The following is a 230,686-nucleotide window of genomic DNA, read 5'->3' as shown; positions in this document are numbered from 1 at the left end:
AAGGTGCTCACCATCGTTTTAATTGGTGTTGTAACCATACCTCCCTCCATGCAAACGACTCTGTTCACTCTACTTGCCTCGTTAACCGTATAATTAAAAGCCATATAAGCTCCATTCGACACACCAGCGATATGAAATTGATTCAGTCCCATTTGATCAACGATTTCATTGATCCAATCCACCTGATCAAACGTCTTTTTCTGAAAGTTTTCGTTAGGCACACTTTTTCCTGGTCCACCCATCGTATCTACTGCAATGCAATAAAAATGGTTGGATAATTCCTTTATGTTCAGCATCCACATCACCGCCGAATTATCTCCAACGCCATGAAGCAGCAGCAGCGGCGGATTCGATTTATGACCAGAAATTAGACAATGCGTGACGCCGTATTTGGTGTTAATGTCCAGCTCCTCAAATTCCGTTGGCCACAGCTCCAGAAGCGCATTATAGGAACGCAGAACCTGTTCTTTTCCTGATTCACTCTTATATATTTTTATCATGATAGCCTCCTTCTTCTTCAAACGTTTACGGTTCTTATAAGCAATCTCATCTATCGCAGAAATGCTGCTTAAGTCTATATTATCGTCACTATCAATTTTTACATTAAAATACTTAACTGTATATAACGTTTGCAAATGATATTTTATATATATTAACTAATGTGGTCTCCTATCAGGTGTCTAATCGCTTGGCACAGCCTTTTTTTATCCACAGAGCATGATGTTTCCAACAGTCCTTTGAAGAAAATATGATAAACTAGTACGTAATGATAGAAAACGTAAGGAGATAGATCATGATTAAGCTAGTATCTTGGAACGTAAATGGTTTACGGGCATGCGTAACGAAAGGCTTTAACGATTATTTCAAGGAAACGGATGCAGATATTTTTTGCCTGCAAGAAACGAAGCTGCAGGATGGACAAATCAGCATGGAGCTTGGCGAGGAGTACTCGCAATATTGGAATTACGCGATTAAGAAGGGTTACTCAGGTACTGCGGTGTTCACCCGCATAAAACCACTCTCCGTGCACTATGGTATTGAGGAAAACTCGGAGCCAGAGGGACGAGTCATTACGCTGGAGTTTGAAGGATTCTATCTAGTTACGGTATATACGCCTAACGCCAAACGTGACTTATCGCGATTGGATTACCGAATGGAATGGGAAGATCGCTTCCGCAGTTATCTTCAGCAGCTTGATGCCTTAAAGCCTGTCATTATTTGCGGTGATTTGAACGTAGCCCATCAAGAAATTGATCTTAAGCATCCGAAGCCTAATTTAGGCAACTCCGGTTTTACAATTGAAGAGCGCGGCAAGATGACGGAGCTGCTAGCAACTGGCTTCCTCGATACATTCAGACATTTTTACCCGGATCGTACGGATGTGTACAGCTGGTGGTCGTACATGATGAAGGTGCGCGAGCGGAACGTGGGATGGCGGATCGATTATTTCTTAACCTCTTCAAGACTGAGCCCACTGCTCATCGATGCGTCCATTGACACTCATATTTTGGGCAGCGATCATTGTCCTGTTTTGCTTACTTTGGAAGAACCGCCGGCAATCATATAATCGTCATAAATAAAGGCGGGCAGCACTCATGATGAGCGCTGCCCGCCTTTTGCTTCGAATTAGCTTTGAAGTGACTGTGTTAAAACATTTTTTTCACGTAAAATCGAAAGTGCCTTTTGCATCTTGTCCATGTAGGCAGGCTCTTGGCCCGAGCACATAAAGCGTACGTTACCGTTGCCTCCGCCTCCGGGAATGCCATAGCGGCTTAATAATGCGGATAAGCGTTTCACCGTTCCCACATTCCCATCCACAATCTCGATATGAGCAGGAAGCAGCTCCCTCAATATATCCTTGTAGAAAGGATAATGTGTACAGCCGAGTACGATAATTCCGTAATTGTCTAAATCATAGTTTGCGAGCTTTGCCCGGAAATATTCGTTGATAATCTGTTTATCGAATTGCAGCGCCTCACAATAACGCACAAGCTCCGGCAGAGGCAGTGAATCCACGATTCCCATCTCATCCACGCGTGACACGAGTGCGTAATATTTTGGCAATTGTAGCGTTAACTGCGTTGCGAAGACGAGTACCCTTTTGCCTGTTGCTCGATTCATTTCTACTGCTGGCTTAACAGCAGGCTCCATGCCGACAATGGGCAGGGAATAACGCTCTCTTAACTCGTTAATTGCAATACTGGTCGCTGTATTGCAAGCGACGACCAATGCATCTATGCCCTCTTCCATCATTAAACCAACCGTTTCAAAAATGTACGCTTTCACGTCTTCCTCTGACTTCGTCCCATAGGGAACATGGAGCGTGTCCGCCATATAAAGAAAATCCTTATCAGGTAGTCTTTGAAGTGCCTCCGCTAATACGGTAAGCCCGCCAAGCCCTGAATCAAAAAAACCAATTCGCATGTCTCATCGATTCCTTACGTTTATTGGAATAGAGTACCTTCTGTAGCTATATCCATCTTACCTCATTGCCTGCCTCCATAAAAGCTTATAATTGCATTTGCGAAGAAAAAAATGCCTCAAGTCCGGATAGACAAGAGGCATTTCATCTGTTTCTATGGTGCCCGCTTCGGCAGCAGACGTACATAATCATCCGAAAGCTTCATGAGTTCCAGTATATAATCATAATCTCCACGATATTTGCTGAAGTCGGCTACTGGCTTTTTCGTTCTAATATCGACGGCAGTTCCGTCCTCAAAGCCTTTGCCAGGTATAAATAAGATGTCATTATTAAAAAATGATCCTGTCGGCAAATAATACCGCATACCGATTACATTTTGAGAAATATTAAGCAAATCATGACCAAATGCCGTAAATGTTTGATCATCAAGCGATATGCCTAGTAAATTTGCAATGGTAGGCATAATATCAACCTGACCGCCAACCTGATTAACGGTTTTCCCCTCTACGCCAGGTACATGAACAATAAGCGGGATGTTTAAGCGGCTAATTTGCTCATCATAGTGGATGCCCAGCTGCTCACTAACCCATGCAGGATCATTGTCTGTCGTTTGTAGACCAGCGTGATCGCCATAGGCAACCAACACCGTGTTTTCCCACATGCCTTTCGCTTTGAGCCCCTCAATAAAACGGCCTAGTTCATAATCGGTATAATTTAATGCGGTCAAATAATTGCCCAGCTGCGTTCCTTGCAAGGCGTCCGGCATCGTAATATGCTGAAGCTCCGTTGGAACCTTGAATGGATGATGACTGGATGCAGTTACGAATTGAGCATAAAAAGACTTGCCTTGCTCCTTCATATCGTTAAGCTTTTCAAGACCGACCCTGTAAAGCTCCTCATCCGATGCGCCAAAAGAATTAAAATGATCATTTTTAAATGATGCTTTATCATAATATGCCGTAAAACCTAGCGCAGGATACATTCGGTTGCGATCCCAAAAAGTCACATCATTAATATGAAAGGTGCCCGATTCATACCCGCTTTCTCCAAGCAGTCTCGGAAGACTCGGCAGCTCTCGATCACCATAGCCTGTAGACATCGCCATATCCCCGGTTGGATAGATAGAAGTATTTGACATGAATTCAGCGTCCGCAGTATTCCCTTGTCCAATTTGTTGGAATACATAAGGAAAGTAGAAGCTTTCCTTCGCTAGCTGATTAAGAACAGGCGTAACCGCCTGACCACCGACAGACAAATTGATGGCAAAGTTTTGGAACGCCTCCATTTGAACGACGATCACATTTTTACCTTCGGCAGATCTGAAATAATTAGGCATGCCTGCAACGACCATCTCTCCAGCTTGTTCAAAATAGGAGGATTTGAGCGCTACCGCATCAGCCCCTGTTTCTTCTACATTGCCATTTTTCAGCGCGGCCTGCTCTTTGCTCGCCTTAACGGCTGCCGCTACCTGATAATTGATATAGCCTAAATTCTCAGCTTTCACGATTTCATTCGGAATCGTACTCGCGGACCAAATGAATCCACCCGAGATCGCAATACATAGAACAGCTGCAATGGCTGTGTATAGAGGTTTGGCAATTCGCTTGCGTCCATCGCTGCGTATTCCTCTGACACGTTTAACGATATATAGAGCTGCCAAGACGGCAACATCCAGAAAGTAAATATAATAAGCAGGCAAAATAATAGACCCTACGCTTGTCCTAATTTGCAGTACCTGGTCAAGTCCATGCAGTGCGGTATACGTAGGTACTGTTCCGTAATAACTGACATACACCGTTGAAGCAAATAGCAGCAAGGAAAACACGGCATTCACGAGTCCAAATACGGCTCCTCTCCACCTCGCAGAGGTGACTAGCTCCAGCAGCAGAAGCAGTGCAAGTACGGCTGCTGCATCAGGCAGCAAGCTCTCCACCTGTATGCCCGAAAAGACGAAATGGCGAAACAGGAGCATTTTCAACATCATAAAGATGAATATAACGATAAACAGTGATCTGTCATAACGTTTAGGGAAAAACTGCAAGACGCTCACTCCTTAGAAATTTGCACTTCATTAAATATAAAAAAACCGTCATCACCTGACGGCTTTCTTAAACTTTAATGTTAAGGCAATATAAAAACAAATGCAACGGCTAATAATTAGAAGACTTTATTCCGTGGCCACTTCAAAAATAGAATCAACAATGATCGGCAGCTGATATCTTAAGGAGCTCGCCCCCATGACCGAACGTGCATGAATTCCTCTCTCGCCAAATACCTCCACCATCAAATCCGAGAAGCCATCGAGTACCTTATGATGCTCTTCATAGCTCGGATCAGCATTCACAAAACCTTGTACCTTTACGACGCGAGTCACAAGATCCAACCGCTCTAGTGAATGCTTTAATACGGCGAGAACTTCAATTCCTGTCTGCCTAGCGAGTTGATAACCTTCTGCTGTCGTAAACTCGTTGCCAAGCTTCCCTTTTATCGTGGCCGCAGGTCCTTTGCCAGAAACAAACAGAAGTCCATTTGAAAATACGCAGTTAGCGTATTTAGCTGCGGGCTCGCTCGCCTTTGGTACAATAATCCCTAATGTTGCCAATCTACTTTCAACGGTTCCTTCTACTTGCGGCATAGCAACCCCTTCTCTCCATTTATATTTCTTGTTATTGATGGAAGCCTATGCCAAAGTTTATACTGAAATTGACCTCTACCACAGTGTCAGATTTATATGAATTTTAAGGGTCAGATTGTGTGGTGATAAGATGGATATCAACCTTTCAGAAGAAGAGCAAGGCCCTGTCTATTTGGTGTTGTACAGACATTTACGGAAACTCATCCAATCTGGTGCTCTAGCGGATGGAACAAAGCTTCCATCAATTCGATCGCTCCGCGAGCAATCGAAGCTTAGTAAAACGACAATTGAAACGGCTTATCACATGCTGCTGGAAGAAGGTTATGTGGTTAGCAAGCCGCGCGCCGGTCTATTTGTTATACAGTCACAATTAACTCCTGCTGCTGCCATGGTTCATACAGAGATTTTAGAAGAAAAAGCTAGCATACATCGCCATTCCATTCCGATTCCTATCCAAAACGACGCAGTCGTCGATTTCAGCCTGCTCGCCGTGGACGGACAATCATTCCCCATTCGCGCATGGAAGTCCGTACTTCATGATGCCCTATCTCTCCATGCGAATTATGTTCATCAGTATGGCGATCCGCGGGGCGAATACGATTTGCGTTTGCAATTGTCTTACTATTTAAAGCGTTCAAGAGGCGTCAATTGCACGCCTGAACAAATCATTATTGGATCAGGTTTTTCTTACAGCACACAAATTCTCGCTAAATTGCTACACGGTGCATCTACAATTGCAGTGGAAGAAGCCGGTATCGCTCAGGTAAGAGCTGCCTTCCAGCAGCACGGCTACAACGTCGCTCCTGTCCCCATCCATAACATGGAGAACTTCGTTTCTATATTAGAAGACAAACAAATTCGAATCTTATATGTCACTCCTTCACATCGTCCTACTGGGAGCTCATTGCCTTACTCCACTAGGCAGCTGCTGCTCCACTGGGCAAGCACAAACAGCGCCTATATCATTGAGGATGACTACGACGGAGAGTTTCGTTATTCAGGCAAAACCATCCCTTCTCTTCAAGGAATGGATCATCAGGGCAGCGTCATTTATATTGGGACGTTTTCCAAAGCCTTCACACCCGCGCTGCGTATGAACTATATGGTTGTCCCGACTCCGCTGCTCAGCAAGCTGCAAGCTATAGAGCACACACTTACGAGTCCATCACGCATTGATCAGTGGGCCATGCAGCTGTTCATGGAACGAGGGCATTGGTACAGGCATGTAAGGAAGGTTCGCAATCTTTATCGTAAAAAACGTGCTAAGATGCTTCAGCTCATTGACACTTATTTGCCCGAGCATGTGCAGGTTCATGGGGATTGTGCAGGGATGCATGTGGAAATCGCTGTTCAAACAATGTGCAGTGCCGAGGAGCTGATTAAGCTTGCTGCTTCGGAGGACGTTTACGTGTATGCTGCACAGGATACGCCTATCCTGCCCGGTCGTTTTGTAAGATTGTATTTGGGGTTCGGCGGATTAAACGAGAAAGAATTGGAACGAGGGTTGCGCCGGCTCGTGAAAGCATGGGCGGGAGCCCTACTTCCTAATCATGAATAACAGGGGGCTTTATTAATGGCAAACAATCATTTCCTTACAGATCTCGATGGAACGCTGCTTCAATCGGATGCTACCTTGTCCGAGTATACGATAAACGTCATAAACCATGCGATGAAGCAAGGTATCATCATTAGTTATGCAACGGCAAGAAGCTATATCAGCTCTAACAAAATCGTATCTGTTATCCCGTGGAAATATCCGATCGTTTTATATAATGGCGCGGTTATCTTTGATCCCATTTCATCTAAGGTCATAGGCGGATACTGGCTGGATAACGAAACGACAAATCAAATTATTGATCTAGGAAGAAAACAAGGTCTAATTCCCTTCTTGTTCGCCCTTGATGCGGAGGATAAGGAACGTGTATTCCACGAGAAGCTGCTGCGAATTGGCGACATAACCTTCTACGAGAGCCGCCCTAATGATCCTCGTTTTGGAGAAATGCCGCTGCTCGAATGCTCGGATGCCTTTAGGACGCTGATTGTGACTTATATTGGCTTGCTGCATGAGCTTGAGCCGCTTAAGGATGAAGTACAGCGTACATTCGGCGATCGGGTTCATGTTCATCTCATGAAGGATCAATATATAAAAGATCATTATTTTCTAGAATTCAGCCACAGCAAAGCCAATAAAAAAGAAGGCTTGAAGCAATGGGCTGAGCTGATGCAATGTACGCCTGAGGACGTTACGGTGTTCGGTGACAATCTGAATGACTTAGGGATGTTCGAAGCTGCCGGCACCAAGGTCGCTGTTTCCAATGCGCATCCTACTCTCATTGAGCTGTCCACGCTAGTCGTAGAGAGCAACGATGAGGATGGAGTAGCGAAGTATATTGAGCGTGTGATTGAGGAGAAGTTTTAGCCTGCATATCTAAAAGCATCATTGCTGAATAGCTGCCACCAGTTGCGCGAAGTACAATGAAAACCTATCGTGTGAATGAAAGAAGAAGCTGCCACAAGGTCATCGACCTTCTGAGACAGCTTCTGCTTCGTTCTCGTTTTACTTCTTCGCTACATATTTGCGAATATCAAACGCTACAGCAACAACGATAATCAAACCTTTGATAATCAGCTGCCAGTTCGGGTTAATACCGATATAAGTCAAACCATAGTTGATGACAGTGAAAATAAGAACACCTGCGATGATCCCTTTCACTCTGCCTACGCCGCCAGTTGTTGAAACGCCGCCGACCACGCATGCAGCAATGGCATCAAGCTCATACATATTGCCGTAGTTGTTCGACGCGCCGCCCGTACGCGCTGCTTCGAGCACACCCGCTAAGCCGTACAAAGCACCCGCAATTGCATAAATCCACATCAAGTTTTTAGCCACGTTAATGCCGGATACATGAGCCGCTTGAATGTTGCCGCCAATGGCGTACATGTTTTTACCAAGACGCGTTTTATTGAAGACAACCCATACGATGAACGCTACAAAAATAGCGATTAATACGATATAAGGAATAGAGAATTGGCCGCTGCCAACAGCACCTGTACCAATTTCAGTGAAATCACTGCGCAAACCGCCGATTGGCTGCGAGTTGTTTGGCGGCATATCGAAGTAAAGAGAATTCGCACCGTACACCGCGACCATCGTACCAAGTGTAGCAATAAAAGGCGGTACGTTAAATTTCGCTACGATTAAGCCGTTCAATAGTCCGACCAGCAAACCAACCGTGATCGCGATTACAATCGGAATGATCACCCATAGCTCAGGCAGGTTAGGGAAAAACTTGCTCGCATATTCAGGCATTTGCAGCATCGATGCGGATACGACCGCACTGAGTCCGACTACACGCCCTGCTGACAAGTCAGTTCCCGCTGTGATAAGAACAAATGCAGCGCCAAGCGCAATAATGACTCGCGTAGAAGACTGCACCATCATATCTCTAAGCGTTGTTATAGACAAAAAGTTTGCATCAATAATGGCGATTCCTAAAATTAATGCGACAAGTACAATCCAAATGGCATTTTGCGAAAATGCATTTTTTATTTTCAAACCTTTAGCTGCTTCCATTGCCGTAAACCTCCTTTAAATCCTTCATCATTAGCCCGTCTGTGCTGCAAGCCGCATAATACTTTGCTCGGTTGCCATGTTGCCTTCAAGAATACCTGTGGCACGACCCTCCGACATCACCATGATGCGATCGGACATGCCAATGAGCTCTGGCATCTCAGACGAAATCATAATGATGCTTTTCCCTTGCTTGGCAAGCTCAATAATAATATTGTAAATTTCATATTTAGCTCCGATATCAATGCCCCTTGTTGGCTCGTCCAGCAGCAAAATATCAGGATTTGTAAGCAGCCAGCGAGCTAACAGCACCTTCTGCTGATTACCGCCGGATAGGTTGCGAATCAGTTGATCAACAGACGGCGTCTTCGTCTTGAATTTCTCAACACCTTTTGCTGCTTCCGATCTCATCTTTGATTCATTTAAGAAACCAAAGCGATTCTGATATAAATCGAGATTAGCGATCGCTGTGTTCTCGGTTACGGACAACACCGGAAAAATCCCCGTCACCCTGCGCTCCTCAGTTAATAGTGCAATTTTGTGGCGCTTTGCATCGATTGGCGACTTAATCGTGATCGACTTTCCATCCTTGTAGATGACACCTGATTTTACGGATCGAAGCCCGAACAACGCCTCAATCAGTTCAGTACGCTGAGCCCCAACCAGTCCGCCTATTCCGAGAATTTCACCTTTTCTCAGCTCGAACGATACATCCTTGAAGGAATGTGCATGCGGCGAGGTTAATCCCTCTACGCGTAGCATGACTTCTCCTGGGATGTTCGTACGCTCCGGGAATCGATCCGATAAATCTCGGCCAACCATGCGCGTAATAATCGTATCGATGGTCAGCTCAGGAGCTGGCCAAGTACCAATGTATTTACCGTCGCGCATGATCGTCACGTCATCGGAGATTCGTAATATTTCTTCCATTTTGTGCGAAATATAAATAATTGAAACGCCTCGTGCACGCAGCTTATTGATAATGTCGAACAGCTGCTCTACCTCATTGCCTGTAAGCGAGGAAGTAGGCTCATCCATTACAATAATTTTGGAATTGAAGGACACCGCTTTTGCAATTTCGAGCGATTGTATTTTGGAAACTGACAACTCGCCGACCAGCTGATGCGGGTCAATCGTCATATTTAAATCCTCGAACAGCTGAGCTGTGTCGCGGTACATCTTTTTATGATCAATGAACCGGAAAGGCGCTATGCCTCTTACCGGAAATCTGCCAAGCCAAATGTTCTCCATCACGCTGCGCTGCGGCACTGGATGCAGCTCCTGATGAATCATGGAGACGCCGTAATTCAATGCGTCCTTGGAGTTTTTAATATCAACCTTTTGCTCATCAAGAATGATCTCGCCGTTATCCGGCTTATAAATGCCAAACAAACATTTCATCAATGTAGATTTACCTGCACCATTCTCGCCCATGAGCGCATGAACCGTGCCCGGCCGTACTTTTAACGTAACATCATCTAGCGCCTTAACACCTGGAAACGTCTTGGTAATCCCGTTCATTTCAAGCAAATAAGGATGCTGCTTTGCCATCGTATAGCCTCCCTTTGTCCAGCCCGCCAAGAAAGTAGGCGAAAAAAAACAGGGGCAACGCAAGTGACGTTATTCCCCCGCTCTTGATCATCCATCTTACCGCTTATCTTATTTGCTCTCTTGCGTTACCTTTTGGTATGGAATCCAAACGTATTTACCGTCTGTAATTTCAAAGCCTGTGTTCTCTTTCGTTGGTGTTTCGCCTGCAGCAAGAACGCGCATAAGCTCAACCGTTGCTTTACCTTGGTTCGACGCATCGTTTAGAACGGTACCGAGCAAAGTGCCTTCTTTCAACGCTTGCTTAGCTGGATCTGTTGCATCTACGCCAACAACCGGCATAAATTTATTGTCTTTAAAGTAGCCAGCAGCTTTCAATGCTTCAATTGCGCCAAGCGCCATGTCATCATTGTTTGCCAGAACTGCTTCAATTTTATCGCCTTTGGAAGCAAGGAAAGCTGCCATCTTTTCTTGGCCCTTAACACGATCCCACATCGCAGTATCTTCAGCTATATTCTCGACTTTGATGCCAGCATCTTGAATCGCCTGTACAGAGAACTTGGTCCGAAGCTCAGCATCTTGATGCCCCGGCTCGCCTTTCAGCATCGCATATTGCAGCACGCCGTCACCGTTTTTGTCCGCTTCCGGATGTGCTTTCCAATACTCAGCAATGATTTCGCCTTCCATAGTGCCTGACTCTTCAGCTTTTGCGCCTACAAAAAACGCCTTGTCCCATTTTGCCAAATCATCAGCAAGCGGCTCGCGGTTAATGAATACTACCGGAATATTAGCTTTTTGTGCTTTATCAATAACGATGCCAGCAGCTGTACGGTCAACCGGGTTAACTGCCATTGCTTTTACTTTTTTAGTTATAAACAAATCTACTTTATCATTTTGTGTGGGCTGCGAGTTTTGGCTATCTACGATATCTACTGCCAATTTACCTTCTGCCGCTGTATCGATCGCGCTGCGCACACCGCTCATAAATGTGTCGTCAAATTTATAAATGGCTACGCCTGCCTTAGGCAAGCTGCTTGCGCTCCCGTCACCATTTGCGCTTCCGCAACCTGCTGCTGTAACTGCTAATGCTCCAATAACGAGCGCTGCTGTCCACTTTTTCATTATTTATATCCCCCTGGTGGATGAATTAACTACTGCTTCATTATGTCGTAATTTTGGAGGGATTCACATGTAATATCCTCATCACTTTTATTAATATCCTCATCTATTTGCATATAAAATGAGCATTATTGCACAACAGGGAACAATAACTTCTGATTTTTAAGCCAAAACATATTCTCTTCCGTTATAAGCTCCATACTCATTTCAACCTTCTCGGGAACCGATTGTCCATTTGCTGCTGCTAATGCATGCTTGACGCTAAGATAGCCCATGCTGAAGGGATTTTGTACGATTAATGTTTGCAGCTGATTTTCCTGAAGCAGCTCCAGCAGCTCCGGCGAGCTATCGAAGCCTACCAGCTTGATCTTATTGCCCGCTTGCCTGCGTTTCAGTTCATACGCCGCTCCTATCGACGTTTCTGTGTTAAGTGTTAATATGCCGTCTACCTTTTGTTTATCTAAAATACTGCTGACGGTTTGCTCACATTCTTGGTACGCCTCCGAGCACAATTGACTGCCAACAAGGTGAAGTCCCTCATATTCGTTAACTGCATCACGGATACCCCGCTCCCGCTGAATGCCATTAATTCCACCCTTGCTATACGTTACAATCGCAACATCGCCGTTGCCTCCAAGCTGTCTGGCAATTTCCCGCAGCGCTTCTTTGCCAGCCAAGTAATTGTCCATTCCGACATAGGAAGCCGTCTTCCCCGAGGTTAGCAAGCTGTCCATTGCGATAACTGGTATATTCCGCTTTGCAGCTTCCTCCAAAAAAGGCTGAAATGCCGCATCATCATTTGCTCCGAGTACAATTGCATCTGGCCGAGTCTCCAGCGATTGCATAGCTGATTGCAGCTGCCCTTTGATATCCCCCTCATCTGCACCAGCAGAGACATGCAGAGTAATGCCAAATTCTTTGACGGCAGCTTGTGCGCCCATCGTCACATTTTTCCAGTAGTCGCCTTTGCTCGTCCGAAGAATAAGCTGAATCGTCTTCCCAGTCTGCTCCTGCTTCGGCACTTCTGGACCCGGGTAGAGAGCGGAATACAATAAAAGGACAGCTATGATGAAGAGCAGCAAGCTAATGACCCTGCCTTTGAGATTAACCATTATGCTTTTCCCCTCCTTCAGCTTGCTGCAGCGTAAGAGCAGGGAAACGAATCGTGACGGTTGTGCCTACTTCCTGCTCGCTCTCGAAATGCAAACCATAAGTTGGACCAAAAAACAGTCGAATTCTCTCCTGCACATTCATAACCCCAACACCTGATCCCTTCGAGCTTATGACAGCACCTGTAAGAATTTTACCCAGTCTCTCCTCCGACATGCCAAGCCCATTATCAACGATTTTGATCACAATATCACTGCCTTCAAGCCTCATGGAAATAGCAATATGCCCCTTGTCAACGGAGGGCTCAATGCCATGCACGAGCGCGTTCTCAATTAGAGGCTGAACAATAAGCTTTAAGGTAGCAAGCGACAATGCCTCCTGCTGCAAATCAAAGGAATAGTCGAATTTATTTTTGAACCGCATGTGCTGGATAACCAAATAGTTCCGTGCATGCTCCATCTCATCCGCTAGCGTGATTAGGCTTTTCCCTTTGCCTATACTAATGCGAAACAGCTTAGACAGCGACGTAATCGTCGTAATCACTTCTTCATTTTTGTTCATGCCCACCATGCGTACGACCGTATTTAACGTATTGTACAGAAAATGCGGATTGATCTGCGCTTGCAGCGCTTCCAGCTCGTACTTTCGTTTGCTCTCCTGTTCCCTTACAATTCGTTCCATCAGCTGCTTGATCGTACCGATCATAATGTTGTACCGATCTGCAAGACGCTTGATCTCAAGCGGCCCTTCGCCGCTGGCGGCCAGGTTGAAGTCGCCCCGCTCTACGCTTTTCATCGAAAGCTCCAGTCGTTTGATCGGTCTTGAGATTCTCCGTGCGACTAAACTCGATAATAAAAATACGATTAGCGCTAGGCCGATAACAAGCTTGGACATCGATCGGTTTAATTGCCCGCTTGTCGTCATCACCTCATCCAAATAGGATACGCCTACTACCTTCCAGCCGACGTTGCCAATCGTTTGAACGCTTATCATTTTTGCCTCATCCGTAGAATCGTCAATAAAGCTGCCGTACGTATGCTTAAGCGCCAGCTCAACATTCTCTTCTTTCAGCTTCGCATAGATGAGCTCAAGCTGCGGATGATAAACAATGTTGCCCGCAGACTCGTCCAGCATGTACACATAACCCTTTTGCCCCAAGCTCACTCGTTCGGACAGCTCATCAATCGTATTGAAATTGACATCCATCAGCAAAACGCCATGAACCTGCTTGCCTTGATGCTGGACTGTGATGCTTTTGCTCATCGATACGACCCATCGGAACTGCTGCTTATACAAATTTTGAACATGCGGAAGCGATATGGATAAGTGACCTGCTGAATCGAGTGCGCTTCGAAACCAGCCTTCCTCCGTCACTTTCAGCGTTTCCTTCAGCTCAACATTCGGTAAATCGATAAGCAGCTGACCTTTATCATCGAATAAGGCGAGTGATACCGTGTCCGAACGCGTCGACATCATCGATTCCAGCTGGCGGCGCATCCCATCGGACTTCACATCGGCGCTTTGTCCGATTGAATGATGCATCATATTGAACAAGTCAGACGTGACCTCTATATAATTTTCAAGATTGTAGCTTACTTGATCGACAATTTGCTGTGAGTTGCGAAAGGCATTTTCCTGCGCGGTTGCAGAGAAACGACCGTATAATACAACGCTGACAAGCAATATAATAAACACAGAAAATATCGTAATCGAAACGGTTAATATAAACTGTATGCTTTTGCGGTTTATCATTTTTCTTGTCCCAGTAAGCCGCTGCGATATTCTTTGGCAGACAATCCGGCATATTTCTTAAAGCTGAGGCTAAAATAATTTGGATCGGCAAATCCGATTTTCTCCGCTATCTCAAATGCTTTGAGCTCTGTCGTGCGAAGCAGCTCCTTCGCCTGTTCCATTCGAAGCTGCAGCAAATAAGCACCGAACGTCATTTTCAACTCTTTTTTGAACAGGCCGCTAAAATATCCTGCGCTGATATGCAGATGGGCACACACCTTCGCAATAGACAAATCACTATCGTGATAATGCTCTTTCGTATAGTGAATGGCATCCTCTACGATTTGTTTATATGTATGCTGCCTGCGGCTGGCGATACGAACTCTCACCTTAGCACATAAATCTCCAAACCAAGCCTTCGTTTCCTGCATGCTGTTCAGCTTCTGGTATTGATTCAATATGCCCCATCCACCTGCGAAAATGTCATCATTGTCACTCTCGTAAGCTTTGGTCAGCTTGATAATCGCCGTTACCATCTCGAGCAAATAATGCTGGTACTCATGAACGGGAGCCTGGACGCGGGATATTTCATCAAATAGTCCATCAATTACTTCCTCCAGCTCTTTCTCGGTACCAAGCTTCACCGTTCGAACTAGATTTTGCTCCTTCCATTCGTCGAAGAGAAGCTTGTCATTTACACGACTTTCCATATCATCGATACAAATGATGAGGTTGTTGCCAAGAATCCGGCGATAATCTAGAGCAACCGTTGCAGCCTCATAGGCATACTTGAGATTTCCCACATCTTGTGTGAAGATTCCAACGCCAATCATGACGGGAAAACGTAAAAACCTCTCGATACTTTGCAGTATTTCCTTTAACGCATCCTGTGTTTGCTCCATTACCAAGCCCTTATCGAGCTCTGGGCTGACCGTGAACAGTACAACTTGATCTTGATGAATAAAAACTTTGCCAAGTAAATGTCTATTCCATATTTCAGCTGCAATATTGCATACGGAGAATAGCTTCAGATCCAAATCTGTTGACGAAGCGAGTGAATGTGAGGGTACTTGATGCTCAGTATCCTGCTGATGTTCAGAGTGATTAACTGCAATAATGGATACGATGTACCCTTCGCCATCCAGCTCCATGCCGTATTTCGCTGCTTTTATAGAAATGTCCTTATAAGACTGTTTGCGAGTAATTAAAGAGGAAAGAAACTTCTCGCGCACGATAGGCAGACTGGTGCGGTAATGCTCCTCCAGAAGCTCAATATTGGTTCGCTTCTCACGCTCTTCATCCATGCGCTTCGCTACTTCCGCAATCGTGTCCGTCAGCTGCTTCGCCGAGAACGGTTTCAAAACATAAGCCTCTACCTGCAAATGTATGGCCTGCTTCGCGTATTCAAATTCATCATGACCCGATAAGATGACAATTCGTGTAATGGGATATACCTTTCTAGCCCATTCCGACAGCTCCAGACCGTTCATATATGGCATGCTAATATCTGTAATGAGCACATCAGGCTCCATTTTCTCAAAAATCTCCATCGCTTCCTTGCCGTTTCCTGCTGTTCTAACTTCTGAGAAACCGCAGCTCTTCCAATCCATCTCACTCATTAATCCTTCCGTAACTTCCGGCTCGTCATCAACGAGCAGCAGCTTGTACACATGTACCCCTCCAAAATTAATGCTTTTTGACGAAGCACCTGTTCAATCACCTCGTTTCGCCACTCCCCATTTAACCATAGATTTTATGAATGTAAATAAGAAATCAATGGATTAGGTTAGGGTATGTCTTACTCCTATCTTCTTATTCATGCAGGAAAATAACTTTTGAAGCCTATAAGAGCATGCAAAAAAACCGTAATCCTCTTAAAGAGCTTACGGCTTCTTTTTTGCACATATACAACCTATAAACATAACATTCCTCATTGCTTTATTGACGACGTCGTGCTCGCACAACAACAATCCCAATGATCATAAAAAGGGCTAGCGCACCTATGATGATCTGCAGCTTTGTTGCTCCGCTTTCGTTAGCATGCAAAACCTCGCCAGCGCTTAAGGGCAGCGGATTATAACCATTGCCTAGTACCTTCAACTCTTCTCCGGCAGCAGAAACCAGCTTCGTTAAATCACATATCCCTGTTTCAAGCTTTCCTGATCTGTCATTAGCAGACACGATATAGGTATCACCTGCATTAAATTTTTCATATCCGCAGCTTGCAGAACTCATCGCTGTATATACAGCTGTCTGCTGCTTGAGTTTTCCTTTCCATACCGTTGCTACTTCAAAGTCTACTTGAACGAGATCAGCAGATGACATCGTTTTTTTCTTAGGAGGCTGTGTTACCTTGATTACTTTTCCAGTGAAAATGGCAGTCTTGCGTCCAAGCTCATCTTTTACCTGCGTCTCTGCAGACGGCGACATTGCACACGAGCATGCGAAAGCTGCTTTAGGGTTAACAATAAGTGCTGTACTTAACAGAATGACTCCACATAAAAGGTATAGCAGAATTTTTTGGTTCATCATCATCACCTCATAACCTAGACGGGCTGAAAATGATAAATGTTCCCACAATAATGGATCGTTATGAAATAACGTTTACCGAAGCCGCTGGCTATTTACTCATTAAATTGATATATTACCTAAGGTGAGCGAGCTTAATGCAATGGCAACGAGCTCCTAAGACTAAAGAACCGTAGGTGACTAACATGATTGAGGTAAAGACTTCTAAGCTTAGCGATGGAGAATTTAATAGAGGAGTATTTGCGAAGGTTGATATTGCAAAAGGCGTACTGTTTCATGAAGCCCCGGTCATTCCTTTCCCGAATGAGGAGCATGAGCACATAGAGAAAACGATGCTTGCTGATTATGTGTTTGAGTATGGCGCTAATCACACTGCGATCCTGCTTGGATACGGCATGTTGTTCAACCATTCCTATACCCCAAATGCTTATCACGATCTTGATTTTGACAATCATGTCGTTAACTTCTTTACTTACTCAGACGTAAAAGCTGGCGAAGAGCTTCTTATCAACTACAACGTGGATAACGATGATCCGATGTGGTTTGATGAGAAAGTGAATGAGGACGAAAAATAGCAAGTGAGCTTTCCGCCCTTATTCTAAGCTTCACGGCGTAAATAAAGACGAGCCCGTTCCGCAGAAACTGCGATCGGACTCGTCTTTTTTGTTCACAACAAAATTATACAAAACCGCCATTCACACGAATCGTCTGACCTGTCATCCACTGTGACTCGTCACTTGACAAAAACATCACCACACTCGAAATATCCTCAGGTTCACCCAATCTTCCGAATGCATTCATATTGGCAATACCCGTTATTTGCTCCTCTGATTTCCCTACCTTAAAGAGCTCCGTGTTAACAGGACCAGGTGCAATGGCATTAATAGTGATCCCCTTTGGACCAAGCTCCTTCGCCAGCTGGCGAGTGATCTGTTCAACTGCGCCTTTCGTGGCTGCATATACGCTATACGTTGGGAACATCGCGCCAACAACCGAAGTCGAGAAATTGATAATTCGTCCGTTAGCGTTCATATGCAATGCCGCTTGCTGGCAAGCAAAAAATGTGCCCTTCACATTAATAGCGAACTGCTTATCGAAGTCTTCCTCCGTCATATTAGCAATCGGCTTCGTAATCATAATACCCGCGTTATTCACAAGAATATCTATTTGTCCAAAAGCTTCTAACGTTTTGCTGAACATAGCCTCTACTTCCGCCACGATACTAATATCAGCTTGTATCGCTATAGCTTCACCACCTAAACGCTTAATGCCATTTACTACTTCTTCTGCTTTGCCTGGGCTACTCGTAAAGTTCACAACAACCTTTGCACCGTTACCCGCTAATTGCTCAGCAATCTCCCGACCTATTCCCCTTGACGCTCCCGTTACCATTGCTACTTTCCCAGCTAAACGCTTCTCCAAAACTATTCCCTCCCTGGCATTTACATCATTATGCTCTGATTATATTCTCGCCACAGACAAATATCAAGTGACATTTTTTATTATTTGTCATTTTGATTAAAGAAGATTTATCTATAAATAAAAAAGCCCCTCTGATTAAAATCATCATGGGGCTTCACATTATACGATTCCACTAAGCAGTAAATTCCATACGAATTTGAACTGTTCATCAATGTCTTCTGCCAACCATTCATTGGCATGTGCAGGATGATGAAATTTCGACGTTGCAAAAAACACGGCCTTCGCTAAGTTCTCGGCTTGTCCAGACTTGAATTCGTTTGAACGTATACCTTCATCTATAATTTGCGTGATCTGCCCTATCAAGCGGTTCACATGATCGGTGATCATTTCAACCGCATTTACAGTGACAACCGCGTACATAGCAAACATTTCTGAATCATTGGCTGCATAATTCCGTTTGCTGCGGATGAGCGTCTCCATCCATAAACGCAAGCGCTCTGAAGAGCTGCCGCCGGTTTGATTGGCTATCGCTTCTAAAGGCGATGCGATGCATCTCTCCAGCCAGCGCCCCGTTACCGCTTCTCGCAACGCAGCTTTACTTGCAAAGTGGCGATACAACGTACCATGGCTTACTTGCAGCACCTTAGCTACATCCACAACCGAGCTTTTATCGGGCCCATAACGTCTAAGCACCTGTTCAGCTGCATCTAAAATCGTTTCCTTATTCAACGGAAGATCATTTGTCATATTGGGCAGTGAGCGATTCATCCACTTCAGACAGCTGGATGATCCATTAGCTCAGCACCGTCCCCCCTCTCGGTGATTTTAGCCTACTATATCAAATCAAGAGTGTAATGACAATATCGTTATTTTGTTATTCGTTTTTATGCTGTTAAAATAAAAGCCAAATTAATTCGCAAGCAAACATGATATATAATATTTAAGATCTTAACGTATGCTTGCATCATAATGACTTTGTAATAATAAAGCCGAATGTCCTCCAGTAAGAGGCATTCGGCTTTATATGCGCTTATGACTTAAAGGTAAAGCCCGCCTTTTTATGAAAAAAAGAGAGCTATTGACCAATAAAGGTTGCAGAGCCGTTATCACCTGTAAAAGGAGGTGCGCCAGGCGTTGTTACATAACAAATAATCATTTTGTAGGACTTACCATTGGATATGTTCTGGTTAAAGGTAAGCACAAAGCTTTGGTTTTGACTGTCTGCCGCAGCTATCGATACTTTACTCGCTGTTAATGAATTGCTTGGATTCACTTGATCATTTTTGCCAAGGGTTGCGATGCCTGTTGGCGTAACATCCGTTGTACTCTGAATCCAATAATTTGTTGGCGTTATGCCTTTTGTTTTATCAACTGGCTGGTCGTAATTGATGAGCAGTTGATTAGGAGATGTTTGTTTCACCTCGCGCAGCATTGGTATGGTCTGCTCCCTAGCACTTGCTGCCTGAGGAGCAACAATCGTCAGAGCAAAAATACTGATCAACACGAGCCTTGTCATAAACTTACTCATTTTGTTCCTCCCTATTCAATAAGTGAAGTATTTGTTACCTTTAAGGATAATGCCCTTACGAGTTATCATTTATCCGTTAAATAGGAAATTAATGTATTTCCAAAAAAAAAGACCAGGTTCCCCTCATAAAGGGGAAACCTAGCCTGCTTTGTCTTTATGTATGAACATTTAATGATAGCGAACAGCTTAAAATTAATGATCAATAACGATGCTTTCTAGTTTCACGTTAACCGGATGTGCGATGGTGTCGCCAACTGGACATTTGCTCTCTAGAAACTTCACGAATTCCTCAACCTTTTCTTTTGGTGAATCGGTTTTGATATGGAAGGTATAGCGAATATCCGAGTAACCAGGACGCACATCCGATTTATTGAAAAATCCATCAAGATCGATGTCGCCTTCTACCTCTACTCTGAAGTCATCCAGTTTAACATCAAACTTTGGAGCGTAAACTCTAGCAACAATCGATTGGCAAGCTCCTAATGAAGCGAGCAGCGCTTCAACAGGATTCATCCCCGTATCTGTCCCGCCCAAGCTTTTGGGCTCATCGATCGTGAGCTCGAAATGTCTAGACTTCGTTAAAACCTTTACGCCCTCTTGTAATTGAGCAGTTGCTTTAAACGTTTGAACAGCCATTTTGTAGTCTCCTCTAGTTCATTGGTTTTTTGTAGATCATTTGCAAATAAACCAAGTTATTTACTAGGTATTATATGTTCATTCTAAATTTATGTCAATCCTTGGAATCGCAGCCATGAAGCTTATCTACTCTTTATTATTCCTCGAATGAAAGATTAGACGGCCCATCCAGCAGCTCGCTTTCCATCTCAAGATTAGTTGTTGGCACGCTGAGATCAACCTCTTCGAACTTGAAGCTATCCACCCATACATGCCCTTTGCCCATAAGCAGTACACCAATGGATATGGTCGCGCTGTTATCAGGAACATCCAATACGATAGCGTAATGATTCCAGCCCGTATCTCCAATAATTTTTCTATTATTCATATTATCAAACTGCAAAATATCCTGTGCGTTGTTGTCCACCCTCATCCACAAGCCGCAATATTCCTGTACCCCGCTTGTCCTTACAAAACCTGTGAATCTCATTCTGCGACCGACAAACTTCTCAGCTTTAAATTGCTGCATCATCGTCCCAAATTGACCCGGGTCCTCTGCAATAAGCGCCTTCAAATACCCCGATGCATTTCCTTGATGAACAATGCTGCGGTCAACCCCCATTTCATAGTTTTGAGGCTGGCTTCCCGTCAGGAACCAGTCTTTCACAGGTGAAGCATGATCCATATAATCTCCTCCTAAAGTAGAATACGTATGTGGTGCAAACATTTTACGGTAACGGCCCGGCGGCATGCTGTACATCTTCTTGAATGCTCTTGTAAATGCTTCCTGGCTTTCAAAATAGCAGTTCAACGAAATCGTAATGATCGTTTCATCCGTGTTTAGTAGCAGTCTAGATGCATAACAAAGTCGGCGGCTTCTCAAATAATCCGCTATGTTTATGCCTACTTCCTTTCGGAATAAACGGTGAAAATGGTATGGAGAAAAACCAGCGTGTGCAGCTATTTGTTCAAGTGTCAGTTCATCCTGAAGGTTATCCTCCATGTACTGGATACTTTTTTGAATGATGTTGTGAGTAATCAAAGGTGCGCCTCCTTTGACTCTAGAATAGCAGAAGGAAGAGGGCTGTTTTTGATATTTTTTGCTAAGTTGTCATTGCTGCAAGCTTAATTCTCTATTTTAGTAAAAATCATTTTTGGTTAAATTACACTTGTGTGAAATCAGTAAAGTTTAAGTATAAATAAACAGCACCTTGCCGTGCCTATTTCCACTAAGCATAATGAATTTAGACATGGTATCAACAGCACCTAGAGTATGACCTCTACTACGTTAAAAGGAGTGATGATGTTTGAATAAGAACAATCAAATCAAAAAGCATGTGAGAGGTTTACATTTATAATTAAATAAACCTCTCACATACTTCTGGGAGGAAATAAGTTAATGTATATTTCGAAAGCGATAGGAACGGAACTTGCCAGCGAAAACTTCTCTAAAGCAGCAGCACTTTTTGGAGCTTTGAAGCACCATTTATCGATTCAAGGTGTCATTGAAGGTGTTTTGCACGGCAGAGTTTTCTTGTCCATTGACAGCGCGTCAGCAGTATTAACAAGTCCTCAAGGTATATTTTTAGGCGGGAGCCCGGAAAATCATTTATTTTTTGAAGAAGTTAACAAGCTGTTTAAAGAAGAGCTTTTGCCGAAGCTTGCAGCGATCGGACGGCTGGATTATGTGCTCTTCTATCCCTCGGATGAGAAATGGGAAAACATGCTCAGTCTCGTGATGAAGGATCTGCTGCCTCTGCGAAGCGGCCGTATGACGTTTACTCACGATCTGGACGGAATAGAGACTAAGCTTGCTGATCATATTTTTCCGGTAGATAGCAGCTTTCTTAAAAGAGAAGATTTAATAGGGCTCGATGGCGTCATCAGTGAAATTCAAGGTGGCTGGGCCTCCATTGAAGCTTATGAGGATAGAGGTTTTGGATGCGCTGCAATTCAAGACACGGATGAAGGACCCGCCATCATCAGCTGGTGCCTGGCCGATTGGGTAGTCGGGGATGAATGTGAGCTTGGCATTCAAACAGATGAACAATATCGAGGCAACGGATGGGCTCGAAAAACAGCGTTAGGTGCACTGTCACTTGCGAAGCAACGAGGCATGACAAGAGTAGGCTGGCAATGCTGGTCAAGCAATATAGGCTCGCAACAAACCGCTATAGCTGCTGGGTTTAAGCTGCTTATTGATTTCCCCGTTTTGTTCGGATGGAATCTGCCTTTAAACAATCTCCTCGTTAACGGGAACCATTATCTGCGTGGAGATACGAGATATGGCGTGGAACGAGACTATGCACGTGCAGCATGGAGCTACGCACAAGCTCTTGATCAAGGCTGGGATTGGAACGGAGATGCCGCGCTGTATTGGAATGCCGCTTGCTTGTTTTATTTGACCGGAGAGCAGGATCGTGCCCTACATTATTACAAAAGCGCGGTGGAAAAAGGTTGGCAGGGCATTCATAAGCCCCATTATCATGATTATGTCTATAGAGAAGCGGACAGTGAGCAGATGGCTCTTATTTTCGCTGAAGCATGTAAGTAATAGAGGTTGACCTCTGTTGACCTCTGTTACCCTCCGCCAATGTCTAACATACAATGTTTGGTGGAGGTGATTCTTTTATGCTTCAAATGTCATGGTATTCGAAGGCTTTAGGATTAGTCGGCCAGCCAGTCGGCGTCTCTTTAATGAACGGACAAGGTGTAACAGGCGTTTTATGCAGCATTACCGGCGGTAATTTAGTGCTGCAGGAATACTTGTATCAGAGTCAATTTGCGACGAAGCAATATCCCCTTAATACGATTCAAGATGTTAATTCTTTTCCAGGCTGCAGCATGCCCGGTCCTTTATTCTAATACCAATTCACAGATCACCAAGAGCACGGGGCGTTTTAAAAGTCATATTGCGATTTTTTGAGCACTACTTATAACTTATTTTCTTCGAGAAAAAGGACCTCAAGCTCCACTATACAGTGGAATTAGGGGTCCTTTCATTTGAAAACGAGGATGTTCCCCTGTCATGCGAAGACTTTTGCGGCAGCGCCTGCAGCAGCTTCATCTAAGCACAGAAATGCACTTATTTATCCAAATCTTTTTCAATTCTGCTCAATTAGAGGTATTTGTACACCTATTTGTATCATTTCAATCTTGTTTATTAAAAACAGGTGCACTTTTGCACTTGTTTACTCTCCACTATCGGTTCACGCACATTACAATCATACAACATGCATCGCAGATGCTGGATATGGTGGAAAAGAGAATTACGCTAAAAATAGCAGTACAGGAATAGCTCTCCTGTACTGCTATTTTTCATATATTTACCAATACTTCCGTTCAACGCGAGCTATTCCTCCGCGAACTTGATCCTTATGGGACAGCCCCTTTTCTGTATGATGAGCGCTATCCATTGTAATTGAGAACAATTATCATTTATAATGATAGAAGTCGATGGATTTATCATCATCCAGAAAGAGTGAACTGCCTATGTCCCCTGCTTGTGAAGAAATGTCCCTTGCCTCCCATTTATTTTATATGCCTGTCCAAGTAACTAGAGTAGATAATGAAACGGTGGCAGACCGCTTCTTTGAAGAATCGGCACCATTTTCCCGAATTTTCATCGTATCGAGCGGTACAGCTGAGCTTTCTATTAACGATCAGCTGTATGAGATAGCGCGTGGAAGCGTCGTGTTATGCGATGCCCTTCAGCGTATAAGATGGAAGGCTTCCCCCTCGCTGCGCGGTATCCAGATTGCTTATCGCTGCTTGACTTCGGAGGGCTCCGAGCATCGTGGGCTCAATCACCCTGAACCGCTGCATCGCTGTCCGGTCGGAATCCTTAGATTAGCCGGCGAGCTGGAAACGGTGTGGAGAGAGCCCCAATTAAGTGAACCGCTTCAGTCTCAACAGTTGTTTATTCAGCTGCTTGTGGAGCTGTACAAAGAACGTAATGCTTTGAAACAGCCATCCAACTACTGGCTTGAACATGCCATTCAATATATGGAGACGCATTATAATAAGGATCTAACGCGAGAGCAAATGGCTGAACAAGCTAATGTCAGCCAAGAGCATTTCTCACGTACATTCCGCAAAAATACAGGACGCACCTTCAATGCCTATCTAACCTTGCTGCGAATTCGCAGCGCGCAGCGGCGTATCCTTGTCGGAGCTCCTGATCTGAATACTCTCGCTCAAGAAGTCGGCTATAAGGAAGGCTTTTATTTAAGCCGTAAATTCAAAGAAGCTGTCGGGCTTTCCCCCACCGCCTATCAGCGCAAGCACAAACGGATTGCCGCATTGAATCTAAATCATACCGCTAGCCTAATGGCGCTCGGCGTTATCCCAGAGCTTGGCGTCTATACAACCTGGTTGGAGCATTCCAATAACAAGTTGATTGTAAACACCAGTCAGAAGTTAAATACATACGGCCAAACTCCCTCCACCTATTATGAAGCGATCGCTGCTGCAAGGCCTGATGTCATTATTAGCTACAATACGGCGGAAGAGAATAAGGACCTGCTTCCGCTCGCGCCAGTGGTGGAACTCCCTTTTATGACGATGAACTGGCGCGAACAGTTCCTTATGATTGCTGACATTGTAGATAAACGTCAGACAGCTGAAGCGTGGCTCGCCTATTATGATCAGTTGATCATTAGAAGCAATCATAGGCTGGATCGCCAGCTTGGCTATCGCGGTACCGCCGTTGTATGGGAGATTGATTCGAACAAAGCTTATTGCTGCAGCAGCAGTCATGGCAGAGGCAGTCAAATTCTTTATGATGATCTCGGATTTCAGCCTCCCTCCGAATTGCTGGAACAAGGCTTTTTCGCTCGTGGATATGTGGAAGCAGATATCGAAACCATTGCATCTTATCCGGCCGACCATATTTTCATTACTTCATTGCCTTCTTGCCAGCGTGATCTGATTCAAATGGATCGTTTATTTCACTCCCCTCGCTGGCTTGCGCTGAAAGCTGTCCAGAATAAGCAGGTATACCTGCTTAATGAGCCAGATATGTTTTGCGGATACGACCCGATCTCTACGCAAGCGCAGCTTCGAGAGCTGCTTCGTGCGATGACCTCACGTCACAAATCTGCATGACTACACATCATTTTAGTCCATAGTCATTTTCAAGATTACACGGTAAAGTGTTACTGAGAATGATTATCGTTTTAAATAAGGGGGATATGACATTGTTTTCTTTTCAACAGAAGTTTTACAGCAGCCGTCGTTTCATTTTTGCCGTTTCATTACTATTGTTAGCGGTTCTCGTTTCCGCTTGTGGAACAGAAAAAGCTCCAACCAACGCTGGAGCACCATCAAGCGGCACCGAAGAGACCACACCCGAAACGGCCGTGCCGGAAGCTGCGAAATTCAAGACGGTCTCCACGGTTAAAGGCGACATCGAAATTCCGGTTCATCCGAAGCGGATTGTAGCCGAAGAATACTTGGGCAGCCTGATTGCTCTTGATGTTATTCCGGCAGGATCTCCGGGTGTTACGATAGAAAACTACTATTTCAAAGAAGCGCTGGCAGGCGTTGCAGATACAGGAATTTATGGAGAGCCATCCGCTGAAAACATAATCAGCCTCTCCCCCGATCTCATCATTACAGCCAACGGAGACAGCTACGAGCAGCTCCGTAAAATTGCGCCAACGATTGTTATCCCATACGGAGAATTAAAAAATGTTCACGCTGAGTTGACCTATTTCGGAGATTTATTCGGAAAAGAAGATGTAGCTAAGTCATGGCTGGCCGAATATGACCGACGCATTGCAGAAGCCAAAGCTAAGGTAGATAAAGCTATTCCTGAGGGTGCAACCTTCTCCATCATGGAGTACAGCGATAAAACGACTTGGGTTTATGGAGACAACTTCGGTCGCGGCGGCCAACCCATCTATCAATCATTAGGCCGTAAACCTCCTGTCGATGTTGCCGATGAAATCATGAAGAAGCAGTGGGCTGAAATTTCATCGGAAATGCTGTCCAAGTATGCAGGCGATTATATTATTTTGACATCCAATGACCGTACAATAGAATATTTTCAAAACGACCCGATCTGGGGCAATCTTCCGGCTGTAAAAAATGGCCACATCTACATATGGCCTGAAGAGAGATCATGGTATTATGACCCCATCGCTGTTCTAGCTCAATCTGAAGAGCTGACAGAGTGGCTCGTTAATCAAGGGAAATAATAAAAAGCCTTCAAAACCACTAGCAGCGTGGCTTTGAAGGCTCTTTTAACTATAATAAGTTCTACTTATTCTAAAATAATAACCACCGCTTTACTTCGCTACAACCGGTTTATCTTGAGATACTGCAAGCTGATGCAAATAAATGCCCGTTCCATCTCCAATGGCGAAATTGAGTACCCGTTTATTAACTGGAACGATAACGGCGCGATACAGCGTCGGGAATACAGGAATGTCTTTCACCATCAGCTCCTGCCATTCCTTGTAGATGCCTTGACGTACCTTCACATCAAATGCCGCTTCTGAAACCCCTTCTTTAAGCAAGCGATCCTGTTCGTCACTAGCATAACGCGGGAAGTTGTAAATCGCATCTCGCCCGTATAAGCCAGCTGGATCTACGTCAATTCCTACGCCCCAAGCTCCTTGATACACATCTACTGTTGGATCATCTTTTCCTGTGCTGCCTACACGATCATAGAAAGTGTTGAACTCCACCATTTCCAGCTTTACGTTCAAGCCAATCGCTTGCCATGACTGTACATAATATTGAGCAAGCGGCTGTGCAATATCTCCGCCTGTCATGGAAATAAAGTTAATAGCTAATTCGCTGCCATCTGGATTTGTACGGAATTTGCCATTCATTTTGTAGCCGGCATCATCCAAAATCTTGTTAGCCAAATCTTTGTCAAAGGCAAGGCCTTTATTAGTAGCATCATGGTATTCAGGGTGAGAAGGCGGAATAAGTGTCGTCGCATTCCAGCGCAGGCCGTGATAGAATTGCTTGCCGACCTGATCGTTATCGACCGCATGCCACATCGCTTTTCGCAAGTTCACATCGCCCATTTTCGATTTTGGATCAGGAACGACTTTGCCAGCCTCGGCATCCCACTTGCCTAGTTTAAAGCCAATATAAGTATATGCACGGTCAATTGCACCTAAATATTCAAGATTTGATAGACTCGCATTATCTGGATATTGATCCGCTGGGAAGGCATCAACGAGATCAACACCGCCGGTTTTCAATTGTTGTACAACGGTTGTTTGGTTAATTACTTTCAATACAACCTCATCTAGTGCAGGCTCACCGCGCCAGTAATCTGTATTTTTCTCAAAAACAACAGATTCACCAGGAACGATGCTTTTTACTTTAAATGGCCCGAAGCCGATTGGTTTCTCACGAACCTCTGGAGAAGCCGAAATTTTAGCTACATCCATATTGCCGAAGATGTGTTTCGCTAATGGATAGTTCCATACACCACCGGTCAAAAGGGAAGGAGATGATTGAATATACGTAATTTTAAGCTTTTTCTCGCTTAAAACTTCAATTCCTGAGATCGTTTTTGCTTTTCCTTCATGGAATTCCGTCATCCCTACGATATTAGTGAAATTCGAATCATACCGTGGACCGTCATATTTGGGGTTGCCGATGACTTCATGAGCGAATAACCAATCCTCTGCAGTTACTGGCTTGCCGTCATGCCAGTTTACATTATCGCGAATCGTAAGCGTAAATGTTTTGCCATCCTCAGACACTTCATACGTTGCTGCCCCATCATTCGTATATACATAGCTTTTGTCCCAAGTAAGCAGCCCTTCATCAAACCAGTTTAGTACTTGTGAATCCGGATCACCGGAATAAAAGTTCCAGTTCAGCGTTCCTTCAAATGGTGTATCTGATACAAGGCCAAATGTAATGGAACCGCCCTTTATGGCTTCGCCCTCATTTTTCTTCACATTGCTGAAATCCTCAATGGAATAAAGGCCATCGTCTGGAGCATGCTTCTCGGTTTCCGCAGGAGCGGCACTCTCCGTGGGCTTCGCCGCACCATCAGTTGGGCTCGGCTTGTCTACACTCCCGTTATTAGATGAACAAGCTGCAAGAAAGACTAGTAATGCCAACATAAGCGGTAAAAATAAAGACCTTGAAAACATCGTGTTCTTCTTCACCATCATTCTCCTCCTTTATTATCCTTTTCTTTGTCTTGCATCCGTCGCACGCTTTAGCGCTTGACCGACATTGTTTATACTCAACATCAGTACCAAAATCAGTATCGATGCAGGTAACCATATCCACCATCTAAGCTCGAGCGTTTGCGGGTCTCTAGCATAGCTGACTAACGTGCCTAAGCTGGGCATGCTCTCAGGAAACCCGAAGCCAAGAAACGATAGTCCAGACTCCAAACCGATATTTGCCGCCAAGTTCAAAGTCATCGTTACAATGATGATGGAGCTTAAATTCGGCAATACCTGGACCATCATGATTTTAAAATTGGAGGAGCCTAATGTTTTGGATGCCTGAACATAATCGAGCTCCTTCTCCTGCAGCGCTTTCGAACGAATTAATCTAGCAATCCCCATCCACAAAAAAGCAGTCATAATAAGCGAGAAAGACCAAATATTATATTTGGGCACGGCTGTAACAAACGCAATCACGATCATCAAGGTCGGCAAGATCATAAAGAAGTCAACAAATCTCATAAAGATATTGTCAACCGTACCACCGAAATAGCCGGAAATAAGTCCAACACATACGCCAATGACTCCTGTAAACGCAGTAACAATAATAGCAATCGTTAATGAATTTCGAGTCCCAATAATTAATTGCCCAAAAACATCGCGGCCTCCATAGTCCGTACCTAGCAAATGCTCGGATGACGGCGGCTTTTTCAGTGCGAATAAATCAACCGATACAATTTGCTCCTGATTCAGAACAAGAGAGATCCCATACACAGAAAGAATAACTACGCTCAAAAAAATTAATGATACGAATGCGACTTTGTCTCGTACGATTTCCCGCCAAATAATATTCAAGCTTGACGGGCTTTTATCCGGCACCTGGAGCGCGGTTATGGGAATGTTCGTCTTTCTCATTTCTTTCACCTCAACATCTCGAGTTCTTATTTAATTCGAATACGAGGATCAACGATACTCAAAACAATGTCAGAGATTAATGCCCCGACAATAGAAGCCACTCCATACAATAAAACAAGCGCAGTAACGACGCTGAAATCCCGCAGAGCGATAGAGCTTAAGAATAGTTGACCCATTCCTGGATAACTGAAGATACCCTCTATGAACACCGTGCCTCCGATGAGTCCAGTAATTTCATAACCAAAAAAAGCTGCGATCGGCAATAACGAATTTCTTAAAATATGGCGATTATAAACGCGGGATTCTGAGGCGCCTTTCGCTCTTGCTGTGATAATGAAATCCTTTTGCTTCGTATCAATGATTTCGCTTCGAAGATATTGAACCGTCGACACGGTTGCGATAAGAGCCATCGAAATGGCTGGGAGCAGCAAATGATAAAATTTGCTCATAACATATTGAAGAGTACTTGGTTCCAGTCCTGGAGCGACGCTTCCTCCCGTTGGAAACCAACCAAAATGAAAGCCGAACACCCATAACATCAATAAAGCGAAAATAAATAGTGGGGCTGCAAATCCAATATAGGTATAGCCTGTAATCAATCGATCTCCCCACGTGTCGTTATAGCGGCCGCTTGTAATCCCAAGCGGTATTGCTATCAAGTAAGTAAGGATTAGCGTGACGATGGATAACCAAACGGTATTCATCATGCGCTGGCCAATCAAATCAGACACTGGCATTTTGAAACGAAACGACTGTCCGAAGTCACCTTGCACAGCTTTCGTAATCCAGTCCCAATACTGCACATACCACGGATTGTTAAGGCCCAGCCTCTCACGCTGTGCATCCATTGCAGCTGGATCTATACTCGGATCGATCATTCCAGTCAATGCGTCCCCCGGCATAGCCTTCGCTATTAGAAAGACGAGGATGCTTAACAATATAATTTGAGGGATCATAATGACTATTCTTCGTGAAACTGTGCGCCACATCGTCCTCACCCTCTCCCAGGCAAAGCCACGAAATGTGTTTCTGAAACGGGTTTTAACGGATAGGCCAAACCATCCTCGTCAAAATAGTTTTCATAGGCTTGTTCATATTCCGCCTTTACCGCTTTGCGAAACGAGTGTTTTTCCTCTCGTTTCGTTGGATCAATGTCAGGAATAGCCGAGATAAGACGCTTCGTGTAAATATGCTGAGGCTGATTGAATATATCAGCTGTCGTTCCTCGTTCAACGTAACGGCCTTTGTACATAATGCCAATATGATCGCACATATGCCTTATAATGCCGAGATCATGACTAATGAGCAGATAAGTAAGATTTAGCTCTTTCTGAATATCCTGCATGAAGTTTAGTACCTGCGCTTGAACGGATACGTCCAGCGCTGACACGGGTTCATCGGCTATAATCAGCTTTGGTTTTAAAGCGATGGCTCTCGCAATCCCGATTCGCTGCCGCTGGCCTCCTGAAAATTCATGAGGATATTTATAAATCGATTCTGGGCTCAAGCCCACTTGCTCCAGTAATTGTTGTACACTGCGCTTCTCTTCGCCAGCAGACTGCTTCTCAAAATTTCGCAGCGGCTCAGCGATAATATCAAGCACGCGTTTCTTAGGATTCAAGGAGGAATAGGGATCTTGGAATATCATTTGAATATCTCTGCGGAAGCCTGCATGGCTTCGAAGTCCGCCAGCAGCAAGCTGCTGGCCTTGGAAGAGAACACTTCCTGATGTAATTGCATTTAAGCCTATGATGGCCCTGCCTGTCGTGGTCTTGCCAGAGCCAGACTCGCCTACTAGTCCATAGGTCTGACCCTGCTCCAAGGAGAATTGTATACCGTCTACCGCTTTGATCGGTGGACCCTTTCTACTGAAAAGGCTCCCGCGATTCGGAAAATGTACCTTTAGATCGCTAATCTCAAGAAATGACATGTTGATGATCCTCCTTCTCGTCAGGGAAGTGAAAATGCTTGTAGCAGCTGCATCTGACGAAATGGCCCGGAGAAATCTCATGCATTTCCGGGTTCGCTTCATGTGCAGCCTCAGCAATCCAAGGCGTCCTCGATCGAAAACGGCAGCCCTGCCTCGGGAGGTTCTGAAGAGATGGCACAATTCCCTGAATAACATGGAGCTTAGACTTTGCTTCATTCACAGTTGGTATCGATTGCAATAATGATCTGGTATAGGGATGCTGTGCTTTAGCAATGATTGTGTAGATATCGGCAATTTCAACAATTTGCCCGGCATACATAACAGCAACTCGGTCAGCCATCTCGGCCACAACGCCCAAGTCATGCGTGATTAATACGATGCCAGCCTTGCTTTCATCCTTCAGACGCCGCAGCAATTCAAGAATTTGCAATTGTATCGTTACATCCAGTGCTGTAGTTGGTTCATCTGCAATTAATAGCTTAGGATCATTGGCAATCGCGATGGCAATAATGACACGCTGCCTCATCCCGCCGGACAATTCATGGGGGTAACGCCCGTATGTATGCTCTGGGCGAGGAATACCCACTTTAGTTAAAAGCTCGATCGCCCTGTCCGCTCTTTCTTTACTAGAGAGTTTGGGCTGGTGCAGGAGAATAACTTCTTCAATCTGAGAACCGATAATCATAAGGGGATTTAATGCGGATAATGGGTCTTGGAAGATCATGCCTATTTCTTTCCCTCTCAGCTTATTTAGCGTGGAGGGTGACATCTGGACAATGTCCTGTCCTTGGTAATAAATATTTCCTTCTATCTTTGCTCTCGTATGGAGGCCCATGATGGAATAGGCCAGCGCACTCTTGCCGGAGCCCGATTCCCCCACTATGGCAAGAACCTCATTCTCTTTTACCGTTAGCGTCACATCATCCACTGCTGCATAATAATGATCTGCAATTCGAAAAGAAGTCGTCAAATTCTCAATTTTCAGCAGCTCTTTTTTCAATAGAATCCTCCTAACGTAGTGATTCTAAACTTGCAATATTCATAATTTTCCGAATTTTCAAATCATAGATTTATCATATCTAATATAAGCATAAAACAATTTAACTGCAACTATAATTTATAGCATATTCAATATATATATTCTTGTTTTTGGATTTCATTACTCTAATGGATCATATACTAATGTCTATAGTAAACGCTGTCAAGCTTTAATGTGATGTATTACATTTTAGTGGTAGTTATTTGTTAGGTTTGTACTGTTATATAATTACATTTAATAAAATATGTATTTTCTTTTTGTAAATATAATCTCCGTTTTACTCATTACTACAATCATTACTTTAAAAATATTTATGAAATTTTCAGCAAACGAAACTCTGATAAACTATTTTTCAATATTAGTTTACGAGTTAGATTCCTCACTGTTTTTATGCAATAATATGTACATAATCTTTTAAAATGAAACAGAAACAGAAAAGATTTCCCTTAGTCTAAACGAATTTATTAATGGCGATAATAATATTCGATACTAAAAACAATTCATAGCAGATGGAGTGAGCGCCCTGATTTCTTTAAACCGATTTATTAAAATTTGTTTCGCTGTAATTTTAGTTCTTGCCATTATTTATTTAGCATCACTTGTCGATTTTATTTTCAAGCCCTTCGTTTCTTTGTTCAGTATTGTTATGATTCCGTTGATGCTCGCCTCTTTTTTCTATTATCTACTACGCCCGCTTGTAAACTGGATGGAGCGACCTAAATTAAAGAGACCTTGGGTCATTCTCATTATTTATTTAGCAGCTGCTGTGCTGTTTAGTTTATTTATCGTTGGCGTATTTCCTTCGCTTCGCACTCAGTTTTTCAATTTAGTAAATAATGCTCCTAATCTTTTCAATACATTAGGAAAGCAGCTGCAAGATCTGGAACAGAACGGGTTTTTAGCAGACATTTTACCTGAAGATGTTAGTCCTTTTTCAAAAATAACCGAATACCTGAATAAAGGATTTTCATTGTTGACTAACTATTTAACGGGGATGTTTTCTTTTATCTCTAATTTCGCACTCATTTTGTTCACCTTCCCTATTCTTCTTTTTTACATGTTGAAGGAAGGCGATAAATTCGGCCAGAAAATCGTCAGCTTCATGCCTAAGAGATACCATGCTGAAGGTGAAAAAACGATGCAGGAGATTGATACGGCTCTAAGCGGATTCATTGTGGGGAGAGTTGTTGTAAATCTGGCGCTTGGTGTTCTGATGTATATCGGCTTCCTTATCATCGGTTTGCCCTATGCTCTTTTACTGACTGTCGTTGCTGTTATTATGAACTTTATTCCTTTTATAGGTGCCATACTGTCTGCTGTACCGATCGTTATTATTGGTTTAATTGAATCGCCAACTGTTGCGATTTGGTCATTAGTGGTCATTCTACTCTCACAACAAATACAGGATAATATTATTTCACCTTATATTTTCGGAAAACAGCTCGATATTCACCCTATTACAACTATTCTATTGGTGCTGGTGGGCAGTGACGCTTTTGGAATCATAGGCGTAATCATTATTATACCGGTATATATGATGCTGAAAATCGTTGTTACCAAGGTATATCAGCTGTTCTTCAAACAGAAATGGGAAGACGCATAAGTATTAAGCTTTACAAGCAAAAGGGGATCACATCGATGTGGTCCCCTTTTGCTTACCCGTAGCCATTGTTGATTTCTATTTTGCCAAAATCGTATTGCCGTCATCCACCACCAATCTCGATTCTAGTTTATTCACCCTCAAATATTCTATGATAATTAATAGATTTTGGTGTTACAAAACATCCCTATTCTCGATATGCCGAACCGTTGACCAGGCGATCGCTACGCCAAATACTGCTAAAGCAAGCGGAATGTAAATGATGGTTGCCAGTGAGAAGACAGGATTGCTCGAACTCGTCAGCATGACGATTAGGAGTGAAGAGAGAATAGTTGCAGGCACCGAATGCTTGCGCATGCCGAAATAAAGCGGCACTAAACTTGCTCCTGCTGCTGCAAAAGCAAAACTTACGATGCTTGCTAGCTGCGCAGCATAATCCATCGGTACAGGCGCTTCCTCTATAATATGAAAAAAATGATTTATGCCAATAAGCATGGACAATGTGAAAATATGCGAGATGACGATTGCAACAAAAGTAAGGATAGCTACAATCGCCAGCTTGGAAGCAAACAGCTTTTTGCGACTAACCGGGTACATAAACATAACTAGAATTGTTTTTTTCTTATACTCATCAATGATTAACTTGCTAATTAGAACGGCAGCCATGACGATAAACGTCGATCTAACCATAGCGCCAGCTATAATATACAGCTCTCCAATATTTGCGATCTCATTTTTTACTTCTACACCCTCAAAGTAACCGATCATGAACATTAGCGTAACAATCAAGACATTCGCTATGATCGCTGCCTTCACATACCAGCCTAATCCCATTTTCGCTATTTCCAGCTTCATAAGTTTAATCACGAATGCTTCACCTCGTCCCCTTGAATCAAATCGAGGAAATACTGCTCCAAAGAAGTGTACTTCTTGTTCAGCGACTCGATATTCACATCATTTAGTGCAAGCGACTTTGAAATCGTCGTCTGCATCGCTCCCGATTCAAAGATACGAATCATATTGTCATTTATAATTTTAAAATTAGTGAGCTGGAGCTCGTTGGCTAGCACAGCGCATGCCTTTGTCCGATCCGGCGTTATGAGCTCGATATATTCCGAGTTCTGGCCCCTAACATCTGCCATCGACACCTGTTTAATGAGCCTGCCGCCGCTGATCACGCCAATCGTATTGGCCATTTGCTCTATTTCACTGAGCAAATGGCTCGATATGAGAATAGTAACTCCATAATCTGTACTTAGCATTTGAAGCAGGTTACGAATTTCTTTAATGCCGGCAGGATCAAGCCCATTAATCGGCTCATCCAATATGAGCAATTCAGGTCTGTTCATAATCGCTCTAGCGATCGCCAGTCTTTGCTTCATCCCGAGCGAGAAGTTTTTGACCGCTTTATCATCCACGTTACGCAGGGCAACCATGCCGAGCACCTCTCCGATAACCTTGTCATCATGGCAGCCCATGTACTCGTTATGCAGCTGCAGGTTTTGTTTGGCAGTCAGCTTGTCATAAAAAACCGGCATTTCAATGATGCTTCCCATTCTTTTAAATACATCATACGTGTTAGGCCTAAGCGGCTCATTAAACAATTCGATTTGCCCCGCAGTCGGCTTAATCAAATTCGTGAGCATTTTCATAACGGTCGTTTTCCCTGCGCCATTTGGGCCAAGGAAGCCGTATATTTCGCCCTTCCGCACGCTCATGCTTACATTGCTTACGACTTCTTTGCCCTCAAATGCTTTCGTCAGGCCGCTCGTTCTCAAAATATAATCCACTCGTTCTCTCCTTCTTTCCATGTTGTAACTAGTTCTCAGTTTATCGAACACCCTTATCTTATTTGTTGCTTATTTCTAACAAAAATCTTAAGTTGCTAATAGGTCATGTGTTTGAGCTTAACCGTGAACGTCGTTTTCTCAAACGGGATGCTATGCAATGTAATCTCGCCATTCATTTCCTCCACGAGTCTTTTCGTAATCGTTAAGCCCAATCCACTTCCCTGGAAAGCCTTGTTTCTAGACTCCTCCAGCGTAAACATCCTTTCAAAAACAAGCTCTTGATTTCGAGCGCTAATCCCTTTGCCGCAATCCGAAACGTCAATCCTAACATACGAATCGTCAACGCTCATAGCAAGCCCAATTCTCTTCCCATCGCTGCCGTAACGAATGGCATTGGACAATAAATTGCTGAGCACCCGCTCCAGCGCTTCCTCGTTTCCTAAAGCATAGATCGCTTCTTCTGGAATTTGAATATCTGCTTCATAGCCGCTTGCCTGCACCAAATCGTAAAAGGACAAAATGCTTTTTTTGCATAGCTCGTTCATATGTATTCGCGATAGCGTGATGTCGTTGTCACCCGCTTCTAATCTAGCTAGATCGAAAAAACCGTTCATCAGCTTAATGATCTCCAGCGTTTTTCCATGAATCAGCCGCAGAAGACGTTCTCTTTCTTCAGATGCCATCTCGCGGCTGCCTTGTATCATCTCGGCATAGCCGAGCACGACGGTTAGCGGTGTTTTTAGATCATGCGAGAAGTTAGCAAGCATTTTCCTCATGGAATGATTCGTTTTAGTAAACTGCGCCAGCTTATTTTGATTATCTGTGAAGAGGCGGTTTAACTCGACCAGCAGAAGTTTCAATTCGCGATCATCTGTCATGAGAAGCAGCGTTTCCGAAGATTGCTGCTCTAGCTGTCTGCTGATTTGGTTTGCAATATACCGTAAGTCGGAGCTTCTAGCGCGCTTCATTTGATACTGAATGACATTTAAAATGGCGAGTATGACAATGATACCTACTAAACTATAAACCATATTAAAATTCTCCCAGCTTATATCCAATGCCCCATAACGTCTTTATATATTGCGGCGATGATGGATCGTCTTCGATCTTCTCTCTCAAACGGCTGATATGAACGTTTATAACGTTCTCGTCTCCAAAGTAATCATCATTCCATACCGATCTGTAAATTTGCTCCTTCGTAAACACTTTGGTTGGGTTCATCGTTAGAAGCTTTATGATCTGCCATTCCTTTGAAGTAAGCTTAATCGACTTGCCCCGTTTACTTACATCAATATTATCCGTATCGATTGTAAGTTCATGAACACGAAGTACGTTCGAGGCTTCCTGATTCCGAACACCTGAGTATAGCGTTGCTCTGCGAATCGCAGCTTTTACTCTTGCGAGCAGTTCGATCATAGAGAACGGTTTGGCCAGATAGTCATCCGCTCCGAATCCTAATCCTAAAGCTTTGTCCACATCGCCATCCTTAGCAGATAAAATGAGGACTGGAAGCAGACTATGCTCCCTAATCTTCTTCAAAAAATCAATGCCATTCAGCTTAGGCAGCATGACATCCAGCAATATTAAATCATACGTTTCCTGAGAAAATAACCGTAGTGCTTCTTCACCATCTGCCGCATGTACGATATGGAAGCCTTCCAACGTCAAATAAGCCTCTACCATTTCGCTAATCGATCGATCGTCTTCTACGAGCAATATGCGTTGTTTCAAGCCGTCCCACCTATCCTATCTATGTAAAGTCATTTTATATTTTCAATCTATTTCCTTACTATACCATAGCCTATTTGTGTCAGATGACAGGAACATTGTCCAATAACTAAAAAAAAGCCCGCGATTTTACGCGGACTTAAGATTCGTTTATTTCACTTCAACTACAAAAGGGCTGATAAACGTTTTACCGTTTCGTTGAAATTGCCCCCAAATCTTATATACACCAGCACTCGGGAAAATCGTCATGAATTTCGCCTCCGGGCCTTTCGCTTTTTCCTCCATCGGGTGTACATGCAAATACTGCTCTGTATCTTCGCTTAGAATCACAACGTGCCCAACTGCGCCTAGGTAAGGCTCTAAATCCGTTATCGGATCTTTGGACTTCGCATCCGAAAGTTTGAAGTTCAACTCCATTTCTTTGCCGGCTTCCGGATGATTGTTTTCGAGTGTGATTTCTACCCCGTCCACAATCACGAAATGTTCATCCGATGGTTTAATCGGAACTTGTTCAGCGGCTAGCCCTTCTACCTTGATCCATTCGGACTTCGTTGTGGCTGATCCGCCGGTAGGAATATAGTCGGCGAATAACTTGTAATCTCCACCGGAAGGGAACGATGTCGTGATTTCGAATTGCCCATTCCCTTTGTACTCCGGATGGATGTGGTCAAAGTAAGATAAATCTTTGCTGACTGCGATGAGATGAAGCTTCTTCTCGTGATTAATATCAAATGCCTCGATGGCCTTTCCGTCCGTATCTTGAATTTGTACGGTTATTACGGTGTTCTCTCCAGATTTCGGCGTTTCTTCAGACCATTTCCATTCAGCATTCGTCTCAAGCTTCTTCGTCTCACCAGAATGTTCTTCTCCGTGAGCTCCGTGCTCTCCGGCACTGGATGCAGCGGGTGATGCCACTTGAGAATTCCCGCCATGAGCACCATGATTATCTGTTTCTTGTTTATTTTGTTTTCCGCAAGCAGCAACAAGAACGAGTACAGCTAGCAATCCGATCAAATAAATTCGTTTCATTTTAGCCTCCATGATCTGAATAACTTTAAACTTTTGCCCTTTGTAGACGCAGCGCATTCAGTACAACGGAGACGGAGCTTAAAGCCATAGCTGCTCCGGCGAGCCATGGTGCAAGGAATCCAAGCGCTGCAATCGGGATGCCGATGACATTATAAGCAAGCGCCCAGAACAAGTTTTGCTTAATGTTTACCATCGTTTTCTTACTCATCGAGATCGCGTCCGGAATACTGTTCAAGTCACCGCGCATTAAAGTAACATCCGCAGCCTCCATGGCCACATCGGTTCCCGTTCCGATAGCCATCCCGATATCCGCAATTGCCAATGCCGGCGCATCGTTAATTCCATCTCCAACCATTGCGACCTTCTTACCGCTTTCTTGCAATCGCTTGACCTCGTTGGCTTTGCCACCCGGCAGCACTTCCGCCAGCACATGGTCGATTCCAACTTGGCTCGCAATGGCTTTCGCCGTACGTTCATTGTCGCCTGTCATCATCACGACTTCCAAACCAAGCTGCTTTAATCTGGCAACTGCCTGCTTCGAAGTTTCTTTAATCGTGTCCGCTACGGCTACCATACCAGCGTACTTCCCGTTAACCGCAACCAGCATCGCTGTTTTTCCAACCGACTCCAGTCGGCTCATTTCCTCAAAAGCGGACTCCGCGTTCACGTTAGCTTTCGCCAATAACTTTCGGGTTCCTATTAGCAATTCGTTCCCTTGAACTGTAGCTTCAATGCCAAACCCAGGTATCGCTTGAAAGGATTCGGTCGATGGGAGAGAAATACCTTGCTCTTGAATGCCAGCCACGATCGCTTCCGCAAGCGGATGCTCCGAATTCTTCTCCGCTGCAGCAATCCAGGACAAGAGCTGTTCCCGATTATAGCCTTGCTCAATCCGTACATCCGTCAATTCCGGCTTGCCTTTCGTTACCGTTCCCGTTTTATCCAATATAATGGTGTTAATGCGATGCGTGGATTCTAAATGCTCGCCGCCTTTGAACAAAATACCGAGTTCAGCGGATCGACCCGAACCAGCCATGATCGATGTTGGCGTAGCAAGACCTAGCGCACACGGGCATGCTATAACCAGAACGGCAATTGCCTTCTCCAACGCCTCTGCGAAATTGCCTGCATCAACAGCGAAGTACCAGATCAAGAAAGTGACGATCGCGATCCCTACAACGATCGGGACGAATATTCCAGAGATCACGTCAGCCACCCTTTGAATCGGCGCTTTCGAGCCTTGCGCTTCCTCTACGACTTTGATGATTTGGGAAAGCGCCGTTTCTTTTCCGACTTTAGTCGCTCTAACTTTAAGCACGCCATTTTTGTTCAGCGTTGCTCCAATGACTTGATCTCCTGTCTGCTTATCTACCGGGATACTTTCACCGGTTAACATCGATTCATCAACTGCCGATAACCCTTCAAGCACTACACCATCGACTGGCACTTTCTCGCCGGGTTTAACTAGGAATACATCTCCAGTTACTACCTCTTCTATTGGAATACTAACTTCCTGACCATCCCGTATGACGATAGCCGACTTGGCTTGTAAACCCATCAATGCTTTAATCGCTTCGGAAGATCGGCCTTTCGCCAGCGTTTCAAATAATTTACCCAGCAAGATTAACGTAATCAGCACGGCACTCGTCTCATAATACATCTCAACCTGATGATGTGCGGATGCATTTATTGATTCGATGGTTAAGTAAACACTATAGAAGTAGGCGGCAGATGTGCCGAGCGCTACCAATACATCCATATTCGCACTGCCATTGCGCAGCGCCTTATAGGCTCCGACATAGAAACGGCTGCCAATAATGAATTGTACCGGGGTAGCCAATATCAATTGGAACCATGGATTCATGAAAATCTCAGGCACCCATATCCATGACGTAAAGGAGAAATGCCCAACCATTGCCCAGAGAAGCGGCAAAGAGAGAATAGCTGATACAATCAACCGGATCTGCAGGCTGCGGACTTCTTTTTTCTTATGATCGCTTTCATTCGTCTGCTCGCTCTTTGGTTTAGCTTTATAGCCGATCTGTTCAACTTTCTTGATCATATCTGCAGCACTTGTCATGGATGGAATAAATTCCACATGCGCCGTCTCCAAAGCTAAGTTTACCGTCGCTTTTACGCCGCTCATTTTGTTAAGGCCCTTCTCGATGCGCGTGGCGCATGCTGCGCAGGTCATGCCTACAATATCGAAGTCAATGGACTCCTTCACCGTACCGTATCCCAGGGCTTGAATTTTCTGCTCCAATTGGGACATGTTCACTTGAGTAGGGTCAAAGTTGACGGATGCTTGCTCCATGGCGAAGTTCACGTTTGCATGTGCAACGCCTTCCAGCTTATTCAGGCCTTTCTCTATACGGCTCGCACATGCTGCGCAAGTCATGCCAGTGATCTGTAGTGTGGCTTGTTGATTAGATACTGCTTGATTAGAACTGCTCATGATCATCACCTATTCTTCTGTCGTATTACCATCTTAACTATGTGACTTTTTTATTTCACGACATCGTAACCCTGTTTCTCAATCGTTTCGACAATGGCATCCAATGAGACTTCACTGTCGTCATACACCAATTCAACCAGGCCTGCGGCTCGATCAACAGTCGCTTTGGCACCGAGAGTTTCGACTGCACCTTCAATCCTACGAACACAACTGCCACAAGTCATTCCTTCTACATTTAACATAACGTTTTTCATTATTAATTCCTCCGTCTCACTTGTTTTGTTAATATACAATACTCCCCTATAGTATATTAACGACAAAATAATAAATTATTGATGACTTCCTTGAAGTTGATTCAACCGACAAGCTTAGTCACACTTTCCTTTCGCAAACGGGTCACTTGCTCCAAGGGTGCAGCCTGCATATCCGATTTTATTAGAATCGACACTTCCAAGCCGGTGAACGCTTCATCCAGCCAAAGTTCGAATGGCAAACCCACTTCTTCCGCACCTTATGAGAGTGGAGATGCTAAGGCTAATATACGAAGAGTCAAGCTCCAACACAACCTTTGTAATTAATGGTAACGATAAGTATAGAATACCCCCGTACCCTATATTTGTCAAGCGAAGTTGATGAATAAAATTTAAAAGCAAATGTACACAAGCACATTTGCTCCGATTATCATTTCATTAGTTTATTTATTGTCGTCAACAACTCATCAATGACTCCATGTTCACCCGATTGAATTTTTTCAACGACACAGCTTTTCATATGGTTCTCGAGAAGTAATTTTCCGACGCCGTTTAGAGCCGATTGAACCGACGCGATCTGATTGAGTACGTCATCGCAGTACGTATCTTTTTCGATTAACCCTTTGATCCCTCGAATTTGCCCTTCAATTCGGTTCAGGCGACTGGTCAGGTTTATCTTGGTCTTCTCGGAGTGATGGCTATGTTGATGGTGGTGATGATTTTCATGTCCAGCGGATGCAACCGTTAATTCATTTTCCATGGCTTATCCCCTCCCCTTATGCCCTATTATACCCCCTAACCCTATCCGTTGCAAAGTTCTGATAAAGCAGCAAATCAGCCGTGAATAACACGACTGATTATTATGCTATCTCATATTCAATTCTCTGACGTTTTCCCTTTACGAATAAAAATCAACGCGATAAGTGCACCCACGATAGCAATGATAGCTGCTCCAACGAATGCGGAGTGAAAACCCGTATTTAATGCTGCGATTTGATCGATCCCTTTATCCAGCTCCCCTTTTGTCCAGGAAGAAGATACAGCAACCATGACAGCTAATCCAATGGCTGAACCAATCTGATAGCTCATATTGGATAAGCCCGACGCCAAACCGGACTCTTCCGGCCTTGCCCCTGACAAGGAGGAAATCGTTGCCGGGATATAAGCCATTGACATGCCAAGTGCCCCGAGTAGAGAAGCCCATAGTACGTTGGTAACGAAGTTTCCATCCTCTGGCGTATTCCCAGCGAACAGCAACAGTGATCCTGCTAATATAAGCATGCCAATGACGAGATTTCCTTTGATGCCGAACTTGCCGACAAGCCTTCCCATGACTGCGACCATCAAGATCATGATGAGGATCGTCATCGGCACCAGAGCAACCCCGCCCATGAATGCCGAATAGTTCAAAACCTGTTGAAGATACAGATTTAAGAAAAACCAAAGCGGAATCCAAGCACCTGAAAGAGTTGCCAAAATGATATTGCTCGCAAGTAGATTTGGAGCTCTAAATATCCGTAGAGGTACGAGCGGGTCTTTTTTCTTCGCTTGCACGATCAGAAACAGAATGAACAGTACAGCAGCAATGGCCAATAGACCAAATGTTTGCGCCCCCCATCCGTTATGCTCCGAAGTGACGATCGCATATACCGCCAGCACCAACGCAGCTGTGACCGTCAGTGATCCTAAGATATCGATGCTGCCTTTGCTTTTTGTTCCTTTTGGAAGGACATACAGACTGTACAAAATAGCGAACAAGCCAACGGGGATGTTGATCAGGAATGTCCAATTCCAACTGAGCCATTCCGTGATGACTCCTCCAAGGAAAACCCCGGCGGTTCCGCCTGCTGCTGCGGATGCTCCCCAGAAGCCGAAAGCTTTGTTTAACTCCTTAGGGTTAGCGACAAAAAGTTGCATGATGATGGTCAATGCAGCTGGAGCGATTAGCGCAGATCCAAATCCCTGAATGGCGCGGCCAATATTCATCGACTCCTGGGACCAAGCTAATCCGGCTAACAGCGAAGCAAGTGACAAGATTATAAACCCAAGCATAAACATCTTGCGTTGACCGAATAGATCGGAAAGTCGGCCTCCTAGCAGCAATAATCCCCCAAAGAAAATGACATACGCATTAAATACCCATTGCAGGTTGTTTTGCGAGTAACCAAGTGCTTCTTTAACAGCTGGAAGAGCAACCCCGATGATAGATGTATCCATGATAACGATGAACTGAGCCAAGCATAGCAAGAACAATGCCTTCCATCTTAGCGGATTCACATTAGCCATAGCATTTGAATTTCCTGACATATCGTATTCCTCCTTGATTTGATTTACATTCGTATAGTATACCCCCCTACCCTATATTGTCAACAACTATTTCCATAAAAAAACTGCTGACTTTAGATCAGCAGTAACTTGATTTGATTTAAATCCACTATGGGATGAGTTGATTGATAGCGCCCGTTAACGTTTCTTTCGGTACAAATCCTGTTACTTTCCCGACTAGCTCACCCTTTTTGTAAATAAACAAAGCTGGTAAACTCATGACTCCCATTTGCTCTGTCACTTTCGTTTCCGTCGCTGCATCCACCATGGCCACCGTTACTTTTCCTGCATAAGCTAGGTCGATTTCCTCTAGAATCGGCTTCATTTGTTTACAGAGCGTACACCATTCCGCCCAAAATTCCACCAAGACGGCATCCTGTTCAGAAACCAACTTATCGTAGGTGTTGTCCGTTAAATTTAAGATAGTCATTGCTATATTCCTCCTCTTGTCTAATTCACCCTTATAGGTACATAACCACCACACGCAACACACAGTTTTTGTTGATGGAGAATCTTAATATACTTTAACTTCATAAAATCAGACAAACACTATAATAACTCAAATACCGCCAAATTAAAATTTAAGATAAAAATCTAAAAATCTATTTATAAGTTAACATGATCTCCGTCGGAATTGAGGCAATTGGGTCTTTATCTGCGGATCGACCTATTAGACTTAAGACGTAGTCGTAGCTCCGTCGCCAGCCGCTTGAGGCGGAATAAGCTTAAATGATACATTTTCATTAACAGTAAATAACGATGAAATTCGGAGGTAAACTGATGCGTGTACGAGGAAGTGCCGGTCGTTCGTGGTCACTTGGAATATTGGCTTTTTTGGCGTTAGCGGTTGGGGCCTACGCCTTGCTTTTGTACGGATCACTTGACGGCATTAAGGAGCAGGGCTTTGTCACAGAAAAAGGAAGCATGCCTGACCTATGGTACAGCGTTTTATGGGGCCATGCCGTTTCTGCTGGAATAGCGATTGCAATCGGCTGGTTTCAATTCATCAGGCGGTTTCGGCATCGCTCGCCAAAAGCACACCGCACGATCGGCTATATTTATGCTGCAATGATTGGAATTGGCGGCATCACTGGCCTGTATCTCGCTTTTTACGCAAACGGCGGGCTGATCGCAAAGGTTGGCTTCGGCACCTTATCTATTTTATGGCTGTATTCCCTTTATCGCGCGTTAAAAAGCATTATCGTCCACCGGAATAAGGCTGAGCATGGACGCTGGATGGCAAGAAACTATGCTCTTACCTGCGCTGCAATTACACTCCGCTTGTATACTGCACTCGCAGCCGGTATATGGAAAATAACGGATACGAATGAATCGTTCTTCGTTATTGCTTGGATTTGCTGGGTACCAAATCTACTGTTTATTGAAATGCTAATGAGTAGAAAAAAGCGTATTGGCATGACGCATGAGAACGGTATATATCCAAAGATATAAACAGAAAAAGAGCAAGGACGGCTGCAACCCATCCTTGCTCTTTCCTTTTTATCATCCTGCTTTTAAACGCGGTTATAATCCGCTCTCCACTTCGTAATCGATTTCTTGATCGTCCCGGAATTCATTCCCGCTTCAACAGCCTTCACGCATAATGCAGGAAAAGCATCATCCTCCGCAAAACGCAGAGCAATGATTTGCTGCACGCTAAGTCTTGTATCCAATGGTTTGCCTGTAAGCCTGAAATGCCGAAAATTCTCCTCGTGAACAATGCTGCGATCCTGCAGCTTCGTTGCGAACTGACGGACAACCGCCCCTAATAGAACTACACATACAGAAAGACCAAAAATTAATAGCGAAGAGAAGCTGAATTGCTCTTTAAATATATGAACAATCGACGCGATAAATAAGATAAGCGCAATGGGCGCCAGTATAAAATGATACAAAGGTGCATATTGCCCATGGTTCTCATAGCTTTGCGTTTTCACATTGCTCACAACGATTCCCCCAATGTAATGTCTAGTTCATTCTTTCTTGAAAAACTGAATCACACCAAAAGCAAGACCTTCAGAGTCTTCACAATAAGCAAAATCGCCAATTTCAGGGATTTCCATCTTGGCGGAGGTAACTTTGCCGCCTGCCCGCTCGACCTTGCCCAAATATTCATCCAGATCCGCCACGGTAATTGAATTAACGGTTCGCAGTGCCTCTTCTGTAGAGCTGCGCATTAGTCCACCGTCTATTCCTTCCTCACCATCTTCGCCCGTAATGATTATCCAGTACCCCTCCATCATCTCTTGGAACTTCCAACCAAAAACCTCTTCGTAAAATGACATTTTTTTCTCTGGATTTCTAGTCTCTATTTCAAAATGAATAACGCGTGACATGACGTTCACTCCTCTTTTTGCAGTAGTCTGATAAGACTCTACAAAAAGAATAGCCATAAACCGTGAATTTTGCTTCTTCTAGTTTGCTCTCTTTTATCCCTCCAGCCTATTAAGATAAGCTTGAACGAGAACGGGAAAGGAAATCAATATAGGCGGATCATAAAACTTTGGAGGTCGAAGGGTAACATTGGATTCGCCTTTAGCAACGCCATCTGTTACAGTGATTTTCCCATTTGCCTTGCCACGCCAAGAGTGCTGCGGATGCAGATACTCATCGAGAGAAGCATCCCATGAAAATGCGATAGACATGATATAGTACGTTCCATCGGGAACATTCGGTATCACGTATGCTCCTGACTCAAAAACCATGGTGCATCCCATAGGCTTGCCCATAGGAATTGGCCTAGGAAACAAGCCAATACAAATCACGCCATGAAGCGATTCTGACGCCTTAACATTCCCCTCTATGGCTGAAAGCGCCTTAATGCCCTCTGGCAAACGAATGGATCGAAGTTCATTGAGCCCAAGCAACCTGCTCTCTATAAAATGTCTAAACTGCTGCGGCGAAAGCCCGATAAAACTTGAGAATTTGGAAGAAAAGGTGCTAAAACTGCTGTATCCCACCGTTTGACCTACCTCTGTAACTGATAAAGTAGATTTCAATAGCAGCTTTTTACTCCATTGAAAGCGAAGAGCAGATAAATACAGCCGAGGCGGAATGCCTGTGGTGGAGCGAAAGATACGATCAAAATGAAAAGGACTGTACGAAATAAGCTTTGCCAGCATTCCCGTCGAAAGAGTCGAATCTTCCATACGTTCTACCATCTGAACAATTGCTGCTTTTACAGCGACTTCATGATCAGATTCCGTCGTTTGCTTCAAGCCTGCCGTCTTTTTTTCGTAAACTTCTTGAACGGAGTGACTCACACCATTACTACCCCACCTCTGCCATGTAGTCTACCTATTAGAATCATTAAACATGGTGACGTTGAATACTTACAACATATGTAAATCATTATACATGATAACTTTCTATTGTCAGAAAAAAATAAAGTATTTTTAATAACGCTATCTGCATTTCCCTTACTGTCCATCCTGTATTATGATTCTATAAAAAAGGGAAGGGACTCTTCTGCCTATGGAATTATCGAGGTCTCAGCAATTAGCTCAAGAGTATATAACAAATTACGCAAGAAGCCGCAAAAATGAGGTGGAGCAAACAATGAGGGAAATCCTTCAAATGTCCAGCATCGAGCTGAAGACATTTGAAGATGCTATCACTAAACTAAAATCTCATGCAAGTATTGCGCTGCACTTTCATCCCGATCGATTAGATCCGAACATGAAAAGCGTTGCTGAAGCACTGCTTGAGCAGGGGATTTATAAAAGCCAGTTCGAGACTTTCCTATCGAATGGAAGTGTATCAGCATTTCCAGGTGGTGAACGAGACGTTTGGGAAAATAAAATGTTTGGCGGAGCGTACCAAATAAATGGCTCAACCAATAGCGAACGGCCGAAGTATGGGGCACTCAATGTCATGTTACATCCCGATGGACCTGCTCCACGGTTTGGATCATGTTATTTTCTTTTATCCGCTGAGGTCTCTCATCGTTGCACTTATACTTATTTGGATTCTCACCAAGACCCTAAGGAAAAGGGGACGTATAAGGAATTTGACCTTATTTTGGCTGCTCTCATGAGGGATGCGTTCTATAATAATTTTGCCATTGGTGAAAGCAATCTGACGGTTCGAAAGTTAATCGACCATATGCTCGTCAATCTTGAGAAACCATTCCAAAATCCATCAAACAAAGAGCCAAATCGAAATCTTGACCACTATATCGAAGCTCAGGTTCATGGTGACATTTCTCTTAAAGAAGACGTAAAGACGCTTGTTGCCGATCCATCATTTAAGGGCACCCATACAGGACAAATCTTAGAACAGCTATGTTTAAAGTATGCAATTGATCTTTACTGGCATAGGGGCTTTACCCTTTTAGTTGATGAGGTGCCTATCAATTTCAGAGGTCCTTCGATGCCTTCACTAGCCAAAAGAATTGCGCAAAGTGATTTTATTGATGTTAATATGATTGGCGCAGCAGCTATGGACTTGAAACGAAATCCAAGTCATTGGAGCGATAGAGGAACCTACAAAGAAGTTCTGCAAGAATTAAAATTACTCTGGCATGTTTTAGTGAGATATGGAAAGCCAATGGAAAAGTGAAAGTTAGCGTAATCGGAGGTTAACAAAGGAAAATTAAAAAAGAGGAGCCCGTAGCTCCTCCCCTCTAAACCCTATGTTCTACCGATTCTTTGCTCTGATCAGCATCTGATCTCACCTTGATTCGATATTCCTGCGGCGATATTCCCTCAAGCTCCTTAAACACACGAGAAAACTGCTTGCTGTTCTCAAAGCCAACGACGCTGCCGATTTCCTGCATCTTCTGATTGCCTTCGAGCAGCAGTTCTTTGCTTTTGCGAATACGAATTTTTTTTAGAAACAATACAAAATTCTCGCCCGTATGAACCTTGAACGCTTCACTGAAATAGGAGTAATTAAGGCCAACATAATTGCTCACGACAGCCATATTAAGCGGACGATAATAGTTATCCTCCATATAATTAACCGCTGCTTTAATCTCTGAATGCTCGCTATACGCTGAGCGTATGCCTCTGACATAGTCGTTCACGCTTGAGAGCAGCAGCTCCAAGCTCCGATAATAGTCGTGAAAGCTGCGGAAATTATCCATACTGCCCACTTTACGATACAGCTTCAATACCTCGATCGACTCTTCACCGTAAATACGAAATACTTCGTCCAGAACCTGCTCATTGATCATTTTGCCTACCAGCTTTAAGTAGCCAATATCTACATTTGGTATATCCTCGGTATGGAAAATTTGCTTCAGCAGCTCCTGAACCTCCCGTTCTCGATCGGTTCCGAGCATGTTGCCAAGCTTGCGAATTTCTTCTTCTGGCACCGGATAATACTGCCGCTTAGCTCGAATGTCTTCATGATGCAGCAGACGGCAATTCGAATAAATGAATGAATATTGCAGCGCCTCAGAAGCTTGCTTATAACAATGAAACAGATCTTCGATTTCATTCCCCTCGGCGCTTATCCCCATCCGCAGTCCATCCAGTTCCTTCCCGCCAGCCTGCCTAAACAATTCTTCGAACTGCAATGCTGGGCTGCCGATCAGAACGAGCTTGCCTTCACTATCTAGAAACGAGACCTCCAGTACGCCTTTAATCGGCTGCATCATTTTCTCCACTAGCAGCTTGAACTCTTCTTTGTTCATGGAGTCGCCGCTCTCCGATTTATATTTCAGGACGGCAACAGTAAACGGTCTAGTAAACTGCTCAAATCCGATTTTAGCTTCCAGATCATTTGCAAAATCGTAAGCAGGGTCATCCTGCCTGAACCATTCCTTCAGCCTGTTTATCCGCAGCTGTTCACGGTACGTATCGCTTACCGCTACCCGCTCAGCTAATTCAGCTTGCGCTTGCAGCGTGTTTTCGCTCTTTGTGAGTGATTCAAACAGCTCGTCCCGCCGAATCGGCTTAAGCAAATAATCTTTAACCTGGTATTCTATTGCAGCCTTTGCATAGGAGAAATCGTCATAGCCGCTTAAAATAATGAAGATCGGTTTCTGCTCCGGCTCCGACTCCTGAGTTAGCTGTTTAATGAGTTCAATTCCATCCATCACAGGCATGCGAATATCTGTAATTACGATATCTGCTCGTTCATTGCGATATTGTGTTAACGCATCTTCTCCATGAATCGCCATTCGAATGTGATACAATTCGGGAAATTCTCTCTCTATCATCGTCTTGAGCCCTAATCGGATATTTTTCTCGTCATCTACGATCAGCATTGTTCTCATATCCGGAACTTCCTCCCATCAACAGTACCTTAGGAAGGGTAATGACTACTTCGGTGAATTGCCCTTCTCTGCTATATACCTGTAATCCATATGACTTGCCATAATAAAGCCGAATACGCTGATGAACATTGCGCAGGCCGATTCCAAACGCTTGTTTTCCTTTTCCCGCTTCTTTCTCTGAAGAAATCCCGTTACTATTATCGGTGTGAATCATTTCATTTAACCGCTCCAAGCGGGCCGCTTTAATACCCATGCCGTTATCTCTCAGCCTGATGATAATGCCTGCATCCTCATCCTCAATAACATCAATTAATATTTTGCTCGTACTCTCTTCCACACCCGTCCACGCATGTTTTACAGCATTTTCTACGATTGGCTGCAGGGACATCTTAAGCACTTCAATCTCTAGCAGCTTCGGTGGTATATTTAGTTCCAGCTGAATCGGTTCGTCGAACCGAATATTCATGACGGCAATATAATTCTGAATATGGCGAAGCTCATCCTGTAAGCTTACATACTCGCCAGACCACTTGAAATTATAACGCATCATCCCGCCAAGCGAGGTAAGCGAATCGGATATCGTCCGCTGGTTTTCCATCTCTGCGAGCATCTTAATATTCTCGAGCGTATTGTACAAAAAATGCGAGTCGATCTGACTGTGCAGGGTGCGCAGCTCCGCCTCTTTCGTTAGCGCCTGCTTCTTAACTCCCTGGGCAATTAGCTCATTAATTGTATGAATTAATTTGTTAAAATGATGCGCTAGCTCGCCTATTTCTCCGCCTCCGCCCAAAGGAAGCCCCGTTGGCATTTCTCCTCTTCTTACTTTCTTCATTGCCTCTGTGAGACGACTCAGATTTTTGAGAATAAAGGAGTTCATTAAATACGTTATGAAGGACAATAGACCGATCAAAATAATATTAGCAGCGATGATTTGTCTCTCGGCTCTGGATACGCGTTCATCAACATTTTTTAACGACACCACATTAAGAATATGCGCGCTGACTTGTTCCACAGGCGTGGAGACCAGCAAATAAGGATGCTTATTTACAGAAAATCGCTTTTCCTTAGCCCCTTGCTCATTCATTTCCCGGAACTCTTGCAAAATGGCTTGATGAAGCTCTGGATCACTGCCGACAAACGGTTGATTGTCATCCATAAAAATAGTTCCGTTGCCATCAGCAAGCATCATCTGTGACCCGTCATCCTTAATATTGGCAAACGCTTTAGGCGAGAACTGCTTCAGCAGCATTTCGACTTGGATAATCCCAATACGCTTGCTTCCGGAATTCATGACGCGCAGGAGTGAAACCTTCGGCATTTGCTCGTTAACATCCGTCACGTAACGATGCAAAATGTCGAGATCCTGCTCTTTGAATATCCACATCTCCTTGCCATCCAATTGATCCAGCTTGGCGTACCACGGCTCTTTTTGAATCCGGCGTTCATGGAAAATAATCGGCCAAACTTCGGACATATGATCATTGTTTGCAAACAATCGAAGATGGACAATATTTGGATTATTGATTTGAATGTTGATCATGTCGGTAAGGGCGCCGCGATATAAGTCGAGGAGCTCTTCAATAGGAAGCTCTTCATCCTTTGAAATATAATCCAAAATTTCAGATTTCGATAGCGTGAGCTGGGCAGCCCGTTCCATAGCTTCAATCTGATTTAGAACATTCACTTTCTCCATTTCAAGCAAGTATTGGCTTTGCTTAAAGGTATCGTTAATATAACTATCCCTAATCTGATTAAAGAGATAGTTCGATACGCCGATGCTAGGGATTAATAATATGACGATATAAGCCGCCACAAGGCGGCTTTGCATCGATCGATGTCCTAGCCAATTCGTAGCAGACTGAAGATGTAACCGAAATTTTCTGCCCATAATGCTCTCACTTCCGCTCTGTATTTCATTCACTCGATTAACTTCCCCATCAAGCAAAAACAGCTATTCTTATATTGCACAAAAAGCACCCCAGACCGTTTCCGGTTCTGGAGTACCTTTCGCTGGGGTCTTCCCCCTAAGTGGTAGAAATGATTATATTATTTTGCTGCGTCCAACTTCGCAACATTTTCTTCGTATTTCTTTTGTTTGTAGGCTTGTACTTTGCTGAATCCAAGAGTCTCACGTTTCTTTAGGAAATCGCCCCAAATTTTATCGAACTCTGCATCCGATTTAGCAAGCACTAGTTTTGGCAATACTTTACCAAACTCTTGATCTATCTTTGTGTTCATAATACCTTCGGCTGAAGTGCCAGTTGGGTTCAACTGGTCGAATTCCGACAAGCTCTTCGCCTTGCCGCGAGTCCAATCTTCCAATTGCTTGAATGGCTCAACAGCTGGCGGAGACCAGATTGGCGTTAGGTTCGTATCCATCATCATCCAGAACGTGTGGGATGCGCCAAGCTGCTTGTCGAAAGCGCCACGATCTGTATTCAATAGATTCAATGCGTCTGGCAAGAACTGATCTTTGCCATCAATATTATCCCAAGTTACGCCTTGTTTACCGAAGAACGTATCATGCTGTCCTTCTTCCGAGATCAAATAGTCTAGGAAACGAATCGCGCGCGCTTTGTCTTTCACATCTTTGGAGATCAGTGTAACTGTCCAACCTGAGATCGATGGACCAGCAAGCGTCGGCTGATCAAGGTTAGTATTAGCAGGACCGTCTACAGCAATGTAGATGGAGTTCGGATCATTTGCAAATAGTGCATTTTGTTGGTTTGCAAGGTCAGATCTAGCGTAAAGCATTGCGAAATAACGGCCTTGTGCAATTTTTTCTTCCATTTGCGGGCGCTTGTCAATGAAGATATCTTTCGACAGCAAGCCGTCTTCGTTCGCTTGACGCATTGTTTTCAGCCATTTTACGTATTCAGGATCTGTATTGCGATCATACAGCTGACCATCTTTATCGTAAGGAATAGCAAGGAAGTTCTGAATATAATGTTGAAGCGACGCGTTGCCTGTGTCGCTGAAATCATACATGCCTAGTGGAATAAGCGGTTGGCCATTCACATCAGGATACATTTTTTTCGCAGCCTCAAGTGCATTCAAGAAGCCTTCCGGCGTACGCATATCCGGCTTGCCTAGTGCTTCGTACATATCTTTGCGCACAAGGAAGGTTTGCGTGGATGTAATGTTGTCTCCGAATTTCTCATAGTCCTTAGGTGATGAGGAAGAGTTCGGATAACCGTATACATTGCCGTTTTCTTGTTTGTACCAAGAAAGCTTAGCAGGGTCTGTTACTTTGTAGAAGTAAGGGTCATATTGATCAGCAAGCTCGTTCAGCGGAAGGACTAGATCGCCTTCGATCATTTTCTTAACCGCATCTTCGTACCAGCCTAGTGTAATAAAGTCAGGCAAAGAGCCCGAAGCGATCATTGTATTCATCTTCTCAGCTTCGTTGCCGGCTGGAACGATGAAGTTAATGTTAACGCCAGTTTTTTCAGTAATATATTTCGAAGTCGCATCTACGCCCCATTTGTTAGGGAACCAAGAGAAGTTGATGTACCAGTCGAACGTAATCGGGCTTTTATCCACTTCCCAGCCCTTATCGTCCTGAGTAAGCTTCACTTGCTCAGCAGGAGCGCCATTGCCCTCTTCCTTGCCATTGTTTTTGTTGCCGCCTGAAGAGCAAGCGGTCGTAAAGACTAGAACCGTTGCGACCATCAGCATCAATACATTTTTGAGCTTAAGCTTCTTGTTCATGTTTGTCTTCCCCTTCTCTGTATGAATGATTATATATGCAATCCTCTGCTCAATAAAGGGCGGAAGGTACTGCCATAAGTTAACCTTTAATCGAACCGATCATCATTCCTTTTACGAAATACTTCTGCAGGAACGGATAAGCGATAACGATTGGAAGGGTCGTGACAACCATCGTAGCCAGCTTAATGGATTGTGTAGTAACGGATTTCCCTATACCTCCAGGGATAGCGGCCAACATTTGGCTAGAGCTGGACTGAGCAACAATACGGTACAAATAAGTTTGTATCGGCTGCATGTCCATGTTGTTCATGTAGATTACGCCGGCAAAATAATCATTCCATTGGTATACCCCGTGGAACAAAGCAATTGTAGCGATAACCGGCATCGATACTGGCAAAATCACTCGCACAAAGATCGACCAGTCATTTGCTCCGTCAATTTTGGCTGCTTCCTCAAGGCCATCCGGAATATCCCGGAAGAAGGTCATGAAGATAATAAGATCGAAGAAGCTGAACATGGCAGGAATGATATAGACCATGAAGTTATCCAGCAAATGCAGGTCTCTCATAAGCAGGTAGGTCGGGATTAGACCGCCGCCAAAGAACAAGGTAACCGTTCCGAAGAGAATATATATTTTTCCGCCGATGAGGCCTTTGCGTGAGAATGCATAAGCAACCATCGCCGTAAAAAACACGTGAAGCACCGTGCCAAGCAGTGTTTTGGCTACGGTAATTCCCATCGCAGTCATGATGCCGCTGCTTTGGAAAACCGCGTCGAAGCTCTCGATGCTGAATACCCGCGGCCACCAGTAGATCCCGCCGCGCATGCCGTCCTGCCCTTCATTGAAGGCATTGACCAGCACATACCAAATCGGATATAGGGTCGCGAAGCAAATGAGCAGCATACCGAAATTGTTGAAGATATCGAAAAATGCTTCTCCTTTTGTTTTACGTTTAATATTAAACACGGTTAGTCGCCTCCGTTTCTAGAACAGTGAAGTATCGTTCATTTTTTTCGTTACTCGATTTGCAATAAGCAATAGAATTAATGCGATTAAAGACTTAAACAATCCAACAGCAGTGGAGTAGGAATAACGTCCTTGCTGCATGCCCGTCTGATAAACATAAATATCGATAACGTTGCTCGCGCTCTCGTTCAATGAGTTGCGCAGCACTAGAATCTGGTCAAAGTTCGAGTTAAGCACGCCGCTCACTGCTAGAATGAACAGAATGGAGATCGTCGCCTTAATGCTAGGCAAAGTGACGTACCACATTTTTTGAAAACGTCCTGCGCCATCAATTGTTGCTGCTTCATACAACTCTGGCGATACGCTGGCAATAGCCGCAAGATAGATAATGGCGGACCAGCCAAGCTCTTTCCATATATCTGATGTAATGATGATGCTCCAGAAGTAGCTAGGCTCTGCCAAATAGGAAATCGGCTCATCGATGAAATTAAGAGCAAGAAGAACGTTGTTAATAATCCCAACATCCGAAAGCCAAGTGGCAAGAATACCGCCGAGAATAACCCATGACAAAAAGTGAGGCAAATACGAAATGGTCTGAATCGCTTTTTTGAAGCCGACCGAACGAACCTCGTTTAGAAATAATGCAAAAATAATAGGTAGTGGAAATCCGATTGCAAGTTTGATAAGACTGATGCCGAGTGTATTTTTCATGACATCAACAAAGCTCTCATCCTGGAAAAACTCCTTAAAGTGCATAAAGCCAACCCAAGGCGCCTCGCTTATGGATTTGACAATGTTGAATTCTTTAAAGGCGATAATAACGCCATACATAGGAACGTAGTTGAATATAATCATCCATAGCACGCCTAGTAACGCCATAATTTGAATGTGCCGTTGGCTGTACAACTTTTTGAACCATTTGCTTCTTGCTGCCTTTGCGTCCGCAGCAGGCAAGGAAGCAGGCGCTGAACCTAGCTGTGTTTTCAAAATAATTACCCCCATGCTGTTGAAAATCTGATGTAAGCCTTTGCATCTCTTATACTTTAATTGTAGATTGTTGGTCCCTGTCTCGTAAGGCTTTAGATTTCGTATTCAGGTGACCATTTTTCGGTTTTGGGTGCATCTACCGTTTTTTGCGCACAAAAAAATGTGATGCTGGCAGAACCTGCCTCGCATCACATTTTAGTTTTTCATTCTATTTAGCAAACGAAAATTCAATCCAATCCAAATCCACACTGCCGCTTAAAATACGGATGATGACACGAACTGCTCCAGCTGGTAGATGGATGTCCTTTAGAAGCAGGCTCTCCGTCCAATCCTCACCGTTTACCTCACAGCTCACCGGCTCTTGGCCTTCTAGTTCAATGGATAATGTCGCTTGACCCGCAGCGGCTAGCAGCCCTGCATGCAGATCAAATGACTTTGCTTCGACGCACAAAGCATCATACGCGAGCCAATCTCCTTGATGCAGCTCAACACAAAGCGTATTATCCTCTGCCCAAACCTTGCCGCCCTCTGAATGATAGCTTGGCATCTCGGTCTTGCCCGTAATCATCCTCATTGGCACGCCGTCACTTGCACGCAGTCCTGTCTTGTTCGTTTTCTTGTTCACGATGCCAAAGCCGGCACCCTCACCTTGTCCATAAAATTCAGCAGGAATCTGGAGCGGAAGGTGACGCAGCAGCGCACGGGATATGCCTGGGAACGCATCACAGTTGTCCACTTTCAGATTATCGAGATATTCATTTAAGATCGCTTCCGCCGTTGCTTCATCCGGTTTAGCGCCGCCCTCCAAATAAGCCGTCAGCAGATTCCAGCCTTCCGGCATCCGAATAGAGTATGGAGAATTTGATGTGTTCATCTTTTTCCACGTCCAGAAATTCCACGAAATCTGATGATCCTCGAACATTTGGAATGCTCCGCTGTACCACTGTGCGTTATTTTCACCGCCTTCACCCATGAAGATCGGCACATTCCACTCCTCACGCTTATCTATATATTTCTGAATACTTTCCGTATCGGGGTTGTTCCAATACTTATGGAATTGCAGCATTAAATTATCATCAAATTTCTCTGTGAATACACTCCAGTCCGTTGACCAATGCACCCCTTCAATAATGATCATATGACGCTTGTCCACTTCACGGATCGCTGCTGTAATTTCCTTGTGCAGCGGCTCTACAAGGTCGTTATATTGGTTAAACCAATCCGGAAGAGGTTCATTAAAGAGGTCATATCCGGCAATAATCCAATCGTCTTTATAGCGCTCTGCGAACATTCGCCAAATCGCGATCGTCAGCTCTTGGTTGCGGCGATCCGTAAACAGCTCCGGCAAATCATTTTCCGAATCATCAATGTTGGCTCCCGTCTGCCCGCCTGGCGCCCCGTGCAAATCCAAAATGACATACAGCTTATACTTTCTGCACCATTCAATCACTTCATGAATTCGTGCAAGCCTTTTTTCATTAAAAATGATCTCTTCGCCTTGTTCTAGAATTCCGCGAGCATTGATTGGAAACCTCACGGAATTAAAGCCCTGCTTCGCTACTTCGCGGACATCAATCTCATCCACATAACGCTCCACATAACTATCCCAGAACTGTGCTGCTTTCTCTTCGCCGATTAATTCCTTGACCATCGCCTCGATTTTGCGCGGACGGTCTCCGCCTTGCGGAAACTTCCACATATAGCCTTCCGGCAGCAGCCAGCTTCCGAACCCAACGCCTCTCAGCACAATTTCTTTGCCGTCTCCATTAAGCAACTTTTTACCTTCCGCTCTAACGAAACCGCTTACATCATTGTTGTTGCTATGCACGCTCATCATCGGATTGCCTCCTTATATGTATGGTTTGGAACTATCATCGTTACTCTCTCAAAATATAGCACAAGACCGCAGTTTACGGTGAGCATTCCGAAATACGGAGAGCATATCCGAAAGGCGCAGCCTTCTAGCAGCCGATTTGCGTTTTAGTTTGTGTATAGCGATGCATCTGCATTTGTATGCGAATAGGTAGAGTACATGATGAACTATCCACCAGAAGTATCATGAGTACCAGGGATACCAAAGGTACCAGTAGTTCCAAAGTTACCTGAGGTACCTGAGGTGCCAGGGATACCAGCGGTACCAGAGGTGCCAGGGATACCAGCAGTACCAGCAGTACCAACACTTCCAGCAGTTCCAGAGGTACCTGAAGTGCCAAAGATACCAGCGGTACCAGCGAAACCAGCAGTATCAGCAGTACTAGAGGTACTAGAGGTATCAAAAATACCAGCAGTTCCAAAGGTACCTGAGGTAACAGAGATACAAGCGGTACCATAGGTACCATAGGTACCATCACTACCTGTAACGAATCTGATACACGTTATCCGCCTACATTTCCGCTTTTAAAAAATGTAACGAACACCAGCAACCTTATTTCCTTCAAAACATCCCTTTTCGTGTACAAAAGTACCTATTAGCGTTGCTGTAATTCGTTAGCACCTTTAAACATCACTTTTCCGCAAAATAAGCTCCTTACGATTCGTTAGATTTTAACTCTTTCCAAATGGTTAATCCATCCAAATAATGCAACCTTATCTATCATTAAGGTGTCTATATGATTACAAGTAAATGTCGCGAGGCAGCATTATTATTATGTTGGGGGTGTACTATCGGTTATGTCGAAAATAAAACCAGTATTTTTCATTTTATTATGCATCATCATCTTAGGCGGATGCTCCAAAGATACAAATAGCAAGGAAAATAAGTTTATTTTAGAGGATGTAACTAAAGCGATTGAAGCACAGAAGTTAGAGCTAATATCCTATGGGATAACAGGTTACCCTCCGAAATTAAACGATGTTATTCCCGAGGTCTATTCCGTAGGAATACCACTAAATAAGAAAGAAAATGAACCTGAGTTTATGCATTTTTATATCTTTCAATCTGAAAAAGATCGTATTAATGGGGCTGAAGAACTCAATAAACAAACAGAGAATGCCGATTCCAAATCGTTTACGAGATTATATCAGGAAGGAAACGTTCTGATCGTTTATTGGAGTGACATCAAGGAGAATACACGACTAGACAACCCTATTGAAGCGGCGTTAGAGCAGCTCAAGAATGCCTAATAATCTCATCCGCTACCGCTTGAGGTGGGGATGACAACATCGTGTAACCCTTTGTTTTGATCGTTACTCTTTCGCCGATCCTCAGGTCATTATAAAGCTCTCTATCATTAACGCGAATAATCATCACATCGTTATGATTTTCGTTATTCAAAAAATCAGAAAGCGATTTGGATTTAGCCTCTTTTTTGGAAATGTTATAGACAACAAATAGGGTTGGAGCGTCATTGCTGTTAAGTTGCTTCTCTAGAATATAATCGCCTTTTTCAAATGGTTTATTAATGCCAATGATTAACCCGCAGACTGCAATTGCGACTACCAAATACGCTATCCATTTTCTCATCTTGTTCCTCCCTATTTGATTGGTGGCTATTTTATTTCCAAGCTAAGCCACTCACAATATTTCAAGAAAAACTTGTCCAATAGCTCAGCATTGACCATCGATAATTGTTTGACCAATGCGTATTTAAAGAAATCCAATAGATCATCTTCAATACTCTCCAGTTGTTCAATCAATTCAATATCGTTATATTCAATAAAAAACATTTTCTGCTTCTCTTGTTCTGTTGGTGGTTTAACATTCATCACTCCATAGTAATCATCCGACCAAATCCTTACTGATTGATCCAAGTATTCGATAGATGGAAAGGGATCATGTCCTAGCCAGGCACTTTTCTTATTTATGACCGCGTCAAGGACCTCCTTCCATTGCTCCAATCCACAGCAACAACTGGGAAGTATCACATGGCTATGACTCTCAAAAGCAATCCCGCCGCTCAGTACAATTTCATCTGTATTAATGAGTTCTTTTACCACTTTATTAGGTTCTTTATTTATATCAATATCATTCATGCCACATAGCACTGTCAGAAAAATAACAACATCCTCTGCGCTTGAATTTTTTGATAAATATGCATTTTCTAGGCTCTCTGCTTTTGGAAGCCATAAAGGCTTATCGAAAAAGGGATTAGTAATTACGGCTTGAACACGTGTCATGGCCATTCTCCTCTTACAAGATACTTAAGCTTGCAATAATTCCCTGCATAACTATTCTAATACAGTAGAGCAGGCAATGGCTATATCCATCAAAATGTGTTTGATAATGAAATGCCCTCATGATATATTTAGCAATATTTAGGAGAGATTGAAAACAACGCGAATGACATAACTATTTCATATGACTAAGGAAGCGAGTGTTGTTTGGTGGAAAATAAAGCTGTCATACTTGGCTCAAACTTTTACACAGGTTTAAGCATCATAAGAGGCCTCGGCTCCAAGGGGATCTATACAGTAGCAATGGATTATTCCAAGCAAAATACATATGGCGCCAAATCCAAATACTTAAGCGAGCAAATTATTGTTCCTCATTATAAACAGCAGAAGGAACAGCTTCTGCACTATTTAATCGACTACGCCAAAAAGCAGGACAAGAAGCCTGTCCTTTTTCCGAGCGTCGACCCTTATGTGGAGTTCGTTGATTCTTATTTGGACGAACTCAAAAAGTACTACCATATAAATATGAACGTTCAAGGCTTTTGGAGCAATATTATGGATAAGGAGTATCTCCATACCCTTACAACAAAACACGGTGTATTAGTGCCAGAATCGATCAGCCCAGCTGAGGAACGATTTGAAGAAAGAGTCGTTGCTGAGATCGGCTTTCCATGTATCGTGAAACCCACGGACTCTCCAGCTTTCGTGGACTTTTTCCGAGCCAAAATATTCACATGCCATAACTTGGAGGAAATGAGAGCTGCAATCGAGAAATCGAGGCAAGCTAAACTTCAGGTTATCGTGCAAAGAATTATTCCCGGCTTCGATGACCATGTCTATACACTTGATGCCTACTTGGATCAGAGTTCAAAGGTAACTCACTGGATGACCTGTCAAAAACTACGGCAATTCCCGATTAACTTTGGCGCTTCTTCCTTTACAAAGCAAAAGTACATAGAGGAGCTTTACCACATCGGTGCCCCTTTTCTAGAAGCGATTGGCTATAAGGGCTTCGCCGAAATTGAATTCAAGAAAGATGCGGTAACCGGCAAGTATTATTTGCTGGAGATTAATGCAAGAACGACTACACTGGACCCTCTCCTACAAAAATGTGGCGTTAACTTCCCACTGCTCGCTTACAACGAGCTTGTAGGCAAGCCGATTGGAAGCTATGCGATTACAAGCGATACAGGGATCGCCTTCTGCTTTTTGTTTGAAGATCTTATTTCATCGCGCGATTATGTCCGAACCAAACAGTTAAGCGTCCTGCCAATCGTTAAATCCCATTTTGTCAAAAGAGCGCCTGCCATCTGGAGCCTAAGCGACCCAGCGCCTGCCGTATCATTCTGCTATATGGTATTCAAAAAAATAGTGAGGAAAGTTTCACAACGGAGGGTAATACGGCAGCCGTAACTATAAGACGAAAAGATAGCACAATAGGAAAACCTCCCGTTAAAGCAGCTGAATCAGCTCAATTAACAGGAGGTTTTTATTAAATTTCTATAAGTAAGGTGTTCCCTCCATCAAGCTTCATTCCCTTTTGAATCTACAAAAAACCAATAAACGATAAATTGTAAAACGCTCATCCATAGGATGAAGAGCAATGAATTTCCGTTTAACGAATCAAGCACTTGTTGCAATACAGACAAAGGCTCCGTAAACAAATGAATAGAATGAAAGCGTAAAAATCTTCCTATATATATCCCTAGACCGCCGAGCAGCATAAATACTAATAAAATCAGTTTATTCCATTTCGTATTTATAAGAAGCAGTTGAATCTCTTTGATCATTAAAATGTAAAAAAATAGAGCTATGAAAACCCCGCTGATTAACACAAAGAAGTTCCACCACTCATTAACGTGAAGTCCCTCCATATAATCAAACGAAAAGAAATTGAGATGAATCAGATCGGTTACAACGTAGAACACATTTGGCGAGAGCAGTATGAAAACGATAAAGAAAACAAAACTAACCAGCATATTTCTTTTCTTATGCGACTTAAATAAAGGCAGCAAAAAAGACAGCTCCAGTGCTGCAAAAGCAAGAAATAAATTAAAGATCATAAATGAATAATAGTTATCTAAAGTAAACAGAAGCGCTATATACGTAAAAAAAGATATTCTCGCCTTAAAACGATTATTCATCCAAACACTCCTATTTTTATCCATTTTACGCATTTTCGGGTGAAAAGGTATCAAAAGCCTTGCGAGATTGCCTCGCAAGGCTTTTTCGTTCTACTTTTGAAGCCGATTGGCTAATATTTTCCCTAATGCCTCTTCCGCTGCAAAAACTTCAATCGGGCTATCAGGATTTTCTCGGGTATGCTTTAACCGTTCAATTGATTCATCATTAATGTGAGCGGGATCAATGAAAGACAATGCCCATGCTGCCCAAAAACAAGCTTTATCATTTGTGGAAGCGAGTATTTGCAGTAAATAAGGGACGCTATGGCTGCCTATTCTCGTTAAAGTTAATGCAGAGGCCATTCTGAGCTGTTCATTGTCCTCCTTCAACAAGGCAGCAACCTGAGCAGTAGATTCTGATGCTGCTTCGCCAAACTCACCTAGTACAACAACGATCATAGTACGTACAGATACATCCCTTACATGCAGTTGTTCGATTAAAGCTGGAATTACACTTGTCCCTTGTTTTTTCAAATTATGTATCGCATGAAACGCTTCTTGTGTATTTGTGCTGCCTAGTTTCATGATATTAGCATCAAATGGTTTTAAGTCAGACATTGTTTTATCTCCTTTTTATAAGATGAAAAAAACAAATCCTTTAATGTATACAAATCTTAAAAAGATGACACACTACATTTTTCCATTCCAAATGTAAAACGTTTTTTTCTGAAAGAATGTTGCGGAACATACACCTCTAAGCTCAGGTATCAGCTCATTGTAAGTACAACTCATGAATTTTTCCTTATAATCTACATTATCCAACATTAGGATTGAACATTTGTTCATTTATGATTTTACATATGTTCAAAGTCGTGTTATTATAAGCGTGAAATTAAGCATTCGTATAAGGGGAAGGTGAACTGGCTATGTTAAATTTGTCTGGAATGATTGATCATACGCTTTTGCGTGCAGATGCCACAAAGTCTGAGATTACAAAATTAACGGCAGAAGCGAGAAAATATAGTTTTGCTTCCGTTTGCGTCAATCCAACTTGGGTAGCTTACGCTGCTGAGCAATTGGCAGGCAGCACCGTTAAGGTTTGTACAGTAATCGGATTTCCATTAGGGGCTTCTACTACGGAGACAAAGGCCTTTGAAGCTAAGAACGCTATTGCAAATGGAGCGACTGAGGTTGATATGGTCATTAACATTGGTGCACTCAAAGATGGCGACGACGACTTTGTACAAAAAGATATTCAAGCTGTTGTTGAAGCCGCTGCTGGTAAAGCTATTGTGAAAGTAATTATCGAAGCATCACTGCTTACAGACGATGAAAAAGTACGCGCTAGTCAGTTGTCTGTTCGTGCGGGTGCGGATTTCGTGAAAACATCGACAGGTTTTTCAACTGGCGGAGCAACTGCTGAAGACGTAGCGCTTATGCGCAAAACCGTTGGGGACAAGCTCGGCGTTAAAGCTTCCGGCGGCATTCGCAGTCTTGAAGATATGGAAAAAATGATTGCAGCAGGCGCATCAAGAATCGGTGCCAGCTCAGGCGTGAAGATTATGGAAGGCGAGCAATCGACCTCTTCTTACTAAATAGATATGATGGTGCTGCTCCAATTTGGAGCAGCCTTTACAGGAGGATTTTAGGATGAAGGAACAGTTAATTAAAGAAGCGATTGAAGCCCGTCAGCATGCTCATATCCCCTACTCGCATTTTGCAGTTGGTGCCGCTCTACTAACAGGCAGCAAACGCATTTACCGAGGCTGTAATATTGAGAATGCATCGTTTGGATTAACGAATTGCGCTGAGCGAACGGCTATTTTCAAAGCGGTATCCGAAGGTGAACGCATCATTGAAGCTATTGCAGTAGTGGCAGATACCGAAGGTCCTGTATCTCCATGCGGCGCTTGTCGACAGGTATTGGCCGAATTTTGTGATGAGAATACAAAAATCTATTTAACAAATCTCCATGGGCATACAGAAGAATGGACCATGGCACAGCTGCTGCCAGGTGCTTTTCAAGCCTCCGATATGAAATAGTAATCTGTGAATCTATTGTAAGCGCTTCATAGTAATTCTAAACTCGCACAATATTAACTAACTAGGAGAATGAACCATGAAATTTTTAATCGCTATATTAGGTTTGCTTGTTGTTCTTGGGCTTTCTTACATCGCGAGCAATAACAAAAAGAACATTCGCTATAAACCGCTAATTATCATGGTCGTCCTGCAGGTGATCTTAGCCTTCGTTCTATTAAATACCGTTGCTGGTGCTGTCTTAATTAAAGGCTTCTCCAGTATGTTTGAGAAATTGCTTGGATTTGCCCATACCGGGATTGAATTCGTATTTGGCGGCTTGCTGAATGAAGGACAGTTCTCTTTCTTCTTAAGTGTGCTGCTACCAATCGTGTTTATTTCCGCGCTCATTGGTATATTGCAATACATCAAGGTTCTGCCGTTTATCGTCAAATATATCGGTCTTGTCTTGAGCAAAATAAATGGCATGGGCAAATTGGAGTCCTATAATGCGGTAGCTTCTGCAATTTTGGGACAATCAGAGGTTTTCATCTCCGTTAAAAAACAAATCGGGTTGCTGCCTAAACATCGGTTGTATACATTGTGTGCCTCGGCGATGTCTACGGTGTCGATGTCGATCGTCGGCTCATACATGCAAATACTCGATCCAAAATATGTAGTAACAGCGCTTGTCTTGAATCTGTTTGGCGGATTCATCATCGCTTCCATTCTTAACCCTTATAAGGTTGAGCCGGAAGACGATATTTTGCAGGTGCAAGAAGAAGAAAAACAATCCTTCTTTGAAGTGTTGGGCGAATATATATTAGATGGCTTCAAGGTTGCTATCATCGTCGCAGCTATGCTTATCGGTTTTATCGCCATGATCGCGCTCGTAAATGGACTTTTCAGCGGTATCATTGGCATCTCGTTCCAAGAACTGTTAGGCTATATTTTTGCTCCCTTCGCTTTTATCATGGGTGTTCCATGGAAAGACGCAGTCGACGCAGGAAGCATTATGGCTACAAAAATGGTATCCAACGAGTTTGTCGCTATGCTTGAGCTAGAAAAATATCCTAATTTGTCCGCTCGCGCTGTCGGCATTGTCTCTGTATTTTTAGTTTCATTCGCCAACTTCTCATCGATCGGCATCATTGCCGGCGCTGTGAAAGGCCTGCATGAAAAACAAGGTAACGTCGTGGCTCGATTTGGGTTAAAATTGTTGTACGGGGCTACTTTAGTTAGCGTCTTGTCTGCCATTATTGCCGGACTGTTTATTAAATAACAAGGAGCCTAAAACCAATGAACAAGTTTCAAAGAATTCACCTTGTTGTCATGGACTCTGTAGGTATCGGCGAGTCGCCGGATGCAGCCAGCTTCGGGGACGTTGATGTCGATACACTCGGTCATATCGCACGGGAATGCGGAGGTCTGGAGATGCCTAATATGGCTAAGCTCGGACTATCCAACATTAAGGAAATTGCTGGAGTGAAGGTCGCAGACCAGCCGCTTGCTTATTATACAAAAATGCAAGAAGCATCCAATGGCAAAGATACAATGACGGGCCACTGGGAGATCATGGGACTTCATATTGCAGTACCATTTCGCGTCTTCGCAGATGGATTCCCGCAGGAATTGATTGCTCGCATTGAAGCTCATACCGGTCGCAAGGTCATTGGAAACAAACCTGCAAGCGGCACTGAAATTATCGACGAGCTTGGTGAAGAGCATATGCAGACGGGCGCACTGATTGTATACACTTCTGCTGATTCCGTGCTGCAAATTGCTGCTCATGAAGAGGTTGTTCCACTGTCTGAGCTTTATGAAATTTGTGAATTTTGCCGAGAAATCACACTGGAAGATCCCTACATGCTGGGGAGAATTATCGCACGTCCTTTTGTTGGTGAGCCAGGCCATTTCAAAAGAACATCTAATCGCCATGACTATGCATTGAAGCCATTTAATAGAACAGTAATGAATGAGCTAAAAGATGGTGGATTTGATGTCATCGCTCTTGGTAAAATATCCGATATATACGATGGTGAAGGTGTTACGAAAACGGTGCGTACAGTGTCCAATGCAGATGGCATGGATCAATTTATCGCGACCCTTGACGAATCGTTTACGGGAATCAGCTTCTTGAACCTCGTTGATTTTGATGCGCTATTCGGGCATCGCCGCGATCCAAAGGGCTATGGACAAGCATTGGAAGAATATGATGCTCGTTTGCCAGAGGTTTTTGCCAAATTAACGGATCAGGATTTGCTGATCATTACAGCCGATCACGGCAATGACCCGACTTATCATGGTACGGATCATACTCGTGAATATGTGCCTCTACTCGCATACTCGCCGCGTTTTCAACAAGCTGGTCAAGCTCTGCCGATAAGCGAAACCTTTGCAGATATTGGGGCTACCATTGCTGAAAACTTCGGAGTTAAGATGCCAGAGCATGGCAAAAGCTTTTTGGGACAATTAAAATAACGATTTTAGAGGAGAATGTTGATGAGCGTTCATATTGCAGCCGAACAAGGCCAAATTGCAGAAACTATTTTATTGCCGGGTGATCCGCTAAGAGCCAAATATATTGCGGATACTTATTTGGAGGATGTCATCTGCTATAACGAAGTTAGGGGCATGCTAGGTTTTACAGGTACTTATAAAGGAAATCGCATATCCGTGCAGGGAACTGGTATGGGCGTCCCTTCAATCAGTATTTATGTGAATGAATTGATTAAGGACTATGGCGTTAAAAATCTAGTTCGTGTAGGCACTTGCGGCGCTATGCAGGAAAGCGTACATGTTCGTGAAGTTATTTTGGCGCAAGCCGCTTGTACAGATTCCAGCGTTAATCGCCATGTTTTTGGCGGATATGATTTCTCGCCAATCGGCAGCTTCTCCTTGTTGAAGGCAGCCTATGAGCGCGGTAGTGAAAAAGGGCTTAAATTGCATGTCGGCAATATTTTCTGCTCGGATACTTTCTACCGCGATGATAAGACAATCGTTCAAAGACTGATGGATCACGGCGTTCTAGGTGTAGAAATGGAAACAACAGCACTTTATACTCTTGCAGCTAAATACGGCGTCAACGCACTAACGATTCTAACGGTAAGCGACCATCTTCTAACTGGCGAAGAAACGACTTCGGCAGAGCGTCAAAGCACCTTTAACGATATGATGGAAGTTGCTCTTGAAACCGTAATTTCACTATAATTTGATATTAAATAATCAATGAACAGCGAGGAGACAACAACATGAGAATGGTTGACCTAATTGAGAAAAAACGTGATGGCGGAGAGCTTACAACAGAGGAAATCAACTTTATTATTGAAGGCTATACGAAGGATGAAATTCCTGACTATCAGGTTAGTGCCTTGGCTATGGCTATCTTCTTCAAGGATATGACAGAGCGCGAACGCGCTGACTTAACGATGGCGATCGTGAATTCCGGCGATACGATTGATCTGTCGGCAATTGAAGGCGTGAAGGTAGATAAGCACTCCACTGGCGGTGTTGGCGATACAACTACGCTTGTACTTGCTCCACTTGTTGCTGCACTGGATATCCCGGTTGCCAAAATGTCAGGCCGCGGTCTTGGACATACTGGCGGTACAATTGACAAGCTGGAAGCCATTGCAGGATTCCATGTGGAAATCGGCAAGGATGAATTTGTGAACCTCGTGAACAAGGATAAAATTGCGGTTATCGGACAATCCGGCAATTTGACGCCAGCTGATAAGAAGCTATACGCTTTGCGCGATGTTACAGCAACGGTAGATTCTATTCCGCTCATTGCCAGTTCGATTATGAGCAAGAAGATTGCTGCCGGTTCAGATGCTATCGTGCTTGATGTGAAGACAGGCGCTGGCGCATTTATGAAAACCGTTGAAGATGCCAAGGAACTTGCACATGCTATGGTAAGCATAGGCAATAACGTTGGCCGTAAGACGATGGCCGTCATCTCGGATATGAGCCAGCCGCTTGGACTCGCAATCGGCAACGCGCTTGAAGTGAAAGAAGCAATCGATACACTTCAAGGAAAAGGACCTAAAGATTTGGAAGAGCTTTGCCTTGCACTAGGCAGCCAAATGGTGTTTCTTGCGAATAAAGCTAGCTCTCTAGAAGAAGCCGAGGAAATGCTGAAGGAAGTTATTCGCAACGGCAAAGCACTCGAAAAATTCAAATCATTTATCGCTAATCAAGGCGGCGATCCTTCGGTTGTGGATCATCCTGAGAAATTGCCGCAAGCGCCTTATCTGATTGAAGTGCCTGCCAAAGCAGACGGCGTGGTCACTGAAATAATTGCCGATGAGATCGGAACTGCAGCGATGCTGCTTGGAGCTGGACGTGCGACGAAGGAATCGGAAATTGATTTGGCTGTTGGCCTCATGCTGAATAAAAAAATCGGCGATGCGGTTAAAACAGGTGAATCCCTCGTTACGATTCATTCCAACCGTGAGAATGTTGATGATGTGCTTAATATCATTTACGAAAACATCCGCATCGGCAGCAGCGTAACACCACCCGTACTCATCTACGGAATTGTGACAGAATAATATAATTAAAGAAGAGGACCGTTGGAGCTTGCCGTTTAGGCAGCTACAACAGTCCTCTTCTTTAATTACAGCAGACCATATGCACCGATTTAATTACCTTCAGCCAGCAACAGCTGCTCTGCTTTGAAATGTAGCTCCCATACGTTGCAGGTTTGATTTGCCAGTATAATACTGGTAGAATCCATCTCCGGGTAATAGGCAAACATAGCAGCTACACCTGCATTTGAACCCTCTTTATACATTCGAATTAGTTTGCCATCATTATTGTAGAGAAAATGAAAGCCATATCCGTTTACGATTTTGCCCCATTCATACTTTTGTTCGATGGCAGAATGAGGCTTCATGATCTCGGTCGTCATCTCCTCGGATAACAACCTTCCATTAATGAGTGCACGCATGAACAAGTCAAGGTCGCTGACAGTAGTAAATGCACCTCCATCAGAAGTACCCATTGGCGGATAGGAATATATGTTTTTACGCCACGCGACTATATTTTGTTCGTCATAAATGGCGGCGTAGCCTTCAGCAATAGGAGCATCTCCCTCATCTTTTGAGCTAAATGCTGTATTCTGCATCCCGCAAGCACGAAATATATGTTCATCTACATAGCTTCGATAGTTTCCATTGGTTGCTTTCTCAATCGCGAGGCCTAGCAGCACAAATGCACAGTTATTATAGCTGACGTTAGTTCCCGCCTTGAATTTGGGTTCCTTATACGCAAACTGAGGAATAAAATCAGCACAATCTCTTATCGAGTAATTGGGCTTGTTTATGAACAAATCCTCGTAGCTCTCTCCCATTTCTTCATCTGCATCATCAGCAATACCTGACGTATGCGTAAGTAAATGAGTGATCGTAACGTCGCTTGGTATTTTGGTGCCAGTGAGGTCGATGATCGCTGTAATTCGGTCTTCCAGCTTTATTTTGCCTTGCTCAACAAGCTGAAGTATCGCAACTGCAGTAAACAATTTGGTAATCGAAGCTGTATCGAACATCGTATTCATCTGGTTTGCCACTTTAAATCCTCTATGTGCAAAGCCGTATGCTCGGGCGAATATGACCTTGCCGCCTTTGTTCACTAATCCTGCACCTGAAAAATGATGCTGCTCATGATACTGATCAAATAAGGAAGTTAGTTCTTTTTCCATCTCTAAAACCCTCTCATTATTAACATAGCTTCATTTTACCATTTGCATATTTCCATATCCGATAAAGTTTAACTATAATGATTTGTTATCAGGTTTTAGTACTCCTGAGAGCCGCGGCTTGTTCATTACCCGATTAAAGGGGCAGACCCATCTAACAAGCCATTTACCTCATTTCCTTCCTTACGCCAATATTCCATGCCGCCAAGCATCTCCTTTACCTTAAAGCCAAGCCCAGATAAACGAGCGGCACCTTTGGCAGCTCCATTGCATGCCGGCCCCCAGCAGTATACAACAATGACTTGTTCCTTTGAGAAGGATGAAGTCCTCTCCTCATTAATCATATTGGACGGCAGGTTAATCGCACCAGGAACATGGCACTCTTCATAAGCTTTTGCGCTGCGAACATCGATGAGCAGAAAGTCATGAACGCCCCGCTTCATATCATGACATACGTCAGAAACATCTGTTTCTACAGCCAGTTTGTTCATATAATGACGATGGGTATCCTCCGGTGAAGCTGCTGGTGTTTCAAGAACAAGCGATACATAAGATTCGTTTTCCATTTCCGCTGCCTCCATTTGGGCTGTTATATTTAAGCCGTTCGATTTCTTAAATACAATGTAGCACAGCCTTAAACAATGGAGTTATCGATAGAAATCTATAGTACACTTCATTAATTTTGATGATTAACCCCGCCAACAAGCTCTAAGAACCCCGTAAACGCTTTGGATTTCCATTTCTTCTTGGCATAGATGAGCTGTGTATAGAACTTACAATCGGGGTGCGCAAAAGGAACAGCAATCAACTCGCCTTTCTGAACCGCATCAGCAACGACAATACGCGGCAATAAAGCAATTCCAAGACCGTACATCACACACTGCTTAATCGCTTCTAAATTGCCAAACTCATACGATAATGTATAATTCACATGGTTATGTTTGAGTACCTTGAGCAGCATAGCCCGGTAGGTGCAGCCATTCTCTGTTAAAATCATCGATTCGTTCTCCAAATCTTCAACCTGCACCTTATCAAAGCTTACGAAGCGATGATCGGGACTTGCAATGATGACAAGCTCCTCTTCCCTCAAAATACAGCTGTGAAGCTCAGGATCAGCAAACGGCGGATCTAAGATGATCCCGACATCTAAAGCTCCCTCTTTTACACTCTCGATAATTACCGGTTCATTCCCCGGCTGAATGACAATGTTAACCTGCGGGTAGCTTAAACGATACGCCTGAAGATGCGGGGGGAGGAAAAAAGCAGCCAATGTCTCAATCGTACCAATGGTCAGCGTGCCCTTCGACTGTGTGGAGAGAACTTCTTTTGACTCCTCATGCAGCCTAACGATATCGTCGGCATATTGCAATAGCGTTTCCCCGGCCATCGTTAGCCTCATTTTCCTCCCAAATCGCTCCACTAGAACTGCCCCATACGATTCTTCAAGCTTCTGAATTTGAGTCGTAATACTCGACTGCGCATAACCCAGAGTTTCAGCAGCTCGTGTGAAGCTCCCCCACTTTGCTACTTCGCGAAATGTTTTTAAGTACGTTAATTCCAAGGCGCTATTCCCCTTTCTATAGGGAGAATCGTTCCCCCTATTGTAACTAGGATTTAGCTGTTGTTCATTCGTATTTCACAACATTAAATACGTCCTAACATGATGCGCAAGCCGACTACGATCATGGACGGCACTAATAACTTATCGCTTTTTCCCCAAATAGGAGATGTGCTATGTGGCGACTGTATCTCGTAATTCTTTGAATCTGCAAATTCCTTCAACCGATCTTGCGAGGAGTCTGTTTCACCATTAGGATATCCAACTTCGACCTGCCCATTTTCTACTTTAGATGCCGTTATCCAGCTTGGGGATAGCAATTTAAGATTAGGAGGGATGTCAGATAAGAAAAAGACGTATTCTTCACCGGATTTGAACTTCATAGAAAAATCAGGACATGCATTTCCAGCTGGATATTTGCTTCTATTGTCTATCGTTTCTGGCAAATAAATCGTCTGCGGCGCTTTGCCCGGTCCAGCATATGAAGTAACAGCCAGTGTAACTTTTCTTCCGTCCTCACTTATATCAGCCACCTTGCCATAAACCATAGCTTTCGACTCATAAGCCTCTTCAAAGTTCCATGGGATAGGTGAGCAAGCATGGACAAAATTAGCGTTCACTACGATAAACAAACAGATGAAGCTAAGTGTTAGTAATAGTACTTTATTTCTCATGTTCATCACTCCCATTCATTCTTATATCCTATAACGATGGGATGGAAATAATTGTTGCTGCTCTGCTGCCGACTTCAAAGCAATAACCGCAGTCGCATCTAATTTAAGTCAACGGACTAATATCTTTTCGAAAATAATAATGTTTGCTGCCTAAGGGCGCGTCTTCAAAAACCGCCACTTCTCTATAACCGTTTTTCTTATAAAATTCCGGCGCCTGAAAACTAAACGTGTTTAGCTTAATGAAGGTGCATTTCTTCTCTTTAGCTATTTTCTCTATTTGGGATAGCAGCTGGCTGCCGAGACCTGTGCCTCTAAGAGCTTGATCTACCCACAAAATATCGACCTCTATCCAATTCCAGCAAAAGACGCTTAATAGTCCGCCAAGGATTTTGCCTTCATCATCCTTTATCGTCAGGTTTATTTCCTCATAATTGTTTTTCAACTCGTCGGGGACATGCCCATGATTATACTCGATCAGTTTTCTTTTCACGTATTCGCTTTCTTCTTTGCTTCCATAAGTAATTTCAGCTGACACTAGTTTCCACCGCCAAATAAGATAATATAATGATCACTTTCCAATTATAGTATATTGCACATTCAAGATGAAGCGTTTTGCTTATTCATGGAAACGGCTGCGGAAGCTGCTTGGCGACTCTCCCGTCCAACGTTTGAACTGCCTGCTGAAGTGCGCAATATTATGGTAGCCAAGCCTCGCCGATATCGACTCTACCGTTGCTTCGGGATTCATCAACAGCAGCTTCGCTTTTTTCAGCATCAAAGTGGACAAATATTGACGGGGAGACACGCCATACACCTGGGTAAACATGCGATTGACCGACGACATGCTGTAACCCACCGAATCCGCAATTAATTTTATCGTCTCCATCTCGTCCTCCTGCTCTCTTCTGCTTGCCGCACCCTCAACCGTACGCTCCAGCATAGTCGCAATCTGTGCTGCTGCAGCCGATTTTCGTGCACCAGCCTCATCACCGCGGTTAAGCTCAGACAGCGTACCGCTTAATCCGGCAAACAGTTCAAATAAAGCAGACAAAATATTCATGCGAGATTCTACTCGTACCACTGCTTCTTCAGAGGTTAATGCCATTAATTTATCCAAAGCTGGCTTGATTGCTACTGCCAGCTCACTGCCAGCTTCGTGAAAACAATGGCTATTGCGAATAAGAAGCTCACGGAAAGACCTCTCATCCACGTCAAAATGCAAGCAGTAATAGGTCATTTCATCATTACAAACGACAGAGCTTTCATGATTGTCCCCTGGATTGAGCAATATAAGATCACCTGGACCTTGCTTATAGGCATGTCCGTTAACCTTCATCTCCTGCGTTCCCGATAATACGAGATTCACTTCAAATAGAGGATGCTTATGCAGCGGGTATTTCCATTCCGGATCAACCGTACGCCAGTGTGCTGCAAAAACACGGAAGGTGGAATCCATATCAGGCAGCATAAATTCCTTTCTAGCTGACTCTATTTTTATTTGCATAAGCGCGCTTCTCCTTCCTTATTTGCATGCCCAAAAATATGATTGATTTGGGTAAATATCAACATGGTATGGATATGGGAACGGGTTAAAATCATTGCTATGATATAGATAGTATAGATTACAATTCATTTCCTAAAAAGGAGAAAAGATATGACTGCCATCCAAAATCCGCTTTTACCTGGCTTTAATCCAGACCCCTGTATTTGCCGTGTAGGAGAAGACTACTATATTGCGGTTTCAACCTTCGAATGGTTTCCCGGCGTTGGCATTTACCACTCTAAGGATTTAAAAAACTGGAGGCTTGCCGCAAGACCTTTAAGCAGGCTCAGCCAGCTAAACATGATGGGCAATCCTGATTCTGGCGGTATTTGGGCTCCTGCACTATCCTATAGCGACAATAAATTTTGGCTGATCTATACCGATGTGAAAGTGACCGAAGGGCAATGGAAAGACTGCCACAACTATTTGGTTACCTGCGACACGATTGATGGTGAATGGTCCGAGCCCATTCATGTGAATAGCTCCGGCTTCGATCCATCGTTGTTCCATGACGAGGACGGCAAAAAGTATTTTGTAAACATGATGTGGGATCAACGGGTCGGCCATCACAACTTCTATGGTATTTTGCTACAGGAATACAGCGCGAGCGAGCAAAAGCTAATCGGCAAACCTGAAATTATTTTCAAAGGAACCGATATTAAGCTGACCGAAGCTCCTCACCTTTATAAAATGAATGGCTACTATTACTTGCTTACGGCTGAGGGCGGCACCAAATATGAGCATCAGGCGACCATCGCTCGCTCCAAACAGCTTGCCGGACCATATGAGGTGCATCCGGAAAATCCGTTAATCTCATCGTTCCATGCACCGCGTATTCCATTGCAAAAGGCTGGCCATGCTTCTATCGTTCAAACGCATACCGGCGAATGGTTCTTAGTGCATCTTGTTGGACGACCTCTCTCTAGAGAAGGCCAGCCGCTGCTTGATCCGCGTGGTTACTGCCCGCTTGGCAGAGAAACAGCTATTCAGCGGCTCGAATGGCGCAATGATTGGCCTTATGTCGTTGGCGGCAACCAGCCTTCCCTTGTCATTGAAGGACCTAACATTCCCGAAGTGAAATGGGAACGCGATTATCCAGTTAAGGATGATTTCGATAGCAGCACGCTAAATCTGCATTTCCAAAGCCTGCGCATCCCTTTAGGAGATCAAATTGTTTCTTTGACCGATAACCCTGGACATCTTCGTCTATACGGCAAAGAATCATTGACTTCTAAATTTACGCAGTCATTTATCGCAAGGAGATGGCAGCATTTCAACTTTACAGCTGAAACAAAAATCGCATTTCAACCGACGTCCTTCCAACAATCAGCTGGGCTTGTGAACTACTACAATACGCAAAACTGGACATCCTGCCAAATTTCATGGAATGAGGAAAAGGGAAGAATTTTGCAGCTTGTTGCATGCGATAATTTTTCGTTCTCTGAGCCGCTTCAAGGAAACGAAATAGCAATTCCAGAAGACGTTGCCTATGTGCATGTCCGTGTTGACGTAGAGAATACACTGTACTACTACTCTTATTCGTTTGATGGCAAGAGCTGGACTCGTCTGCCTGTAAACTTCGAATGCTACAAGCTATCGGATGACTACATTCAAGGCGGCGGCTTCTTCACAGGCGCATTCGTCGGCATGCAGTGTCAGGATACATCGGGACGCAGCCTGCACGCAGACTTTGATTATTTTATATACGACAATCATTAATGAAGCAAGAAAGCTTTTGGGAGCTGAGCATCGTTCCTAAGAGCTTTCTTTTTTTATACTTTGCATAAACGAAAGAACCTCCATAATCACTGCTGTGATTGGAGGTTCTTGTACGGTTCAGATACTGCCAAGTGGACGACGTCCCATCATCAGCTTTAGCCTTTGACCGAGCCTGCTGCTATGCCTTCAACGATACGATCGCTTAAGAATAAGAATGCAATCAATATTGGCAATATACTAATCATTAATGTAGCGCCGATTGCGCCCCAGTCCGTCGTATATTGGCCGATGAAGTTTTGCACGCCGACCGTCAGCGTTTTATAGGCATCTGAGCTTATAAATGTATTAACGAAAATAAATTCATTCCAATTATAAATCATGTTAATAATGCCTGTCGTTGCGATAACAGAGCCTGTCATCGGCAGTACGATTCGGAAAAATATTTTGTTCACGGAGCAGCCGTCGATAACCGCCGCTTCCTCTACCTCACGCGGCAAAGCATAATAGAAGCCAAGCAGGATCATAATCGTGATCGGCATATTGAACGCTACATAAGACAAAATAAGCGACAACGGATGATCAATAAGATGTATTTTGTTGAAAATGCTGAACAACGGAATGAGCGTCGAATGCACCGGAATCATCATCGCAACCATGAATAGACCGAGTACAAAAGAGCTGCCTTTCCACTTCAACCTTGTTATCGCGTAGGTAACTAGGCTGCCTAACACAATCGTAAGCACCGTCGCAACAACTGTAATCCATACGCTGTTGAAAAAATAAACATCAATATTTCCAGCGCTCCATACCTTCTCGTAATTTTCCCACCTAGGATTCATAGGCAGTGACAGCGGAGGAAGATTGAATACTTCCTGATTGTTTTTAAGCGAGAAAAACAGCAGCCATACGAGCGGGAAAATTTGCAATATGGCAACGACCGATAACACGATATATAGTACGGAATAACCCAGTTTGCTTGCTATCCAAGCGCCGGAGCTTTTGTTTCCGTTCCTCAGCTGTCCTGCAGTTCCGGGCATCATGAAGCTTCCCTCCTTACGAATATTGAATCGTATCTTTTGTAGCAGTCAATTTTCGGATTATCCAAGTTACGATGAGACAAATGATAAGCAGGAAGAAACCAATTGCACTGCCATAACCAAAGTCATATGCCCGGAAAGCCTGGTGATACATGTACGATGCCATCACTTCACTGGAACCGTTTGGTCCACCATCTGTCATGACATAAATCAGATCAAAGTATTTAAGCGATCCAACAATTGCCAGCACGATCGTTACTTTAATGACCTCCATCGCCAGCGGAAGCTTGATCTTGTAAGCGATTTGAAAGGCATTCGCGCCGTCAATCTTCGCCGCTTCCTCAAGTGAAGCTGGGATGTTCTTAAGCGCAGCGTAATAAATTAAAATATAAAAGCCCGCATACTGCCATAGGATTGGAATGAATAGAGCAAACAATACCAGTGAAGACTCAGCCAGCCATGCGGGAGGATTTGCAAACCCAATGGATTCGAGAAAGCTGTTCAGAATCCCATTCGTTGGATGATAAATTTTCAGCCAAAGCTGTGCAATCGCTACGGACGACAGCAGCATCGGAATCAAATATATTTTGCGAAAAAAATTGACGCCTTTTAGTTTGGCGGACAACACCATAGCAATAACTAAATAGAGAATGAGACTAAGTGTTGAAAAAACAGCTAACATAAGCGAATGACCAGCGCTGTTCCAAAACATTTTATCCTTAATTAGAGCTTGATAATTATCCAAACCAATAAATTTCATCGCTCCAATACCATTCCACTGGTTTAATCCATAATAGCCAGTCAGAACGATTGGAATATATACAATAGCTAATATCAGAAGCAGGGAAGGCAGCACATACAGCGCAATGATTCTTTTGTTCGACATGACCTTATCCAAATTAGCCGACTCCTTTCTCATTCTCAAGCAGTAAGCGTTTACCCGGCATCCTCTGCCGGGCAAACGGCTTCCCTGCTCCCTATTCTAGAAGCTGTCAGTTTCCTTTGGAAATGGCCGCATCATGCTCTTCAGAGAATTTCTCTGGCGTCACTGCTTTGCCGAATAACGCTTGAATTTGGTTGAGGTGCATTTCTGCGGCATTTGCTTGCATTTGTACATCTGCAAACAAGGTGATGCTGCTAGCTTTGTTCATTTCATTGAATAGATCTACATATAGCTGAGGCAGCTCAAGCTTGGAAGTATCCACCTTCGTTGCTGGAATAACACCTGCTCCAGTAACGGATTGCTCGCCCCATTTTTCCACAAAATATTCTACGAAAGCTTTCGCTTCTGCTTTGACGTTTGAGCTTTCTGAAACGAACAATCCAACGCCTGGTCCGCCTACCCAGCTGTTGATATCGCCTTTGCCGCCTTCAACCGTTGGGAACTTGAAGAAACCAACGCTGTCGCGGAACTCTTTAGGAATATCTTCATTCGTTGTGAAGTTAGGAAGCTCCCACGTACCCATCATGTACATAGCCGCTTTGCTGTTCAGAAACTCTGATTTTGCTTCTTCGTTGGACAAGCCGTTAAAGCCTTTTACGAATGCGTTGCTGTCTACTAGCGATTGAACCTCACTAGCCGCTTTTACCAGGTTTTCATCCTTGAAAGATCCTGAGCCGCTAATCGCTTTGGACAATGCTTCTTGTCCTGCAAAACGATCTGCAAGGTACATGTACCACAATGATCCAGTCCAACGATCCTTGTTGCCAAGGGCGATTGGCGCGACACCGTTTTCAGAGAGCGTTTTCACAACTTGCTTAAATTGCTCGTAGGTTTGCGGCACTTCCAGCTTGTATTTCTCAAAAAGCGCTTTATTGTAATATACCGGGGAAATATTGAATTCAAGCGGCAAACCATACGTTTTACCGTCTACAGCATAAGCCTCTGTTGTGCCGCTGACGAATTTGCCATTAAGATTTCCGCTAAGCAGATCATCCAGCGGTGTGAACAGCTTGCCCTCTACATACGGCTGAAGGAAGCCCGCTGCCCAAGTCACACCTACATCCGGCAGTTGATTTGATGCTGAAAGCACTTTCAATTTATTTTTATATTGTTCGTTATCCAGCACTTCTTGTTTGATCGTAACGTTAGGGTTCTCTTTTTGATATTCAGAAATAATTTGATTCACAATTTTGTTTTGTCCAGCCGATACGCCCTCAGGCCATAAGTGCATAAAATTAACCGTTACTTTCTCGGAACCGCTTCCATTTGCACCATTCTTTGAACCCTCTTTACCGCCATTGTTCGAATTTTGACCGCAGCCTGCTGCAACAACTGCAAGACATAGAGTCAATAGGAGAATCGTCCATTTCTTTTTGAACACGTTTACAACCCCTTTTCTGCTGGTGATAGATTTGAATCTTACAAATCCATTTTATCAACACGATGTCAGCATCGTAAGGGTACATGAATTGGGGAAAATACTACTTTTATTGGATTGTCTCCTCGGAATGAGCGATCGTTCTTCGGTATTGACCCGGGCTAGTTCCTTCAAGCGAACGAAACACTTTCACAAAATATTTCGCCGTTTGATAACCGACTTGTTCAGCAATATCAGCAATCGCAAGTCTTGTTGTAGACAGTAATTCCTTAGCTCTTTGCACCCTTTTTCTCGTCAAATAATCGCTAAACGTAAGCCCCGTCTGCTCCTTAAAGAGCACGCTGAGATAGCTTGCATTCATATGCAAATGGTCTGCTGTATCGCGCATAGTGAGTGGCTTCTGCAAATTGTCTTTTAAATACTGAATCGCTTCTTGCACCTGCGGGCTGTAGCTGTCTTCTTCCTGCGCAATATCCAGCAGCTTCGGGTCCATTAGCTTCTCCATGCGCTCAATCCGGTGTTTGCTTTCTTCTCTTTTCATAGCAAGCTCTACCGCTTTAATAAGTTTAGTCTTATCCAAAGGCTTGAGCAGATATTCGACCACACCAAACTGCAGCGCCTTCTGCGCGTAATCAAATTCAGGGTGACCCGAAATAATGATGACGACAGGAGGTTGCGGCAGCTGCTCGTTTATTCGCTCCACTAAATCGAGCCCTCCGATTTCAGGCATGCGTATATCGGTGATTAGCAAATTCGCCTCGTTAAGCGTAAGCCACTCCAACGCTTCTATTCCATTGGACGCGATCTCTATCCGATATTGTCCAGCCGACCATGCTTCAAGCACTTTGCGTACGCCTTCCCTCGTTCTCGGTTCATCATCCACGATCAGTATGGTTTTCAATTGGAATTCCCCTTCCATGTTCATTCGGTATCTCAAAGGCGACGGTTGTTCCACTGCCGATCTCACTCTTTATTTCCAAGCCTTTGGTTTCCAAATGATAATAAAGCAGCAATCTTCGCTCCACATTGCTTATGCCAACTCCAGTTCCTTTGGAGGAAGCTTGATGCTGACCTTTGTCCATTGCTGCGTATAACGCCCGAATTTTCTCCTCATCCATGCCTGGTCCATTATCCGTTACAGCGATGCGAGTATAACCCGTCCGCTCAGACGGCTCGACCCGAACAACAACGGTGCCTGCCCCAATTCGCTGCTCAACGCCGTGCAGAATCGCATTTTCCACGAGCGGTTGAATAAGAAGCTTAGGAATCGGCACGCTGCGGCAATTTTCATCTGATTCAACCTTCCATGTCAGCCTATCGATCATGCGCATATCCATTATTTTCAAATACCGCTGCGCATGCTCAAGCTCATCACCGATCGTTACCCATTCATCCTCATCCGCGTGTGAAATGACATATCGGAACAAACCAGACATCGCAATAACAACATCCGCCAGCTCCTCTTCGCCTTTCTCATCCAGGGCCCAATAAAAGGCTTCCAGCGTATTAAACAAGAAGTGCGGATTAATTTGCGCTTGCAGCGCCTTCAGCTCCGTCCGGCTTTGAACAATTTCCTTCTGATAAACAACATCAATGAGCTCATTCAAAGAGCCAACCATCTGATTGTACGTATTATTAAGCTCGTTAATTTCCATCGTTTTGGACGTAACCGGTATCGGCTTCAAGGTCCCGAACTTCGCATTGCGCATCACTTTAATCAAATTCAATATCGGGCGAGTAATCATCGTTGATAAAATAAAAGTTAAAATAAGAAATAACATGCCGCCTACTAAAATCGAAACAATAATAACGGTACGCAAAATTGAAATGCCTTCGGCAGCATACTTTATCGGCGTTAAAATAATAATTTTCCAGCCGGTCATTTCCGATTTTTTCTCAATGGCCATGAAACGTTCTCCGTCCAGCGCTACCGTCTCATCCCCTTGATTAAGCATCTTCTCAACGTCTACTTCCTTCGAAAAATCGGAGGTAATCGTCTGATTCTCGGCATCGAATAAACCCATCATTTCGCTGGAATTATTGTCAGCGTTTCCATTCGATTCCGTGAGCTCAAAATATTTTTTATCAATTTGCACCATCAAATACCCTGCATGCGAGAAGGAATGGTCAATAAGCCGAACATGGCGAATCGCAATGATGGAATCGGGGTACCTCGGGTCCATCCCGAACCAGACCAACCTGCCTCTTCCCTTGTCCACAAGGCTGAGCCAGCCCGTAGATACCCGGTTGTCCAAGCTTATATCCGTAAGCGGGAACAGCATCCGATAGTCGGTTGTATACAGCTCCAATGAGCGAATCCCCGTTGCATAAGCTTCTTGCTTTCGTATCTCCTGCTGAAGGGATTGACGTTCTTCAAAGCTGATCTTTCGTCCTTGCACCTCTTGTGCCATCAACCGCTGGATCGTTGCGCTTGTTGCTACCTGCATCGTAAACGTATCGATCTGCCGCAGCAGCACATCCAGCTTGCCTGTCGCTTGAACAGCCGTTTGTTGAATATGTTTTTCCGCATTGTTGCGCAGCAGAACCGAAACTTGATCATACGTAAAAAAGCCGACCGCCCCCAGCACGATAACCATAACGAGCATGAAGCCAAGGAAAATTTGATTACGCAATGTATTCATTTGTCCGAAACGATTCATGCCTACACTCCTTGTCCCATTCATTTCGTTTTTACTATACACAATTAAGATAATAAAAAGAAAGCCCTATCATTTCCACTGCTAATATATTAATTAATTAGATTAATAATCCATTGTTCACTGTAATCAGATATAATGATCATAAGCTTATGGCATATCAGAGTATCTACTTGCTAATCATCTTAGAGAGGGGAATTCCGATGACCGTTGATTTCCTAGTACGCAATAACGTAAATCTTTTAGGCAAAGGTGAACAAACGATTGTATTTGCTCATGGATTCGGCTGCGATCAAGATATGTGGCGCTACATCGTCCCGAGCTTTAAAGATGATTACCGCATCATCTTGTTTGATTATGTAGGTTCTGGAGAATCACAAATCGATTATTATGAACCCGAAAAATATAGTAGTTTACATGGTTATGCGCAAGATGTCATTGAAATTATGGATACGCTGCATGTAAAGGATGCTATATTTGTTGGCCACTCCGTTAGCAGTATGATTGGGATGCTTGCATCCATTCACAATACGGAATATTTTAAACACATCATTATGCTTGGTCCTTCTCCGCGTTATGTAAACGACCTTCCTGATTATTATGGAGGTTTCCATAGGCATGAAATCGATGAATTGCTTCATATGATGCAAATGAATTTTATTGGCTGGGCGAGCTACCTTGCGCCAATCGTCATGCAAAACCCAGATCGCAAAGAATTAACTAGCGAATTGGAAAAATGCTTTTGCTCTAGAGATCCCCATATTGCAAGGCAATTTGCTGAGGTAACTTTTTTATCCGATTGTCGCGCTGATCTCATTCATGCAACCGTCCCTACCCTCATTCTTCAATGTTCTGACGACAGCATTGCTCCTATTGAGGTTGGCGACTATTTGCATGCTCATCTTAAAAACAGTACTCTTCAGCATATGCTAGCAAAAGGCCATTACCCGCACTTAAGTCATCCCGAAGAGACGACGCAATTGATCAAACAATATCTATCCAACAACTAGAACTTGAAGAGAGGCAGTCGTTACATGGATACCCAGTTAAATTATGCCCCCTGTGGATTTTTCACTATTTCAAGTACAGGGGTAATTCTAGAGGTCAATCAAACGCTGTTAAACATGCTTGGTTTTGACCGACAGGAACTGCTGAACCAACATCTTGAAACCACTATGTCTCTTACGAACAAACTGTTTTTTCATACCTATTTTTATCCGTATATCCAGCTGTATGGGCATGTGAATGAAATGTACTTCTCGTTTAAAACGAGAGACCAGCTTGATGTGCCTGTACTGCTAAACGGTATTCGTCACGAACGAGATGGCGAAATTGTCATTGATTGTGTCGTTGTGGAAATGCGCAAACGCATTGAACATGAGAACGATATCCTGCAAACCAAAACAAAGCTGGAGGAGCTTTATCGGGCAACCAATGAAGCGAACAAAAAGCTTGAACTTCTACATGAAGAATATGAAAGCAAACAATCGCAATTGCTAATTTTGAACCACCAGTTGGAAAAGCTAGCCTCAACCGATCCTTTAACAGGGCTCAAAAACCGAAGGTTTTTTCAAGAGAGCTTGCTCGCGTATATCGCATTATTTCAACAAACTGAGCTGCCATTTTCCCTTTTAATTATCGATATTGATCGTTTTAAAAGCATTAACGATACCTATGGGCATCCGGTCGGTGATTTGGTTCTTACAGAGCTGGCACAATTACTCGTATCCGCGTCAAGAGAAGACGACATTGTGGCTCGATTTGGAGGAGAGGAATTCGTCATTATTATTCCTAATACCAACCAGGAGAATGCCATATTAGCGGCCGAAAGGTATCGCAGCAAGACTGAAACAGCTCATTGGGGAGAATATCATGTGACGGTTAGTATTGGCGCAGCAACGATTACGCAGGAGGATACCGATCAATCCTTGCTTCAAAAAGCTGATCAAGCGCTCTACAACTCCAAAAAAAGCGGGAGAAACCGGGTCACACACTACTCCAATTTGGAGGAGGGCTAATCGCTTGTTCCCCATTTTGAAAACAAGAAATAGACCGAGAACCACATTTTCGAATGGTTTCGGTCTATTTTGATATCTAATTATCATATATTTCGATTCAGATAATAATAAATAAGTTCATCTCTTAATTCTGCTTCCTTCTCAAAATGCAGCCTATTCAGCAGTTGAATGGATTTTTCATTTTGCTGTTCCACGGTGGCTTCGATTATCGATAAACCCATCTGCTCAAATCCAAATGCTATTACAGGGAGCAGCGCTTCTTGCATTAGCCCCATTCCCCAGTATTCCTTAGCTAAATCAAATCCTATCTCTGCTTTAGGCTGCTCTCCTTGAATCCAGCAATGGAAACCGCAAGTTCCAACGAGTCTATGATCCTTTTTACTGAAAATCCCCCATCGGCAGCCCTTATCATCGATGTGATATTGAATAATCTCTTTGGCCTCGTTTAAATCTTTACATGGGTTTATATCCATAAATCTGGTCACATTTTCATCCGAAAAATGTTTAAAAACTGCATAAGAATCATCTAAAGTCAAAATAGAAAGCCTCAAACGTTCTGTCTCTAGTTCAGGAAATACAAAATCATAAGCAGTCAATTCACAACACCTCCACTCAGCTAACCCTTTTACAAAAAGTGATCATACTCAATTCGCATTCTATATAAATTCAAAATTCGAACTTGTTCCTCACTTAATTGTTCATGATTCCAATACATATGCATCAAGTTGTATTCAAACAGCTGTTTCAATTTCAAAAAAAGAGGCAATGTGTCAACCATCTCCGGAGATAGCTCGTGCTCTTCTCTATACCCATCAAGGAGAGCTGCCGTAATGGACTGTCGATAGTCCTTTATGTTCCCTCCGCCTGAGAATGAGAATTCCATAGCAGAATAGATGGGCACAGCTAAATCAAAAATATTAAAATGTTTTTCACAATCTTGGAAATCAATCATCGTAATTTCAGAGCCGTCCACTAAGATGTTTTCTAGCCATAAATCACCGTGGATCAGTCCGTAGTTTGAATTATTTTTAGGTAAACCCTTAATCTTTGTTAAAAGATGATCCGCCATTTCTCGTATCGCTGTTTCTTCCTTCGGGATATATGTGAGAAAATCATATTCCTTATTTTCATACCAATCCTTAAGATGTGCCGTAGACTCACGATAGGATTGGGTTACACGATGCATCTTACCTATTTGTTTTCCAACCTTTTTAAGTACGGATGTGTTCCACTCCGCCCGTGGCAAATGAATGCCCGCCGCAGCTTTATATACAACGGCCAGCTTTTCTTCATCCAGCATGATCTTTTCAATATATTGATGATTAGAGGAGCGGACAGCTTCAGAAGCGCCAACGCCTTGATGGCATAAAAAATTCGTCCAGCTCACTTCTTCTGACTGCTCTTGATAGGTTTTATAGTTCGTTATTCGAACAAAAAAGGTGCCCTGCTCTGCAAGACAACGATAGATTTCATTGGTTACCGTCTCCACCTTATAACAACCAATAGAATAAGCTTCCTTAAGAAATTTCAATATTTGTTCTTCCATATTTGTATCCGCCTCGTTATAGATAGTTATCTAAACCACTTCTTTAGTTTACCATTTATAAACTTCGGGCTCCGATAAAATACAATTATACTTGTTCTTGGCATGGCCGAAATACTCTTATTGCAGCTATTTTCTATAATCTATAGTGCGTGAGCGGCTAGAAGCAGGCGATACGCAGGTGACCGCGCTTGTACGCCAAGCAGGTCAATATTTTGGCTACGCTTTAACTAACCTGCTTCATCTGTATAATCCAGATGTCATCGTGGTTGGCGGCAATACTCCGACATATAAGGGCTATATGGAAGCTGCCAAGGCTGCTCTTGAAGAACATGCGCTGCCTGAATTGTTGAAGTGCTGCAACCTAACAGAACCTAAGATTCATAACCGGGTCATCGCATTTGGCGCTAGAGAGTGGATAAGGAAGCTTACACAATAACCATATTTGCATAGCTTTATTTATTCATAAAGAACAGAAAAGCCGGACACCATTCGATTGAATGGTATCAGGATTTCTTGTAACTGCTCCTTATGTTGCTTCCCGCAAAAAAGAGCACCAGCAAGGTGCTCTTCTTATTCAATACACTTTTATAATGTCGAGGCGGCCTGGCCAACTAACGACGTCAGTTGATCATAATCAACTGTATTCCCCTGTTTAAGCTTAATGGTTTTCCGTTCAGGAGGACCGTCAAACAATGGCTCTGGAAACGATAGCTCACTTGCATTGAAGATCGTAAAGCTCACCGCATCCTTCGAAGTGGAAATAACGGCAGCGTATTTTCCATTTTTCAAAAAATGAGGTTTCTTATACTGTATGCGCTCCTGAACGTCTGGGATAGCTCCATGAACAAGCTTGCGCAGCTCAGAACTCAGCTCCACTTGCCAAGGCTCTTTTATCGCTGCGATAAAATCCGTTACTTCTTGATTCATATGATATTTCTCCTTTGTAATTGAAATTCTACCTGACTCTATCATTACGTCGAACGAGGATTAACAAAATCGACAGCATCATTAAAAAAAACTCAACTATTATTTAGCATGCCAATTTGGTCTCTCAAATCCGCTTCCAGTGCCATCATTCTTGAGCCTTGCAGCAAATTCGTATCATCAAGAAGCAAGCGGAGCTCAATTTCACCCTCACCGCCGTAGGCTGGATTTGGCATACGCATCGCAAATGCAATGGCTTCTTCCTCCGATTTCACATCAATCAGCGTATATCCCGCAATTATTCCTTTTACCTCCGCAAAAGGACCGACTACAACATTCGGCTTCTCTCCGTATTCGGAATACGTGATCCGCAGTCCGCTCGAGCTGGGCTGCAAGCCTTCAGCAGCTAAGAGCACACCAGCCTCAGCAAGAGATTCATTGAATGAAGCCATCTCATCCATAAGCTGTCGATCGGGCTTCACACCAGCTTCAGATTGTTTGGTTGCTTTAACAATCAACATATATCGCATATATATTTCCTCCCTATCGGTTGAGAACGGGGTGATTTCAAACCATCCTCTACTTCAGCAACGAATGGGGAGCTTCATAATCGACATGATCGTTATGTTTCATGACATTCATTTTCTTTATCCGCTTCTAAAGACAAGCACTCGGTAGCACGATTCAGCAGAAGCTCGCGCTCGCGAGCGTTACGTGTCAACGAAGCAGCACGCTCAAACTCTGTGCGCGCCTCATCCATACGGCCCAATTTAACCAGAAGATCACCACGGACGCTCGGCAGCAAATGATAGTCTTTTAACGATGCTGCGGACGTGAGCTCATCAACAATTTGAAGGCCGAACGCAGGACCGAAAGCCATTGCAATCGCTACCGCCCGATTTAATTCTACGATAGGAGACGGCATGACGCGCGACAAAGCTTCATATAAAGCGGCAATACGCGCCCAATCGGTCTCCGATGCCATCCGAGCTTTAGCATGGCACGCCGTAATCGCAGCTTGAAGCGCGTAAGGACCAAGCGGACGGCCGAGCTTTTGCGCTCGCTCAAGAGCGGTTAAGCCTCGGCGGATGAGCAGCTGATCCCATAAACCGCGGTTTTGGTCCATCAGAAGAATCGGTTCGCCCGCAGCGTTTACCCGTGTTTTGAAGCGTGACGATTGGATTTCCATTAAAGCAACCAAACCATGTACTTCAGGCTCGGCGGGTGCAATTTCCGCAAGGATACGCCCTAGCCTTAGCGCTTCCTGACAGAGCAGCGGTCGAAACCAGCTGCCGCCGGAAGTCGCCGTATACCCCTCATTAAACATTAAATAGATTACTTCGAGTACAGTAGAGAGTCGTTCCTTGAGCTCATCGCCTACAGGAACCTCGAAACCAACTCGCAAGCTGCTTAATGTACGTTTCGCTCGAACAATCCGCTGTGCAATAGTCGACTCTGCTACAAGATAAGCATGTGCGATTTCATCCGTGGTCAGTCCTCCGAGCAAGCGCAGCGTCAAAGCTACTCTCGCCTCCTGAGATAGAGCAGGATGACATGTTGTGAAAATCAAGCGCAGGAGATCATCTCCGACCTCTCCGTCCATCGCAATATGAATATCTTCCTCGGTATATAAGACAGTTCCCCGTCCAAACTCTTCATATTTCTGGTCGCGCAGCTTGCTCCTCCTAATCATATCAATCGCACGGCGTTTCGCTGCAGTCATAAGCCATGCTCCTGGATTATCCGGAATTCCGCTTTCCGGCCACTTCTCTAGTGCAATAATAAGCGCATCCTGTGCAAGGTCTTCCGCAAGGCCGACGTCGCGAACCATCCGTGCCAACCCGGCTATAAGTTTGGCTGATTCAATACGCCAGATGGCATCAATTGTACGATGGACTGCAGACTGGCTCACGATTTTTTAGGCCTCTCCATCTGTTCACGAAGCGCGGCTTCCATAGCCAGCGTTTCCGGGTTTTGTGTCAAATCCATCGCATCAAGCACCTGCCGCAGCTCAATTTCACCCTCGCCATTACCATGGGGATCTGGCATCCTCATCGCCCATTCAATGGCTTCTTCCCTAGAATTAACTTCAATAAGCGTATACCCCGCTATGATTTCTTTGGCCTCAGTGAATGGACCGTCTATTACTTTCGGTTTTTCACCGGGATTTGGATAAGAAATGCGTATGCCGTTCGAGCTTGCTTGGAGCCCGTCCGCTGCGAGCAGCACGCCAGCCTTAGCCAATTCTTCATTGTAACGAAGCATCGCTTCGAGAAGCTCCTGACTTGGCATAACTCCTGCCTCGGAATCTTTAGTTCCTTTGACGATCATCATAAATCGCATATGTATTCCCTCCTGGTTTTATAATAGAGTCTCTATTATTGTTTTTACTCAGCTAATTATTTCGTCCTTATTTAAACGACGAATACCATTGTTCAAATTCGACTTAGCGAGTTAAAATGATGTCTATTAATTGCTCATGTTGTCCCGCTCCAGTTCATATCCGTTATTTATTCTTCATCTTTAAATAAAACTCCTTTATGGAGCAAGCACAGTGTATACATCATGAAGCAAAATAAAAACCTCTATGTCCGCCGCCTTCTGCAAAAGAGAAGAAGCGAGGCAAATAGAGGTTCTCGTATTCGTAAGTAATTTTATGCTTTTAACAATTAATCACATCAACAGTTTAAGTGGAAGCTTTGCTTTCCATCTCCCTTATATTAATGCCTTTATTTCACGCAGCATCTCACCTGCAAATGCCGCTAAAAGCTCACGATCAAACGTTTGTTTCCCTTTAACTCCGGCGTACTCGTCTAGGCACTTTCCAATCAAGTCCCGATACTCTTTTGGAAGAGCTTTGATGCCCCATTCTCCTCCTTCTTTTTTGGACGATATATTTCCTTCTCTCAGGTAGAACAGCACTCTACACAGGTTCAAGGTAATATACATCGGTTGATCCATAATGTCTTCCGAAGCCCCTTTAATATCATGATAAATGGACGCTAGAAAATACGTTTTATCGATAGGCTCATATAGCTCCTTAAGCGGCTTGCCATATAAGGTAATTCCGCGATAATAAGCGACAACCAGCTGCGATGCAAAATCATGATCCTCGTACCCGCCGCAAACATAGTTTTCGTCTGAGCGATATCTCTCCTTGTGGAAGTCAGAATAATGCATTTCACAGGGCGTAGGATAGACGAAGGAACTCAGGTGCGATTCCAAAACCATACTAAACTCCATACCTTTAGCATTTGGCATTTCATCATCCAGCGCCAACACTAACCTAGCCATCCTCTTTTTGCTTTCCTCGGTCAGACTCTCTTTGATCGCAACGATAAAATCGATATCGCTTCTATGGGGATGAAAGCATCCCATAGCCAATGAACCGTGTAAATAAATGCCCGACAAATTGTCGCCGAGCTCCCCTTTAAACAAAGAAACGATTTTATCCAAGTACAGCTGCATGCTTTTGCCTCCCCCAACTCATCTGTCCGCATTATTAAATCTAAACACCATTTTATGACCGTCAAATGTCATGCCAACTGCTTCTTCAAAATGGTTCTTTGTGTAGCTTGATACTGTTTTTCTCCAAAATTTTTGCCCTGTTATATTTTGCTCCATCGGGTTTGTAAAGAGCTCCCACTGGCCTTTGAACATCTCAAATACTTGTGTCGCGGCCTTTTGTGCAACACCTTTCCCTCTGAATGGCTGCAATAGAAAGAAATCGTTCACAAAATAATCGACCCCTTTTGCACAATGAGGAGGTGCAGCAATAAGCATAAAGCCCGCAGGAATGTCATCGACCCTTATTAGGAAAGGGTACAAACAGTCAGGCTTTTCCCACCAAATATTCTGAACATCATATTGTTCCGTTAATGTTCTACAATCGTTACTATCCTCGAAAATTCCATGACTGTTCGGCATATGCCCGTAATGTCCAGATAGATCGTGCAAATAAAGAGGATATACATTTTTTATGATATAAGATTCGTCTTGAGCAGCCAGTTTCACTTCTATTTTCATCATCTATCCCACTCTCAATCTTTAATTTCAAAAGAAGCTATATTTCAAACTTATACCAGTATGCGGCTGCAAGCAAGGTACAGTTTGATTGTAACTAATCTACACGTTTTTTCGGTGCAGCCTCCTCTAAAAACAAAAAACGGTTCAGCAAAGACTAAAATCGTCCTCACTGAACCGGAACAAATTAAATTTAGAGCTGTACGGTTGCTTTCGTTTCACTTGCTTTAATAATAGCATCTAAAATCTCTTGATTGCGGTAGCCATCCATAAATCCGGCAATGCCATCCGGAACGCTTCCCTCAAGCAATGCCGTAAAATCAGCATACTGCGTCACTTTACAACTTGCAGGAACTTCGACAACCACTCTCGCAAGTTGACCAGGAGCCTCCTCACGAATCCAAATCAACTCATTCGGATTTAGCGTTGACGCATGAAGCGTGCCTAAATCTCCATATATGGATACTTCGTGCTGATTGCCCGATCCAATCGCATTGCGAGTCGTTTGGAAGACGCCCATAATACCACCCTCCATACGAGCCTGGAAGCTTGCAAAGTCATCCACCTCGATGGTAACCATGTTGCCGCTCGCTGGATCTTGCCGCTGCGGAATAATGGTATGCAGCTGTGCCGACAGCTCTTCGAATTCCCCAATGAGAAACCGTGCCATATCGATCATATGCGAGCCCAAATCGCCAAGCGTCCCCGTGCCGGTAATGTCTTTGTTAAAACGCCAGATATAAGGGACATTATTGGGCGCTGCGCCCCATCCCTGCAAATATTGGACACTAAAGCTGCGAACCGTTCCGATTTCACCCTCGCGCACAAGCTGCCGTACGTAACGGAATGCAGGTGTATAGCGGTAGGTGAACGCCATCATTGCTGGAATCGGCTGCTGTTCATACAACTCAAGCAGTGACTCGGCTTCCTCAAACATGCGGGTAAAAGGCTTCTCCGCCATAAATGGCTTTCGTGCTTGCAGGCAAGCCCGGATAATGTCCGCATGGACGTTGTTCGGCGTAACGGACACTACGGCATCCACATCCGTATCCTCAATTAGATGGTTATAGTCCAAGTAACGCTTGCCCTCAGCAACATCAAGCTGGTCACCCACCTTGGCTAACGCTTCTTCATACACATCGCTTACCGCAATAATGTCAAAGCGGCCTTCCGCTTTCATCCACCGAATATGCTCCTGAGCCATTCCGCCCAAACCAATCAAGCCGATACGGAATTTTCTCATATTTCGGTTACCTCTCTCGAGTAAGGCTTGGATTTAATAGGCTCCAGCGGAGCTGCATTGCCATAGACAGGCTCAGCCGTTTGACTTGGCACTGCCCATCGCACGCCGTTCTCGATTACCTTCTGGATTTCTTTATTGTAATAGGTCGGATAGGTCTCATGCCCCGGACGGAAGTAAAAGACTTTCCCTTGTCCGCGGTGGTAAGTAACGCCGCTGCGGAACACTTCGCCGCCTTCAAACCAAGAAACAAACACCAGCTGGTCTGGAGTCGGAATATTAAAATGCTCACCGTACATCTCTTCCTGCTGCAGCTCGATGTATTCGCCAAGCCCAGAAGCAATTGGATGAGCCGGGTCAATGACCCAAATCCGTTCCTTTTCATCCGCCTCGCGCCATTTCAGTTGTCCTGTCGGTGTGCCAAGCAGCTTGCTGAAAATTTTCGAAGCGTGCCCTGAATGCAGAACGATAAGCCCCATTCCTTTCAGCACCCGCTGGTACACCTTGTCGACGATACTGTCCTCGACCTCATGATGCGCCAAATGCCCCCACCAAATTAATACATCCGTCTGATTTAATACCTGCTCCGTTAGTCCATGCTCCGGCTCATCGAGCGTAGCTGTTCCGACTTCAAAGCCTGCTTTCGTCAGGAAGTCTGCAATTGCGCCATGAATGCCGTTCGGATAAATGCCACCTACAACCGGATTGTTTTTCTCATGACGATTTTCATTCCATACCGTTACTCTCACCATTACGTACGAGCTCCTTTACAACAGTTACTTAACACTTGTGTAGCGTTTGTAGGCATCACTGCGAATCTCAACCAAACGTTCTAGTCCCATGCCGTTCAGCTGTTTAATATACGCGTCCCACTCTTGATCGATGTTTCCTTTTATAATCCATTTTGCACGGTTCGTTTTGACGTAGCTGTCAATATCCGTAGTAAGCGTTGGAAGCTCTTTGAATTCTTCTACGTTGTACATAACATTCGGGAATGGCGTCGTTACATATTCACTTACGAGCTTGTCGATTGCCAGCTTCAGCCCGTCGCCTGTCGTTTCATCCAAAACGATATTTTTCTCAAAGCTTGGGCTTACATATTTTGGACCAAAATCACGGACCGATTGATCCCAGTACCAAGCATCCGCGCTTGTGCCTTCTGGAGGATTCATCAGCGCATAGCTGCCATCGCCTTTTTTATCAATAACGGTACCGATTGCGCCCCAGAAATTTTGAATGCTTGCTTCATTTGTGTAGAACTGATCCGCCCAGCGCGCAGCGACTTCCGGATTTTCACTGAATGTCGTAATCAGCATTTCATTGCGTCTTAAGCTTAATCCAACAGGATCGCCGGTTTGATAACGTTTGCCATCTGGACCAGCAATGGACGGAATAGCTGCATATTCATCCTTCCACTTTCCGAAGACAGCATCCGGTATCCATTGATTCGAGAAGCCGATCATAGCTGCATCTGGATTTTGCTGTTTAGCAGAAGACATGGTATTGTCCTGGGTGAACAGCTCCTGATCGATCAACCCTTCTGAATACAATTTATGCGTCCATTTCAGCGCTTCTTTATATTCGTTCGAAGTCGGATAGAAAACGGGCTCGCCGTCCTTGAGCATCATGCTGTTACCGTTCAAATCTGTTATGCCAAATGGGTTTAGAAAATCCATGCTAATATCTACCGAGCCGCTAAAAGGAATTTCATCCGCTTTCCCGTTTTGGTTCGGGTCTTTTTCTTTGAATGCTTTGAACACATTGTACAGATCTTCAATGTTATTAGGAACTTCAAGGCCGAGACGATCGAGCCACGCTTTATTGATTACAGGCTGCATCGTCGAGAGAGGACGTGATGGCAGCCTAGCAGGCAAAGAATAAATTTTGCCGTCTGGGAATGTGCTGATTTGCTTCAGCTCTGGCGTTTCGTCCATTGCCGCTTTCAAGTTCGGCATATATTTGTCGATATAGTCATCGAGCGGGCGGAAATAGCTTAAGTTGTTGACGATATCGGAATCCGAGAAGGCGTTGTCTCCAAAAATAATATCAGGAAGCTTGCCGCTCGCCAGCATGATCGATTTTTGCTCGGCCCAATCATTGGAGGACATGACCTGCCAGTTTATTTTAACGTTCGTTGCTTTTTCAAGGTCCTGCAGCCATTTATTATTTTTGAATGTATCCCCCATATTGCCCCAGCGCACAGTCAACACATCCAGTGTGATTGGCGCCGTTACGATCGGCAGCCCTTCTGAGCTAAATTCGGAGCCTGCTTGGGCAGGTTCCTTCTCCGTTTTGCCAGAAGCGCAGCCTATAAGACTGATTAACATGCTTAAGCTTAGAACTAGTGCAATGAACAATTTTTTCTTCATTTGAAGTTCCCCCCTAGTACTTATTGTGAATGGCAAATGGCTAAATTACTTCACAGCTCCAATCATCACCCCCTGATTGAAATACTTTTGAACGAATGGATACATACACATGATTGGAAGCGTCGAGACGATAATAACGGAATAGCGCATTAGGTTCGCTAGTCGCAGGGCAATAAGCGCCGCTTCGCCTGTTCCCATGCTTGACTGCATTTGGTTCGTAATTAATATGTTCCTAAGCACAAGCTGCAAGGGATACAAATCCTGATCCTTTAAGTAAATGAGTGCATTAAAATAGGAATTCCAGTAGCCAACCGCCGTCCATAAAGCCAAAACAGACAAAATGGCTTTTGACAGCGGCAGCACGATTTGCACATAATACTTCAGGTTGCCGCAGCCATCAAGCTGCGCGGCTTCCCACAAATCGCCAGGTATGCTCGACTGGAAAAACGTACGCGCCACAATGATATTAAACACGGCAACAGAGAATGGCAGTACCATAACTAGAAAAGTGTCATACAAATGAAAGTCGCGGATCGTCAAAAATGTAGGAATGAGACCGCCATTAAAAAACATCGTGAATATAAAAAATATATTGATGCTCTTGCGGCCTACAAGATCTTTTCTGGAAAGTGCATAAGCTGCCGAAACATTGATCGCCAAGCTAATGATCGTCCCTATTACGGTATACAGGAGCGTATTTCGGTAGCCGATCCATATGTTTGAATGATTCAATAATTCCTTATAGCCATCGAGCGTAAAGCCTTTTGGCAAAACCCACATTTGACCGTTAGCGACGGCGGCAGGATCACTGAATGATGCGATGACGATAAAATAAATCGGATAAACGATTAGGATCAGCATCACAATCGCAAACAAATATAACAACCATTCCATGGCGTCGAAGGAACGCCTTTTTTGTTTATGCAAAGCCGGTTGTGCTGCGGTTTCCATTGTGCTCATCCGTATCCTTCCTTTCTGTTACCACAGGCTGTTTTCGCTGTATTTTTTGGCTGCCTGATTAACTAGAATCAGTAATATAAAGCTAATGATCGTATTAAACAGATTGATCGCCGAGGAGAAGCTGTACTGGCTGCTCAGCATCCCGATTTTATATACATAGGTAGCAATAACCTCGCTGGAGGAAATGTTCAAATTATTTTGCATCAAATAAACCTTTTCAAATCCGACACCTAGCAGTCCGCCAATTCGAAGGATCAGCAATGTGATGGCCGTTGGGAGCAGCATCGGAATATCAATGAAACGTATTCTTTGCCAGCGGCTTGCCCCATCCACCTTCGCTGCTTCATAAAGGCTTGGATCAACAGCGGATAACGCCGCAATGAAGATAATGCTGTCCCAGCCAGCGTGCTGCCAAACATCCGTCCATACATAAACGCTGGTAAACCATTCCGCTGAGCCCATCAAGTTAGGAGCCTCAGCACCAAACAAGCGAAAGATATTGCCCATTAGCCCGGTGCTCGGTGAGGATAAAATGAGGATCAGACCCACCATTACAACGGTAGAAATAAAATGCGGCATATAGGTTACCGTCTGAAATACTTGCTTAAACCGGTTCACTCGCATTTGATTGATCATCAGCGCGAGCATAATCGGTATTGGAAAAGTAGCTATGCTATAGAAGCTAATAATCAACGTGTTTTTAATTGTGCTGGAAAATTGATAGGAATTGAAAAACTTCTCAAAGTACTTGAACCCTGCCCAAGGACTGTCCATAATTCCGAGAGCGGGACTGTAATCTTTAAAAGCAATCAGCACCCCATACATCGGCTTATAAGAAAAAAGCAGAAGCAGCACAACTGCTGGCAGCAGCAAAACATACAAGCCCCAATTCTTTCTTATCCGGCCAATCGTTTGCTGCATATTCATGTTTAATTGGCTGGTCTTCAATGAAATTCCCCCATCCTTCATTCGTCTGCGTCCATGTTGTTTCGTCACACTCTCTCTTGCCTCTTTATTATAGAGGCTGCTTTGAGAACAATTCGGACTATTCTAAATGGCTATTCGGACTTTTCATCCCATTCATCTAATGGTTTGGCAGCAGAATGCTAAAAATAAAAAAAAGACTGACACTATCCAGACTTTCTTGCGTTTTTTTCGGACTTTCATGTGAAAACGGGCTAGACCCGCCTCTCATTCTACTGCGTTTGCATTATAATTGGTTTTACTAGCAGACAGAAAGCCCGAAAAGAGAGGAAGCTAATGAGACCTATGACAAAACGCAAACCCGGCAAATCCTATCCGATTAGGCACTACGTAAAAGTGATGCTCTTGATTTTAGTCTCTGTATTAGTACTGGATTGCATTATTAGTATCGTCGCTATTTCCATGGTCAAGCAGCAAACGACACGGTATTTGCAAAACACCGCGAATATGTACATTAATCAAATCAATCTTGATTTCTCCAATATTAATCAATACATGGGCTGGACGCTCGCAAACGATGAAAACGTAAAAAAGATGAAGCAATTTCGCTCCACCGATAACGAATTTATTAAAGCAAATACAGAACTGTACAGGCGTTTCTCCGAGCTCCAAAAAAATTACGAGAAAAAGTATAATTTCTTCATCTATTTAGAAGATCAAAAATACTTTTTAAATTCCTCACCAACCAATGTGTTGTACCCCGATTATTTATCGTTAAAAAAACAAATCGCATCCTATGTACAAGATAAAAATTCGCTTGAAACCTATTATTCCAACTGGTCGCTTATCCAGCTGAATGCGAAATATTTTATCATTAATATCGTGCCATTTCATGAAAGCTACCTGATTTGTCTCATTTCGGCTGATGAACTGATTGGTCCGCTTCAGCAAATGGATCTTGGCGGCAACGGGTTTGTATCCTTAATAGATCATACCGGCAATGTCATCAATAATCTGTCGAGGGATAAGGGCACTGAGGTCCGTAACAACGAGCAAAAGAAAACGCTGCTAGGCATGATCCAGACCACAACAACCGTCAGCAAACCATTTGCAAACGCAACCTTTGGCGTGAAAATGTTCATCAAGTTTGGCGCGTTTGAGAAAATTATGATTGCCCAGCTGCTCATTATGCTCCTTGCTGCTATTGTTGCTTGTGCCCTATGCGGCATCATGGTATATTTCAATATCCTGATTTTAAGACCGCTCAAAAACTTTTCATTCAGCCTGACGCAGTTTAATGAAGACAGCAAACCGCTCGATCTCAAGATGAACAAAATCGTTGAGCTGGAATATGCCAATAAACTGTTCAAAAACCTGCTGGAGCAAATTCGAATTTTCAAAATCGATATTTATGAGCATGAAATTGAAAAACAAAAGATTCAGCTCGATTATATGAAATTACAGATCAAGCCTCACTTTTTTTTGAACTGCTTAACCAACATTCACAGCATGGCTCAAATGCAAATGTTCGAGGAAATTCAAAGCATGGCCATTTCAACGTCCAACTATTTTCGTTATATTTTTCAAAATGGGGAAGATTTCGTGAAGCTGGACGATGAGATTGATCATGTTCGCATTTATTTGGAAATTCAAAAACATCGTTACAGAGATGCCTTCTCCTATCATATTCATCAAGGCCAAGACACGGGCAAGATGAGAATTCCGCCGCTTGTGCTTCAGACCTTCATCGAAAATTCAGTGAAATATGCTGTTTCGCGTGTACAGGAGGTTCAAATTAGGCTGGATGTTGATGTGGAAAGGGAATCCGAGGAAGAGGTTGCTGTTATTCGTATATCCGATACCGGCCCTGGTTTTGACACGGATATATTGGAAAGGCTTGAAAGTGGACAGCCGCTTGATCAAGCAGACGGGAATCACATCGGCATCATGAACACAGTACAACGTTTGGAGTACTTATATCACCGCAAGGCTAAAATTCATTTTTCCAATATTGATGCTGGAGGGGCTTGCGTGACGATATACCTTCCTCATCCTACGCAGGATACACCGTGAAAGGAGTAACAACAAATGAATGTACTGCTTGTAGATGACGACTATTTTGTTGTGACCGCACTAGAGAAAAAGGTCGATTGGCAGGCATTATCGATTGATCATGTCTATACTGCTTTTAATATCGCCCACGCGCAGGAGCTGCTCAAGCAGCATCCGATTCACATTTTACTTTGCGACATCGAAATGCCGCAGGGCAGCGGGCTTGAGCTGCTTGCTTGGATTCGTGAAGAGAAATACAATATTCAGACCATATTTCTGACCAATTATGCTGATTTCAACTACGCGCAAAAAGCGATTGAGCTGCAGAGCTTTGATTATTTTCTAAAACCAATTGAATTTGACAAGCTGACGCTAATTATTCAGAAAGCCATCTTCAAAGCTAACGAACAGCAGGGCGTCGCCAAGGCGGTTCAAGAAGGCTACTACTGGCAAAAAAATCAAAAAAACGTACAGGAGCATTTTTGGCGTAAGCTTGTGACGGGGAAAACAACCTATTCTACCCCCTCCAACATTTCCTATTTGATTGCAGAGCAGAATCTCCCTTACGCTTTATCAGACTTGGTACTGCCTGTCCTTATTCATGTATTTCCTCACGAGGAAAGCCTAGAAAAAAAAGACAAGGATCTATTTGATTTTGCGCTTATGAATGTGCTGCATGAGCTGTTCCAGAATAAACGTTTTACAGTCGAATCGATATTGGAGTTCAAGGAGTCCAATTGGATGGCGATACTGAAATGGAAGGACATTCCCGACAGCGGAATCATTGAAAACATTTGCGCTACCTTCATTCAAAGAGCAAGTACATTTCTCAAATGTGATGCAAGCTGCAATATAGCAAGCACCGGAAAACTGGAGGCCATCCATCACGTCATGAAGGATTTGCTTAGCATGAATGAGAAGATCATTAAATATCGAAATCAAACCTTTTTGCTGGAGCATTTCAATCAGCAAGAAACTTCTTATATACCCCCTGACTTAACGCTTTTGGAGCAGCTGCTGGAGCAAAATAATCCAAGCTCCTTCCTTGCGGAAACGAGCTCATATTTGCACAATATCACCCAAAAGCAAATGCTGAATGCTTCTGTGCTGAGTTTGTTTCGGCTGGATATCGTTCAGCTTGTTTATGCGTATCTCAAGAGCAAAGAAATTCAAGCACATAAAATGTATACGGGAAGAACCAATGACCAAATGTTTATGCAATCGTTGAACTCCATAGAGGATATGGAGAACTATCTTCAGTATCTGGTGAATACGGCGACAGAGTACCGAAATTTCACGGAGCAGCCCAAGTCCGTCGTAGAAGAAATCAAGCAGCATATTCACAGCCATTGCGGAGATGAACTGACCAGAACGAGCCTGGCGGAAACCGTCTATCTTAATCCTGATTATTTGGCTCGATTGTTTAAGAAAGAAACGGGCATTTCATTAGGGAATTATATTATTCAAGTGCGCATCAAGGCCGCCAAGCATTTGCTCGAAACCACACATTTATCGGTCAATACAATCGCCAGCAAAACCGGATACACGAACTACTCTTATTTTACCAAGCTGTTCAAGCAGGAGATCGGCTGTACGCCTAATGAGTTTAGGAAAATGCAAAATGAAAATAGATCTACAAAATAGAAAAAAAATAAATCTAAAATATAGATCTATTTTCGCCAATTGTGTCTTACTCGCAAAAATAGATCTAGATAATAGATTTATCAGCTTAAACCATCCAATGAGAGCTTTATATCATTAAAGTGGCAGATACACTCATGTTAAGAAACTTTGAATCTTCTCAAGCAGCCTATTCCATTCGATAGGCTTCGTATCAAAATCATCGCATCCCGCTTCAAAGGCTTTATCCCGATCACTTGCCATCGCATGGGCAGTCAAGGCGATAATTGGAATATGATTGGTCCCCTCAGCTGCCTTCAGTTCCCTTGTAGCGTCCCAGCCGTCAATGACGGGCAAGCTCATATCCATCAAGATGAGATTAGGCGACTCCGACTTTGCCATCTCTATCCCTTGCAGGCCATCGGATGCCATGACCACTTGATAACCTTTGCGGATCAAGCGGCGCGACAACATATCCCGGTTCATCTCGTTGTCTTCAACCAACAAAATTTTATACATGTTCTCCCCCCTCTGCAAGCGAGAGCGCAATCAAATGGCGTACCTCATGCAAGAGAGCCTTGCGATCCAGATGCCCCTTTTGCACAATGTTCTCTACACAGCCATTAAGCCTCCGTCTATCTTCTTCCGTTATACTTTTTGCTGTCACAACGACAACCGGGATCGATCGCCATTCCTCGTGCTCACGCATCGCCGCAACAAACTCAAATCCATCCATTTCCGGCATCATAAGATCTAATAAAATTAAATGAGGCGCTTCCTCTTGCATGCGCTGCAGTGCGTGATGCCCATTGCCGGCCCTTGTCACGCGATAGCCTTCCCGCTTCAGCAGCTTTGTCATCATGTCACTTGTCACCGCATCGTCTTCGATGACCAGCACAGAATGCGACTGGCGCTCAGGTATATACTTATCTAATGTAGAGATCAATCGCTCCCGATAAATCGGCTTGGTTAGAAATTCCGACGCGCCAAGCGCATAAGCCAAATGCTGCTCGTCCATCATGGAAATCATCACAACAGGAATGTGCGCAAGCTCAGAATCATTCTTGAGTGCTGCCAGTACGTTCCAACCGTCCATTCCCGGCATGAGCACATCAAGCGCAATGACTGCCGGCTTCAGCGTCTTCGCTAAGCGGACACCCTCTTGCCCGGATGGGGCGAGCTGTACGTTCCACTCCTCATTCCCCAAATAATACTGCATTAGCCGAAGCATCGCTGGATCATCGTCGATGACGAGAATCGTTCTAGCCCCTTCCATGGGAAAGCTTTCATCACTATGTATTAAGGCACTTAGTTGTTCAGAATCTGCATTCTCCAGCAGGGGAAGCCAGATAGTGAACGTAGTGCCTTCGCCTACTATGCTGCTTGCGCTGATGTTGCCTCCCATCATATAGCATAGACTTTGGCTAATCGCGAGCCCCAAGCCGGTACCGCCATATTTTTTCGTTGTCGACGAATCCGCTTGTTTAAACGCTTGGAAAATTTGGTCCATCTGCTCCGCAGTCATCCCGATGCCAGTATCTTGTACCCGGAATACAATGCCAGGCAGTCCCGCCTCACTCTCAAATTCCACTTGCAGCGTTACTGTTCCATCCTTCGTGAACTTGCTTGCGTTGCTGAGCAAATTAAATAGAATTTGACGGAGCTTTGTTATGTCGGTTTTGATCGAGCCCTCCGTGCATTCTACCTTGATCTGGTTCTTATTCACTTCCATTAGCGGATGCACAGTCGTTACAATGTCATGAATAATGCTCGGAATATCACATTGCTCCAAGTATAATTCCATTTTACCTGCTTCGATTTTGGACAAGTCGAGTATATCGTTTATGAGTGTGAGCAAATGCCTGCCGGCATTATTAATCTTGTTAAGATCTTCGGCCAGAGCAGGTTCGCCCATCTCCTCCATGTCTTCCTTCAGCATTTCGCTATAACCGATAATCGCGTTCAGAGGAGTCCGCAATTCATGGCTCATGCTCGCAAGAAATTGGCTTTTGATCTGACTGGCTTCCACTGCTTCATCGCGAGCTTTCGACAACTCAAGCGTCCGTTCTTTCACAAGCTCCTCCAGCTGATCATTTAATTGCCTCAGCTCTTGGTTAACATAATAGATCTCACGAGTTTTTTCCTCGGCAATCTTCTCGGCTGCTTGGCGAGCCTTCTTCTCCCGCTCAAGCTGCCTGCGGACTACATCTATATCATTCATGGCATGGCTCACCCCACTTGGGTTAATTCAAAACGGGCAGACGTTCCATCTGCCAAATCGATTCTTTTCACATCTATTGCTTCTCCATAATGCGCCACGCAGCCTAAAATAAGTCCTTCAGCCAAATCAGCGAACGGCCGTGAGGAGTTGTATGTCATAATCAAAGTACCCGGTATAGAAGTGTCATATTGAAACGCTGGAAGCTCCGCTCCAGGATAAAGCTTGCGCACTTCAACATGGATATAGCTGTCGACCTTTTGCAAAAACTCAAATACGGTGCTATTCTCCACCATAAAGTCAGGATGCATATCTAGCAGCTGGCCAAATAAATATTCGCCAAATGTTCGAATGAGGTCAGGCACAGGGATCTGGGTTCGAGCGTTAAGCTCCACGATCAATTTAATCATCTCATGGTGGTCATATGTGCCAACCGTTGTATAGCTTCCTCCTGAAGGCAGCTCTGCAGCTTCAATAATTTCATCTACCAACTTCAGGGAAAACTTGTTTTCTACCATTTCCAAAAAAGATGTGAACACCATTCCTTTCACAACTGAACACCCTCTCGTTCTCTCTCATCTTCACTGCTGCTTTCTATTACACGCAAAAAGGCCTCTACGACCTTAGGATCAAAATGAACTCCGCTCTGAAGCTTAATTTCAGCAATGGCTTCCTCTTGTGTCCATGCCCGTTTGTACGGTCGCTCATGTGTCAGGGCATCGTAGAAGTCAGCGATCGCTACGATTCTACCGGCAAGTGGAATATCTTCTCCGCTAAGTCCATTCGGATAACCTGTCCCATTCCATTTCTCATGATGAGATAGCGCGATGCTTTTGGCTAATTGCAGAACCGGGAACTGGCTTCCCTCCAAAATGCTGGCGCCAATTTCCGTATGCAGCTTCATCTTTTCGAATTCCTCCGGCAAGAATCTTCCCGGCTTCAGCAGAATGCTGTCTGAGATTCCGATTTTTCCAATATCATGCAAAGGTGCTGCCCGTCTAATAAGAGCTGCTTCCTCTGCCGACAACCCTAAATCAGTTGCAAGTCTTCCAGCCATATCACCCACTCGCTGCGTATGCTGCCCCGTCTCATCATCACGATATTCCGCTGTACGCCCCAGTACGTTCAAAATTTCATTTTTGGCCCGTTCAATCTCTTTGGTGCGTTCGCGAACTCGCTGCTCCAAATTGTAGTTTTGCTCTTGAAGCTTCAGATGATAATATCTTGTCTTCAAAAAGTTTTGAATGCGCAGGACAACTTCCATCCGATCAAAAGGTTTTGTAATAAAATCGTTGGCGCCTTCATGCAGCACCCGCGTTCTGGCCTCGGGTGTCACATCCGCTGTTAGGACAAGAACCGGCAAATATTCGCCTTCTTGATTCCATTTTCTTAAATGCTGCAGCGCCGATAATCCATCCATAACAGGCATATGTAAATCTAACAAAATAATATCGGGCTGATTGGCCCGGTATAGCGTCTCTAGCTGCGTTGCATCTGTGGTCGTGAACAAATTCGTATAACCCGCTCGTGACAATATACGTTCTAGGAGACTGATATTATATTCCTGATCGTCTACAATCAGAAACTTTGCGGATTTCATCCATAGCTCATCCATAATTTATCCTCATTTGTTCTTTGATTATTAGATAATCTTTCCATACTTGCTATCATTATAGATCATCATTCGACATTAATCGAGAGAGTTCTTGCTAAGCTTTTGATTTCGAAAATAGGATAAGGAAGGGAATTTCTCATATTTTGTCGAAATGTAACCATTGCCATAATGAACCGAGTAGGAGTTGGTTAGCAAATGAATCATGCTCATGGAACATACGATATCGTATTGGTCATCTTTTCATATCTTGTAGCGGTCGTTGCCTCTTATACGGTGCTTGATTTGGTCGGACGAATAAGTACTACGCATAATAGAAAACGATGGTTATGGCTCCTATTTGGCGCTTGCGCTATGGGTATGGGCATATGGTCGATGCATTTTGTTGGAATGCTCGCCTTTTCGCTGCCCGTTCCCATTGCATATCATATGCCAACCGTTGTTCTGTCGGTTATTGTAGCTATAGTAGCGTCTTTTTTGGCCCTTCATATCGTCGGTAGAAATCAGCTTTCACTGCCTCAATTGCTGAGCGGGGGAATATTGCTGGCAAGCGGTATAGTAACGATGCATTACATCGGCATGGAAGCAATGATGATTGAGATCACCTACGATCCTATTTATTTCTCGTTATCTATTATTATTGCTGTTGTGGCCTCAGTTGCGGCCTTGTGGCTTTCATTTTATTTTCGTAAAGGCAGTGAGAACAAGCGCGGACATATGTGGAAGAAGCTGGGTAGTGGATTGTTAATGGGAGCTGCAGTCGTTGGCATGCATTATATTGGCATGATGGCTGCGCATTTTGATATAGAGAATATCCATTTACACAGGGCGGATTCTGGGATGATCCTAAATCAGCAGTGGCTCGCTTATATCATTTCTGGAGGAACGCTGTTTACATTAGGCATGTCGCTTATTGGTATCTATATTTCCAATAAGTTCTCTGTTAAAGACTCTGAAATACAAGATAAGTCGGATGAGATTCTAAAAATAAACCATGAATTGCGGCAGCTTAACGAACACTTGGAGCAGATGGTTAAGGAGCGGACAGCGCAGCTGGAGAAGGCCCATGATGAAGCGATTAAAGCCAATCGGATCAAGAGCCAATTTCTTGCCAATATGAGCCATGAGCTTCGGACACCGCTGAACGCCATCATTGGCTATAGTGAGATGCTGATCGAGGAGGCAGAAGAGCTCGGTGAGCAGACGTTTGTAGAGGATTTAGGCAAAATCGGCAAAAGCGGAAGGCATTTGCTCTCCCTCATTAATGATATTTTGGACATTTCAAAAATTGAAGAAGGCAAAATGGAAATCCATGAAGAGATGTTTCAGGTTCATGATTTGATTCAAGATGTGATTACAACAATAAAGCCGCTTATTGAAAGTAATGGCAACCAGCTGCAGACTCACTATGTACGAGGTGAAATGATGGCTGATGTTACAAAGCTGCGCCAAATCCTATTAAATTTGCTTAGCAATGCTAGTAAATTCACCCATAATGGAGCTATCCAATTTAACGTCTATGAAGAAGATAAGGAAGGAAAACCAGGCTTTAGCTTTCTTATCAAAGATTCCGGCATCGGCATGAGCCCTGAGCAGCTGGACAAATTATTTCAGCCGTTCACCCAAGCCGATGCTTCCACCACTCGCAAATACGGCGGTACTGGGCTTGGGCTTGCCATAAGCAGCCGATTCTGTTCCGTAATGGGCGGACATATTTCCGTTGAGAGCGAGCCCGGGGTGGGAAGCATCTTCATTTGCTGGATTCCAATCTCGCGAGCCTAGAATTCGTAAAAGCTCAAATAACGGATTTAAGTAAAATTCAAATGAAAAAAAGCGCCGGGTTCTCTTTACGAGACTTTTCCGGCGCTTCTTTTTGAATACTTTTCTCGAAATACTAGCTGGTCAGGCATGCAAACATAAGTATTGCCCGCCCTCTGCTAGTCATATCGGCCTTCTACAGTCATCTAATCCCTTGCCTGATGCTGAGCAATAGCTCATCCTTTCTAGTCCTCCTTCGCTTCTTCTACTTATCCTGTGTCAAAAATTGAACAGCTTCCTTTATTTGAACTTCAATATCATGAGGCGTGTAGCCTAACCAAGTGTCCATGCTAATATCGTAAATATGTTTATCTTTAACAGCCGAGAGATTTTTCCACAATGAGCTTTGCTTAATTTCGTCCAAACGCTTAGTTGTATCCTCTCCCTCAAGCAAAGTCAGAAACACATAGTCAGCGTCGTAATCCGGAAGCACCTCCAATGAGATCGGAACTGCCCACAAATTCGGGTCTTTCTCTATTTCCTTCTGAACGAGAGCAGGCGGTGTGAGTCCAAGCGCTTTATAAAGCGTAAAGCCCATATTGCGAACGCCATAGACATAAAATTGTTTCGGGTCCACTCTATAAATAGCAAAAGTTTTGCCCTCGCCAATTTTACCGATAATTTCATCTTTTGCTGTTTTCATTTTCTCATTGAAATCCGTTTTCCATGCTGCTGCTTCCTGCTTACGATTCAGAATATCTCCTATAACCTCAACGTGGCCGAATACATCGTAATCCATCCATGGAACAACAACCGTTGGAGCTATTTTAGTAAGCTTGTCATAAACCTCCTTCTCAATGTCACCAGCAATAATCAAGTCAGGCTGCAATGACACGATTTTCTCGTAGTTTATTTGATCTGCGCTTCCAACGTCTTCTATACCTTTAAAGTCCGCATCCGTTGTTTCAAGCAAATGGCTTGAAGCTCCGATCGGTTTAAGTCCTACCTTAAGCATATGGCTGGCATATTGGAGTGTAACGACTTTTTCCGGGTTGACCGGGATCTTCGTTTCTCCAAAAAAATGTTTATAAACCCGCGTTTCGGTCGTACTTTCATTAGATGACTTCTCATTCTGTGAAGCCGCGTCGTTCTGCTCAAGGTTTGACGTTGCTTGTGGATTCGTTTCTGCCTTCCCGCATGCCGCTAATGCTAATACAAATAAAAGCATACTCATGCATATGAATACGTTTTTCTTCAAGATGATATCCCCCAGTAATGTGTAGCTATATTTTCGGACGCAGCTAAGCTTACTTTTCCCCAGTAATACTGGGCTAAAAGTTCTCACCCGCCCCTTTTATTGATAAAGATTATCATTATTAATTAGAAGCGTCAATGAAATATATTGGGTATATTTTCTCGCTGTTTTATAACCCTATTAACATTTGGGACTCCCTTCCTTTTATGTATACACATAGTCATCTGTACGTTATATTGTGGAGAATATTAAATGTCCCGATTGACTGTTATCAAGTGTTATATAGATTAGAAAGCACCATTCGCGAAGGGAGGAGATTTCATCGAAGACCAGACCATTGAGCAATTCATCGTACGGGTGCAAAATGGCGATTCGAGTTACTATGTCGAGGTCGTACAAAAATATCAGCAGGCCATCTACCGCTACTGCTTGCGGTTACTTGGAAATCAGCAGGATGCTGAAGATGCAGCCCAAGATATTTTCATAAAAGCGTTCGAGTCTATTATGCAATATAAGAACACGGTCAGCTTCTCTTCATGGTTGTACAAAATTGCCTACCGTCATTGTTTAAACCTATTGCGTAAGCGTAAATACCAGCTTCGTCTGCTGCTTCGATTGTTTACTCCGGAAGTGAAAGCAGAGAGTCCAGAACAAACGATAGACAACCGATTATTCAGCCCGCAATTAATGTATGCACTGACTGCATTATCTCCAGAGGATCGATCTATGCTCATTCTTCGCATTTTTGAAGAACGAACTTTTGAGGAGCTGGGTGAGATTGTGGGATGCAAACCAGAGGCTGCCAAAAAAAGAGTAAGCAGAATGAAAGAAAAGGTTAGAAAAAAAATGGCGGAATGGCAGGAGGAGCTAAAATGGGACGAGAACAATCAGACGATCAATATAAAGACTTAAGGCAGCATTCCATACCTGATCATCAGATCAATACTATTAATTTATCAGATGCTGTAATGAACCATATTTCTGCTTCGCAATCAGGCATAAAGGTCCGAAGCTACAACCCAGTAAAGCGATTTCCGATCTACGCCACGATTCTATTCATTGTGCTTCTAACATCAGCATCCGTTTATGCTGCAAGTGAGCTGATTCAAATTCGTGATCATGCGGGAGATGTCAAAATTAAATCCATTGTGCTAGAGTCTGAATCGAAAATCGTACCTTATACGCTTCAAAATGACCCTCCGCTTCCAACTTATAGAGATCGCGTACTAGAATTAGTTAAGCCAGGTCAAATGCTGGCCTACTTCGTTAGAAATGATCGTTCGTCTCTAGCTATACAGTACCTCCACAACACAAATACGAACACTTCTTACAACGATTTTAAGGAGCTTCTCGATCGCACTTCCGCTCCTGTCATTAAGGAGCCAGTTAGCTTGCCAGATGGCTTCACGTTCAAGTACGGCAGCGTTATGCCGCTCACTCCGAATGAACATGACGCTTCCCTGGCTGAAGAATACGCTAGATTGCTTGCGTTGTTCAAACAAAGGGCTGCTGCGGAACCGGATCAGGATTTATTCGTCGAAGAGGTAAACTGGACAAAAGCAAATATATCGGAGCTCGAATACACGAAAAACGACATGAGCATTCGAATCCAAGCCATGAAAGACATGATCGGCATGGAGGTTGCTCTTTCCGCGGAATATACACAAGAAACAGTCGCTATAAACGGCATAGAAACCATTTTTGCAAGCGGCAGTATACACGGCTTTCAAAGCTATCAAGCGATATGGTATGACGAAGCGCAAAAAACATATTATCAGGTGACAGCATCAGGCAATGTAGACCTGACAGAAGAGCAATTTAAGCTCGTCGTAAAAGGCTTGATCTAGGGCTAGAGACAGGGTCAAATAAAACAAGTTTAATAGCTGTTCTCCCTCCAGTATTCACTGGATGGCGAGCGGCTTTTTTTTCTATTCATTCCACTGAATCGTATGTTTAGATCTTGTATAGAAGCATAGTGTAAAATAACCATTGTTGTATGTATATTGCCATTTAAACTGGTCTTTTTGAGCTAAGTTCTATTAAATACTTCATTTTTTGGCGCTATGCACAAATTGGTAGTATATGCGAGTTGCATCCGGAGCATTTTGCATACTGTTGAAATGGCTGTTTAGTCCCATTCCACATGTTGGAACATGTCGGATAAAATAGAATCAAGTTGAGAATAAAGGGGAAAACGTGCTTGAATCAGAAAATTACACGCAGCAATAACCGTCAAAAAGGCAGCTTTGTATCTTTGAAAAAAACGACTCTTATCATCTACTTGGCAATCGTCATTATTCTCATTGGAGTCTGCGGAGTTCTGTACGGCAAATATTTGAGTGTGGTTGATTTCAACCTGCAATCCGCTGTTGCTAATAAGCTAGAGCAATCAAATGAGCAAGCGCTCAATAATGAAACCGCTAACTCGAATTCAAGCAAAAATGAAAATGGCGGGCTTGAAACGATTGTAGACGAGCTTATCCCCGCAGGATCTGTAGACGATGAAGAAAAACAAGAACCAACTGAAGAAAAACAGGATACCAATACGGGTTCCAAACCTGTTGAGACTAATAATCCAAATCCACCGGTCAAAGAGACCGTTAAAACACCTGACACTTCTAAGCCCGCTGTGACAGAAAAGCCCGACAAGGTGGAAAAGCCTGTACAAGAACCGAAGGACAGCGACAAGACAACAGGCTCCTCCAATGAGACGATAAAGCTTCCAACTACCTATATCGTTCAAAAAGGCGACACCTTAAGCTCAATATCCGAGAAATTTTATCAATCGAAAGACCACTATGCACTGCTTGCAGAGCATAACCATATTTTGTTTATTAATGATATGAAAGCTGGAGATAAGCTAACTATTCCGACATTATCCTCTGGCACTGGATCAACAGGCGGCAGCTCGCAAGGGTCAAAGGATTATTCCAAAATCACCCTGCCAGCAACCTATTTGGTACAGGCTGGCGATACCCTCTCCAGCATATCCAAAATGTTTTATAAATCCGCGGAATATGTAAGTTACATTGCGCAGGAAAACAAAATTGACAAAAACGCCGGATTGAAAGCAGGCAGCAATCTCATCATTCCTTCTCTTAAAAATTACAAGAAAGAGGAAGATGATAACTCATGGGGCGTATCTCCAGGTTTTGAGACAGTAGATCATACCGTTAAAAACGGTGAGACGCTTTACAGCATTTCCAAAACCTATTATGGCTCAAACAAATACGCAATGTTTATTGCCGACTTCAATCAAATCGTAGATATTGATAATGTAAAAGCCGGCACGGTATTGAAAATCCCTAAATGATTAGCTAAAAGAAAAACGACGCCCTCTTTCGCGAGAGGCGTCGTTTATTTGTCTATTTCTTCCTTCCATATTGCTTCGCATAAGATGTAATGCGTCGATACATGCTTTTGTCCTTTAAATGCTTCAGCGGATAGAACTGCGGTCTCGTATTTACCTCTAGAATCCAAGCATTTCCGGTTTTGTCCAAGGCGACGTCGAGGCCCAGCTCGCGAAATCTACTTCCATGTCTATCAAATATACGTCCAACTGATCTGCCAAGCCTCTTCAGTTCTGCTTCCTTTCTTTTTACTCTAGCATAACTGAACCCTGCTTGAGAAAGTGTATTCTGGAAATATCCAATCTGGCCGCCTTGGTGATAGTTTGTTGTAACTTTCCCCCGCTTGCCTATTTTCGTGAAGAGCGCACTGCTCTTCCATATGCCGTTGTTTGTCTTTTGTACCATGACCCGTATGTCGAAAGAGTTGCCATTCACAGTGGCAAGATGAATGCCTTTTTGCAGCAAATAAGAACGTTTCCTCGCATGCTTTTTCAATTTTCCATAAAGGGTGTCGAGCGTGGAGCAGTGATTTTTTTCGGAGTTGTGTTGGATCTGATAACCATTTCCCTGCTTCTTTATCCGTATAATATTAAAGCCGCCTGAACCAGTGGTCGGCTTGAAATAGACAGTTGGATATTGAGAAAGGATCATACTAAGATTCCTTCGGTTAAAGCGCAGCGTCTTAGGAACGTACGCTCTTACATCTGCATTCTTAAGCAGCCATTTCGTTTTTGTCCACTTGCTCTTTATCGTGGTACTCTTGTAGTTCATAATGTACATTCCCTCCTTATCCCTAACATATGAGGAGGTATGATTGTCTGATCGTGCTCTTGTCTAGTCGGTGGTATTATCTATGCAGCTCACTTTAATGGAAGCATGATTCCATAATTTAATATGATCGTTCAGCTTCATCGCAGTGCGAAGAAAAGCGAAGAAAATCTATCCGTTCTAACTTGGTCAAGCACTGTAAAAAATGCGATACATGTGTTTAAAGGATGAGGCTTGTATGGCATATCATGCGGCAGATACTCATAATCCTATAGTAAACAACTAAGAATCAGCGCACATCCATCAGGCTTTTCAGCAAAAAAGTTAGGAAACCCCATTAAGGAGGTTATTTCTGATGAAGGCACTTAACGTAATTAGTCTTATTCTGATCATCCTAGGCGGCTTAAATTGGTTATCCGTGGGCTTATTCAAGTATGACGTCGTCAGTGAGGTTTTTGGGGGAACAGAAGAGGTTGGATCACGAATTGTATATATCGTCGTCGGTGTCGCTGCGCTTTACGCTCTATCCCTTTTTGGAAAGGTAACAAGCGAGGACTAACAAACAACGGCAGTAACCATAGGCCACGCCTGGCTAAGCCAGGCGTGGCCTATGGTTACTATGATCTTGTGACGATGTATGAGAAACTTGCATCTCCTTTTTTAAAAATTCATTCTGCAAGCAAGAGCATCATCATTCTTATCTCACTCGAAACGTTCTCGGCCCGTACCTGCGGACAAGCACAGGCGCAGCAGCTAAGTAAAGCAGCGTCAAAACAGCTATACTCACCGTAAATGGCACTATCGGAATTCGCAAAAAGATACATGCCCCACTAGCTGCTGATATCCCCATATTCACTATATAATATAGCGGGTTTTTCACATTCAGCTCTGTAGAATACGGTTGAAAAATATAATACATAAACAGATGATGTATGGTGAAAAACACGGAAAGCGAAATAACACAGATCCAAAGCATAAGCAGTTCGCTATTTAGCCACTCCCCGCCCGCTGCTGCGATAATCGCTGTTAGTGACACCCCAAAAGCAGCGGCAATACTCAGGTTCAAGCCCATCATTTTTTTTAGCCGAATGAGGAAATGACCAAAAGCTGAGCCGCGATAGAAGCTATAACGCATTAGGCTAAGATCACAGTTGTAAAACATCGCCTTGCAAATGTTCTCTCCAACGGACATGTAATACATAATCAGAACTAAGAACGGAAATACCATTCCCGCATTCCATTTTAGACTCTGCAGCTGCTCTCGGAATAGGAAGGTAAGCAGAACACCCACCACACCGAAAGCACCAACGATAACTAATCGTTTGTTAACCGGGCTGCTGATTAGGCTGCGATGCCGGAGAAAAAATATAGCGTTCAAATACGCATAACCTTTTTTGCCGTCTAACTTGCCTTGCTCATTTAAGTCTATGATATAATCGCTATCCTTTGATTTGACGCTCTTCTTCTGTGACTCTGTCACCATACGACCCAGATCGAGCAGAGGGTCATCCCTTTTAGTTGCCGCATCAACCACTCCACTATAACCGGTATAACGAGCCAGTTGAAAGACAGCAAACAAGCCTACAGCTATAATGATAATACTAACCGGCAGACTCAGAAGAAACGTACCCGTAAACGGAACCTTGCCGAGCAGCAATGGCAAATACGCGCCGGCATAACCTATTAAAATAATCATCCATACGAGAGCTGTTTGTTTAATCAGTACAATGCCCGTTTTCTCAAAAAGCTTGAGATGTGCATACTCCGCAAGAACTCGCCACATTGTGACCATAATGGTTAGCAAAACCGCTTGCAATATGGAGACTCCCGCGAGTGATCCGAACAAAAGCATGGCTGGCAGCAGATATAACAAAAAGGTTGTATAACGATAGGCAAGTGACGCCTGCATATATCTTTTTCCAGACAACCTCATCAGCTTCACCGCTACGTACTTTTCTCGCTTTGGTTCGAGCACAGTCGCGCTGCTGATCGCTGCCACAACAAAGCTGATGATTGCAAATATATGTACAAATTGCTGGTGCTTTTCTTCCTCAGACAATCCCACAACGAATTCCGCTATAGGCAAGTAGATAAGTATCCCCAAATAGGCGAATCGAAGCATGAATCCCCACAGCTGGGTAATGATGAGCGCTATAATAGAAACGGCCTTCTTGAGCCCCAAATTGGCGTAGAAGCTATTGTGCACCAGCTTGCCGAGCAGCGGCAGCTTCTGAATATAATAAATGAGCATGTTTGCCGTAATGGAGGTTCGAATAGCCAGCAGCGTGTTAAGCGTTCTCAGCATGGGCTTCATCCTTCAGCAGGTTAATGACGGATTGCTCAAATTCCGCGCTATGCAGCAGCTCTGACGGTACGGCAGACAACTTCCCTTTGTTCAAAACAACCAGCTCATCGCATAGATCTGAAGCTAATTGCAAAATATGCGTAGAGAATATCAGAATGTGGTCACTCTTCATCTCCCTCAGCATGTTCTTCATTTCCAGAGCAACAATAACATCGAAGGAGGTAAGCGGCTCATCGAGCAGTATTATTGGCGGTTTCGTTATGAGAAATAGCAGCATTTGCAGCTTATTCTTCATGCCGTGTGAGTAGCCTTTGATCAGCAGATGGCGATCCTCCATTGTCATGCTCATCATGTCAAAATAATAATCAATGCTCTTATCCATTTGCAGCTTGCCTTTGTTAATATCCATAAAAAACTTCACAAACTCATAGCCCGTAAGAAACTCGGGAAGAATCGGCAGCGAGTACACATATCCGACATCCTGCTCGCTTAGCTTCCTCGTGTGGCCATCCACTTCCAACAGCACTTGCCCGCCATCCATGTCCTTCTCTCCGCTCAGACAGTCGAATAGCGTCGTCTTACCTGCACCGTTTCGACCGAGCAGACCATATATTTTTCCTTTCTCAAAAGTAAATCCGGCTCCTTGGAGCACTTGTTTATCCTCAAATCGCTTGACGATATCATCAATAATCAGACGCAATTACAGCTCCTCCATTCATCCCACATTTTTCATCTCCTATTTTGTACGATAATGAGAACGAAAGGTCTCGAATTGTAAGGCTGCTGAAGGAAAATGATATGTAAATACATAGAATTACTTGCAGGGAGTAAGCACAAAAAGAGCAGCCAGCTTCCCTTCGACGGGAGTGCCGACTGCTCCTCTTTGCAAAATATATAAGCAGCTGATAATGATTGGTACCTGAACACCGCTAGGCAGCCCTTCCGCAAACCTATTGGCTCAGATGCATACATTATCGTCCATTCGCTACTTGCTGATTTTTTCCTTCAGTTCGCCAAGCTTCTCCTGCGCAGTACCTTTCAGCTTATCTAACTTGCCTTCCGCCTGCAGCTTCTTGTTATCTGTCGCTTTGCCGTAGCTATCCTTCATTTCGCCTTTGCTTTGGTTCGCAATACCCTTCACTTTATCTTTCAGTCCGTTTGTATTCATCTTCATCATCTCCTCGATAATTGTATGCTTCTTCTTACCTCCAAGGGGAAATTTTGAAACAGGGTTATATTGGAAGTCGGTAGATTTACGGATGAATTACCCTTTATTCAGTCTATTAAATACTCAAAATAAAGCTCGTTTACAATGTCATTTTTGATATCGATATAGAGATTAGTGGTGTGCGTGAACCAATAGTCGAGTGTAAATAAGCGCAGAAGTGCACCTGTTTTTAACAAACGAGATGAAAATGATTCGAATAGGTGTATAAATGCATCTAGTTGAACAAAATTGAAAATATTTAGTTAAATAAGTGCATTTATGCTCTTAGATTCAGCTATTGCTGACTGATGTGCACATTTAGCTAACCTGCTTTGCAGTGTTAAATTTATTTGACAGTGTCTTGGCAAGTTTTTTCATAAAGCGTAGTTGCTTATTTTCAACTGAAAACCTTTAATATATAGACCCCGTTTATCTAAACAATAATATTACACACGATAATCGTAGGAATGCATATTCAGCAAGCTGTGTAACTGATTTATGCTAGTACTATAAGTTTGTTTGCAATATCGTTTGATCGTGCAACATTATCCGCCTATTTTGTAAACCAATATTAAATAAATATTGGTTTTATTGCATTGCCGTCTAGAATCGTGATGGCTTCACACATTTAAGGAGGTGATTAAGAAAGAATGTAATGATGTGCAAAATTGAAAGCGCATTAATTCGAGGTTAAAACATCTGACTAGGAGGTTTTTTATGTTATCAATGAACGAATTGGTAAAAAGAAATCCATTCGTCATCATGTCTTTGGCATTTGTTTTATTGCTGTCGCAGCTTACGCTGTACCCCTCCGTATCTTCAGCCGCCGGAGGCCCTAATCTTGCTCTGGGCAAAGTTGTATCAGCCAGCGGCTATGCCGATGTGTATGTAGCGAGCAATGTTAATGACAATAATCAGGGCACCTATTGGGAGAGCGTAAATAATGCATTCCCACAATGGCTCCAAATCGATCTTGGTGCGAATACGAGCATCGATCAAGTTAAACTAAAGCTGCCTGCGGGCTGGGAAACACGTTCACAATCCTTAGCTGTACAAGGCAGCACAAACGGCACAACGTTCTCTAATATTGTTGGTTCTGCATCCTACACATTCAATCCAGCAGTGAGCAGCAACACCGTAACAATCAACTTTACAGCAACCAGCACCCGTTATGTTCGCTTAAACTTTACGGCTAACACGGGTTGGCAAGCCGGACAAATTTCTGAATTCGAAATTTACGGTTCCACAGTAACGCCAACACCTACTCCTACTCCTATACCAACAGCTACTCCAACCCCTACACCTGTGCCTACACAAACGCCAACACCAACTCCTACACCTACGATTACACCTACACCTACAATTACACCGACGCCTACAATTACACCAACGCCACCTGCTGGCGGCAACTTAGCTCTAGGTAAATCAATCACTTCCAGTTCTACCGTCCACACATTCGTAGCAACGAACGGCAACGACGGCAATACGGCTACATACTGGGAAGGCGGCAACAATCCTAGCCAATTAACCGTCGATCTCGGTTCCAATCACAACATCACATCTGTTGTTGTGAAGCTAAACCCGTCTAGCGAATGGGGTACGCGAACCCAAACGATTCAAGTGTTAGGCAACACCCAGAACTCTTCCACATTCAGCAGCTTGGTTTCCGCGGCATCTTACACATTTAACCCCGCTAACGGCAACTCGGTAACGATTCCGGTAACCGCTACGGCGAAACAGGTCCAATTGAACATAACGAACAACTCCGGCGCTCCTGCTGGCCAAGTAGCCGAATTTGAAATCTATGGCGCTCCAGCTCCAAATCCAGACCTTACGATTACAGGAATAACTTGGACGCCTACAGCTCCGGTAGAGACGAATGCGATTACCCTTAACGCAACCGTTAAAAATATCGGCACTGCAAACGCCCCTGCGACTACAGTCAATTTTTATCTCGGCAACGAGCTGGCAGGATCTGCTCCAGTAGCCGCATTGACGGCTGGCGCTTCAGCTACCGTATCGCTGAATGCCGGAGCAAAAAATGCTGGAACCTACGCCGTTAGCGCCAAGGTCGACGAGAGCAATGCGATTATTGAGCAGAACGAGACTAACAACAGCTATAGCAGCCAGACTGCATTAACCGTAGCTGCCGTGTCCAGCTCTGATCTAATCGCAACCGCCTCTTGGAATCCAAGCAATCCAAGTGCAGGCAATACAGTAACCTTCACCGTAAATCTTAAAAACCAAGGAAACATTGCTTCCGCCGGTGGTGCTCATGCCGTAACACTAGTTCTTAAAAATGCTGCTGGTGCAACCATCCAAACCTTAAATGGTTCCTATAATGGCTCATTAGCTGTAGACCAATCCGTCAATGTCAGCATGGGAACCTGGACCGCTGTCAATGGCAGCTACACGGTAACTTCCACTGTTGCAGCTGACACAAACGAAGTACTCATTAAGCAAGCTAACAACTCAAATACAACAAGCCTTTATTCCGGCCGCGGCGCTAATATGCCGTTTACCATTATTGAAGCAGAGTCCTCTTCCAATACAACGAACGGAACAAAACTAGCTCCGAACTTCAAGCCTGGCGATTATGCGGGTGAAGCTTCTGGACGCTCCGCCGTGCATCTTGATGCTACAGGCGAATATGTAGAGTTTACGCTAACTTCTTCTGCTAACGCTTTTGTCCTTCGCAACGCAGTTGCAGAAAATACGACCGGAACGATTAGTATTTATGCTAACGGTGTGAGTAAAGGCAAATTCACGGTAACCTCCAAGTTCTCTTACGTATATGCAACACCAAGTACGCTTGGCCGCCTGGGTTACGACAATGCGCCTGGGGCAGGTTTAACTGCTTACTGGCTGTATGAAGATTCCCAGTTGCTGCTTGACCAAGTGTATCCAGCAGGAACGAAGATCAAAATTCAAAAGGATGCTGGTGACGTCTCGGCAATCTATGTTGACATGATTGAAACCGAAAATGTCGCTCCTCCAGCCGCTAACCCTGACACGACTAAATATATTTCGGTTTCCTCTTCCAAATCCATAGAGCAAGCGCTTAATGAATTTAGACAGGATTCCACGAAAAAGGGTATTTATATCCCAGCAGGCGAATGGGTGATCAACAGTAAAATATTCCTTTATGGACGTGCAACCGAAATCATTGGTGCTGGTCCATGGCATACCAAATTGGTTGCGCCACAGAACCAATCCAATACGGATGTAGGCTTTAATATTGGTTCTACTGCTAACGGTTCAACGATTAAAGACCTGTCTGCATGGGGCAACTATGTATACAGAACTGATGGTCCTGGTAAATTCATCGATGGCAACGGCATGCAGAACGTAACCGTTCAGAACGTATGGGTTGAGCACTTCATCTGCTTGTATTGGGGCGTGAATTCCTCCAACAACACATTCAAAGACAATCGTATCAAAAACACATTCGCAGATGGAATTAACATGACCAACGGCTCATCCTATAACGTAATTGACAACAACTATTCAAGAGGCGCCGGTGACGATGCCTTCGCCTTATTCAGCGCAGTTGATGCAGGCGGTTCCTACAATGTAGGCAACAAATACACGAATCTTACAGCAACCTGTGTAAGACGTGCAGCAGCTTTTGCCGTATACGGCGGCTCGGATAACCTATATCAAAACCTCTATGGTGCAGATACGTTGACTTATCCAGGCATTACCATCAGCAGCTTAAGCTTTGGTTACAACACATTAGGATTCGGCGATAAGGATACTGTAATTGATGGCGTAACATTAGACCGTACGGGTGGAGATTTCTGGACCAGCGTCGGCGCTGATGACAAAATCAATGAATATCAAAACTTCGGCGCTATCTGGTTCTTCGGAGGAGACAGAACCTTCAAAAACATTCTCGTAAAAAATGTGGACATTAATAATTCCGTGTACTTTGGTCTAATGTTCCAGACTAAATCGCCAGAGAATCTTGCTATGCAAAACGTTCGCGTAGAGAACGTAAACATCAATAACCCTTCCCGCTACGGCATCAAGCTCGTGGTCAGAGGAGAACAAGGCCAAGGGCCAGCTGTCGGCGGAGCAAGCTTTACGAATGTGAAAGTGAATAATCCAGGTGTCGCAGCCATTTATGGTGAAAGCGGCAGCCCGAACTTTACAGTGACAAGAGTATCCGGAAACAACTGGTAATCTAGCGCAATGAAAAAGGAAACAGCGTACTCGGGTAACCGAGTACGCTGTTTTTTTAGCTCCAAACGATTTATAGGTAATAGTATCCATTTAAAATCCCAAGTTAAGGCGACGTATCATACGGTCTCTTTTCTATTTTTATTAATTCTTCTTGTGAAAATACACGCCTTTATTCCTTAATTGCTCTGTTGCAGCTTTTCCAAATGAACATCCAAGTTTTCAAACGTTTGCGTTATACCTGGAATCATTCCCATATCGATTACCGTTTGCAAAGCTTCTGGCGATGCATATTTCGCGGTGTTAACTAGCTTCGTCTTGCCATCTTGCTCAATAAAATCGAGTGTAACCATCATTTGCGGCATATTTTCCGCAACATTGCCTTCCGCATCCGAGAAACAATCTCTATAGACGATCTGCTCCGGTGCTGTAATCTCCTGATAGAATGCTTTACCCCACGATTCCATACCGTAGAAATCGCCTTGGTTCTTATCTTCACACTTCATGCAATAATGCCAAGTTCCACCTGGACGGAAGTCGACGTTGCATACAGGTATAGTCCAGCCTTTTGGTCCCCACCAATGTTTTAAATGCTCTGCCTCCGAAAAAGCTTTAAATACAAGCTCGCGCGGTGCTTGAAACACACGCTCCAATATAAGTGTGCTGCCTTCTACTTTCGATACCAATTGATTAGTTAGGTTAGGGTTAGTCATAATAAACATCCTCCTCAAATTTGTTTATATCATTATTCCGTTTATGTCTTATTGCTAATCTTATTTATCTGTTTCCTTGTTTTGCAGCTCCAGTAAATAATCGTCTAGCCGATCGTAGCGTTCCTCCCACATACGTCGGTATGATTCAAGCCAAGCGTCTAATTCCTTAAACGGATCAGGACGCAGCTTGTAAATACGACGGTTAGCAATCGCCTGCACCTCAACAATACCGGCCTCGCTAAGGACGCGCAAATGCTTGGAAGCTTGGGGCTGACGTAGGCCAAGCCTTTCAGCAATCTCCCCAACCGTTAGAGGACTCGCTCGCAATAGGTCAACAATCTGCAGGCGGTTAGGCTCAGCCAAGGCACTCATAACGTTAGCATTCATAAGAAAAACATCCATTCACTTGATTTAATTAATTCATCCTTCTTCTAAAGCAAACATTTAAAGCAAACATTGCTTTATCGAATCCTTTAAGCCCTCCCTCCTTGTATTTCCTTTTGTTGAATTAAATATACCACAACGGGAATATTCCTGTAAAGGAATATTCAAAATATTTTTAAAGCTTGCTTATGTTCCATGAAATCAACCGAGCAGCGGATTTAAGAACCATCGATATCATCGATGTTCTTATTCATCCTACATCGCCTCATCTAATTCTGATTAAAGAAGAATAAATCAAATCGCTGTTTTCACTCGCAGCTATCAGTTAAAATACTATACTTTCCGATATAACATTAGGAAGTTTTTAACAATATAAAAAAACGGTATTTAATTGGATTCGGAAGGATGAATTTTATGTTTAAGGTTAAGCGTATAGTCACATGTCTGATCATCGTATCTTCATTATTTTGGGTAACAACAACAGCAAATTTGTATGCTCAAGATCAAAAAGATGACGAAAAATACGATTTTCTCATTATCAAGCCCTATGGAATGAAAGGACACTGGGCTGAGCGTCTGTTTCAATGGGCTATGGCACAAAATATTATAAATGGATACCCTGACAGCAGCTTAAAGCCTGACGAGCCAATAAGTGAAGCAGAGTTTTTAAAAGCTCTTTATAGAGCCTTGGGTATGGCTTTGCCATCCGCAAGTTCCCCTGAGGGTAATGATGATTGGACAGATGGTCCCTATCGCATGGCAGAGAACTTTAATCATCCTACATCCGGCGCTTCGAACCATAAGCTGAGAATGGAGCCACTCACGAAGTCACGAGCTTCAGAAATCATTTGTGCCGTGCAAGGTGTTCATTATGAAGGCGAAGACGCCGTTGTTTACCTCATTGGAAACGGTATGGCTAACAGTGACGCTATAACGCCAGAGCAATTCAATGGACAGGACTCTTTTTCACGAGCAGAAGCTATTCAGTGGATTAGACAGCTCACCTTTAAAGGAGTACTGGATATATTAAAAAGGCCAACCGCTCCATCGGATCGCACACTTCTACCGTCCTTACCATCTGCAGCCGTCCAGCGTATTCCAGATTTCAGCGCCGAACCCGTCACGAGAAATGACTTCAATTTATTTGGAAATAGTCCTTTTACTGAGGTGAAGATAGGAGATTCAAAAGAAACAATAGAGGATCTATACGAGGTTTCGGATGATAAGGATGTCTTTAATAATAACATTTACCCTTTATTCTCAGCACACTACAACAAAGATGGGCTGGTTGATTCTTGGAAAATAGATGAAGACACTTTTGAACCTCCCAATACAAATCCGTCATTACGTACATATAAGGGGATTGTCCTCGGAGAAAGCACAATGTTCGATGTCCTTCGCCTATATGGAACTTTTGGTTTTTATGGAGACCAATCAGCTACCTATTTCTACGAGAAGACCAACGACGGAAATTACCGCGACATTTCCATTCATGATAAGCTTAACAACCCTGATAATATGTATTCAATATCGTTCATATTCGATAAGGAGAGCTATGCTGTTGTCTATGTCTCGACTTCTTGGTTCCCCCATTCTTATTTTGGATGGGAAGATGTTTAATGTTATACAACAAACCCAGTACCGACGTGGTACTGGGTTTGTTGTGTAGGTATAACACTCATTCCAAAACCCTACACGATGAGCACTTTTTATAAAAAACTTCCTTCTTATAGGCCACATTTCTGTTACCGAAACCATAAATCATAAATGATTCCTTTTTCAATCCCAGCCAACCCTTATGCTCTAACAGGTGCCACCTTATACGCGGCTCTACCGTCTGAATCTTGCTCTCCCTCATGAGGGGATACTCCCCAGCCGAATGAAAGGACGGAAGCGAGGCGCTGTGCTTCAGCTTCTGACAAATGGGCGATGACCGCTTCGTTCTCGGGCTCCAAAATAAGCTCTGCTTCTTGCTTCAGTGCGACAAGTATCCAGCTGTGAATGCCGCGTATCGTGTTGTACTTGATTTGATAGCCGTTTGTTACAGCTTGTACGAAAGTATCTTGTTCCTCATTCGCCAAAGCGGTTAAAGCGGTGTATTCGAAATGGAACTTGCTTTCATCTGCCGGCAAATTGCCAGCCTGCACTTTGCTAATCAGTTCATCATTTGGCCAGCCGTAAGCCTTCAGCGATTCCAGCATCAAGGCATCCCATTGTGAAAGCTTCGTTTCGGGCTTGAGTGTGTCAGCCATTCGTAATCTCTCCTTTATGCTCGCATGTGAGCAGTCCTATGTGAAAGAGACTGCCCCGGTCATCATGGATAACCGGAGGCAGTCTCTTGCCAATATTAAAAGTTACTTGCTTGCTTTGTAGGCGTTTAGGAATTCTTTCGCTTTCGCCGGATCAGCTTTCAGCTCCATGCCTGTATTCACAAGCGGGCTAAGCGTGGAAACGGCTTTGAACTTGTTGCCATTGTAGAATGCCAAGATTTCATCCTGGTTGATGGAGTATAGAACTGCTTTCCGCAGGTCTGCGCTTTCTGCAACTGGACGATTTTTTGTATTGAACAGCAAGTAAGAAACAGCATTGCTTTGTACGGTTTGAAGCGCCAGCTTGCTGTCGCCCTTCACAACGTCAAATTTCGTCTCGGATACGCCGTAGTAGATGTGAATCTCACCACTGCGAAGCGCGGACAAGCTGCTGTCTGCGTCTTTGATAAAGCGGATTTTAATATTAGCGATATTCGGCTCATTTTCTGTACCCTTCATATACGCAGGGTTTTTGTAGAAAATTGCTTCGTAATCATTTTTGGAGGACAGGATGTAAGGACCGCTTGTAAACAATGTGTTGTTATACGCGCTGCCTTCTGTTACCGTATTTTGGTCGCCGTAAGGAATATCTTTGTTCACATCGAATTTAGCTACATCGTACGTGTTGATGCTCTCTACTTGTTTCTTGGACACGATACCTGCCGATTGGTGAGCCAAGTAGTTCAGTACTTGTGGGAAAGGCTCAGTCGTCGTAAGCTTAACGACTTGGTATTTACCCTCTTTGTTGTTCGCTTGCTTCTTATCCGATACGAGAGCGGAAATTTTTGAACCAAGACCTTTTTCAAGAGCTGCTTTTACTGTGTCGCTGCCACCGGAAACCTTAACAGCATCTAGTGCTGCAGCATCCGTTACAAGCTCTACGTTATTGATATGCTCGTGAAGAGTAAACGTACGGTGGTCAGGTACAGAGTTTTTGTCTTTCGCACGGTTCAACGAGAAGATTACATCGTCAGCACCAACGCGTTCGCCAGTATCTACTGCGAGCTTGTTTTTGATTTGAGCAAAATTGATATCGTCTCTTAGGATAAAGTAGTAATCGGAATTGCCATCAGCAATCGCATGATTCAACGATAGGGAACCTTCGGAAGTGATTTTATCATCATCTGTTAGATTCACTAGACGCACATACATATTCGTATTAATGATGTTGATGGAGCCGTCGTTGCCTTTGATTGGATCAAGCGACGTCAGCGTCGGCATAGTCGATTGAAGCACTAGCGCATCTTTTGCACGCTTTGAAGTGTCTTTAAAATCAACATCTTCCCAAGGTAGGGAACGTGACTTCGAGATGCGTACGGAATCCTTGTTCAGTACGTCTTGATTCAAAGCCTGTGCTTTCAATGAGTTGTATAGCGGCGCGATATAAGCCTTGTCAAAGACAAGCTGCTGCTCGAATTGCTTGTACGTTTCTGTGTACTCTTCTGGCGTTTGAGCACCAGCCGCATCAATCAATTTATCGATTTCTGGATCAGTAAGGATGCTGTAGTCTCCGCCTGTTTTGAAGAGCGAGCGTACTGCATAGTCGGGGTTACCTGTAACGGTAGTCCAACTGGACAATGCGATGTCATAGTTGCCAGCGTCCTGCTGTGATTTGAAGCTGCCGTAATCAGCTTGTAGATTCAATTTCACTTTGAAGCCGTTTTTTGTAAGCTGATCGCGAACAATATTAAGGTCTGCCTCGTTTGAGCTCATGCCAAGCAATTCTATATCTACTGGGTTACTGTCAACGACTGCCTCTGTTCCTTGCGTTGGTGCTGGTGATTCCTTCACGTCGTTCTTTGTTGTTAATTTGCAGCCGCTGAGCATAATCGAAAGACTGATTAGCAACAATGCGGCGAATTTGCCTTTGTTCTTCATGATAGTAGTCTCCTCCTGTTTTATCTTTATCTTGTATGTTAACTCACATTCAGTTATCGCCCATTCCTGTCTCGTAACGTAGAAGTCGATGGAATATGAATGAGGTTAAGAAGAAACGACTTCGTCGTCCTTGTTTAAGGACAAGAAGTTTCTCGCAAAATATAGGCGGAGTATAAATGTGAAGCTTATACTTTCCTATATTTTAAAAAAGGGATGAAATCTTTAATCCAGCTTCGGATCCAGCGCATCGCGCAAGCCGTCGCCAAGAAAGTTGAATGAGAGTACAAGCGCGATAATCGCAAGTCCCGGATAAACAGCCGTATAAGCATGCGTTTCTAGATAGGCGCTTCCGAGCTTTAATATATTTCCCCACTCCGGAATATGCGGTTCTACGCCAAGTCCCAAATAACTCAAGCTGCTGGTCGAGATGACCGCAGTACCAATCGTCAGCGTAGATTTTACAATCATCGGCGCGATGGAGTTAGGTACGATGTGCTTGAACAAAATAGTTCGGTCACTGGAGCCGAAAGCTCTTGCAGCCTGTACATATTCCAGCGTAGATACGAGCATGACATTGGCTCTCATTGTCCGGGCATAAGTTGGAATCGCACCTACACTTAATGCCAAAATTAGATTGACCGTGCTTGCGCCAAATGCCGCAATAATCGCAATGGCAAGCAGAATGCCAGGAATCGCATAGAGGATATCTAATATCCTCATAATAATATTGTCCGTATGCCGCCCATAATAGCCAGAGACTGCACCTAGAACGCCCCCAATCAAGACGGGGATGAGCGTTGACAACAAGCCAACTGCCAAAGAGATTCGTGCGCCGAAGACGATACGCGAGAACAGATCTCTTCCGAAGTTATCCGTTCCTAGCGGGTAAGCCAGCTCAGGCGATTGAAGAATTAAGCTGTAGTTGTTCTCAACCGCAAGGCCGTAATCAAAGGTCAGGTAACTGGTTATGGCCAGCGTGAGCAGGAACAGGATAAAGAGCAGTCCCAGCATGGAAGTAGAGCTTCTCGACAGACGCTCCACAACTTCTCCAAGCTTAGAGCCGGATGAATACCCCTTGTCCCGCAGCTTCGCAATCAGCAATAACCCAAGAAATAATGCGAACAAGTTGCCGGATACCGAAGTTAAAATAAGGATCCCAGCAACGATTCCCATCCAGCGCGGCATCGCTGCTTGATCTGCATATTTAGCGACCAGCAGCAATGCTGCGAGCTGCAGGAGCGCGGCAACGATCAATAGAAACATACCGATCATAAACCCGTTAGCCACATAAGGCTTAAACAAGTTAAGGGCTGATACTGCAAATACGAGCAGAGTCGTAAGGAGCGAATAAACAGCTAACGTATACGCCGCGCTTTTTTTCTGCTTGATGAGCTGGAACGCCGTGGTTGCCACGAATACATTCGCGGTTAGAAGGCTTAACAGCAGTACATAACCAAGCATCCTTGTGGAACGTCTGATCGCGCCAAAACGGATAAGATCGCTTCGAATGAGCGCCCATACCGCCAGCTCGAGCAGAGCGAAGGCAAAATATGCAATGCTTGCAATGAGTACTGCAGGCTTAAATGACCCGTCACCGGGAACATAACTGTTTAGCAGAAGAACAAGACCAAGCGCCAGGGATACGATGCCAGCGAAGCTTGCCTGACTGTATTCTTGGCTCGATTTCAGCCTGAACTTGACTTCTTGCTTGCTGATAGTAGGATTCGTCAAGAGTAGCACCTGCTTTAGTATTGTTTCATTTTAGAGCGGATTCTAGGATCAAAAAACGCATACATCAAATCGACGATAACATTCACGATCGAGATGGTAATGGCTGTATAGACGACCCCGCCCATCACGCTAGGAATGTCGGGAATGAACTGCTTATCAACGATATAACTGCCGATACCGCTAATATTGAATACTTTCTCTGTAACCGCCGCTCCCCCGAGCATACCGCCGAACTGCAAGCCAATGACAGTAATAATGGGGATAAGCGCGTTGCCAACGGCATGCTTCCAAATAACACTTTTGCGGGCAAGCCCTTTGGCCCTTGCGGTCGTAATGTAATCCTCATGAATAACTTCAAGCGTCGATGAACGGGTCATTCGGGCTACGGCAGCAGTTAGCCCTGTGCCTAGAACGACAATCGGCATAATCGCAGACAGCCAGTTCTCAGGGTTATACGTTGCAGGCAGCCATGGAAGCTTAATTGAGAAATTCAAAATAAAAATAAGCGCCTGCCAGAAGTTCGGAATCGACAATCCGAGCAAAGCAATGAACATAAAGGTATAATCAAAAAAGGAATTCGGTCTCGTAGCCGAAATAATGCCGATTGGCAAAGCGATCAATACTGCGATCAGCGTCGAGATAACCGTTAACGTGAGCGTCACCGGAAATTTATTCGCGATAGCTGCAGTAACATTCTCGTTGCCTGCAAATGACTTGCCGAGATCGAATGTAAATATACCTCTAATTGTGTCCCATAACTGGACAAGATAAGGTTGATCTAATCCGTACAGATGGTTGAAGGCTGCGATCTGCTCGGCAGTCGCTGTCTCTCCTAATAAGTTAGCCGCTGGATTCATCGGCGATATATACAGGATTGTAAAAACGAGAAAAGCGACGCCCAAAATAACGAATACTGACATCACGATTCGTTCCGCAACGTATTTCAAGTAAGGCATCGAGTAAATGGCCATCAACACATACATTGGAAAACCGATAATAAGTGATAAGATGAAGAAAGCCGGATTCAAGGCTAACGCATGATACGTATCGCCAAATGAAAACTTCAGCCCGTTCTCGCTGGCAAGCCGTTTGTCCAGCTCATGGTTGAACGATTCATTAAATTTGATCTCAGCCAACCGGTTCGCTTCCAGCTCGGTTTGCTCTGCGCTGACGGTTTGCCCGAAGAAACGATGCTTGCGGACAAGCTGTTCCTTAGCCTCGATAAGCAGCTTATCCCGGCGCCCAGTTGCAAGCAGCTTGCTCCTTGTCTCCGCGGCGATTGCTTTGTAGCCGTACTTAGTTTTACGATATTGATGAACGCCATACACGATGGCAGATACAGGAGCTCCTAACAGCAATATAAGCAGACTGTAGGCTGGATGTAATAACATTTTGCGGTAGATGGCGGCGATATGATCAACAAAGCCATTACCCGTAGCAGTTGCGTGCCCTTTCAAGCTAGTCCGCTTCCTTTCCATCTAGTAATTTTAAATTGCATTATTCCGATCAATATAGTAGATTTTATTTTATGGACTGGAATATGTCAATAACTTATAACTTTGTTACTTACTTTTTTTCATTATACATGATATAAGGAATATCAGGTATAAATAAGAATCTCTCTTTAAATTACCCTAATCTCAATTGGAAAACCACAGAATTGCAGGTGCATATATGGATACATTATTACAAGTTAACGATTTATCGGTTTCTTTTTTCGCCCGTAACAAAGAAATAGAAGCGGTACGTCACGTCAGCTTTGAGGTCCGTAAAGGCGAAACGCTCGGCATTGTAGGCGAATCCGGCAGCGGAAAGAGCGTTACTGCGCGTACAATTATGAGGCTGCTGCCCTCTCCCCCTTCCATGGTGAAGAACGGTGAGGTGCTTTTTCAAGGACAAAATCTAGCCTTTAAAACCGATAAAGAAATGGAAGCCATACGCGGAAGAGATATCGGAATGATCTTTCAAGATCCCATGTCCTCGCTCAATCCGACCATGCGGATCGGCAACCAAATTGAAGAAAGCTTGATCAAGCATCAAAAGCTGGACAAGAAGCAAGCTCGTACTGAAGCGATCGAGATGCTGAAGCTCGTAGGCATTTCGAACAGCGAAGCCCGCTATCATCAGTACCCTCATGAATTCTCTGGCGGGATGCGTCAGCGGGTCATGATCGCCATTGCGCTGGCATGCCGTCCTTCGCTGCTAATCGCAGATGAGCCGACAACCTCGCTTGACGTTACCATTCAGGCACAGATCCTTAACCAGATGAAGGATATACAGAAGCAGCTGGGAACCTCCATTATTTTAATTACGCATGACCTAGGTGTCGTAGCCGGCATGTGTGATCGCGTCGTCGTCATGAAGGACGGAGAAATCGTCGAGACAGGAACAACGGAGCAAATCTTTGCCAATCCGCAGCATCCTTACACTGTTAAGCTTCTCCATGCATTGCCTCGTTTAGACGAGAAGAAAAAACCGAAGCCCATCCCTGCGATTATTCAGCGGGAAGAAGGCGTGCCTTTGCTGCAGGTCCGTTCATTGAAGCAATATTTTGATATGGGCAAAGGGCAAATTGTTAAGGCCGTTAATGATATCAGCTTCGATATACAGGCAGGTGAAACTCTCGGAGTTGTCGGTGAATCGGGCAGCGGAAAGTCAACGACCGGCCGCACAATTCTTCGCTTAAATGAGGCGACGGGCGGCGAAGTGCTTTTCAAAGGAATACCGCTTCAGCAATTAAATCGCTCGGAGATGAAGACGATGAGACGTCATATGGGTATGATCTTCCAAGACCCGTACGCCTCACTAAATCCAAGGCTTCGCATCATTGATATTATTGGCGAAGCGCTTGACGTACACGAAATAACGACCTCCAAACGGGATCGTCAGAAACGTGTCGAGGAGCTGCTTGAGATGGTTGGGCTAGATCCTTCTCATGCCATGCGCTACCCGCATGAGTTTTCCGGCGGCCAACGGCAGCGGATCGGCATTGCGCGGACGCTCGCTGTAGAGCCTGAATTTATCGTCTGCGACGAGCCATTGTCCGCACTCGACGTTTCCATTCAAGCACAGATTGTGAAGCTGCTCGAGGAGCTCCAGCAAAGGCTTGGTCTGACATACCTGTTCATCGCCCATGATTTATCGATGGTGAAGCATATTAGCGACCGCGTCGCGGTTATGTATAAAGGGAAGATCGTTGAGCTTGCCGAAAGCGAGGAGCTTTACGCGAATCCAATCCATGCTTATACGAAGTCACTTTTGGCAGCAATCCCAGTACCTGATCCAAAGGTTGAATCACAGAAGAAGCTGGTAGTGCATGAGGAAGCTGCCAAAGCTGATCCCTACGAGCTCGAACACTCCGAATTCGTTGAAGTGAAAAAAGGCCACTGGGTGGCCGTTGCAACCAGCTAAGCTGGCGATATTAAAGAACCGAAACCCGTTAGATGAGCGGGTTTCGGTTCTTTTTATTTGGGCTATTGATACGTTGGACTTCCTTCAAGTGCAACCGAACGACGGATATACATCCCCATCGTTTGCCATTGTTTATCCGTCCATAATGTCCGCCGCCACACGGAAACCACAGTTGCCGGTAGAGCTGTCCGGTGTGTTTCCGCTTCTGGCTGCGACGCGGTAACGGTTGCAGTAGGAACGGTGGCATAGATAAGAGCCGCCGCGCATGGCACGTATTCCGGTCGGTTCCATGAACCTCGGGTTTCTCTCGGATGTCACTTGGTGGTATTCGGGGCTGAACCAGTCAGAGCACCACTCCCATACATTACCGGACAAATTGAACAATCCATACCCATTAGGCTCATAAGCATCAACGGGCGCGGTGCTTAGATAACCGTCGCTGGCATTGTTCTTCACGGGGAATTTGCCTTGCCAAATGTTGCACATGTGCTTTCCTTCAGGTTTCAGCAAATCCCCCCAAGGGTAGGTTCTGCCTATGAGCCCGCCTCTAGCGGCGTATTCCCATTCGGATTCCGTCGGCAAACGAGTCCCGGCCCAGGCGCAATATGCCATCGCATCGTGCCAAGTGATATGAACAACTGGGTGGTCAAGCCTTTCGTCAATAGTTGAATCCGGCCCCTCCGGCTTCGCCCAAAAGGCACCATCCACAGCAAGCCACCATGGCGCTTGCTGTGGGACCTGTCTGACCCGCTCTCGTGTCGACTCGGAGGCCAGCAAATGGAACACAAATGACCAACCAAACCGTTCAGCTTCTGTAACGTAGCCGGTCTCTTCAACAAAGGAGCGAAATTCACCGTTTGTTACGGCATACGGAGAGATAAGGAAGGAATCGACATGCACATCACGAGCCGGTCCCTCTCCGTCCGACGCGACCCCGCCCGCTTCACTCGTCCCCATCCTGAAAGTGCCCCCATCAATTCTTACCAACTGACTGATTCCTCGTGCGTGAGTGGATCGTCTGGGAAGCAATGGATCGTCTATTCGTTTTATTTTGGCGGCTGCTACCTGTTCTCTGCCTGCCGTACAACAAGATTTTCCTGGTATCATATCATTATTTTGCCCCTCTCCGGCCTATTAAGCATAGAATGCTGCCCCGCTAATCCCCGAGAATAAGAGAATAGTAAATGGATGCAATCGTAAACGAAATAACATGTATAAGCATGCAGCTACAATAAGGAAGGCCGGCAGCAGCTCATTGATAGACAAGCTAGCGGATAAATGGACCACACAGAGTTGATAAGCGGCAAAAAGTATAAGAGCTGTAACAACAGGCTGCACGCCATACATGCAGCGCTTGAGATAATTTTTATGATCACGGGTAATGAAGTAAATCATTCCTGCAGTCATCAGCATGGAAGGCAGCAGTAAGCCTAGCACACCAGCAATGGCGCCAATCACCCCGTAGGCTTGATAGCCGACAAGCAAACCCAAATTAACGGCGATGGGACCCGGAGACATTCCTGCGACTGCGATAACGTCTACAAGCATATCGCTGCTCATCCAGGCTTGGCGTTCCGTTTCCCTCTCAATTAATGGGATCAAAGCATACCCTCCGCCAAATGACACGAATCCCATTTGCAGAAAAAACCAAAATAACTGCGCCATGACTTCAGCTCCCAGATGAATGACTTAAATAAAATACATATATGAATTGTCGGCACCATCCTTGAATTGGCGTGCCTGCGAGCTTTTTGCACTCCGACCGCCATGTGTTGCAACGACACTGGCAGCAGCACCTCCGGTTATAAGCCAAATCGGATGTGTCTCCAAAAAAAGAAGTACAAGGCTTATAATCGCAATTGCTAACGAAAGTGTATCCTTAATTGATATCCTCCCCAGCCTAAAAACGGTATAGAGGATCATTGCAACAATTCCCCAACCGATTCCTCTTAACGCTCCAATTACCTTCAAGCTGTCACTGAACTTGTAATAGAGTAGAAAAAGGCCGATAACGATGAGACAGGTCGGTAAGATGGCACCCATTGCTGCTGCGACCGCCCCCTTCACCCCGTCTAGACGATACCCGATCAATAAAGAAGCATTGATTGCCACGCCTCCTGGGGCCGCTGCCGCAAGCGAAAGCGTTTCTTGTAATTCCTCTTCATTCATCCATTTCCTGCTCGCAACAATCTCCCGTTCCAACGCAGGAAAAGTGGCGTATCCACCGCCAAAAGAAATAGGCGCAAGTTTTAGAAAGCTCCAAAATAGGGATGTTAATCGAGGAGAACTCGATTCAGAACGATTCACTTCGCAACACTACCTTCCTAATAATTAACCTTCTATTCGCAGCTTTGTTTATTCCAATCTGAAATAGGCATAAGCTAAATCCGAAATGAGGGAGTGATTTCAAAGCATCTCTCACGCTTTAATCTTACACCTTAATCCCAATTTGATAAAAACTATCCTTTCGATCTACCTCACAAAATAACAAATAGTAAGGACACATTATGGCATCCTTCTTATTACCATAATTGTCTATAATGAAAAGCAGAAAGGAGATGAATCTATGAAAAAAACAAATATTCTATTGATTACGAGCGACCAGCAGCATTGGAATACGATAGGCGCATTTAACAATGAAGTCCATACTCCCAATCTGGACCGGCTAGTTCGTGAAGGTACAACCTTCAGCCGAGCTTATTGTCCCAACCCTACTTGTACACCTAGCCGTGCATCCATTATTACCGGCATGTATCCAAGCCAACACGGAGCTTGGACGCTTGGCACGAAGCTGCTCGAAGATCGTCATACGATTGGCGAGGACTTCCAACAGGCTGGTTATAAAACTGCGCTGGTTGGTAAGGCACATTTTCAACCCTTGCGTTCAACAGAACAATATCCTTCACTCGAATCGTATCCCATACTACAGGATTTGGATTACTGGAGAACGAACAAGGACTCTTTTTACGGCTTCTCTCATGCTGAGTTAGCACGAAATCATACCAATGAAGCACATGTTGGGCAGCACTATGCAGCATGGCTGGAGGATAAAGGATGCACCAATTGGCGAGATTATTTTTTGCCGCCGACAGGCACCATGGATCCTAACCAGACTTACACCTGGCCAATTCCTGAGAAGTACCACTATAATACCTGGATCGCCGAACGAACGAATCTGTTATTGGAACAATATAAACAGAATGATGATAGCTTTTTCTTGTGGTCCAGCTTCTTTGACCCTCACCCTGAATATTTGGTTCCTGAGCCATGGGACAGGATGTATGATCCCGATAAGCTAACCATTCCTGCCATGGTTCCCGGTGAACACGATAATAATCCGCCGCATTTTCGAATGACTCAAGAAGAGGCGCCAGACTTCTCATTCTTGCGAGAGAGCGAATTCGACATTCACGGTTACCGCTCCCATCATTATTATGAGTACGGCAGCAAATTCAGGCTGACGGAAAAAGACAAGAAAAAGCTGGTCGCTGTGTATTATGGCATGGTCAGCATGATGGATAAATATATTGGTACTATTCTTGATAAATTAGACCAACTCGGATTAGCTGATAATACGCTAGTCGTATTCACAAGCGACCATGGCCATTTCTTTGGACAGCACGGCTTGCAAGCTAAGGGCGGCTTCCATTATGAGGATTTGATAAAGCTGCCGTTCATCGTGAGGTACCCAGGGCACGTTGCGGCTGGCAAAACCTCTACTGCATTTCAATCACTTGTTGATCTAGCTCCTACCTTCCTTTCGTTCTCAAATCTGCCTATCCCTCATGCAATGACAGGAGTAGACCAGAAGGAAGTGTGGCTTGGCAGGTCCGATCAAGCAAGAGACCATGCCATTTGTGAATTCCGGCACGAGGCAACGACCATCCATCAGAAAACGTTCGTAAATGAACGATATAAAATTACGGTTTATTATAACCAGATATATGGTGAAATTTTTGACCTGCAAGAGGATCCCAACGAACTTCGCAACTTGTGGGATAACCCTAATTACTCCAGCTTAAAAACAGAGCTCCTGCTGAAATATGTATGGGCTGAGCTTGGTAAAGAACCTATGCCGATGCCTAGAATTTGTCACGCTTAACCTGTCCATCACGAAGCCTCAAGTCTGCAGCCAAGTGGGTACTATTTGCATCATCGTACTAGGCCGAAGGCAGACTTGAGGCCCTTCTCATGAATGACAGTTACTATTCACCTATGGCCGACGATGTTAAAATGATAGTGACTTTCATCAACTTTAACTTCGGAAGAGGTCGTCTGCATGATAGAGTTCACCCATGAATATGCGGAACATTTGTACCACACCCCCAATGCCTTGGAGAAGCATAACGGAGTTATACCCATCCGTATTGGCTATAACGAGGCAAAGCCAAATTATCATATAGGACCGCGCTTTATTGCTTACTATAGCTTGCATTTCGTTCTTGCAGGCCAGGTTACACTGTGCATGAATCAGGAAGAGACAACACTTACGCAAGGCGATCTTTTTGTTCTATTCCCTCACAGCATTCATGAATATTACATTACTTCCTGTGAAGAACCCGCTCTAAAGATGTTTTGGGTTGCTGCCGAAGGTAAACAAATGCCTCTGGTCACCCGCCGCCTTGGGCTTACGCTCAAACACCCCTATATTAAAAATTTTTTCAACCAGGATCTTGAGCGATCCTTTTTTCAATTCGCCTCCGAATGGAAGCATCTCGTGAGACAGGATGACCTCTCGTTAACGCAAGGGTTCTACTCTTTATTGAATCAGATCATTCAATTATCCAAACCGATGAAAGCAGCCTCACCCACCGATGACTGGGTAGCAACAAGCATCGACTACATTCATTTGTATTATAAGGAAGGGATAACCGTTGCAGACATTGCTGAACATGTCGGGATCCATCGCTCGCATTTTTCGAATGTCTTTCACCAGAAAGTCGGCATCCGGCCGCATCGGTACCTGACGAATCTAATCATGAAGGAAGCTATGAAAATAGTGCAAACGACGGCACTGCCGATTTCTCATATCGCCCTATCCCTCGGGTATTCAGACGTGTACTCCTTTACACATGCTTTTAAAAGATACCACGGACACTCGCCAAGCTCTTACCGGAAATCATAATAACCTAACTTACAGCCTAAAAAGAGAAACCCGATGTCCTCCATAAGACTCGGGTTTCTCGACAATCTAACTGACTGTAGCAAATATTCATTGGTTTATATATTAATGAAAGAAATATTTGATAATGACTGAGCTTTATAAGTTCATTCAGGCTAAATTAATAGCTTTAATTGTATCCAAAGGTATTTTCGGATTTCGATCCTCAGTCAGAAGCCCGTTAATCTCCTGCTGAACGTCGGCAAGCTGCGTATAGCAGTAACCACTAATATACTTAACGTCCTTAATCGCTTGGGTAATGCCGCGGAAACGCTTAATGAATTCCTCCTCCGACGCCACTTGATCGCCATAGCCCCAGCCTTTGTCCGACTGGAACGCGATACCTCCGAATTCGCTGATGATGATCGGCTGACCTTGATATTCGTATCCTTCGGCTAACGCGTACTTCCATTGATTGCAAGTCGTTTCATTGGCCAAAATCGCATCCTTGTCCGCATAACGCTTCAGGAAACCTTCACCTGTAGCTACATAGTCATGCAGCGTTAAAATGTCGGATACCGTATGCTCCCAGCCGTCGTTCGTGATGACTGGACGATAAGGATCAATGGATTTAGTCAAATGATAGATGCCCTCGGTAAACTTCTGCTGCCGTTTATCACGCAGAATAGCGGGGATGCCCCACGATTCATTAAATGGCACCCAAGTAATAATACTTGGATGGTTATATTGCTGCCTCACAATCTCCAGCCATTCCTTTGTAAACGCATCGACCGCCCGGTCATGAAACTCGAAGGTAGCCGCCATCTCCGACCACACAAGCAAACCTTTCACATCGCACCAATAGAGAAAGCGGGCATCCTCGATCTTCATATGCTTGCGCACGCCGTTGTAGCCCATTGCTAGAATGTGATCGATATCTTCAATTAAGGCTTCCTCGCTTGGTGGAGTCAGATGGCTTTCTGTCCAATAGCCCTGATCCAGAATCATTCTCTGGTAGATGGGAACATTGTTTAGCAGCACCTTGCCGTTCTTAATAGAAACTTTTCGCATGCCAAAATAGGAGAACACCTTGTCTACAGCCTGATCCTTCGCATACAGCACAAATTCCACGTCGTATAAGTTCGGATGCTGCGGAGACCAGAAGCTTCTTTTCCAAGGCCCGTTTGCCTCATGCAGCAGATCAACCTCAACGGTTAGGCAAGGGCGGTCGATCGCTAGACTAACCCGTTTCACAGGCTTGCCTTTGAACGTAACGATAGCTTCAAGCCTTAAATCACCGGCTCCCGCTTCCTCCACCCCATGCACCTCATAATCGAAACGGACGATGGAACGGTCGAAATCTGGCGTGATTTTGACGGCTTCAAGTCTCTGTTCCTCCACGTATTCCATCCATACCGTCTGCCATATCCCGGTCGTCTGGACATAGAAGCATTCAAAATTATCTTTGGTCCAGCGCTGTTTGCCTCGAGGCTGATAGCAGCTATTGCTGTCTACCACCTTCACCGTAATTAGATTATCAGCTCCGAATGCGAGATAATCAGTAATGTCGAACGAGAAAGCCGCGTAGCCGCCTATATGCTGGCCTGCTAATGTTCCATTTACCCACACCTTAGCTTCGTAATCCACCGCTTGGAAATGAAGGATAGCCCGTTTCCCTTCAGCTTCCATCGGGATGTGAACAGCTTTGTTGTACCATACTTGCGGATGGAATTCTTCGACTCCAATCCCACTCGCTTTGGTTTCGTACGTGAAAGGCACGTTTATTTTGTGGGTCTCTTCGAATTTCTCGTACCACTTTTCTTTCTCTCCCAAACCGCGGTCATCGAAGCGGAAGTTCCATTCGCCATTTAAGCTTAGCCAATTGTCGCGTACAAATTGTGGTCTGGGGTAGTCTTTGATATATGCCTTTGTTGTCATGCCGTACCTCCTAATTCTTGTGCTTCGCCAAAACTTCCAGTACATAAACAGATGTAGGGCGCAGCGGATAGCCTAGCTTCCATTCTTCGGCAGGGACGACTTTTTTCTTACTTATAATGCGTTCCGGCTCAAACACGGAATTGATATCGTCGTAGGAATCTCCCGTAATTTCATATAAAACCGTTTCTTCCGAAGCCTCGAAGTTTTGCAGGTCAAGCGTCGCTTTCACCTCATTTAAGCTGCGGTTTACGATAAACACGGTGATGGAGGTGCGACCGCTGTTCGTGCCTGCCACAACATCGAGATCAGGCAGCGCCTCCAGAGAGATAGGAGTCTCCCTGAGTGACGGAACAGCAAAATTTCCGCAGTCGGCTATGGCGTGAACAAGATGCCGAACATCACAAGTTGCGTACAGCTTCATCACTTCATACGTTGGCGTTCCGTATACGGTAAGGGGTAAGCCGCTCCAGCCGGGTTCCTTGCCGCAATATTGATCGGCATAATAATCGCCAACGCGAATACATCCGCCGAGCCAGCCGTTTACCAGATCGGAGAAGCTGCCGATATGAACCATATCGCTGCAGCGTATCATTTCGTTCAGGTTAGCAGCATTGGCTACTGCCGCACCTAAGGTATGCTCATTCGGCAGCCCTTTCCGAATCGTGTTCGGATAATACATCGTGTTGTATTCAGTAATCGCCAGCTTCACATGGCTATGCTTCGCATTCGCAAGAATATGCTCTGTCGTCTTTGTGATGTGGTGACGGGTAAACTCGGGATAAGCAGCAATCGCTTTATATCGATCCTCCGACGGCGTATTCTGGTTCATGCCGAATGGTCCATAGCCGTGGTACAAATGTAAGGTAAGATAATCAAAATGTTCACCAGCTAGATCAAGGACGGTCTTGTTCCACTCCTGCTCGTAGTGTCCGCAGGCCAGCAGGACGATGGAGGGATCTGTCGCCTTCATAGCTTCGGCGAAGGAAACCGTACGCTTTGCAAACTGATCCGCAGAACACGTACCTACCTGCCACTGTCCCCATACCTCGTTGCCAATCTCCCAATAGCGGACATTGTAAGGCTCGGGGTTTCCGTTCGCCGCACGCCTCGCACCCATTGGCGTATCGACGCCGCCATTACAGTATTCAATCCACTGAGCGGCTTCCTCGGGCGTACCCGATCCGTCATTTACGCAGATGAGCGGCTCCACTTGAAGTTCCCGGCAAAACCGAATAAATTCGTCCGTGCCAAAATATTTACTGGTCCAGCCACCCCATGCTTCGTTGTACATGACTGGTCTTTCGAGAACAGGACCTATACCGTGCTCCCAATGGTAGGCACTGATGTAGTTGCCGGCAAGCCTCATCATCCCCGCGTTCAAATCACGCGTCATGTCGATGACTTCACGCTTCACCATGGCGATGCAATCTATCGGCAATACAGATACATGGTCAATCCAAAGCATACCGGTGGACACGTGATCGCACCATCTCTGGTGGTCATCCGGAATGTATACCCTGAGTTCGGCGTCGACGCATTCGCGAGCAATAGACAGCTGCGCTTCGTACTCACGCCAATTGTGACTTTCGAGCTCGATCCGGACTTGTCCAAGGAGCTCTTCCGAGCGCCGATCGACAGCTTCAATGATAATAGTCTTCAACTCGACGGAGGAACGGGCCACAAGCTTGACCGCATAATTGGCTGGCCCCTTAAGCGCCGTCTTTTGCGCGATTCCCGCATAGGCCTCATCATCGCTCAGAAGGCGAATGCGCTGGGCGCGCCCCGAATGCTTCGGTGCAGGCGCCTCCAACGCGTACTTGGTATTTCGTCCATTCGTATAGGCGTACCAGCTACCGGAAATCTCTTTCTTCGACACGGCCTCGCTCTCGAAGTCCATATCCTTAAGCGGGAATGCGAGCATCGCTTCCATGTGATCCCGAATGTCTTCAACGAAATGACCGAACAGGTAAGGGTTAACTGCATGCTCGCTCGCATGACTGCAATCAATCGTAATCTTTGCGTTAGTTTTCAAAATAAACCTCCAACTGATTTGTCATAATGGTTACGATGTTAACCTTTAAGCGATCCGATCATAACGCCCTTGACGAAATGCCGCTGCACGAATGGATACATGATCAATACCGGCAAAGTAGAGACGATAATGACCGCGAACTTAATGCTCTCGGCAAGCAGAATTTGATCCTCCAGCCCGACACTTCCGCCCTCGATGCCTGCGGATTGGCTGATCATGAGAATTTCACGCAGCACAAGCTGGAGCGGATGCAGAGCCTCGTCGCGGATATAGATCAGCGCGGCGAAGTACGAATTCCAATGACCCACCGCATAGAATAGAACCATAACAGCCAATATCGGTTTGGATAGAGGCAATATAATGCTAAACAGCAATCGCCAGTTGGAGCAGCCGTCCATGTGAGCTGCCTCCTGCAGCTCCCATGGAATGCTTGATTGAAAGTAAGTCCGCATAACGATTAGATTGTACGTGGCGATCGCCCCCGGGACGATCAGCGCCCACATGGTATTCACCATTCCCAGTTCCTTAACCAGCATATAGGTTGGAATCAATCCGCCGCCGAAAAACATAGTGAGCGTGATCAAGACCATAATTTTGCCGCGCCCGGGAAGATCTGGCCTGGACAATGGATACGCCGCCAATATCGTCATGATGATATTGATGAGCGTACCGACCACGGTATAAACGATCGTATTGCGGTACCCTGTCCAAATTTTATCGTTGTGCAAAATGCTCTTGTACGCTCCCAAGGTCACGCCCTTCGGAAGCAGCCATACATCTCCATTCAGCACCTTGGACGGATCGCTGAACGAAGCGCTGACAATAAAGAGCAGCGGATACAGCACAATAATAATGATGATTGCGGCGATCACGTATATAACGAAGTCGAACGCCCGTTCATCCGATGGTTTTCTTATGGCTTGTTGCTTCGACATGACTGGGTTCCCTCCTTTACCATAAGCTCGTCTCTGACGTCTTGCGCGCGAACCGGTTGACCATCAGCAGCAGGATGAGATTGATGACCGAGTTGAACAGTCCGATAGCCGCCGTGTAGCTGTATTCTCCCTTCAATATGCCTGTCGTATAGACAAACGTGGAGATGACGTCGCTTGATTCCAAATTCAAGTTGTTTTGCATGAGCAAAATTTTCTCAAAGCCGACGTTCATGAAATGGCCGATATCCAGAATGAGCAGGATCACGATGACCGGAGCTATGCCTGGAAGCGAGACATGCCATATGCGCCTCAGCCTCGATGCCCCGTCCATCTTGGCCGCTTCGTATAGCTGCGGATTCACTCCGCTGAGCGCCGCAATGTAGATAATCGATTGCCACCCCATGTTTTGCCATATGTTTGAGCTGATGAAGATCGTCTTGAACCAGCCGGCTGCCTCCATGAATCGGACTGAAGTGCCGCCGAATGCCTCGATCATCATATTGATCGGTCCTGTCGGTGATAGGAATACGTTCAATATGCCTACGATAACGACAACCGAAATGAAATGAGGGATATACGTAATATTTTGCAGCCATTTGCTAAAGGTTTTGCTTCGGATTTCGTTAACAATTAGAGCGAGCATAATCGGAACCGGGAATGCGATGAGCAGAGAGAACAAGTTGATGGACACCGTGTTCCATAACAGCCTCCAGAAATAATACGAGTCAAAAAACCGTTCGAAATGCCCAAAGCCTTCCCAAGGGCTTCCGAAAATGCCCTTTGCCGGATTGAAATTTTTGAATGCGATTTGCAGGCCGTACAGTGGACCGTAGTTAAAGATTAAGTACCAGGCTATCGGCAGAAGCAGCATAAGATACAGATCATACCGTTTGGCTATATTCCTGATCAGGCTGGATCCGCGCCTCGGCTGGATATGGGACAGAGCGGCTGCACCTTCTTGCGCGCTCTTCATGAGCATTCACTCCTTATTCATACGGTCTCGGTCTTATTTCTCCATCTTGTCGTAAGCTTCTTGATAGAGCTGTTCCAGCTCGTCGATCTTCATTTTTTTCAAAGTAGCCTGGAATTCCTCCCACTTATCGAAGCTGATCGCGCCAACGATAAACTTCGTGCTTTGCTCGTCGATATATTTGTCGATGTCGTTGCGCAGAATGTTAACTTTCTGAGCGTTCTCTTCATTGAACATCGGAGCAGCATAACGAATCTTCGGCATGTACGGCTCCAGCTTCGCGTATGCCTCTTGAACTTGCGGTGGATTGATGAAAGACGCTACCTTGTCGCTGATCAAGTGAGGCGCGCCGCCGCCTGCGTACGGTGTCATTTTTCCCTGCGCACCTGTTATTGCCAGAAAATCCTCTTTGTAATACGGCATGCCATCCTTCAGCTCGTAATGCTCGCCCTCTCTGCCAAAGCGTAGCAGGGTGGAGCCCTCGTCACTGTAGAAATAGTCGATCCAGCGTATAGTCGCTTCCGGATATTTGTTCACAGATGTAATAGCGAACGCTCCAAAGTCGCGTGGCACCGGCGCTACCGGGCTTTGCATCTGGTCGCCATGCGGACCAACTGGAGGAGCGGTGCCGACATATTGATCCTGGATCGGCAAGAAGTTGTTGTTCGTCTGGTCGAAGAAAAGACCCGTATTGCCTGAGCCTTGCTTAGCAAGATATTGTGCTTCCGTATGCGTGAAGATTTCCTGGTCCAGAAGCTTCTCCTTATACAACTTGTTCAAGTACATAAGCAACTCTTTGTGCTTCTCGTCGCTGCTCCAAATATTGATCTTGCCGTCTTCGATGTTGATGTTATAGCCGAGCTGCAAATCCAAGCCAAACGATCCGGCCATCATGTTTACGATAGGTATCCCCGCTGCCGCCTTACGCGCAGTCATAGGAATTTCGTCCGATTTGCCGTCGCCGTTCGGATCTCCATCCCGGAAAGCGAGGAGCACTTTATATAGCTCATCCGTCGTTTTGGGCTCTTCCAGGTTCAGCTTCTCGAGCCACGCTTTATTGATCCAGCGTTTGTCCGTACGCGCCGAGCCTGTCGTTACGATACCGGGAATCGAGTAAATGTGTCCTTCCGGAGTCGTAATGCCCGAGCGGATCTCTGGATATTGCTCCATTAGGCTTTTCAAATTTGGTGCATACTGCTCAATTAAATTCTCCAGCGGTATAAGCTGTCCGGCCGTCCCGTAGCGAATAGTCTCAAGCGGATTGAGTTCCGATCGGTACAATACATCTGGAAGCTCGTTGGAAGCGAATAATAGATTTTTTTTCTCCGCGAAGCCGTCTGTAGGAGCTTCGGTAAATGCTACCTGAATGTTGCTTAATTTCTCATAGTCTTGGAACACCGGCATATCTTTGAACGGCCCGTTAGCAGGCGCGATTCGCGTGAACATCTTGAGCTTGATCGGTTGCTCCACGATCGGGAATCCTTCCGCTTTAACAGCGCTTTCAGAAGCAGGCGAAGGCTGATTCTCTGTCTTTGAGCCTCCGTTGTTGTTGCTGCAGCCGGTCAGGATCAGACCGGAAACGATCATCGTAGTAAGTGCGTTTCTTCCCCAGTGTCTACGCATAAATCTGTGACCTCCAATGTTCTATTCACCGAATGGTGTAACCGTTTGCCAGCGGTGTCCACTCATTATAATTCACCCGTTTCGCCACAAAGTTATAATAATATGACTATTTACTCTACATATTTTACAACTTCGCTTCAGCTCCCCCGCCTCCCAAACCGTTCAAATACGTTTGGGGCGTCACGCCGATCATTTCCTTAAACACTCTAAAAAAATAGTTGTAGGAAGAAAAGCCCGCTTGACTGCTGATTTGCTTGAGCGAGTATTGACCGTTCTCTAGCAGCTTGCGCGCTGCATCGATTCGGATCCGGTTTAAATATTCTGAGAACGTCGACTTCGTCTCTTCTTTGAATATTCTGCTTAAGTACGATGGATTCAGGCTGATGGCGTCCGCTGCCAGCTCCAGGGTGACGCTCCCTGAATATCTTTCCAGAATGAATCCTATCGCTTGCGATACATGCCGTGAATACGGTCCCACTGCATGTGTCTCCTTGAGCAGGCTCAATAGGCTCGCATAGAAGGCTTGCAGCCATTTCTCCATCTCTCCGACGCTGTCTAATCTGCCCAGTTCGCTCCTTGCAGGAAGCCTGTCCATCGCAGAGCCATGCTGAGGCAGCCATTTCTTCAACACTTTATCCGCGATATGCAGAAGCTCGCTGATGATCATTTGCACGGAATGAGAGTGAATGGGCTGCCCCTTGATCGAATCGAATACGGATAAAATCAGCCGCTGCATGCCGTCCTTATCGAGCATCTCGATTGAGAGCAGCAGCTGTTTCTGCTCCTCGATGGTTAAAGAGACGCGCTGTCCGTATATGCCATTTCCCCCTCCATTCACTTGGCCAGTCAGTTCCTCATTGGGTGAAAAGTCAAGCAATCGCTCTGCGGAACCGTAACTCGTTCCAAGAAGTGACAGGCTGCTGCATAAATGTCCGACAGCATAGACGCACTTTAAATTCAGGAATAGCTCCAGCGCGTGGCGAAGCTTGCTCATCATTCGGTCAGCCTCGCTTGCGGCTGCATTCTCGCTTCGTTCCTTGAACGAAAGAACGACAACCATACGTCCGTTCTCAAGGTAGGCAGCTGTACGTTCTTGTATATCACCCAGACTCTGCTGCATAATCTCAACAGCCTGCTGGACGAGCCGATTGGTCTGTACGTCGCTGCAGGATTGCGTCAGCAGCAGGAAAGGGACAATCTGAAGAGACGCTGCAGCGTAGCTCACCGTTTGAGGATATAGTCCATTCTTCCGAGCAAAGGCTTCAAGCTCCTGGGCGGACTGCGGTTTCCTTCTTACCAAATCGGCAATATAACCACGGATGAGCACGGGATTCATTCGTTCTGCCATCGCTTTCTGATCATTGCGGTCCTCCAACAGCCGATCCTCCTGCCGCAGTGCAAGAACCGCTTTGTTCAACATGTCAATCAGCGTTGCTCCGTCGAGACGATGCTTCAGCAAATAATCAATGGAGCCATTTTTCAGGCAATCACGCACATAATCGTAGTCGTCAAAGCTGCTAAGCATAATCGTCTTAATGGCTGGATATCTTTCTTTGATCGTTCGATTTAGCTCCACACCATTCATTTCGGGCATATTTACGTCTATAATGGCGATATGCGGCGGAGACTGCTCGATCAATGCCAAGGCCATGACTCCGTTGTGCGCTTCACCACATATTTCAAAGCCGTGTTTCCGGAAATTGATTAGCGTCGATAAGTTGTTGCGGACCAGCGGCTCGTCATCAACCAACAGCACTTGAAACATAACCTATATCACCTCATGATCTAATTTTTCCGTGTCCCGCAGAACGGGAAGTGTAATTACGACCTTCGTATATAGTCCCAGCTCGCTGTACAGCTTTATACCGTAAGGTTCTCCATTTATGCGAACAATTCGTTCATGCACATTACGCACTCCCATGCCACTGAAACGTGATGGAGCCTCTCCTTTGCTATGCTCGCCCAGCAGCAAATCCATCTGCTCCAGGGTCATACCTTTGCCGTTGTCCGTCACTTCGATTTTTAGGTTGTGATTCTCTTCGCAAACGCGAATCATGACCGATCCCCCTTCCTCCAGCGAGCCGATCCCGTGAATAATGGCGTTCTCCACGATAGGCTGCAGCATAAGCTTGGGCACCCGGCATTCCAGCAGGGCTTCATCCTCAATCTCCTCATACACCGGAATTGGCTGCATGTATTTATATTTCACGATGGAGATATAACTTCTTACATAGTCCAGTTCCTCTCGAACCGTAAGATATTCATTGGAATTACCTAAAACCCCGCGCATCAGCTCGATTAAAGAGCCGGATACCTCCTCGATATTGGGCACACCGTTCAGCTTGGCCAAGTATTTGATTGTATTTAGGGAATTGTATAGGAAATGTGGACGTATCTGCGCCTGAAGAGCCGTCAACTCCGCTTCGCGCTTCTCCTTCTCACTGATTCGAATTCCTTCCAGCAGCCGTTTCAATTCCTCCACCATACCGATAAAGACGTGGTACAGCTGGCCTACCTCGTCTTTCGTTTTGATTTCCTTCATTGGAAATTCCAAATTCCCGTCCTTCACCCGCATCATCATGGACTTCAGACGCCGAATATTTATGGTGATCCGGGAGGACACCTGCAGTGAGCAGATTAACACGATGGCCAAAACAAATACCGATACTTCAGCCATCAGCTTGCGAAGATTCGCAGATTCACTAAGCAGTGAATCCATCGGTATTAGCGCCAGTGTAGTCCAGCCCGTATATTCCGATGAACGTCTAACAACGGTGTAGGTTCTTCCATCTATGATCATTTCCGCCGCATCGCCAGGGCCTTTGAATTCCTGCTTAATGCTTACAATCTTCTCAATAGGAGGAGCAAAAGACGGCGCCGATTCGGACTGATACACGAATCCGCCTTCTTTATCGAGCACATACAGCATGCTATCGGCGGTCGGCTTCACTCCATACGTTTTTTTAATGAAATCATAGTTTAAATCGACCATGACTACGCCGATTGTCTCGCGGTTATAACGGATTTCTCTGCCTACGGTAATGGCATCCGACACGCCGGTCTGCTTCAAATAGGCATGGCGCGATCCGTTTCCAAGCGTATAATCCATCATCTGTGACCCAAGGACCGTCCGGTCCAGCCAAGGACCACCGGAGAAAAAAACCTTTCCATTCAACCCAACAACGGCAATCCTAGAAATGTAAGGCTTATAATCGATCAGCACCGATAGAAATTCTTCAATCCGCTTCTGTTCTAAAAACCATTCGTAGCTGACCTCTTCCGATGGACTGAGCAGCGTATCGATCACCGTGTTTTTGTTAGTCACTACTACCGTGTTCAGCCGGTCGATCTCCTCCAGCATAATATTTAGGGATTCATCCGCCTGGCGAATACTATCCGATACCGAAGTAACTGCGTTATCCTTTATCGTCTCGCGCATATTCAAATAGACAATGCCAGATACGGATAATATGGAAAGCAGGGCGACTAGACTGAATGCGATGAATATCTTCCCTTGGATGCTTAAACGGGGCGAAATCCATCGTTGAAGGGTGGATAACTTCATATCGCGAAATCTCCTTTTCGAACATAAGGAAGTGTTTGTCGTGTAATCGTTTTCAAATATATTGTACCTACTTGAGCTTATCCAATTGTCTTTCTTAGAATTAAGGGGGATTCCTTAAAATAAGTCTTGAATGCTCTGGTGAACGTATACAGATTAGGATACCCAAGGGACAGAGCGATCTCCGTTATCGTCGCGTCTGTATCCATTAGCAGCTGCCTCGCCTTGTCCATGCGGATCTTCTGCATGTACTTCATTGGCGGCATGCCCGCTTGGCTTGTAAACACTTGGGTAAAGTAGGAACGATGAACACCCGCGAAATCCGCTACCTGTTGGACGGATATTCCCTCTGAGGCGTGCAGCTCTATATATTTCATGCATTCATGAATCCAACCGGCAAGCTCGGCCTCTTGAGCAGGTACCGACTCCGGAATCAACCCGGCGAATAAGGCACAAATATGGCTTTGCAGCTCAAGTGCACCTGCCGGATTCCATCGCTGAGCGCCCTCAAGCGTATGAATGACTTGGTCTGCCGATGCTCTGACTCGTGAGCTCAGCGCCTTCTTGCGAAACGGATGCTGATGCGTTAAACCCGCAAGCTCTAGCAACGCCATTGCCCTATCGCCATCCACCGCCAACCAGCTCATTTGAAGCGGCCGATCAGAGGGAATCATGTCGTAGAAATATTTACGATAAGGAAATAAACAAAACACGTCGCCCTTCTCCAGCTCCACCTGCTTGCCTTCGTACTGCAGCCGAACCATTCCCTCCTGCACGAAGTGAAGACTGTAGCATTCGATCCTCTTGGGTCCCACTTTATAGTTAGGCTTGGCCAAACAGCGACCCGCTCGAACCGGCCATATACGACATTCCTTTTCCAGTTGCCCAGGCGTATAGTAAATGAAATCAGCAAACTCATACTCGTATTCCTGCATCGCAGCCATCACTCCCATCCCATAATCAATTCCGCATACATATAACATAATGACAACTATCTCATTTCTCACAATTCAAAATAAATCGTATGATTATAAGAATTATAATAATAGTAGTGGATTGTTCTTGTCTAGTTCACCTAACATAATGCTAATTTTATTGAAAGTGAAAAAAGACCACTGGGTGGCCGCTGCATCCAGCTAAGCTGGCGATATTAAAGAATCGAAACCCGTTGGATGAATGATCTTACGGGTTATGGTTTTTTTATTTAGCTATTTTACCCTTAAGAAGGATACTCTGAAAATCGCCCCCCTCTTGTGGGTTTTCGTACTATAAAAAGAGTTTGGCTATAGAATTGGACTTATTCTACAAGATAATGGTTTAATATAAGCTGGTTAGGTAATATGAGGATGAACAATTCGAGGAGGAATGGCAAATGCCAACGGCTCAAGTAGAAGGAAGAAACGCCATTCAGGCAGTTGAGGGCACAAAGCTTGTGCTAATGTTAGAGGATAATGGAGTCGACGTCCTGCACCGATGCGGCGGGAACGTTAAGTGTACGACATGCGCTGTAGAAGTTCTCTCTGGAGATGCTGGCGAGATGAGCGAGGCAGAAGCGACAGTTCTTCGCAACAAAGGAATCGAGGATGCAGCTATTCGGCTATCCTGCCAAATTCGGCTACATAGCGACCTATCGGTCCGGCTTATTAAGACAGCGACTTCTACTGGCCTGGAGCCCGGCACTCGTCCCCAAGATTAATCATTTCCCCCCGTTATAAGATGGTGGCAAAGCAAACTTCGATCATAACAATAAGTGAACTAACTCCATCTGGGTCATATCTACGGCAATAAGGGCTTCTAGCCCTTTTTTTGTTTATATTGGTAGGAATAATGAATAGACCGTGCCACCCAAACAAGGAAATGATCACGGCCTTCTTGCTAACAGTACGGTTGTTATATCCAGTGAGTACACACATTTAGCTTATGTTTTTCTGCATTTCCACGACTGTTTTCTCTTACACTTTCTATTGACTTTAACACCTAACTCTACAGCCGTTATAGAAGTTATTTTAATATATGCTACGACACCTCTTACATTAAGAATGACGCTGCCGTCTGAAATGCCCAAATAAACGCCTACATGCGATGTTCCATCAAAATGAATCCGAACATTGGGTGTTCCTACACCGATTCGCAAAAGAATTTTTAAAATATTGCTGTTGCTTCCACTGCTTTTACCGCAGCAGCATTTATGGCCTTCGCTCTTGTGACCTTCATTTTTGTGGCCTTCGCTTTTATGTCCTTCGTTTTTGTGGCCTCCACTCTTGTGGCCTTCGCTTTTATCGCCTTGGCTCCGGTTCTTTGAGCATGTGCAACCTGAGCTTCGGTCTCCTACGCTCTTGCTTCCCCCTGTTCTCATCATTCCTATCATCTCCTTAATATTAGTAGAATTACTACTATCATATGGAAATTAATAGATTTTGGTGTGTATAAGGCAGCTCAATGGGTTGGGAAGGCATACTCCTGATAGATAACCTAAAAATCTTGTGACATTCACAGACATGCTGAATAGCTTAATTGGAAGGCATATAAACTGCTCATGAGGAGAATAAGACATGGGGAATAATGTTAAGCTTTGGAAACCATCATTCAACAATAACACTAAGATAAACAACTCCAAACGTCTAATTGCCCCCAATCGGTTCGTTCCTCCCGGAGCACATATCGATACCCAAGCAAAGGCCAACAAGCTGCGTAGAGTTCCAAGGGATAGCAGAGAGTTCTCTCGCGAGGTTCGCCGTGTAAATCGCGAGTTCCCTCCATCCTATAACTCGCTTTTCGGTACTCATCGCTGTTCATGTGGGATCTCCTACGATCGCAAGCGCTTTTGGATCAGGTGTCAGGCGACACCTGTTCTCGATCCGATTTGATTCACAATCATCAAGTTCGTATTCTTAATCACAGAGGGATGTTCTTAGGCTTAGCGGCCGCCGCTTCAACTTTCTTGACCTTCTGTACACTTGAAGCAATCAACAATTGAGCTGCGAAGTAAGTAGACATAATAAGGAGACCTGAATAAGGCACATCTGCGACAAACTTATTCCAAGCCAGTATCGAGTCCGATGCAACGAATAGGATCGCACCAACAATGGCAAACGCATTGCGGCTCATAATGGCCGTAAAGCACATCGCTCCAATAACGGTAATGTAGACAACGACGGGAATCCATAACCCGCTTAAGCTTTCATCCCCCGAAATACTCATAAAAGCGACTGCCCAGCAGCACCGAGTAAATGACGATAATCAAGCCCGCAAGCACACCGTACCAGCTCATAAGCGATTGCTGCTTAAACCAACGAGCAACCATTGCAGCCACATAAAACAAATGCCCCGTTAGAAACGCACCCAATCCGAACACAAACCACGGATCATCGGGAAGCAGTAGAAACGCATCTCCCAATAGGCTAAACAGCAGCCCTGTCAGAATCAGCTTCCTATAAACCGCTTGGTCGCGTCCATCTGGTACACTGCAAACAACGCGCGTAATAATGAGTGCCATTGGCAGAAGCTTGAATATCCAATGCAGCACCGTACTGTCCACTGATAACGTCGCAAGATGAATTAAACCTGTACACATAATAAGTCCCAGCAGCCAACTCTTACGCATATGCGATCCCCCTTATTCCATCACTTTACCCGAACCTAGATACGATGTAAACGCTGACATAAACATGAATATTTTTGCTTATTCAAAGTAGAACAAAGGAATGAAATAAACGAAAATAGCGAACAATTAGTCTTTTTTCGTATCTTATTGCCATTCCTTAATATAAAAAAGGGCTGCCCCAAACGTAGGATTACCTACGCTTGAAACATACCCAGCTTTGTTTTCTGATGGAGCATAGGCAGAAGGACGTCCTTCTCTTACCATTCCTATAGCTTACGAACCTTATAGCTCTTATTTAAGCCATTGGTAGTCGATTAAAATTGTAACGAACTCCAGAATCGTTATTTCGAGAAAAGTAGCTCATAACGCCTAATAAAGCCTGTTATAACGTTATCCAGATTCGTTAAAATGAAATAGTTGTACTTTAATGTACAATAAGGGCAATACGGTTCTTTAGAAAAATAATCTCGGGATGAAAACTGGATCAAAACAATGAAAGTTGCATCCTCAATTATCGTGATCTGAGCTTCTAGCTTCTATGCCACGTGAGGCTTTCATAACACTTCAATGTGTTCATCTTCGTCTTTACTCATTAACTGCCGCACTTAATAAGATCTGCCCTTTCTCATAAACAATATCCGATATAAAATCAGTTTTCTTCCTATCGAAATGAGCAAAATCCATTAGATTTGATATGTCTGCCCCATATAGAGATAGACTGCCGTCACCATGATCCACGAGGGTCATGTCCTTATTCATATTTGTGTAGGGTAAGATCACAATTTCTTTGGCAGACGGGTCAAAATAAGCCGCATGAGAGCGATGAAGGCCAGAACCCCATGAGTATGTAAAATACAATTCGGAATCCTCGTCGTTATCCATATCGGCTAGAGCCATGCTGGTTACGCCTAGCCCGCCAAACCACTCGCCAAGCGGATAGACAACTCCCTTATGTAACAAAAATGCTGCGGCAGATTTGTCATATTTGAAAATACTATACTCAGAGTTTTCACTAATAGATTGCGGTGTGATGTTATAACACTTATCTGTGTCGTAGCCTGAATTAAAATCCTTTTGCAAAGCTAAAAAAGCATCAACACCGTCCTGAGTTCCCACTATAGATTGCGTTTCTACTATTTCCTCGTCTAGCTTCGAAATTTTGTAGATGCTCCAAATGTATTCGCTCTTTAGAGTATTGACGTTATCCTTATGTGTTTTTGCCAGCCACACCTCATCATCCAGTAGAAAAAGACGATATTCAGGATCAACGGTCGAATCGGTTAGTACATACTCATATCTTTCTTTATAACCTAAAATATTAGGAACATTAATGCTTGGCATAAAGCTTTCATTAAACTTTTGCACATCTAAAGCTTTCCGTTCATAAACAGCCTTCATTTTCTGTTGACTGCCGGCTCCGTCGGTTATAATAAGCGAGTTTTCGGTAAATGTATAGTACTCCTTAAACCCATCGACAGCTACAAACGAGCTCAGTAAATTCATATACACCTGTTCTTCAAAGCGATAGCTGCCATACGGTTCACCAGTCTCTTGCAGCGCCCCATTCACGATCGGATTTGTTGCACAGACGGCAACAGCAATTATACAAGCAGCAGCTGAGAATACGATCACCCGTTTTTTTGGCGCCTTAAAGCGCAGTATATTTTTGACGCGCTCACGGATGCCTGTCTCTCCAAATGCTAGCGGACTAGCAGACGGTAAGCGGCGGTTTGCCGCAAAGGCTAGCAATGACGTGCAATAATCCTTCGCGATTCCCGAACCCGTCTCCGATAGCACCTTTTCATCGCAGCTCATCTCCATGTCTTTGGCCATCAATATAAAAGCAAGCCAAGCAAGCGGATTAAACCAGTGAAAAGCAAGAACCACAAAGGCGAGCGGCTTGATTAAGTAATCTTTCCTCTTTAAATGGTAGGCTTCATGCTTCAGAATGTAGACTCGTTCTTGCTCCTGAAGCCCAAAGGGAATATAAATTCGCGGTTTAATAAAGCCGAGAATAAATGGCGACCGGATGTTGTCGGACTCGAATATATGTTTATCCAGTAGGACCGCTGTAGCCATGCGGCGTTTCAATTGGAAATAGGTCACCAAACTGTAAACAAGCAGCGCAAGAACACCTAAACACCATAAAACTGTACCGATCTGTATCCATATTTGCAAAGGATTTACGCTAGCAGTCGGGTCAGCTGGAGGCAGCGTGTCGCTTATCATGACATTTACGGTCGGTATGCCTACCGTCATTCCCGGCTTCTCCATATAGCCGATGTCCGCTGGGACATAGCTCAGTGCCGCTTCGCCGCTCTTTTGCGCTGCGGTCATATCAAAGGGGGGAGCATTAAAGAGGCTGAGCTCAGAGGAAATAGACACCGGACAAACTAAGCGGAACAGTACAATCGCCCATAGCAAATAGGAATATTTCTTTGGTGCCCGTTTCAACAGCAGACGGATGAGAAGCACGGCGATAATGACATAAGACGCAGTCAGGGACATATTGAGTATTTTTAGAAACAACGTTTCCATACTCAACCCTCCTTATGCTCATCAATTAGACGCTTTAGCTCATCAGCTTCCTTATTGGAGAGAGCTTTATTGCCGAAAAAAGAGACGAGAAACTGGGGCAGCGAGCCCTCAAAAGTCCGTTCAATAAAATGCTCGCTTTCGTACGCCTGGATCTGCTCTTTTGGAATAATGGAGCTTACAATTGTATCCTCATTTTTAAGAAGTCCTTTTTCACACATTTTCCGAAGCACAGTATAGGTGGTTGGCTTCTTCCATCCGAGCTTCTCTGAACACAAAGTTACCAGCCTCCCGGATGCCACCGGCTCACTCTCCCACACAACAAGCATAAATCGATAATCACTTTCACACAGCTTCAAGTTACTCATAATAACCTCCCCTATCCGGTTTATAATCATAAACCCATGTAACGAGTTTATAACTATAAACCAGAATAGTCAATGAAAATAGGAGAGTAAGGCTAAACCACTTCTTCAACCGACACCAGGTACAATAAGCTTCCTTCACTGAAAAGCACTCGATTCTCTCGAAAATCCTGTGTTAACGGGACAAGCGGCTCGGCTTTTTCATTCAGAAAATGGATCCGGCACCCTGCGGATAAACTCCCCGGTTTTTCATTTTTCTTAAGAATATAAGTTCCGTGTTTTCCGTAACCGCCATCGAACAGAAAGTGATAACCATCCGTACAAAACCCCGAAGAGCCGGAAATCTCAGGATTTATAAAGGTGACCTTGGGCTGCTCGATTCCGCCGGAAATACAGCCCAGCAAAAAGTCCGTATAATAATAAAACCAAACTTCCTCATCGTTAGCTGCATTCAACGCATAACAATCGGCGATATCCGACAATTGGTCCTCATACATTTTGTTGCCGTTCTCATCCCAAGCCAGAAGACCTTGCGCTCCTACAGGTTTATCCCAACCGTTGTTTCCAAACACGCCTTCGTCGAAATAACTGGTCCAAATGATCCCTTTCTCCGTCACCTGAACACTTTGAATGCCGTCTCCAAGCAAAAATTCTCGGATCGTATTCCCTTTAAAATCACACACTTTAGCGTTCAGATCATACTTGCCTACGCCATAGTAAGAGCAGCGCGCTCCGACTAACAGTAGACGATTATGAATCGGCTGAACATAATGATAATTGAAATGTTGATCCGCAAACACTACTTCATCAACATAATCTTTTTCTACGAGCAGCACCTTGTAGGTATATGGTTTCTTTAGAGTCGATGGGACGAACATACCTCGTTCCCGTATTGGGATCTGGTTAATGAGCAAAACATACATGCAGCCATCGGAGCCAATTTGTGCCGAGACAATCTTGAAACCCTCCGTATACGCAGAAATATCAGCAAAAGGTTGAAGCGCCACCGTTTTATTAAACATGCCCATTCCTCCTTAAAGACAGCTATAAAACAAACTAACTTCTGTACTTACTAACTGAATTATGTCTGAGCAGAACGCTCCTGAACATGGCGAAAGTATGGCAAAGGAAAATGTGTTAAATGAGGTCATGCCGCATGACCTTTTTTGATAATAACTATGAGAGCTAGACCTGACCTTAGCCAAGTTTGTTTTTTAGGCATAAAAAAATACAGCGCATATGAATTACTGATCCATTATGCACTGTATTTTCAGTGTCTGACCTATGAGGTTTCTCAGCTCTTACTCTCATCGTGAAATTGAACAATCATTTTTCGGCATAGAAACGATGCTTCAAACCCAGACACGGCATCCCATTCGACGCGAATCTGATCGCCTTCATAGGCGAGACTCAGCTGCAAACAGATATTGCACTCCTCGGCTGGGCTTATTTTCTCATGCTGGATGTCTTCGAAATACAAAGCAATAGGCTGCTCCAGCCCACCTGCGGATGTATGGCTGATCGTTACATACAAGTTTTTCTGATTGCCACACAGTCCTGCAGCTTCCATACGGACCTTCGTTATTATATCGTAATGAAACGGGGGGAAGAAACCGAGCTTATCAATTACATTTTGGGCTCCCTCTATAGAAGTGAGCGGTGAGAATAGGCGTTCAAGCTGCCTTGTGTTCATTAGACTTGACTCATATTGGGGACTCGTATAAAGCAGGATGGAATCAGAACTGCAATCCACAACCGTTCCGATAAAAGCAGCCCAGTCGGGTTTACCTAATTCGCCAACAGTCATTCGAACCTGATCCTGCGCACGTAGCTCTGCTGCCAGATCCGTATTAATATATAGCCGATAGCCCTGTGCTTGAACCTGCCACTCCGTGCTTGGGGCAAAGAAGATTTCTTCCCGTTCCACAGAGTGAACACTAACGTTCCATTCCCGATTTTCTAACATCAGCTTCGATAAAAGGACAACACCCAGCATATGCCGTTCCGATCGGTAACGATCGCCAGCAGACCGTTAAATGGAGCTTCGTACATTTCCGTATTAACTGTCCCGCTGGAGGCAAATTCATTGTAAATCCCTCGATAAGCCTCTTCCGTCTCGATTTTTAGAAAGACTCTTACATAATCGCCCTTCAGCGCAGGTTTCGCTGCTTGAGTATCTGCAAACTTAAGGATTGCATCCCCCACTTGTAGGTCCGCATTGAGTACCTCTTCCCCTTGCTTGCGTAGAATCGCAATCTCGCCGCCAAAAACGCTTTGATAATACTTTATTTCCTCCTTGCAGTTGTCCACTACGATAAACGGATATGCTATCATTCTTTACACCCTCCTAAGGTTCGTTTGGTCATACGCTGCATTTGTAATTTCAATCGCTTATGTGACATTTTTCATTACAGCATTTCATCCTGCCTGCTCAGATTGCTAAGCACAACCTTTAACAGGCTTATAAATAGATCATATTCCTCATCGGAAATCCCCTGCTTGGTTCTACTTTTGACCCGGTCTAACGCTTCCTGCACTTTCGGTACAACAGCCTGTGCCGATTCTGTCAAATAAAGCTGCTGATAGCGGTTATCCGCTGGGTCAACTTCCCTGCGCACGTATCCTTCCGCTTCTAGCTTTGCAATCGCCTTTGCGGTAGTCGTCTTGTCAATAAGCAGCTTCTCGCTTAAAGCTTTTTGAGTAATGGGCTGCTGAGATGCTATGGCCATTAGAAAAATATACTGCCCGCTGCCGATTCGATAAGGTGCCAGCTCCGCTGATATCAAGACTTGCATATGGCGGTAGATGGCAGAAATATATTGTCCGTGAGATTCCGATTCATGCTTCTCAGCCAGCTTCCTATATTCGCTCAGTTTTCTCACCCCTTAAATAGTATGTCATTGCAACTAATATCAGTATATGAAATATAGAATGCTATTGCAACTATTTTTATGTAAAAATTTATACATTTTTTCGCTCCCGAAGCAATGTTTTGTGCTAACCATCCACTTCGCAAAATAACAATTCAGCGGAATTGTCCGTTCTGTCTTCATCAGCATTTTTTTCTGCTAACCATTGTAGACTGTCATTTTTGTTGATATACTATTGAAAAATAATTCCATTTTGAGTAATTCAAGGGCTATGCTTTTCTGGCAATGCTAGAGACAACCCCGCTACCTGTAGCGGGGTTGTTTTGTTTTCCAAATGAAATGGAGGATGCACAATGACTGGAAACGAAGAATCGAGAATGATTTTAACGAAAGAGGATTTAATTACACAGTTCAAAAACTGCGGATTAACGGAAGGGCAAACCATATTCGTACATACTTCATTAAAGAGCTTGGGATTTGTTGTAGGCGGGGCTGAAACGTTAATAAGGTCACTTCTTGAAATCGTAGGAGAAGAAGGAACATTGATGATGCCTTCTCAGACATGGAAAAACCTTGATCCCTCTACTGGAGTTCATTGGAATGAACCGATAGAATGGTGGCCTATTATTCGAGAAAACTGGCCCGCATTTGATAAAGAAATAACACCTGCCATTGGTATGGGTGCCGTGGCTGAAATGTTTAGACAGTGGCCAGGGGCAAAAAGGTCTGATCACCCGGCAAGGTCGATAGCAGCAGTAGGGAAACACGCGGAATATATAACAGAAAAACATGATTTAAGTAATATTTTTGGCAGCGACTCCCCTGTAGATAAATTGTATAAATTAGATGGACAAGTACTATTAATTGGTGTTGGCTATGAAAAAAATACATCTCTGCATTTAGCGGAAACGAGAGCGAATTTTTCTTCCAAAAGATTTGCAGATGAGAGCAGTGCAGTCATGATTGATGGCAAGAGAACGTGGGTTACTTATTCTACTCAAGCAGTCGACGACGAAGATTTTAGTAAATTAGGAAACGAATATGATCAACAAAAAAATATCAAAATTCATAAAGTAGGAAATGCTGATGTGCGATTTATGGAAGTAAGACCCCTGATCGACTGGACCGTTCCTTGGATGGAGAAGAATAGAGCGTGACGGCTCGCCCCCACTAATCACTCTAGCTACAAAAAGGTACCCCTACGCTAAACATTCTTTTAAAAATGTCCATTGTATGGGTACCCTTTTATAAATGCCAGCTGAGCTTCTAGGGATATGCTTTCAGGGATATGGATCAAAATAAAATAAGCCCAAATCAGCTTTTTTAATTCTTTGCATCAATCAAGGTAAACCAGTTGGGATCTCCATTATATGTTCCATTAACCTGATATACAGGCCGATAAAAGTCTTTTGAATCATACATATAGGTTAGTTCTATTCCTTTTATTTCTAGATGGTCACCCTTTTTTATTTCAAGCTGATCCTTTGTTAATAAAGCATTTCTTTGCAGCTGCTGAAATTCCCCATCCTCTATGCGTTTATATACTTCGGCTGGAGATAATAAATCCAACGCTCGCACAAACTGATTGTGCTTAATTCCGCTATTGATCGCGTAGATGCTGCCATCCTCTTTTAGGCCAATGGAGAAATCGCCTGTCCAATAATCCTCGTTCATTCCGGGAATCTGCGAGAGTGACCATGCATACTCACCGTCTTCTACTCCTCGTGGTTCAGCCTTCTCGGTAGGCAAGCCCAACTCATCCGCAATCATTTTTGCCTTCTCTAACATAGATTGCGAATCAGTTAGCGAGGCTTGCCCTGGGATGTAATCATTTTCGGTTAACGACCAGTTACCCTCTTCGGATTGAAATAACGTGAATTGTGTACCGCTATTACTCGTTAACACACTTTCACGATCACTTCCCCACTTCTTGACGCTTAACTCGGTCAATGCTAGTTTTTGCCGCAGCATCGCTGCGATTTCATCATTATTTACGACTCTTTTGTACACCGCTGCAGCATTTGGTTCTGGGCTTAACGTGAGTGAAGTGCTAAGTTCAACGCCTTTCATATTCCATTTATGATACGAATTAATGGCTAGTTGACCAAACTCCTGCTGATTGTAGACGATACTCATTGCACCAAACATCAAACCGATTGCTATGGGGATGGACAGATTGCCCAGCAGGCTCTTGATCTTAACTTTTTTGTGCTCAATGACAGAAGCAGCAAGTCTATACAACTGGTAGCCCATAATGCCGCCAAGTGTATTGTTAATAAGATCATCAACCTCAAATAGACCTGCGCCAGTAAGCGTCTGATACGTTTCGATAGCTAATGTCGCACATACAACAACAAGAAGAAGCGGTTTGAACACTCTAAACTTGTAACTCAAACAAGGCAGCAAAATCCCCAATGGCACAAACATTAAAATGTTAAAAATACCGTTTTGAAATTCTCTTAGCGAGTATTTTTGCCATGCTTCAATGTAACCGCCGAAAGGATATAAGTTCATTTCCAAGAAATGTGACGTACCACGGCCGATAACGGTCAACTGAAGAACAAAAACAATATAACCGATGAAAAGCGCACCGAGGATAAGCTTACTCATAGGCAGCCAGGGCTCTTCCTCTCGCCTTCTTTTGCGATAATAAAATGTATAATAACCTGCAATTAGCAGCAGCTCGATTCCAACTACAATGACCACTGGCAATCCCAGAAAGCGTAAGTAATTGAACATATCTGTAATGCTCACAATATTCCTCCTCATACCGAACACAAAATCGTACTGTCTTACTCTCTTGTGGTTTTTCATTATAACACGGCACTATAAATCATCTTTTTCTAATTCCTTAAGAAACCTTTAATAATATTTAAGGTTTATAATTTAAAAGATCTGTCCTCGACAGGGTTTTATTGAAAAATATAGCGATGAGCTTTCGAACGCAAAAATACATCGCCCTAGGAAAATACCTTATAGTTTAGTTTTGCAGGTGAATATGCAGTAAATAAATGCAGACCTAGTAGGCTACCGATTACAAATTCCCCCTACGAGCAGCACATTGTTTGCGTTTGAGCCGAAGTATCTCCCGAGTACTTTCAAAGGCCGAGTAGTCTTGGATCACAAAAAATACATCACCCAAGGCACGCGGCCTACATGGTGATGTATTCAAATCATTCATACTATTTTAGACTCTCAACAGCATTAACACTTCGTTTGAAAATTCGCTTTTCCTTCCAAGGTTGCTTGCAAAAATTTTTTCGACTTTTTTAATCGCTTCTGAATATCCTCAATTTCTTCAATTTTTTGTTCAACTATTTTTTTCTTTACCTCGTATGATAAATTAAGTTCTTGATTTACTAGTAAACTCAACTCTTCTACCGTAAAGCCTACGGATAAAAGTGCCTTCACATCTTCTAGAAATTCAACAATTTCCTCAGTATAAATACGATAATTATTTGCATCTCTTTTGACAAATGTGTCCGGAATTAGGTTTTTACGTTCATAGAATCTCAAGGTTGATATAGGCAGACCCGTTAATTTTGAAACATCGTTTATTTTCATCATATGGCCTCGCTTTATTTATTTGCTATAAACCTTGGTTTATAGTTCATAATGCAATTATGATAACGAACGACATACACAATGTCAAAAAAACCTTATGTTATCAAAAGGAGAGATTCTATGTTTAACCACATTCAAAATAACAATTTCACCAGTATAGTTACAGGAAGACGTTCTGTGCGTAATTATGATGAGAACATTAAAATATCAAAAGAAGAGATAAGTGAAATGATTTCGGAAGCCAGTCTGGCTCCGTCCTCTGCTAATATGCAGCCTTGGCGTGTAATTGTGGTTGATACTCCGGAAGGAAAAGAGAAACTAAGACCCCTTGTACGTTTCAATACATTACAAAACGATACTTCATCTGCCATGTTATTAATTTTTGGTGATACCCAAAGCTATTTATATGTTGAAGAAATTTATAATACTGCCGTGGAACAAGGTAAAATGCCAGCTGAAGTACGGGATAGTCAACTCGCAACCATTCTATCGATGTATCCAACTCTACCAAAGGAAATGAAAGTAGAAGTTGCAAAGGTCGATAGCAGCCTCTTTGCCATGCAGTTAATGTTAGTAGCTCGTGCACATGGGTATGATACGAATCCAATGGCAGGATTTGAAGTTGACCAAGTAGCTAGAGCATTTGATTTAGATGAAGAGCGCTATGTTCCAGTCATGATTATTTCAATAGGAAAAGCAAAGGAAGAAGGACATGAATCCGTTCGATTAAGTTCTGACAAGATTACATTTTGGAGATAATCATTATTCAAAATAAAACTTAAAATAAGCAAAATCGCTTATAAACAGGAAGCAATAGTTAAGGGTTCACCTTAACATCTATAAAGCAAAATGAAGGACACCCTGATTGGGTGTCCTTCATTGTAGCTACAAAAATTAAACACGACATTTCTATTGAGCAAATCTCCCAATCAGGCTGTCTTAGTACAGCAACCCTACAGGGGACTGCCCTGTTAATAATTCAAAATGCTGATGCGAAAAGCTTGACTCTTCTAGTTCCGAGTTACATATCCGGTATAAAACTAAGATATATTCCCAGTCCGTTTTACCAACCACTTTTTGGTCTAGTTTCATTTTTGCAGCCCCATGTACAACTTTTCCTGGCGAAAAGATATAAGGCGTGTCATTAAATTGAAATTGTATTTTTCCTGTAAGAGGAAACACAAATCCAGGAAAAGAATCTGTATAGTCAGCGTGAGGCACGCCTGGATTTCTAGCGTATCGATATACTCCTTGTACTTGAAAAGGAGTGTGTGCCAGATGCTCTGCTAACTGATCAACGTCGATTTTCACTATGCTTACCTCATTTCAATGGTAATTGACCGTTAATCCTGACCGATCGTTGTATATCCAGTGTCCGTTGGAATATAGAAAGGTAGGCATGAGGACTCTCATCTATTTTCACGTTATTGATAACAATTATCATCGCCAATCTGCCGTTAGTCAAATTACTGCTGACAGTCTCCTTTTGTAACTAACCAGACATCCTATTCTCTACTAAGAGTTTATAGTTTATGAGCATGTGCTCTGTTAAGAGCATTTCATGAGCCTATTCCAATTTTTTCGTCGGCTTTGTATTGATTCCAAGCACAAAAAAATACATAGCCTGAGCATTAAGCCCACATGGCCATGTATTTAAATCATTCATACTGTTATGCCTCTCAGCAATTACTCGTCGCTGGCTAGGCGCGCATATGTCAAAAAAGACACCCCCAACGGTGTCTTTTCCTCCTTCTATTCGTATGCAAAGCCAACACTTGAAAGGCGATGCATATTCGCTGTATTAAGAATTAGTTCGTGGTTGAGGTTAGTTCCTTGTTCGACGTCCGGCCAAGCAGATTTAGAAATTCCCGCATAAATCCAGGGAGATCAGGCCATGCGTGACCCGATACTAAATTTCCGTCTACATGCAGTGTCTCACTTGCATATTCTGCGCCGAGTGATTCGACTTCTAGCTTGCACGCATTGTATGCCGTTAACGTTCTGCCTTTGAAGTAGGAACGATCTGGCAGTGCCAAGAATACCTGAGCACCGTGACAAATCGCGCCTACAGGCTTGTCCGCATCCAGAAAGTGCTGGACAATTCGCGGAAGATCTTGATCGTTGCGGATGAACTCAGGAGCGCGTCCGCCTGGGATGATCAAGGCATCGTAGTCAGCAGGCTCCACGTCCGCAAAGGCTATATCAGACGGCAGCAGATGAGCTGGCTTCTCCGAATAAGTATCCCATCCCTCGATGAAGTCGTGGCATACCGTATTCAATGTCTTCTTTCTCGGCGAAGCGATCACCGCCTCGTAGCCCTCTTCCTTCAACCGATAGAATGGATAATAAACCTCCAGAACCTCTGCACCGTCGCCGGTTAGAATAAGCACGCGTTTGGACATTTTACCCTCTCCCAACTGTAAATTTATGTAACACCTTTTTCTATTATGGGGATAATCTGCAAGCGCCGTCAATGGTCCTTAAGAACGGGAGGAAGATGTCAAATTACGCAAAAACACGTCGTACCAGCAGGTAAGCTGCAGATACGACGTGTTTTTAATAGTTGAAACCTAATAGGATGAGTTAAGGCTTCACTACAGATACGAGAAACTCGTTTTTACCGGAAATAAGTGTAACTTCTGCCGACAAATCCAAATCCTTCACATAGACGGATTCACCGATATTCATACCGCTAATATCATATTCTATCACCGACGGCAAATGCCTTGGCAATGCTTCTACCTCAATAAACTCAGACTGAAGTTGCACAATTCCGCCCTGCTTCAATCCGATTGGCTTGCCTATGAATTTTACTGGAATCTTTGTGCATACGATTTCGTTATTCTGCACTTGCTGGAAATCAACATGAAGCAAGTCACGCGTTACCGGATCTCGCTGGAGATCCTCTAGCAGTACGGACACCGAATCTTTCCCGTCAAGCTGTATATCGATAAAACCAGATGCACCTTGCTTCAACCACTTATGAAATTCTATCGTTGAAATATGAACCATCTTATTTTCTACATTCCTACCAAACACAATACCAGGCAGACGACCTGATTTACGTAGATTACGAAGCCCTGATGTATTCAAATGTGTACGTTTCTCTGCTTGCATAAATGTTGTCATGCTTAACTCTCTCCTCTTTATTAAAAGATCTTTGCGCTGGTTCCTTAGTCGCAGAATCTTCCCCCATAGGGGATAAAGAGCGAAACATAGCATCACCACCTCCATGTTCTGCCGATTACGGCACAATACATTTAATGTAAAACCTCCGTAAATATACAGGAAGGCACCCCACTTCGGAAAGTGGAATGCCTATCTGTAAACCACACCATATCATAGAAACGTCACGTTGTCTAATCAAGACGCTGGGCAATTACGGGCGAAGGTTCCGGTATCTTTGTGTAATTAGGATGAACATGAGTGTACGCTAGGTCTCAGAAAATAATTCATTTCATCGTTCGAAATCCATTTGTTGACCTCGTGTTGAGTTCACGATATAAAAATACATCGCCGCAGCTTACAAGCTGCATGGCGATGTATTCATCTAATAAGTACTGCTATTCTTCTAACCGTTCTTCTTCGTGCCCGATGGCGACAGGGTTGTCAGAGTAAGATATCCAATCGCTCCAGCTTCCCGCATACAAGCGCACTTTCGTGAAGCCTGCTTCCTGCAGCGCAATGACGTTTGGCGTGGCTGTGACGCCTGATCCGCAATACACGATCAGCTCGCCGTTCTTGTCCAGATCATGGAACCGATCGGTTTGAGCGGCGACATCCTTCCAACCGCCGGATTCCGTTAGACCCTCTTTCCAGAAACGATTAATCGCGCCTGGAATGTGGCCTGCGACGCGGTCGATCGGCTCGACCTCTCCGCGGTAGCGTGGAGCTTCGCGCGAGTCGATAAGCGTTACTCCCTCGCTGCCAAGCAGCTCCCTAACCTCATCCATTTCAACTAGCATATTGTGCTGCACCGTTGCAAGGTATGTCGCAGGCTGCACCACTTTGTTCTCGGTTGATACGGGCAACCCTTCATTGACCCAAGCCGAGAAGCCGTTTTCCAGTACATAAACCTGCTCATGCCCCATATACTTCAGCAGCCACCACAGCCGAGAAGCCATCGCTCCGCCTTGATCGTCATAAGCGACCACAATCGAATCGTTGCTTATGCCCGTCCTGCCGAACGTCACTGTCATTGCAAAAATATCGGGAAGCGGATGGCGTCCGCCATATTCCTCTACCTCACCGGATAGATCCTTCTCCAGATCCATATAAACAGCCCCCGGAATATGGGACTCCTCGTACGCTCTGAGCCCCGCATCGGGATCGTCCAAACGAAAACGGCAATCCGCGATGACGAGTTTCGGCTCACCGAGTTTCTCCTTTAGCCATTCCAACGACACGATGTTATTCATTTTGACTCGCCTCTTTCGTTCATTTATGTAATCCATTATGGAATCTTTAGCCTTAGATTGCTCTATTAGCCTTCATATCTATAGTATATGGTGTGATTCCAATCTTCAATGGAGCTCTTCTGCCAATTATATAACAAAGACCGGGAGTCTCTCCACTTAGGAGTCTCCCGGTCTGCTATTCCAAATTCTAGATCACATTGTTATAATCGTGATTGTTTTCATCGTGCCGCAGCCGATCTTGCATAGATGCAGCCGACGGTTGTTATTATTTAATCATCTGAAATACTTGCTCGACATCTTTGTCTCCACGTCCGGAAAGGTTAATGATCAAGATCTGTTCTTGATCCATCGTTGGCGCCAGCTTCTTGGCATAGGCAACCGCGTGCGCGCTCTCCAAGGCGGGAATAATTCCTTCCGTACGAGAAAGTTCTTGGAACGCTTCCAGCACTTCCTGATTGGTAACCGTCGCATATTCGGCGCGCCCTGTCACCTTCAAGTGGCTATGCTCCGGCCCGATACCCGGATAATCGAGCCCCGCGGCGATCGAATACGTCTTCCGCGGCTCTCCTTCCTCGTCCAGCAGTACCAAGCATTTGAAGCCGTGAATCATGCCCGGAACGCCTTCTGTTAAAGTCGGGGCTTGATCGGGTTCAACGCCAATCAAGCGAACACTTGGCTCGTCGATGTAATGAGCGAAAGCGCCAATCGCATTGCTGCCGCCGCCCGCACAGGCTACTACCGCATCAGGCAAACGACCTTCCTTCTCCAAAATCTGCTGCTTCGACTCTTCACTGATGACCGCTTGAAAATGCTTGACCATCGTCGGAAATGGATGTGGACCAACCGCAGAACCGAGCAAGTAAAACGTATTTTTATAATTGCGAACCAGATCGCCCAATGCTTCGTCCACAGCGTCCTTCAGTCGACCCTGACCCTTATCAACCGGCACAACAGTAGCACCGAGCAGTTCCATCCGGAACACGTTGAGCGCCTGGCGGCGCATATCTTCAGCTCCCATATAGATGACGCATTCCATATTAAACATTGCGCAAGCCGTAGCTGTCGCAACTCCATGTTGACCAGCACCAGTCTCGGCGATAATCCGCTTGGCACCCATTCGCTTGGCGAGCAGAATCTGGCCAATGGCGTTGTTGATCTTATGCGCACCAGTATGGTTCAGATCTTCGCGCTTTAAGTAGATCTTGGGTCCTCCCCACGATTTGGACAGCCTCTCCGCATACGTGAGCGGGCTCTTGCGGCCAACATATTCACGCAGGTAATAGCTGAGCTCTTCCTGAAAGTCCGGATCTTCCCTGAACTTGTAAAATTGCTCGCTCAAATAGTTTAGCACTTCCTGCAATTCCGGTGGAACGAAGCTTCCTCCGAATTCCCCGAAGTACCCCTCTTGCTGCAACTGTTGGTCCATAAGTAAGCGCCTCCATAAATTAAAATGGTAATCTATCAGAACTATATTACCATAATTTTCTGTAATATTTTATATACGTGTATTGTCAGCCGGTAGAATAATAACACTCTAGCTTGCAGTCATGCTCTGAAAATGACATCCAATCGTAAACTTGTCCTTAATCTGTTACAACCCTCTTCGCTAAAGCACGATACTGAGCTTATCCCTAATCAAAGCAACAAGCTTTTCCGCTTGTACGTCTGATAAGGCACCCGATGCGAGCTGACGAGCGGCGACTGGAACGTACCAAGGGAATATTTCATCTTCTGTCACGCCAGACAGCTTGCAATATTCATCGACGAATATACGGTAAGCTGTCTGCCGCGAGAATTCAAAGAATGCGTTAACGTCAGGCGGCGTTTCTGGGGGCAACACAGCATACAGGATCGTCACGCAAACTTCCGCGATATCCGCCGCCGGGTTGCCGATTACGGTATGCATCCAATCAATCATAACTGGTATACCTTCTCGTAAAATGAGATTATTGACGTTCGTGTCGCCGTGGCATAGCATTCGTTTATTAGGCAACTGATCCACATAAGCATGGAGGGCAGTTATTTCGTCTTCCGTCAGCAAGGAGGGTCTACCGATGATTACCTTCAAATGCTCCTTTTGCTCAGTAACGATCCCGCTGATGTCACCTTTATGAATGTTATACAGGACTCGAGCAAATTTCCTTAAATCGCTGTCTACATCGTCAAAATCAATTTCATGAAAAGCATGCAGTTGTTCAAAAAAACGATTCACGAATGTCGATCCGACTACTTTCTCGAAGACGATACCAAGGCGGTTATCCCACTCGACTTGCTCGAACGGGCGTGCTGCCGGTAGTCCGCTTGCCCAAGCAGCAGAACTGTTCCGATATTCGAGCTGAACAGCTTCCAATGGCGTGCCAGCATGAAACAACTTTACTACTTTTCCCTCTTCGCCCCACTCATGCACCTCACAGCTGGAGCCAATGCCTATGCATTTGCCTAGCATAATAAAGCGTTACCCCCTTTATCCAATCTAATTTTGTAAAATAATTGAAATTAAACCCATTATTCGTTATAATACCACGCTTCCATTAACCTGAAAATATAAAAATAGAGACGATAGTATTCCATTCATTGCTGAGCATATTGACTACTTAAAAAGGGAATCTGCTTACCAAAATGCCATAGAGTTTTGCAGCTAGTTGAAAGTAAACAAATTTAGGAGGATAATGACGAGCCCAGTAGTTGTGGTTACCGAATATAATAAAATTACTTGTGTATGGTTTTTTAACTGTATAACCTTTTTAATAACCCTAGCAGAAAAATATGTACTATATTCGTACTCGACACGAAACTTAATGAAAGTATTATCAGACACCCACCACCAACGGAATGCAATATATTATTTACATTTCGCAATGGACAAATTACAATATTTTCTAACCAATGACTAGAAACGGCCCCTCGTACGCTTTTTAACAACGCTCGTGAACTGAGTCGCGCTTCAGACGGTCGCAGTCGCAGTCGCAGCAAGACTTGGCAGATGCCATTGGAGCCACTCGTCAGACAGTAGGGTTATCGAGAAAGGAGACTACTCCCCTTCGATTACGCTCGCGCTCAAATTTGCCGCAACTTACAAGGTGCCCGTTTAGGAAGTGTTTTATTTAAAGGAGGAGGAGAAGTAAGCTGTTGTCATGGATTATGCATTAGCCATTTATTTCGATTATATTGCTTCTCGAAGTGTCTGGTCTGAGTGGCAGCAATGGGTCACGCTCAAAGCTTATCCAAACTCATCCTCTGCTGAATGGCGGTCAGCTTTGCTTTTTAGAGTACGGTGATGACATAAGTGCAGTATATGGTTTTGCTTATATGAAGTGGATTTAAACCTATTAGGTGACAGATCAGCACAAATATTATCCAAAACTAAAAATTTCTACCGAGGGGAGATTAAATTCCTATGAATATAGCCGCCAAGCTGATGCAAAAATTCAAAGACCGCGATACTCAGCATAAACTGCAAGTCTATCAGGACAAAGTGGAGCTCATTAGGAAACGGAATTTGGAAGCTTGGGACGATGGGCAGCTTCAAGCGGAATCCCTCCGACTAAGAGAGAAAGCAAAATCGGGTACGCCTTTGGATGAGCTGCTTATCGATGCTTATGCGTTAGTCTGTGAGACAGCAAAAAGAACACTCGGATTACAGCCTTATGATGTTCAGATCATCGCTGCCATCGCTCTTCACGAGAGTTTTTTGATTGAGCAGCATACCGGTGAAGGAAAAACACTCTCTGCTGTTATGCCTGCTTATCTAAATGCACTGACAGGCGAAGGCGTTCATGTACTGACTTTTAACGATTATTTGGCAAATCGAGATGCGGAGTGGATGGGCCCAATCTATCGTTTCCTAGGGTTAACTATAAGCTCGGTTCAAGCGGGAATGGACCTTTCCGAGAAACGTGAAGCGTACGCCGCGGATATAACCTATGTTACAGCCAAGGAGGCGGGATTCGATTATTTGCGAGACACGATCGCACTGGGCGAAGCCGATACCGTACATCGCCCTTTCCACTACGTCATCGTCGACGAAGCGGATTCACTGCTTCTCGACGAAGCGCGGGTGCCGCTAGTCATCGCCGGCGAGTCGGGGTCTTCCAGCAACGACGGCATTCGTTTCGCAGAAGTAGCTCGGCACCTCGAGCAAGTAGAGCATTACGACTTCGACGAGTTCGAACGGAACGTATATTTAAATGAAGCAGGCTCTGCGAAAGCGGAGTCGCTGCTCGGATGCGGCAATTTGTACGATAGCCATAATAGTCATTTGTTAACGTCATTAAATTGCGCGCTGCATGTGGAATTATTATTGAAAAAAGACGTCGATTATATCGTCCGGAACGGTAAAATCGAGCTGATCGACGAATATACCGGCCGCGTGGCGGAGAACAGGCATTTGCCGGATGGGCTGCAAGCTGCACTTGCGGCCAAAGAAGGGCTGCAGTCGATATCCGGCGGGGAAATTCTCGGGACGATCACCCTTCAACACTTCCTTAGCCTATATCCGAAGATTTGCGGAATGACGGCTACCGCTTACGCTTCCGCAATGGAATTCGAAGATATTTATGCGCTGCAGGTCGTACAAATTGCGCCGAACCGGCCAAACATACGGATCGACCATCCCTACCGGATTTATACACATAAAGAAGCCAAACTCAAGGCACTTATAAAAGAAATCTTATCCGTCCATGCGACGGGTCGTCCGATTCTCATTGGTACGTCAAGCGTCGAGGAGTCTGACATGCTGGCGGAGGCGCTAGCGGTTGCCGGTGTACCTTGCCATGTTCTGAATGCGAAAAACGACGCCAAAGAAGCCGAGATCATAGCCAAAGCAGGAGAAATCGGGGCCGTGACGGTGTCTACGAATATGGCTGGGCGGGGCGTTGACATTCGGCTCGGCGGCGGCAACCCCATGCAAGCAGAAGCTGTCGCCAAGCTAGGTGGGTTGTACGTGATTGGCACACATGTGAACGAAAGCGTGCGGATCGACGACCAACTGCGCGGGCGTTCTGGCCGCCAAGGCGACCCGGGAGCTTCCGTAATTTTCGTAAGCTTGGAGGACGAGTTGCTGCTTCAGTTCGGCATCGATAAAGCGTTTCGCAATCTGAGGCAGGATGAGGCTCTCGAAAAGCCGGGGCTCCGCAGCAAAATCGCGCATATTCAGCGCGTTGCTATGGGGCAAAACTTTCATATCCGCCAGGAACTGAACTGTTATTCGGATATGGTGGAGGATCAGAGGCGGATTCTATACGAGGAGAGGCTCGAAATTTTGAAAGGCGAGAAGCCGATGAGCCCTTCGGAGCAGCGGGTACGACTTTTTTATATCGACGAGTTCTGGGCTGACCATCTGGCATACGTTTCTTACATTCGCGAAGGCATCCACTTGGAGAGCCTTGCTAGCCGCAATCCGATCGACGAATTTCATGTGCAAATCGCCCAAGCCTACGAGCAAATTCCGGCTAAAATAAATAGTGAGTCGGAGAATATGCTTGTAAGACTCGAAGGTTCGAATGATCCGGCGAAGTGGGAAATGTTTGGTCTGAAGAGCCCTACTTCCACTCGGACTTATATTATCAACGATCAATACATCCAGAACAAGCGCAGCTCTTGGACCCCAATGACGATAATGGCTTATTATATTCGCAAGATTTTGCAGCCGGTATTCGGGTGGTCAAAAATTTAATATAGCGTATCTTTTTCAAAGGTGATTGCGTTGCCGCCCACTCTCGATTACAACACTTGCTTAATTTTAATGAAGCTATTTGCTTGCTACCTTGCCCGCTTGGAATTTTAATAATAAATCAGAATAGTAAACCGATCATCGACGCCATCCCTTTGGCGTCAATGGCGGTCGAATTCTTGCTCCGCACGAAAAGTGGCGTCTGTTCGTGAAAGGACGGTAGCAAAAGCGACAAGCGTTCAACAACCTCCTAACCCGACCGCTAAACTTTGACTGACTCCGAACCTTCTGCGACTACTCACTTCTCGCTTTGTTTGAAACCTGTTGAAAGGAAAGCCCAAAGAGGGCCGCAACCGGTCACCAACCAGTAACCTGTCACAGCCCCCATCCTGCTTATTGATTAAGCAATTATTTTGTTATTTTAGCGGACTCATGTTTACGGAATCGACGAGATGATGACTCGGCTCACGTTAGCTCCGCCCATGCCGCCGCTCACCCGAATAACGTTGCTGTTGCCTGTATTCAAATCGATGATGCGGCTGGCCCGACCGGTGTAGGTACTCCAGCCTCCCGTGCCAGGCAAAGTAAGCGAATAGCCGTTCCCCGACGGGTCGCCGCTGGCGTTCACTTTAAAGGTTGTTTGGGCGTCCGCTGAAGCATAAACCACGGTCAAAAGCTTCTGGCCGCCCATACCACCGCCAACCCCAGTCAGCTCGAAGTAGGAGCCCGGGATATGCATATTTTCAATGCTTCCACCCGACTTCGTCGCCCCTCCCCCTACGGACACGTTAGTTCCGCTCATTGGATATTCCGCTTCCTGCGTCGTTTGCGGGATCAAGGATACGATGACGCGCGATACGTTAACTCCTCCCATACCGCCGCTTAGCCGGATTTGATTGTTCGTGCCCGAATTCAAATCAATTAGACGGTTCGTTCGGCCGGTGTAATTGCCCCACCCTCCCGTGCCAGGCAGAGAAAGAAAATAACCGTCTCCGGCCGTGTCGCCGCTCGCATCTACCTTAAAGGCTGACCCACTGTCCCCGGAAGAATAGAGTACGGTTAGAAGCGCCTTTCCGCCTGCGCCGCCATTGATTCCATTCAACTGAATGTAGGAGCCTTGAGTATGCATATTTTCAACATTTGCACCGGATCGAGTCGCCCATCCTCCTATGGATACGTTGCTCATATTCATGGCATACTCCGTTTTCTGTGTATATGCGTCAAAGCTTTCGTTAATCAAATCGTAGTACTTGACCTCGGTAGCGGTGGAGCGCGGTCCAACAGCCGGTACACCTTCGGACGTCTGTATGACCTTTTGGATTGTCCCGTCGGAATTGAAATACAACCGATCCACGGCGACGGAACGAAGCGTACCGTTCGAGGAAATTTTCGCATTATGATAAAACATATACCAGTTCCCCTTGTATTCCACAACGGACCCATGCGAAGTTTCACTGCCGAATACCGGATCCAGTATGACGCCGCGGTTGGTCCATGGTCCAAGAGGATTGCTGCTGGTTGCATACCGCATCCGGTTCGCGCCAGGATTATTATCGGAGTACATTAAATAATAAACGCTTCCCCGCTTAAACACCCAAGTAGCCTCGTGGAAATCCTCCAGCTCGGTGAACTGCTTGACGGGACCATCTATCGACACCATGTCGCCACCAAGCTTCATCCCGTAGCTGGTACCTCCTCCCCCGGCATACAGGTAATAGGTTCCGTTGTCGTCGCGGAATACGTTAGGATCGATCAAATTGCTGCCAGGAAGCCCCTGTATATACCCTTGAACCTCGAAATCCTCTGCAGGCTTGTCGCTTGTTGCCACGCCGATTTTCCAAGAGCTATTCCAATTCGTGTCGCTAGGATGCGGAAAATAGAAGTAGTAGGTTCCGTTCTTGTATGCGGCATCCGGAGCCCACATAAAGCCCCCTTCCGGCCGTCCCCACTGCACATCTTCCGCGCTCAGGATCTCTCCTTCGTCCACCCAGTCGACCATATTGTCCGACGAGAAGACGTGATATTTATCCATCAAATCGCTTCCTCTGGAAGGAAAGATATCGTGTGACGCGTACACGTAAATACGTCCGTCATTCCACACTCGAGCAGAAGGGTCGGCGGTGAAAATACTAGTGAAAATGGGATTTCCAGAACTGATGATTGGATCCGCTGCTGATGTAGAGGAATTGAAACCGATAAGGACGGACAGCAGCATCGTTGCTGACAAAAACAAACTTAAAAACCTTTTACGCATAATTGTTACCTCCCATTTCTTAGGTTCGGCTTATACCATTAGCTTGCTTGGCAACCAGACAGCGAAGAGGATTCCAACATCACCCCTAAGTATTCATAATGGAAGAACTGTAAATATAAGGACTACTACTAGCTTACCGTATGAGTAACCTAGTATGTAGTGAGACATTTTTAAACTTTTCCAGTCATTCTTAGCCTTTTGGAACCGTTTTCATGAAAATCGATGAGTGCTGTATCCCCCAAACAAACAGATTCCCCTCTACAGAACTCCAATCACTCCAGCTTCCTGAATATGTAATAATGTCTGATTATCATGACGCCTATGTTACACTAGGGTGATAGAGGGGGAGTCATAATTGAATAAACAAAAAATCGTGATTATTGGCGCAGGGATTGTCGGGGCGTCCATGGCCTATCATCTGGCTAAACGAAATCAAGATGTAACCGTAATAGAACGACACCCCGCCGCGGCGGGTGAAGTCACTGAAAAATCTTTTGCCTGGATACATACGACGCATAGGGTGGCTCCCGAATACTGGCATTTGTACGATGCAGCTTTAGAAGAATATCATACGCTTCAGCAAGAGGTGCCCGAACTGAACATTCATTGGAATGGAGCGCTGACTTGGGGAACTCCACCCCTAAGGGAGCAACTCCACTTTCAAAAATTAAACCGCGAGCAGCTTGAGGCATTGGAGCCGAATCTAAAGGAATATCCGGATGAAGCGATCTTTGTCAGCGAAGAAGGTGCGCTGGACCCTATAGGGGTAACGAAGCTGCTGCTCAGCAAAGCGCGGGAGTACGGAGCAAAGATTCAGTTCGGCACCAACGTTACACAGCTGCATCAAGAAGATTCCCGCTTAGTCGGCGTCCATACGTCCAAGGGTTTTCTGGAGTCGGATGTCGTGGTAATGGCTGCAGGTACAGGCATACCCGAACTTTGCGCCCCCTTAGGTTGTCACGTGCCGGTAACGTCGTCGCCTTCCATTCTAATTCAGATGAAAACTACGAATAAACTGATACGCACATTAATCTCAAATGCGCAATTTGAAGCGCGTCAACTGACAGATCATATACTGCTGGCTGCGGAAGATTATATCGACGAGTCAGAGGAAAATGGACCAGAGGCGGTCGGTAAGCGAGCGTTCGACACGCTTCGACGCAGTCTGAAGGACGGAAATCAACTGGAACTGGAAAGCATAAAGGTCGGGATGAGACCCATGCCTGAAGACGGCTATCCGATCGTGGGATTCCACGATCACATAAAGGGACTTTATCTGACGGTGATGCATTCTGCGATTACACTGGCGCCGTTGATTGCGCATCTGGCTGCAAGTGAAATAATCGATAAGGAATCAAGGAGTGAATTAGACCCTTGTCGACTCTCCCGATTTTAGGACTACTCGAGGGATATTCCCGTTGCTTCTCGCGCATGAGGTGGGGGGTCAGAACGTAGTATACAGAGCTTTCCAAATTCAACAATACCGTTTTGTAATCATTCACCCCATTCGTTGACTTCACGTTGAATTTTGATACTCCTGAGCACAACGCAAAAGAGTACATCGCCACATGAGCGATGTACTCCAAATTACATACTATATATCTGCTTAAGCCTTCTACTCTTCCCCAGTCGCAATAGAATTCTCACTGTAAGAAATCTATCTGCCTAGCTCATCTGCCAGCTATTGGCCGGCCTGCTTTTGATGTCTATGACGACAACCTTTGCATCCTCTTCGACAAATTCATGCGCATGCATAGCGCCCGTGTCTTGAACCGCTCATGTAATAATGGCTACTCTTTCTACTAATTTTCCCATTTTGGAGCTTGCCACTTTGGTCATGCTAATCACTGCATGTTTAGAGCTGTTATTGAGCTGTATATCCACCATCAACGGTTAAGCTATTTCCAGTCATAAATGATGAGTCATCGCATGCCATGAAAAGTACGGCTTTTGCCATTTCTTCCGCTTTACCGAGGCGCTTCATCGGAGTGAGCCCGGCTAATACTTGTTTACTTTCTTCGGGAATAATGGGTGTGTCAATGAAACCTGGGCATAATGAGTTAATGCGGATATTTTGTTCTGCATATTCAAGAGCAAGAGAGCGAGTCAAATTAATCACGCCGCCTTTTGCCGCATTATAGGCTGCCGAGCCGGGCGAACCAACCCAGCCGTACATAGACGCCGTATTTACTATCGTACCTCCGCCCATTTTTAACATTTCGCGGATGGCTTCACGTGCTACCAGGAAGACGCCATCCAAGTCGACATTTACTGTGTTGCGCCACTCGGAGTACTCCAAATCATGCGAAGGATGAACGCGCCCAATCCCTGCATTGTTGAATACAACATCCACTTTGCCGAAGGCTTCAACGGTTTGTTTGAAGATATTGGCGACTTCTTCTTCACTTGTAATATTTGCTTTAACAAATAGTGCTTCAGCATTAAGCGCCTTTAACTCGTTCTCGAACGCCTTTCCTTTTTCTTCATTTAAATCAACAAGAACCACTTTGGCTCCTTCTAAAACGAATAAACGTGCTGTAGCTGCACCGATTCCGGATGCTCCCCCAGTAATCACAGCTACCTTGTTTTGTAGTTTGCCCATCGATGAATCCTCCAGTACAATATTTTTAATAGTACTATTTGCGTTTTTATTAATTAACATTCATTAATAAATATTTGTACTATTTTGTTCGCATCTTAATTGTACTTTTTTGTTCACATTTAACAATCATTAAAGTATTAATATATGTCTAACTAGTAGACACTTACATCAAAATCGTCTTTTTGCGAGGAGATATTTTCATGAGTGATGAACAAAACGTGACATCTGAGCGAAGAAATCGAACAGAAGAACATCTAAAATCAGCCTTTATAAAACTAATAAAAGAGAAGGGTTACCATCTCGTTTCTGTAAAGGACATTGTAGATACAGCCTCCTATAACCGTAGTACTTTCTATGTACATTACCAAGATAAAATTAAATTAGCTGAAGATTTACTTACTTCTATGTTTCAGGGGTTGGAAGATTCCGTAGGAAAACCATATGTTCCTGGACACAAAGTATACACGGAAAGACTCAACGCACCGTCCTTTAATATCGTTTCCTACATTTATCAACACCGGGATTTTTTTGAGTTGATAAAATACGATGATACTTTACCAGGATTGCACACGGGATTCCCTCAAACCATTCTAAAGATCTATAAGGAACAATTTATTTTTGAAACGATTAATAGCATCCCCGTCAACATGGATTATTTTAAGCGTTATACAGCCTATGGCTTTTACGGACTCATTCTGAATTGGATCAAGACTGATTTCAAGGAATCTCGGGAGGGTTTTATCCAGGAAGTGATTGATTTAACGAAAACGCATATTTATTCGGTTAAGTATGTAGGAAAATAATAAAAAGCCACCCGACTAGGTGCCTTTGATACGGTTCACTGCACTATCTGTAACGGCAAGTTTTAAGGCCATCCTTTTGCGGGATGGCCCTTTCTTTGATCTCGATATGTTTTATCGTGATCTGTTAGCGTAATATTTAGTTCTTTATCCAATCATTGAAATGATCTGCTACAAATCGAATCTCGCTCTCATAGTGAGCCAAGTGTCCCTCATCAACCATTTTTTTAAAGGCAAGATTTCCTTCGGCAGCGCCATTTCTCAACGTATCGCACATTGTAGTCAATCGTTGAATAATCCACTGACACAGTTCATTGGGGACGGGAGTTCCATACGATTCAAAAAACAAATGAATTCGTTTACGGCGCTCCGTAGCGTGTATATCCGATTGGTACTTCACCGTTTTTCCCGAAGAATGGTCCGGCTCGAAGCTCGCAAGTGGAACCGATGTATAGAGTGAATAAGCAATGTCCCACATACGTGGACCTGGACCAGCCATATCAAAATCAATGAGTCCCACAGGAATCCCCTTTTGAAAGACCACATTGTACAATGCAGCATCATTATGGCATATCACTTCGTGCTCACGTTCGTTGACATAACTAAGCTGCCATTTGCTCTTCATCATGAGAGTTGATCCTGCAGTCGCATCATGAAACTGGCGTAAAAGACGTGCTAAACCTACAAGCGTTTCATCCGACCACATGTAAGGCTCAAGTTCAGGGTACTCATTCCCTGGAACTTCCCCTGAAATGAATGTTAGTATTTCACGATCAGAATCGTCGATTCCGAGAAAACTTGGTGCTCCCTCAAAGCCTTGCTTCTCTAGATGTTTAAGAAGCTCATGAACACACGGGCTCCAATAACCTGTGGGACGGAGAACAGTATTTTCCCTACGGACAATGTGATTAACATTTCCGCCTTTTAACACTTCTTCCTGAGTCACTATGCCTCACCTACTTATTTCTATGATATTTCTCTTTAATCCTAGTTCACCAAACCAGCTATAGAAATTTTTGGCACATATATCATATTCGTGACTTAAAACCCTGAACCCTTTTCGTGAACGTGAGTTGTGGTAGGGATGGTTGCTCCATGGTAGTCACTACGAAATAAGATAGTTAGCGTTTAAAAGGAGTATGAACGATCAAAAGTGGAACAAACCAGTCAGGGGAGAAACCTCGCTTGGCATCGAATTTGGATCCACACGAATTAAGGCTGTACTGATTGATTACAATTTTGAAACAATCGCTTCCAGCAGCTATGAGTGGGAAAATCAATTGATTGACTGTTATTGGACCTGCCATCTCAATGAAATGATTAATGGGTTGCAAGAAACCTATCACCAATTACAGCAAGAGGTTGAGAATACTTATGACGTAACACTGCAAAAAATCGTATTTTGGCGCATGGCGGATTGTTCAAAACGCCGCTAGTCGGTCAAAAAATATGTGCCGCAGCACTGAATGTTCCTGTTTCGGTTATGTCTACGGCTGGTGAGGGCGGCCCATGGGGGATGGCAATTTTGGCATCCTATATGGTTAATAAGGAGCAGCACGAGTGCTTGGCTGATTTCCTTGCCAATAAAGTGTTCCATCATGCAGAAGGACAAGAGGTTTATCCTGACAGCGCAGATGTGAATGGCTTTGCCTTGTTTATGGAGCGTTACACGGAAGGGCTGGCAAATGAGCAGGCAGCGATAAATCATTTTGTGGAAAATTGGGAAAATGAGAAATGAGAAGCGTGTACCGATTTCACACGTATTGCGTATTATGCGCCGATCTGCAGGTTTGATGATATATTCATTGCGAGAGCTCTCTGCAAAGGTACATACCCATTTCGGCCGGAACGGGTAAGACGAACCTTAATAGGAGGAATGAATAATGAAGAAGATATTTTCGCTTGTCATGGTCATCGGCTTGCTTCTCGGGATGGCTTCCCAAGCGAGCGCGGCCAATGGGGTTTATGTGTTTAACCCGTATCCGAATAGCTACGGAGCGGTTCCGGATTATATCGGTATTACGAAGCCGACCGGAGGTTACCAGTACGAGTTCCGCATACAGGAGATAAATAACGGATCAAGGACCTACTATTCGGGTTTGCTCAACGTGCCGACCAGCGGATACGACATTCATCATACGTTAACAAATAGTACAAAGCTCGTGCTGGCAGGCGGAACTTACAATATTGATGCATCGGTTTATGACCGTTGGGGGACTCTCATCGGCAGGGATATAGTCAAGGTTAATTTTCTATAATTACGTAAGAGATGTAATCCCCCCGCAATCGCGATTTCTCGCAGACTGGCCCTTATTCGTTCGGGGCCAGTCTTTTCCCTTCCCTCACGTCTCTGCTCCCCTGTCATTCCTACATGACAATTACCATGTTCGAAACCCATGCAATCCCGAATTGATATTTTTCCATCAAGATCATGTTTCATCGTTGAGTTCGGACTCATTCACTTTAGCCATATTCTTGTAATCATTTCAATCAGAGGGTTGTAATTTAAAGCAACTTAATCAGCTCTTCTAGCTCATCAACCAATACTTTTGCAAGTTCAAAATTAGTATCTTTTAAAGCCAATTCTATTTTCATTTCAACTGATTTTTTATTTTGTTCAGCTTCTAGATAGCCTTTATCAAAATGACTAGCATAAATCATCTGTCTAAATTCTGGCATACTCATTTTTCTAATCGACTTATCGTCAATGATTAAAACATAATCCATACCATTTACAACAGTATAGAAATCGTGAGAAATCATGAGAATCGCGCCTTTATACTCTTCAATGGCTTTCTCCAGTGCGATTTGTGTATAGGTGTCTAAATGGCTTGTCGGTTCATCAAGAAGCAATACGTTTGCTTTACTGGCTGAAACTTTAGCTAATTGAAGCAAGTTTTTTTCTCCACCAGATAAAGCTTCTATCTTTTGATTAACGATTTCTCCTTCAAAACCATAGTTTGAAAGATACGATCTAACCTCATCATACGTTTTAAACCCAGCATCGATGAATTCTTCTAGTATGGTATTAGAATCCTTTAGCATTTCGCCTTGAATCTGACTTAAATAAGCTACTTTAACATCAGCATTTATTTCAATTGATTCATGATTATTTTTAAAGATATCTCTGAGTAAAGTCGTTTTCCCGGTTCCGTTTGAACCAATAATGGCTACTTTATCAGTCGATTTTATCTCAAAGTTAACATTTTCTAAAAGCAACTCATCAAAGGCAACACTATAATGATTAACATTTACAACAATGGTGTCTTCCATTTCATTATCAATACCAAAACTAATATTCGGCTGCTTAATATCAACAAATGGCATTTTAATTCTACGCGCTTCCAATCTTTCTTGAAACCTAACTCTAGCTTTTAACGCTTTCCCTCTAGATGCATGTGAATTATAAGTTGCGATAACTCTAAGATTAACGATTGTTTTATCGTTTCTCTTTATTTCTTCATCATCAGCGATTGCGAGTTCTTGCAACTCAACTTTAGTCTGAAGTAATGAGAAGTTATAATCAATATATCGCCCATCAAACTCTTGGATTTCCGTGTTTTCAAGGTGTATAATTTTGTTGAAACAATGATTCAATAGATATCGGTTGTGCGTAACAACTAGCAGTATTCCTTTGTGAGAATTAATAAGATTTTTAAGCGCATTTAGGTTTTCAAAGTCTAAAAATACATCTGGTTCGTCCATAATCATTAAGTCTGGACTATTAAGCATTTCCTTCATCACTTGAATAAGTTTGAATTCTCCACCACTCAGGTCAGATACCCTAACATCTTTTAGCTTCATGAGGTTTGCTTGATTTAGCTTCTTATTAATGTTGCTTTCAAAATCATCCCCACCGATTGCATCAAATGCGTCTAAAGCTAATTGATACTGTACTAATAACGAATCAATATCCGATGATGTTTCCATTTCAGTACAAATAGATGTTATTTCATTTTGTATCTTAATAAATTTTTCCCCTATATATTCAAAAACTGTTGTTTCTTTCGTTTTGTCTAGTTGTGAGAATTGACTTACATGACCAATGTTACAAGTCGGGTCTATTTCTAACTTGCCCTCGAAAATATATCTTTCTGGATCCATCAGTATATCTATCAATGTACTTTTCCCACTGCCACTTGTTCCTATAAAAGCGCAATGTTGTGCCTCTTCTAATGTAAATGAAATGTTATTATATAGTTCTTTTTGCGGAAATGAGAAGGATAAGTTATCAACTTTTATCATAGTATTACCTTTCTTATAACTAAAATGGTGACTATTATTGGATGTATTGAAGAGCATAGATTATAAGTTTACCTTTGTTAGAGTAACACTGTTTACAATCAACTACAATTGATTTGTATTCCCATCCCTTGAGGGTCAAAGTTCCATGTTGTACAATAAAAACTTGCCGTTACTTATGATATGGTTCAGCTTAACGGGTTTATCGGCGAACATTACTAAAGGAGCAGCCAAGGATGCTCCTCTTTAAATCACTTATTTATCACTTAGGCTAGCTTTATCCCCGCTATTCAACCTGTTATATACATGAAAAGTTACCTTTGTCCCTATACCTAACGTGCTTTTGATATGAAGTCCTGTTCCGAAGTGCCGTTTTAATCGCTGATCCGTATTTATCAATCCGACACCTGAACAACTATTTACTTTTCTTTCTAATATTCGTTGCAATTGAACTTCGTCCATTCCAACCCCATCGTCTTCAACGGTTATCTCTACATGCGTCTCATAGACAGAAATCCGAATAAAAATCTTTCCCCCACGAATGCGCTTCATAACGCCATGTATTATCGCATTTTCAACGAGAGGCTGGATCGTAATAAATGGGACTTTTATTTCCTCGCAGTCATCTATCTCCCAAATAACCTGTAACCTTTCTTCAAACCGAACCTTTTCAATATATAGATAAGAACGCACCAGACTTAGCTCCTCTTCGATCGGAACAAGCCCATCCATATTTTGAAATTTAAATTTATTCCTCAGATAATTGCTGAACTCATTGAGCAAATTGCGCATCTTATCCAAATTAATATCGCTTAGAGCTGTTACAGCATTCAACGCATTAAATAAAAAATGAGGCTGGATTTGCGCTTGCAGCCATGCAGCTTCTAATCGCAGTTGTTCCCGAACAGAATGTTTAATCGTAGTTAGCGCCTCGATTCGCGATTTTATTTCTATTGCTTCCACTGGCTTCGTCACATAATCGTTAGCCCCCGCAATAAAACCGCTCTGAATATCTTTCGGTTGGCTTCTTGCGGTAAGGAGCAGTACAGGGAGCTCCGTGAGTGTAAAGCGCTCGCGGATCAAACGCGTCAGCTCATAACCGGACATCTGCGGCATCATGATATCGGAGATGACCAGATCCCATTCCTTTGTACCCAGTAAAGCCAACGCTTCTTTACCGCTTGTTGCCATCGTTACCTCATATTCGTCTGGCGGTAGTATGGATTCAAGCACTTGAAGATTGATAGGATCATCATCAACAATTAATAGGTGTGGACGATCGTGATCCATTTCTAGTAAAGTTGGTTGTTTCGCAGCTTGCGGTATTCCCACTTTGTCCAAATCGACCGAGGAGGCCATTTCTTGAATCGCCATAGATTGTAATGTATACGGTTTGAATGAGTTGGATACATCATTTTCTTCTTCCACTTTCAAGTCTGCTAGCTGTAATGAAAACGTAAATGTTGAGCCTTCTCCTAAAGCAGAGGACACATCTAACGCACCTCCATGAAGCTCAACCAGTTGCTTGCTTATACTTAAACCTAACCCAAAGCCACCTTCAATCATGGTCTCACTCGCGCTCGCTTGCTCGTATGGGCGGAATAGGCGCTTAAGCATGTCCTCGTCCATTCCGATTCCGGTATCGGTAATAACGATATAAGCTCGTCCATCCTTTGCAAAAGCTTGAATCGAAACAACCCCATCATTCGTATATTTCACAGCATTATGAAGTAAATTGAACACGATTTGGATCACCCTATTCTCATCCGCAATTACTGGAGGGAAATCTTCCGAAATCTGATTTGCAATTTGGACAGACTTTACATCTGTATTAAATTGCAGCATATTCATTACTCCGGTCACGATTGACTGGATAAATACGGCTCTTTTCTGAAGACGCGGATTGCCTTCCCGTAAACTCATCACATCAATCAAATCGTTCAATATCAATGTCAACCGACGTCCTACGGATAATACCGTTTCAAGCTCCTTAATGCTCCGTTCCTGCAATAAATGCTGTTCCCTTTTTAAAACGGATTGTGACATGTTAAGCATGCTATGCAGCGGATTTTTAAATTCATGCGATGTGTTTGCCAGAAATTGATCCTTATGGTCATTCATTCTTTGCAAGGTTGCAGCAAGCTCTTTGGTGTTCGAATGCATGATAAAGTATCCCTTAAACCATTCAGAGGCTAAACAACCCATCGCAATAATCATATCGAACGGATAGTAGACAAGACTCAAACTGCTATCTATCAAGATAAATGACCAAAGAGAATGGTTCATCAACGCAAGTAAAGAGAAAAGCAGTAAAAGATTGCTCTTTAAACCTGTGATTACTTTTTTAAACATTGTAATCAACGTGATAACTGCAGCAATACCAATTAATAGATAATAAACCGGAAAGAGCATAATCACTTGAGATGGATCTAAAAACAAAGTGATGCCGACAGTCCCTAGATTCATTACTTTATAGACAGGGTACATCCTACGCCAATATGGAAGCTCGCGATGATTCGTACACTGGAGCAAAGCATAAGCTGCCATAATGAGAGCAATGTTCGTTATCCGAAAATCCCAAACACTTCCAATATAAAATATTTGGTGGAACAACTTCTCATCAACACTAAATACACTCGTGATCGTTACACATAATGCAAGCAAACTGAAATAAAGCAGCTTCATTTCCTTATTTCCTAGTAAATACAAAATAAGTGCATAGACTGCATGCATAATGAATATAATCGCTGCCAAAAGCTGCATAGAAACGGAAGCTTTCATCTCTTTGGCAATGGCTTCTTCTGATCCAAATTTAATGGATCGGACAATGCCCCCGCTTCGACCATCCACATAATTTGCCGCTTGAATGACGAGTTCGATTACACCGTTTTCGTCTGCTGTAAAGGTTGTAGAATAAGGTAGGTCCTTCGGAATATAATCATTCTTTGTTGTCGCCACCTGTCCGGATTTAGTAAGCAATCGACCGTTTACATATAATTCTGATGCAGTGCGTACGCTGGGTACACGAATACTATAATTAAGGTTCTTTGCCGGGTCTACATAAAGACGCAAACGATAAGAACCATACCCGTATGGAGATGGCTTGTCAGCATGCAAAGCTTCACTCCATCCTCCCGGTACCTGAATATGCATTGGCGCATTATCACCTAACAATTGTTTCCGACTAGCATCTATTAACCATTGCGAGGGATAAAACTCCCATTCCCCATCAAGTAAGAGAATACTACCATCTTCTGCATTCCAATTGCGCAAATCGATTTGCCCATTATGAATTGACGCCTGTTTTGAATCATGAAACGTTCCCATCCATAAAATGCGCAAACCGGTTAAAACAACTAATATCAACACTAGCAATAAAATAATATAGCTCTTTTTCATTTGATATTTGGATGAGTGAGTTTCCAAGAAGTATTTCTCCCCTAGTCATTTTCTTCTAAGACATTTAGTAAAGAACTCTCCATAACTTACCACAGTTAACATAGCAGAGAAACGGACGAGAGAGAGGCCTTTATGTCTATTATATAGCAATACTTACTTGGATAATTTTGGTTATTTAATTCGGATAAAAAAAGAATGAACAAAGCATGTCATTCGACCTCAACGTGCCGTCCAGCGGATACGACATTCATCATACGTTAACAAACAGTACGAAGCTCGTGCTGGCAGGCGGAACTTACAATATTCTCGCATTGGTTTATGACAGTTGGGGGACTCTCATTGGCAGGGATGTAGTCAAGGTTACTTTCCTATAATTACGTAAGTACTTTCAAGGCAGCTGTCAGAACGGCATTATTGACTTGAGGTTGAATTCGGATATATACAATAAGCCGCCATGACCCTCGGGCTACATGGCGGCTTATTTGTCGTTAAGTTACTGTTATACCTTCCTTGGGTTTGCTTCGTTCCCCACCGCAACCGGATTCCCCTCGTCAGAACTCCAATCACTCCAGCTGTCGGTTATTCTCTGAAAATTTTTTTAGTCGTTAAGGTTACGGCTGTACAGAATTGCCATTCGTCGTTTTAACGCATTAATCGGCAGAATAACAAAAGCGTAGAAAAAAATAACGATGAGCCCAATCAACAAACTTAACGCTAGCAGCAGCTTCGTATAATACACGTCCATGATTAAACACTTACTTAGCGTATAATGAGTCGGACAAAACCTTTATCATTATATGCTATTGTTTTATACAGTTAAATAGTGGGCCCATGCTTACAATATGGTTTTAAATTTCACAATCGATCCCACTTTGCCCGAGGAAGCTTCTCCACCCTCATAGGCCAGCTTCACATAGAAAGACGCTTCGTTCGTATTCCAATACGCCAAAAGCCATATTAGAGCGTGCAGGGAGTATCCCTTCATCACCGTTATTTTGTTCAGCAATTGGCCTCCCTTAAGCTCGGCCGACGATATTTCATCCTTATCGACAACATCATGGATCAAGATTCGTTTCTCATCGGGAGATAAACTGAAAGCGTACGTGTAACGGCCTAAATCGGCATCCCGTTTGCTTAATACTGTCGTAAATTTCTCTGTTGCCGGATCATAGATATAGATGCCATCCTCGTCCTTGTATTGCCCGTCAAATAAAATGCTGCCGTTCGCAAGCGTATGAAAGCTTCCGATAGAATACTCTTCTCTCGCTATAATCCTTTCAAGCCGCGGATGCTCCAGATTGATTTTATACAAACTTGACTGTGCTCCGTCTCCAATCGCCATCTTCATATACAGCGCGCCGTCCGCGACTTGAAGCTCATGTTCGTAACTATAAGTTTTCGTATCCAAAACCTCTTCAAGCCGGATCGTCGACACTTTGCCCGCTACTGAATCTAAAATATAAAGTACGCCGACTTGGGTTGAGAAAGCGGCATACCTTCCTTCCGCGTCTGCAAACCGGTTGATCATCATTTGATCTTTGCTCATGAGCGCTTTATACGGCTCTCGACTTTTATCCAATATTTCTTTGCTCTCGCCGGTGGCGATATCCAAGATGTAAGTGGAAGATCCTTCGTCGTATAAAACCTTCTTGCCGTTTAGCGAGACATCGGTAACGGGCTTCTCCAACAATTTCACCGGCTTTCGATCCCCGGCGTCCTCTATGCCTACGGAATAGAAGCCGTCGTTCCCGTTGTATAGCATGCGGCCGTCCTGGATGGACATAATATCCTCAAAACTCAGCACCTCGTCAATCGTCAACAGCTTCCCGTCCAGCATAGGAGTTTCCATCTCGCCGAGCTCCGCCCTTACATCCTCGCTCAGCACATATGACGCGGTTCGGGGAGTTCCCGTTTCGGCTATCGAGCAGCCTCCTATAACAACCATGGCTGCGATCATTCCAACAAACCAACTGTTTTTCATCGTTCCGACTTTCATTCTCGGCTACACCCTTTCGATCGTTTCTTACGATCACTATAAGGGAAGGTTATGTGCAAATTCGCCTCGCTTGTTGCCAACTTATGTCCAAAGCGGCAGCTCAGCTTGAACGATTACATGCCCGCCCTCTTGGCGATAAACGATCGTTCCCCCGTGGCTTTCCACGATTGCCCGGCAAATCGCTAAACCAAGGCCGATGCTGCCTGAATCGCTCATATCTGCTCCATGAGCCCGATAAAAAGGCTCGAAAACCAACAGCTCGTCCGCATCCCTATCTATAACCCGCTCATTCACCACTTGAACTACGGCAAACTCTGCGGATCGGAATGCCTTAATCTGAATACCTGTCCCTACGACGCCATATTTAATCGCATTATCCAGCAAATTCACCCATACCTTCCGTAGCTCCTCGCTTTGTCCGCCGACTGTAAGAAGCTGCGAATCGCATTGCAGTAGCATTTTGTAGCGGGCGGCCTTCATTTCCAGATCGTCGCAGCAAGCCTGCAGTTGCTCATGCAAATCGACCGGTACGTTTGCCTGCCGCTCTCCCTCGTCTTCCTTGTGGGCGAGTTCAAGCACTTGAGCAACCATACTGTGTAATCGGTCGCTTTCCGTTTTTATTTTTATGGCTGCGCGCTCGAGAAAAACGGGATCATCAAAGTTCGGTTTGCCGATAATTTGCGCATAGCCGGAAATGGAAGTAAGCGGCGTTTTTAGCTCATGGGTTATATGCTGATAAAATCGCCTCTTGCTCTGTTCAAGTACAACAACCCGATTTCGCTCGGCTTCAAGATGCTCCATTTGCTCCTCGATTTGCCGCTTCATCTGTTTAAAACTGGCCGCCAACAGACCTGCTTCATCGCTTCGATTTGCGGGCAGCACCGCGTTCTCTTGGTTGCCTTCCCCCAATCCTCGCATCGCATGCGACAGCGCAATCAGGGGACGAGTCATTCTTCTCGACAATATATAAGTAAATACAGTAACGACAACAAACAGAAACGCCGCGAATCCGGCCAAGCTTTTGAGAATCGCGCGATTATGCATATAACGGCTTGAATAATCGCTGGTAAGACGAAAGGAACCTTCATAGCGCTCGTCGGGATAGAATGGAATCGTCAGCATAATGAGATATTCGTCGCCGTCCCGCACCCTTGTTACGACTGATTTATTTTGCGCGCTCAACGCTATATCGGCTTCCAGCGAAAACTTGCCGCTAGCGGACTGCCATGGATCGAGAATAGCGCTTCCACCTTTGGTAAATCGAGTCTCTCCCGCGAATCTGCCTGCTTTATCGTAGTAAGCCGCAGGATGGCCAGTGCTTCGGCTGATGCCGTAAAGCAGCCGCGAAATCAGCTCTTGCTCGTTCTCTTTGCTTCCTTGGTGAACAAGCGTATCCTGCTGGATATGGTCATAGACAAACGACTGTAGCTTCTTCATATCCGCCCGAATCGTCACATTCGTCTGCTCGTTCAATACATGGGAGATGTACATATAGAGACAGCCGGTTGATATCGAGAAAATAACGATGAAGCCCATAGTAAACCTCCAGTGGATCGGCAGGATTCTCCTTCTCATACAGCTCCTCTGGTCCCTCTCTCGCCCATTCGATAACCTACGCCAAACACCGTCTCGATCAAAGCCATATCCAGCTTTTTGCGGATTCGCTGCACATGAACGTCAACCGTCCTTATGTCGCCCTCATAGTCCATCTCCCAAACATGATCTACAATTTCTTCCCTAGAAAATACTTGCCCGGGATATTCGTGAAACAGGAGCAGCAGCTCAAATTCCTTAGGTTTTAGCTTGATCTCTTGTCCGTGCCTAAAAACCGCATAGCCGCGCTTATCCAGCTCAATGCCTGGAGCCAGCTCGATTCGCCGATTCGCAAAACGATTATCTGCTTTTTCCTTCCGCCTCAGCAGCGCCTTTATTCGCGCAGCCACTTCTCGCAACTCAAACGGCTTAGTCATGTAATCATCGGCACCAATCTCCAGCCCCACGATTTTATCCAGTGTATCGGTACGCGCAGTAAGCATTAGAATCGGGACGGAATACTTCGCAGATACTTCTTTACAAATTTCGAAACCGCTGACATCCGGCAGCATGGCGTCCAGAAGCAGCAAATCTGGCTCCGCCTGCTCCAGCAAACGAAGACCGCCTTTTCCCGTGCCTGCGCTGAACACGGAATAGCCCTCGCCTCTGAGCGCATAGGTCAGTATGTCTCGAATCGCATCGTCATCTTCTATAATTAGCAGTTTTTTTTGCAAAATAGTTTTCCTCGCTTCCAGTCTGCAATACAATCGTATTCCTCCATTATAACGGACAAATATTGCCGTTTTATTGCCAGCCTGCGAAGAATAAGTCCGTATTCTCTTTCCTTATAACATAAACCTGACCTGATAACGCACAAACAGCATAACCTTAAATCAGGTAAGCCGCTTGCGTTTGATCGTTTTCTATTCTCAATGTTAATAACGTAATAGTCATTCGACTCATCCTACATGAACGACTGACTTCCGCTGCAATCATCTTAGATCACCATTTTGTTGACTCCATGTTGAATAATCACTTTTGACTTTCGAGTTGTTGACTCGGCTTTATCAATTTCTCTTAGCAATCCGGCCTTCATTTTGTACATGGAGGGAATATCAGCGAGATGTAAGGGTCTGTACAGCGCATTAGGAGGCATACAAACGAGCGCTCGGTGCGTAGCTTCATGAAAGCGCGTTCAGGAAGCTTATGTTGATTCCGTGTTGACTTCGAGCATAAAAAATATATCGCCCAGGGCACAAGTCCCCTAGGGCGATGTATTCAAATATTACTTACTACTATGTGAATCTCGGCTTTACTCCTCACCCACCGCAACCGCATTCCCCTCCACCGAACTCCAATCACTCCAACTCCCCGCATATAGCTTCACATTGCGGAAGCCTGCGTCTTGCAAAGCAAATACGTTCGGCGTAGCCGTCACGCCTGAGCCGCAGTACACGATAATCTCATCGTCCTGCGACAATCCGTTGAAGCGAAGCTTCTGCTCCTCTGGTGATTTCCAGCTGCCGTCGGCGCGTTTGCCTTCGTTCCAGAAGCGATTGATCGCGCCTGGAATATGTCCAGCCTTAGGATCAAGCGGTTCTACTTCGCCGCGATAGCGAGGGGCTTCACGGGAATCGATGACCACCGTTCCCGCTTTGCCAACTCGAGCCTTTACATCGGCTTGGCTAACCAGCATCTCATCGCGTACGTTTACAGTGAACTTAATTCCTTCTATTAAAGAAGGGACATCCGTGCTAACCGGATATCCCGCCGCTTGCCAGCCTGCGAATCCGCCTTCTATTAAATAGACTTGTCCATCATGCCCAAGCCATTGCAGCAGCCAGCGCAGACGGGATGCCATCGCGCCGCCTTGATCGTCATACGCGATAACTGTCGTATGATTGCCGATACCAATTCGTTCAAGAATATCTGCCAGCACCCGCGGCTCCGGCAATGGATGACGACCGCCTTCTCCATTCGGACGCTTGGGACTGGAGAGATCCTCGCTTAGATTTAAGTAATAAGCACCGGGAATATGAGCTTCTGCATACGCTCGCTTACCCGCTTCAGAATCGTTAAGCGCGTAGCGCGCATCCACAATAACCGTCCCATTCACACCAAGCTGCTCCAGCACCCAATCCGCTTTTTTAAAATAGGTCATCTCATCCATCTCCTCTACTATTTCTAAAATAGTGCTGCCGCTCGCATATCAATCATTTCTTTATCATCATATAACGCTCTCTTCATCAACTCACTCCGCTCTATCACTCCGACGGCCGCTGCAGCAGCAGCGCAAAAAACGCTCCCGTTATTTCAATCGCCTTCTCCAAATCATCCGTCGTCCCTGCAAAAGGATGCACCGCCCCAAAAGTATGGTTCGCTCCTTCCAGCGGTGAAAAACGATGCTGCGGAGCAGCAGCTTGGAGCAGATAGTATCCTGTAAGCAATCTTCCAGCATCCCCTGTTCCTTGAATGAATAACACAGGCGTTCGAAGTGACGCCGCTTTAGCTGTGATAGCGAAGCGCATGCGATTCCGATCCAAATCCTCAAAAAACGCAGCGTTAATCGGCATTTCCTGCTTTGTCCTTGCATTCGTCACGTAGCCTATCCCATCCCGCAATACCTGCTCGCGGAATTCTTCTCCAAACAGATTAGCCTTCGCTATTCCGTTCCATGTTACTACGCCGCGAATTTCCGGATGCTCGGCTGCGAATATTACGCTATTCCCTCCGCCGCGGCTATGCCCTACTATGAAAATTTGCTGCTTATCCATCTGTTCATCAAGCGGAAGCTCTCCCTCGAGCAAGGCCGCAAGCACAGCTGACAAATCCTTTTGCTCCTGCGAGTAGGTGTTCATCCCGAACTTATCCAGCTCGTCAAAATCATGTTCATTAACGCCGTTAAACGAAAAGTTGAACGTGATAACCGCAAAGTCCTGACCCGCGAATTGCCCGGCTGCATAAGGGAAGAACGCCCAATCCTTGAACCCTTTAAAACCATGCACAAAGAGGAGGACCGGCTTTCGTCCCCCATCCTCCTTCACTCTTATATCGCCTCTTACATACACTCCCGGGTCCAGTTCCAACGTAAATGTCTGATGCAAAATACTCCCATTACTCAATAACAGCACCTTCCCCGTCACCATATTTCATTCTATAGCAGCTATTCACTCCGTTTATACCATATCTATCTACCCTGATCATATCACCAACGTGCATTATAGAGGCGGGATTACCTGTAAAATAGTACAAAAAAACTACACCCACGCATCGTTCGCATATCCGCGCGCTTCCCAGTACCCCACATGCTCGCCTTTAATCAGCTCAATTCGGTTTAACCATTTTACGGACTTATAGGCATACATTTTCGGCACAATGAGACGAACCGGTCCGCCGAGATCACTCGGGATCGGCTTCCCATCATGCATGACCGCCACCATTACATCATCCATGTCGGCCTGCTCAAGTGTAAGGGTATCTGTATATACACCATCACCCGAGTAAAGCTTCACCGTCTCCGCACCGGACTGCATACCCGCCATTTTCAGCAATTCTTTAAGTGGAATACCCTCCCACGTGTTTTTGTAAACGGACCAACCAGTCACACAGTGAAAATCACTGACCTGCACCGTTCGCTTCAGCGCCACAAACTGTTTCCAGTCCCACTTAAACGTCTTATCGACCAACCCATCTATCGTAAAATTCCAATCTGCATTTGTAAAAGAAGGAATCGGCGTTACCGTGTATACACGGAACTGTCCAACAGCTCCGCCACCCGTTGGCGGGGCTGAAGCAGGCAGCGGCTCAGGCGCTGGCAGAAGCATATTTGCATCATTTTCGATCAGCTTATCGATGCTCTGGCTTCCGCCTACACTTCCAAGCGAGTTCCCGAGCCATTTCAGAAAAGAAGGCCCGATCGTGACAGCCAAGCCTATGCCAATTGCACCGCGAATGAACGCTTTGCGCGTATACAGCGGCTGAGGCGATCCTGCTGGATGGATGACGCCCTCTTCCTTCTGCTCGTTTTTGACGGTACGGCGATTCGGCTCCTTCAGCCATTTGACCCGCGTGATGGAATGATAAATGATATAAGGAAGCCCAACCCATGTAAGAAGATCATGGATGACTAATGCCACATTAGACACGCTTGGCCCGACGGCTCTAAACTGCCAAAGCAGTACGCCCGATCCGAACCAGCCCAGCAATAAGCCTAACACGACAAGTACGTTAAATCTTTGCCATGGTTTTTGCTTCAGCTGCTTCCAATGCTTGCCCGCCAGCGCCAGATAATAGACTACAGGCAGGATGGATGCTATACCAACAACGACATGCGCCCACTTTATCCAAACGCGAACCTCTCCAAGAACGCCGCGCCAGAAGCCGCCCACCAATATAAGCCCGGTTAATGCCAAAATCACGACAATCCAGCCGTTCCAAGCATGCAGCGAAACAAGCTTCTTACCATAACCCTTGCGAAGACGCTCCATCAGTCCACTCATCGGCTAAGCCTCCTCTTCTCCTCTAAGTCTTTTTTTCGAAAAAAACTTATCCGTATCTTCTGCCGCCTCATACAACGTGAACCAAAATAAGCTCCCGTGATGACTAGGCTGCTGCACGCCTATTTCCCCTCCATATTGCTCTACTAATAGCTTAGCGATGGAAAGTCCAAGTCCCGCACCTCCGCTATCCCGGCTTCGGGAACGGTCTGATCGGTAAAACCGCTCGAAGACCCGCTCTCTATCGGCTTCCGGCACGCCTTCCCCTTCGTCAATAACGGAAAAGCGGATAAGCTTCTCCTGCTGTCCGTACCATTCTTCTGCTTCTATTAAAATTAAACCGCCTTGCGGCGAATGCCTCACCGCATTTTCGAGCAAGTTTTGTAGTATGCGTTGCAAGTGACGCGGCTGCATCGTTAAACGAAGCGAAAGCTCCGGCAGCTTAACTCTAAGCTGCAACGATTTCTCATCCAAAGGCTTCGTAAACCGCGGCAACAGCTCGACAAGCACATCCTCCACATTCGCTGGTTCAAACACCGCAGGCTCATGCTTCTTCTCATCCAGCGTCGACAATTCGAACAAATCCTGAATTAATTCGCCAAGTCTTACCGTCTCGCTCCGTATCGTCCCCAAATAATACTTGAAAGATTCTTCATCTGAAATGACACCATCCTCTAACGCTTCTACATAGGACTGCACAGAAGCAAGTGGTGTACGCAGATCATGCGCCATGTTCGCAACGAGTTCCCGCTGCGCCGCCTCGACTGCTTTTATTTGCCGGAAGCTTTCCTCCAAGTGGATGCCCATATGATTGAATTGTTCCGCTAGCTGCTTAAACTCCCTCAGACCTGTATGCTTTACCCTAGCCTTCAAGTCTCCTGCCGCAATTAGCCCGGCCCCCTCACCGACCCTTCTAACAGAATCCTCAAGCGGCCTCACGAACAGAAAGTAAAGCATACACGAAACTAAACCCGCTCCCACGGTCGCAAGCGTCAGCCAAATGAACTGCTCCTTGGATAGTAACATATACCGGTAGAACACCAGCTGCAAAATAATAATAAACACGATACTGATTGTATTAGCCAGCATGAGGTACGAGCGAAGCTTCATACAAATGTTCCTTTGCCGTCCAGCTTATAGCCAATTCCCCATACGGTCTTAATCCAGCTTGGATCGGAAGGATTCTCCTCGATTTTCTCCCTCAAACGACGAATAAGCACTGTAACGGTCGTCGTATCGCCATGATAAGCGTAATCCCATATCTGATTAAGCAGCTGGCTACGGGAGAATACCTTCCCCGGATAAAGTGCAAGCAGATGCAGCAAGTCAAATTCTTTGGCTGTGAGATCTGCCTCCGCTCCATTAACTACAACCCTTCTCTCCTGCGGGAAAATTGATAATCCGTCAAAATAAAGCGATTGCCCTGCCCCCCCGTCACCGCTGCCATTCGTCTCCGTCCCCTGCTTCTTTGCCACGCTGCCGGCCAAAGACCTTCTCAATATATTTTTAATGCGCAGGACGAGCTCCCTCGGACTGAACGGCTTCGTTATATAATCGTCCGCGCCCATCGTTAAGCCTAGCAACCGATCGGCCTCTTCTCCCCGCGCCGTAAGCATGATGATCGGAGTTTCCTCTTCCTGACGAACCCGATCGCATACCTCCAGACCTCCGAACTTTGGCATCATCAAATCGAGAACGAGCAGGTCCGGCCGATGCTCTCGCCATAGCCGCAAAGCCTCCTCGCCGTCTGCCGCTACCCAAACCGTCCATCCCTCACGTTCCAAATAACGCCTACACACATCTCTTATATTCCGTTCATCATCGGCTACTATTATTTTCGCGCTCAATGCGGGTTCACCCCTCTTTCCTAAAACTTATATCCTCTTCTTAAATTATAACGCCGATAGGACTCGGATACGAGTATAGCTGTCTTTTATAGCAATAATTCCCCCGCCATTAGGCGGAGGAATTTTTTGAAATAGCACAACACACCTTAAAGACCATCCAATAATGCTTGTTAGTTCTTATATAGCTTCATCCGTTGCAGTTTGTGCAACCGAATCACCACTCCTATAGCCGCCAAAATCGTACTAACCATTATTTTCATTGCATTTCTGCTATCTAACTTCCAAGTTCGGGTTTTATGTGAGCTTTGCCAAACAGATACTTTGCTGAATCATCTCCCTAGTTATTTCACCAATCCCCATTACATCTTTTCTTCAGTCTTCATCTCATCCGTTTTCATTTCATCTTTCTTCATATCGTCAGTTTTCATTTCATCCGATTTCATCTTGTCTGTCATCATTTCGTCGGACTTCATCTCATCTTTCTTCATATTGTCAGTCTTCATCTCATCAGTCATCATTTCTTCGGACTTCATTTCGTCAGTCTTCATCTCATCGGACTTCATCTCGTCTTTCATTTCCGTTTGAGAGTTTTCTTTGCCCATGTTATCATTATTCGCGTTGCATGCGCTTAACACCAACATGCCCCCTAGTATTAGTGAAGCCAACATACTTTTTTTCAAAATAATCTCCTCCTTGGAATATCCTATTGTTCTTCTACGGACCAATCGTATCGAACATTGCTAACCATCCAAGAACAATACACTTTCGAAATCATTAGTAAACTATTACAAAAGTATTACATCTCCTCTACCCTCGTCAGAGCCCATGTTTGCATCTTCTATGGAATCGAGAAGTTCTTCTAATCTTGTAAATCCCAAAAAACGTGATTGTATTATGCCACTCCGCAGCATCCTATTAATTCCCTATTGATTCAGAGCATAAAAAATACACCGCCGAAGGCATATTGCCTTCTTAGCGATGTATTCAAATCCTGCATATTGTATCCGAACTACTTCTGTCATTAAATGAAAATGCCTGTTGCCAGCGTACTTTCCAATCAATCAGGGTGATAACAAGGGGGCTGCGGCTATCAAGCCATACCAGCGACCGCTGCCGCGCTTCCCCATCAAAGGGAAGTATCGTCAATGAAATGGATCATTCGAGATACCTTTTTCCACTTAAATCGATCCCAAAATAAAATAAAGCAAGAAGAAAAATGCGATGACGTACATCGTTATCGATACTTCTTTTCTTCGGCCTGTGACCAGCTTCAGAATTGGGTAGGCAATAAAGCCAAACGCAATCCCGTTTGCGATACTAAAGGATAGCGCCATAATTGCCATCATCAGATAAGCAGGAAAAGCTTCTGTAAAATCATTGAACGGAATCTCCTTAATGCTCTGAAACATTAGGCAGCCAACAATGATGAGTACAGGTGCAATCGCGCTGTTTGGAATTATTTTGAAAAGAGGGATCATAAACAAAGCAGGAATAAACAAAATTCCCGTTGTAAAAGAGGTTAGCCCCGTTCTCCCGCCTGATGCAATGCCTGTTGCAGACTCAGCTGCTGTCGTCATCGGACTACAACCCAGAAGTCCTGCACTAATTACCGATACAGAGTTAGCCTGAAAGGATCTGCGGAACTTCGCCTTGTCTGGAAGCATGCCAAGCTGGGCGCCCATATTTTGAAAAATAATGACCATCGATAACGAAAAAACAGCTGTCCAAAAATTAAGCGTGCCGATTCCACTAAAGTCCAAGGCAAAAAACAACTCTCCGTACCCATTAAAGGAAATACTAAAATCACGTAGAGTTGAAAAATCGACGATACCAAGCAGCGCGCCAATGCCTGTACCAGCGATAATGGCAATTAAGAAGCTGCCTTTTACATTTCGCATGAAAAGCGGTATCGCAATCAATAAAGTCAATATCGTCGTTAGGGCATAAGGATCACTCAGCTTAGCCAAAGTAACGAAAGTTCCTTCGCTCGCAACGATGATCCCCCCATTTTTCAAGCCTAGAAAAGCAATAAAAAGACCAATACCGGCGGTCATGGCGTTAATCATCGACGTCGGAATCGAGCGCGATAGATAGTCGGCCCCTTTCGTTACCGCAGTTAACATGAATACAATGCCCGCCAAAAATACTGCTGCAAGTGCTTGCTGCCACGTAAGTCCTAACGAGAATACCAAAGTAAAAACAAAAAATGCATTGTCTCCCATCCCAGGGACGAGAATTAACGGTGATTTTGCCCAAAGTGCCATCAGCATGCAACCGATAAAAGAGCAGATTACTGTAACAATCGTAGCTGCTTCATAAGGCATGCCGGCTAGCTGCAAGATGGCGCCATTGACCGCAATGATATAGGCAACCGTCATAAATGAAGTTGTTCCTGCAACTAACTCCGTACGTACCGTCGTGTTTTCTTTTTCAATATGGAACATTTTCTGCAATCGACTTCCCAAGTGTATAACCACCTTTATCGTTTCCCAACATCATAGGGTTCCCCTAATGCTTTGGGTGAACGAGCTTTCCCTACTGCTCCAATTAAAACGAGTAATGTTAAGACGTATGGAAACATATAGAAGAACTCATTTGGAATGCTAGCAGCAAAATCAAAGATTTGCAATTGGTCCTTTGCTGCTTGGGCTAAACCAAAAAATAGTGAAGCAAGCATCACTCCAATCGGATTCCATTTTCCAAAAATAACAGCCGCAAGCGCAATATAGCCTTGTCCTGAAATGGTATTAAAAGCAAAGTTGCCATTTGAGGTAAGAACAATCGTTGCTCCGCCAAGAGCTGCAAGTGATCCGCTTAAAATAACAGCGATGTAGCGCGTGCGATTTACTTTTATTCCAACCGTATCTGCCGCGCTTGGGTGTTCACCAACAGAACGAAGCCTTAGTCCACCTGAGGTCTTAAACAAATAAGAAAATAGGGTGATGACTAATGCAATGGCAATATACGTAGTCGGGTAGGCATTGAAGAACACATTGCCAATGAACGGAATATCGCTTAAATAAGGAATCGTCACCTTATGAAATACAGTCGTTAGAAGCGGTGTTTCTGCTGAGCCGTCAAAAAGTAATTTTACGAAAAAGAACGTTGAGCTTGCTGCGAGAATATTGATAACAACTCCGCTTACAACCTGATTCGCCTTAAATGTAATCGAGGCGACTGCATGAATGCTAGAAAAGATAATGGTAAATAGGAAGGCTCCAAGCAAGCCTAACCAAGGGGAGAAACCGCCAAAGCCCGCTATTTCCGCATAATGAGTCGTTATTGCAGAGAAGAAGGCTCCCGATACCATAAACCCTTCCAGTCCAATATTAATGACTCCCGAGCGTTCGGAAATGAGTCCACCGAGTGCAGCAAAGATAAGGGCAGTTGAGAATACGAGCGTCCCATTTAGTAAATTGCCAATTACCTCCATCTGTCACACCTTCTTCTTTGATTTTAGTTTAATCGTCCGGAAAAGCAACTTAACGATACCTGGGGCAGCAACAAAAAAGATAATAAATGCAATAATCATCCGAATAATTTCGCCTGGCACCTCTGCTCCAAAGCTCATGCCTTGCGAACCATAGGTAAGGCCCCCAATCAGGGACGCGGAGAGGAATACGCCAAGTGCGCTATTGCCGCCAAGCAAAGCTACAGCTATACCATCAAAACCTAGACCAGATGAAACCGAGTTGATAGCCACATAGTTGAACACGCCTAACACTTCAAAGGTACCAATCAAACCGCCAAATACGCCTGAAATAAACATGGTACGAACCATAACATTCGAAACCTTCATTCCTGCATATTTTGCAGCATCAGAATTAAGCCCAACTGCCCGCAGCTCATAACCCCATGTGGTCTTGGTTAAATAGATGTGGTAAAAAATAACCGCAACAATCGCAATCAAAAATCCCCAGTGGATACGTGCGCCATCCATCAGCTCAGAGAGCCAGCTAATCTGAATACTGGCAGAATCATGGATCAAGGCGGATCGTTGTGTACCTGCTTGCGGGATGAACGTCCGAATAATATAATTCGCCAAATAAAGCGCAATAAAATTAAGCATGATGCTGGTAATCACTTCGTTAATACCACGTTTTGCCTTAATATAACCCACTAGCGCTCCCCACATCCCGCCAAGCAAGGCGCCAACTAGGACAGCCAGCAGCGCATGCAGCACAGGTGGCAGACTAAACTGTGTGCCTACTATTAAGGCGCCGAGCGATCCCATAATAATCTGACCGTCTACGCCAATATTAAACATGCCAGAACGAAAAGCGATCGCTACGGCCAAGCCGCTCATCATAAGCGGTACAATCGTACGCATAGCTTCTCCAAAATCGTAACGGCTGCCGAATATTTTATCGATTAGAGATTTATAGGCCAGCACTGGGTCGTAGCCGCCAATCCACATAATAATGGCGCCTAATAGCAAACCCATAACAATGGCAACAAGAGGGATAAGTGCAGATTCCCGTTTGAAAATACTCATTATTTTATTCATGGATGCCTTCTCCTTCATGCTTGCCTGCCATCATCATTCCTAATTGCTGATCATTTGTTGTTTCTGGCGTGGTTTCTCCAACCATTTGTCCGCCGAATAGGACCAAAATACGGTCTGCTACATTGAGTATTTCATCCAATTCAAACGAAATCAGCAAAACAGCCTTGCCTTGATCACGTTCTGCGATTAACTGCTGATGCACAAATTCAATCGCGCCTACGTCCAGCCCTCTCGTAGGCTGAGCCGCAATTAAGACCTGCGGATTTTTATCGATTTCGCGTGCGATAATGATTTTTTGCTGGTTTCCTCCTGACATCGAACGAACGAATGTATCAATGCCTGGTGTGCGTATATCAAACTCGTTCACTAACCGCGTTGCCATGTCATCCATCGTTTTCTTATTAATAAAACCATGCTTGCTTATTTCTGGTTGATAATACGTTTGCAAAATTGTATTTTCACTGACAGAAAAGTCCAGAACGAGTCCATGTTTATGCCGATCCTGCGGAATATGTGACATTCCCGCTTCAGAAATCGTACGCGGAGCAAGATTGGCGATGCTTTTGCCTTGCAGCCAAATTTCACCTGAACGTATGCTTTGCATACCTGTTAAAGCTTCGATTAGCTCTGACTGTCCATTGCCGTCTACACCAGCAATACCGACAATCTCGCCCGCCCGTACGGAGAAGCTGAGATTATTAACAGCGGCCTTGCCGTTACTGCCTGTAACCACCAAATTTTTTACTTCTAATAACGCTTTTTTCGGGTTAGCTGCTCTTTTGGCAGTTTTAAAATTAACTTCTTTGCCTACCATTTTTTCCGCTAATTGCTGCGCATCGCTCGATGCTACTTCCACACTTTCAATCCGCTTACCGCGCCGAATAATGGTGCAAGTATCTGCTATTTCCATAATTTCCTTAAGCTTATGAGTAATGAGGATAATAGATTTTCCCTCAGCGACAAGACGCTTCATAATTGCCAGTAATTCTGTGATCTCTTGTGGAGTTAACACAGCAGTAGGCTCATCAAAGATTAGAATATCTGCTCCACGGTATAGTGTTTTTAAAATTTCTACGCGCTGCTGCATCCCTACACTGATCGATTCGATGGTTGCCATTGGATCAACATCAAGCTTATAACGTTCAGATAGTTCTTTAACCTTTTTACTTGCTCCTTTAATATCAATCTTCATCCCTTTTTTGGGTTCCATCCCGAGAATGATATTTTCCGTTACCGTAAAAGGCTCTACCAATTTAAAATGCTGATGCACCATCCCAATTCCAAGCTCAATTGCCTTGTTTGGACTATCCATCAGCTCATGCTTCCCATTTACATGAATCTCGCCTTCGTCTGGCTGATATAATCCGAATACGATACTCATTAGGGTGGATTTCCCTGATCCATTTTCCCCGAGCAAAGCATGAATTTCTCCACGCTTTAGCTGCAAGCTAATCGAATCGTTAGCGACTACGCCGGGGAATCTTTTGGTTATCCCTTTCAGCTCTAACACGACATCTGTCTTAGTCATATAAGACCCTCCCCAAAATATTCGTCCCCTCACCCTATCTAAAACAATGATAGAAGAGGGGACGAAATCGCATTATTTTTCCGGTACGACGATCTCACCATTAATGATTTTCGTGCGATATTCCTCGACCTTGGCAAGAACCTCCGGTGCAACATTCGTTTTCGAATTTGGAGCGATATCGACTCCATTTTCTTTGAGGCCCATTAATGTCACTTTACCCGCTGGGAAATCACCTTCAGCTAATTTTTTTGAAGCTTGGTAAACAGCCTCATCTACTTTTTTGATCATCGAAGTTAATGTAACATCATCTCCGAAGGTTAAAGATTGATCTTTATCCACGCCAATGACCCATACTTTTCCGCCCTTGCTATTGCGTTCCTTCGCTTCATTAAATACACCATTGCCTGTTAGTCCTGCTGCATGGAATATGATATCTGCACCATCGTTATAGATGGTAGAAGCTGCAGATTTCCCCATATCTACCCGGTTGAATAGCCCTGTATAGTTAACGATTAATTTTGCATCTGGATTTACAGCTTTTATCCCTTCGCGGAAGCCCGCTTCAAATCGTTTAATAACGGGAATATCCATGCCTCCGATAAAGCCGATTTTATTTGTTTTTGTCGTTAAACCTGCGATAACACCAACAAGGAACGAACCTTCTTGCTCTTTAAAAGAGATAGCGGCTACATTCGGGAGCACAAGGTCAGAGTCGACAATTCCAAACATCTTATCTGGATTTTCTTTGGATAGCTGTGTTACTGCATCAGCTAAAGTAAAAGCAGTTGCCCACGTTAAATCATAGTTTGCTTTGACAAATTGATTTAAGTTAGGAACAACATCGCCATCTGTTTTTGGTTCCAGGTACTTCACTTCAAAACCAAAGTCCTTCTTTAATTTCTGCAACGCTTCCCAAGCACTTTGGTTAAAGGATTTGTCATTTACACTGCCAAGGTCAGTAACCATTCCGACTTTCAGCTTTTTAAGCTCTTGTTTATTATCTGTACCTGCAGCCCCTGCGTTACCCGTATCGCTTTTTTGACCGCATGCTGTTATGACTAACGTAAAAATCAGTATTAAAGGCAATAATGCTTTCATTGTTTTTTTCATTGTAAATTCCCCCTAATGTTTTATTCCTCGTTATTGGTTTGATTTACTAACAATTCCAAGAAGCTTTCCCCGATAGCTGGTTTAGTGACCATGAAATTTTCTGCAATCGTTGCAGCTAAATCAGCAAATGTGCTTCTTGTGCCAATAGAAATGCTGTCCTTTACTAACGATGGGCTGTAAATCAAGATAGGTACATATTCACGGGTATGGTCCGTTCCTGGCGCAGTTGGGTCGTTGCCGTGATCAGCCGTAATGATAAGTAAATCGTTGCCCTCCATTTGCTGCATAAGCTCTGGTACATACTGATCGAACTCTTCAAGGCAGGCTGCGTATCCTTTAGGATCGCGACGATGGCCATATAAAGAATCAAAATCAACTAAGTTTGTGAATAACAATCCGTGGAAAGGCCGATTCAGCAGCTTAATCGTTGCCTTGATGCCATCCAAATTGCTCTTTGTTGGATAGGATTCATTAATTCCTTGCCCTGTGAAAATATCGTTGATCTTCCCGACCGAAATAACATCGAGGCCTTCATTTTTCAGATGATCAAGCACGGTTTCTCCAAATGGCTTGAGTGCATAATCATGCCGATTAGGTGTACGTTTATAAGCTCCCGGCTCACCGATGTAAGGCCTCGCTATGACTCGGCCAACTACATAAGGATCATTCAAAGTTAGCTCACGCGCAATTTCACATGCATGATATAGCTCATTTAATGGAATAACATCCTCATGAGCTGCGATTTGGAATACGCTGTCGCCGGAAGTATAAACAATCCATGCGCCCGTTCGGAGCTGCTCTTCTCCATACTCGTCCAAAATTTCAGTTCCAGAAGCCGGCTTGTTTCCAATCACCTTGCGACCGGTCAAGGCTTCGAACTTCTCAATCAATTCCGCTGGAAATCCATCGGAATAAACTTGAAAGGGCACCTTTACTTCGAGTCCCATGAGTTCCCAATGACCCGTCATCGTATCTTTGCCTACGGATACCTCCGCCATCTTGCCATAAGATGCTAGAGGTTTATCCGCTTTCAAGATGGCAGCCAGTGGTGCAATATTACCTAGACCCATAGCTGTAAGATTTGGTAACTTCATGTCCGGTACTTGCTCGCAAATATGTCCTAAGGTATGGCTGCCTTCATCTCCGAAAGCTGCAGCATCCGGTAATTCACCGATACCAACACTATCCAGCACTATCACGCTTATTCGCTCGAATTTCATAAATACACCTCATTTCTCAAAAAAAAGCTAAGGCCATGCATTGCTATTTTCCACCCAATCCGTGCTACAATACGTTTCTAGCCGTTTCGCAATCTCTTACCTAAGAGTTGCTTAAATATTGAAATGCGAAAGGAAAATTCTTATGATCGACAACATCTCAGACATCTCGATTTTCTCGGACATTCCTAAGGATGAATTGCAAAAAATAACCCCATTGCTCAAAGAACGACGGTTCAAGAAGAACCATGTTCTAATGTTTGAAAATGACCAAAGTGACGAGGTTTATCTTATTCGCTCAGGTATGATCAAGATTTATCGCATGTACGAAGGAAAAGAAGTCGTTCTGAGTATTACTAGTGCCGGCGATATCATTGGAGAAGTAGAAGCCCTCTCCAGCGATAATCATCGGATCTCATCCATAGAAGCCTTAGAAGACGTTAACGTTTGGCTGCTGTCAAAACGGGATTTCCTGCAGCTTGTAGATCAATATCCTTCCATCCTGCGAAACGCTTACAAAATTCTTGTAGAGCGAACTCGGATGCTCAATCGCATGATTCGTTATTTGACCTTCCATGACGTACGTGGAAAAGTAGTTAATCTCATTATGGATCTCTATTACAACTATGGAGTCGCCAGTGATAACGCATACAAAATCGATTTAAAAATTAATCAATCCTTGTTCGCCAACATGCTCGGAGTCACGCGAGAATCCATCTCCAAAACGCTGGGTGAGTTTCAAGCCGAAGGACTGATCGACATTCGTGATAAGTACTTATACCTCCTTGATAAGGAAATGATAGAATCGATCTGTAATGAAACCGAAGAGCTTCCTGCAATGCGTAAGTGGCATAACATTTAACGATGCCGTGCACCTAATAATACAAATGACAGCGCTTTATTTCCGTAACTGCGCTAACAGTTATTTTGTGAACCAGTTCACAAAAGTTAAGTAATCCCTTTAACATAATGTGGATATCGAATCATGCTATGATTCTCGTGCATTCTTTTTTGTGATGCACGATAAGAAACATTGGAGGGAATTCACATGAGTTTTCATATTGAAGCAAAGATTGGCGAAATTGCAGAATCCGTCTTATTACCTGGAGATCCGCTGCGCGCAAAGTATATTGCGGAGACCTTCCTCGAAAATGTCGTCTGTTACAACAATGTACGTGGCATGTTAGGCTTTACAGGCACATATAAGGGCAACCGTGTATCGATTCAAGGTACAGGAATGGGTATGCCTTCTGCGTCCATATATATTCAAGAATTGATCAACGATTATGGTGCCAAAAATCTCGTTCGTATCGGAACATGTGGCGCGATTCAAAATGATGTGAATCTCCGCGATGTTCTTATTGCGCAAGCAGCGGCTACCGATTCGGCTATCATTCGCAACCAATTCCCTGGGTTTGACTTCCCTCAGATTGGAAACTTTGACCTAATTAAGACCGCTTATGAAATTGGAGAGGCCAAAGGCCTTAACCTTCGCGTAGGTAACGTGCTATCTTCTGATGTTTTCTACACAGAAGACAAAGATGCCGTGACCAAGCTAGGCCGCCATGGCGTATTGGCAGTAGAAATGGAAACAGCCGCACTTTATTATTTAACAGTTAAATTCGGCGTAAAAGGTCTCAGCCTCCTAACGGTAAGTGATCATATTCTTACTGGAGAACAAACGACTGCACAAGAGAGACAAACGACCTTCAACGATATGATTGAAGTCGCTCTAGAAACCGTAGCTAAATAGATCCTTAACTAACAGTCAGAAACCTGTCACAGCTCATCAACCTATACATTGGATTAAAAATAAGGAGCTCGATTCCACTTCGGAATCGAGCTCTTTCTCTGCATAAAGCCCACATGGCGATGAATTCAATTCTTTCATACTACATTACGGCCCTTAGCTCTTACAGTCAGCTGACCAGACCAAAGACGGGGCATCCCCTTTACTAAAGTCCGTTTTAAATTCTTTTAGATCTCTATATATTAGATAAATATGGTAATTTTTATATAGAGGGAGAAGCTAAACATGTGGAGGTTTGTTCGCAAAATTATGTTTTCCCTGCTCGTCATTCTTGTGGTGCTGGCAGGTCTCGGAGCCGCTTATCAATGGTACGGTTCCAAGCAGGACCGAAAAACATATAAACCTACCGGGAAACTGTATAATGTAGCAGGCAGCAAAATGCATCTCTATTCGGAAGGTACAGGTGATGCAACAATCGTCTTCGCTTCAGGGTGGGGAACGACGAATCCCTATGCCGATTTTTATCCTTTGTATGAAGGACTGAAGCAGCATGTGAAGATTGTGGTCTATGACCGTTTCGGTTACGGATACAGTGATATGACAGACAGAAAGCGGGACATCAACATGATTACCGACGAGATTCATGAGCTGCTTCAGGTCTCTGGGCAGAAGCCGCCTTATATTTTTGCCGCCCATTCAATGGGCTCTCTGGAAACTATCCGGTACGCGCAACGTTTTCCAGAAGAAGTGAATGGCATTCTGCTTATAGAGGGCGGAAGTCCTGAATATTACAAGTCCAGCCCGGAGCTTACTCTTATTCCTTGGATGCAAAAAGGACTCCGGACATTTGGCATACTGCGGGCTTTGAATCATATGGATGGCTTCGTAAAATGGCTATCCGATGAAAGCAACGGGGAAAAGCTATTGCCGGAGGAGCTGAAGGAATTAAACCGCAAAGCCTTGCTGCTAAGGACTGGAAACCGAAATATGACGGATGAAATGAGCCAAAGCCGAGAGAATGCCAAAATGGTGCTTGAGGGAGGAAAACCGCTGAAAATTCCCATTACCGTATTGACTGCGGACTATTTTGGCAAGCTGGACGATGATCAGTCATGGGCAGACAGTGAAGCAGCGCTTCCTTCATGGTCTGTTTCCGGCAAGCAAACCATCGTGATAGGCAGCTCCCACTCCCTTCATAGCTATCAGCCAGGCATTGTTGTTGATGAGCTGCTTCAATTGGCGGGTCATGCTGAAGCATTAGAATAGATTAGCTATAACAAAAAAACAGATCATCCTCCTATGAGGAATGATCTGTTTTCTTAAACGGTCTTATTTAATGCCTTGCTCCGTAACATACGCTTGCCATTGCTTCGTGTATTCCGCTTGAATTTTCTCAAGGCCTGCTTGTTTTGCTTTTTCCATGAACGTTTTCACGCCATCTTCTACGTTTTTCACGAGACCTGCATTCAGCGGGAACAAGTATTGTTTCTCGACTTGCTCAAGTGCTGCTCTCTCTGCTTGGTATGGTGTGTAATCTTCTGCGAAACCTGTGAATTTATCAGGCACTTGAATTTTATCAAGCTCGTCGAAGATCGCTTTTACACCATCATAGTTTTTGTCGAACAGCATGTACTCAGGGTTTCTCCAAGCCCAACCGTTCATTCCCTCACGAGGGAAGCCGTTCGAGTTCGAATCGCCGATCATCGAGTAATAACCGTCTTTTACTTCATAGTTTTTGCCTTCTACACCGTATTGCGTAAGCATGTTGTAGCGTTTGTCCGTAACCAGCTTCTCGTAGAACGCAAGCGCGCGCTCAGCGTTTTTGCTGCTAGCTGGAATAGCGAATCCGTTGTGGATCGGGTGAACTGGCGTTGCAATTCCATTTGTTTTTGGGAATGGGTGGTAGCCCAGCTTCCAATCCGGGTGAGTTGCTTGAATTTTGATAACCATATCATTATAGCGAGTCGGGTTGTCCCCAATAATTGCTGCAGCTTTGCCGCTTGTGATTTGATCCTGCAGCGTATCTTTAACAGCCAGCACGTTTTTCACCATGTAGCCGTTATCCTGCCAACGCTTCATTACCGTCAAATCTTGAACTTGCTCATCTGAACCCCAGTAGGAATGTACTTCATTAGGTGTTGCATAGTCGATGCCGATACCGTATGGCAGCGCACCAACTGGAGAGTGGGAAATACCTATGAAACGGTCCATTAGGTTTGTTTTCACATCCGAGTTCATCGAAAGCGGTGTAACCGTTGGTTCATTTTTCTTGATTCCATCTAGGTATTGCTCGAACGTTGCAATATCTACAGGAGTAGGTAGATTGTATTTCTCGCGAAGATCTTCACGCCATACAAAACCATCCGTTACATACTCCTTGTACGTAGCTGGAACCGTGTAGATTTGTCCGTCGATTTTTACAGCTTCCCACATATCTGCTGGCACGTAAGAGTTAAGCGTAGGCGCTGCTACGGGAAGAATCTTGTCGAGCGCTTGGAAAGCGCCTTTCTTCGCATACGATTGGTATTGCGTCCAATCCGCTGTGAAGATCAAGTCAACCTGTTGGCCTGATCCAAGCAATAGCTTGTACTTTTGATCCCAATCTGTCCAAGACGTGTAGTTGAATTTAACGGTAGCATTCAAATCTTCCATTGCCATTTTGTTGACTTGCTCTTGAATAGAAGCGATATCTTTAGGAGCATCGCCTAACATATAAAATTGCAATTCCACTTTTTTCGACGTATCGATACCTGATTTTTCGCCGCCTTCATTCGTTGCGCCTTCGTTAGTTGTACCCTCTGTGTCTTTTGGAGCATCGGTGGCGCTACTGCCGCTATTTCCATTGTTATTCGATCCGCAAGCTGCTAGTACTGTAATAAGCACGATGATGGATAGAAACATGGAGACCGCTTTTGCTGCTTTCTTAGTCATGTGAATCCTCCCTTTAATAAGTTCTTATCTATGTTAGCTAAACGTGGAATGATTGATCCCTTGTCTAGTTCTAACCTTTAACCGCACCAATCGTCAATCCTTTTACAAAATAACGCTGCACGAACGGATACAGGAACAGGATTGGTCCTGTAACGATAATGGACATTGCCATCTTCGTTGATTCCGTCGGCATGTCGGAGCCTAGCGAGACGCCAGTTCCCGAGCCCATTTGCGCAACGAAGCTCATTGCATTAATAACGTTGTATAAGTAATATTGCAGCTGGTACTTCGTCGTGTCGTTAATAAACAACGAGGAAGTGAACCAGTCATTCCAATAATGAAGCGCCAGGAACAAACCTACGGTTGCGATGCCCGGCATCGACAGCTGAAGCACAATTCGGCTATAAATGGTAAAGTCGTTTGCGCCATCGATTTTAGCGGATTCAATAACCTCATCCGGTACTGCCGAGCGGATAAAGTTTTTCATCAGAATAATAAGGAAAGGCGTCATAAGACCCGGCAATATCAACACTTCAAGCTTGTCAGTCAGCTTCAAATACTTGGTCATCAGGATGTACCAAGGCACCAGTCCGCCGCCAAACAGCGTCGTGAAATAAATCATAAAAGCGAAGAAATTGCGATATCTGAAATCCTTGCGCTGCAGGACGTATCCTGCCATCGTCATCAGGAACAACCCAAGCGTCGTGCCGATAACCGTGGTTAGCGTGGTCACGCCATAGGCTTGCAATACCTGCTTCGGAAAACGGAACACCGTCGCATAACCCTCAAATGAAAACACGGTTGGAATGAGATGGTAGCCATCTCTTATAATGGCTTCATTTTGCGTAAAAGAAGCAGATATAATGAGCAGGAACGGAAACAAGCAGGCTACAGTTGAAATGAGGATGACTATAAAAGCGATGAGTCTAAACCATTTCATATAATTGTCGTCTTTGATTTTCATGGGTACCTCCTACAGTTAGCTGATAGCGATTGCTTCAAATCGTTTAGAACAATGCGTACTCGTCGTTGATTTTCTTGATGATATAGTTGACGGTCATGATAAGAACGAAGCCGAATAGCGATTGGTATAGACCAGCGGCTGTCGACATGCCGATATCGAACGTCACTTTCAGTGAACGGTACACATACGTATCGAGAATATCTGTCGTATTGTAAAGCACGCCGTTGTTGCCGATCAGCTGGTAGAACAAGTCGAACTGGCCTTTCATGATACTTCCGAGTGCGAACAGCAGGAGCATAACGAATGTTGTCTTCAGCATCGGAACGGTAATGTACCAGATACGCTGGAAAATGTTCGCACCGTCGATTTTGGCAGCCTCATAATACTCTTCGCTAATTCCAGTAATCGATGCTAGGTAGATAACCATGCTGTACCCGATATTTTTCCATAGGTAGAAGATGATAATGAGGAACACCCACACCCATGGCGTATTGTATACGTCCAATGATTCGTATCCGAATGACTTCAGCGTCGAATTCAGAAATCCGCTCTCATAGTTGAACACGTTGTAAACGATGACACTAAGAATAACGAAGGACACGAAGTACGGTAAAAACATGATCGATTGCGTCAGCTTCTTAAACCATTGCAAGCGCAGCTCGCTTAGTAGAATGGCAAGCGCGATAGCGAGCACGTTTCCGAGTAGAATAAATACGATGTTATAGCCGACCGTATTTAAGGTTAGTCTTGCGAGAACCCCCGATTTCCATAAAAACTTGAAGTTGTCGAGTCCAACGAATTGGCTATTGAACAAGCTTGTGTTGAAGTCGAACCTTGTGAAAGCGTAGTAGATACCCACCATTGGAACATACGAGTTAATTAGGAAGAAGATAAGCGCCGGCAATAACATAAGGAAGAGTATACGATTCGTTACAAGCTCCCTAAGCACTCCATTTTTTTTCAACATGCAGATGATGTCTCCTCTCAAAGCGTTCTTTTCTATTTCGTGTTGTCTGCTGTTCTCACTGTACGCCGCCCCTGTTTTGGGAGAAAGAGTAAGATTGCAAAGTCAGTGAACGAATTAGCGAAATGAACAGTGAACGATTTAAACTTTTATGTATTAACAAGCCATTTCACACGGAATAGGCGTCAAAAAAACCACAAGATCGTCTGCTCGAAGTGTCATTCGAGACGAACGAAATCGTGGTTTTTAAAATCATTGCTTATGCTTTTTGCAAAACCATAACGCCATGCGGCTCTATTTCTACCGTTCCACTCACCTGACGATTAGTTAATAGGTCGAAATAGCTCACATTTTCGAGTGAAATCGTCGATTGATGGCTGTTATGGTTCAAAACAAACGTATATACCTGATCCCCTTTGACTCTCTGTGCGAGTTCTACACCTGCTGCCGCTGTGAACGGAGCAACAATCTGATGTTTTGCGCACAACGTTTGGATCAGATCCGCTAACAGCTTTTGTTCCGGCGCTGTAGCTACGTAATAGGCTTCACCTGAACCAAATGCGTTTACCGTCAGCGCTGGCATTCCCGCGTAAAAATCTTTGCCATACGTCCCGATTGCTCTCGCTCCCTCAAGATGAAGAAGATCACATAACAAACCACACTCATATGTTCCTGCTACATGGCCAAATGCCTCGCCAATTTCAACACTATTGCGCATCTCAGGCAGCAGGCTGTCAATCTCCTCCACCCATAGTCCCAGCAAATTGCGGAGCTTGCCCGGGTATCCGCCAAGCGTAACCAGGTCGTTCTCGTTGACGATGCCGCTGAAGAAGGTAGTGATGAAGGTGCCTCCATTTTGTACAAACGCTTCAATTCGCTCAGCAACACCTGGCTTTAACATATATAGCACGGGAGCTACAAGTATTTTGTATTTGGAGAAATCGCTCAGCGGACTGAGCACATCGATCGCCACATTCTGATCGTAAAATGCTTTGTAATACTTTTGCGCTTGATCCAAATAATTCAGGTCAACACTCGGTCCGCTCGTAATTTCTACTGCGTTCCACGTATCAATATCGAACAATAACGCGACCTCGGCATGAACCTCCGAATCAAGCAAACGATCGCCAAGCTCATCAAGCTCACGCCCGAGCGCAGCACATTCACGAAATACTCGCGTATCCTCGTGACCGACATGCTCGATAACTGCACCATGATATTTCTCGCATGCCCCGAATGAGCGGCGAAGCTGGAAGAACATAACCGTGTCAGCGCCATGCGCAACGGCTTGATAGCTCCAAAGCCGCATCACGCCGGGACGCTTCAAGCTATTATAAGGCTGCCAGTTTTGCTGGCTCGGTGTTTGCTCCATCAGCATAAAGGGCTTGCCGTCCTTTAAGCCGCGCATATAGTCATGGCGCATTGCCACATTGCCCATAGGCTCATTCATTTGCGGATAGCTGTCCCAAGAGACAACATCCATCGCTTCGCCCCATTTTTTCAGATCAAGACCGTTAAATAAGCCCCAAATATTCGTCGTAATCGGAATATCCGGCGTAACCGCCTTCAGCTCCGCATATTCAATTTGGTAGCAACCGAGAATAGAATCGGACATAAATCGCTTGTAATCAATCGCCATGGGCTGGAAATTACGGTTATCTCCGTTTAAATTGGATGGCGGTACGATTTCCTCCCATTCATAGACGGTGTGTCCCCAAAAGCTCATATTCCACTCAGCGTTCAGCCGCTCAATCGTCTCGTATTTCACCTTCAACCATTCGCGGAATTCCGCCGCACAGCTGCTGCAATAACAATGCGTGCCGTATTCGTTGTTAATATGCCAAATGAGCAGTGCCGGATGATCTTTGTATCGCTCGGCTAGTTTACGCGCCAGCTGACCCGATAATCTGCGATAGGTCTTGCTGTTTGGACAAAAGTTCGTACGTGCACCATGCGTGCGCTTCCTTCCGTCCACATCAACAGGCAGCACATCCTCATATTTGCGCGACATCCATGCCGGCTGTGCAGCGGTTGATGTGGCGAGACAAGCATAAATCCCATTTTCCGCGATGAGGTTCAGCAGCTTGTCCAGCCAGCCAAAATCATACGTATCCTCCGATGGCTGCAGCTTCGCCCAGCTGAATACAGGAAGCGTTACTACATTAATTCCCGCTTCTTTAAACAGACGCATATCCTCATGCCATATCTCCTCCGGCCACTGATCCGGATTATAATCTCCTCCATACCAAATCTGCTTCAGCTTCGTATTAATCATATCTTCACGGTCCCTTCTGCCATTAGCGTCGAATTCCGTGACATTCTAACGGATAAAGCACCCCGTTGTCATCCAACTTCCAGCGTTTCGCCGATAAGTTCACTGTGGTTTATATTGTTCACTCCATAAAATCAAGTTCATTCACCTTCATTTATTTGGTTCATTGCACCAAGCTGCAAGTGAAGATTATAATGTTCCTTGTATCAGCGAGCTGACTAGTGAAATATTCAAACTAATTCCTAAAAGGCACACGATCAACGTTTGGCTATATAGGGAAGCGCTTACGCTAATACAGTTAACCATGTTAATTCCAAAATGTTCTACATATATAAAGGGGGAGCCAACATGCCAGCTGTTCAATTGAAAAACAACGGAAAACTATACAGTAAGCTGCTGTTCACGATCACTTTGTGCATCGTGCTTACTCTAATGGTATCCTCCTTGTTTAATTTCTTCACTTACATGCAGATCGATTTGAAGAAAGCCTACCAGTCAGACGTCAGCAATCTAACCCAAACGAGTAAAGAAGTTATCAGTATGACCGAGAGCGCACAGTCCCTCTCCTTCCAAATCTATCGAACCTTCAGTGTCTCTAAGCTAATGTTCTACAACGACCCTAACATCTATGATGTTACGGCAGCGATGAACGAATTGAACAACTATTTGAACTCTATGCCATTCATTGAATCCATTTATGTCTACAATTCAGCCAATGGCCTGTTCTACACTGCCAGCCGTCAAGCCGAAGGGGGCACGTTCAATAAAGAGGAGCTCGCGGATAAAGGGATACTTGATATTCTCGATAACTACCAGGAGTATCGTCCGTTCACGCCTATTCCGAGAACGTATAAAACAGTTAACCTCACCGGTGAGCAGCTTACGAAGGCTTATACCTATTTAGGTTATGATGCTATCGGTCGTACGCAGACGATTAATTCTGCTGTTATTATTAATATTTCTTCCGCTTGGATCAACAAAGACATTGGCGTCAATAAGAGCGACAGCGAGGGTAAATCCTATATTCTCGACAATCAGAACCTTCTGTTGTCCGGTGATACCCTTTTACCTAAAAAACTAAGCAACGAGGATAACCGCATCATTAATGAAAAGATTAAAAACAAAGAGTCTGGTTATGTTGTTGCCGACTTTGACGGAAAGAAGTCTCTTATCTCGTATACTTCTCCCGATTCCTTGGACTGGCAATACGTACGTGTGACACCATACAAGCATGTAACTAAAGCTATTTATTCCATCCGGAATACAACGATCATGATTGCTGTCATTATTTTGGTCATCGGCTTATTCATTTCATGGCTGCTCTCTCGTATGCTGTATCGTCCTATTCATCAAATTATGAATAAGATGAACATTCTCGAAACAGAAAAACGCAACAGTTCCTATACCATTAGGCAAAATATGCTGCGCAGCCTTATCCAAGGCTCGCAATCGCTGCAAACGAACGCACAGCTGCAGAAGCTGATGGTCAGCGGAATTACTTTCGACTTCCATGCGCGTTACCGCGTCGTCCTCTTAAAAATTGACGAGCTCGCGGCTCTGAAGCAAAATCGCGGCGACGATCTGCATGTCTATAAGTTTGCCATTATGAATATCGCTTCCGAGATTGCTCATAACGATTATCGCGTAGAAACCGTCGACATGGATGCCGATTATGTCATTATGCTTCTAGGCCGGCCCGACGAATCCGATGAGCTTGATGACGAGATGCTTCGAAACATGCTTGCCAAAATTCAGCGTTCCTCGTTGGACTTTTTGAAAATTGGTCTCTCGATTACGTATAGCCCTGAGGCCTTTCAGGCACAGCAGCTCTCTACCCATTACAAGCTGGTGAAGGAAGCATCGCAGCATCGCTTGTTCTATGGTCTTGGCTCTTTAATTAACGGACAGGATATCATATCTCTGAAATCGAAGGAATATATCTTTCCTGCTGACAAAGAGCGGAAATTGACCGATGCCTTAATGACCTCAAAGACCGAGGAAGCCAAAAAACTGTTTGCAGAAATCGTACAGGAGACGGCGCAGTATCCGATCCATGTCGTTCAGCTCGCCATCTCGCATCTAACGATGACCGTCAACAATATTTTGTTCACGATTCAAAAAAACAACAGCTTGGACGTTGAAGCAAGCCTAAGCATCCATATTCCAACGCCAGATCATTTTGAAACGATTAATGAGCTTAATGAAGTTTTCTTCTCCTTGTTCGATGACATTCAAATGAAGCTTTCCATGAAGCGCTCCACCAAACAAGGTGATCTAATTCGCAAAATTAACGATCTTATCCAAAAGGAATACGCGAATCCGAATTTGAGTCTGAACTGGATTGCAGATGAATTAGACATGTCATCCATCTATTTGAGCCGAGTGTATAAACAGCAGACGTTGGCTACTATTGTTGATGTCATTAATAATGTGCGTATGGAACGTGCGAAGGAGCATTTGGAGAATACCGATTTGTCGATCGTAGATATCGCGGTAAAGAGCGGCTATACGAGCAGCTCCTACTTCCACCGAATGTTTAAGAAGAGCTTTGGCGTAACGCCTTCCGATTATCGTAAAACGAAGCTGGGTTAATACTTTATGATATCTACGAATAATCGCAACACAGTTAGATTATTTATAATGTACCCCTTTCCTTTGCTTTATATAGAGCAGAAAGGGGTATTTTATTATATTAGGTTAGTAATGCGTGATTTCAATAAAGAGCAGTAGTGTAAAGCAAAGGGAGCATGCTGAGTCATTTATTGATAAATGAGTAAAGTTCAGTTAGCATGTTGGTGAAGGCTATTTTAGTATATGGGGGTACAATGGAATGAAACAAAATAAATATGATGATTCAACTTTCTTCTCACAATATAAGGAAATGGCTCGTTCCACCCATGGACTTGAAGCTGCGGGAGAGTGGCATGTATTTAAATCCTTACTGCCAGACTTAAGTGGTAAAAGCGTGCTTGATTTAGGCTGCGGCTTTGGCTGGCATTGCCTCTATGCTCGTGAACAACAAGCAAGCTCAGTCGTAGGTGTTGATATTTCTGAGAACATGCTGCAAAAAGCTCGGGAACAAACGAATGACGCCGCCATTACCTACATACAGATGCCAATTGAAGATATCGCATTCTCAGATTCTCAATTTGATATCGTTATCAGTTCATTAGCTTTTCACTATATCGAATCCTTCGAGACCCTGTGCAAAAAGATACATGCTTGTCTAAAGCCGGGAGGCTCCTTCATTTTTTCAGTGGAGCATCCTATATTCACTTCCCGTGATGAACAAGATTGGCATTATGATGACCATGGTAACCGTCTGCACTGGCCAGTCGATCAATATCAGTCAGAAGGCTTACGCAAAACCTCCTTCCTAACCGATAATGTGATTAAATATCATCGCACCGTCTCAACATATATGAACGACGTGATTAGTGCTGGCTTTGAGTTAAAAGCTATTAAGGAACCAATGCCTTCAGAGGAAATGATGAATAACCCGCTGATGTTTGATGAGAATCGCAGACCGATGTTCCTGATTATCTCAGCGCAAAAGGCTTCCAACTAACATAGAAACATTGCATTTATGATGCGACTCAATCGCCGATTGTTTCAATTCTTCGGTGTATTCGGCGCTTGAGTCGCGTTGGCTTCACCCTATCGAGCTCAGATGGTGTTATTTACACAATATTACGTTCAAACGTGTAGAAAATCGCCGCTATATAAGCGGCACATTGTTGCTAACGAACTCAGATGACGTTATTTGTCACTTTTAAGACCAATCTCTTTTCTAACGAACCCAAGTCACGTTATTCACACAGAATAGCGTTCAAACGTGTGTGAATTCGCGAAACAAGCGGCACGTCGTTGCTAACGAACTCAGACAGCGTTATTTGTGGCTTTTAAGACCCATTTCTTTTCTAACGAACTCAGGTCACGTTATTTACACAAAATTTCGTCCAAATGTGTGGAAAATCGCGAAATAAGCGCCGCTGAGTTCGTTAGGTTGAAAAACAGGCAGATTTATCGCAAATAAGGTGTCTGGTGTTCGTTACGCGATTGTAGAATTCATCTTTGAATGATGATGGTTGGTTCTGAACCATTCGTTTTGCAGATTGTGTCCTATCATTCAAACGTGTGGGAATTCGCGAAACAAGCGGCACGTCGTTGCTAACGAACTCACATGACGTTATTTGTGACTTTTAAGACCAATTTCTTTTCTAACGAACTCAGATGACGTTATTCACACAGAATAGCGTTCAAACATGTGGAAAATCGCAAAATAAGCGGCGCTGAGTTCGTTAGATTGAAAATCAGGCAGATTTATCGCAAATAAGGTGTCTGGTGTTCGTTAGGCGATTGTAGAATTCAGAATTCATCTTTGAATGATGATGGTTGGTTCTGTGGCATTCATTTTGCAGAATGTGTCCTAACATTCAAACGTGTGGGAAACCGCGAAACAAGCGGCACGGCGTTGCTAACGAACTCAGACCACGTTATTTTCCACTTTTGAGACCAATTTGTTTTCTAACGAACTCAAGTCACGTTAATTACACAAAATTGCGTCCAAACGTGTGAAAAATCGCAAAATAAGCAGCGCTGAGTTCGTTAGATTGAAAAACAGGCAAATTTATCGCAAATAAGGTGTCTGGTGTTCGTTAGCCGATTGTAGAATTCAGAGTTCAATTTGAATGATGATGGATGGTTCTGAAGCATTCGGTTTGTGGTCTGTGGTTTGCGGTTTGTGGTTTGTGGTTTGTGGTTTGTGGTTTGTGGAGGCAATTGTTCCATCGGCAACCAACCATAAAAGTAAAATGGCTGCCTAACGGCAGCCATTCGTATAATTAGGCCAACCAGAATCTTATGGTTGGCCTTTTTAATATAAAAGAGTGTAATAGCACACTTAGGCATTATTCGTTCATTTTCTATGCTAACCAGTGTGTTGGACGAGTAAGGGTCGGCGGAATTTTTGTATCTGCATTCCCTTTGGCAGCGTTAAGCTGAAACTGCGTGAGAAAGAGACTTTTTGAGAGGTTTGCACCACTGAGGTCAGCGTCTCGAAAATCAGCTCCGATAAGGTCAGCCGCTCTAAGATCGGAATCTCTGAGGTCCGCAGCAATCAGATAAGACCCTCTTAAATTTGCTCCGATAAGATCAGCACCTCTAAGCTTAGCTCCAATGAGGTCGGCGCCTCTTTCGTAGGTCTTCTTACGGCCTCGAGTGTTACTCTGCTTATTCGCACGAATGGCTTTCTCGCGTACAAGCTCACTTGCTTTAAGAAGCAGCTTGTTGATTTCCAAACGATGTGCTGACACATTCAATTCCACCAATGAATCCGGGCTCAGGCGAGTGAACCGTTCTGTTTCTTCGAGCATAAATCTAAGCTCATCGTGAATCGATTGTGTCGTTTCCAGTGCAAGCGCCTCGTTTAAATACCAAAGCAGCTCATGGATTTGCCGCATGACCCGGAATACCTCGAACATTTGCTCCGCGGTATCTGGTACCTGCCGCCAATCTTGTCCGTTATAGGTTACCTGTGAAACCTGTTGACCAGCTCCAAAACAATCGTAAACTGTACAACCTTTAAATCCCCGCTCCCTAAGACTTTGATGAATGCCACAGCGAAAGTTCGATTGCAAATTGCTGCATGGCTGACCGGCGTCTTTATCGATCGCAAAATCTATAGAAGCTGTGAACGGCAATGAAACACAGCATAAACCAAAACAATTCTCGCAGTCAGCGTGCAGACTGCCTCTATCCCATTCAGGAATGGATTGTGAAAATTCGTGTATCACAGACAAAGCAAGACCTCCTAACCAATACTTGGTGCAGTTAAATGAACTTTTATCTATATAAACAGATTGTTTTTATCCCAGTTCTTATATCCTATTACTGTAAATTCCTTCAGTCAATACCGACAGCGGCGCATGTGCACGGAAAAAATCATTTAAACTAAACTTTACCAAAATAGCAGAGGTTTCGTATCGAAAAGCTATATTCTCACATGAAAAAAGGATACAGATCACGGCAACGTGTCTGCATCCCTTTTTATAATTCTATCCACTTATCATTTACCAGGCAAAAATTCCGTCGTAAATATCTCCTTGGCGTCGAACTTATTTTTGAGCAGCCCTAGATCAGCAAGCTGATTGATCAGCGTCGACCAACGCTCCTCTGTCATATAGCCAAATCCATGCTCAGCAGCATCCCCGCCATAAACAAACTCCTTCTGAGCTTGATCCTCAAAATCGATCGCATCAAGATCAATATTCGGATTAGCTGCATGAATAGCGGCATTCACTTCCTTAGAAGTATCCTTATAAGACATCCAGCCCTCGGAGAAGGCAGCGACAAAATTTCCAACGGTCTCTTTATTTTTCTCCAAATACTCTTTTGTGACGAACAATACTACATTGTATGGATTATAACCAGATTCCGAAATAAGTAGAGTTTTTGTTTTTACGCCTTCCTTCTCCATGAAGAACGGCTCTGAAGTTAGGAATGCTTGAGTGACCGATCCTGGATCAGCAAGAAAATTGACATGCTGGCCAGTGTAGGTCATTTCTTTTGCTCCGCTCAAATCATATTTGCTCTTCAAAAAGTCCCAATACGTAATGCCCGGCTGAATAAATACGGTTCTGCCATTGAGGTCCTCGAAGCTATTTACTTCCGCACTTTCTTGAAACATGAACGCTTGCGGGCTGCCTTGAAGCGCCGCTGCTACGACAACCAAATCAATCCCCTGATTTTTAGCGATAACGATTTGATCCGCATGAGCAAGACCGAATTCCGCTTTTCCAGAAGCGACGATTTGTACAGCTGAAACCTGCGGGCCTCCCGGCTCAAGCGTAACATCAAAACCATGCTTCTCAAAAATCCCCTGCTCCTTGGCCGCATATACCCCGCCATGCTGTGCCTTCGGGAACCAGTTCAGAACAAGCTTTGCTTTCTTCGTTTCTACAGGAGCTTTGGGCGCTTCTGTAGCAGCCGTTTCTGCAGTTGGTGAATTCTCTGTTGTACTTGCCGGTGTGTTATTTCCAGACTTCCCTCCACATGCTGCGAACAAGACCATCATTAGCGTTAGCGATAAAGCAACTCCCCCGAATTTCATCCATTTCTTCATTTTGTCTCTCCTCCACTTTTTCTATTTATTTTCTTGTCTTCATCGCGGACTCATGCCATGAGCCCAGTACTCGCTTAGCGATCATGCTGACGATGAGATAGAAGCTGATGCCTAAAATAGCTGAAGCAATACCGCAAGCAAATAAAAAAGGTGTTTTCATCTGTACAGCAGCTATCGTAATGGCGTATCCGAGCCCGCCTTTGCCGCCCCCGATTCCTGCCACATACTCCCCTACAATGACTCCGACAATCGATAGGGTACACGATATTTTCAAACCAGCCATGATGTAAGGCATTGCAGCAGGAAGGCGAAGCTTCCACATTTTTTGCCACTTTGATGAATTGTAAAGCGTGAACAACTCATCCATATTGGAATCCACTGAATTTAATCCCATTAATGTATTGGAGACAACAGGGAAAAATCCGATTAAAAAGGAGATAACGACGATAGAATTATAGCCGGCGCCAAACCAGATCACGACAAGCGGCGCTACAGCAACAACGGGAATGGTCTGAAGGATAATGGCGTACGGATAAATGCTTCGCTCCATAATGAGTGAACTGGCAAGTAAAATGGAGATGAAGATACCGATCACCGCGCTAAGTAAAAAGCCTACTACCGACTCCAAAACAGTAATGCGTACAGCTTCCCACAAAATGGACCAGTCCTCGATTGCTGCTTTCAACACATCCGTCGGTTTAGGGAAAATAAAAGGTTTCATGCCAAGCCAAGCAGGAATGAGCTGCCAGAGCGCCATGACAAGAACAAAGGCCACAATCGGTCCTAGATAATAATGTTTGAATGTATATCCGAAATTTCGGCTTGTTTTCTTCACAACAACTGGCGTCTCAAGCTTAGGCTGCAAGGTTTCGAATGATGAGATCGACATTACCCCAGCTCCTTCCGATGAGCACCATGTTCCAAATAAGTTGAGGCAAGCTCAACATATTTACCGAAATCCCGTTCGGTTCGCATGCCAAGCGTCCTTGGATAAGGCAGCCGCACATTAATTAAAGCAGATAACTTTCCAGGACGTGCCGACATGACGGCAATCTTGGAGGATAGCAGAACCGCTTCAAACACATTGTGCGTCACGAACAAAACGGTCATCTTCTCACGTTCCCATATATCAAACAGCTCCATTTGGAGGGTTTGCCTTGTAATTTCATCAAGCGCTGCAAAGGGCTCATCCATGAGCAGAAGTTTTGGCTTCGCTGCTAAAGCGCGGGCAATGGAAACTCGCATTCTCATGCCCCCAGAAAGCTGCCTTGGATATGCTTTAAAATGGTCCTTTAAACCAACCATCTCCAGCACTTGTTTAGCCGCTTCTTTATTTTCTTTCATATTTCCTCCTCTGAGCTCCAGAGGTAAAATGACATTGTCCAGCACAGTGCGCCACGGCAATAAATTAGCTTCTTGGAATACATAGGCAATATCGTTCGACTCACGGATCAACTGCTTCGGCTCCTTGCCATTTACCAGCACACCACCAGAGGTAGCTTCCTCCAGCCCTGCTACCATTCGAAGCGCAGTAGACTTTCCACAACCAGACGGCCCTAGAAAGCTGATAAACTCTCCCTCTTTTATGGAGAAATGAACATCACTTAACGCGATGGTTCCGGTATTATATATTTTACTTACTTGGTTAAAGGCTACGATTTCCTTACCTGCCGCATTATTCACATCGTCTCCCCCTTTTCCGCTTAACAATCGTCAGATGATATTGGTTTTTATGTTAATTTATATGACATATTATCATTCGAAATACCTAGGAACAATAGCTAAGTTAGCTAAAATTAGGCGCTCATTATTGTGCATTCCAAATAAAACTAACTTGATTGCGTTACATTCATAGTGAACATAAAGTCATCAATGTTAGAAAACCTAACTTAAATTGACTATTTTTATAAAATGAAAACAAAAAAGTGATCATCCAAAAAAAATCAGATGATCACTTCTAAATAATTAGCAGCATGAACATGTTCAATATGTGCGTTGATTGTGGAGATGGACATGCTTTCTTTTCCACTCCTATTCCCGCTCGCGCTCGACAGAAAAGAACTCTTGATCCATGACTGTTTTGGCATTGTCATTAAATTAAAGTGGTGGACATTCAGCTAATACACGAAAATAGGCAAACTAAAAAAGCCGAGCAGCAGTTAGATCCTGCACAGGCTCGACTTTTGATTGTGGTTAGTTAAAATTAATACCATTATTCCCAGCGGGTCAACACGATTGGACCTTCCTTCGTAATCGCCACGGTATGCTCAAATTGCGCCGCCCAGGCCCCATCTCTAGTCCGAGCCGTCCACCCATCCTGTGCTATATATACGTCGGCTCTTCCTGCTGTAAGGATCGGCTCTATCGTTATCACCATGCCTTCTTCAAGCAAAATCCCCTGACCAGGCAAGCCATGATGCATCACCTGAGGAAATTCATGCATGCTTCTGCCGATGCCATGACCAACAAAAGCTGTTACTACCTCAAAACCAGCTCTTTCCGCTCTTCTTTGAATCGCGTATCCGATGTCTCCCAGTCGATTTCCTAGCACAGCTTGCTTTATTCCATCTTTTAACGATTGCTCTGCTGCAAGGAGCAGCTTTTCTGTGGCTATATTCGTCTTGCCAATCGCATAGGTCCATGCTGAATCAGCCTTCCATCCGTCCAATTCAGCCACCATATCAATCGTAACAATATCACCGGCTTCCAGCGGCTCAGAGTCTGGAAAGCCATGGCAAACAACCTCGTTAACGGAGGCACACGTAGCAAATGGATACCCTTTATAGCCTTTCTGCGCCGGAGTCGCCCCTCGATCCAGCATGAACCGCTCAACAAACCGGTCAATCTCCTGCGTGGTGACACCCGGCGCTATCCGTTTCGAGAGCGCTTTGTGACAGGCAGCGACAATACGGCCAGCTTTACGAATGCCCCGAATATGTTCCTTTGTCTTCAAATCCACTGCCATGTGTGTACGTACCTCCTCCAGGTTTTACGATAGTAAAATCCACTTCGAAAGCATAAGCCTAGGTTTTACGTAGTAAAATCCACTTCGAAAGCATAAGCCTAGGTTTTACGATAGTAAAATCCACTTCGAAAGCAAAAGCCTAGGTTTTACGTAAGTAAAATCCACTTCGCAAACATATCCCGCCTATGACAACGAGTAGATTTGTCTATGTATAACTTATTCGAGAAAAGGGAGACACATGCCCATCAGATATGGCTAAATTATGATTTGAAGGGGTAAACATTCGTTGCACTCGCGAGTGACCAAAAAAATCTGGGGTTAGCAGGAATGGTGCTTAATCCGCTTTTAGAAAAACCTATCATCCTAAGTTTGCACGTCCTTTTAAAAAACAAAAAGACTTTGCATCCTGCCTATAGACAGTTTACAAAGCCGTATCCTTCATGATGAGTCTAGCTGACCGAGGAGTTGATTCTGCACAATTCATTTTCCACCAATGTCGTTAATTCATCTTCGTAGCCCCCGGTAATCCGGTACTTGCGAATATACTCTTTAACAAATTTACGCGGGTCCTTGGGTTGAAAAATTCTCGTGAGTTCTTTCAGGCTTTCCTTGACTTCATTCTGGCTATGCTTCGCCATGAAATCTCCTCCCCTTTACGTTGGATGGTCGTCCTAAACAGCATTATACGAGACCGCATGCGGCGATTACACCGCAAGAACCCCCACTCGGTGCAGGCAACTCCATGGCCAATGAGTCACAATGTTCGCATTTTTCTTACTATTATAACATTTAGGTTCAGAATATGAAAGTTAACAATTATTAATCTCTTGGCGCGGCTTTTTTGGATTTGGGCGGCTTCTTATGCTCAGAATCCCTTGCGGTTGTTATGCTAATTACGTTTGGAGGCGAGACATCAGCTGACTGGTGAGACGTAGATGAAAGCCGATCTTTACGAAACATTCTTAAATATGCGATCACGCCAATAATGGCGACTAAAATTCCGAATGCTAAAACCAATGTCGTTACCCAGCCCTGAACCATGTCCTCGCCTCCTTCCCATATTACTTTTATCGGTATATTACGCTTAATTATTAGTTCAGTTCCAAACAAGCCAATTTTCCATAATTAGGTATTATTATATCGTACCAGAAGCAAGCAATCAACTTACGAAAATGTGAACTAAATGATCCGATACGCACCAATCCCGCAAACGAGCAGCTTGCCTGCGTCATCCTTTACCTGCGCTTGCAGCGTCAGTGTACGTTCCGTTCGGTGAACCAGCTCTGCTTCGCAAAGCAGCACGCCGCCCTTGGCGCTAGCGAGAAATTGTGTGTTCAAATTTGCTGTTACCGCACTTTTCTCAGGTGCTGCTAGCATAACCACAAGCCCCATCGCATTATCCATCAGAGACATCAGCACTCCGCCGTGAACGATGTTTAGCAGATTAAGATGCCGCTCAGTTGCATCCAGGCATATGGCCGCTTTGCTTGCGTTTGCCTGCACGATTTCACAGCCAAGCAATCCCCAAAAGGTGGCTTGCGCACGTTCTGCGAGCCTTGTCAGATGACCAGCTTGATCTGCCTGTTGAACAAACCAATCCTCATCCATACCGCTCACTCTCCCTTCTTCTCCGCCTTTCTCGCCTTTTCAGCCTCCGCCTCCTCCTCCTGCAGTTTTCGACGAAGCACTTTTCCGACCATCGTTTTTGGAAGCGTTTCCCTAAAGGAATAGTGGTGTGGCACCTTATAGGAAGCAAGCCGCTCTCTGCACCAACGGTCAAGCTGACTGCTTGATACTTGCCAGCCCTCCTTAAACACAATAAAAGCTTTTACCGTTTCGCCTCTGTACTCATCCTTCACACCAATCACTGCCGCTTCCCTTACGGCCGGATGCTCGAACAGTACCTCCTCCACTTCACGCGGATAAATATTAAAGCCGCCAGCGATAATAACATCCTTAATTCGATCCATAATCGTAAAATAACCATCTTTGTCCATCGTAGCGAGGTCGCCAGTATGGAGCCAACCATCCCGCAATACCTGATCCGTTTCAGCAGGCTTATTCCAATATCCTCGCATGACCTGCGGACCGCGAACAATTAATTCCCCAAGCTCGCCGATAGGCAGTCTCTCACCGCTCTCAGGATCAATCACTGCCGCATCCGTATCCGGAAAAGGAATGCCGATCGTGCCGATTTTGCGTTTCTCCCATACCGGATTGGCATGGGTGACGGGAGAAGATTCCGACAAGCCATAACCTTCAACAAGCCTTCCGCCAGTTAAAGCTTCGAACTTCTCCTGCACCTCTAGCGGCAAAGCCGCTGATCCGCTTACACACACATTAATAGAAGAAAAATCGATTTTTGCCGCGGACTTATGATGGATGAGTGCGACATACATTGTTGGCGCGCCTGGAAAAATGGTAGGTTTCTGCTGATTAATCGTTTGCAGTACCGTCTCCACTTCGAAGCGCGGAAGTAATATAAGCGTTCCCGCACGCAATACCGACATATTCATTAATACCGTTAATCCAAACACATGAAACAGTGGCAGCGCCGCTAAAAATCTCTCTTTAGCATCCTCCGCTTTATAGCACCAAGTAGATATTTGTATCGTATTGGCAACGAGATTGCGATGAGTCAGCATCACACCTTTTGGCGTTCCTGTCGTGCCGCCTGTATATTGCAGTGCCGCGAGATCAGACCCTTTTGCCGAATCAGGCAGGCTCATATCCGTATGCTTTGCTGCAAGCAGCTTCTTATAAGAAACGACACCAAAGCTGCCATATGGAATATCTGCACGAAAGCCCTCTTTTCGCTGCTTAAGAGGATAAAGCAAGTTTTTCGGAAACGGCAGCCCATCCTTAATTGATGTGATGATGGCATGCTTCAGCTGCGGAAGCGGACCCGACTCCGGCTGCTTGCCTCGAACCCGAGACAAGCGTGCATAAAGCAGATCAACCGTAATGACAGCAACAGCTCCGCTATCTGCCAGCTGATGCTCAAGCTCCCGCTCCACATAAAGCGGATTCGTCTGAACAACGACGCCACCTGCAAGCAGCACGCCATAAAAAGCAGCCACTGCCTGCGGGCAATTCGGCAGCATGATTGCCACCCGGTCTCCTTTGGCTATGCCAAGGGAAAGGAGACCATAAGCGAGATTAACCGCATTCTCGTGAAGCTCGCGGTAAGTTAATATTTTGCCAAGGAAATGCACGGCAGGATGATTTGGATGATGATTAGCCGCATTTATTAAAAACTGGACGATACTCTGATCGGGATAGTGCAGTGAAGGTGATACCTCTTTCGGGTAATGTTGAAGCCATGGGCGCGCTTGCTCTTCAGATTGAGTGGACGGTTGCTCGGGCAAAGACGGATCTTCCGGTCTGAGCGAATCCATTCATGCTCTCCCCCTTCACACGACATAATGCTCACTGTTAATGACACGAGCGGCAATTGTTCGCTTCAAAGCAACCGTATCTGAGATAGGCGCGCGCATCAGCTTTTTGAGGACGGACAGCTGCATCTGCAGCCCGTCTCCCGTCTCTAGCGCAGCAAGTGCCAGCTTAGCTAATGACTCGACCCGCTCCATAGCCTCCTGCACAAAAACTGTCGTCATCGCTAAAACATTTTCCGACTTTTCCGAAGCGACTCCGCGGCTAGCCTTCCATATTTTTTGTGAGCGCAGCAGTGCGCTTTCCATGGCAAAGATGTTGATCATAAGATCAGCAAGAGAACACAGCACCTCTTGTTCCTGCTCCAGCCGCAGTCCCAGCTTCTGAACAGCAAGCCCGCCGATGGCGAGGAAGATTTTTTTCGCTTGGCCTACGCGGAACGCTTCTTTGCTAAGAGGCTTTTCAAGAGGCGGAATCGGCATCGGCTGCAGCAGCTCTGCTTGCAATGAACGAGCTTTGCGCAGCAGCGGGAGCTCGCCCTTTAACGCTTTTTTCATCAGCGTGCCAGGAATGAGCATCCGATTAATTTCATTCGTGCCTTCAAAAATCCGATTAATTCGCGAATCCCGATAAATTCTTTCCACCTTATACTCGCGAATATAGCCGTAGCCGCCGTGAATCTGCACCCCTTCATCCGCTACAAAATCAAGCGCCTCAGATGCAAAAACCTTTATAATCGAGCATTCAATGGCATACTCTCCGATTGCCTTAGCGACCGTCATGCCTTCAACTGCCGCACCGCCTTCTTCCGTCGTCCGCAGCATCGAATCGATCCATCCCGCAGTTCGGTAAACCATGCTCTCAAGCACATAAGTACGAATGTTCATATCAGCCAGCTTGGCGCCTATTAAAGGATAGGAGGAAATCGCCTTCCCAAATTGCTTCCGCGTATTGGCATAGGCCGATGCAAGCTCAATGGTCTCCTTCGACGAACCGAGGCAAGCTGCTCCAAGCTTAAAGCGTCCTATGTTCAAAATGTTAAATGCGATTTGATGCCCTTTTCCAACCTCCCCAAGCACGTTTTCAACCGGTACAGCTACATCTTCAAAAAATAAAGGGCGTGTTGAAGAACCCTTGATGCCCATCTTATGCTCCTCCGGTCCAATACTGAACCCCGGCATGCCTTTCTCTACAATAAATGCTGTAAAATACTCACCGTCTACCTTCGCATAAACGATAAATAAGTCAGCAAAACCTGCGTTTGTAATATAGAGCTTTGATCCATTGAGCACGTAGTGCTTCCCATTTGGCGATAGTCTTGCCGTCGTTTTCGCCCCTAGAGCATCCGATCCCGATGCTGGTTCAGTTAAGCAATAAGCAGCGATGCGCTCCCCCGTTGCAAGTGCCGGGAGATACGTTTCTTTTTGCTTTGGTGTTCCGAAAAAAACGATCGGCAGCGTGCCGATTCCCGTATGAGCGCCTACCGAAAGCGCAAACGAGGAGGATCTTGCCAACGTTTCTGCGAGCAGCGTCGTGCTTACCTTATCGAGCCCCAGCCCGCCGTAAGCCTCCGGCACATCTGCGCCCAGCAGGCCAAGCTCGCCTGCTTTGCGCATCAGCTCTACGGTCAGATCATAATTTAAAGCTTCCAGCTCCGCATCGCGCGGCGTTATTTCCGCATCCATGAACTGCTGCGCCGCATCCGCCATCATTCGTTGCTCTTCCGTAAAATCCTCGGGCGTCACGACCGATTCCGGCACACTGTCTTCCACGACAAACCGACCGCCAAAACGTATCGTCTCCGTCATGCGCAGTTCTCCTTTCAGCCAACCGAATATTTTATTTCAGGATGCTGCCAAACTCCCTTATCCACCTGCCGACCTTATTGGTCTGAGTTATACACTTCAATTACGCCTGCTGCTCCCATGCCTCCGCCAATACACATCGTGACAACGCCAATACCGCCGCCTCTGCGACCAAGCTCATGAATAAGTGACACTGACAGCTTTGTTCCTGTACAACCAAGCGGATGTCCGAGTGCGATAGCCCCGCCGTTCACATTGACGATTTCAGGATTAATTCCAAGCTCCTTAATGATAGGGACGCACTGCGCCGCAAACGCTTCATTAAGCTCAAACAGATCGACCTGCTCAAGCGTAATTCCCGCTTTCTTAAGCGCTTTAGGCACGGCTTCGATGGGACCGATGCCCATAACCTCAGGAGCGACGCCAGCTACACTGAAACCGCGGAATACGGCGAGCGGACGATAGCCAAGCTCCTCCGCACGCGCCCTGCTCATCACGATTACCGCAGCTGCACCATCGCTCATTTGGGACGTATTGCCCGCTGTAACCGTACCTTCTCTTGCAAAAGAGGGCTTGAGCGGCGCCAACGTCTGAACCGTCGTCTCCGGCCGGACGCCTTCATCTGTATCGAAAGTGATCACTTTCGACCATGGACGGCCAGCATCGTTCACGCCGGAGCGGCTTGTGGTTATTGGTACGATCTCAGCTTGGAAACGACCTGCTTCAATTGCTGCTGCCGCCTTGCGATGGCTGGATGCTGCAAACGCATCCTGCTCCTCACGCGTCACCCCATAACGGCGGGCAACCTCTTCAGCCGTATGTCCCATTCCCATATAAACCTCTGGCATCGCATCGACAATCGCAGGATGCGGCGACAGTCTGAAGCCTGTCATCGGCACATGGCTCATGCTCTCCACTCCGCCAGCAGCAATAACGTCCGCATCGCCAAGCCTTATTCGCTCCGCTGCATAGGCGATTGCTTGCAGGCCTGATGCGCAGAAGCGGTTAATCGTTACTGCTGGCGTCGTCACCGGCAATCCCGAATAAAGCGAGATCGTGCGCGCCATATTCAAGCCTTGTTCGCCTTCGGGCATTGCGCAGCCAATGATGACATCCTCTATAAGCTCGGGTGACAAGCCGGGCAGACTCTCAAGCGCACCTTGCAGCACAGCTCGCCCAAGATCCTCTGCCCTCGTCTCCGCAAGGCTCCCCTTTGATGCTTTGCCGACCGCCGTCCTCACCGCAGCTACGATAACGGCATCACGAGCGTGATCTTCAAACGGTGATGAAGCTGACATTTCACTCTCCCCCTTCGTTTTAGGCTAGTTGCGCAGCGGCTTGCCTGTCGCGAGCATATGGCTCATACGCTCCTGTGTCTTGCGCTCGCCGCATAGGCTGAGGAATGCTTCGCATTCCAAATCGAGCAAATATTGCTCGCTCACTTCAGCGCCCGGCTGAATGTCCCCGCCCGCAAGTACAGAACCAAGCTTGCCGGCGATAAGCGCGTCATGCTCACTAATATGGCCGCTAAGCTGCATCGCTTGCACCGCTACCTTAAGCACCGCTCTGCCTTCTCGTCCGGCAACGCGAATACGCTCCTCCGCTGGCGGCGAGTAGCCCGCCCGGTCTAGCTCCAGCACCGCCCGCTTCGCTTCGGCTATCCGTGCCTCCTGCCGCATAATGACCTTATCCTGCGGCCGCATCAATCCCAAACGGCGCACCTCGTAGCCGCTGGTTGATGATTTGGCCAGCGCAATCGTCTCAAACAGCGCATTCAAATGCGGCTGCAGGTCTCCGCCTGGCTTGCCGCCATTCGCAATAAAGGCCCGTTCAGCTGCCATTGCAGCCGCTTCCTTGCAGCCCCCGCCCGCAGGAATAAGGCCAACTCCCGTTTCCACTAACCCAAAGTATGTCTCTGGCGAATAAATAATACGATCAGCAGGCAAGCATGCTTCTACTCCGCCTCCCAGCGTCATTCGGTGCGGAGCAGCTACGACAGGACGGTCAAGCCGCTTAAGCCCAAGCATACTGCTCTGGAAGAAACGAATAATATCCTCCACTTCATCCCATTCGCCGCTTTGCGCCTCCATTAATAGCAGCATCAGGTTTGCTCCTACACAGAAGTTTTTCCCCTCATTCGCTATCACAAGACCGCGCCAATTTTGTGACACCTCCTCTGTGCTTTGCCGAATTGCCGATAAAATATCACCCCCGATGGCATTGTTAGGCGAATGGAATTCCAGCAGTACAACGTCATCGCCAATATCGATTAGACTAGCGCCTGAGGTGGACAATACCGTTTTTCCGGCAGCCTTTAATGCCGTTAAGGAAACCGAATCTGCTTCCTCCACTTCCCTCTTATATGCTCCGCTTGCAGCATAAACCCGCTCCGTTCCCTCCACCTTATAGAAGCTTTCATGTCCGGCTTCCAGCCAAGCTGACACCCACTCTGGGATTGCATCGCCCTCCTTCTGCATTTGCTGCACCGATTTGCGAAGCCCTATCGCATCCCACAGCTCGAACGGTCCAAGCTCCCAGTTAAAGCCCCAGCGCATTGCGCGGTCGATATCCGAGATTGAATCCGCAATGACACCGACTTGTGCCGCTGCATAAAGCAGCGTTTTTTTGATAGTGGACCATGCAAATTTAGCGTAGCGGTCCTGCGGGTCTGTGCGAAGCAGCGCCTTCACTTTTGCCGCCGCACCCTTCGCAGCCTTAGACGCATCAATAACAGTTGAGTTGACTGACCGCTTAGGCCCATACTCGAGTGTATCCAGCTTAAGCGATTCAATCTCACTGCCCCCTTTCCCCTTCACCTTTCGGTAAAAGCCCGCACCCGTTTTCTCACCTAGCCGTCCCGATGCTGCAAGCTTCTCTAGCAGGGGCGGCCTTGCAAAAACCTTTTGCTCCGCTGGATCGTTGCTCCGCTCCCGCACATTATCCACGACATGCAGCAGCGTATCCAACCCAACCAAATCGAGCATGCGCAGTGTCGCCGTCTTCGGCCTTCCCATTGCCGGACCAGTCAAGGCGTCCGTTTCCTCTACCGTCAGCCCAAATGCCAGCGTATCCTCAAGCGTAACGAGCATGCCGTAAGTGCCAATTCGGTTCGCAATGAAGTTAGGCGTATCCTTCGCCAGTACGACCCCCTTGCCAAGCCGCTTCTCGCACACCTCCGTCAACAGCTGAATAACCTCGATAGTGGTGTCTTCTGTAGGCACGATCTCAACTAGCTTCATATACCGCGGCGGGTTGAAAAAATGGGTTACCGCAAAATGCTGCCGAAACTCCTTGCTTCTCCCCTCTGCCATGGACGCCGCCGATAATCCCGACGTATTCGTAGAAACGATGCTGCCTGGGCGGCGTGCGGCTTCAACCTTTGCAAGCACATCACATTTAATGTCGAGCCGCTCCACAACCGCTTCTACAATCCAGTCTGCCTCGCCCAGCAGCTCTAGATGATCGGTCAAATTACCCGGCGTAATGCGTGATGACCAAGCTGGATCGTAGAGCTGCGCGGGTTGTGACTTGCCCATTTTTGCTATCGCCGCATTTGCGAGTCGATTGCGCACCTTGGCATCAGAGAGCGTAAGCCCCTGTCGTTCTTCCTCTGCCGTCAGCGAATGCGGAACAATGTCCAGCAGCGTCACTCGCATCCCCGCATTGGCCAAATGTGCAGCGATGCCGGCCCCCATTACGCCGGAGCCGATCACTGCGGCACTGCGAATCGTGCTTGAGTTATTTTGCGATGCTTGTGTCGTCATAGCCTCCTCCTCCTTTTTGACAAACAGCGGCTTATTCGCCAAAAACACTTTCGGCAAGCAACTCCGCCACATCACGTGCGATTACCTTCTCATCCGCACCCAGCGCCTTTAAACCATCCTCCATCATCGTTAGGCAATAGGGGCAGGCAGAGCTGATGACCGATGGTTTCACTTCAAGTGCTTGAGCGGTTCGAGCATGGTTGATGCGAGTTCCAGAATGCTCCTCCATCCACATGAGACCGCCCCCCGCCCCGCAGCACATGCCGTTTGAGCCCGAGCGCTCCATCTCTTCAATCGATACGCCTGGAATGGAGCGAAGCAGGCTGCGCGGCGCTTCATACGTATCGTTGTAACGGCCGAGGTAACAAGAATCATGTACGGTTACTCGCTCCTCAATCTTATGCTCCGGCTTCAATAAACCTTCCTCAAGCAGGCGAGAGAGCATTTCGGTATGATGCTCCACGAGGATGCTAGGACTAAGACCGAAGTCAGGATATTCATTTTTGAACGTGTTATACGTATGCGGGCAAGCGGTCACGATTTGTGTTACGCCATATTTGTTAAGCGTTTCTATATTCTCGCGGCATAGCTCTTGGAAAAGTAGTTCATTGCCAATTCGTCTAGCTGTATCGCCAGAGCTTTTTTCCTCCAATCCCAGCGTAGCGAAGTTAATACCCGCATGATCCAGCAGCCTAACCACATCGTACAAAACACGGCGGCTCCGCATGTCATACGCGCCCATCGATCCCGCCCATAGCAGCACATCTGCTTTTTTGCCCTGCTTCTTCAGCTCCTGCATCGTCGGCACCTGAATGCCGGTTCTGCTCTCGCAATCGTTAATCCAAGCCGCCCGCTCGGCACGCGGCAAGCCCCATGGATTGCTTTGCCGCTCGATGTTTTGCAGCGCTCGCTGCCCGTCAGACGGCAGCCTTCCTTCCATCAGCACCAAGTAACGGCGCATATCGATAATTTTGTCGACATGCTCATTGCCAACCGGGCATTGCTCCTCGCAATTCCGGCAGGTCGTACATGCCCACAGCTCCTCCTCGGTCAACACCTCGCCGATCAGCTCGACCTCTTCTGGTTTAGCACTCTCTTTTATATTCCATGCCCCAGACTGTGCAGCCATAGTTGGCGCTATGTTTGTGCCCCATTCGGATTCTGCTTCCCAAGCAGGTAGCACCGCTCCCATCACATGGGCATGAGGCTCACGCGATTTCGAATGCAGCAGGCTGGCTGGAAGCCATGGTGACTTGGACGTTATGGCAGCGCCTTTTTCGGTCAAATGGTCCCTCAGCTTCATAATAAGATGCATCGGCGAGAGCAGCTTGCCTGTACTCGATGCCGGACAAACATTCGTACAGCGGCCGCATTCCACGCATGCATACAAATCTAGCATCTGTTTTTGCGAGAAATGCTCAACCTTCCCTGCGCCAAAGGACTCGGCTTCCTCATCCTCTAGGTTAAGCGGCACAAGTCGGCCGGGAGGCGTGTTGCGTCTGAACCAAAGATTCACAGGCGCTGTCAATAAATGAAAATGCTTTGATTGCGGCACGTACACAAGAAAGCTAAGCAGAACCAGAAGATGCAGCCACCAAAACAATTCAAACCCTGCATGGGCTGCGGTGCTTTGCGGCTTTACACCTGCACTTTCAAGCATAGTGGCCAAGGGAGCGCTCACTGGTGCGAACTTCGCCTCAACGATGGCTGCAGTGGATCCATGCACCAAAGCATTCTGGCCCATGCGCACTTCCGCAGCCAATCGCTCGAATGCTAATGAGAATAAAACAGTCAGCATCAACGAGCCAATAAACCACATGACGAGCGAAGGTTTCCATCCCCGCTTAAGCCGCGGGAGCCGTTCCCCATAACGCCGGAAAGCACCGTACAGCACAGCTGCAAAAACGAGCGTAACGGTCATCTCCTGCGTCAGCGAGAACCAATTATAATAGGGCAGCGGCAGCGGTACACCTTGGTTCAGCCCTTTCCAAACCAAGTCCGCCGCACCAAACTGAAGCACAATAAAGCCATAAAAATAAACCAAATGCATCACGCCGCTTCTCACATCGTTCAGCAGCTTCCGATGGCCTAGCACTTGTGAGGCAAAGCCGGATTTACTGCCTGACTTGCGTCGATACCGCGAAAAAACCGCCGGCACCCCAAGCCTCATATACAAGATGCGCCGCTGTACAACCATCGCGAACATGGTAATAGCAAACAACACAACCGCCGCGAATAATGCCCATCTTCCCCCTATCAACCATTGATCGACATTCCTAAGTGCCAAAAAAGATGGCATACGCCCCGCCTCCCTTATATGCCGGCTATAAAACCGAGCACCTACGCGCGCAGTAGTCGGACAAGTATTGAAGCGCTTACAAAAATAGCCGCGGTGCTCCATGTATATGAGCTTTCGGCCTTGAACATGCCGCACAGCGGGCAATTGCAGGGCGGTCTATTCAATTCCAAGACAGCATATCCTAGCACTGATGGACAGTGTCAACAAATTAGCGGTACAAGTGAGGGAGCTTCTATGCTGAAAATAGTTGTGCTTCTCAAGCAAACGTTCGATACCGAGGAAAAAATCATTGTAACACCTGCTGGCGTTGATGAAAGAGACGCCAAATTTGTAATCAATCCCTACGATGAATACGCACTCGAGGAAGCCATTCGCCAGCGGGAACAGCTCGGCGGCGAGGTCATCGTGATCACCTGCGGTGCCGAGCGCTCGCAAGAGGCGCTACGAACCGCTCTGGCTATCGGAGCAGATGAAGCTATTCGGCTTGATAGTGCAGATTTGTCCGATGACAGCTCAGCCGTCGCTGCTGCTCTTGCTGCTGTAATTAGGCCGCTCGCTCCTGATTTGCTGCTAGCCGGCTTGTTTGCAGTAGACAGCGGCGCTGGAAGCGTAGCTCTGCAAATTGCCGAGCTGCTTCACTTGCCTCATGCAGCTTCAGCTGTGAAGGTCACCATCTTGTCTCCGGAGGAGCTTGGCTCCTTGCCCGCCGATGGACTTCTCAGCTCACCTACTGCTGGGGGCGCTGAGCGTTACGCATTAGTTGAGCGCGATGTTGAGGGAGATACCGAAACGGTATCGATTCCACTCCCTGCGCTCATTACCGCTCAGCAAGGACTAAACGAGCCGCGTTATCCGTCGCTGCCAGGCATTATGAAAGCGAAGCGCAAGCCACTTCGCACAATAACGGCTGCTGAGCTGATCGCCAGTGGCGAGCTTTCACTCGAAAGCGTATCGCCTCGCACGGCACGTACGCAGCTGCTCCCGCCGCCTCCGCGCGCAGCGGGCAAACGGCTCCCAGGCGAGCCGGCCAAGCAAGCCGCAGCTCTTGTGGCTCTGCTGCGAGAGGAAGCGAAGCTTCTTTGAGTTCGTGACTATTTTATAGTTGGGAGCGGTTTAGAGGTAGTGGAGTTGGGCTGGGCTAGGGGAAGTTGGGCTTGGAGCTGAGCTGATCGCTAGTGGTGAGATTTCACTTGAAAGTGTTGCGCCGCGAACCGTGCGCACGCAGATGCCCCCGCCGCCTCTTTGCGCTGCTGGAAAATGGCTCCCCGGGCGAGCCGGCAGAGCAAGCAGCGCAAGCAGAGCAAGCAGAGCAAGCAGAGCAAGCAGAGCAAGCAGAGCAAGCAGAGCAAGCAGAGCAAGCAGAGCAAGCAGAGCAAGCAGCAGCAATTGTCTCGCCACTGCGGGAGGAAGGGAAGCTTCTTTAGGACGTGACTTTTTATTATAGTTGGGACTGTTCAGGGGTAGTCGAGTTTGGCTGGGGGAGGTTGGGATTGGAGCTAAGCTGATCGCCAGTGGCGAGCTTTCACTAGAAGGCGAGTTTCGCCACGTACTGCGTGCACGCAGCTCCCCCCCCCTCCACCTCCGTGCACTGCAGGCAAATGGCTTACCCGGCGAGCCAGCCCAGCAAGCAGCACTTGTCTCGCCCCTGCAGGAGCAAAGAAAGCTTCTATAGGAACATGACTTATTCAGTGTAGTTGGACTGTTCAGGGGTAGTGGAGATTGGCTGGGGGATTTAGCTAGTGGAGTAGGTAGTAAATTTGTGTTGAGGCATGTTGGTATTGGGCAGGTAGTAAATTTGTGTTAAGGCATGTTGGTATTGGGCAGGTAGTGGATTTGTGCTGAGGCATGTTGGTATTGGGCAGGTAGTGGATTTGTGCTGAGGCATGTTGGTATTGGGCAGGTAGTGGATTTGTGCTGAGGCATGTTGGTATTAGAGCAGAAATGATGCAGAGACATTTGACAAGAACTGAATAGTTACTGGTTACTAGACAATTTAGTTAGTTCTCTTGTTGATAGAGTGGCTCAAATCAAAAGCAGTGTTTGACCAACATTGGACTTTGGTAATTAATCAAACCTTCCCAATTAACGGACATCAGATGCCTTATATGCTGTAAAACCTTCTATTTCTCGATCTAACGGACATAGGTTCCCTTATTTCATAAAATATCGAGCGTTTGGGTGCCAT

The 230,686-nt window shown here is 44.8% G+C and carries 201 protein-coding genes and 3 pseudogenes (1 of these 204 only partly in view); 54 read left to right on the top strand and 150 right to left on the bottom strand.

The window, feature by feature from the left end:
* Positions 1–500: the 5' portion of an alpha/beta fold hydrolase gene (locus AC1DOV_RS02740; protein ID WP_477549106.1), read on the bottom strand. Its footprint begins 382 nt before the window's first position; the window shows 500 of its 882 coding nt (coding positions 1–500); it begins with the start codon at positions 498–500; the stop codon falls past the left edge of the window.
* A gap of 296 nt (positions 501–796) precedes the next feature.
* Here AC1DOV_RS02740 and AC1DOV_RS02735 point away from each other — a divergent pair, with 296 nt between their 5' ends.
* Complete coding sequence (locus AC1DOV_RS02735; RefSeq protein WP_441878876.1) at positions 797–1,567, top strand: exodeoxyribonuclease III; 771 nt, start codon at positions 797–799, stop codon at positions 1,565–1,567.
* Between the two features lie 59 nt (positions 1,568–1,626).
* Here AC1DOV_RS02735 and murI read toward each other — a convergent pair whose 3' ends face one another.
* From murI to AC1DOV_RS02720, 3 genes are all read right to left on the bottom strand, one after another.
* Complete coding sequence (murI, locus tag AC1DOV_RS02730; RefSeq protein ID WP_076268780.1) at positions 1,627–2,424, bottom strand: glutamate racemase; 798 nt, start codon at positions 2,422–2,424, stop codon at positions 1,627–1,629.
* Between the two features lie 152 nt (positions 2,425–2,576).
* Positions 2,577–4,463, bottom strand: coding sequence for an LTA synthase family protein (locus AC1DOV_RS02725; protein WP_477549105.1), 1,887 nt, complete (start codon positions 4,461–4,463; stop codon positions 2,577–2,579).
* 126 nt (positions 4,464–4,589) lie between these two features.
* Positions 4,590–5,057, bottom strand: a complete 468-nt coding sequence (locus AC1DOV_RS02720; protein WP_441878640.1) for a RidA family protein — start codon at positions 5,055–5,057, stop codon at positions 4,590–4,592.
* 130 nt (positions 5,058–5,187) lie between these two features.
* On the opposite strand from AC1DOV_RS02720, the gene pdxR reads away from it, so the two are divergent.
* On the top strand, positions 5,188–6,615 hold the full coding sequence (pdxR, locus tag AC1DOV_RS02715; RefSeq protein ID WP_477549104.1) for a MocR-like pyridoxine biosynthesis transcription factor PdxR: 1,428 nt from the start codon (positions 5,188–5,190) through the stop codon (positions 6,613–6,615).
* A gap of 15 nt (positions 6,616–6,630) precedes the next feature.
* Positions 6,631–7,476, top strand: coding sequence for a Cof-type HAD-IIB family hydrolase (locus AC1DOV_RS02710; RefSeq protein ID WP_477549103.1), 846 nt, complete (start codon positions 6,631–6,633; stop codon positions 7,474–7,476).
* A 138-nt stretch (positions 7,477–7,614) separates the two neighbouring features.
* Here AC1DOV_RS02710 and mglC read toward each other — a convergent pair whose 3' ends face one another.
* The 7 genes from mglC to AC1DOV_RS02675 all read right to left on the bottom strand — a co-directional run bounded on the left by mglC (position 7,615) and on the right by AC1DOV_RS02675 (position 16,665).
* Entirely contained in the window at positions 7,615–8,631 is a 1,017-nt protein-coding gene (gene mglC / locus AC1DOV_RS02705; protein ID WP_430055270.1) for a galactose/methyl galactoside ABC transporter permease MglC, read from the bottom strand.
* Positions 8,632–8,661: 30 nt separating this feature from the next.
* Complete coding sequence (locus AC1DOV_RS02700; protein WP_477510822.1) at positions 8,662–10,179, bottom strand: sugar ABC transporter ATP-binding protein; 1,518 nt, start codon at positions 10,177–10,179, stop codon at positions 8,662–8,664.
* Between the two features lie 108 nt (positions 10,180–10,287).
* On the bottom strand, positions 10,288–11,298 hold the full coding sequence (locus tag AC1DOV_RS02695) for a galactose ABC transporter substrate-binding protein (protein ID WP_441878648.1): 1,011 nt from the start codon (positions 11,296–11,298) through the stop codon (positions 10,288–10,290).
* A 125-nt stretch (positions 11,299–11,423) separates the two neighbouring features.
* Positions 11,424–12,407 carry a substrate-binding domain-containing protein gene (locus AC1DOV_RS02690; protein WP_477549102.1) on the bottom strand — a complete coding sequence of 328 codons (984 nt, stop codon included), beginning with the start codon at positions 12,405–12,407 and terminating at the stop codon, positions 11,424–11,426.
* Positions 12,400–14,157: a cache domain-containing sensor histidine kinase gene (locus tag AC1DOV_RS02685; protein WP_477549101.1), complete on the bottom strand. Its 1,758-nt coding sequence runs from the start codon at positions 14,155–14,157 to the stop codon at positions 12,400–12,402. The genes AC1DOV_RS02690 and AC1DOV_RS02685 overlap by 8 nt, the downstream gene beginning before the upstream one ends.
* On the bottom strand, positions 14,154–15,806 hold the full coding sequence (locus AC1DOV_RS02680) for a response regulator transcription factor (RefSeq protein ID WP_477549100.1): 1,653 nt from the start codon (positions 15,804–15,806) through the stop codon (positions 14,154–14,156). The genes AC1DOV_RS02685 and AC1DOV_RS02680 overlap by 4 nt, the downstream gene beginning before the upstream one ends.
* A gap of 268 nt (positions 15,807–16,074) precedes the next feature.
* The gene (locus tag AC1DOV_RS02675; RefSeq protein WP_441878656.1) at positions 16,075–16,665 is read right to left on the bottom strand and encodes a hypothetical protein; all 591 of its coding nucleotides are present in this window, start codon (positions 16,663–16,665) and stop codon (positions 16,075–16,077) included.
* A gap of 185 nt (positions 16,666–16,850) precedes the next feature.
* Between AC1DOV_RS02675 and AC1DOV_RS02670 the strand changes: the two genes are divergently transcribed.
* The gene (locus AC1DOV_RS02670; RefSeq protein ID WP_054026376.1) at positions 16,851–17,240 is read left to right on the top strand and encodes an SET domain-containing protein; all 390 of its coding nucleotides are present in this window, start codon (positions 16,851–16,853) and stop codon (positions 17,238–17,240) included.
* Between the two features lie 103 nt (positions 17,241–17,343).
* Here AC1DOV_RS02670 and AC1DOV_RS02665 read toward each other — a convergent pair whose 3' ends face one another.
* The 5 genes from AC1DOV_RS02665 to AC1DOV_RS02645 form a co-directional block, all read right to left on the bottom strand.
* Positions 17,344–18,087, bottom strand: a complete 744-nt coding sequence (locus tag AC1DOV_RS02665) for an SDR family oxidoreductase (RefSeq protein ID WP_477549099.1) — start codon at positions 18,085–18,087, stop codon at positions 17,344–17,346.
* A gap of 159 nt (positions 18,088–18,246) precedes the next feature.
* The gene (locus tag AC1DOV_RS02660; protein ID WP_477549098.1) at positions 18,247–18,855 is read right to left on the bottom strand and encodes a TetR/AcrR family transcriptional regulator; all 609 of its coding nucleotides are present in this window, start codon (positions 18,853–18,855) and stop codon (positions 18,247–18,249) included.
* 307 nt (positions 18,856–19,162) lie between these two features.
* On the bottom strand, positions 19,163–19,615 hold the full coding sequence (locus AC1DOV_RS02655; RefSeq protein WP_477549097.1) for a hypothetical protein: 453 nt from the start codon (positions 19,613–19,615) through the stop codon (positions 19,163–19,165).
* 192 nt (positions 19,616–19,807) lie between these two features.
* Entirely contained in the window at positions 19,808–20,251 is a 444-nt protein-coding gene (locus AC1DOV_RS02650; protein WP_076268773.1) for an OsmC family protein, read from the bottom strand.
* Positions 20,252–20,387: 136 nt separating this feature from the next.
* A complete protein-coding gene (locus AC1DOV_RS02645; RefSeq protein ID WP_477549096.1) occupies positions 20,388–21,272 on the bottom strand; it encodes a helix-turn-helix transcriptional regulator in 885 nt (294 codons plus the stop codon).
* A 357-nt stretch (positions 21,273–21,629) separates the two neighbouring features.
* On the opposite strand from AC1DOV_RS02645, the gene AC1DOV_RS02640 reads away from it, so the two are divergent.
* The 4 genes from AC1DOV_RS02640 to AC1DOV_RS02625 all read left to right on the top strand — a co-directional run bounded on the left by AC1DOV_RS02640 (position 21,630) and on the right by AC1DOV_RS02625 (position 26,430).
* Positions 21,630–22,784, top strand: a complete 1,155-nt coding sequence (locus AC1DOV_RS02640) for a GNAT family N-acetyltransferase (RefSeq protein ID WP_477510831.1) — start codon at positions 21,630–21,632, stop codon at positions 22,782–22,784.
* An 86-nt stretch (positions 22,785–22,870) separates the two neighbouring features.
* Positions 22,871–23,095 (top strand): hypothetical protein, encoded by a 225-nt coding sequence (locus tag AC1DOV_RS02635; RefSeq protein WP_477549221.1) that lies wholly within the window; start codon positions 22,871–22,873, stop codon positions 23,093–23,095.
* Positions 23,096–23,722: 627 nt separating this feature from the next.
* Positions 23,723–25,336 carry an AraC family transcriptional regulator gene (locus AC1DOV_RS02630; RefSeq protein WP_477549095.1) on the top strand — a complete coding sequence of 538 codons (1,614 nt, stop codon included), beginning with the start codon at positions 23,723–23,725 and terminating at the stop codon, positions 25,334–25,336.
* Between the two features lie 86 nt (positions 25,337–25,422).
* The gene (locus AC1DOV_RS02625) at positions 25,423–26,430 is read left to right on the top strand and encodes an ABC transporter substrate-binding protein (RefSeq protein ID WP_441878669.1); all 1,008 of its coding nucleotides are present in this window, start codon (positions 25,423–25,425) and stop codon (positions 26,428–26,430) included.
* Between the two features lie 90 nt (positions 26,431–26,520).
* Here AC1DOV_RS02625 and AC1DOV_RS02620 read toward each other — a convergent pair whose 3' ends face one another.
* The 5 genes from AC1DOV_RS02620 to AC1DOV_RS02600 are packed head-to-tail and all read right to left on the bottom strand — an operon-like array spanning position 26,521 to position 32,228.
* A complete protein-coding gene (locus AC1DOV_RS02620; RefSeq protein WP_477549094.1) occupies positions 26,521–28,377 on the bottom strand; it encodes an oligopeptide ABC transporter substrate-binding protein in 1,857 nt (618 codons plus the stop codon).
* Positions 28,378–28,392: 15 nt separating this feature from the next.
* A complete protein-coding gene (locus AC1DOV_RS02615) occupies positions 28,393–29,298 on the bottom strand; it encodes an ABC transporter permease (protein ID WP_076268768.1) in 906 nt (301 codons plus the stop codon).
* A gap of 26 nt (positions 29,299–29,324) precedes the next feature.
* The gene (gene opp4B / locus AC1DOV_RS02610; protein WP_475446149.1) at positions 29,325–30,287 is read right to left on the bottom strand and encodes an oligopeptide ABC transporter permease; all 963 of its coding nucleotides are present in this window, start codon (positions 30,285–30,287) and stop codon (positions 29,325–29,327) included.
* 5 nt (positions 30,288–30,292) lie between these two features.
* A complete protein-coding gene (locus AC1DOV_RS02605) occupies positions 30,293–31,228 on the bottom strand; it encodes an ABC transporter ATP-binding protein (RefSeq protein WP_477549093.1) in 936 nt (311 codons plus the stop codon).
* Complete coding sequence (locus tag AC1DOV_RS02600; protein WP_477549092.1) at positions 31,215–32,228, bottom strand: ABC transporter ATP-binding protein; 1,014 nt, start codon at positions 32,226–32,228, stop codon at positions 31,215–31,217. The genes AC1DOV_RS02605 and AC1DOV_RS02600 overlap by 14 nt, the downstream gene beginning before the upstream one ends.
* A gap of 562 nt (positions 32,229–32,790) precedes the next feature.
* On the opposite strand from AC1DOV_RS02600, the gene AC1DOV_RS02595 reads away from it, so the two are divergent.
* A complete protein-coding gene (locus AC1DOV_RS02595; RefSeq protein WP_339209496.1) occupies positions 32,791–33,870 on the top strand; it encodes an AI-2E family transporter in 1,080 nt (359 codons plus the stop codon).
* A gap of 171 nt (positions 33,871–34,041) precedes the next feature.
* On the opposite strand, the gene AC1DOV_RS02590 is transcribed toward AC1DOV_RS02595, so the two are convergent.
* The 11 genes from AC1DOV_RS02590 to AC1DOV_RS02540 all read right to left on the bottom strand — a co-directional run bounded on the left by AC1DOV_RS02590 (position 34,042) and on the right by AC1DOV_RS02540 (position 43,875).
* Complete coding sequence (locus tag AC1DOV_RS02590; RefSeq protein WP_441878678.1) at positions 34,042–34,734, bottom strand: ABC transporter permease; 693 nt, start codon at positions 34,732–34,734, stop codon at positions 34,042–34,044.
* A complete protein-coding gene (locus AC1DOV_RS02585; protein ID WP_441878680.1) occupies positions 34,731–35,657 on the bottom strand; it encodes an ATP-binding cassette domain-containing protein in 927 nt (308 codons plus the stop codon). The genes AC1DOV_RS02590 and AC1DOV_RS02585 overlap by 4 nt, the downstream gene beginning before the upstream one ends.
* A 95-nt stretch (positions 35,658–35,752) precedes the next feature.
* Positions 35,753–36,688: a sensor histidine kinase gene (locus AC1DOV_RS02580; RefSeq protein ID WP_477549091.1), complete on the bottom strand. Its 936-nt coding sequence runs from the start codon at positions 36,686–36,688 to the stop codon at positions 35,753–35,755.
* 1 nt (position 36,689) lies between these two features.
* Entirely contained in the window at positions 36,690–37,388 is a 699-nt protein-coding gene (locus tag AC1DOV_RS02575) for a response regulator transcription factor (RefSeq protein WP_441878684.1), read from the bottom strand.
* 147 nt (positions 37,389–37,535) lie between these two features.
* Positions 37,536–38,414 (bottom strand): hypothetical protein, encoded by an 879-nt coding sequence (locus AC1DOV_RS02570; RefSeq protein WP_477510836.1) that lies wholly within the window; start codon positions 38,412–38,414, stop codon positions 37,536–37,538.
* A 25-nt stretch (positions 38,415–38,439) separates the two neighbouring features.
* Complete coding sequence (locus AC1DOV_RS02565) at positions 38,440–40,869, bottom strand: heavy metal translocating P-type ATPase (protein ID WP_477549090.1); 2,430 nt, start codon at positions 40,867–40,869, stop codon at positions 38,440–38,442.
* A 50-nt stretch (positions 40,870–40,919) separates the two neighbouring features.
* Entirely contained in the window at positions 40,920–41,123 is a 204-nt protein-coding gene (locus AC1DOV_RS02560) for a cation transporter (RefSeq protein ID WP_441878690.1), read from the bottom strand.
* Between the two features lie 101 nt (positions 41,124–41,224).
* On the bottom strand, positions 41,225–41,362 hold the full coding sequence (locus tag AC1DOV_RS02555; RefSeq protein ID WP_477549089.1) for a hypothetical protein: 138 nt from the start codon (positions 41,360–41,362) through the stop codon (positions 41,225–41,227).
* A 188-nt stretch (positions 41,363–41,550) separates the two neighbouring features.
* The gene (locus tag AC1DOV_RS02550) at positions 41,551–41,880 is read right to left on the bottom strand and encodes a metal-sensitive transcriptional regulator (RefSeq protein ID WP_076268759.1); all 330 of its coding nucleotides are present in this window, start codon (positions 41,878–41,880) and stop codon (positions 41,551–41,553) included.
* 116 nt (positions 41,881–41,996) lie between these two features.
* Positions 41,997–43,427 (bottom strand): MFS transporter, encoded by a 1,431-nt coding sequence (locus tag AC1DOV_RS02545; RefSeq protein ID WP_477549088.1) that lies wholly within the window; start codon positions 43,425–43,427, stop codon positions 41,997–41,999.
* Positions 43,428–43,554: 127 nt separating this feature from the next.
* Positions 43,555–43,875 carry a thioredoxin family protein gene (locus AC1DOV_RS02540; RefSeq protein WP_441878696.1) on the bottom strand — a complete coding sequence of 107 codons (321 nt, stop codon included), beginning with the start codon at positions 43,873–43,875 and terminating at the stop codon, positions 43,555–43,557.
* A gap of 350 nt (positions 43,876–44,225) precedes the next feature.
* Here AC1DOV_RS02540 and AC1DOV_RS02535 point away from each other — a divergent pair, with 350 nt between their 5' ends.
* Positions 44,226–44,897, top strand: coding sequence for a DUF2306 domain-containing protein (locus AC1DOV_RS02535; RefSeq protein ID WP_477549087.1), 672 nt, complete (start codon positions 44,226–44,228; stop codon positions 44,895–44,897).
* Between the two features lie 62 nt (positions 44,898–44,959).
* Here the strand turns inward: AC1DOV_RS02535 and AC1DOV_RS02530 are convergent, their stop codons facing one another.
* The 3 genes from AC1DOV_RS02530 to AC1DOV_RS02520 all read right to left on the bottom strand — a co-directional run bounded on the left by AC1DOV_RS02530 (position 44,960) and on the right by AC1DOV_RS02520 (position 46,708).
* Entirely contained in the window at positions 44,960–45,391 is a 432-nt protein-coding gene (locus tag AC1DOV_RS02530; RefSeq protein WP_441878700.1) for a DUF6526 family protein, read from the bottom strand.
* A 27-nt stretch (positions 45,392–45,418) separates the two neighbouring features.
* Positions 45,419–45,781 carry a VOC family protein gene (locus AC1DOV_RS02525; RefSeq protein WP_339206696.1) on the bottom strand — a complete coding sequence of 121 codons (363 nt, stop codon included), beginning with the start codon at positions 45,779–45,781 and terminating at the stop codon, positions 45,419–45,421.
* Positions 45,782–45,874: 93 nt separating this feature from the next.
* Positions 45,875–46,708, bottom strand: coding sequence for a helix-turn-helix domain-containing protein (locus tag AC1DOV_RS02520; RefSeq protein WP_441878702.1), 834 nt, complete (start codon positions 46,706–46,708; stop codon positions 45,875–45,877).
* A gap of 211 nt (positions 46,709–46,919) precedes the next feature.
* Here AC1DOV_RS02520 and AC1DOV_RS02515 point away from each other — a divergent pair, with 211 nt between their 5' ends.
* Positions 46,920–48,005 carry a DUF3626 domain-containing protein gene (locus tag AC1DOV_RS02515; RefSeq protein ID WP_441878704.1) on the top strand — a complete coding sequence of 362 codons (1,086 nt, stop codon included), beginning with the start codon at positions 46,920–46,922 and terminating at the stop codon, positions 48,003–48,005.
* A gap of 64 nt (positions 48,006–48,069) precedes the next feature.
* On the opposite strand, the gene AC1DOV_RS02510 is transcribed toward AC1DOV_RS02515, so the two are convergent.
* The 6 genes from AC1DOV_RS02510 to AC1DOV_RS02485 form a co-directional block, all read right to left on the bottom strand.
* On the bottom strand, positions 48,070–49,668 hold the full coding sequence (locus AC1DOV_RS02510) for a response regulator transcription factor (RefSeq protein ID WP_441878706.1): 1,599 nt from the start codon (positions 49,666–49,668) through the stop codon (positions 48,070–48,072).
* Entirely contained in the window at positions 49,643–51,589 is a 1,947-nt protein-coding gene (locus AC1DOV_RS02505; RefSeq protein WP_477549086.1) for a sensor histidine kinase, read from the bottom strand. The genes AC1DOV_RS02510 and AC1DOV_RS02505 overlap by 26 nt, the downstream gene beginning before the upstream one ends.
* 125 nt (positions 51,590–51,714) lie before the next feature.
* The gene (locus AC1DOV_RS02500; protein ID WP_339206686.1) at positions 51,715–53,379 is read right to left on the bottom strand and encodes an extracellular solute-binding protein; all 1,665 of its coding nucleotides are present in this window, start codon (positions 53,377–53,379) and stop codon (positions 51,715–51,717) included.
* Positions 53,380–53,458: 79 nt separating this feature from the next.
* Complete coding sequence (locus AC1DOV_RS02495) at positions 53,459–54,283, bottom strand: carbohydrate ABC transporter permease (protein ID WP_083682147.1); 825 nt, start codon at positions 54,281–54,283, stop codon at positions 53,459–53,461.
* An 81-nt stretch (positions 54,284–54,364) separates the two neighbouring features.
* Positions 54,365–55,300, bottom strand: coding sequence for an ABC transporter permease (locus tag AC1DOV_RS02490; RefSeq protein ID WP_339209495.1), 936 nt, complete (start codon positions 55,298–55,300; stop codon positions 54,365–54,367).
* A gap of 241 nt (positions 55,301–55,541) precedes the next feature.
* Positions 55,542–57,170: a glycoside hydrolase family 5 protein gene (locus AC1DOV_RS02485; protein WP_477510844.1), complete on the bottom strand. Its 1,629-nt coding sequence runs from the start codon at positions 57,168–57,170 to the stop codon at positions 55,542–55,544.
* A 279-nt stretch (positions 57,171–57,449) separates the two neighbouring features.
* On the opposite strand from AC1DOV_RS02485, the gene AC1DOV_RS02480 reads away from it, so the two are divergent.
* Both AC1DOV_RS02480 and AC1DOV_RS02475 read left to right on the top strand, forming a co-directional pair.
* Positions 57,450–57,665: a hypothetical protein gene (locus tag AC1DOV_RS02480; RefSeq protein ID WP_477549085.1), complete on the top strand. Its 216-nt coding sequence runs from the start codon at positions 57,450–57,452 to the stop codon at positions 57,663–57,665.
* A gap of 338 nt (positions 57,666–58,003) precedes the next feature.
* Positions 58,004–58,456, top strand: coding sequence for a hypothetical protein (locus tag AC1DOV_RS02475; RefSeq protein ID WP_477549084.1), 453 nt, complete (start codon positions 58,004–58,006; stop codon positions 58,454–58,456).
* Here the strand turns inward: AC1DOV_RS02475 and AC1DOV_RS02470 are convergent.
* Both AC1DOV_RS02470 and AC1DOV_RS02465 read right to left on the bottom strand, forming a co-directional pair.
* Entirely contained in the window at positions 58,443–58,796 is a 354-nt protein-coding gene (locus AC1DOV_RS02470; protein ID WP_477549083.1) for a DUF3221 domain-containing protein, read from the bottom strand. The genes AC1DOV_RS02475 and AC1DOV_RS02470 overlap by 14 nt on opposite strands.
* Before the next feature lie 26 nt (positions 58,797–58,822).
* Positions 58,823–59,449: a hypothetical protein gene (locus AC1DOV_RS02465; RefSeq protein ID WP_477549082.1), complete on the bottom strand. Its 627-nt coding sequence runs from the start codon at positions 59,447–59,449 to the stop codon at positions 58,823–58,825.
* Between the two features lie 207 nt (positions 59,450–59,656).
* On the opposite strand from AC1DOV_RS02465, the gene AC1DOV_RS02460 reads away from it, so the two are divergent.
* Positions 59,657–60,859 (top strand): carboxylate--amine ligase, encoded by a 1,203-nt coding sequence (locus AC1DOV_RS02460; RefSeq protein ID WP_477549220.1) that lies wholly within the window; start codon positions 59,657–59,659, stop codon positions 60,857–60,859.
* A 110-nt stretch (positions 60,860–60,969) separates the two neighbouring features.
* Here AC1DOV_RS02460 and AC1DOV_RS02455 read toward each other — a convergent pair whose 3' ends face one another.
* On the bottom strand, positions 60,970–61,590 hold the full coding sequence (locus AC1DOV_RS02455; protein WP_477549081.1) for a DUF1361 domain-containing protein: 621 nt from the start codon (positions 61,588–61,590) through the stop codon (positions 60,970–60,972).
* A 90-nt stretch (positions 61,591–61,680) separates the two neighbouring features.
* Positions 61,681–62,187, bottom strand: coding sequence for a HEAT repeat domain-containing protein (locus tag AC1DOV_RS02450; protein ID WP_477510850.1), 507 nt, complete (start codon positions 62,185–62,187; stop codon positions 61,681–61,683).
* 308 nt (positions 62,188–62,495) lie between these two features.
* Here AC1DOV_RS02450 and deoC point away from each other — a divergent pair, with 308 nt between their 5' ends.
* From deoC to AC1DOV_RS02420, 6 genes are all read left to right on the top strand, one after another.
* A complete protein-coding gene (gene deoC / locus AC1DOV_RS02445; protein WP_477549080.1) occupies positions 62,496–63,164 on the top strand; it encodes a deoxyribose-phosphate aldolase in 669 nt (222 codons plus the stop codon).
* 55 nt (positions 63,165–63,219) lie between these two features.
* Positions 63,220–63,612 (top strand): cytidine deaminase, encoded by a 393-nt coding sequence (locus AC1DOV_RS02440; RefSeq protein WP_076268745.1) that lies wholly within the window; start codon positions 63,220–63,222, stop codon positions 63,610–63,612.
* 76 nt (positions 63,613–63,688) lie between these two features.
* Positions 63,689–64,870, top strand: coding sequence for a NupC/NupG family nucleoside CNT transporter (locus AC1DOV_RS02435; protein WP_477549079.1), 1,182 nt, complete (start codon positions 63,689–63,691; stop codon positions 64,868–64,870).
* Between the two features lie 17 nt (positions 64,871–64,887).
* Positions 64,888–66,069 (top strand): phosphopentomutase, encoded by a 1,182-nt coding sequence (deoB, locus tag AC1DOV_RS02430; RefSeq protein ID WP_441878731.1) that lies wholly within the window; start codon positions 64,888–64,890, stop codon positions 66,067–66,069.
* A gap of 21 nt (positions 66,070–66,090) precedes the next feature.
* Positions 66,091–66,798 carry a purine-nucleoside phosphorylase gene (gene deoD, locus AC1DOV_RS02425; RefSeq protein ID WP_477549078.1) on the top strand — a complete coding sequence of 236 codons (708 nt, stop codon included), beginning with the start codon at positions 66,091–66,093 and terminating at the stop codon, positions 66,796–66,798.
* Positions 66,799–66,839: 41 nt separating this feature from the next.
* On the top strand, positions 66,840–68,141 hold the full coding sequence (locus AC1DOV_RS02420) for a pyrimidine-nucleoside phosphorylase (protein ID WP_339206672.1): 1,302 nt from the start codon (positions 66,840–66,842) through the stop codon (positions 68,139–68,141).
* An 89-nt stretch (positions 68,142–68,230) separates the two neighbouring features.
* Here AC1DOV_RS02420 and AC1DOV_RS02415 read toward each other — a convergent pair whose 3' ends face one another.
* The 6 genes from AC1DOV_RS02415 to AC1DOV_RS02390 form a co-directional block, all read right to left on the bottom strand.
* Positions 68,231–69,289 carry a serine hydrolase domain-containing protein gene (locus AC1DOV_RS02415; protein ID WP_477549077.1) on the bottom strand — a complete coding sequence of 353 codons (1,059 nt, stop codon included), beginning with the start codon at positions 69,287–69,289 and terminating at the stop codon, positions 68,231–68,233.
* A gap of 125 nt (positions 69,290–69,414) precedes the next feature.
* Positions 69,415–69,852, bottom strand: a complete 438-nt coding sequence (locus tag AC1DOV_RS02410) for a rhodanese-like domain-containing protein (protein ID WP_477549076.1) — start codon at positions 69,850–69,852, stop codon at positions 69,415–69,417.
* 110 nt (positions 69,853–69,962) lie between these two features.
* Positions 69,963–70,847 carry a LysR family transcriptional regulator gene (locus tag AC1DOV_RS02405; protein ID WP_477510854.1) on the bottom strand — a complete coding sequence of 295 codons (885 nt, stop codon included), beginning with the start codon at positions 70,845–70,847 and terminating at the stop codon, positions 69,963–69,965.
* An 83-nt stretch (positions 70,848–70,930) separates the two neighbouring features.
* A complete protein-coding gene (locus tag AC1DOV_RS02400; protein WP_441878741.1) occupies positions 70,931–71,518 on the bottom strand; it encodes a hypothetical protein in 588 nt (195 codons plus the stop codon).
* Positions 71,519–71,621: 103 nt separating this feature from the next.
* Positions 71,622–72,053 (bottom strand): GNAT family N-acetyltransferase, encoded by a 432-nt coding sequence (locus tag AC1DOV_RS02395; RefSeq protein WP_076268737.1) that lies wholly within the window; start codon positions 72,051–72,053, stop codon positions 71,622–71,624.
* 81 nt (positions 72,054–72,134) lie between these two features.
* Positions 72,135–73,022, bottom strand: a complete 888-nt coding sequence (locus AC1DOV_RS02390) for an AraC family transcriptional regulator (RefSeq protein ID WP_477510226.1) — start codon at positions 73,020–73,022, stop codon at positions 72,135–72,137.
* Between the two features lie 150 nt (positions 73,023–73,172).
* Here AC1DOV_RS02390 and AC1DOV_RS02385 point away from each other — a divergent pair, with 150 nt between their 5' ends.
* The gene (locus tag AC1DOV_RS02385; protein ID WP_477510225.1) at positions 73,173–74,780 is read left to right on the top strand and encodes a glycoside hydrolase family 43 protein; all 1,608 of its coding nucleotides are present in this window, start codon (positions 73,173–73,175) and stop codon (positions 74,778–74,780) included.
* Positions 74,781–74,935: 155 nt separating this feature from the next.
* On the opposite strand, the gene AC1DOV_RS02380 is transcribed toward AC1DOV_RS02385, so the two are convergent.
* The 5 genes from AC1DOV_RS02380 to AC1DOV_RS02360 form a co-directional block, all read right to left on the bottom strand.
* Positions 74,936–75,820 (bottom strand): carbohydrate ABC transporter permease, encoded by an 885-nt coding sequence (locus AC1DOV_RS02380; protein ID WP_076268734.1) that lies wholly within the window; start codon positions 75,818–75,820, stop codon positions 74,936–74,938.
* A 13-nt stretch (positions 75,821–75,833) separates the two neighbouring features.
* The gene (locus tag AC1DOV_RS02375) at positions 75,834–76,715 is read right to left on the bottom strand and encodes a carbohydrate ABC transporter permease (protein ID WP_076268733.1); all 882 of its coding nucleotides are present in this window, start codon (positions 76,713–76,715) and stop codon (positions 75,834–75,836) included.
* Positions 76,716–76,809: 94 nt separating this feature from the next.
* Positions 76,810–78,141, bottom strand: a complete 1,332-nt coding sequence (locus AC1DOV_RS02370) for an extracellular solute-binding protein (RefSeq protein ID WP_477527862.1) — start codon at positions 78,139–78,141, stop codon at positions 76,810–76,812.
* A 106-nt stretch (positions 78,142–78,247) separates the two neighbouring features.
* Complete coding sequence (locus tag AC1DOV_RS02365; protein ID WP_477510223.1) at positions 78,248–79,039, bottom strand: response regulator transcription factor; 792 nt, start codon at positions 79,037–79,039, stop codon at positions 78,248–78,250.
* Entirely contained in the window at positions 79,014–80,798 is a 1,785-nt protein-coding gene (locus AC1DOV_RS02360) for a sensor histidine kinase (protein ID WP_477510222.1), read from the bottom strand. Before AC1DOV_RS02360 ends, AC1DOV_RS02365 begins: the two co-directional genes overlap by 26 nt.
* A gap of 200 nt (positions 80,799–80,998) precedes the next feature.
* On the opposite strand from AC1DOV_RS02360, the gene AC1DOV_RS02355 reads away from it, so the two are divergent.
* The gene (locus AC1DOV_RS02355) at positions 80,999–81,805 is read left to right on the top strand and encodes an alpha/beta fold hydrolase (RefSeq protein WP_477510221.1); all 807 of its coding nucleotides are present in this window, start codon (positions 80,999–81,001) and stop codon (positions 81,803–81,805) included.
* Positions 81,806–81,829: 24 nt separating this feature from the next.
* A complete protein-coding gene (locus tag AC1DOV_RS02350) occupies positions 81,830–82,813 on the top strand; it encodes a sensor domain-containing diguanylate cyclase (RefSeq protein WP_477510220.1) in 984 nt (327 codons plus the stop codon).
* 83 nt (positions 82,814–82,896) lie between these two features.
* Here AC1DOV_RS02350 and AC1DOV_RS02345 read toward each other — a convergent pair whose 3' ends face one another.
* Both AC1DOV_RS02345 and AC1DOV_RS02340 read right to left on the bottom strand, forming a co-directional pair.
* Positions 82,897–83,409, bottom strand: a complete 513-nt coding sequence (locus AC1DOV_RS02345; protein WP_477510219.1) for a GNAT family N-acetyltransferase — start codon at positions 83,407–83,409, stop codon at positions 82,897–82,899.
* 29 nt (positions 83,410–83,438) lie between these two features.
* On the bottom strand, positions 83,439–84,359 hold the full coding sequence (locus AC1DOV_RS02340) for a phosphotransferase enzyme family protein (protein ID WP_477510218.1): 921 nt from the start codon (positions 84,357–84,359) through the stop codon (positions 83,439–83,441).
* 145 nt (positions 84,360–84,504) lie between these two features.
* Here AC1DOV_RS02340 and AC1DOV_RS02335 point away from each other — a divergent pair, with 145 nt between their 5' ends.
* Entirely contained in the window at positions 84,505–84,795 is a 291-nt protein-coding gene (locus tag AC1DOV_RS02335) for an ROK family protein (protein WP_477510217.1), read from the top strand.
* Between the two features lie 149 nt (positions 84,796–84,944).
* On the opposite strand, the gene AC1DOV_RS02330 is transcribed toward AC1DOV_RS02335, so the two are convergent.
* From AC1DOV_RS02330 to AC1DOV_RS02280, 11 genes are all read right to left on the bottom strand, one after another.
* Positions 84,945–85,286 (bottom strand): DUF1801 domain-containing protein, encoded by a 342-nt coding sequence (locus tag AC1DOV_RS02330; protein WP_076268722.1) that lies wholly within the window; start codon positions 85,284–85,286, stop codon positions 84,945–84,947.
* Between the two features lie 92 nt (positions 85,287–85,378).
* A complete protein-coding gene (locus AC1DOV_RS02325) occupies positions 85,379–85,813 on the bottom strand; it encodes a YciI family protein (protein WP_477549075.1) in 435 nt (144 codons plus the stop codon).
* Positions 85,814–85,905: 92 nt separating this feature from the next.
* The gene (locus AC1DOV_RS02320) at positions 85,906–87,195 is read right to left on the bottom strand and encodes an RNA polymerase sigma factor (protein WP_477510215.1); all 1,290 of its coding nucleotides are present in this window, start codon (positions 87,193–87,195) and stop codon (positions 85,906–85,908) included.
* Complete coding sequence (locus AC1DOV_RS02315) at positions 87,192–87,626, bottom strand: YciI family protein (RefSeq protein WP_441878767.1); 435 nt, start codon at positions 87,624–87,626, stop codon at positions 87,192–87,194. Before AC1DOV_RS02315 ends, AC1DOV_RS02320 begins: the two co-directional genes overlap by 4 nt.
* Positions 87,627–87,998: 372 nt before the next feature.
* Positions 87,999–88,751, bottom strand: coding sequence for an aminoglycoside adenylyltransferase domain-containing protein (locus tag AC1DOV_RS02310; RefSeq protein ID WP_477510214.1), 753 nt, complete (start codon positions 88,749–88,751; stop codon positions 87,999–88,001).
* Between the two features lie 18 nt (positions 88,752–88,769).
* Entirely contained in the window at positions 88,770–89,312 is a 543-nt protein-coding gene (locus AC1DOV_RS02305; RefSeq protein WP_477510213.1) for a GNAT family N-acetyltransferase, read from the bottom strand.
* A 187-nt stretch (positions 89,313–89,499) separates the two neighbouring features.
* Positions 89,500–90,549 carry a Gfo/Idh/MocA family protein gene (locus tag AC1DOV_RS02300; protein ID WP_477510212.1) on the bottom strand — a complete coding sequence of 350 codons (1,050 nt, stop codon included), beginning with the start codon at positions 90,547–90,549 and terminating at the stop codon, positions 89,500–89,502.
* A complete protein-coding gene (locus tag AC1DOV_RS02295; protein WP_441878773.1) occupies positions 90,546–91,298 on the bottom strand; it encodes a ThuA domain-containing protein in 753 nt (250 codons plus the stop codon). Before AC1DOV_RS02295 ends, AC1DOV_RS02300 begins: the two co-directional genes overlap by 4 nt.
* A gap of 24 nt (positions 91,299–91,322) precedes the next feature.
* Positions 91,323–92,915: an extracellular solute-binding protein gene (locus tag AC1DOV_RS02290; protein WP_477510211.1), complete on the bottom strand. Its 1,593-nt coding sequence runs from the start codon at positions 92,913–92,915 to the stop codon at positions 91,323–91,325.
* A gap of 45 nt (positions 92,916–92,960) precedes the next feature.
* Positions 92,961–93,866: a carbohydrate ABC transporter permease gene (locus AC1DOV_RS02285; protein ID WP_430056181.1), complete on the bottom strand. Its 906-nt coding sequence runs from the start codon at positions 93,864–93,866 to the stop codon at positions 92,961–92,963.
* A 27-nt stretch (positions 93,867–93,893) separates the two neighbouring features.
* Positions 93,894–94,802, bottom strand: a complete 909-nt coding sequence (locus tag AC1DOV_RS02280) for an ABC transporter permease (RefSeq protein WP_076268873.1) — start codon at positions 94,800–94,802, stop codon at positions 93,894–93,896.
* Between the two features lie 342 nt (positions 94,803–95,144).
* Between AC1DOV_RS02280 and AC1DOV_RS02275 the strand changes: the two genes are divergently transcribed.
* Together AC1DOV_RS02275 and AC1DOV_RS02270 are read left to right on the top strand one after the other, a co-directional pair.
* Positions 95,145–96,872, top strand: coding sequence for a sensor histidine kinase (locus tag AC1DOV_RS02275; RefSeq protein ID WP_477510210.1), 1,728 nt, complete (start codon positions 95,145–95,147; stop codon positions 96,870–96,872).
* A 15-nt stretch (positions 96,873–96,887) separates the two neighbouring features.
* Complete coding sequence (locus AC1DOV_RS02270) at positions 96,888–98,495, top strand: response regulator transcription factor (protein WP_477549074.1); 1,608 nt, start codon at positions 96,888–96,890, stop codon at positions 98,493–98,495.
* A 132-nt stretch (positions 98,496–98,627) separates the two neighbouring features.
* On the opposite strand, the gene AC1DOV_RS02265 is transcribed toward AC1DOV_RS02270, so the two are convergent.
* From AC1DOV_RS02265 to AC1DOV_RS02250, 4 genes are read right to left on the bottom strand one after another with little or no spacing between them, the layout of a single operon-like run.
* The gene (locus AC1DOV_RS02265) at positions 98,628–98,990 is read right to left on the bottom strand and encodes a response regulator (RefSeq protein WP_430055402.1); all 363 of its coding nucleotides are present in this window, start codon (positions 98,988–98,990) and stop codon (positions 98,628–98,630) included.
* Positions 98,983–100,692, bottom strand: coding sequence for a response regulator (locus AC1DOV_RS02260; RefSeq protein ID WP_477549073.1), 1,710 nt, complete (start codon positions 100,690–100,692; stop codon positions 98,983–98,985). The genes AC1DOV_RS02265 and AC1DOV_RS02260 overlap by 8 nt, the downstream gene beginning before the upstream one ends.
* 8 nt (positions 100,693–100,700) lie before the next feature.
* Complete coding sequence (locus AC1DOV_RS02255) at positions 100,701–101,231, bottom strand: heme NO-binding domain-containing protein (protein WP_339209491.1); 531 nt, start codon at positions 101,229–101,231, stop codon at positions 100,701–100,703.
* A gap of 5 nt (positions 101,232–101,236) precedes the next feature.
* On the bottom strand, positions 101,237–102,304 hold the full coding sequence (locus tag AC1DOV_RS02250) for an HD-GYP domain-containing protein (RefSeq protein ID WP_477549072.1): 1,068 nt from the start codon (positions 102,302–102,304) through the stop codon (positions 101,237–101,239).
* 195 nt (positions 102,305–102,499) lie between these two features.
* On the opposite strand from AC1DOV_RS02250, the gene AC1DOV_RS02245 reads away from it, so the two are divergent.
* The gene (locus tag AC1DOV_RS02245; RefSeq protein WP_477549071.1) at positions 102,500–104,083 is read left to right on the top strand and encodes a sensor histidine kinase; all 1,584 of its coding nucleotides are present in this window, start codon (positions 102,500–102,502) and stop codon (positions 104,081–104,083) included.
* A 241-nt stretch (positions 104,084–104,324) separates the two neighbouring features.
* Here the strand turns inward: AC1DOV_RS02245 and AC1DOV_RS02240 are convergent, their stop codons facing one another.
* Complete coding sequence (locus AC1DOV_RS02240; RefSeq protein ID WP_477549070.1) at positions 104,325–105,317, bottom strand: ABC transporter substrate-binding protein; 993 nt, start codon at positions 105,315–105,317, stop codon at positions 104,325–104,327.
* Positions 105,318–105,671: 354 nt separating this feature from the next.
* Here AC1DOV_RS02240 and AC1DOV_RS02235 point away from each other — a divergent pair, with 354 nt between their 5' ends.
* The 3 genes from AC1DOV_RS02235 (at position 105,672) to AC1DOV_RS02225 (ending at position 108,627) form a co-directional block, all read left to right on the top strand.
* Complete coding sequence (locus AC1DOV_RS02235; RefSeq protein ID WP_477549069.1) at positions 105,672–106,226, top strand: RNA polymerase sigma factor; 555 nt, start codon at positions 105,672–105,674, stop codon at positions 106,224–106,226.
* Positions 106,187–107,161 (top strand): hypothetical protein, encoded by a 975-nt coding sequence (locus AC1DOV_RS02230; protein WP_477549068.1) that lies wholly within the window; start codon positions 106,187–106,189, stop codon positions 107,159–107,161. The genes AC1DOV_RS02235 and AC1DOV_RS02230 overlap by 40 nt, the downstream gene beginning before the upstream one ends.
* Before the next feature lie 353 nt (positions 107,162–107,514).
* Positions 107,515–108,627 carry a LysM peptidoglycan-binding domain-containing protein gene (locus AC1DOV_RS02225; protein WP_477549067.1) on the top strand — a complete coding sequence of 371 codons (1,113 nt, stop codon included), beginning with the start codon at positions 107,515–107,517 and terminating at the stop codon, positions 108,625–108,627.
* A gap of 52 nt (positions 108,628–108,679) precedes the next feature.
* On the opposite strand, the gene AC1DOV_RS02220 is transcribed toward AC1DOV_RS02225, so the two are convergent.
* The gene (locus AC1DOV_RS02220) at positions 108,680–109,435 is read right to left on the bottom strand and encodes a YheC/YheD family protein (RefSeq protein ID WP_477549066.1); all 756 of its coding nucleotides are present in this window, start codon (positions 109,433–109,435) and stop codon (positions 108,680–108,682) included.
* 352 nt (positions 109,436–109,787) lie between these two features.
* Here AC1DOV_RS02220 and AC1DOV_RS02215 point away from each other — a divergent pair, with 352 nt between their 5' ends.
* Positions 109,788–109,991, top strand: a complete 204-nt coding sequence (locus AC1DOV_RS02215; RefSeq protein WP_477549065.1) for a DUF378 domain-containing protein — start codon at positions 109,788–109,790, stop codon at positions 109,989–109,991.
* A gap of 138 nt (positions 109,992–110,129) precedes the next feature.
* On the opposite strand, the gene AC1DOV_RS02210 is transcribed toward AC1DOV_RS02215, so the two are convergent.
* The 3 genes from AC1DOV_RS02210 to AC1DOV_RS02200 form a co-directional block, all read right to left on the bottom strand.
* Entirely contained in the window at positions 110,130–111,737 is a 1,608-nt protein-coding gene (locus AC1DOV_RS02210) for a hypothetical protein (RefSeq protein ID WP_477549064.1), read from the bottom strand.
* Positions 111,721–112,437, bottom strand: a complete 717-nt coding sequence (locus AC1DOV_RS02205; protein ID WP_441878807.1) for an ABC transporter ATP-binding protein — start codon at positions 112,435–112,437, stop codon at positions 111,721–111,723. The genes AC1DOV_RS02210 and AC1DOV_RS02205 overlap by 17 nt, the downstream gene beginning before the upstream one ends.
* 285 nt (positions 112,438–112,722) lie before the next feature.
* A complete protein-coding gene (locus tag AC1DOV_RS02200; RefSeq protein WP_339209488.1) occupies positions 112,723–112,911 on the bottom strand; it encodes a CsbD family protein in 189 nt (62 codons plus the stop codon).
* 750 nt (positions 112,912–113,661) lie between these two features.
* Between AC1DOV_RS02200 and AC1DOV_RS02195 the strand changes: the two genes are divergently transcribed.
* Positions 113,662–117,129, top strand: a complete 3,468-nt coding sequence (locus AC1DOV_RS02195) for a discoidin domain-containing protein (RefSeq protein WP_477549063.1) — start codon at positions 113,662–113,664, stop codon at positions 117,127–117,129.
* A 176-nt stretch (positions 117,130–117,305) separates the two neighbouring features.
* On the opposite strand, the gene AC1DOV_RS02190 is transcribed toward AC1DOV_RS02195, so the two are convergent.
* Both AC1DOV_RS02190 and AC1DOV_RS02185 read right to left on the bottom strand, forming a co-directional pair.
* On the bottom strand, positions 117,306–117,839 hold the full coding sequence (locus AC1DOV_RS02190) for an SRPBCC domain-containing protein (RefSeq protein ID WP_339206609.1): 534 nt from the start codon (positions 117,837–117,839) through the stop codon (positions 117,306–117,308).
* Positions 117,840–117,899: 60 nt separating this feature from the next.
* Positions 117,900–118,226, bottom strand: a complete 327-nt coding sequence (locus AC1DOV_RS02185) for an ArsR/SmtB family transcription factor (RefSeq protein ID WP_144376785.1) — start codon at positions 118,224–118,226, stop codon at positions 117,900–117,902.
* 402 nt (positions 118,227–118,628) lie between these two features.
* On the opposite strand from AC1DOV_RS02185, the gene AC1DOV_RS02180 reads away from it, so the two are divergent.
* Positions 118,629–119,843: an S-layer homology domain-containing protein gene (locus tag AC1DOV_RS02180; RefSeq protein ID WP_477549062.1), complete on the top strand. Its 1,215-nt coding sequence runs from the start codon at positions 118,629–118,631 to the stop codon at positions 119,841–119,843.
* A gap of 176 nt (positions 119,844–120,019) precedes the next feature.
* Here the strand turns inward: AC1DOV_RS02180 and AC1DOV_RS02175 are convergent, their stop codons facing one another.
* The 4 genes from AC1DOV_RS02175 to AC1DOV_RS02160 form a co-directional block, all read right to left on the bottom strand.
* Entirely contained in the window at positions 120,020–120,475 is a 456-nt protein-coding gene (locus AC1DOV_RS02175; protein ID WP_477549061.1) for a hypothetical protein, read from the bottom strand.
* Between the two features lie 102 nt (positions 120,476–120,577).
* Entirely contained in the window at positions 120,578–122,410 is a 1,833-nt protein-coding gene (locus AC1DOV_RS02170; RefSeq protein ID WP_477549060.1) for an ABC transporter substrate-binding protein, read from the bottom strand.
* 222 nt (positions 122,411–122,632) lie between these two features.
* On the bottom strand, positions 122,633–124,141 hold the full coding sequence (locus tag AC1DOV_RS02165) for an ABC transporter permease (RefSeq protein WP_441878819.1): 1,509 nt from the start codon (positions 124,139–124,141) through the stop codon (positions 122,633–122,635).
* 14 nt (positions 124,142–124,155) lie between these two features.
* Positions 124,156–125,598: an ABC transporter permease gene (locus AC1DOV_RS02160; RefSeq protein ID WP_477549059.1), complete on the bottom strand. Its 1,443-nt coding sequence runs from the start codon at positions 125,596–125,598 to the stop codon at positions 124,156–124,158.
* Between the two features lie 217 nt (positions 125,599–125,815).
* On the opposite strand from AC1DOV_RS02160, the gene AC1DOV_RS02155 reads away from it, so the two are divergent.
* Positions 125,816–127,552, top strand: coding sequence for an ABC transporter ATP-binding protein (locus AC1DOV_RS02155; RefSeq protein WP_477549058.1), 1,737 nt, complete (start codon positions 125,816–125,818; stop codon positions 127,550–127,552).
* A gap of 132 nt (positions 127,553–127,684) precedes the next feature.
* Here the strand turns inward: AC1DOV_RS02155 and AC1DOV_RS02150 are convergent, their stop codons facing one another.
* The 3 genes from AC1DOV_RS02150 to AC1DOV_RS02140 are packed head-to-tail and all read right to left on the bottom strand — an operon-like array spanning position 127,685 to position 129,859.
* Positions 127,685–128,659 carry a formylglycine-generating enzyme family protein gene (locus AC1DOV_RS02150; RefSeq protein ID WP_477549057.1) on the bottom strand — a complete coding sequence of 325 codons (975 nt, stop codon included), beginning with the start codon at positions 128,657–128,659 and terminating at the stop codon, positions 127,685–127,687.
* A gap of 27 nt (positions 128,660–128,686) precedes the next feature.
* Positions 128,687–129,217, bottom strand: a complete 531-nt coding sequence (locus AC1DOV_RS02145) for a chromate transporter (protein WP_477549056.1) — start codon at positions 129,215–129,217, stop codon at positions 128,687–128,689.
* Positions 129,218–129,241: 24 nt separating this feature from the next.
* The gene (locus tag AC1DOV_RS02140; RefSeq protein WP_477549055.1) at positions 129,242–129,859 is read right to left on the bottom strand and encodes a chromate transporter; all 618 of its coding nucleotides are present in this window, start codon (positions 129,857–129,859) and stop codon (positions 129,242–129,244) included.
* 259 nt (positions 129,860–130,118) lie between these two features.
* On the opposite strand from AC1DOV_RS02140, the gene AC1DOV_RS02135 reads away from it, so the two are divergent.
* Both AC1DOV_RS02135 and AC1DOV_RS02130 read left to right on the top strand, forming a co-directional pair.
* The gene (locus AC1DOV_RS02135) at positions 130,119–131,654 is read left to right on the top strand and encodes a sulfatase family protein (protein WP_477549054.1); all 1,536 of its coding nucleotides are present in this window, start codon (positions 130,119–130,121) and stop codon (positions 131,652–131,654) included.
* Positions 131,655–131,831: 177 nt separating this feature from the next.
* Positions 131,832–132,677, top strand: coding sequence for an AraC family transcriptional regulator (locus tag AC1DOV_RS02130; RefSeq protein ID WP_477549053.1), 846 nt, complete (start codon positions 131,832–131,834; stop codon positions 132,675–132,677).
* Between the two features lie 147 nt (positions 132,678–132,824).
* Here AC1DOV_RS02130 and AC1DOV_RS02125 read toward each other — a convergent pair whose 3' ends face one another.
* The 8 genes from AC1DOV_RS02125 to AC1DOV_RS02090 form a co-directional block, all read right to left on the bottom strand.
* Entirely contained in the window at positions 132,825–134,591 is a 1,767-nt protein-coding gene (locus AC1DOV_RS02125; protein ID WP_477549052.1) for a glycoside hydrolase family 2 protein, read from the bottom strand.
* Positions 134,592–134,601: 10 nt separating this feature from the next.
* Positions 134,602–136,623, bottom strand: coding sequence for an alpha-L-arabinofuranosidase C-terminal domain-containing protein (locus AC1DOV_RS02120; RefSeq protein WP_477549051.1), 2,022 nt, complete (start codon positions 136,621–136,623; stop codon positions 134,602–134,604).
* Positions 136,624–136,661: 38 nt separating this feature from the next.
* Positions 136,662–137,558, bottom strand: a complete 897-nt coding sequence (locus AC1DOV_RS02115; protein WP_477510190.1) for a carbohydrate ABC transporter permease — start codon at positions 137,556–137,558, stop codon at positions 136,662–136,664.
* 16 nt (positions 137,559–137,574) lie between these two features.
* Entirely contained in the window at positions 137,575–138,531 is a 957-nt protein-coding gene (locus AC1DOV_RS02110) for an ABC transporter permease (RefSeq protein ID WP_441878841.1), read from the bottom strand.
* Between the two features lie 33 nt (positions 138,532–138,564).
* A complete protein-coding gene (locus tag AC1DOV_RS02105) occupies positions 138,565–140,151 on the bottom strand; it encodes an extracellular solute-binding protein (protein ID WP_477549050.1) in 1,587 nt (528 codons plus the stop codon).
* 124 nt (positions 140,152–140,275) lie between these two features.
* Complete coding sequence (locus tag AC1DOV_RS02100) at positions 140,276–141,916, bottom strand: response regulator (protein ID WP_477549049.1); 1,641 nt, start codon at positions 141,914–141,916, stop codon at positions 140,276–140,278.
* Between the two features lie 3 nt (positions 141,917–141,919).
* A complete protein-coding gene (locus AC1DOV_RS02095; RefSeq protein ID WP_477549048.1) occupies positions 141,920–143,716 on the bottom strand; it encodes a sensor histidine kinase in 1,797 nt (598 codons plus the stop codon).
* A gap of 77 nt (positions 143,717–143,793) precedes the next feature.
* Positions 143,794–144,720 (bottom strand): AraC family transcriptional regulator, encoded by a 927-nt coding sequence (locus AC1DOV_RS02090; RefSeq protein WP_477549047.1) that lies wholly within the window; start codon positions 144,718–144,720, stop codon positions 143,794–143,796.
* Between the two features lie 365 nt (positions 144,721–145,085).
* On the opposite strand from AC1DOV_RS02090, the gene AC1DOV_RS02085 reads away from it, so the two are divergent.
* A complete protein-coding gene (locus tag AC1DOV_RS02085) occupies positions 145,086–145,409 on the top strand; it encodes a 2Fe-2S iron-sulfur cluster-binding protein (protein WP_477549046.1) in 324 nt (107 codons plus the stop codon).
* A 222-nt stretch (positions 145,410–145,631) separates the two neighbouring features.
* Here AC1DOV_RS02085 and AC1DOV_RS02080 read toward each other — a convergent pair whose 3' ends face one another.
* From AC1DOV_RS02080 to AC1DOV_RS02040, 9 genes are all read right to left on the bottom strand, one after another.
* Positions 145,632–146,072 (bottom strand): hypothetical protein, encoded by a 441-nt coding sequence (locus tag AC1DOV_RS02080; RefSeq protein ID WP_477549045.1) that lies wholly within the window; start codon positions 146,070–146,072, stop codon positions 145,632–145,634.
* A 536-nt stretch (positions 146,073–146,608) separates the two neighbouring features.
* On the bottom strand, positions 146,609–146,914 hold the full coding sequence (locus AC1DOV_RS02075; RefSeq protein WP_477549044.1) for a lysoplasmalogenase family protein: 306 nt from the start codon (positions 146,912–146,914) through the stop codon (positions 146,609–146,611).
* The gene (locus AC1DOV_RS02070) at positions 146,895–147,317 is read right to left on the bottom strand and encodes a lysoplasmalogenase family protein (RefSeq protein ID WP_477549043.1); all 423 of its coding nucleotides are present in this window, start codon (positions 147,315–147,317) and stop codon (positions 146,895–146,897) included. The genes AC1DOV_RS02075 and AC1DOV_RS02070 overlap by 20 nt, the downstream gene beginning before the upstream one ends.
* A 585-nt stretch (positions 147,318–147,902) precedes the next feature.
* On the bottom strand, positions 147,903–149,855 hold the full coding sequence (locus AC1DOV_RS02065) for a M56 family metallopeptidase (RefSeq protein ID WP_477549042.1): 1,953 nt from the start codon (positions 149,853–149,855) through the stop codon (positions 147,903–147,905).
* 2 nt (positions 149,856–149,857) lie between these two features.
* Positions 149,858–150,220 (bottom strand): BlaI/MecI/CopY family transcriptional regulator, encoded by a 363-nt coding sequence (locus AC1DOV_RS02060; RefSeq protein WP_430055466.1) that lies wholly within the window; start codon positions 150,218–150,220, stop codon positions 149,858–149,860.
* 92 nt (positions 150,221–150,312) lie between these two features.
* On the bottom strand, positions 150,313–151,239 hold the full coding sequence (locus tag AC1DOV_RS02055; protein WP_477549041.1) for a hypothetical protein: 927 nt from the start codon (positions 151,237–151,239) through the stop codon (positions 150,313–150,315).
* A gap of 272 nt (positions 151,240–151,511) precedes the next feature.
* Positions 151,512–152,144 (bottom strand): hypothetical protein, encoded by a 633-nt coding sequence (locus AC1DOV_RS02050; protein WP_477549040.1) that lies wholly within the window; start codon positions 152,142–152,144, stop codon positions 151,512–151,514.
* Between the two features lie 38 nt (positions 152,145–152,182).
* On the bottom strand, positions 152,183–152,551 hold the full coding sequence (locus AC1DOV_RS02045; RefSeq protein ID WP_477549039.1) for a VOC family protein: 369 nt from the start codon (positions 152,549–152,551) through the stop codon (positions 152,183–152,185).
* A gap of 74 nt (positions 152,552–152,625) precedes the next feature.
* Positions 152,626–153,099, bottom strand: coding sequence for a MarR family winged helix-turn-helix transcriptional regulator (locus tag AC1DOV_RS02040; RefSeq protein ID WP_477549038.1), 474 nt, complete (start codon positions 153,097–153,099; stop codon positions 152,626–152,628).
* Between the two features lie 341 nt (positions 153,100–153,440).
* Between AC1DOV_RS02040 and AC1DOV_RS02035 the strand changes: the two genes are divergently transcribed.
* Entirely contained in the window at positions 153,441–154,244 is an 804-nt protein-coding gene (locus AC1DOV_RS02035; RefSeq protein ID WP_477549037.1) for an AAC(3) family N-acetyltransferase, read from the top strand.
* Positions 154,245–154,410: 166 nt separating this feature from the next.
* Here the strand turns inward: AC1DOV_RS02035 and AC1DOV_RS02030 are convergent, their stop codons facing one another.
* Positions 154,411–155,841: a VanZ family protein gene (locus AC1DOV_RS02030; protein ID WP_477549036.1), complete on the bottom strand. Its 1,431-nt coding sequence runs from the start codon at positions 155,839–155,841 to the stop codon at positions 154,411–154,413.
* A 450-nt stretch (positions 155,842–156,291) separates the two neighbouring features.
* Entirely contained in the window at positions 156,292–156,654 is a 363-nt protein-coding gene (locus AC1DOV_RS02025; RefSeq protein ID WP_477549035.1) for a MerR family transcriptional regulator, read from the bottom strand.
* A gap of 117 nt (positions 156,655–156,771) precedes the next feature.
* Between AC1DOV_RS02025 and AC1DOV_RS02020 the strand changes: the two genes are divergently transcribed.
* Positions 156,772–157,410, top strand: a complete 639-nt coding sequence (locus AC1DOV_RS02020; protein WP_477549034.1) for a nitroreductase family protein — start codon at positions 156,772–156,774, stop codon at positions 157,408–157,410.
* A gap of 198 nt (positions 157,411–157,608) precedes the next feature.
* Here the strand turns inward: AC1DOV_RS02020 and AC1DOV_RS02015 are convergent.
* The 6 genes and pseudogenes from AC1DOV_RS02015 to AC1DOV_RS01990 all read right to left on the bottom strand — a co-directional run.
* A pseudogene (locus AC1DOV_RS02015) lies at positions 157,609–157,962 on the bottom strand (AraC family transcriptional regulator); the annotation flags it as partial.
* Positions 157,963–158,459: 497 nt separating this feature from the next.
* Positions 158,460–159,053 carry a DJ-1/PfpI family protein gene (locus tag AC1DOV_RS02010; protein ID WP_339206579.1) on the bottom strand — a complete coding sequence of 198 codons (594 nt, stop codon included), beginning with the start codon at positions 159,051–159,053 and terminating at the stop codon, positions 158,460–158,462.
* A 181-nt stretch (positions 159,054–159,234) separates the two neighbouring features.
* Positions 159,235–159,780 carry a 50S ribosomal protein L25 gene (locus AC1DOV_RS02005; protein ID WP_477549033.1) on the bottom strand — a complete coding sequence of 182 codons (546 nt, stop codon included), beginning with the start codon at positions 159,778–159,780 and terminating at the stop codon, positions 159,235–159,237.
* Positions 159,781–160,214: 434 nt separating this feature from the next.
* Complete coding sequence (locus AC1DOV_RS02000) at positions 160,215–161,069, bottom strand: sulfurtransferase (protein WP_477549032.1); 855 nt, start codon at positions 161,067–161,069, stop codon at positions 160,215–160,217.
* 265 nt (positions 161,070–161,334) lie between these two features.
* The gene (trpB, locus tag AC1DOV_RS01995; protein WP_477549031.1) at positions 161,335–162,495 is read right to left on the bottom strand and encodes a tryptophan synthase subunit beta; all 1,161 of its coding nucleotides are present in this window, start codon (positions 162,493–162,495) and stop codon (positions 161,335–161,337) included.
* A 180-nt stretch (positions 162,496–162,675) separates the two neighbouring features.
* Positions 162,676–163,515 carry a phosphotransferase family protein gene (locus AC1DOV_RS01990; RefSeq protein ID WP_339206573.1) on the bottom strand — a complete coding sequence of 280 codons (840 nt, stop codon included), beginning with the start codon at positions 163,513–163,515 and terminating at the stop codon, positions 162,676–162,678.
* 530 nt (positions 163,516–164,045) lie between these two features.
* Here AC1DOV_RS01990 and AC1DOV_RS01985 point away from each other — a divergent pair.
* Both AC1DOV_RS01985 and AC1DOV_RS01980 read left to right on the top strand, forming a co-directional pair.
* Positions 164,046–164,161: pseudogene (locus AC1DOV_RS01985) on the top strand (helix-turn-helix transcriptional regulator).
* A gap of 305 nt (positions 164,162–164,466) precedes the next feature.
* Positions 164,467–166,743: a preprotein translocase subunit SecA gene (locus AC1DOV_RS01980; protein ID WP_477549030.1), complete on the top strand. Its 2,277-nt coding sequence runs from the start codon at positions 164,467–164,469 to the stop codon at positions 166,741–166,743.
* A 433-nt stretch (positions 166,744–167,176) separates the two neighbouring features.
* On the opposite strand, the gene AC1DOV_RS01975 is transcribed toward AC1DOV_RS01980, so the two are convergent.
* Positions 167,177–168,994, bottom strand: coding sequence for a family 43 glycosylhydrolase (locus AC1DOV_RS01975; RefSeq protein ID WP_477549029.1), 1,818 nt, complete (start codon positions 168,992–168,994; stop codon positions 167,177–167,179).
* A 355-nt stretch (positions 168,995–169,349) separates the two neighbouring features.
* Here AC1DOV_RS01975 and AC1DOV_RS01970 point away from each other — a divergent pair, with 355 nt between their 5' ends.
* Positions 169,350–170,390, top strand: a complete 1,041-nt coding sequence (locus tag AC1DOV_RS01970) for an NAD(P)/FAD-dependent oxidoreductase (protein WP_477549028.1) — start codon at positions 169,350–169,352, stop codon at positions 170,388–170,390.
* A gap of 468 nt (positions 170,391–170,858) precedes the next feature.
* Here the strand turns inward: AC1DOV_RS01970 and AC1DOV_RS01965 are convergent, their stop codons facing one another.
* Positions 170,859–171,596 carry an SDR family NAD(P)-dependent oxidoreductase gene (locus AC1DOV_RS01965; protein WP_441877981.1) on the bottom strand — a complete coding sequence of 246 codons (738 nt, stop codon included), beginning with the start codon at positions 171,594–171,596 and terminating at the stop codon, positions 170,859–170,861.
* A 200-nt stretch (positions 171,597–171,796) separates the two neighbouring features.
* Here AC1DOV_RS01965 and AC1DOV_RS01960 point away from each other — a divergent pair, with 200 nt between their 5' ends.
* The gene (locus AC1DOV_RS01960; protein WP_441877979.1) at positions 171,797–172,399 is read left to right on the top strand and encodes a TetR/AcrR family transcriptional regulator; all 603 of its coding nucleotides are present in this window, start codon (positions 171,797–171,799) and stop codon (positions 172,397–172,399) included.
* Between the two features lie 136 nt (positions 172,400–172,535).
* Here AC1DOV_RS01960 and AC1DOV_RS01955 read toward each other — a convergent pair whose 3' ends face one another.
* Positions 172,536–173,342 (bottom strand): aminoglycoside phosphotransferase family protein, encoded by an 807-nt coding sequence (locus tag AC1DOV_RS01955; protein ID WP_441877977.1) that lies wholly within the window; start codon positions 173,340–173,342, stop codon positions 172,536–172,538.
* A 193-nt stretch (positions 173,343–173,535) separates the two neighbouring features.
* On the opposite strand from AC1DOV_RS01955, the gene AC1DOV_RS01950 reads away from it, so the two are divergent.
* The 3 genes and pseudogenes from AC1DOV_RS01950 to AC1DOV_RS01940 all read left to right on the top strand — a co-directional run bounded on the left by AC1DOV_RS01950 (position 173,536) and on the right by AC1DOV_RS01940 (position 174,654).
* Positions 173,536–173,832: a hypothetical protein gene (locus AC1DOV_RS01950; RefSeq protein WP_477510166.1), complete on the top strand. Its 297-nt coding sequence runs from the start codon at positions 173,536–173,538 to the stop codon at positions 173,830–173,832.
* Positions 173,778–174,134: pseudogene (locus tag AC1DOV_RS01945) on the top strand (FGGY-family carbohydrate kinase); the annotation flags it as partial. The gene AC1DOV_RS01950 and the pseudogene AC1DOV_RS01945, both read left to right, overlap by 55 nt.
* 145 nt (positions 174,135–174,279) lie before the next feature.
* Positions 174,280–174,654, top strand: coding sequence for a hypothetical protein (locus tag AC1DOV_RS01940; protein WP_477549027.1), 375 nt, complete (start codon positions 174,280–174,282; stop codon positions 174,652–174,654).
* 247 nt (positions 174,655–174,901) lie between these two features.
* Here AC1DOV_RS01940 and AC1DOV_RS01935 read toward each other — a convergent pair whose 3' ends face one another.
* Positions 174,902–176,641, bottom strand: coding sequence for an ABC-F family ATP-binding cassette domain-containing protein (locus AC1DOV_RS01935; protein ID WP_477549026.1), 1,740 nt, complete (start codon positions 176,639–176,641; stop codon positions 174,902–174,904).
* A gap of 252 nt (positions 176,642–176,893) precedes the next feature.
* Entirely contained in the window at positions 176,894–180,037 is a 3,144-nt protein-coding gene (locus AC1DOV_RS01930) for a hybrid sensor histidine kinase/response regulator (RefSeq protein WP_477549219.1), read from the bottom strand.
* Positions 180,038–180,243: 206 nt separating this feature from the next.
* Here AC1DOV_RS01930 and AC1DOV_RS01925 point away from each other — a divergent pair, with 206 nt between their 5' ends.
* Positions 180,244–180,411: a hypothetical protein gene (locus AC1DOV_RS01925; protein ID WP_477549025.1), complete on the top strand. Its 168-nt coding sequence runs from the start codon at positions 180,244–180,246 to the stop codon at positions 180,409–180,411.
* Between the two features lie 224 nt (positions 180,412–180,635).
* Here the strand turns inward: AC1DOV_RS01925 and AC1DOV_RS01920 are convergent, their stop codons facing one another.
* From AC1DOV_RS01920 to deoB (AC1DOV_RS01845), 16 genes are all read right to left on the bottom strand, one after another.
* Complete coding sequence (locus AC1DOV_RS01920) at positions 180,636–180,782, bottom strand: hypothetical protein (protein ID WP_477549024.1); 147 nt, start codon at positions 180,780–180,782, stop codon at positions 180,636–180,638.
* Between the two features lie 90 nt (positions 180,783–180,872).
* Positions 180,873–182,033 carry a hypothetical protein gene (locus tag AC1DOV_RS01915; protein ID WP_477549023.1) on the bottom strand — a complete coding sequence of 387 codons (1,161 nt, stop codon included), beginning with the start codon at positions 182,031–182,033 and terminating at the stop codon, positions 180,873–180,875.
* 81 nt (positions 182,034–182,114) lie between these two features.
* A complete protein-coding gene (locus AC1DOV_RS01910; RefSeq protein ID WP_477549022.1) occupies positions 182,115–183,608 on the bottom strand; it encodes a sensor histidine kinase in 1,494 nt (497 codons plus the stop codon).
* On the bottom strand, positions 183,605–184,300 hold the full coding sequence (locus AC1DOV_RS01905) for a response regulator transcription factor (RefSeq protein WP_477549021.1): 696 nt from the start codon (positions 184,298–184,300) through the stop codon (positions 183,605–183,607). The genes AC1DOV_RS01910 and AC1DOV_RS01905 overlap by 4 nt, the downstream gene beginning before the upstream one ends.
* Positions 184,301–184,878: 578 nt before the next feature.
* On the bottom strand, positions 184,879–185,727 hold the full coding sequence (locus tag AC1DOV_RS01900) for a sulfurtransferase (protein WP_477549020.1): 849 nt from the start codon (positions 185,725–185,727) through the stop codon (positions 184,879–184,881).
* A 103-nt stretch (positions 185,728–185,830) separates the two neighbouring features.
* Entirely contained in the window at positions 185,831–186,688 is an 858-nt protein-coding gene (locus AC1DOV_RS01895; protein WP_477549019.1) for an alpha/beta hydrolase family protein, read from the bottom strand.
* Positions 186,689–186,823: 135 nt separating this feature from the next.
* On the bottom strand, positions 186,824–188,065 hold the full coding sequence (locus AC1DOV_RS01890) for a molybdopterin-dependent oxidoreductase (RefSeq protein WP_477549018.1): 1,242 nt from the start codon (positions 188,063–188,065) through the stop codon (positions 186,824–186,826).
* Between the two features lie 3 nt (positions 188,066–188,068).
* Complete coding sequence (locus AC1DOV_RS01885; protein ID WP_477549017.1) at positions 188,069–189,172, bottom strand: sensor histidine kinase; 1,104 nt, start codon at positions 189,170–189,172, stop codon at positions 188,069–188,071.
* Complete coding sequence (locus AC1DOV_RS01880; RefSeq protein WP_477549016.1) at positions 189,169–189,909, bottom strand: response regulator transcription factor; 741 nt, start codon at positions 189,907–189,909, stop codon at positions 189,169–189,171. The genes AC1DOV_RS01885 and AC1DOV_RS01880 overlap by 4 nt, the downstream gene beginning before the upstream one ends.
* A 359-nt stretch (positions 189,910–190,268) precedes the next feature.
* Entirely contained in the window at positions 190,269–190,589 is a 321-nt protein-coding gene (locus tag AC1DOV_RS01875) for a hypothetical protein (protein WP_441877949.1), read from the bottom strand.
* Between the two features lie 498 nt (positions 190,590–191,087).
* A complete protein-coding gene (locus AC1DOV_RS01870; RefSeq protein ID WP_477549015.1) occupies positions 191,088–192,374 on the bottom strand; it encodes an NCS2 family permease in 1,287 nt (428 codons plus the stop codon).
* Between the two features lie 14 nt (positions 192,375–192,388).
* Positions 192,389–193,342, bottom strand: a complete 954-nt coding sequence (locus tag AC1DOV_RS01865) for an ABC transporter permease (protein WP_477549014.1) — start codon at positions 193,340–193,342, stop codon at positions 192,389–192,391.
* A gap of 3 nt (positions 193,343–193,345) precedes the next feature.
* Positions 193,346–194,416 (bottom strand): ABC transporter permease, encoded by a 1,071-nt coding sequence (locus tag AC1DOV_RS01860; RefSeq protein ID WP_477549013.1) that lies wholly within the window; start codon positions 194,414–194,416, stop codon positions 193,346–193,348.
* On the bottom strand, positions 194,409–195,944 hold the full coding sequence (locus AC1DOV_RS01855; protein ID WP_076271624.1) for an ABC transporter ATP-binding protein: 1,536 nt from the start codon (positions 195,942–195,944) through the stop codon (positions 194,409–194,411). The genes AC1DOV_RS01860 and AC1DOV_RS01855 overlap by 8 nt, the downstream gene beginning before the upstream one ends.
* A gap of 72 nt (positions 195,945–196,016) precedes the next feature.
* Complete coding sequence (locus AC1DOV_RS01850) at positions 196,017–197,054, bottom strand: BMP family lipoprotein (protein WP_339206548.1); 1,038 nt, start codon at positions 197,052–197,054, stop codon at positions 196,017–196,019.
* A 20-nt stretch (positions 197,055–197,074) separates the two neighbouring features.
* Complete coding sequence (gene deoB, locus AC1DOV_RS01845) at positions 197,075–198,274, bottom strand: phosphopentomutase (RefSeq protein ID WP_477549012.1); 1,200 nt, start codon at positions 198,272–198,274, stop codon at positions 197,075–197,077.
* 142 nt (positions 198,275–198,416) lie between these two features.
* On the opposite strand from deoB (AC1DOV_RS01845), the gene AC1DOV_RS01840 reads away from it, so the two are divergent.
* The 3 genes from AC1DOV_RS01840 to AC1DOV_RS01830 all read left to right on the top strand — a co-directional run bounded on the left by AC1DOV_RS01840 (position 198,417) and on the right by AC1DOV_RS01830 (position 201,287).
* Positions 198,417–199,133: a Crp/Fnr family transcriptional regulator gene (locus AC1DOV_RS01840; RefSeq protein ID WP_076271627.1), complete on the top strand. Its 717-nt coding sequence runs from the start codon at positions 198,417–198,419 to the stop codon at positions 199,131–199,133.
* Positions 199,134–199,319: 186 nt separating this feature from the next.
* Positions 199,320–200,024, top strand: a complete 705-nt coding sequence (gene deoD / locus AC1DOV_RS01835; RefSeq protein ID WP_076271628.1) for a purine-nucleoside phosphorylase — start codon at positions 199,320–199,322, stop codon at positions 200,022–200,024.
* Positions 200,025–200,306: 282 nt separating this feature from the next.
* Entirely contained in the window at positions 200,307–201,287 is a 981-nt protein-coding gene (locus AC1DOV_RS01830) for an alpha/beta fold hydrolase (protein WP_477549011.1), read from the top strand.
* 63 nt (positions 201,288–201,350) lie between these two features.
* On the opposite strand, the gene AC1DOV_RS01825 is transcribed toward AC1DOV_RS01830, so the two are convergent.
* The 4 genes from AC1DOV_RS01825 to AC1DOV_RS01810 all read right to left on the bottom strand — a co-directional run bounded on the left by AC1DOV_RS01825 (position 201,351) and on the right by AC1DOV_RS01810 (position 207,155).
* Positions 201,351–202,958 (bottom strand): extracellular solute-binding protein, encoded by a 1,608-nt coding sequence (locus AC1DOV_RS01825; protein ID WP_477549218.1) that lies wholly within the window; start codon positions 202,956–202,958, stop codon positions 201,351–201,353.
* 64 nt (positions 202,959–203,022) lie between these two features.
* Positions 203,023–203,916, bottom strand: coding sequence for a carbohydrate ABC transporter permease (locus AC1DOV_RS01820; RefSeq protein WP_477549010.1), 894 nt, complete (start codon positions 203,914–203,916; stop codon positions 203,023–203,025).
* Positions 203,917–203,959: 43 nt separating this feature from the next.
* Entirely contained in the window at positions 203,960–204,883 is a 924-nt protein-coding gene (locus AC1DOV_RS01815) for an ABC transporter permease (protein WP_083682713.1), read from the bottom strand.
* A 256-nt stretch (positions 204,884–205,139) separates the two neighbouring features.
* Entirely contained in the window at positions 205,140–207,155 is a 2,016-nt protein-coding gene (locus tag AC1DOV_RS01810; RefSeq protein WP_477549009.1) for a beta-galactosidase, read from the bottom strand.
* Positions 207,156–207,500: 345 nt separating this feature from the next.
* On the opposite strand from AC1DOV_RS01810, the gene AC1DOV_RS01805 reads away from it, so the two are divergent.
* Together AC1DOV_RS01805 and AC1DOV_RS01800 are read left to right on the top strand one after the other, a co-directional pair.
* Positions 207,501–209,744: an AraC family transcriptional regulator gene (locus AC1DOV_RS01805; protein ID WP_477510155.1), complete on the top strand. Its 2,244-nt coding sequence runs from the start codon at positions 207,501–207,503 to the stop codon at positions 209,742–209,744.
* A gap of 238 nt (positions 209,745–209,982) precedes the next feature.
* Positions 209,983–210,720 (top strand): class I SAM-dependent methyltransferase, encoded by a 738-nt coding sequence (locus AC1DOV_RS01800; RefSeq protein WP_477549008.1) that lies wholly within the window; start codon positions 209,983–209,985, stop codon positions 210,718–210,720.
* A 1,357-nt stretch (positions 210,721–212,077) separates the two neighbouring features.
* Here AC1DOV_RS01800 and AC1DOV_RS01795 read toward each other — a convergent pair.
* The 13 genes from AC1DOV_RS01795 to AC1DOV_RS01735 form a co-directional block, all read right to left on the bottom strand.
* The gene (locus AC1DOV_RS01795) at positions 212,078–212,953 is read right to left on the bottom strand and encodes a pentapeptide repeat-containing protein (protein WP_477510153.1); all 876 of its coding nucleotides are present in this window, start codon (positions 212,951–212,953) and stop codon (positions 212,078–212,080) included.
* A gap of 266 nt (positions 212,954–213,219) precedes the next feature.
* Positions 213,220–214,275: an ABC transporter substrate-binding protein gene (locus AC1DOV_RS01790; protein ID WP_477549007.1), complete on the bottom strand. Its 1,056-nt coding sequence runs from the start codon at positions 214,273–214,275 to the stop codon at positions 213,220–213,222.
* Positions 214,276–214,300: 25 nt separating this feature from the next.
* A complete protein-coding gene (locus AC1DOV_RS01785; RefSeq protein ID WP_076268378.1) occupies positions 214,301–215,164 on the bottom strand; it encodes an ABC transporter permease in 864 nt (287 codons plus the stop codon).
* Entirely contained in the window at positions 215,164–215,958 is a 795-nt protein-coding gene (locus tag AC1DOV_RS01780; protein ID WP_477549006.1) for an ABC transporter ATP-binding protein, read from the bottom strand. Before AC1DOV_RS01780 ends, AC1DOV_RS01785 begins: the two co-directional genes overlap by 1 nt.
* A gap of 529 nt (positions 215,959–216,487) precedes the next feature.
* Positions 216,488–217,240: a type I methionyl aminopeptidase gene (map, locus tag AC1DOV_RS01775; protein ID WP_339206532.1), complete on the bottom strand. Its 753-nt coding sequence runs from the start codon at positions 217,238–217,240 to the stop codon at positions 216,488–216,490.
* A 449-nt stretch (positions 217,241–217,689) separates the two neighbouring features.
* Positions 217,690–217,878 carry a hypothetical protein gene (locus AC1DOV_RS01770; RefSeq protein WP_076268380.1) on the bottom strand — a complete coding sequence of 63 codons (189 nt, stop codon included), beginning with the start codon at positions 217,876–217,878 and terminating at the stop codon, positions 217,690–217,692.
* 181 nt (positions 217,879–218,059) lie between these two features.
* Positions 218,060–218,281, bottom strand: coding sequence for a hypothetical protein (locus AC1DOV_RS01765; RefSeq protein ID WP_076268381.1), 222 nt, complete (start codon positions 218,279–218,281; stop codon positions 218,060–218,062).
* Between the two features lie 138 nt (positions 218,282–218,419).
* Positions 218,420–218,848, bottom strand: coding sequence for a PaaI family thioesterase (locus AC1DOV_RS01760; protein WP_076268382.1), 429 nt, complete (start codon positions 218,846–218,848; stop codon positions 218,420–218,422).
* 5 nt (positions 218,849–218,853) lie between these two features.
* Positions 218,854–220,638 carry a long-chain-fatty-acid--CoA ligase gene (locus tag AC1DOV_RS01755; protein WP_477549005.1) on the bottom strand — a complete coding sequence of 595 codons (1,785 nt, stop codon included), beginning with the start codon at positions 220,636–220,638 and terminating at the stop codon, positions 218,854–218,856.
* 15 nt (positions 220,639–220,653) lie between these two features.
* Positions 220,654–222,441, bottom strand: a complete 1,788-nt coding sequence (locus AC1DOV_RS01750; RefSeq protein ID WP_477549004.1) for an acyl-CoA dehydrogenase family protein — start codon at positions 222,439–222,441, stop codon at positions 220,654–220,656.
* A gap of 74 nt (positions 222,442–222,515) precedes the next feature.
* Positions 222,516–223,736 carry an acetyl-CoA C-acyltransferase gene (locus tag AC1DOV_RS01745; protein ID WP_477549003.1) on the bottom strand — a complete coding sequence of 407 codons (1,221 nt, stop codon included), beginning with the start codon at positions 223,734–223,736 and terminating at the stop codon, positions 222,516–222,518.
* Between the two features lie 24 nt (positions 223,737–223,760).
* Positions 223,761–226,202, bottom strand: a complete 2,442-nt coding sequence (locus AC1DOV_RS01740; RefSeq protein WP_477549002.1) for a 3-hydroxyacyl-CoA dehydrogenase/enoyl-CoA hydratase family protein — start codon at positions 226,200–226,202, stop codon at positions 223,761–223,763.
* Positions 226,203–226,233: 31 nt separating this feature from the next.
* On the bottom strand, positions 226,234–228,501 hold the full coding sequence (locus tag AC1DOV_RS01735) for a (Fe-S)-binding protein (protein ID WP_477549001.1): 2,268 nt from the start codon (positions 228,499–228,501) through the stop codon (positions 226,234–226,236).
* A gap of 237 nt (positions 228,502–228,738) precedes the next feature.
* Between AC1DOV_RS01735 and AC1DOV_RS01730 the strand changes: the two genes are divergently transcribed.
* Both AC1DOV_RS01730 and AC1DOV_RS01725 read left to right on the top strand, forming a co-directional pair.
* Positions 228,739–229,584 (top strand): electron transfer flavoprotein subunit beta/FixA family protein, encoded by an 846-nt coding sequence (locus AC1DOV_RS01730; RefSeq protein WP_477549217.1) that lies wholly within the window; start codon positions 228,739–228,741, stop codon positions 229,582–229,584.
* Positions 229,585–229,691: 107 nt separating this feature from the next.
* The gene (locus AC1DOV_RS01725) at positions 229,692–229,925 is read left to right on the top strand and encodes a hypothetical protein (RefSeq protein ID WP_477549000.1); all 234 of its coding nucleotides are present in this window, start codon (positions 229,692–229,694) and stop codon (positions 229,923–229,925) included.
* Positions 229,926–230,686 lie beyond the last annotated feature (761 nt).

The sequence above is a fragment of the Paenibacillus sp. 01T47 genome, assembly GCF_056398245.1.
This window is presented reverse-complemented; position numbering and strand designations above follow the sequence as displayed.

Bases quoted from the DNA above. Each gene is read 5' to 3' on its own strand.
- AC1DOV_RS02570 (WP_477510836.1), bottom strand. From the start codon at position 38,414: ATGAAACGAATTTATTTGATCGGATTGCTAGCTGTACTCGTTCTTGTT.
- AC1DOV_RS02410 (WP_477549076.1), bottom strand. From the start codon at position 69,852: ATGGAAAACGAATCTTATGTATCGCTTGTTCTTGAAACACCAGCAGCT.
- AC1DOV_RS02290 (WP_477510211.1), bottom strand. From the start codon at position 92,915: ATGAAGAAAAAATTGTTCATTGCACTAGTTCTAAGCTTAAGCATGTTA.
- AC1DOV_RS02510 (WP_441878706.1), bottom strand. From the start codon at position 49,668: ATGAGAACAATGCTGATCGTAGATGACGAGAAAAATATCCGATTAGGG.
- AC1DOV_RS02485 (WP_477510844.1), bottom strand. From the start codon at position 57,170: ATGATGAGCGTGCATAGCAACAACAATGATGTAAGCGGTTTCGTTAGA.
- AC1DOV_RS02420 (WP_339206672.1), top strand. From the start codon at position 66,840: ATGAGAATGGTTGACCTAATTGAGAAAAAACGTGATGGCGGAGAGCTT.
- AC1DOV_RS02535 (WP_477549087.1), top strand. From the start codon at position 44,226: ATGCGTGTACGAGGAAGTGCCGGTCGTTCGTGGTCACTTGGAATATTG.
- AC1DOV_RS01735 (WP_477549001.1), bottom strand. From the start codon at position 228,501: ATGCCATCTTTTTTGGCACTTAGGAATGTCGATCAATGGTTGATAGGG.
- AC1DOV_RS02210 (WP_477549064.1), bottom strand. From the start codon at position 111,737: ATGCTGAGAACGCTTAACACGCTGCTGGCTATTCGAACCTCCATTACG.
- AC1DOV_RS02540 (WP_441878696.1), bottom strand. From the start codon at position 43,875: ATGACTATCTTAAATTTAACGGACAACACCTACGATAAGTTGGTTTCT.
- AC1DOV_RS02470 (WP_477549083.1), bottom strand. From the start codon at position 58,796: ATGAGAAAATGGATAGCGTATTTGGTAGTCGCAATTGCAGTCTGCGGG.
- AC1DOV_RS02255 (WP_339209491.1), bottom strand. From the start codon at position 101,231: ATGGTGTTCACATCTTTTTTGGAAATGGTAGAAAACAAGTTTTCCCTG.
- AC1DOV_RS01815 (WP_083682713.1), bottom strand. From the start codon at position 204,883: ATGTTGAAAAAAAATGGAGTGCTTAGGGAGCTTGTAACGAATCGTATA.
- AC1DOV_RS01940 (WP_477549027.1), top strand. From the start codon at position 174,280: ATGAAGAAGATATTTTCGCTTGTCATGGTCATCGGCTTGCTTCTCGGG.
- AC1DOV_RS02305 (WP_477510213.1), bottom strand. From the start codon at position 89,312: ATGATGAAAATAGAAGTGAAACTGGCTGCTCAAGACGAATCTTATATC.
- AC1DOV_RS02325 (WP_477549075.1), bottom strand. From the start codon at position 85,813: ATGCGATATATGTTGATTGTTAAAGCAACCAAACAATCTGAAGCTGGT.
- AC1DOV_RS01990 (WP_339206573.1), bottom strand. From the start codon at position 163,515: ATGCTAGGCAAATGCATAGGCATTGGCTCCAGCTGTGAGGTGCATGAG.
- AC1DOV_RS02170 (WP_477549060.1), bottom strand. From the start codon at position 122,410: ATGAAGAACAAAGGCAAATTCGCCGCATTGTTGCTAATCAGTCTTTCG.
- AC1DOV_RS02415 (WP_477549077.1), bottom strand. From the start codon at position 69,289: ATGGAAAAAGAACTAACTTCCTTATTTGATCAGTATCATGAGCAGCAT.
- AC1DOV_RS02455 (WP_477549081.1), bottom strand. From the start codon at position 61,590: ATGAATAATCGTTTTAAGGCGAGAATATCTTTTTTTACGTATATAGCG.
- AC1DOV_RS02545 (WP_477549088.1), bottom strand. From the start codon at position 43,427: ATGTCAGGAAATTCAAATGCTATGGCTAATGTGAATCCGCTAAGATGG.
- AC1DOV_RS02550 (WP_076268759.1), bottom strand. From the start codon at position 41,880: ATGGAAAATGAATTAACGGTTGCATCCGCTGGACATGAAAATCATCAC.
- pdxR (WP_477549104.1), top strand. From the start codon at position 5,188: ATGGATATCAACCTTTCAGAAGAAGAGCAAGGCCCTGTCTATTTGGTG.
- AC1DOV_RS01975 (WP_477549029.1), bottom strand. From the start codon at position 168,994: ATGCGTAAAAGGTTTTTAAGTTTGTTTTTGTCAGCAACGATGCTGCTG.
- AC1DOV_RS02060 (WP_430055466.1), bottom strand. From the start codon at position 150,220: ATGAGTAACTTGAAGCTGTGTGAAAGTGATTATCGATTTATGCTTGTT.
- AC1DOV_RS01765 (WP_076268381.1), bottom strand. From the start codon at position 218,281: ATGGTTCAGGGCTGGGTAACGACATTGGTTTTAGCATTCGGAATTTTA.
- murI (WP_076268780.1), bottom strand. From the start codon at position 2,424: ATGCGAATTGGTTTTTTTGATTCAGGGCTTGGCGGGCTTACCGTATTA.
- AC1DOV_RS01770 (WP_076268380.1), bottom strand. From the start codon at position 217,878: ATGGCGAAGCATAGCCAGAATGAAGTCAAGGAAAGCCTGAAAGAACTC.
- AC1DOV_RS02175 (WP_477549061.1), bottom strand. From the start codon at position 120,475: ATGGCTGACACACTCAAGCCCGAAACGAAGCTTTCACAATGGGATGCC.
- AC1DOV_RS02215 (WP_477549065.1), top strand. From the start codon at position 109,788: ATGAAGGCACTTAACGTAATTAGTCTTATTCTGATCATCCTAGGCGGC.
- AC1DOV_RS01800 (WP_477549008.1), top strand. From the start codon at position 209,983: ATGAAACAAAATAAATATGATGATTCAACTTTCTTCTCACAATATAAG.
- AC1DOV_RS02700 (WP_477510822.1), bottom strand. From the start codon at position 10,179: ATGGCAAAGCAGCATCCTTATTTGCTTGAAATGAACGGGATTACCAAG.
- deoB (WP_441878731.1), top strand. From the start codon at position 64,888: ATGAACAAGTTTCAAAGAATTCACCTTGTTGTCATGGACTCTGTAGGT.
- AC1DOV_RS02135 (WP_477549054.1), top strand. From the start codon at position 130,119: ATGAAAAAAACAAATATTCTATTGATTACGAGCGACCAGCAGCATTGG.
- AC1DOV_RS02560 (WP_441878690.1), bottom strand. From the start codon at position 41,123: ATGAAAAACGTTATGTTAAATGTAGAAGGAATGACTTGTGGCAGTTGT.
- deoC (WP_477549080.1), top strand. From the start codon at position 62,496: ATGTTAAATTTGTCTGGAATGATTGATCATACGCTTTTGCGTGCAGAT.
- AC1DOV_RS01790 (WP_477549007.1), bottom strand. From the start codon at position 214,275: ATGAAGAAATGGATGAAATTCGGGGGAGTTGCTTTATCGCTAACGCTA.
- AC1DOV_RS01865 (WP_477549014.1), bottom strand. From the start codon at position 193,342: ATGGAGGTAATTGGCAATTTACTAAATGGGACGCTCGTATTCTCAACT.
- AC1DOV_RS02475 (WP_477549084.1), top strand. From the start codon at position 58,004: ATGTCGAAAATAAAACCAGTATTTTTCATTTTATTATGCATCATCATC.
- AC1DOV_RS02275 (WP_477510210.1), top strand. From the start codon at position 95,145: ATGACAAAACGCAAACCCGGCAAATCCTATCCGATTAGGCACTACGTA.
- AC1DOV_RS02020 (WP_477549034.1), top strand. From the start codon at position 156,772: ATGTTTAACCACATTCAAAATAACAATTTCACCAGTATAGTTACAGGA.
- AC1DOV_RS01750 (WP_477549004.1), bottom strand. From the start codon at position 222,441: ATGACGGAGACGATACGTTTTGGCGGTCGGTTTGTCGTGGAAGACAGT.
- AC1DOV_RS02045 (WP_477549039.1), bottom strand. From the start codon at position 152,551: ATGATAGCATATCCGTTTATCGTAGTGGACAACTGCAAGGAGGAAATA.
- deoB (WP_477549012.1), bottom strand. From the start codon at position 198,274: ATGAAATTCGAGCGAATAAGCGTGATAGTGCTGGATAGTGTTGGTATC.
- AC1DOV_RS02720 (WP_441878640.1), bottom strand. From the start codon at position 5,057: ATGCCGCAAGTAGAAGGAACCGTTGAAAGTAGATTGGCAACATTAGGG.
- AC1DOV_RS01980 (WP_477549030.1), top strand. From the start codon at position 164,467: ATGAATATAGCCGCCAAGCTGATGCAAAAATTCAAAGACCGCGATACT.
- AC1DOV_RS01910 (WP_477549022.1), bottom strand. From the start codon at position 183,608: ATGAGAAGGAGAATCCTGCCGATCCACTGGAGGTTTACTATGGGCTTC.
- AC1DOV_RS02580 (WP_477549091.1), bottom strand. From the start codon at position 36,688: ATGGTTTATAGTTTAGTAGGTATCATTGTCATACTCGCCATTTTAAAT.
- AC1DOV_RS02110 (WP_441878841.1), bottom strand. From the start codon at position 138,531: ATGAAGAGCGCGCAAGAAGGTGCAGCCGCTCTGTCCCATATCCAGCCG.
- trpB (WP_477549031.1), bottom strand. From the start codon at position 162,495: ATGGACCAACAGTTGCAGCAAGAGGGGTACTTCGGGGAATTCGGAGGA.
- AC1DOV_RS02000 (WP_477549032.1), bottom strand. From the start codon at position 161,069: ATGAATAACATCGTGTCGTTGGAATGGCTAAAGGAGAAACTCGGTGAG.
- AC1DOV_RS02435 (WP_477549079.1), top strand. From the start codon at position 63,689: ATGAAATTTTTAATCGCTATATTAGGTTTGCTTGTTGTTCTTGGGCTT.
- AC1DOV_RS02450 (WP_477510850.1), bottom strand. From the start codon at position 62,187: ATGTCTGACTTAAAACCATTTGATGCTAATATCATGAAACTAGGCAGC.
- AC1DOV_RS02685 (WP_477549101.1), bottom strand. From the start codon at position 14,157: ATGATAAACCGCAAAAGCATACAGTTTATATTAACCGTTTCGATTACG.
- AC1DOV_RS02390 (WP_477510226.1), bottom strand. From the start codon at position 73,022: ATGCAAATAAAAATAGAGTCAGCTAGAAAGGAATTTATGCTGCCTGAT.
- AC1DOV_RS02525 (WP_339206696.1), bottom strand. From the start codon at position 45,781: ATGTCACGCGTTATTCATTTTGAAATAGAGACTAGAAATCCAGAGAAA.
- AC1DOV_RS01930 (WP_477549219.1), bottom strand. From the start codon at position 180,037: ATGAAAAAGAGCTATATTATTTTATTGCTAGTGTTGATATTAGTTGTT.
- AC1DOV_RS01855 (WP_076271624.1), bottom strand. From the start codon at position 195,944: ATGACTAAGACAGATGTCGTGTTAGAGCTGAAAGGGATAACCAAAAGA.
- AC1DOV_RS02360 (WP_477510222.1), bottom strand. From the start codon at position 80,798: ATGAATCGTTTCGGACAAATGAATACATTGCGTAATCAAATTTTCCTT.
- AC1DOV_RS02565 (WP_477549090.1), bottom strand. From the start codon at position 40,869: ATGAGCAGTTCTAATCAAGCAGTATCTAATCAACAAGCCACACTACAG.
- AC1DOV_RS01760 (WP_076268382.1), bottom strand. From the start codon at position 218,848: ATGGATGAGGATTGGTTTGTTCAACAGGCAGATCAAGCTGGTCATCTG.
- AC1DOV_RS02025 (WP_477549035.1), bottom strand. From the start codon at position 156,654: ATGATGAAAATAAACGATGTTTCAAAATTAACGGGTCTGCCTATATCA.
- AC1DOV_RS01785 (WP_076268378.1), bottom strand. From the start codon at position 215,164: ATGTCGATCTCATCATTCGAAACCTTGCAGCCTAAGCTTGAGACGCCA.
- AC1DOV_RS01810 (WP_477549009.1), bottom strand. From the start codon at position 207,155: ATGATTAATACGAAGCTGAAGCAGATTTGGTATGGAGGAGATTATAAT.
- AC1DOV_RS02095 (WP_477549048.1), bottom strand. From the start codon at position 143,716: ATGAAGTTATCCACCCTTCAACGATGGATTTCGCCCCGTTTAAGCATC.
- AC1DOV_RS02330 (WP_076268722.1), bottom strand. From the start codon at position 85,286: ATGAATCAAGAAGTAACGGATTTTATCGCAGCGATAAAAGAGCCTTGG.
- AC1DOV_RS02250 (WP_477549072.1), bottom strand. From the start codon at position 102,304: ATGGATGAGCTATGGATGAAATCCGCAAAGTTTCTGATTGTAGACGAT.
- AC1DOV_RS02190 (WP_339206609.1), bottom strand. From the start codon at position 117,839: ATGACTAACCCTAACCTAACTAATCAATTGGTATCGAAAGTAGAAGGC.
- deoD (WP_477549078.1), top strand. From the start codon at position 66,091: ATGAGCGTTCATATTGCAGCCGAACAAGGCCAAATTGCAGAAACTATT.
- AC1DOV_RS02630 (WP_477549095.1), top strand. From the start codon at position 23,723: ATGTCCCCTGCTTGTGAAGAAATGTCCCTTGCCTCCCATTTATTTTAT.
- AC1DOV_RS01935 (WP_477549026.1), bottom strand. From the start codon at position 176,641: ATGATAAAAGTTGATAACTTATCCTTCTCATTTCCGCAAAAAGAACTA.
- AC1DOV_RS02695 (WP_441878648.1), bottom strand. From the start codon at position 11,298: ATGAAAAAGTGGACAGCAGCGCTCGTTATTGGAGCATTAGCAGTTACA.
- AC1DOV_RS02230 (WP_477549068.1), top strand. From the start codon at position 106,187: ATGGGACGAGAACAATCAGACGATCAATATAAAGACTTAAGGCAGCAT.
- AC1DOV_RS02385 (WP_477510225.1), top strand. From the start codon at position 73,173: ATGACTGCCATCCAAAATCCGCTTTTACCTGGCTTTAATCCAGACCCC.
- AC1DOV_RS02185 (WP_144376785.1), bottom strand. From the start codon at position 118,226: ATGAATGCTAACGTTATGAGTGCCTTGGCTGAGCCTAACCGCCTGCAG.
- AC1DOV_RS02675 (WP_441878656.1), bottom strand. From the start codon at position 16,665: ATGAACCAAAAAATTCTGCTATACCTTTTATGTGGAGTCATTCTGTTA.
- AC1DOV_RS02380 (WP_076268734.1), bottom strand. From the start codon at position 75,820: ATGATGCCCGGAACTGCAGGACAGCTGAGGAACGGAAACAAAAGCTCC.
- AC1DOV_RS02055 (WP_477549041.1), bottom strand. From the start codon at position 151,239: ATGTTTAATAAAACGGTGGCGCTTCAACCTTTTGCTGATATTTCTGCG.
- AC1DOV_RS02655 (WP_477549097.1), bottom strand. From the start codon at position 19,615: ATGAGTAAGTTTATGACAAGGCTCGTGTTGATCAGTATTTTTGCTCTG.
- AC1DOV_RS02625 (WP_441878669.1), top strand. From the start codon at position 25,423: ATGACATTGTTTTCTTTTCAACAGAAGTTTTACAGCAGCCGTCGTTTC.
- AC1DOV_RS01885 (WP_477549017.1), bottom strand. From the start codon at position 189,172: ATGAAGCTTCGCTCGTACCTCATGCTGGCTAATACAATCAGTATCGTG.
- AC1DOV_RS02350 (WP_477510220.1), top strand. From the start codon at position 81,830: ATGGATACCCAGTTAAATTATGCCCCCTGTGGATTTTTCACTATTTCA.
- AC1DOV_RS02690 (WP_477549102.1), bottom strand. From the start codon at position 12,407: ATGGTTAATCTCAAAGGCAGGGTCATTAGCTTGCTGCTCTTCATCATA.
- AC1DOV_RS02280 (WP_076268873.1), bottom strand. From the start codon at position 94,802: ATGAATATGCAGCAAACGATTGGCCGGATAAGAAAGAATTGGGGCTTG.
- AC1DOV_RS02150 (WP_477549057.1), bottom strand. From the start codon at position 128,659: ATGATACCAGGAAAATCTTGTTGTACGGCAGGCAGAGAACAGGTAGCA.
- AC1DOV_RS02315 (WP_441878767.1), bottom strand. From the start codon at position 87,626: ATGCGATTTATGATGATCGTCAAAGGAACTAAAGATTCCGAGGCAGGA.
- AC1DOV_RS02200 (WP_339209488.1), bottom strand. From the start codon at position 112,911: ATGAAGATGAATACAAACGGACTGAAAGATAAAGTGAAGGGTATTGCG.
- AC1DOV_RS02605 (WP_477549093.1), bottom strand. From the start codon at position 31,228: ATGTCATTTCTTGAGATTAGCGATCTAAAGGTACATTTTCCGAATCGC.
- AC1DOV_RS01805 (WP_477510155.1), top strand. From the start codon at position 207,501: ATGCCAGCTGTTCAATTGAAAAACAACGGAAAACTATACAGTAAGCTG.
- AC1DOV_RS01925 (WP_477549025.1), top strand. From the start codon at position 180,244: ATGTCATTCGACCTCAACGTGCCGTCCAGCGGATACGACATTCATCAT.
- AC1DOV_RS02035 (WP_477549037.1), top strand. From the start codon at position 153,441: ATGACTGGAAACGAAGAATCGAGAATGATTTTAACGAAAGAGGATTTA.
- AC1DOV_RS02285 (WP_430056181.1), bottom strand. From the start codon at position 93,866: ATGGAAACCGCAGCACAACCGGCTTTGCATAAACAAAAAAGGCGTTCC.
- AC1DOV_RS02640 (WP_477510831.1), top strand. From the start codon at position 21,630: ATGTATATTTCGAAAGCGATAGGAACGGAACTTGCCAGCGAAAACTTC.
- AC1DOV_RS02105 (WP_477549050.1), bottom strand. From the start codon at position 140,151: ATGCGTAGACACTGGGGAAGAAACGCACTTACTACGATGATCGTTTCC.
- AC1DOV_RS01840 (WP_076271627.1), top strand. From the start codon at position 198,417: ATGATCGACAACATCTCAGACATCTCGATTTTCTCGGACATTCCTAAG.
- AC1DOV_RS02440 (WP_076268745.1), top strand. From the start codon at position 63,220: ATGAAGGAACAGTTAATTAAAGAAGCGATTGAAGCCCGTCAGCATGCT.
- AC1DOV_RS02130 (WP_477549053.1), top strand. From the start codon at position 131,832: ATGATAGAGTTCACCCATGAATATGCGGAACATTTGTACCACACCCCC.
- AC1DOV_RS01830 (WP_477549011.1), top strand. From the start codon at position 200,307: ATGTGGAGGTTTGTTCGCAAAATTATGTTTTCCCTGCTCGTCATTCTT.
- AC1DOV_RS01860 (WP_477549013.1), bottom strand. From the start codon at position 194,416: ATGAATAAAATAATGAGTATTTTCAAACGGGAATCTGCACTTATCCCT.
- AC1DOV_RS02400 (WP_441878741.1), bottom strand. From the start codon at position 71,518: ATGAGAAATAAAGTACTATTACTAACACTTAGCTTCATCTGTTTGTTT.
- AC1DOV_RS02100 (WP_477549049.1), bottom strand. From the start codon at position 141,916: ATGTTTCAAGTGCTGTTGGTTGATGACGAGCCGCTGGTCCGCAACAAC.
- AC1DOV_RS02635 (WP_477549221.1), top strand. From the start codon at position 22,871: ATGTCATGGTATTCGAAGGCTTTAGGATTAGTCGGCCAGCCAGTCGGC.
- AC1DOV_RS01755 (WP_477549005.1), bottom strand. From the start codon at position 220,638: ATGGATTCGCTCAGACCGGAAGATCCGTCTTTGCCCGAGCAACCGTCC.
- AC1DOV_RS02340 (WP_477510218.1), bottom strand. From the start codon at position 84,359: ATGGAAGAACAAATATTGAAATTTCTTAAGGAAGCTTATTCTATTGGT.
- AC1DOV_RS02615 (WP_076268768.1), bottom strand. From the start codon at position 29,298: ATGAGAAAGACGAACATTCCCATAACCGCGCTCCAGGTGCCGGATAAA.
- AC1DOV_RS01950 (WP_477510166.1), top strand. From the start codon at position 173,536: ATGAACGATCAAAAGTGGAACAAACCAGTCAGGGGAGAAACCTCGCTT.
- AC1DOV_RS02660 (WP_477549098.1), bottom strand. From the start codon at position 18,855: ATGAATCGCTCACTGCCCAATATGACAAATGATCTTCCGTTGAATAAG.
- AC1DOV_RS02220 (WP_477549066.1), bottom strand. From the start codon at position 109,435: ATGAACTACAAGAGTACCACGATAAAGAGCAAGTGGACAAAAACGAAA.
- AC1DOV_RS01820 (WP_477549010.1), bottom strand. From the start codon at position 203,916: ATGAAAATCAAAGACGACAATTATATGAAATGGTTTAGACTCATCGCT.
- AC1DOV_RS02265 (WP_430055402.1), bottom strand. From the start codon at position 98,990: ATGTATAAAATTTTGTTGGTTGAAGACAACGAGATGAACCGGGATATG.
- opp4B (WP_475446149.1), bottom strand. From the start codon at position 30,287: ATGTGGCGCACAGTTTCACGAAGAATAGTCATTATGATCCCTCAAATT.
- AC1DOV_RS02620 (WP_477549094.1), bottom strand. From the start codon at position 28,377: ATGGTGAAGAAGAACACGATGTTTTCAAGGTCTTTATTTTTACCGCTT.
- AC1DOV_RS01850 (WP_339206548.1), bottom strand. From the start codon at position 197,054: ATGAAAAAAACAATGAAAGCATTATTGCCTTTAATACTGATTTTTACG.
- AC1DOV_RS02245 (WP_477549071.1), top strand. From the start codon at position 102,500: ATGAATCATGCTCATGGAACATACGATATCGTATTGGTCATCTTTTCA.
- AC1DOV_RS01740 (WP_477549002.1), bottom strand. From the start codon at position 226,202: ATGACGACACAAGCATCGCAAAATAACTCAAGCACGATTCGCAGTGCC.
- AC1DOV_RS02295 (WP_441878773.1), bottom strand. From the start codon at position 91,298: ATGGTGAGAGTAACGGTATGGAATGAAAATCGTCATGAGAAAAACAAT.
- AC1DOV_RS02670 (WP_054026376.1), top strand. From the start codon at position 16,851: ATGATTGAGGTAAAGACTTCTAAGCTTAGCGATGGAGAATTTAATAGA.
- AC1DOV_RS02075 (WP_477549044.1), bottom strand. From the start codon at position 146,914: ATGAGTATTTCGGGGGATGAAAGCTTAAGCGGGTTATGGATTCCCGTC.
- mglC (WP_430055270.1), bottom strand. From the start codon at position 8,631: ATGGAAGCAGCTAAAGGTTTGAAAATAAAAAATGCATTTTCGCAAAAT.
- AC1DOV_RS02080 (WP_477549045.1), bottom strand. From the start codon at position 146,072: ATGATGAGAACAGGGGGAAGCAAGAGCGTAGGAGACCGAAGCTCAGGT.
- AC1DOV_RS02085 (WP_477549046.1), top strand. From the start codon at position 145,086: ATGCCAACGGCTCAAGTAGAAGGAAGAAACGCCATTCAGGCAGTTGAG.
- AC1DOV_RS02710 (WP_477549103.1), top strand. From the start codon at position 6,631: ATGGCAAACAATCATTTCCTTACAGATCTCGATGGAACGCTGCTTCAA.
- AC1DOV_RS02260 (WP_477549073.1), bottom strand. From the start codon at position 100,692: ATGAATGATATAGATGTAGTCCGCAGGCAGCTTGAGCGGGAGAAGAAG.
- AC1DOV_RS02195 (WP_477549063.1), top strand. From the start codon at position 113,662: ATGTTATCAATGAACGAATTGGTAAAAAGAAATCCATTCGTCATCATG.
- AC1DOV_RS02515 (WP_441878704.1), top strand. From the start codon at position 46,920: ATGGAATTATCGAGGTCTCAGCAATTAGCTCAAGAGTATATAACAAAT.
- AC1DOV_RS02465 (WP_477549082.1), bottom strand. From the start codon at position 59,449: ATGACACGTGTTCAAGCCGTAATTACTAATCCCTTTTTCGATAAGCCT.
- AC1DOV_RS02125 (WP_477549052.1), bottom strand. From the start codon at position 134,591: ATGACAACAAAGGCATATATCAAAGACTACCCCAGACCACAATTTGTA.
- AC1DOV_RS02180 (WP_477549062.1), top strand. From the start codon at position 118,629: ATGAATTTTATGTTTAAGGTTAAGCGTATAGTCACATGTCTGATCATC.
- AC1DOV_RS02005 (WP_477549033.1), bottom strand. From the start codon at position 159,780: ATGACAACATTTATGCAAGCAGAGAAACGTACACATTTGAATACATCA.
- AC1DOV_RS01915 (WP_477549023.1), bottom strand. From the start codon at position 182,033: ATGAAAGTCGGAACGATGAAAAACAGTTGGTTTGTTGGAATGATCGCA.
- AC1DOV_RS01890 (WP_477549018.1), bottom strand. From the start codon at position 188,065: ATGAGTGGACTGATGGAGCGTCTTCGCAAGGGTTATGGTAAGAAGCTT.
- AC1DOV_RS02650 (WP_076268773.1), bottom strand. From the start codon at position 20,251: ATGGCTGTTCAAACGTTTAAAGCAACTGCTCAATTACAAGAGGGCGTA.
- AC1DOV_RS02145 (WP_477549056.1), bottom strand. From the start codon at position 129,217: ATGGCGCAGTTATTTTGGTTTTTTCTGCAAATGGGATTCGTGTCATTT.
- AC1DOV_RS02115 (WP_477510190.1), bottom strand. From the start codon at position 137,558: ATGTCGAAGCAACAAGCCATAAGAAAACCATCGGATGAACGGGCGTTC.
- AC1DOV_RS01965 (WP_441877981.1), bottom strand. From the start codon at position 171,596: ATGGGCAAACTACAAAACAAGGTAGCTGTGATTACTGGGGGAGCATCC.
- AC1DOV_RS02500 (WP_339206686.1), bottom strand. From the start codon at position 53,379: ATGAACAAGAAGCTTAAGCTCAAAAATGTATTGATGCTGATGGTCGCA.
- AC1DOV_RS01920 (WP_477549024.1), bottom strand. From the start codon at position 180,782: ATGGACGTGTATTATACGAAGCTGCTGCTAGCGTTAAGTTTGTTGATT.
- AC1DOV_RS02010 (WP_339206579.1), bottom strand. From the start codon at position 159,053: ATGTCCAAACGCGTGCTTATTCTAACCGGCGACGGTGCAGAGGTTCTG.
- AC1DOV_RS02310 (WP_477510214.1), bottom strand. From the start codon at position 88,751: ATGCAGCTGTACTTGGATAAAATCGTTTCTTTGTTTAAAGGGGAGCTC.
- AC1DOV_RS01900 (WP_477549020.1), bottom strand. From the start codon at position 185,727: ATGACCTATTTTAAAAAAGCGGATTGGGTGCTGGAGCAGCTTGGTGTG.
- AC1DOV_RS02070 (WP_477549043.1), bottom strand. From the start codon at position 147,317: ATGCGTAAGAGTTGGCTGCTGGGACTTATTATGTGTACAGGTTTAATT.
- AC1DOV_RS01745 (WP_477549003.1), bottom strand. From the start codon at position 223,736: ATGTCAGCTTCATCACCGTTTGAAGATCACGCTCGTGATGCCGTTATC.
- map (WP_339206532.1), bottom strand. From the start codon at position 217,240: ATGGCAGTGGATTTGAAGACAAAGGAACATATTCGGGGCATTCGTAAA.
- AC1DOV_RS02155 (WP_477549058.1), top strand. From the start codon at position 125,816: ATGGATACATTATTACAAGTTAACGATTTATCGGTTTCTTTTTTCGCC.
- AC1DOV_RS02270 (WP_477549074.1), top strand. From the start codon at position 96,888: ATGAATGTACTGCTTGTAGATGACGACTATTTTGTTGTGACCGCACTA.
- AC1DOV_RS02355 (WP_477510221.1), top strand. From the start codon at position 80,999: ATGACCGTTGATTTCCTAGTACGCAATAACGTAAATCTTTTAGGCAAA.
- AC1DOV_RS01960 (WP_441877979.1), top strand. From the start codon at position 171,797: ATGAGTGATGAACAAAACGTGACATCTGAGCGAAGAAATCGAACAGAA.
- AC1DOV_RS02300 (WP_477510212.1), bottom strand. From the start codon at position 90,549: ATGAGAAAATTCCGTATCGGCTTGATTGGTTTGGGCGGAATGGCTCAG.
- AC1DOV_RS02065 (WP_477549042.1), bottom strand. From the start codon at position 149,855: ATGGAAACGTTGTTTCTAAAAATACTCAATATGTCCCTGACTGCGTCT.
- AC1DOV_RS02495 (WP_083682147.1), bottom strand. From the start codon at position 54,283: ATGCTGCTCATTTGCTTCGCGACCCTATATCCGATTTGGTATGTGCTG.
- deoD (WP_076271628.1), top strand. From the start codon at position 199,320: ATGAGTTTTCATATTGAAGCAAAGATTGGCGAAATTGCAGAATCCGTC.